This is a genomic window from Amycolatopsis endophytica (assembly GCF_013410405.1).
In the GTDB taxonomy this organism is placed as follows: Bacteria; Actinomycetota; Actinomycetes; order Mycobacteriales; family Pseudonocardiaceae; genus Amycolatopsis_E; species Amycolatopsis_E endophytica.
The window spans coordinates 226,359-451,049 of the sequence record NZ_JACCFK010000001.1; the positions used below are offsets into that span (position 1 = coordinate 226,359).

Sequence of the window (224,691 nt, forward strand, 5' to 3'; positions counted from 1 at the left end):
GGGGACCGCCCGGGTGCGGGGCGCTCGACATGGCGCCTCCTTTCGATCCGGCGTCGTCGACGGTGGGGTTGCCGACGAGGATCGCAGGCACGACTATGTCTCGTCCAATACTTGGTTTTGCTTACACAATGTGCACGAGAAGCTTAATCAGCGCTCCGGAGTCGGCAGGACCTCCTCGGCGAGATCGAGTACGGCCCGGAGCACCGGCGAGTGGTTGTCATCCATCCACGCCAGCGCGTGGTCCATGTAGGTCGGTTCCCCGCGCAGCGGCACGAACACCGCGGCGGACGGCATGATCCCGGCGACCCCGGAGGACATCAGCGCGACGCCGACACCTGCCGAGACCAGCGTCAGGATCATGAACGGGTCGGTGATCTCCTGGACCACCCGCGGCCGGAACCCGGCCTTGACGCAGGCTTGCATCGCCAGCTCCTGCAGGGCCGAGCCGGTGGCCGCCGGGGTGGTGATGAAACCCTCGCCGGCGAGGTCGGCGAGGTCGATCTCCGGCTCGCGGGCGAGCGGATGGTCGATCGGCAGCGCCGCGCCGAGCGGTTCACGGCCGATGAGCCGGGTGCGGACCGGGGACGGGTCGATCGGCAGGCCGACGAAGGCGATGTCCAGGCCGCCCTGTTCGAGCTGCTCGACACCGTCCCGCGTCATCACGCGCCCGGTCAGCGACAGCTGCACCTCGGGGTAGCGCTGCCGGACCGCGCGGGTCAGCGGCGGCAGGGTCAGGTGGTTGAGGGCGCCGGAGAACCCGATCGAGACCGTGCCGTACACCACTCCGGACGTGGCACGGGTGGCCTGGCGGCCCAGTTCCAGCTCCTCGAACACGCGGTGCGCGTGCGGCAGGAACGCGTGCCCGGCGGGGGTGAGCGCGACACTGCGGGTGCTGCGGTCGAACAGCGTGGTGCCCAGCTCTTTCTCCAGCTTGCGAATGGTCTGGGACAGCGGCGACTGGGCCAGCCGCAGGCGCGCGGCGGCGCGGCCGAAGTGCAGCTCCTCGGCGACGGCGACGAACGCTTCGAGCCACCGGATCTCCATGGGTCCTCCGAAACGAGAGGGCTTGCGCCGCGACAGGTTCCACTTATAGTCAGCTGACAGCACAGTTGACCAGCGATTTTATCGTCATTCTTACATAGTCCTGGTGCGCGGAGAACACAGTCCGCCCGGGACGTCAGGGAGGAACAACGTCGTGACCACCCGAAAACAGCAGGAGTACGACGTGGTCGTCGTCGGTTCCGGGGCGGGTGGGCTGGCCGCCGCGGTGACCGCCGCCCACCACGGTCTGCGGGTCGCCGTCCTCGAACGCGCGGCGATCTGCGGCGGCGCGACGGCGTGGTCGGGCGGCTGGATGTGGGCACCCGGCAACCCGCTGGCACACGCCGACGGCGTCCGCGAGGACACCGATGAGTTCCGCCGCTACCTGCGCGCGGCGCTCGGCGACGACTACGAACCGGAACGGGTCGACGCGTTCCTCGCCGCCGCGCCGGAGATGGTGCGGTTCTTCCACGAGCGCACCGCGCTGACGTTCGTGCCGGGCGCGAAGATCTGCGACATCTACGGCGACCTGCCCGGAGCCGGAACCGGGCACCGCTCGGTCGGACCGGAACCCGCCGACCTGCGGCGGCTCGGCGACGACGTGGCCCGGCTCCTGCGCAGGCAGCTGTATGAGACGTCGTTCCTGGGGCTGGGCGTGATGGCGGGGCCGGATCTGGCCGGGTTCCTCGCCGCGTCGCGCGGGAACGTGCGCGGTCTCCTGCACGCCTCGCGGCGAGTCACCCGGCACCTCTTCGACCTGGTCACGAAGCGGCGGGGAATGCAGCTGGTCAACGGGACCGCACTGGTCGGACGGCTGCTGCGGTCGGCGCTGGACCTCGGCGTGGACATCCGCGTGTCGGCGCCGGTCACCGAACTGATCCGCGAGGACGGGCGGGTCACCGGCGTGGAGGCGTCCACTTCGGACGGTCCGGTGCGGTTGACCGCTCGTCGTGGCGTGGTGCTCGCGGCGGGTGGCTTCCCCCGGGACGCGCGGCGACGTGCGGAGCTGTTCCCGCACGGCGAGACGCACTGGACGCTGGCGCCGGAGACCGCGGACGGGGCCGGGATTTCGCTGGCCGAGCAGGCCGGCGGGCGGCTGCGGACCGACGTGGCCTCGCCGGCGGCGTGGTGCCCGGTGTCGCTGGTGCCCTACCTGGGCGGGCGCACCGGCGTGTTCCCGCACATCATGGACCGCGCGAAGCCCGGCAGCATCGGCGTACTGCGCTCCGGGCGCCGGTTCGTGAACGAGGCGAACGGCTACTACGACTACGTTTCCGCGTTGCTGGCCGCGACGCCGCACGGGGAGACCGCGCAGTCCTGGCAGATCGCCGACGCGCGGTTCGTGCGCCGGTACCCGCTGGGTATGGCGAAGCCGTTGCCGGTCCCGCTGTTCCCGTACCTGCGCAGTGGTTACCTGAAACGGGGCCGGACACTGGCGGAGCTGGCCCGCGAGTGCGGCATCGACCCGGACGGCCTGGTCGCGACGGTCGAGGAGTTCAACGAGGGCGCCCGCCGCGGCGAGGACCCCGCGTTCGGTCGCGGCCGTTCGCCGTTCAACCGTTACGGCGGCGACCAGACGGTGACGCCGAATCCGTCGCTCGCGCCGCTGGAGAAGGGCCCGTTCTACGCGGTGCGCATCGTGCCCGGCAGCTTCGGCACGTTCGCCGGACTGGCCACCGACGCGCGCGCCCGGGTGGTCGACGCACGGGACACGCCGATCCCCGGCCTGTACGCCGCGGGCAACGACCAGGCCAGCGTCATGGGCGGTCACTACCCGGCGGGCGGCATCAACCTCGGGCCCGCCATGACCTTCGGCTGGATCGCCGCGCGCGATCTGGCCGGTATCGAAACGGAGGTGGCGGCATGAGCCCGCTGAACAGGATCGACCAGATCGGCATCGTCGTGCGCGACCTGGACGCCGCCGCGGCCGGAATGCGCCGCGTGCTCGGGGCCGAACCGCACACCCGGGTCGAAAACACCTACCGACGCACCACCTACCGCGGCACCGAGATCGACGCGACGGTGGGGGTCATGCTCTACGACGTCGGCGGGATCGAGCTGGAATTCCTCGCGCCGCGCAGTCCGGGCAACGTGTGGCAGGACTTCCTCGACGAGCGCGGCGAAGGTCTGCACCACATCCGCTTCGACGTCGACAGCCACGCCGCCGCGCGCGACGACCTGCACGCGCGCGGCGTGGAGACGTACCAGGAAGGCGAGTCCATGCGCGGCGGCGAAATCCGCTACGCCTACTACGACACGGTGCCGTTCCTCGGTTTCCTGATCGAGACCCTCAACGCGGGAGGCAAGGCATGAGCTACCCCGACGGCGTCCTCGCCCTCGTGACCGGTGGCGCCAGCGGCATCGGCGCCGCCGTCGCGACGAAACTCCGCGCCGACGGCGTCCGGGTCGTCACCGCCGATCTCGCCACGGGCGCTGACGAGAAACTCGACGTCACCGATCCGGAGGCCGTCGGGGCGCTCGTCGAAGAACTCGGCACGGTCGGCATTCTCGTGCACAGCGCGGGCATCGTCGGCCCCGCGAAGGCGCTCACCGAGACCGGGCTCGACGAGTGGCAGAACACGTTTCGCGTCAACGTGGACGGCACGTTCCTCCTCTGCCGCGCCGTCGCGCCGGGCATGGTGCGCAACGGCTGGGGCCGTATCGTCACCATGGCCAGCATCGCCGCCAAGGACGGGAATCCCACGCAGAGCGCGTATTCCGCGTCGAAGGCGGCGGTCGTCGGGCTCACCAAATCGCTCGGCAAGGAGCTGGCCACCACCGGCGTGCTCGTCAACACCGTGGCGCCCGCCGCGGTCGAGACGCCGATGAACGCCCACACCGACCCGGCCGTGCTCGCCCGGTCGCAGGCGCTCACGCCGATGGGCCGTTTCGGGAAAGCCGAGGAGATCGCCGAGCTCGTCGCGTGGCTGTGCTCCGAGCAGGTCAGCTTCTCGACCGGCGCGGTCTACGACGCCAGCGGCGGCCGGGCGAGCTACTGACGATGGAGATGCGCTGGATCGAGGCGTTCCTCGCGGTCGCCGAAGAACTCCACTTCGGACGCGCGGCCGAACGCCTGCACATGGCGCAGTCGCCGCTGTCCCAGACGATCAAGAAGCTGGAAAAGCACGTCGGGACACCGCTGTTCGACCGCACCACCCGCGCGGTCACCCTGACCTCCGCCGGGCACGGGTTCCTCCCGCACGCCCGGCGGATCGTCGCCGAGACCGACCTGGCCCTGCGCGCCACCAGCGCCGGACCGGGCGAGGTCTACGGGCGCGTGCGGCTCGGCTTCTCCGGCGCGCTCAACCACCTCACCCTCCCGCCGTTGACCCGCACCCTGCGTACCCGCCACCCGAACATCGCGCTGCAGCTCGTCGACCGGGTCACCACGGAAGACGCCGTCGGCCTGATCGAGCACGGCACGCTCGACATCGCGTTCGTCGGACTGCCCGCGCCGGGCTCGCTGCCCACCCGCGTCGTCACCGTCGAACCGCTGGGCGCCGCCCTGCCCAGCGACCACCGGCTGGCCCGGTCCACCAGGATCACCCTGGACGAACTGGCCGCCGAGGACTGGGTCCTGATGCCCGGCCAGTCCGCGCTGCGCACGGTCATCCTCACCGCCTGCCACACTGCGGGCTTCCGGCCGCGCCTCGCGCAGGAGGTCAAGGACCCCTACGTCGTGATGTCGCTGGTCGCGGCCGGTCTCGGCGTCTCGCTGGCGCCGACCTGCCTGCGGTCGATCATGCCGGCCGGCGCGGTGTGGGTACCGCTGTCCGGTTCGCCGCCCCTGCTGCGCAGCGCGCTGTTGTGGCACCCCGACCGGCTCACCGACGCCGTCCGCGCCCTGCTCGACGTCGCCGCGGAAGTGCTGCCCACGCCCGGATAAAGTGCGATCGACACACAATGTCTGCCGAACCATGTATTGGACTCGCACAGTCCCGGCGGCGCACGCTGCTTGCATGGCTACTTTCGCGGTGCACTACACCTACGGCGACGACACGGAGACGGCGCGCGACACGGTCCGCCCGGAGCACAAGGACTTCCTCGCCGGACTGCACGAGTCCGGGCGCCTGCGGGTCTCCGGCCCGGTGGACGGCGGAGCGCTCCTGATCCTCGAAGGCTCTTCGGCGGACGAGGTCGCCGCGCTGCTGGACGGGGATCCCTTCCGCCGCGAGGGACTGATCGCCGAGCGGACCGTGCGCGAGTGGACCGTCGTCTTCGGCGGTCTCAAGTGAAGGTCGCCCGCACCCTCGCCCGCGAACGCGTCGAGATCCAGGACGCTCCCGACCCGGAACCGGCGCCCGGCGAAGCGCTCGTCCGCGTCCACACCGTCACCCTGTGCGGCACCGACCTGCACATCTGGGAGGACGACTACGCGACCGAACTGCCGATCGTGCAGGGGCACGAGATCGCCGGGATCGTGGCGAGCGCGCCCGGGTTCGCGCCCGGTGACCGGGTCGCCGTCTCCCCCATGCGGTTCTGCGGCGAGTGCTACGCCTGCGGCATCGGCCGGGTCAACGCCTGCCGCGACTCCTCGTGCCTCGGCTGCTACACCGACGGCGCGCTCGCCGAGCTGATCGCCGTCCCGGTGACCGACCTGCACCGGATCCCGGACGGGATGCCGACCGGGATCGCGGCGCTCGCCGAACCCGCGAGCATCGCGATGCAAGCGGTGCTGCGTGGCCGCCCGGTGCGGGGCGAGCGGGCCCTGGTGCTCGGATGCGGTCCGATCGGCCTGCTCGCGACCCTGCACCTGACCTCGCTCGGGGTGGAGGTCATCGCGGCCGACACCGCGCCGGAGCGGGCCGCGTTCGCGCGCCGGTTCGGGGCCGTGGCGGGGGTCGATCCGGGTGAGCTGACCGTCGAGCCCTCACTGGTCATCGAGGCGACCGGGGCGCCCGCCGCCTTCACCACGGCCGTCGACGTCGTCGCCACCGCGGGCCGGGTCGTGCTCGTCGGGATCTCGGACCGGCCGGTCACGGTGTCGATGCGCACCGTGCCGGTCAAGGACATCGACCTGCTGGGCAGCCGCAACAGTCAGCGGCGCCTGGGCGAGGCCCTCGAACTGCTCGACGCTCATCCCGAGGCGGCGGAAGCCCTGGTGACCCATCGCGTGCCGTTCGCGCGGGTCGGGGACGCGTTCCCGCTGCTGCGGTCGCGGAACGAACTCGTCGGGAAGGTCGCCGTGGAGGTGTCGTGCTGACTTCGCGGCCGCGGGACCGCTACGACGTGGTGGTCGTGGGCAGCGGCGCGGCCGGGCTGACCGCGGCGGTGGCCGCCGCCGACGCCGGGCTTTCCGTGCTGGTCCTGGAAAAGGCCGCGCGGCTGGGCGGCACGTCCGCCGTCGGCGGCGGGGTGATCTGGGCGCCGGGCAACCACGTCATGGCCGCGGCCGGGTTCCCCGACTCCGCGGAATCCGCACGGGCGTACCTCGGTACCGGCCGGATGAGCGCCGGGAACATCGCGGCCTACGTCGCCGACGCCCCGGCCGCGGTCCGGTTCCTCACCGGCGCCGGAGTCCGCATGCGTGCGCTCGCCCGGCCCGACTACCACCCGGAATGGCCCGGGGCGGCCCGCGGGCGCGGGCTGGACCAGGAGCCGTTCGACCCGCGCCCGTGGCCGGGACTGGCGGAGCTGCTGCGCCCGCCGACCTACTTTCCGCTGATCACGATGGCCGAGCGGGACGCACTGGCCGGCGCACCGGCCGACCCGGACCTGCTCGCGCGACGGGCGTCCGAGGGCATTCGCACCATGGGCGGGGCACTGGTCGGGCGGCTGCTGGTCGCCGCGCTCGACCGGGGCGTCGAGGTCGCCGCGTCGACACCGGTGACCGGCCTCGAACCCGGCTGGATCGTGCAGGCGGGCCGGGAAATCCACGCCCCGGCCGTGGTACTGGCCTCGGGCGGGTTCGAGTGGAACCCGGCGTTGCGGGACGCGTTCCTGCCCTACCCGGTCACGCCGATCAGCGCGCCCGGCAACACCGGCGAGGGCCTGGTGCTCGGCCTGCGGGCGGGCGCGGCGGTCGCCGAGATGACGGCGGTGTGGGGCGTGCCGGTGCTCACCCCGCCCACCGCGCGCTACGACGGTCAGCCGTCCGGCCGCATGGGCAACGTCGAGATGACACTGCCCGGATCGATCACGGTCGACCCTGGCGGGCGCCGGTTCGTGAACGAGGCGGTCAACTACCACGACCTCAACCGCGCGTTCGGCGCGATCGGCTCCCGCGCGTTCCTCGTGTTCGACCGCGCCTACCTGGACCGCTACCCCGTCGCCGGGTTCACCACACCGCAGGACTGGATGCTCCAGGCCGATTCGCTGGATGCGCTGGCCGAAGCGATCGGTCCAGCTCTCGTGTCGACGGTCGAGGAGTTCAACGCGGGCGCGCGCCGGGGCGAGGATCCCCTGTTCGGCCGCGGCGCGAGCCCGCAGGACCGCCACCTCGGCGATCCGGCGATCACCCCCAACCCGTGTCTCGCCCCACTCGAACGGGCGCCGTTCTTCGCGGTGCCGATCCACGCGGGCGTACTCGGCACGGCAGGCGGCCTCGCGACCAACGGCGACGGCCGGGTCATCGACCACGACGGCGCGCCGATCCCCGGCCTGTACGCGGCGGGCAACTGCGCGGCGACCTTGTTCCGCGACTCCTACCCCGGCGGCGGGGCGACTCTGGGGTCGGCGATCGTGCGGGCCTACCGCGTGGGCCGTCATCTGGGAGCGCTGGCCCGCCGCGCGGACGGCCGGGTAGCGTCGGGCGGGTGAGTGAGCGCAGCTGGGGCTTCCGGACGCGCGCCCTGCACGCCGGCGGGACACCCGATCCGGTCACCGGGGCACGTGCCGTGCCGATCTACCAGACCACGAGTTTCGTCTTCGAGGACGCCGCCGACGCGGCCAACCTGTTCGCGTTGCAGAAGTACGGCAACGTCTACAGCCGGATCGGCAATCCGACGGTGGCGGCGTTCGAGGAGCGCATCGCCAGCCTGGAGGGCGGCATCGGCGGTGTCGCCACCAGCAGCGGCCAGGCGGCGGAGTTCCTCACGTTCTCGGCGCTGGCCGAGTCGGGCGACCACATCGTGTCGGCCAGCGGGCTCTACGGCGGTACGGTCACGCAGCTGTCCGGGACGCTCAACCGCTTCGGCGTCGAGACGACGTTCGTGCCGGGCGACAACCTCGACGATTACGCCGCCGCGATCACCGAGCGCACCCGGCTGATCTTCACCGAGGTCATCGGCAACCCGAGTGGCGGTATCGCCGACCTCGCCGGACTCGCCGATCTCGCGCACAGTCACGGGATCCCGCTCGTGGTCGACGCGACGCTCGCGACGCCGTACCTGTGCCGTCCGATCGAGCACGGCGCGGACATCGTGCTGCATTCGGCGACGAAGTTCCTCGGCGGCCACGGCACGACGCTGGGCGGAATCGTCGTCGAGTCGGGGAAGTTCGACTGGGGCAACGGGAAGTTCCCGCGCATGACCGAGGTCGTGCCCAGCTACGGCGGTCTCAAGTACTGGGAGAACTTCGGCGAGTACGCCTTCTGCACGCGCCTGCGGGCCGAGCAGCTGCGCGACATCGGCGCCGTGTTGTCGCCGCATTCGGCGTTCCTGCTGCTCCAGGGCGTGGAGACGTTGCCGCAGCGGATGGACGCGCACCTCGCCAACGCCCAGACCGTCGCGGAGTTCCTGGACGCCGACGACCGCGTGGCGTGGGTCGGCTACGCCGGACTGCCCGCGCACCGGCACCACGGCCTGGCGAAGAAGTACCTGCCACTCGGGCCGGGCGCGGTGTTCTCGTTCGGTGTCAAGGGCGGCCGCGCGGCCGGGGAGAAGTTCGTCGAATCGGTCGAGTTGTTGTCGCACCTCGCCAACGTCGGCGACGCCCGCACGCTGGTCATCCACCCCGCTTCCACGACCCACCAGCAGCTTTCGGACGAGCAGTTGAAGGCGGGCGGCGTCGGGCCGGACCTGATCCGGCTGTCGGTCGGGCTGGAGGACGTCGAGGACATCCTGTGGGACCTCGACCAGGCGCTGACGGCGGCGGTGAAAAGCGCATGAGCCTGGAAACCACTGTGCCCGCTGGAGCCGTTAGGTCCGAATCGTCCCTTTCCTGGACACCACCGTCCGCACGGGACCGGCTCGCGCTGCTGTCGCGGACGAAGTCGGTGACGATCGTCGGCGCGTCCGACAACCCGGCGCGGCCGAGCTACTTCGTCGCGACGTACCTGTTGTCCTCCAGCGAATACCAGGTCAACCTCGTCAACCCGCGGCTGTCCACGCTGCTGGGCCATCCGGTGTACCCGTCGCTGGCGGACGTGCCCGGCGAACTGGACCTGGTCAGCGTGTTCCGCAAGCACGCCGACCTGCCCGATGTCGCCGAAGAAGTGGTCAAGGCGGGCGCGCGGACGCTGTGGCTGCAGCTGGGCCTGTGGCACGAACCGGTCGCGGAACGGGCGAGCCGGGCCGGGCTGGACGTGGTGATGAACCGGTGCGTGAAGATCGAGCACGCGCGCTTCGCCGGCGGACTGCACCTGGCCGGGTTCAACACTGGCGTGATCTCCTCACGGCGGCGCCTGAGGCCCTGATTTCGCCTCGGGAAGGCGATTCGGCGCAACTCACCCTCCACCGGAGACGGCTCGTCGTGTCAGACTCGGTGGTGTGGCGGGAAGTTCCCGGGTGGAGGTGAGTGGTGGTGGTCATGGCAGACGGAGTGCGCGTGACATTCGTCGGCGGTCCGACGGTGCTGCTCGAAGTCGCGGGCAAGCGGTTCCTGACCGATCCGACGTTCAGCCCGGCAGGCGTGCACGAAACGACGCCAGGGCGCCCGTTGACGAAGACCGAGGGCCCCGGCCTGTCCGCGGACGAGATCGGCCCGGTCGACGCGGTGCTGCTGTCGCACGACCAGCACGCCGACAACCTGGACCCGGACGGGCAACGTTACGTCGGGGAAGCCCTGCTGACGCTGACCACACCGAGCGGCGCGCAGCGTCTGGGCGGCACGGCGCAGGGGCTGCCGCCGTGGCACCAGCTGCACATCGGGCCGGTCGCGGTCACGGCCGTGCCCGCCCAGCACGGTCCGAAGGGCGGTGAGGAGCTGGTGGGCGAGGTCATCGGTTTCGTACTGACCGGCAAGGACCTGCCCACCGTGTACATCAGCGGCGACAACGCCTCGCTCGACGTGGTGCGCGACATCTCCCGGCGGTTGCGCAAGCTGGACCTCGCGGTGCTCTTCGCCGGCGCCGCCCGCACCTCGCTCTTCGACGGCGCCCCACTGACCCTGACCAGCGAGGACGCCGCCGAAGCCGCCACCATCCTGCGGGCGCGCGCGATCGTGCCCGTGCACACCCGCGGCTGGGGCCATTTCAGCGAGGGACCGGACGAGGTGCGCAAAGCCTTCGCGGGCGCGGGCCTGAGCGACCGCCTGCACATGCTGGACCCCGGCGAATCCACGACGATCACCTGATGCGCGAGTCCCACGCTCCCGAGCGAGTCACGGCGTGATCGCGGTGGACGGGGTCAGGTGCTGTCGGTGAAGCGGCGGTGCAGTGTGGTGCGGCCGTCGTCCGTGAGGGCGCCCCACAGGCGCAGCCTGGCCATGCCGCCGTCGGGGTAGATGTCCAGGCGCAGGTCGGTCAGCTCGCGGGGTTCCGGGACCAGGAAGCGGTGGCGGGTGTCCGGTTGCAGGCGGGTGCGGGGCAGCACCTCGAACCACTCGCCGTCGCCCCGGCGGCCCGTCAGACAGGCCCAGCCCGGGGCGTTGCCCTTGAAGTGGGTGGTGTCCAGCTCGGCCAGGCGCGGGATTCCGGCGCCAGCCAGGCGCACCGTCACCCAGTCGTTGCCGTCGTCGCGGCGGCGGGCGGTTTCCCAGCCCTCGCCCATCACCGCGGCGAAACCCGGGGAGATCAGATTGCTCGGCGACGAGTAGAACATGTTCGAGCAGTCGGTGATCCGGGCGCCGTTCTCCAGTGCGGCCAGGTCGAGCGAGGCCGGATCCAGCCAGCGCGGATCGGCCACCGGGGTGCCGTGCACCCGGAAACGCGCGACCCCGCCGTCCGGGTGAATCGTCAGGCGCACATGCGTCCACCGCCGCTGGGAAGCGACCTCGAAGAAGTTCTCGGAGTCACCGTTGAGCGGCGATTTGGGCACCAGCTGGGTCCACTCCAGCGCGGCCAGCTCCTCCGGCGAGGGATAGCCGTCGACGGACAGCCCCTCCACCGACGCGAACGGTGGGTAGTTGCCCGTGAAGAAGGCCGTGTCGACCACGACCCCGGACACCACGCCCGGCAGGCCGAGGCGCACGACGGCCTGGTCACAGCCTTCCGAACGGCGTCGCCGCGTCTCCCAGCCGTCGTAGATCTGCCCCTTGTGCCCGAAGCTCCACGGCTGGAACTGCGCCGGCCCCGGCTTGATCAGGTTCTCCCGCTCGGCGAAGAGCTCGTCGTTGGCCCACACCACGCTCCCGCCGACGCGCCGCAGCGCCAGATCCGGCTCGTGGGTCCACTGCGGACGGTTCTCGCTCAACACTGACCTCGATTCAGCAACTCACCCCGCGGATCGGTTCCGCTGACTTTCCTGCCCCGCAACCACGTCTGCCGCACCACACCGGTCAACGGACTGCCGTGGTAGGCGCTCACGGCGTTGCGGTGACGCAGGTTCGCGACGTCCACGACGAACTCCTCCCCCGGCGCGAACACGCAGAAATCGGCGTCGCGCCCCACCGCGATACGGCCCTTGCGCGTCATCCCCGCCAACTCGGCCGGGCGCCGCGCCATCCAGCGCACCACGTCCTCCAGTGCGTACCCGCGCCGGGCCGCGCCTGTCCACACCGCGGGCAACCCGACCTGCAGACCGGCGATCCCGCCCCACGCCTCGCCGAAATCACCGCTGTCCAGGCGTTTCAGCTCGGGCGTGCACGGCGAGTGGTCGCTGACCACGCAGTCGATCACGCCATCGGCCAGCCCCTGCCACAACAGCTCCCGGTTGGCGGACTCGCGGATCGGCGGACAGCACTTGAACTGCGTCGCGCCGTCACGGATTTCCTCCGCGGTGAAACTCAGGTAGTGCGGGCACGTCTCGACCGTCAGCGCCACCCCCTCGGCCCGCGCCCGCGAGATCAGCGGCAGCGCATCCGACGAGGACAGGTGCAGGATGTGCGCACGCGCCCCCGTGCGCCGGGCCAGCTCGATGACCCGCGCGATCGCCCGGTTCTCCGCCTCGCGGGGTCGCGAAGCCAGGAAGCCCGCGTAGCGCGAGCCGTGCGGCCGGGGGGCGCCCTCGACCGTCGAGGCGTCCTCGGCGTGCACGATCATCAGCGCACCCAGCCCGGCGAGAATCCGCAGGTCGGCCTCCAGTTCGGCGTCGTCGAGCGGCGGGAACTCGTCGACGCCGGAGTGCAGCAGGAAGCACTTGAACCCGAACACCCCGGCCTCGTGCAGCGCGGGCAAAGCCTCGCCGTTGCCGGGGATCGCGCCGCCCCAGAACCCGACGTCGACGTGCACCCGGCCCCGCGCGGCCTTACGTTTCACCTCCAGCGCGTCCGGGTCGACGGTCGGCGGCAGGCTGTTGAGCGGCATGTCGACGAGCGTCGTCACCCCGCCCGCGGCCGCCGCACGCGTCGCGGTCCCGAAACCCTCCCATTCGCTGCGGCCGGGATCGTTGACGTGCACGTGCGTGTCGACGAGACCGGGCATCAGGACGACGTCCTCACCCAGCTCGATCACCCGATCCGCGGACAGCGACAACCCTGCTTCGACCGCGACGATCCGCCCCGCGTCGACACCCACCGAGTACGCACCGGTGCCCGCCTCCGTGATCGCGCGCCGCGCGCGGAAGGCCATCTCCACCCGGCGCCTCCTTTCGCCTGCTTCGTGTTCCCGGTTACCGTGCGGACGTGGAGCTGGAAGCCGAGTTCACCACCGAACCGTTCCGCGGCGAGGGCGAACCGCCGAGGCACGCCGTCGAAGCCCGCAAAGCCGCCGAACACGCGGGCCTGTCCGTGGACTTCGGCCCACTCGGCACCACCACCCGTGGCGACGCCGACGCCCTGCTCGACGCGCTTCCGGCGATCGCCAGGGCCGCACTGGCCGCCGGGGCCACCCGCCTGACCCTGCAGCTGTCCACGCCGGCCGCCTCCCGGGAACCGGCCGCGCAGCCGCCGACCACGCTGGGGCGGCTCATCACCGACGTCGAGCGTGAACTCGGCGCCCGCCTCGCCGACCTGGACCGGCCCGGCAAGCAGCACGCCGTGCGCCTGCTGGAGGAACGCGGCGCTTTCGCCATGCGAAAAGCCGCGCCCACCGTGGCCGAGGCGCTCGGCGTAACCCGCTTCACGGTCTACAACTATCTCAACCGCGAGCCCTGATCTCAACAAAATGTTGACGGTGCTCGAACACGAACGTAACGTCCACCCACCAGTGTCGATCGGAGTGGAACCCGTGACTGTCACCCTCGCCGACTTCAACACCACCGACGTCCGGGAGCTCCTTGTCGCCTGCCTGGATGTGCCGCGCTGGGTGGACACGGTGCTGGCCGGGCGGCCCTACCCCGATCTCGCGGCGCTGACCGCCGCCGCGCGCCTCACCCTCACCGAGGACGAGATCCGCCGCGCCATCGAAGCCCATCCCCGGATCGGCGACAGATCGGCTGCCGGCTGGTCCCGCGCCGAACAGTCCGGTGTGGACGACGACGGGGCCGCGAAGTTCCGCGCCGCGAACGTCGAGTACGAAGAGCGCTTCGGGCACGTGTTCCTGGTGTGCGCGAGCGGCCGGAGCGGCGAGGAGCTGCTGGCGAACCTGCGCGAGCGGATGACCAACGACCCGGCCACGGAACTGGCCGTCGCCGGGCGGGAACTGGTGAAGATCGCCGTGCTGCGGCTGGGCAAGGCGGTGACGGCGTGAGCCTGGTGACCACTCACGTTCTGGACACCGCCGCGGGCAAACCGGCCGCGGGCATCGCGGTGCGGCTGGAGTCCGGCGGCGTGGAGATCGCGCGGGGCCACACCGACGACGACGGCCGCATCCGTGATCTCGGCCCCGACGCGCTGGAGCCCGGCGTCTACCGGCTGGTGTTCGACACCGGCGCCTACCTCGGCCCGGACGCGTTCTTCCCGGAGGTCACGGTGTCCTTCCGCGTCGTCGACGGCGCCCGGCACCACCACGTGCCGGTGCTGCTGAGCCCGTTCTCCTACTCGACCTACCGAGGGAGCTGACCATGGCGATCACGCTGGGCCCCAACCAGTACGGCAAGGCCGAGGTCCGTCTGGTCACGGTGACCCGCACCGGCGAAACGCACCACCTCAAGGACCTCACGGTGTCGACCGCGCTGCGCGGCGATCTCGCCGCCACGCACCTGACCGGCGACAACTCCGACGTGGTCGCCACCGACACGCAGAAGAACACCGTCTACGCCTTCGCCAAGCAAAGCCCGGTCGGCGAGATCGAGGACTTCGCGCTGCGCCTGGGACGCCACTTCGTCAGCTCGTTCCGGCAGATCACCGGCGCCCGCGTCACGATCGACGAACACGGCTGGGACCGCATCCCGGTCGACGGCCACCCGCACGACCACGCCTTCTCCCGCGGCGGCGAGGAAAAACGCACGACGGTGGTGACCATCGACGGCGACCGCAGCTGGGTCGTGTCCGGCCTGCGTGACCTGGTGGTGCTCAAGTCCGCGGGCTCGGAGTTCCACGGCTTCCCACGCGACGAGTACACGACACTGGCCGAAACCGACGACCGCATCCTGGCCACCGCGGTCACCGCGCGGTGGCGGTACCAGGGCGCGGACATCGACTGGCGCACGAGTTTCGCCGAGATCCGGCGGATCCTGCTGGAGACTTTCGCGACCAAACACAGCCTGTCGCTGCAGCAGACGCTGTACGCGATGGGCGCGGCGGTCCTCGAAGAACGCACCGAAGTGGCCGAGATCCGGCTGTCGATGCCGAACAAGCACCACTTCGTGGTCGACCTCAGCCCGTTCGGGCTCACCAACGACAATGAGGTCTTCCACGCCGCCGACCGTCCCTACGGCCTCATCGAAGGCACCGTCCTCCGCGAGGAAGCCGAGGACTGCGGCTCCGCATGGCAGTAACCCCCACGCAGTTGGGAGAACCGCGTGACCACGACCGCCGCCCCAGCGTCCGAAGTTCATCCCGTCGACCGCAGACCCCCAGCACTCCAACTGATCGTCGGCGGCGTGCAGCATGTCGCCGCGATGTACGCGGGCGTCGTCGCGCCGCCGTTGATCATCGGGGCGGCGGTCGGGCTCACCGGCGGTCAGCTGAGCCTGCTGATCAGCGCCAGCCTGTTCACCGCGGGCCTGGCGACGCTGCTGCAAACCCTCGGCGTGTGGCGGTTCGGGGCGCGGCTGCCACTGGTCAACGGCGTCACGTTCGCCAATGTCGCCCCGGTGATGGCAATCGTGTCGCAGCACGGGTCCCAGAACGCGCTCGGCGTCGTCTACGGCGCGACCCTCATCGGTGCCGCCCTGATCGTCCTCGCCGCACCGTTCTTCTCGCGCCTCACCCGGTTCTTCCCGCCGCTGGTGACCGGCACGGTGATCACCCTCATCGGGATTTCGCTGCTGCCGGTGGCGATCCAGTGGATCTCGAACCAGCAGGACTCCGCGGACGGGCACGGCATCCTGCTCGCCGCGCTCACGCTGCTGGCGGTGCTCGCGTTCAACCGGTTCCTGCCCGGTTTCTGGAGCCGGATCGCGCTACTGCTCGGGCTGGTCGCCGGCACGCTCGTCGCGTGGCCGCTGGGCGAGGTCGACACGTCGACCTTCCGTGAGGCGCCCGCGTTCGGCGTCGCGAGCCCGTTCCACTTCGGCACCCCGGCCTTCGACATCGCCGCCATCATCTCCATCGCGATCGTGATGCTCGTGATCATGGCCGAGAGCACGGCGGACATGCTGGCGCTCGGCGAGGTCGTCGGGCGCCCGACCACCCAACGCACGCTCGCCGACGGTCTGCGCGCGGACGGTGTCGCCACCGCGGTGTCCACGGTCTTCGGCGGGTTCGCCTGCACCGCGTTCGCGCAGAACGTCGGGCTGGTCGCGCTGACCCGCATGTTCAGCCGGTACGTGGTAGCCGCGTGCGGAGCGGTCCTGGTGCTGCTCGGCCTGTTCCCGGTCGCCGGTGGCGTGGTCGCGCTGGTGCCGCAACCGGTGCTCGGCGGGGCCGGGCTGGTGCTGTTCGGCAGCGTCGCGGTCAGCGGCATCCGGACCCTGTCCACAGCCGCGTTCGACCGGCCGGCGAACGTGACGATCGTGGCGGCCGCGCTCGGCGTGGGCATCATCCCGATCGCCGCGCCGGAGTTCTACGCGCACTTCCCGTCGGCCGTGCAGACGGTGCTCGACTCCGGCATCAGCGCCGGCTGCGTGGTGGCCGTGGTGCTCAACCTGGTTTTCGGCTCGCGGCGGGAACGAACTCCCGCAACAGGGTCGTGAGCAGCTCCGGCTGGTCCTCGGGCACCAGCGTGTAGCTGTCGTCGACCTCGACGAGCCTGCCGTCCGGGAACAGGTCCGCCAGCCGCCGCCCGTGCTCGCGGGGCATGAGCTTGTCCTGCTTCGCCCACACCACGAGCACCGGCCCGGTGAACGCGCGGAGCTTGCCGGTCCACTCCAGCAGCGTCTGCTTCGGGGGCGTCGCGAGGCCGTACTTCAACGTGTCGCGCAGGATTTCCGGGTTCTCGCGGGCCGGGCCGAACCAGCCGTCCATCACCTCGGGCGGCACCGGTGTCCGGCTCATCCACCCCCACGAACCGGGCGCGCGCTGCACGAACCGGAACTTCAGCAGGTGCAGCATCACCCTGAACGCGCCGGGAATCCGGCCGACCCGGACGAGCATGCGCCCGGACAGCCCCGGCGGGAAGTTGTCGAACGCCTCGCACGCCACGAGGACCAGGCGCGCGACCCGATCGGCCGACCCCTCGGAGATCAGGAATTGCGCGCCGCCCCAGTCGTTGAGCACCAGGGTCACCTCGTGCAGGTCGAGCCTCTCCAGGAACTCGGCCAGCAACCGGACCTGCCCGCGCAGCGACAGGTCCGCGTCCGGTTTCATCGGTTTCTTGTGTGCGCCGAGCGGCCAGTTCGGCAGGACGCAGCGGTAGCCGCCGAGGCCGGGAACGACCTTGCGCCACACCGTGTTGTCGATGGTCAGGCCGTGCAGGAACACGATCACCGGTCCGTCGCCGCCGGTGTCGGTGTACTCGATCGGGCCCGCGGACAGTTCGATCTCGGGCATGGTCACGCCCCCAATTTGATAGATCGCTCTAGCGGCAGAGTAGCTAGGATCGGGTCCGTGGGCAACACCAAGGAACGCATCCTGGCGGCCAGCGCGGAGCTGTTCCGGCGCAACGGCTACACCGGCACCGGGCTCAAGCAGATCGTCAGCGAGGCGAGCGCGCCGTTCGGCTCGCTCTACCACTTCTTCCCCGGCGGCAAGGAACAGCTGGCCGAGGAGGTCATCCGCACCTCGGGCATGGAGTACGCGAAGCTGTTCGACCTGCTGATCGCGCCGGCGCCGGACCTGGTGACCGGTCTGGAACAGGCGTTCGCCGCGGCGGCGGTGACACTGCGGGAGACGGACTACGCGGACGCCTGCCCGATCGCGACCGTGGCGCTGGAGGTGGCCAGCACCAACGACACCCTGCGCCGCGCGACGGCCGACGTCTTCGGGGCGTGGATCTCGACCGGGACCGCGGCCTTCACCCGGTTCGGCCTGACGGAGGACGCGTCCCGCCGGTTGACGATCGCGGTGATCACGAGCCTGGAGGGGGCTTTCGTGCTGAGCCGGTCGCTGCGGGACGTCGAACCACTGGCCGTCGCGGGCGAGGCCGCCGTCGCGATGGCCCGCGAACTGGCAGCCGCTTCCGGTTCCGGACGGTGACTGGTAGGAAGCAGGCATGCGCAACCCGTTCCGCCGGCGCCGCACCTCACCGGACAGCGGCTTCGAGCTGTGCGGACACGACGCGAGCGTGCACTGCCTGACAACCGTGCCGACCGCCGACGGGGTGCTGCTGGCCAGCGGCGACGCCGAGGGCGCGGTGCTGCTGTGGGACCCCGGGACCGGCGAACAGCTCGCCGGTCCCGTCACGGCCGACAGCAGCGGGGTCCGTGGCCTCGCCGCGGTCGAGCTCGGCGACGGCGACTGGGCGCTGGCGTGTTGTGGTGCGGACGGCGTCACGCTCTGGGATCCGCGCCGGATGGGCGAGGCGGGGTACCGACCACGGTCGCTCACGGGGAACCGGACGTCGGCGCTCGCGGTCGTTCCCGCGGAGCCGCGGCTGATCGTGATCGCGGACGCCGACGCGGTGCGGGTGGTCGACCCGGCGACCGGTCGGCAGGTGTTCGCGTCGGACCATCCTCCGCAGCCGCGCGGCCCCGACGCCGATCAGGTCCACGAGCTGGCCGGAGTTCGCTTCGGCGACACGGCCGGGTTCATCGCCATGCGGTACTTCGCCACCACCGAGCTGTGGGAACAGCAGGGGCCGTCATGGCGGCAGCGGTCCGCCCCGTTCGGCGAACTCGAACGCAACGTGCTGACGACCTTCGGCTCCCAGCTCGCCGTGACGGCGCGGCGCGGGATCGAGGTGTGGGACCTGCGGACCGGCGGGCGCACCGCCCGGGGTGAGCTGAACGCGCCGTTCAAGAAGCTCGCGCCGGTGTCGCTGGGTTCGCGCCAGGTCGTCGCCGCGGCCTTCCGGGAGCACCACGACTGCGGCGTGCAACTGTGGGATCCGCTGCGGCCGGACGCGCTCACCGCTCCGGTCAACCGGCACGGGCCCGCGTTCGGCGATCCGGAGATGGGCGGCGCGACGATCAACGCGCTCGTGGGCATCGCCCTCCCGGACGGAACGGCACGGGTCGCGAGCGCGGCCAACGACGGCTGCGTGCTGATCTCACCGCCCCTCGGCGAGGACGACCTGGTCAGCGGACAGCACGCCGGAGCCGCTCCACCGAGGGGTGACGGCGGGAACTTCGCCAGGGTGCGGACATCCGGTGGCGAGATCATCGGTCTGTGGTTCGGCGACGAGGCACACGCGCGGGACCGGATGCTGCTCGAAACCGTGCTGTTCAACGAGGACCTCCTCGATTCCCTGCACACGGAACCGCGGCTGGTGCCCAACACCTACGACGACAAGGGCGGGGTGTTCGTCATGTTCGGCCGGCACCGCGCACCCGGCGAGCTCAGCTGACGATGTGCTCCGGCCGCACCGGCACGCGCGGCAGTTCCTTCCCCGTCGCCGCGCGGATCGCGGCCACGATCGCCGGTGTGGAGGAAATCGTCGGGGGCTCGCCGACGCCGCGCAGGCCGTAGGGGGCGTGGGGGTCGGCCAGTTCCAGCACGTCGACGTCCATCGGGGGCATGTCGAGCACCGTCGGGATCAGGTAGTCGGTGAACGACGGGTTCCGGATCTTCCCCTCGTGCGTCTGGATCTCCTCCATTACCGCCAGGCCGAGCCCCTGCGCCGATCCGCCGTGGATCTGGCCCAGCACGGCCTGCGGGTTCAGCGCCCGCCCCACGTCCTGGGCGCAGTCCAGCGCGACCACCTTCACCAGGCCCAGCTCGGTGTCCACGTCCACGACCGCCCGGTGCGCCGCGAAACCGTACTGCACGTGGGCGTTCCCGGCGCCGGTCTCCGGATCGAGCACGTCGGTCGGCCGGTGCCGCCACTCGACCGTCTCGTCGAGCACGTCGTCGCCGAGCACGTCCACCAGGTCGGCGAGCACACCGTCGCGGCGGGACACCAGCTTGCCGCCGGTCAGTTCCAGATCGGGCGAACCCACCCGCTCGACCAGCGCCGCCCGCACCGCCAGGCATGCCGCGCGCACCGCTCCCCCGGTCACGTACGTCTGGCGGGACGCCGAGGTCGAACCCGCGTTGCCGATCGAGGTGTCCATCGGCAGGATCGCGACCTGCTCCACACCCAGCTCGGTCCGCACGATCTGCTGCAGCACCGTCACCAGGCCCTGCCCGACCTCGCACGCCGCGGTCCGGACCGTCGCCGCCGCCTCGTCCCCGGCCACCCGCAGCTGCACGCGCGCGGTCGAGTAGTCGTCGAAGCCCTCGGAGAAGCAGATGTTCTTGATCCCGACGGCGTAACCGACCCCGCGCACCACGCCCTCGCCGTGGGTCGTGTTCGAAACGCCGCCCGGCAGCGTCCGCAGATCGCGTTCGCCGGACGGCTGCGGCGGCAGCGGTTTCGCGGCCAGCCTGTGGAGCAGCTCCGCGACCGGTGCGGCCGAGTCGACGATCTGCCCGGTCGGCATGCGCGATCCCTCGCTCATCGCGTTGCGGACCCGCACCTCCACCGGGTCCAGACCGCACGCCGCGGCGAGCTTGTCCAGTTGGGACTCATAGGCGAACGCGGCCTGCACCGCGCCGAACCCGCGCATCGCGCCGCAGGGCGGGTTGTTCGTGTACGCGCCCCAGCAGTCGACCTCGACGTTGTCGACGTCGTACGGGCCCACACCCAGCGTCGCGGCGTTCGCGACGACCGCGCCCGTCGACGACGCGTACGCACCGCCGTCGAGGTAGAGCTTCGCCTTGACGTAGACGAGTTTCCCGTCGCGGTCGGCGCCGTGCTCGTAGTACATCTTCGCCGGGTGCCGGTGCACGTGACCGTAGAACGATTCCTCGCGGTTGTAGACCATCTTCACCGGTTTGCCGGTGCGCAGCGCGAGCAGGCACGCGTGCACCTGGATGGACAGGTCCTCACGCCCGCCGAACGCGCCGCCGACCCCGCCGAGCGTGAGCCGCACCCTGTCCTCGGGGAGCCCTAGCGCGGCCACGATCTGCCGCTGGTCGACGTGCAGCCACTGCGTCGCGACGTACAGGTCGACGCCACCGTCCCCGGCCGGAACAGCGAGCCCGGACTCGGGACCGAGGAAGGCCTGATCCTGCATCCCCACTTCGTAGACGCCCGAGACCACCACCTCGGCGCCGCGCGAGTGGTCACCTCGTCGCACCGGCACATGCCGGACGACGTTGCCGTTCGGGTGGACCAACGGCCCGTCCCCGCGCACGGCTGCTTCGGCGTCGGTGACGGGTTCCAGCACCTCGTAGTCGACGCGGATGCGTTTCATCGCCCGGCGCGCGGTCTCCGGGTGATCGGCCGCCACGAGCGCGACCGGTTCGCCCTGGTATCGCACCACGTCGACGGCCAGGACGGGCTGGTCCGGGTGCTCCAGCCCGTACCGGTTCACCCCCGGCACGTCCTCGTGGGTCAGCACGGCCTCGACGCCGGGCACCCGCAGCGCCTCGGTCAGGTCGATGCCGGTGATGCGCGCGTGCGGATGCGGGCTGCGCAGCGTCACGCCCCACACCATGTCCTCGTGCCACAGGTCGGAGGAGTACGCGAACTCGCCGCGTACCTTCACGATCCCGTCCGGGCGGCGCGGGCTGGCGCCGATCCCGCCCGCCGTGGTGGTGCGCTCGACCGACGTCGTCATCGCAACCTCCTGCTCGCCGCGGCCAGATCACGCGCGATCGCCGGCTCGTCGTCGGTGCGCAACTCCCCGTCGGCGACGACCGTGCGGCCACCGGAGAGGAGCAGCCTCAGCGACGGCGTCGCGCCGAGCACGAGCGCGGCCACCGGATCCTCGATACCGGCGTACCGCAGGCCGTTCAGGTCCCACACCGCGAGGTCGGCGAGCTTGCCGCGCTCGATCGAACCCAGTTCACCGTCCCGTCCGAGGCACCGCGCGCCGCCCATCGTGCCCATCCACAACGCTTCCCGGACGGTCAGCGCGGTCGGACCGCCGCGCTGCCGCGCCTGCAGCAACGCCTGGTGCAGCTCCTCGCCGAGCCCGGCGGACTCGTTGGACGCCGCGCCGTCGACGCCCAGTCCGACCGGCGCGCCCGCGTCGAGCAGGTCCCGGACCGGGGCGATCCCGGTGCCCAGCCGCCCGTTCGACGTCGGGCAGTGCGCGGAGCCGGTGCGGGTCGCGCCCATCCGCCGGATCGCGGCCTTCTCCAGGTGCACGGTGTGGGCGAACCACACGTCCTCGCCGAGCCAGCCCAGCTGATCCGCATACTCGGCGGGGGTGCACCCGTTCTCGGCGAGGCACTGCTTCTCCTCGTCCAGCGTCTCGGCGAGGTGGGTGTGCAGCCGGACCCCCTTGCGCCGGGCCAGTTCCGCGGCCTGGCGCATCAGCTCCTCGCTCACCGTGAAGGGTGAGCACGGTCCGGCGGCGATCCGGATGCGCGCGCCGGGCGAGGCGTCGTGGTGGGCGTCGATGGCCGCTTCGGTGCCCAGCAACGCGTCCTCGGTGGTTTCCACCAGGTTGTCCGGGGGCAGGCCGCCGTCGGACTCGCCGCGGTCCATCGAGCCGCGGACGAGATGCGCTCGGATTCCGATCCGGCCTGCCGCCTCGACCAGCGCCGCGATCTGGTCGCCCGCGTCGCGTGGGAAGACGTAGTGGTGGTCGGCGACCGTCGTGCAGCCGGTCATCGCCAGGTGCGCCATGCCCGCGGTGGCGGCGGCGTGCGTGATGTCCGCGTCGAGCCGCCCCCAGACCGGGTACAGGTGGACCAGCCACTCGAACAGCGTGGCGTCGGGCGCGAGGCCGCGAGTGGCCCACTGGTAGAGGTGGTGATGGGTGTTGACCAGCCCCGGCGTGACCAGGCAACCGCTCAGGTCGACGCGCTCGCCCGGCACGATCGCCGGGCCGTTGCCGACCGCGGTGATGGTGTCGCCGTCGATCACGACGTGCCCGTTGCGGTACTCGGTGCCCTCGGCGTCGACGGTCGCGACCGCGGCGTTCTCCAGGATCAGCGTCATCGTGCCACCGCCCGCACCGCGTCGAGGATCTTCTCGTACCCGGTGCAGCGGCACAGGTTCCCGGCCAGCGCCTCGCGGATCTCCTCGTCGCTGGGTTCCGGCACCCGGGCGAGCAGATCGTGCGCGGCGACCACCAGACCGGGCGTGCAGAAGCCGCATTGCACCGCACCTGCGTCCACAAAGGACTGCTGCACCGGATCGAGCCGGTCTCCCCGCGCCAGCCCCTCCACCGTGCGAACCTCCCGGCCCTCCACCTGACCGGCCGCGACCAGGCAGGCGCACACCGGCGTGCCGTCGAGGTAGACCGTGCAGGACCCGCATTCGCCCTGCTCACAGGCGTTCTTCGATCCGGGCAGACCGAGCCGTTCCCGCAGCAGGTAGAGCAGGCTCTCGCCCTCCCACACGTCGTCGGCCTCGCGGGCCTCGCCGTTGACCGTCACGTTCACGCGCATGTCCGCTCACTTCCGAGGTAGTCCTGCCAGGCCCAGCCGAGCGTGCGGCGGGCGAGCACCGCCAGCGCGTGCTCGCGGTACTCCGCGGTGCCGCGCACGTCGTCGATCGGCGCCGCCGCGGAAGCGACGAGTTCGCCGAAACGCCGTTTCACCGAGTCCCGCAACGGCACCGGCGCGTCCCACGGCAGCTCGCCTGCCAGGAACTCTTCGGCGTCGGTCGCATGCCGTGGGGTGGGCGCCGCGGAGCCGATCGCCGCACCGGCCCGCCGGTTCTCCGGATCGAGCACGACGGCGAACGAGCAGACCGCGATGACCATCGCGTTGCGCGTGCCGACCTTCGCGAACTGCTGCGGCGCGGTGGCGACCGGCAGGTGCACCGCGACGATCAGCTCATCCGGTTCCAGGCTGTGCTTCTTGACGCCGACGTAGAACTCGCCCGCGTCGATCATCCGCGTGCCACGCACCGAGGCGGCCTCGACGCGCGCGCCGGTGGCCAACAGCACCGGATGCGTGTCCCCGGCGGGCGAAGCCGCGCCCAGGTTCCCGCCGACCGTCCCGCGGTTGCGGATCTGCGGCGACCCGACGGTCCGTGACGCCATCGCGAGCGCGGGCAGCCTGTCACCCAGCTCGGTGATCAGCCGGGTGTAGGGAACACCCGCGCCGAGCCGGATCGACGGCCCGTCGGTGGTCCACTCGCGCAGCTCCGAAATGCGCGTCAGATCGAGCAGCGCGCCCGGACGGCGGTGATCGAAGTTCAGCTCGACCATGACATCCGTGCCACCGGCCAAGGGCACGGCGTCCGGACGCCCGGCCTTCGCGGCGAGCGCCTCGGCGAGGGTCGCCGGTCGCAGGAATTCCATCCCAGCAGTAGACGCCCGGCGCACCGGGATCGGCAACGGCGGCTCAGTACGAACCGGCAGCCCCCTGGCGCGCTCCGGTTGTGCTTTCCTACAACAGCGATGACGACCGTGAAAACTCTGCTGGAGATCCCGGAACTGCGGATGCGGCTGCGCACCGGTGCCGGGGCGCTCGGCCGCGAGGTCTCCCGGATCTACGTGACCGAACTGCCCGACCCGAGCCGCTACGTCTCGGCGGGCGAGGTCGTGCTGAGCGGACTGCTGTGGTGGCGCGGACCGGGCGACGCCGGACCGTTCGTCGCCGCGCTGGCGCGGGCAGGGGTCGCCGCGCTCGCCGCGTCCGGTGCGGACACCGGCGGTATCCCGCAGGACGTGGTGCACGCGTGCGCGCAGCACCGCATCCCGCTGCTGGAGGTGCCGCCCGACCTGTCGTTCGCGGTGATCACCGAGCGCGTGGTGCTGGAGCTGGCCGCGGCGCGCGGACGGGAGCCGGGTGGTGCCCGCAAGCGCTTGCTGTCGGCCGCCACCGAGGACGTCTCGCTGCCCGCGCTGCTGCGGCAGGGCGCGATCGAACTGGGTGCGCCGTGCTGGGTGCTGTCCGGAACGGGACGGCTGGTCGCCGGGACAGCGGAACCACCGGGCGGCGATCTGGTGGCGAACTTCGTGCCGGGACAGGAAGTTTCCGTGCACGACGGGTGCGCGGTGCTGCCGGTGGGCGGAAGCTTCGCGGTGCCGTGGCTGCTGGCCGTCGGGCATCCCGAACCGGGCGCGCTGGCGGGCGAACTCGCCGAACTGGTGCGTCTCGCCCGCGCACGACTGGACCAGGTGCGGCGGATGTCGGGCCGTTCCGCGGAACCGTTGCTGCACGCGGTGGCCGAAGGCGGCCCGGTCGCGGAGGCGTTCGCCGCGTCCGGTCTGCCCGAGGACGCCGAGATCCACGTGCTGCTGGCCCGCGCGCCCGACGACGGGGCGGCGCTGGCGGCCGACGTGCTGGCCGAACTGGTCGCCGAAGCACGTCCGGTGGTCGGTGCCGTCGGGGAGGACGCGTACGCGCTGGTGGTGGAGCCGGGGAACTGGATGGGCGCGGCGGCCGATGCACTGGCACAGGCGGACCGGCTGATCTCACTGTCACGGTTCCACCTGGGTTCGGGCGGACCGGCGTCGGTGGACGGTCTGCGTGGCGCGGCACAGGAGGCCCGGCACGCGGTGGAGCTGGCCGGGCGGCGCGGCGGGCGGATCGAACTGGTGGCGGGCGAGGACATCGCCGTGCACCAGCTCCTCGCCGCCGGCGCCCCCGACGAGCTGCGGCGGACGGTGCGCGCGCGAGTGCTGGGGCCGCTGCTCGCCTACGACGCCGCGCAGGGCACGGACCTCGTGCACACCGTGCGGGTGTACCTCGAGTGCTCCAGCTCGCCGACGGTCGCGGCGCGGGCACTGCACGTCCACGTCAACACGTTGCGGTACCGGATCGCGCGGGCTTCGGAGCTGCTGGGCGTGGACCTGAACGACTTCGTCACGCAGGTCGACGTGTACCTCGCCCTGCTGGTTACCGTCTAACTGGGTTAGATGGTAACGTCTCCGGCATGGAGGAGTTCGAGACGTCGAGCGGAACCGTGCGCTGGTCGCGGACCGGCTCGGGTTCGCCCGTGGTCCTGCTGCACGGCACGCCGTTTTCGTCGTTCGTGTGGCGCGACATCGCGGCCGCGCTGGCCGGGCGGCACGAGGTGTTCGTGTGGGACATGCCGGGGTACGGGCGATCCGAGATGCGCAACGGGCAGGACGTGTCACTGGGGGCGCAGGGCGCGGTCTTCGCTGCGCTGCTGGAGCACTGGGGCTTGGAGTCGCCGTCGGTGGTCGCGCACGACTTCGGCGGCGCGGTCGCGTTGCGGGCACACCTGCTGCACGGCGCCCGGTACCGGCGGCTCGCCCTCGTGGACGCCGTCGCGGTCGCCCCGTGGGGTTCGCCGTTCTTCCGCCTCGTGCGCGAGAACGCGGCGGTGTTCGAGCAGTTGCCGCCCCACCTGCACGCGGCGCTGGTACGCGAGTACGTCGGCACCGCTTCGGGATGCGGTCTGCGCGCGGACGTGCTGGACGCGCTGGTGGCGCCGTGGCTCGGCGAGACCGGCCAGGCGGCGTTCTACCGGCAGATCGCCCAGGCCGACGAGCGCTACACCGACGAGATCGAGCCGCTGCTGGGTTCGATGGACCTGCCGGTGCGGGTGTGCTGGGGCGAGGCGGACTCGTGGCTGCCGGTCGAGCGCGGCGAGGCACTGGCGACCCGCATCCCGGGCGCCTCCCTGCAGCGGTTCCCCGGCGCCGGGCACCTGCTGCAGGAAGACGCTCCCGCGAAGCTCACCGCTGTCCTGGCGGACTTCCTCGCCTGACCGGGGCCGGGCGGTCGGCGAGCTTGAGCCACACGACACCGCCGATGATCACGGCCAGCCAGAAGGCCTTGGCCGGGGTGAGGGTCTCGGCGAAGAAGAGCGGGCCGAGCAGTGCGGCTCCGACGGCGCCGATCCCGGCCCACACCGCATAGGCGATACCGACGTCGATGGTGCGCAGGGCGAGGCTCAGGGCGAACAGTGTCAGGAGAAAGAAGACGCCCGCGACGAGCGACCAGGAGAGCACCGTGAAGCCCTGGCTGCCTCCCACGGAAAGGGCGTAGCCGACCTCGAAGACTCCGGCGAGGAGGAGCACGAGCCAGGCCCGGGCGGTGGTGTTCGCGGCGGCCATCACGCCGCTCCGGTGAGCTGGAGACCGGCGACCCCGGCGATGACGGCGACGATGCCGAGGAGCTTGCGCCAGTCGAGCCGCTGGCCGAAGAGGACGGCGCCGAGGACGACGATCCCGACGCCGGCCACGGAGGTCCAGATCGCGTAACCGACGCCGACGTCGAAGGTCAGCAGCGCCAGGCTGAGGAGGTAGGTGGCGATTCCGCCGCTGACGAGCGTGGCGGCGGTCCAGCCGGGCCGGGTGAAGCCCTGGGCCTTGCCCGCGGAGACGGCGACGGTGATCTCGAAGACCACGGCGATGCCGAGGTAGAGCCAGTGCATGACGGGTTCCTCAGGTCGGGGCACCCCTGGTGGGCGCGACCCCTTGATGGTGAAACTTCACACCGGTGTCAACTGCAAGAATGGACCCGGCGGAGGAGGTCTCATGCGCATCGGTGAACTCGCGGACGCCGGCGGCGTCAGCACGCGGTCCCTGCGGTACTACGAGGAGCAGGGGCTCATCCGCTCCAGGCGCACGCCCGGCGGGTGGCGTGACTTCGACGGTTCCATGGTCGAACGGGTCGTCCTGATCCAGCACCTGTTCGCCGCGGGACTGAGCAGCACCACCATCAACGAGCTGCTCCCCTGCCTGGAGGCACCGCCCGAGGAGCGCACCGGCGCCCTCGAGCAGTTGCTCGCCCAGGAGGTCGAACGCCTGGAGACCAAGCGACGCGACATCGACCGCGAACTCGACACGCTGCGGGCTCTGCGCACCGAAACGGCGTTGCCCGGCACTCAGCCGCGGAAGCGGGTGTAGGACTCCAACTGCGTGCGGGTCAGGCCGGTGAGCTCGTCCCCGGCGACGGCGCCGCAGTCCAGGCCGCGCAACAGGAAACCCGCCAACGCCCGCGCGGTCGCGGGCTCGTCGAGCACTCCGCTGTCCACCCGCGCCGCGTAGTCCCGGAGCCGGCCGGCGGCCGCCGCCAGTCCGTCGCGGAAGAAGCCGTACGTCGCGGCGAAGCGGGTGGGCAACTGGTGCGGGTGCAGGTCCCAGCCCTGGTAGAAGCCGCGCTCCAGGGACCGCCGGACGAGGCGCAGATGCTCGCGCCACGCCGGGACCAGCGCCTGAGCCACCGGAAGCCTGTTCGTCGAGCCGTCGGAGAGCCGCACGCCCGTTCCCGCCGCGCTGACCTGCATGAACGACTTCGCGAAATCGGCCGCCGGGTGCTCCATGCTCTGGTACCCCGCGGCGATGCCGAGACCGGCGCTGTAGTCGTAGGTGCCGTAGTGCAGCCCGCTGCAGCGCCCTTCGGCGGCCTGCACGATCCGGGCCACCGCGATCCGGCCGTCACCGTCCACGATGGACTGCGAGGTTTCGATCTGCACCTCGAACCGCAGCGTTCGGGCGGGCAGCGAGTACGCCGTCTCCAGGTGCCCCAGCACCTCGGCGGCCGCGCCGACCTGCTCCACCGCCGTCACCTTCGGCAGCGTGACGACGAACCCGGCGGGCAGCTTCCCGTGCTCCAGCAGGCCGGACAGGAACAGGTCCAGGGTCCGGATGCCGCGCCGCCGGGTCGCGCGCTCGAAGCTCTTGAACCGGATACCGGAGAACGGCGTCGCCGGGTTTTCGGCCAGCACTCGCCCGCAAGCCAACGCCGCGTCGTCCTCCGCGGAGTCGCCGGGGCTCCCGTAGCCGTCCTCGAAGTCGATGCGCAGGTCCTCGACCGGCTCGGTGACCAGCTTGCGCCGCACCCGTTCCGCGACCGCCGGATCGAGCCCCAGCGCCGCGCCGTCCGAGTCGAACACCGCCCGCGCCTGCTCGCCCCAGCGCGCGACCAGGCCGGGAACATACCGGTGCGCCGGCACGTAGACCGTGTGCACCGGCTGCCGACCGGCGGGCTCACCGGGGTAGCGGGACTCGACGCGCGCGTCCACTTCGGACAGCCGGGCGTCGATGCCCGCGTAGACGTCCCCGGTGAGCCTGCCGTCCACGGCTACTTGATCCGCTCGTACGCGGGCAGCGTGAGGAAGTCGACGAACTCGTCGGCGAGCGCGACCTCCTCGAACACCTCGACGGCCGGGTTCAGCAGGTCGGCGGGAACCTCGCCGTCGAGCTCCTTGCGCACCTCGTCCAGCACCGACCGGACCAGCTCACGCGTGACCTTCTGGCCGTTGTCGAGCTGTGTGCCGTTCTGCACCCACTGCCAGATCTGCGATCGCGAGATCTCCGCGGTCGCGGCGTCCTCCATCAAGTTGTGGATGCCCGCCGCGCCGTTGCCGCCCAGCCAGGACGCGATGTAGCGCACGCCGACGTCGACCGCGGCACGCAGGCCGGCCTCGGTGGCGCCACCCTCGGTGGCCGCGACGTCGAGCAGCTGGTCGGCGGTCACCGACACGTCCTCACGCAGCCGGTCGAGCTGGTTCGGCTTGTCGCCGAGGACCTTGTCGAACTCCTCCTTGCACAGCCCGACCATGCCCGGGTGCGCGACCCACGAACCGTCGAACCCGTCGTTCGCCTCGCGCGCCTTGTCGGCGTGGACCTTCTTCGAGGCGTTCTCGTTGACCTCGGGGTCCTTGCTCGGGATGAACGCGGCCATGCCGCCGATCGCGAACGCGCCGCGCTTGTGGCAGGTGCGCACCAGCAGTTCGGTGTAGGCGCGCATGAACGGCGCGGTCATGGTGACGCTGTTGCGGTCGGGCAGCACGAACTTCTCGCCCGCGTCGCGGAAGTACTTGATGACGCTGAACAGGTAGTCCCAGCGCCCCGCGTTGAGACCCGAGGCGTGCTCGCGCAGCTCGTAGAGGATCTCCTCCATCTCGAACGCGGCCGGGATGGTCTCGATCAGGACGGTGGCGCGCACGGTGCCGTGCTCGATGCCCAGCTCCTTCTCAGCGTGGCTGAACACGTCGTTCCACAGCCGCGCTTCGAGGTGGCTCTCCATCTTCGGCAGGTAGAAGTAGGGCCCCTTGTCGCCCGCAAGCAGCGCGCGGACGTTGTGGAAGAAGTACAGCCCGAAGTCGACCAGCGCGCCGACGCCCTTGCGGCCGTCGAAGGTCAGGTTGTGCTCGTCGAGGTGCCAGCCGCGGGGCCGCACGACGATGGTGGCGTGCTCGATGCCCTCCTTGAGGGCGTAGTGCTTGCCGTTCGAGTCCAGCTCGATGGTGCCGCGGATCGCGTCGTGCAGATTGACCTGGCCGCCGACGACGTTGCCCCAGTGCGGGGTGTTGGCGTCCTCGAAGTCGGCCAGCCACACCTTGGCGCCCGAGTTGAGGGCGTTGATCGTCATCTTGCGCTCGGTCGGGCCGGTGATCTCGACGCGGCGGTCACGCAGGGCGGGCGGCGCCTCGGCGACCTGCCAGTCGCCCTCGCGGATCTCCCTGGTCTCGGGGAGGAAGTCCAGTCGGCCGGTGCGCTTGGCCTCCTCACGCCGCTTCGCGCGTGCTGCGAGCAGCTCGTCACGGCGGGCCGCGAAGTTCTGGTGCAGCCCGGCGAGGAAGTCCAGCGCCTCCGGGGTCAGGATCTCGTCGCCTCGCTCGACGGAGCCGCCGAGCACCTGGACGTCAGCCATGCGGAACACTCCCAGTAAGAACTTGCGGTTCGGTTTTTTACATCTCGGACTATAGTTTCTGCATAGCGGAAGCTCAATGTGAGGAGACGCGGTGGCCGAGGAGAAGGTGGGACGCGACGGCGGGGTCCAGTCACTGCGGCGTGCCTTCGAGCTGCTCGAACGGCTGGCCGACACCGGGGGCGAGGCGAGCCTGTCGGAGCTGGCGGCCACGTCGGGGCTGCCGATGCCCACGATCCACCGGCTGATCCGCACGCTCGTGCAGCTCGGTTACGTCCGGCAGAACACCAACCGGAGGTATGCCCTGGGCGCGCGTCTCATCCGGTTGGGCGAGAACGCGAGCATGCAGTTCGGCACCTGGGCACGCCCACTGCTGGCCGAACTGGTCGAGGCGACCGGTGAGACGGCGAACCTGGCGGTCCTGGAGCGGGACGAGGTGGTCTACGTGTCGCAGGTGCCGTCGAAGCACTCGATGCGGATGTTCACCGAGGTCGGCCGCCGGGTGCTGCCGCACGGGACGGGTGTCGGGAAGGCGATCCTGTCGCAGCTGCCCGCCGAGGACGTGCGCGCGCTGCTGGAGCGGACGGGCATGCCCGCGTTCACCACCCACACCTTCACCGACGCCGACGCGCTACTCGCACACCTGGCGCAGGTCGCGGCCGAGGGCTACGCGGTCGACGAGAGCGAACAGGAACTGGGAGTCCGCTGCATCGCCGTCCCGCTGACCGGCACACCGGCCCCCGCGGCGGTCTCGGTGTCCGGCCCCGAGGGTCGTCTGACGAAGGACGCGGTCTCCCGGATCGCCCCACTGGTCCAGGCCACCGCAGCGACGCTGTCGACACACCTGGCGGAAAGCGCCTGACTCAGCCGAACCAGCCGCTGGACGGCAAGGGCTCGTTGTCGACCTGGACGTGGTAGTTCGCGGTGCCGCCTTGGACGTCGGTGACCGTCGCCGTGACACCGACGCGCATGCCCTGGTCGGTCAGCACGCACCGCGTGCTCTTGCCCGCCTTCGCGTCCAGTGGATCCGGGCAGTCGACCCCGTCCGGCCGGTGACCGATCTCCGTCAACAAGGCGTCTGAAATGCCCTGCTCGACGGTCTCCTGGCTCAGTGAGCCGACCGTCCCGACCTGCACCGAGCACCCGGTGAGCAGGAACGTGGCGACACACGCGACGAGCGCGGTGCGGATCATCGTGGTTCTCCTAGGCCCAGGCGGCGGTCGGGATGCGGTCGAGGATGTCGCAGCGCAGGTCGAGCGCCGGGATCAGCTCGGCGGGGTCGCGGTGGTCGCGGATGGTGTCGAAGGCGTCGGCATGGTCCGCGAACAGCGTGAAACCGCGGGACTTGCGCTGGTCGGTCAGCAGGAAGTCGGCCAGGGGCGGGCTGAGCGCGAAGGCCAGGAACCGCTCGTCGGGGCCGTTGACGTCGAACCGGTCGTCGAAGGCGACATTGCCGGTGCGGAAGTCGCCCTGCCCGATGGCCGCGTTGATCCGGCTGACCAGGCCCACGGTCGGCCGGACGTAGACCGGCGGGCGTGACACGGGCGTACGGACCCAGACGCAGAGCTGCGTGAACTGGTGACGGCGGTAGTGGACACGCAACGTCGCCGCGACGAACGGCCTGCCGCGGTGCGTGCCCGCGACCACGTGCCGCGCGCTGTCCGCCCGCGGCGGCCGGACGAAGGGCACCTCCAGCGCGTCCGGCACCTGGTGAACGTAGCCGGACTGCCACTCGGGCTGGTTCGGCCGCCAGAACTGGCTCTGCTGCGGACTCCAGAACTCCTCGTGCTGACGGTTGTACAGCTCGGCGAACGAATCGTCCTGCTCGGTGTAGGTCCACCCGCGACGGGGCAGCTCCTCCCGCAGCCTCCCGAGCGCCACCTCGGCGACCGCGGCTTCACGGCGCCGGAGCCACAGGGACAGCCAGATGATCGGTGCGAACAGGAGCACCGCTCCGCCGACCGCGATCGCGACGATCGCGAGCGGGCTCACCGGCCACCGTCCGCGAAGAGGTCCGTCTCCTCGAAGGGCTCGTCGTCCCGGGCCGCCGGACGACGCGTCACCGGAGCGCGAGGCGGCACCGGAATCGGAACCGGGGCCGGGGCCGGGGCCGGCGGAACGGGAGGCTGCTCGTCGAACAGCCGGTCGGCGGGCCCGGCCGGCTCCTCCTCATGCCGGGGGACCGGGACCGGCGCCGGACCCGGATGAGCGGGCCGCTCGTCACCGAACGTCTTCTCGTCCGCGTCGAGCACACGGTCGAGGTGCTCGGTGTCGCCGAGCCCGCGCCGCACGACCTCCGCCTGTTGCCTGGCCGCGGCCGCCCTGGCGACACCGAGGGTGTGCATGACCATGGCAGCCAACGCCGCGGGCGTCACCTCGCGGATCCGGTCGCTGAACAGCAAGGTCTTGACCTCGCCGCCCGCTCCGGCGACGACCGTGACCGCCCCGTCGGGCGACACCGCCTTCGCGCTGACATCCTTCAGCTCGCCGCTCATCCGTTGATAGACCTCGGCGCGGCGCCGGCTGTCGGCAGCGGCCGTGTCGATCGCCTCGATGCGGCGCAACAACTGCTGGGCGAACTCGCTCATCGGGCCTCCTCCGGCCGGATCGTGGACAGGAACTTCTGGAAGTCCCCGACCACCTCGTCGAACTGCTCCGCCAGCGCGCTGAGCACGAGCTGGAGTACCGCGTACCGGCTCGCGTTCCGGGTGTCCCTGATCCCGAGGAACACCTGGAGCTGCACCACCTGCCGCGGTTCGCCGTCCAGCAGCAACGACAGGCGCACGGCCTGGGTCAGGCCCGGACCGGTCGCCGAGCCCGCCTCCTTGCGACGGCCGAGCTGCGCGTCGGGCGCTCCCCTGCGCAGCCGCTCGAACGCGGCGTCGGCCAGCTGGGTCAGCTCGACGTCGCTGGGGTGCAGGCTGCCGCTGATCGTGATGTTGGGGGTGAACCCCTTGCGCGCGGGCGGCCGCAGCGCGACGAACGCGGCCTCGTCCGCGTTGACCTCGTGCGGTGGCACCGACTGCCAGCCCTCGGGGAGCGAGAACTGGATCGGCACGGGAAGGGCGGCTACCACGAATTCTCCTTCAGAACAGGAAGTCCACGACCGCGTCCGCCGCGTCCGCCACACTGTTGCCGACGTCGGCAGCGATGTCGGCGACGTCGTCGGCCACGTCGGTCACAGTGTCCACGACCTCCTGTGGATCGATCGCGACGTCGAAGCCGATCTCGCCGCCGATCCCGACACTGAGGCCGAGCGAGGCATCGAGGTGGAACTTCCCGTCGTCGCCCATACCGAACTGGCCACTCGCGTCGGCACCGAGGCCCGCCCGGAGTTCGCCGTGCACACCCGCGCTCAGCCCCGCGACCTCGGGGGACGCGTCGCCGCCGAGGCGGCCGCCGGCGAAGGCACCCACGCTGCCCTGCATCCCGGTGAGCCCGATGCTGCCCTGGGCGTTCGCGCTCGCGCCTACCTCGGCCTCGCCACGACCCGACAGGCCCGCGTGGTCACCGAGCTTGACCTCACCCTCCGCGCTCCCCTTCGCCAGGTACGCCTCCGCGCTCGCGGCTCCGGTCATGCCGAGCGCGTTGACGCTCGACGAAGCCGAGACACCGGCCCCGAGCACCGAGCCTTCGAGCTTCCCGGAACCGGACAGCACACCGGACTCGAACGAGCCGTCCAGGCTGCCCCCGAACAGTTCGGTGCTCGCCGAGGCACTGACCGTCTGTTCCGACAGATCGAACCCGAGCGCTTCGAGGGTGTCGCCGATCCGGTCGCCGAGCATGCCCTCGGACTGGCTGCCCCACGTGAACTCCTTGGGCTTACGGGGGTCACGACTCTTGTCGCTGAGGGTCTTTGGTGAATCCGCCTTCGCCGTCGGGCTCCATGTCGAACGCAGCCGCCACCAGCCCCCCGATCTCGGCGACGTGGGAGCGCGCGTAGTCGAGCACCGACTGGGCTTCCCGCGCGAGTGAGGCGCCCGGATCCTGGAACGGCGCCAGAATCCGACCCGCGGCCTGTGCCAGCGCGGACTGCTCGTCGTACTGCGCTGCCGCGGTCCGCGAGGCCGCCTGTGCCTCGGTGTACATCTCGATGGCGCGCTGCGCCTCGGACTGCGCCCAGGTCAGCGCGTCGCCGAAGTCGGCGAGCGACTGGCCGCCGCGGCCGAGGAGGTTCGCCGTCTCCAGCCACCGGGGCGGCTCCGCACCGAACGCCGCCCGGAATGCCTCGGCCGCCGCGCCGCTCCACTGCGCCGGCGTGAGGGCACCGAGGCCGTCGCCGGTGACGCCGATCTGGTCGATGCCGGAGACCAGCTCGCGGAGGTCGTTCGCGATCGACTCCGGCTCGCCGGGAATGAGGTCCTTGGGGTTGGTCGACTGTCCGAGTCCGGCGGCCATCAGTAGGTCCGCTCGTCGTCGGGGTCGAGACGGTCGGCGATGCTCTCGGGGAACAGTTCGCGGGACCGCTCCGGGCTCATGAACCCGGCGGATTCGACCGGAGCGCCGCCGGTCGCCTGGACTCCCGCGAAGCCTCCGTCATGCCTGGCCGTACCGGCGCGGCCACCGGCGAAACCGCCGCCGACCGTGCCGCCGATCGGGTCACCCGCTTCGCCGATCAGTTCGCCGATGCTACCGAGCGACCGGCCCGCCTCGCCGTCGGACTCCTGGTAGACGCCCGCGGCCACCCGCAGGTTCTCGCCGTGTTCCTCCGCCTTGGCCCGCAGCTTCTTCAGCCGCGCCTCCATCTCGCCCAGGAACTCGGTCCAGCCCGCCTGGACACCCGCGTGCCCGTAGTCGCCGCTCGGCCCGTGGAACGCCACACCCGCGACACCCGACACCACGTCACCGATCGCGCTCGCGGTCCGGCGCAGCTCATCGGGGACGGCTCCGAAGCCCGTCATCCCTCAACCCCCAGTCATGAAGAAGGCGCGCCACCTCCCCAGGCGCGCGCCTCCACAGACTGGCGACTTCGAGCGATCTTGTACAGCGTTTAGGTTTGCCTCACCCGCCGGGGTGAAAAGATCAACCGAGCAGGGCGTCCACGAACGCGGAGGGCTCGAACGGCGCCAGGTCGTCAGGCCCCTCGCCCAGTCCGACGAGCTTCACCGGCACCCCGAGTTCCCGCTGCACCTGGAACACGATGCCACCCTTGGCGGTGCCGTCGAGCTTGGTCAGCACGATGCCCGTGACGTCCACGACCTCGCGGAACACCCGGGCCTGCATCAGGCCGTTCTGCCCGGTCGTCGCGTCGAGCACGAGCAGCACCTCATCCACCTTGGCCTGCTTCTCGACGACCCGCTTGACCTTGCCGAGCTCGTCCATCAGGCCCGTCTTGGTGTGCAGGCGGCCCGCCGTGTCGATCAGGACCGCGTCCACACCCGCGTCCACGCCGCGCTTGACCGAGTCGAACGCGACCGACGCCGGATCGGCGCCCTCCCTGCCGCGCACGACCTCCGCCCCGACGCGCTCCGACCACGTCTGGAGCTGGTCGGCCGCCGCGGCACGGAAGGTGTCCGCCGCGCCGAGCAGGACCTCGCTGCCCTGGGCGACCAGCACCCGCGCGAGCTTGCCCGTCGTGGTGGTCTTGCCGGTGCCGTTGACGCCGGCGACCAGCACGACCGCGGGCTGTTTCGTCCCGTCCACGGTGTGCGCCAACGCCCGCACCGAGCGGTCCCAGTCCGGGTGCAGCGCGTCGGTCAGCACGGTCTTGAGCACCGTGCGCGCCTCCGCCGACGTGCGTACCGCGCGCGCGGTCAGCTCGGACCGCAACGTCTCGACGATCTCCGTGGTCGTCGACGCGCCCAGGTCCGCCATCAGCAGCGTGTCCTCGACGTCCTGCCACGAATCCTCGTCCAGGTCACCCGCGCCGAGCAGACCCAGCAGGCTCTGCCCGAACATCGACCGGGACTTCGACAGCCGTCCGCGCAGCCGCTCGATCCGCCCCGAGACCGGTTCCGGCTCCTCGACGGCGACCGGCTCGCGCGCGGCCGGGACCTGCGGCGCCTCGGTGACCGGCGGCGAAGCGGGCGTCTCGGTGGGCGGCGGCACCGACGGGACTTCGGTCTCCGGCGCGGGCGCCTGCGCCTCCGGCAGGCCCACGTCGACGATGCCGCGGCGCGGCGCGTCCCGCGGCACGGAGGCGTCGTCGCCGACGCCGGGCTGACCGTCCACCTCGGTGCGCTCACCGGCGGGGTGCTCGGGCGGTTCGGCCGTCTCGGTCTTCCGACCACCAGGCGCCAGGGCGATGCCGCCGCCCGCCTGGTAGCCGCCACCTCTCGGCGGCTTGCTCTCGCGCTCCTGCTCCGCCTCGGTCAGGCTGATCCGCCGCTTGCGGGCGAAGACCAGACCGCTGATGAGGAGGATCGCCAGCAGGACGACGACCACCAGGATGATCCAGAACCAGAGGTTTTCCGCCACGTCGTCATCCTCGCATCCCCCAGGTCACCGGGCAGGACACCCCTGTCCGGGACCCGGCGAAGACAAGAAATCACCGATTTTCTTGCGTTCCGGTGAGAAAAGGACTAGACCAGTCGCTCATGCGCGTCGTCGGGCTCATCTCCGGTACGTCGGTCGACGGGATCGACGTGGCGGTGGCGGACCTGAGCGTGTCCGGGGACGAGATCGTCCTCGTCCCGCTCGGGCACTCCTCGGTTCCCTACCCCGATGACCTGCGGCGGGACCTGCTCGCCGTCCTGCCGCCATCGGCGACGACGGTGGCGCGGGTGACGCGCCTGGACACCCGCGTGGGACAGACCTTCGCCGAAGCCGCGGCCACCCTGAGCGCCGGAGCGGACCTGGTCGCCTCGCTCGGCCAGACCGTCTTCCACTGGGTCTCCGACGGCCGGGCCCGTGGATCGCTGCAACTCGGGCAGCCGGCGTGGATCGCGGAGCGCACCGGGCTGCCGGTCGTCGCCGACCTGCGGGTGCGTGACATCGCCACGGGCGGGCACGGCGCTCCGCTGGCGAGCACACTGGACGCGCTGTGGTTACGTGATCTCGCGCCGGCCGTCGCGCTGAACATCGGCGGCATCGCGAACGTCACCGTGGTGCGGGCGGACGGCGTTCAGGCCTTCGATACCGGACCGGGGAACGCTTTGCTGGATCTCGCGGCACACGAAGTGACCAACGGCGCGCAGGACAGCGATCTCGACGGCGCGATCGCCGCCCGCGGTCACGTCCACACCGAACTACTGGACCGCCTGCTCGCCGAGCCCTACTACGCCGCGCCACCACCGAAATCGACCGGCAAGGAACTGTTCCACGCCGACTACCTGCACGCCGCGACCGCTGGTCTCGACCTCACCGCTGAAGACCTCCTCGCCACCCTCACCGAACTGACCGCCGTCACCATCGCCCGCGCCTGCGCGGACGCGACCACCGTGATCACCTCCGGCGGCGGCGCCGACAACCCGGCCCTGATGCGCGCACTCGCGGCGCACCTGCCCGGCACGCGACTGGCGGTCAGCGACGAGTTCGGCCTTCCGCGCGAGGCCAAGGAGTCCTACCTCACCGCGCTGCTCGGCTTTCTGACCTGGCACGGCATCCCGGCCAACCTGCCGTCGGCCACCGGCGCGCGCGGCCCGCGCCTGCTCGGCAGTATCACTCCCGGCGAGAACCCGTTGGGGTTGCCGGCGCCGCATCCGGTGGCCGTCACCCGTCTGCGGGTAGCGGCTCACCCGGACCAACCGATAGGAGTGCCTGATGCACCCAGTTGACCTGGCGATCATCGTGGTCTACCTGGCCGCGATGCCCGCGATCGGCGTGCTCGTCGGGCGGCGCCAGCGCTCGGCGGCGGACTACTTCATCGGTGAGCGGAGCCTGCCGTGGTGGGCGGTGTGCTTCTCGATCGTCGCCACCGAGACCTCGACGCTGACCGTGATCAGCACGCCGGGCCTGATCTGGGCGGCATCGGGCAGCTACAACGGCCTGACCTACCTGCAGCTGCCCTTCGGCTACATCATCGGGCGCACGCTGGTGTCGTTCGTGCTGCTGCCGCGTTACTTCAAGGGCCAGCAGACCACCGCGTACGCGTTCCTCGGCGAGCGGTTCGGCTCCACGATGCAGGGTGTGTCGTCGGTGGCGTTCATCGTGACCCGGCTGCTGGCCGAGGGCGTGCGGCTGTTCGCCGGCGCTATCCCGATCCAGCTGATCCTCCAGCACTTCGGGCTGAACACGTCCTACTGGCAGATCGTGGTGGTGCTGACCGCGCTGACCGTGATCTACGCGCTGGTCGGCGGCATCAAGGCGGTCGTGTGGGTGGACGTGATCCAGCTGACGGTCTACATCGGCGGCGCGATCATCGCGATGATCGTCCTGGCGACGAAGCTGCCGTCGGGCTGGACCTCACGTGCCGCGGACGCCGGGATCTTCCGGCTGTTCGACTTCAACCTGGACCCGCTGCACCTGCTGACCAGCCAGTACGCGTTCGTCACGGCTGTGGTCGGCGGCGCGATCTTCACGATGGCCTCGCACGGCACCGACCAGCTGATCGTGCAGCGGTTCCTGGCCTGCCGCAGCATCCGCGACGGGCGCAAGGCCCTGATCGGCAGCGGCATCGCGGTGACCGTCCAGTTCGCGTTGTTCCTGTTCGTCGGCGCGATGCTGTGGGCGCACAACGGTTTCCGGACGCTGGGCGAGCTGGGTGTGAAGGGCGACGACGTCTTCACCAACTTCATCACCAGCGAACTCCCGGTCGGGGTGGCCGGGTTGCTGATCGCCGCGATCCTCGCCTCCACCATGGGCGCGCTGGCCTCGGCGCTCAACGCGTTGTCCAACTCGACGGTCGCCGACCTCTACCAGCGGTTCACCAAACGCCGGCCGGAGGACTCGAAGCTGCTCCGGCACGGCCGGATCTGGACGCTGGTGTGGGCGGTGGTGTTCGCGGTGTTCGGATCGCTGTTCAGCAACCGGGACAACCCGGTGATCGAGCAGGGGCTGTCCATCACCGGCTATACCTACGGCGCGATGCTGGGCGCGTTCTTCCTCGGCATGTGGGTCAAGCGGGCACGGCAGCTGGACGCGATCATCGCGTTCGTCGTGACGGTCGCGGTGATGGCGGTGGTGGTGCTCGCGGTGAAGATCCCGCCCGCCCCCGGTGCGAAGCCGGTCGTGCTGGCGTTCCCGTGGTATACGCTGCTCGGCGTACTGATCACGCTCGTCGTGGGCGGCGCGCTGTCCCTGCGGCACCGCACGAAAGCCACGGCCCCGAAGGAACCGGAGCCGGTTTAGATGGACGCCAACGTCCTGCTGAGCACCGCCGAAACCTGCGCGGAGTTCCTGTCCGGGCACCTGGAGCGCGACTGGTCAGCGCCCGTGCCGGAGCTGGACCTGACCGTCGCCGGGGTGGTCGCGCACATCAGCGACTGCCTGCACTGGTACGCCTACGACCTGACCGCCGGGCCGGTCGAGCTGGCGACCATGGAATCGCACGTGCGGCCCGGTTCGGCACCGGCGGAGCTGCTGGTCACGCTCGGCACCACGGCGAAGGTACTGGCCGCGGTGGTGGCGACGAGCGCTCCGGAAGCACGCGGCTTCCACCCGTGGGGCGCCGCCGACCCGGCCGGTTTCGCCGCCATGGCGTGCGACGAACTGCTGGTGCACACCTCCGACGCGGCCCGCGGACTCGGCGTCCCGTTCGAGCCACCCGCCCGCCTGGCCGCCGCCGCGCTCTACCGGCTGTTCCCGTGGACGCCGATGGACACCGAGCCGTGGCCCACCCTGCTGTGGGCCAACGGACGAGCGCCGTTGCCGGGCCACCCCAGGCTGACGAAGTGGCGCTGGCACTGCGCCCCACTGTCCGAATGGGACGGTTCAGCACCGATCAGCTAGCCCCCCACCCCGTGTTGGCCCTTCCCGCTGGCGTGTTGGCCGCTGCCTGGCGTGTTTGCCCTTCCGGGCATCGTGTTTGCCGTTCCGGGCATCGTGTTTGCCGTTCCGGCTGGCGTGTTTGCCCTTCCGGGACTCGGCGCCGCCCGCAACGGACGCTGAGCCCGCCGCACCACCCGCCGCCCGGCATGTAGGCCGAGTCGCGACTGGCTCGGGCCTCCGGCGTCCGGCAACGTAAGCCGAACCGCGACGTGCCCGGACCTTCCCGCCCCTCATCCTCAGCCTGCTTTGGTCGCTGAGCAGCGGGGTCAAGGTACTCTTTCCCGCCTTGACGCCGCTGCTCAGCGACTGACACCCTCCGCAAGGAGGGGCAGGGGAGGTCGAACCCAAGCCGACCGACTACCGGTAGCCCACGTGCCCAGCGGCTCGCCTGCCAAAGGCGGGGTTCAAAACGTCCTCGCCGGACCGGCAGACTCCGGGATGACGGAAGAGCAGTCCGGGCTCACCGTGGCGAGGTGGTCGCTGTGTGATCATCCAGCTCCGGGCGCCCGGACACACCGCTCAATCCTGCGCCGGTGGTGGCGGCGTCGACTGTGAGTAGACCGTGTAGCGCGACGCGGACCACGCGGGTGCCCCCGCCACCGGTTCCAGTCGCACCTGCACCGCGCTCTGGCCCGCGGTCGCCGAGGCGGGGATGTCGAAGCTGTCCTCCAGCCACCGCGAATGCGTGTTGCCCAGCGGCTGGTACCACTCGCCGACGGGCCGGTCGTTGACGAACACTCGCGCGTGCTGGAATGCCTGGGCCTGGTCGGACACACGGTGCAACCGCAGTCCCCCGTTGGCCTGGTCGACGCGGGCGGTGAACGTCACCGGCTGGGTGGTGGACGTCGTCGTGCCGGTGACCGGTGTCGTGTCCCGCTTGCCTTCGAAGGTCGACGTCAGCTGCTCCCGGGTGTCGCCCGGCGCGGTGTAGCCGTGCTGGGACCGGCTCGTGTCATCGCCGACGTCGACCACGTCGCTCTGACTCAGCGACGGTGTGTCCTGTCCGTACCAGTAGGCGGTCGAGCTGTAGTCGGCAGGCATCGAGTTGCGGTCGCCGTGCTCGATGTCGAACTCGATGCCGTTGCCGAACGGCACCCCGTCGCCGATCATCAGCCGGTAGGCGTTGAGACAGACGTACTGGCAGCCGTCGGTGGCGTCCTCGCGGCTGACGAGCCCGGCCTGCGGCATCGCGTACGGCACGCCCTCGACGCCGCTGTCGCGCCCGTCCTGGAAGTACCAGCCGGACTCGTAGAAGTCCTCCGATCCGGTGCCGTGGATCGCCGGGCTGGCCGAGCCGTCGGCGTACATCCGCTCGTCGCCTTCGAGGTAGTTCAGCTGGTTCTGGCCCGGTGGGATGCCGCCGCGCATGCTGGTCGTGACCCCGTAGAACACACCCCGGCCGCGTGAGGTCAGGAAGTTCCAGTCCTGGCCGGGCACCGTGCCGCCGCGGTGCTGCGTCGCGTGGAAGTAGCCGAGCGAGCCGTCCTGGAGTCCGGCCGCCACCGACGAGTCCCCGGCGGTCGTCACCTCCAGGCTGCCGCCCGCGACCGGCACACCCGAGTTGTTGACCAGCTCGACCACGGCGCTGCCCCCGTACGGCATCGGCCACCAGCTGGTGAACGCGCCGTTCTCGGTGGTGTCGATGGCGTGCAGCAGGGTCCGGGAGGCGTACTTGCCCAGCCCGGAGCCGAAGAACTCGCCGACCGGCGCGTCGACCGTCGTCTGGCCGTCGAAGGTCAGCCGCAACCGCAGGCCCTCCAGCACGGACTCGGACGCCTCGGCACGGCCGGGGTCGGCGGCGTAGCGGAAGTACCGCAGGCCCGACCACCGCTGACCGTCCACTTTGTACCCATGGACGGCCTCGTCGCTCACGTGGTTGTGGCCGACGTCGAGCACGTCGGTGCGCACCCACTGCCCGCGGACCAAGCTGTGCACCTCGTAGCGGAACTCGTTGACGTCCTCGGCCGACGACACGAACCGGGTCGCGACCTGCAGCTGGGACCTGTTCCTGGTCAGGTCCGCCGGCACCTCGATGGTCTGGTCCAGCCAGCCACCGTCGGCCCGGGCGGGCCCGCTGTAGAACTGGCCGGCGGGCTGACCGCCGACGAGGAGGTCCGCCCGTTGTTCCCCGATTCCCGCGTCGACGCGACGCGTGATGCGCACACCCTCGTTGTCCGGGGCGACGGTCGCGTTGAACGAGCTGCCGCCCGCGCCGTACGCCCGTCCGTCGTCGGAGAGACCCGGCGCGGCGATGACCTGCGGAAGCCGGAGGCCGAGCTGCGTGATCCGCCGGGAGCCGGACGCGAGCGGAACCGACACCGCAGCCCCCGGAGCGACGTCGACCGGCGCCGACTGGGCCCGCGCGCTCGTCACGGCCGGTTTCGGATCCCGCACGCCGTAGCCGCGCAGCCGCTGGATGACGTCGGTGGCCCTGTCGCCGGGGTTGAAGGTCCGGACACCGTTGGCGTCGGCGAACTGGCGGTAGGTGACGTGGTAGAAGTGCGGGTTGTTCTGGGTGGTGATCCGCATGGAGCGCGTGTACGGCATCGGCACCTTGATCACCGAGCCACCCATGGTGTCGGCCGAGTTCCCGACGAGGGGCCAGACGAACGGCGCACCCTGGGAGCCGTTGACGATGTCCTGCAACGATCCCTGCAACACGACGCGACCGTCCAGCTCGATCGTGATCCGGCCGATGGACGCGACGGACGTCGACTCGTAGGTGAACCAGATCGACGAGATCTCTCCCGCGCCACGGGCGTCGGCGAGCAGACAGTCACCGTTGGGTTCTTCCCTGAGACACGAGTACGTTCCGACGAAACCGTCGTCGTTGTGTCCGGTGCGGTCGAAGCTGGAGAACTGTTTCACCTGCTCACCGGGCCGCAGGCGCGCCAGCCCGTCGATCGAGCGGTAGGTGTCCCAGCCGACGGGCCCTTTATCACCGGACGCCGGTGCCGGCGCGGCCCCAGCCGGCACCCCGACGACCAACGCGAGGACGAGCCCCACCACGACGAGCACCGAGCGGTTTTTGGGCGCGCTCAAGGAAGTTACGGGCACAGTGGGGACCCCCAGCCTGGACGGACCGCCCTCGCGCTCGCACGCGAGAAATCGATTACTCAACTTAGCGCCAGGTGACGCGATGTGTCTTGCGCCACATGGGTGGTTACGGATCAGACACTGAGGGTTATTACCGGGAAGGAGTGTCTGAAACGGACACTTTCGAGGGAAACGGGCCGAAACGGAGCACCAGCGGCGGTTTTCGGCGAGCCGCGCGGCGCGTGCCCCATGCCCGGAGCTGGGTGGTCATCCCGGAGTCTGCCGGTCTTGATCTTTGAACCCCGCCTTTGGCAGGCGAGCCGCTGGGCACGTGGGCTACCGGTAGTCGGTCGGCTTGAGTTCGACCTCCCCCGCCCCTCCTTGCGGACGGTGTCAGTCGCAGAGGATGAGGGGCGGGGGAGCTCCGGGCACGTCGCGGTTCGGCCTACATTGCCGGACGCCGGAGGTCCGGGCCGTTCCTGGCTCGGCTTACGTTGCCGGACGCCGGAGGCCCGAGCCAGTCGCGACTCGGCCTACATGCCGGGCGGCGGGTGGTGCGGCGGGCTCAGCGTCCGTTCCCGGGCGCCGAGTCCCGGAACGGCAAACACGCCAGCCGGAACGGCAAACACGGCGCCCGGAAGAGCAAACACGGCAGCGGGAGCGGCAAACACGCGCGTGTTTGCCGCTGCGGGCGGTGTGTTGGCTGCTCAGGCGTCTTGGCGCAGGCGTTGGCTGATCACCTTCGTGATGCCGTCTCCCTGCATGCTCACCCCGTACAGGGCGTCCGCGATCTCCATCGTCGGCTTCTGGTGGGTGATGATGATCAGCTGGCTGGACTCGCGCAGCTGCTCCAGCAAACCAATGAGTCGCCGCATGTTGGTGTCGTCCAACGCGGCCTCGACCTCGTCCATCACGTAGAACGGTGAGGGCCTCGCGCGGAAGATCGCGACCAGCATCGCGACCGCCACCAGGGACTTTTCGCCACCGGACAACAGTGACAGGCGCTTGACCTTCTTGCCGGGCGGGCGCGCCTCGACGTCGACGCCCGTCGCCAGCATGTCGTCCGGCTCCGTCAGGATCATCCGGCCCTCGCCGCCGGGGAAGAGCACCGAGAACACCGTCTCGAACTCGCGGGCGACGTCGGTGTAGGCGGAGGTGAAGACCTCGAGGATCTTGTCGTCCACCTCCTTGATCACCGTCAGCAGGTCCTTGCGCGTGGCCTTCAAGTCTTCCAGCTGGGTGGACAGGAACTTGTACCGTTCCTCCAGCGCGGCGAACTCCTCCAGGGCCAGCGGGTTGACCTTGCCCAGCGTCGACAGGTCACGTTCGGCCCGCTTGGCCCGCCGCTCCTGCGTCGAGCGGTCGTACGGGATCGACGGCGGTGCGCTGACCTGCTCGCCGTTGGCCTTCGCCTCTTCGTACTCGGCCACCTCGGCCGGGCTCGGCGGCACCGGGACGTCCGGACCGTACTCGGCGACCAGGTCTTCCAGGCCGATGCCGAAGTCCTCGGCGATCTTGGTTTCCAGCTGCTCCAACCGTAGCCGCTGCTCGGCACGCAGCACCTCGTCCCGGTGCACCGCGTCGGTCAGCTTCTCCAGCTCGTGCGTCAGCTCGCGGACCCGGTTGCGCACCTGCGACAGCGCGCCCTCCCGCTGCTGCCGCACGGCCTGGGCCTCGTCGCGCTCGGCGGCCGCCCGCTGCACGGACAGTTCGATGCGTTCCAGCGCCAGCTCACCGGCATCCACGACGGCGGCGGCGATCCCGGCGCCACGGGCGCGGGCGGCACGGGCTTTCTCGGCGCGCTCACGTGCGGCGCGTTCGGCGTGGGCGGCCCGGCGCAGCGACTCGGCCCGGCCGGCGATGCTGCGGGCACGCTCCTCGGAGGTCCGCAGCGCCAGCCGCGACTCGACCTCCTCCTGACGCACCGACGAAAGCTTCTCGGCAGCCTCGTCGCGGGCGCTGGTGTCCGGGTCCTCGTCCACCGGCTGCTCGGCGACCGCGGCCAGCCGCTCCTCCAGCTCGGCGAGAGTGGTCAGCGCCTGCTCGCGGCTGGCCTCGACCTTCGCGCGCTGGTCCCGGAACCGCGTCACCTCCGCCTCGGCCGACCGCGCGGCCTGCTGCAACCGGTTGAGCCGCTCCGACGACCGCGCCTTGCGGACCTTGGCCTCCGAGAGTCCTTCCTTGGCCTGCGCGACCTCCTCGCGACGAGCCTGCTGCTCGGCGCGGGCGCCCTCCAGTTCGGCGGTCGTCTGCTCCAGCCGCCGCTCGGCCGCGATCAGCCGGTCCTGCGCCTCGTCGACCGCGGCCTGCACCTCGATGACGCTTTCGCTGCGGCCCGAGCCGCCGACCGCCCAGTGCGAACCGAACACATCGCCCTCGGCGGTGACCGCGCTGACCTCCGGATGCGCCGCGACCAGCCGCTGCGCCGTCTCCAGGCTGTCCACGACCGCCATCCGGTCCAACGCCCGCGCCACCGCCGGACGCAGGGGCCCGGGCGCGGTCACGACGTCGCGCGCCCAGCGGGCGCCGTCGGGCAGCGCGGGCCACGACGCGGTGTCCACTGTGTACGAAGCGCCGCCGAGCAGCACCCCGGCGCGTCCGGAATCGTTGTCCTTCAAGAATTTCAGCGCCGCGATCGCCTGATCGCCACCCTCGACCGCGACGGCGTCGGCGACCGGGCCCAGCGCGGCGGCCAGCGCGACCTCATGCCCTGGCTCCACGGACAGCAGTGCCGCGACCGAACCGAGCAGGCCCGGTACCTGATCGCTCGCGCCGAGCAGCGCACCGGCGCCGTCCTTGCGCCGCAGGCCCATCGACAGCGCGTCCGCCCGCGCCTTCTCGGACGCGATCTCGCGGTCGGCCTGCCGCTCGGCCTTGACCAGCTCCTCGACCCTGGCCTTCGCGGCCTGGTTGGCCTGCACCGCGCGGTCGTGCCGGTCCTGCAGATCGGCGTCGTCGGACTCCTCGACCCCGCCCTCGGCGCGGGCCTCCTCCAGCTCCTCGACGGCGATCTCGGCACGCGCCGCGGCCTCGTCGATGGAGGCGGTCAGACGGTCGATCTCGTCGGAGGTCGCACTGTTCTTGCTGCGCAGTGCCTCGACCTGACCGGTCAGCTTCGCGAGGCCCTCCCGCCGGTCGGCGATCGCGCGCACCGCCGCCATATGGGCCTTCTCCGCGGCCTGGACCTCGTGCTCCAGCTCCTCGCGGCGCAGCACGGCCTCGGCGAGCGTTTCGCGGGCGATCATCACCGCCTCGTTCAGCTCCGCCTCGCGCTCGGCGACCTGCTCGGCCTCCTCCAGCAGCTCCTCGGGATCACGGCCGCCGGTCGAGGTCTCGATGTCGGCGGACAGGTGCCGCTGCCGCTCCACGGCCAGCCGCACGGTGCCGCGCAGGCGCTCGCCCAGCGCGGACAGCTTGAACCAGGTGTCCTGTGCGGCGTTGAGGCGCGGCGCGTCCTCCGCGACCATCGCTTCGAGCTGGGCTTCCTCGGCACCGGCCAGTTCCAGCGCCTGCTCGACCTCGGCGCGGCGGGCGCGGGCGGCGTTCTCGTCCGCTTCCTCACGCGCGATCGCCTCGCGCTGGGTGACCAGATCGTCGGCCAGCAGACGCAGGCGCGCGTCCCGCAGTTCGGCCTGCACCGACTGCGCCTTGCGGGCGATCTCGGCCTGCTTGCCCAGCGGCTTGAGCTGGCGGCGCAGCTCGGCGGTGAGGTCGTTGAGGCGGTCCAGGTTCGCCTGCATCGCGGTGAGCTTGCGCAGCGCCTTTTCCTTGCGCTTGCGGTGCTTGAGCACACCCGCGGCCTCTTCGATGAAGGCGCGGCGCTCCTCCGGCTTGGACTCGAGGATCTGCGAGAGCTGGCCCTGGCCGACGATGACGTGCATCTCGCGGCCGATGCCCGAGTCCGACAGCAGTTCCTGGATGTCCAGCAGACGGCACGAGTTGCCGTTGATCTCGTACTCGCTGGCGCCGTCGCGGAACATGCGGCGCGTGATCGAGACCTCGCTGTACTCGATGGGCAGGGCGCCGTCCGCGTTGTCGATGGTCAGGGTCACCTCGGCGCGGCCCAGCGGCGCGCGGCCCGAGGTGCCGGCGAAGATGACGTCCTCCATCTTGCCGCCGCGCAGGTCCTTCGCGCCCTGTGTGCCCATCACCCAGCGCAGCGCGTCGAGAACGTTCGACTTCCCGGAGCCGTTCGGGCCGACCACGCAGGTGATGCCCGGTTCGAACCTCAGGGTGGTAGCCGAGGCGAAGGACTTGAAGCCCTTCAGCGTCAAGCTCTTGAGATGCACGTGGCGGGACCCTTCAACGCCTGGGTGATCCGACGAGTCTATCGGTGGCCGCCGAACCTCCCGGTCTTGCCCGTGGGCGTGTTGTCCCCGCGTGCCTCAACGACCCCAACCACCACAGCCGTCACTCCTCGACGAACCCCTCCAGGCCACCCTGAGGCGCCGACCAGTGCTCGACGACCTGATCCACACGTCCGGGTGATGATGTTGAGCGGAGCAGGTCCAGTAGCTGCTGACAGTGGCTTTCACTACCCTCCGCCAACACCCGAACACGGCCGTCGTCGAGGTTGCGCGCACTGCCGACCAAACCGAGTTCGAGCGCGCGGCACCGCGTCCACCAGCGAAAACCCACACCCTGCACCGTGCCGCTGACCCACGCCGTGAGGCGGGCCGTGTCCTGTTCACCCGTCACGTCCTCCATGGTGCCCGACTCCGTTCGGTAGCGGAGGGTGAGCGGTCGGGCGCTCCTGGACAGCTTGACATTCACTCTTGGTGCTAACCTGCCCGCCAGACGCCACCATTCGGGCTCACTCGCCCGGGTGTACTCCAGCCGGTTCCCCGCCAGTCAAGGAGCGACCAATGGCCCAGATGGGGTCACGATCGAGTCGTCGGACCGAGATCTCACCGCCGCGCGACTCCGCCACGCGCAGCCAGCGCAGCGGCTACGTGCTGCTCGCGGTCAGCGGCGTCGTGCTCGCGACCGCGTTCGGCGGCCTGGCCACCTTCATCGCGCCCGGCGACTCGCCGAAGGCCGCGGTGCCGAACGGCCAGTCGACGTCGGGCGCGCAGCTGATCCCCGGCGACGCAGCCCCCGGCCAGGCCCCGGTGACGGTCGACGGCGTCGCGCTGCCCGCCGGTTCGCGCACCGCCGTGGTGACGACCAACCCGGACGGGACGCAGGTCGTGACGCTGCTGCCGCCCGAGGGTTCCGACGAGGCGCCGATCGTGCTGCCGCCGGGCACACCGCTGCCGCCCGGCACGGTCATCCCGCCCGGCACGACACTCCCGCCGGGGACCACGACCTCTCCCCCGCGCAGCGACCCGCCGTCCCCGACGAGGACCGCGTCGCCCACACCGTCCGACCCGACCACGCCGACGACTCCGCCGACCAGCAGCAGCAGCACCTCGTCGTCGAGCACGTCCAGCAAGCCGACTTCGACCTCCACGTCGAGCGAGACCAACAGCTCGTCGTCGTCATCACGCAGCGACAGTTCGAGCCCGTCGCCCTCCTCCTGACCGACGCGTCCCGGAACAGCCAACACGCCGCCCGGAAGAGCAAACACGCCAGCGTGGGTCACGCTTCGAAGCGGTAGCCCATTCCTGGTTCCGTGATCAGGTGGCGGGGGCGGGACGGTGAGCGTTCCAGTTTGCGCCGCAGTTGCGCCAGGTACACCCGCAGGTAGTGGGACTCGTTCTCGTACTGGGGGCCCCACACCTCGCGCAGCAGCTGTTTCTGCGCCACCAGCCGGCCGCGGTTGCGCACCAGCAGTTCCAGCACACCCCATTCGGTCTTGGTCAGGTGCACTTCGACGCCGTCGCGGTGCACCTTCTTCGCCAGCAGGTCCAGCGTGAACGACTCGGTCTCGATCACCGCCTCGCCTTCGCCGGAAGGCGGGACCGCCGAGCGCCGCAGCGCCGCGCGCAGCCGGGCCAGCAGTTCGTCCATCCCGAACGGCTTCGTGACGTAATCGTCGGCGCCCAGGTCCAGGGCCTTGACCTTGTCGGGTGACTCGCCGCGCGCGGACAGCACGATGATCGGCACCGTGGTCCACCCGCGCAGCCCGGCGATCACGTCCGTGCCGTCGATGTCGGGCAGGCCCAGGTCCAGCACCACGACGTCCGGCTTCGTCTCGGCCACGGCACGCAGCGCCGCGGCACCGTCGTGCGCGGTCACGACCTTGTAGCCGCGCGCGGACAGGTTGATCCGCAGCGCGCGCACGATCTGCGGCTCGTCGTCCACCACCAGCACGGTGCCCTGCTCGCTCACGGCGCGACCTCCTTCAGCGTCACCGGCACGACGTCCGGAGCCTGGCACCCCTTCAAAGCCACGACCACCGTCAGCCCACCACCCGGTGTGTCCTCGGCGCGGATCGTGCCGCCCATCGCCTCGGTGAATCCTTTCGCGACGGACAACCCCAGACCGACACCGGGCGTCGCGTCCCGGTCGCCCGCCCGTCGCCCACCACCACCCTCAACGGAGGCCCAAGGGGCCGCTGTGTCGACCAGGCGTTGGAACGGCGCGAAAGCCGCCTCCGCCGCTCCCTTCCGCAACCCCTGCCCGTGGTCGACGATCCGCAGCTCGACCCACTCCGCATACGCGCTGCCCCGCACCGCGACCGGTGCGGCCCCGTGCCGCAACGCGTTGTCCAGCACGTTCGCGATCACCCGCTCCAGCAACCCTGGATCGGCCATCACCGCGGGCAGCTGCTCGTCCACCTCGACCGCCACCGACGCCGAACCGTCCACATTCGACAACGCGTGTGCCACCACCTCGTCGTAGCCGACCGCACGCAGGTGCGTGCGCACCGCGCCCGTCGCGAGCCGCGACGAGTCGAGCAGGTTGTTCACCAGCCGCGCCAGCCGGTCGGTGGACTCCTCGGCCGCCTCCAGCAGCTCCTCGGTGTCTTCCGGCGACAGCTCGATGTCGTGTGCCCGCAGGCTGCCGATCGACGCCTTGATCGAGGTCAGCGGCGTACGCAGATCGTGGCCCAGCGCGGACAGCAACGCGGTGCGCAGCTCGGTCGCCTCCGCCTTGCGCTCGGCTTCGGCCTGCGCCGCGGCCATCCGCTGCTGCCGCAACGCGAGCAGCGCCTGCCCGGCCGCCGCCTCCAGCGCCCGCCGGTCCGCCGCGGGCAGCGCACGACCACGCAAGGTGAGGTGCACATCGGCGGTCACCGGGATGTCCACGTCGGCCTCGTCCGGTTTGCCGCACGGGTTCGCCCCGGCGTGCTCGACCACCCGCCACTTGCCGCTGCTCTTCTCCAGCAGCACCACGCATTCCATGCCGAAGTTCTCGCGCACTTTCTCCAGCAGTCGCGGCAACGGCTCGGTGTTCGTGAGGACCGTCCGGGCGTAGGAGGCCAGCAGGGAAGCCTCGGTCTGGGCGCGCGCCGCCTGCGTGGCCCGGCGCGCGGCCCGGTCCACCACCAGCGCGACCAGGACCCCGACCAGCACCATCGCGATCAACGTGATCACGTTGGTCTGCGCGTGCACGGTCAGCGTGTAGAGCGGTTCGGTGAAGAAGAAGTTCAGCAGACCCGCCGACAGCGCGGCCGCGACCACCGCGGGGCCCAGCCCGCCGACGAGCGCGACCAGCACGGTGGCGAGGAAGTAGTCGACCACGTCGGTGGAGAAGTCCAGCTCGCCCCGCAGCAGCACGCCGGTCAGCGTCGCCAGCGCGGGCGCCACGAACGCCAGCACCCACCCGATCAGCAGCCGTGACGGCGCCAGCGGACTGCGCCGCCCCAGCCACGATCGCAGCCGCCCGCCCGCCTCGTCGTGGGTCACCATGTGCACGTCGATCTGTCCGGACCGCTGCACCACGGTCGCGCCGATGCCCTCGTCGAACAGCCGCGCGATCCGCGACCGACGGGACGTGCCGAGCACGAGCTGGGTCGCGTTGACGCCGCGGGCGAAGTCCAGCAGCGCGGTCGGGACGTCGTCGCCGACGACCGTGTGGAACGTGCCACCGAGCTGGTCGGCGAGCTTGCGGTACCGGCCGACCTCGACGTGGCCGAGCGGCGACAGCCCGTCGCCGCGCAGGACGTGCAGCACCAGTAGCTCCGCCCCGGCCCGCGCGGCGATGCGGCTCGCGCGCCGCACGAGCGTCTCGCTTTCCGGACCGCCGGTGATCGACACGACCACCCGCTCCCGCGCCTCCCAGGTGTCGGTGATCCGCTGCTCCGCGCGGTAACGCTGCAGCGCGACATCGACCTGGTCGGCCAGCCACAGCAGCGCCAGCTCGCGCAGCGCGGTGAGGTTGCCGGTGCGGAAGTAGTTGCCGAGCGCGGCGTCGATCCGCTCGGCCGGGTAGACGTTGCCGTGTGCGAGCCGCCGCCGCAGCGCCTGCGGGGTGATGTCGACCAGCTCCACCTGCTCCGCGCGGCGCACGACGTCGTCGGGCACGGTCTCCTGCTGCGCCACCCCGGTGATGCGCTCGACCACGTCCCCCAGGCTCTCCAGATGCTGCACGTTCACCGTGGAGAGCACGTCGATACCGGCGTCGAGCAGCTCCTCGATGTCCTGCCAGCGCTTCTCGTTGCGGGAACCGGGGACGTTGGTGTGCGCCAGCTCGTCCACAATGGCCACTTCGGGCGCACGGGCGAGCACCGCGTCCACGTCCAGCTCCTCGAACTCCCGCCCCCGGTACGTCATCGTCCGCCGAGGCACGGTGTCCAGGCCGTCGAGCAGCTCCGCGGTCTTCGCCCGGCCGTGGGTCTCGACGAGCCCGGCGACCACGTCCGTGCCGCGGCCGAGGCGGCGGCGCGCCTCGCCCAGCATGGCGTAGGTCTTGCCCACGCCGGGCGCCGCGCCGAGGTAGATGCGCAGCTCTCCCCGGCGCGGCGGTTCCTTCTCGACGTCCACGTGTTCAGTGTGCTCCTGCCTGCTGGACCGCGAGGTTGAGCCGCAGCACGTTCACCCCCGGGATGCCGATGCCGTGCCCGGTGGTGTTCGCCCCGACCAGCTGCCGGACCCGTTCTTCGGCCAGACCGGTGTTGCGTGCCACCCGCGCCACCTGCAGATCGGCGTAGGCGACGCTGATCGTCGGGTCCAGGCTCGACGCCGAGGCGGTCACCGCGTCGGCGGGTACCGCGTCCGGCGCAACGCCCTCGCGCTGCGCGATGGCGGCCTTGCGCTCACCGATCTCGGCGAGAAGGTCCTCGCTGAACCCGCCCTGGTTCGATCCGCCCGACACCGACGGGTCATCCGTCGCGGAGGGCCGGGTGTGGAAGTACGGATCGTGCGCGGGATCGGCCGCGACCGGGTCGATACCGATCAGCGACGAGCCCACGACCTGGCCGTTCACCGTCACCAGTGACCCTTCGGCGTTGTCGTGCAGTCCCGGGATCCGCGAAACCGCCCACACGCCGAGCGGGTAGACCACTCCCAGCAGCACGGTGAACACCAGCAGCACCCGCAGTCCGGCGCCGGTCTGCTTGAGCAATGTCTTGATCATGAGCACTACCCGATTCCTGGGATGAAGCGGACCACGAGGTCCACGAGCCAGATGCCGAGGAACGGCGTCGCGATGCCGCCGACCCCGTAGATCAGCAGGTTGCGCCGCAGCAGCGCCGACGCGCTGGCGGGTTTGTACCGCACGCCGCGCAGCGCGAGCGGGATCAGCACCACGATGACCAGCGCGTTGAAGATGACCGCGGACAGGATCGCCGACCGCGGCGTGGCCAGGTGCAGGACGTTCAGCGCGGCCAGCTGCGGGAAGATCGCCACGAACATGGCGGGCAGGATCGCGAAGTACTTCGCCAGGTCGTTGGCGATGCTGAACGTGGTCAGCGCGCCGCGGGTGATCAGCAGCTGCTTGCCGATCTCGACGATCTCGATCAGCTTCGTCGGGTCCGAGTCGAGGTCGACCATGTTGCCGGCCTCCTTGGCGGCCGACGTTCCGGTGTTCATCGCGACCCCGACGTCGGAGGCGGCCAGTGCCGGGGCGTCGTTGGTGCCGTCCCCGGTCATCGCGACCAGGTGGCCGCCCTCCTGCTCGCGGTGGATGAGCGCCATTTTGTCCTCGGGCTTGGCTTCGGCGAGGTAGTCGTCGACACCCGCGTCCTCGGCGATGGCCCGCGCGGTGCGGGGGTTGTCGCCGGTGATCATCACCGTCTTGATGCCCATCCGGCGCAGCTCGGCGAAGCGTTCCCGCATGCCCGGTTTGACGACGTCGGACAGCCGGATCACGCCACGGACGAACGCGCGTCCACCGGTCAGCTCGGCGACCACCAGCGGAGTGCCTCCGTGTTCGCTGATCTCGTCGACGATCCGCTCGGTCTCGTCCGGGAAGTCGCCGCCGTGCTCACGCACCCAGTCGCGGACCGCGCCCGCCGCGCCCTTGCGCACCTGCCGCGCGCCGAGGTCGAGGCCGCTCATCCGGGTCTGCGCGGTGAACGGCACGAACTCGCCACCGTCGGGCACCGGGGTGCCTTCGGTCAGTTCGAGGACACTGCGGCCCTCCGGCGTGCCGTCGGCGAGGCTGGACAACCGGGCGGCTTCGGCCAGCTGTTCCGGTGTCGTCGAGCCGACCGGGACCAGCTCGGTCGCCCGCCGGTTGCCGAAGGTGATGGTGCCGGTCTTGTCCAGCAGCAGCGTCGACACGTCCCCGGCGGCCTCGACCGCGCGGCCGGAGGTGGCGAGCACGTTGCGCTGCACCAGCCGGTCCATCCCGGCGATGCCGATCGCGCTCAGCAACGCCCCGATCGTCGTCGGGATCAGGCACACCAGCAGCGCGGTCAGCACGATCACCGACTGCTCGCTGCCGGAGTAGGCGGCCATCGGCTGCAGCGCCACGACGGCCAGCAGGAAGATGATCGTCAACGTGGACAGCAGGATCGTCAGGGCGATCTCGTTCGGCGTCTTCTGCCGCGAGGCGCCTTCGACCAGCGCGATCATCCGGTCCACGAAGGACTCGCCCGGTTTCGTGGTGATCCGCACGACGATCCGGTCGGACAGCACGGTGGTGCCGCCGGTGACCGCGCAGCGGTCGCCGCCGGACTCGCGGATCACCGGCGCGGACTCGCCGGTGATGGCCGATTCGTCGACCGTCGCGATGCCCTCGACCACGTCGCCGTCACCCGGGATGATCTCGCCCGCCTCGACCACCACGAGGTCGCCGACCCGCAGTTCGACGCCCGGCACGCGCTCCTCGGCACCGTCGGCGATCCGGCGCGCGACGGTCTCCTTCTTGGTGCGCCGCAACGACTCCGCCTGCGCCTTGCCCCGGCCCTCGGCGACCGCCTCGGCGAGGTTGGCGAACACGACGGTGAACCACAGCCACACCGCGATGAGGATCGTGAAGACGCTCGGCTCGACGACCGCGAACGCGGTGGTCAGCGCCGAGCCTGCCCACACCACGAACATCACCGGATTGCGGACCTGGTGACGCGGGTCGAGCTTGCGCAGCGCGTCCGGCAGTGAGGTCAGCAGCTGACGGGCGTTGAACACGCCCGCCCCGACCCGCTGGCCGGGTGCCTCCTCGGCCGCGACGGGCTTGTCCTGGGTGACGGTCATGCCATGGCCTCCGCGATGGGACCGAGCGCGAGCGCCGGGACGAACGTCAGCGCCGCGACGAGAACGATGGTTCCGGCGAGCATCGAGCCGAAGAGCGGCCCGGTCGTCGGGAGGGTGCCCGCGGTCTCCGGCACCTTCTTCTGCGCGGCCAGTGAACCGGCCAGGCACAGGACCGCGATGATCGGCACGAACCGGCCGATCAGCATCGCCACCGACAGCGACGAGGAGAACCACCCGTCGGTCACGGTGATTCCGGCGAACGCGCTGCCGTTGTTGTTGCCGGTCGAGGTGTAGGCGTAGAGCACTTCGGACAGTCCGTGCGGACCGCTGTTGCCCAGCGCGTCGGGCGTGCCCGGCATCAGCAGCGCCGCGCCGGCGCCGAGCAGGACGACCGTCGGCATCGCCAGCATCGCGATCGCGGCGGCGGTGACCTCACGGCGGCCCAGCTTCTTGCCCAGGTACTCCGGCGTGCGCCCGACCATGAGTCCGGCCAGGAACATCGCGATGATGGCCATCACCAGGATGCCGTAGAGGCCGGTGCCCACCCCGCCGGGCGAGACCTCGCCGAACAGCATGTGCAGCAACGGCATCCCGCCGCCGAGGCCGCTGTAGCTGTCGTGCATCGAGTTGACCGCACCCGTCGACGTACCGGTGGTGCTGGTGGCGAACAACGACGAAGCACCGATGCCGAACCGCTGCTCCTTGCCCTCCAGGTTCGCCCCGGCCAGCAGCGCCGCGGGACCGTTCGGGTGCGATTCGGCCCACCAGGTGACGGTGAGCACGAACGTCCACAGCAGACCCATCACCGACAACAGGACGAATCCCTGCCTGCGGTTGCCGACGAGCTTGCCGAACGTCCGGGTCAGCGACACCGGGATCACCAGGATGAGGAAGATCTCGATCAGATCGGTCCACGGGTTCGGGTTCTCGAACGGGTGCGCGGAGTTGGCGTTGAAGATGCCGCCGCCGTTCGTGCCCAGCTCTTTGATGACCTCCTGGCTCGCCGTCGGCGCCAGGGAAAGCGTGCTCTGGTTGCCGTCGAGGCCGGTCACGGTGACGCCCGAGCGCAGGCTCTGCGTCACGCCGAGCGCGATCAGCACGATCGCGAACACGAAGGCCATCGGCAGCAGGATCCGCACGGTGCCGCGGGTCAGGTCGACCCAGAAGTTGCCGAGCCGGTCGGTCTTCGATCGCGTGAACCCGCGGATCAACGCGATCGCCACCGACAGCCCGACGGCGGCGGACAGGAAGTTCTGCACCGTCAGTCCCGCCATCTGGACCAGGTGGCCCATGGTGGTTTCCGGCACGTAGGACTGCCAGTTCGTGTTGGTGACGAAGCTGACCGCGGTGTTGAACGCGATGCCCGGGTCGACGGCGCCACGACCGAGGCCCAGCGGCAGCACCGGCTGCAGGCGCTGCAACAGGTACAGGAAAACGACGGACACCAGCGAGAACCCGAGCACGCTCAGCGCGTAGGTGGGCCAGCGCTGCTCGGAGGACGGGTCCACCCGGAAGGCGCGGTACAGGCCGCGCTCGACCTTGAGGTGCTTCCCACTGGTGAACACATGCGCCATGTAGTCGCCCAGTGGCTTGTGCACGAGCGCCAGCGCGGCGACGAGGATACCGACCGTGATCAGGCCGGACGTGAGGTCGGACATGTGTCGCTCAGAACCTCTCCGGCTTGATGAGGGCGAAGAACAGGTAGACGATCAGGCCCAGCGCGAGAACCGCGCCGACGATGTCGGCCACCAGACCGGTGCCGTTCACAGCCGCTCCAGTCCGCGCAACGTCAGCGCCAGCACGGCGAACACCGCGATCAGCAGCACGGCGTACAGCAGATCCGCCACTTCACACCTTCCAGCACCGGGTCACCCGATCGGTGACCGCTCCGGTGACAGCGTGCGCTCGGATGTCCCCTCCGAAGGGCCGCCTGACGGCCCCTTGACGCCGCTTCGAGGACCGTTTACGCGTTCTTGACGGGCGTGTGCGGCCGGCCACAGTGCGTGAAGACATCCGGTCAGAGCGGTCAGATCGGGCAGACAGTTACCGGCGAGTTGTGTTACCACGGTGTTACACATAGTTGTACTTGCTAAGCATTGGGAGGGTAGTACGCATGTGCGGTATCACCGGCTGGGTCTCCTACGAGACCGACCTCACCCAGCGCCGCGAGGTGCTCGACGCGATGACGGGCACCATGGCCTGCCGCGGCCCGGACGACGAAGGCACGTGGGTCGCCCCGCACGTGGCCCTGGGTCACCGGCGGCTCGCCATCATCGACCTTCCCGGCGGACGCCAGCCGATGTCGGTGTCCACGCCGTCCGGCGACGTCGCGATGGTCTACAGCGGTGAGGCGTACAACTTCTCCGAACTGCGCGAGGAACTGGAAGGCAAGGGCCACGCGTTCCGCACCGACAGCGACACCGAAGTCGTGCTGCACGGCTACCTCGAATGGGGCGAAGCCGTCGCCGACCACCTCAACGGCATGTACGCCTTCGCGATCTGGGACGCCCGTGACGACAAGCTCGTCATGATCCGCGACCGGATGGGCATCAAGCCGTTCTACTACTACCCCACGCGCGACGGGGTGCTGTTCGGTTCCGAGCCCAAGGCGATCCTCGCCAACCCCGCGGCCAAGCGCATCGTCGACGCCGACGGCCTGCGCGAACTGTTCTCCTTCACCAAGAAGCCCGGCTGGTCGCTGTGGCACGGAATGTCCGAAGTGGAGCCCGGCACGATCGTCCGGGTCGACCGCGACGGTGTGCACACCCGCACCTACTGGACCCTCGAAGCCCGCGAGCACACCGACGACCAGGAAACGACGGTCGCGCGCGTGCGGGAGCTGATGACCGACATCGTGCACCGCCAGCTGGTGGCCGACGTGCCGCGCTGTGTGCTGCTTTCGGGGGGTCTGGACTCCAGTGCCATCACCGGTCTGGCGGCCGCGCGGCTGCGCGAGGAGGGCGAGCAGCTGCGCACCTTCTCGGTCGACTTCGCCGGGCAGGAGGAGAACTTCAAGCCCGACGAAATGCGCGACACGCCGGACTCGCCGTTCATCCGGGACGTGGCGAAGCTGGTCGACTCGGCGCACCAGGACGTCGTGCTGGACCCGCAGGCTCTGAGCGACCCGGCGGTGCGCCGCGCGGTGCTGGAGGCGCGGGACATCCCGGCGGGCATGGGCGATATGGACACCTCGCTCTACCTCCTGTTCAAGGCCATCCGGGCGGAATCGACGGTGGCGCTGTCCGGCGAGTCGGCCGACGAGGTGTTCGGCGGGTACCGCTGGTTCCACGACGACACCGCCCGCAACGCCGACACGTTCCCGTGGCTGGCCTTCCGCACCGGCGTCCAGGACGGCGGCAACCTGCTGCGCGGCGACGTCTCACGGAGGCTCGACCTGAACGGCTACATCGCGGACGAGTACCGCACGGCGCTGGGCAGGGTGCAGCACATCGACGGGGTTTCCGCGGAGGAGCGCCGGATGCGTGAGGTGTGCCACCTGCACCTGACGCGGATGGTGCGGGCGCTGCTGGACCGCAAGGACCGCGCGTCGATGGCCGTCGGCCTCGAAGTGCGGGTGCCGTTCTGCGACCACCGGCTCGTCGAGTACGTGTACAACACGCCGTGGTCGCTGAAGACGTTCGACAGCAGGGAGAAGAGCCTGCTGCGGCACGCGACCAAGCACGTGCTGCCGCAGTCCGTTGTGGACAGGGTGAAGAGCCCGTACCCGTCCACGCAGGACCCCGGCTACGCGGCGGCGTTGCAGCAGCAGGCGAAGGACGTGCTCGCGACGACGGACAGCCCGGTGTTCGAGCTGGCCGACCGCGGCTGGGTCACCGACGCCGTGAGCCAGGACCCGGCCACGATGACGTCCGTGACGCGCCGCGGCCTGGACCGGCTGCTCGACCTGCACCACTGGTTCGACATCTACCGGCCGGAGCTGCGAGTCGACTAGCGGTTCGAGCTGCAAGCAACCTGCACCGCCGCGGGTTCTCAGGCGTCCTCTCGCGAGGACAACGCCGACGTGGTGAACCGGCGTTCATGAGGAGGCGATCCCACAGCGAGAGGGCGTCTGAGGTTCCGCTACCTGCACCGCCACGCAAGCCGGAGTCTGATAATTCGCTGTGAGGTTCAGACATAGGGCACAAGTGGGTATGCGGGAGCGTTGAACAGGTCAGGAGAGGTGAGACAGATGACCCAAGCATTCACGCAGACCGCGTTCACCAACGCCCGTACCGCGCCGCAGCTGCCGACCCTGCCCACCGGCTGGCCGATCGGGTCCTACGAGTCCTACGAGCAGGCCCAGCACGCGGTCGACCACCTCGCCGACAACGACTTCCCCGTGGCGGACGTCACGATCGTCGGTGTCGAGCCGATGCTGGTCGAGCGCGTCGCGGGCAAGCTCAGCTGGGGCAAGGTGCTCTCCAGCGCCGCGATGTCGGGTGCCTGGTTCGGTATCTTCGTCGGCCTGCTGCTGACGATGTTCACGCCGGGCGCCGGCCTGCTGCCGATCCTGTTCGGGCTGGTCGCGGGTGTCGCGTTCAGCATGGTGTTCGCCGCGATCAGCTACGGAGCCACCCGCGGCCGCCGCGACTTCGTGTCGCAGACGCAGCTGGTCGCGCGCCGCTACGACGTGCTGAGCCAGCCCCGCAACGCCGAGAAGGGCCGCGAGCTGCTGACGAACCTGGCCGCACGGACGCACGTGTTCAACTGATCCCACCCCAGACGAAAGCCCCGGGCCACACCCCCTTGGCCCGGGGCTTTCCCATATCAGCCGCGAGCTCGACCGAGCGCGCCCGCACAGAGCCGCTCGCGCGCCCAGTTGTCGACGTCCCGGCCCGAGGGGGAACTCGCACTGGCCGGAACTGGACAGGCGAACAGGCCCTGCAGACACCAGTCGCCGTCCTTGACCATCTGGCCCACGATGAAGCTCGGCGTCGAATCGGCCACGAACAGGGCGACGGCGTAGTCATCGGAGCCGTGCTGCACCTCGTACACGCTGATGGGGCCGATGTCGAACGCCGAGACGTATCCCTGATCGGGCAGGTTGACCTTCTCCCCCGCCGGCGGAAACCCGCACTGAAGCGCTTCGTAGGCTGCCCGGTCGCCGCCGGTCAGAGCCGAGGCGACGTCGTCCGCGAAATCGCCCGGACCGTCGTCGAGCAGGTAAACGAGCAGCACCGCGATCACCGCGACCAGGACGACACCCGCTCCGCCCAGCCACCACTTGGTGCGGGCCGGTCGGGCCTTGATCTCGTTCTCGCTCATGTTCACCGCACCCCGGATCGTCCGGGTCGAGGCGAGCACGTGCGCACCCAGCGGCAGGTGGATCAGGCAGGAAGCGGCCACCGGCACGGCACGGGATTACCGCTGTGTCGCGGCGATGGGGAGAGTCACGGCGAGCTGCGGGACCTGCAGCCGCGACCACGGGCTGAACACGAACGGCGTACGGCGCATGCTCTCCACGAGGTCGTCCCAGCGTGCCCACTGCCACTCGCACACCTCGTCGGGCTCGGGGCGCGGGTCGGCGTCCGCCTCGGCGGTCCAGACCGGGCAGAACTCGTTCTCCACGATCCCGCCGGCGTCGGTGGCCGTGTAGCGGAAGTCGGGCAGCACCTTCCGCAGGCCGGTCACGGTCATGCCGAGTTCCTGTTCCGCGCGCCGCCCGATGGCGTCCGCCATGTCCTCGCCCGGGCCGGGGTGGCCGCAGAACGAGTTGGTCCATACGCCGGGCCACGTTTTCTTGCTCACCGCGCGGCGCGTCAACAGCACGCGGCCGCGCGAATCGAAGACGTAGCAGGAGAACGCCAGGTGCAGTGGGGTGTGCGCGTCGTGCACCGTGCGCTTCGGGGCCGTTCCGACCGGGTCGAGGCGCTCGTCGAGCAGCACCACGAGTTCTTCCTGGGGCACCTGTCCCGCCTTCCGTCAGTTCGTGCGGCGCGGCCGGGGCTGGCAGCGCGGGCAGAAGTAGGACGACCGGTTCATGAACGGCTCCCGCCGGATGGCGGTGCCACAGCGCCTGCAGGGGCGGTCGCCCTGGCCGTAGACGTTGAGGGAGCGCTCGAAGTAGCCGGACTGGCCGTTGATGTTGACGTACAGGGCGTCGAACGACGTGCCACCTGCCTGCAGCGCCTCGTTCATCACTTCGGTGGCCGCTTCGAGCACCGCGGCGCCCTGGGCGCGCGTGAGTTTCCCGGTGGGCCGGGCCCCGTGCAGGCGGGCGCGCCACAGTGCCTCGTCGGCGTAGATGTTGCCGACGCCGGAGACGAGGGTCTGGTCGAGCAGCGCGCGCTTGATCTCGGTGCGGCGGGAGCGCAGTGCCGTGACGGCCTGGGCGGGGTCGAACGCCGGATCCATCGGATCGCGGGCGATGTGCGCGATGGACGACGGCAACAGGGCGCCGTCGGAGTCGACCAGATCGGCCAGCGCGAGCCCGCCGAACGTGCGCTGGTCGACGAACCGCAGCTCCGGCCCGCCGTCGTCGAAGCGGACACGCACGCGGAGGTGTTTCTCGTCCGGGGTGCCCTCCGGCTGGACGAGCATCTGGCCGCTCATGCCCAGGTGCGCGAGGATGGCCTCCTTGCCGGAGAGCTCCAGCCACAGGTACTTGCCGCGACGGCGCGCGGCTTCGATGCGGGCGCCGGCCAGCCGCCCGGTGAAATCGTCCGGACCCAGCTCGTGACGCCGGATCGCGCGCGGGTGCAGCACCTCGACACGCGCGATCCCCCGCCCCGCGACGTGCGCCTGCAGCCCGCGGCGGACCACTTCGACTTCGGGAAGCTCCGGCACCACACCACCCTATCCACCGGGACCGACAGTTCTTGAGGTCCGTCCGGGTCACCTTCCGAACCCGGAGAGTGACGCCCCCGCCCGCCACTCGACGCGGACTGCCAACACAACGCCCGCAACAGCAAACACGGCGCCCGGAAGGGCAAACACGCCGCGGCGGGCGGCATGTTTGCCGCTCCCGGCGGCGGGGGAAAAGGCGAAGCCGGGCCGCCGCGCACGACGTGCGGGGGGCCCGGCTTTCGGCGAAAAACTACTCCGAGCCCTCGGGCTTGAGCTCCTCGGAGAGCGAGCGCCACGCGGTCTCGGCCGCCTTCTGCTCGGCTTCCTTCTTGGTCGTCCCGGTGCCGTTGCCCAGGTCGCGCCCGGCCACGAGGACCGTCGCGCTGAACTCCTTGCGGTGGTCGGGCCCGGTGTCCTCCACCTTGTACTCCGGAACACCCAGCCCGGCCGACGCGGTCAGCTCCTGCAGGCTCGTCTTCCAGTCCAGCCCGGCCCCGCGCAGCGGCGCCTCGGCCAGCAGCGCGTCGAACAGGCGGTGCACGAGCGCACGGGCCGCGTCGATGCCGTGCGCCAGGTAGGCCGCTCCGATGACGGCTTCCAGGCCGTCGGCGAGGATGCTCGCCTTGTCGCGTCCTCCGGTGAGCTCCTCGCCCTTGCCCAGCAGCAGGTGCGCGCCCAGCCCGCCCTCGCCGAGCCCGCGCGCCACGCCCGCGAGTGCATGCATGTTGACCACACTGGCCCGCAGCTTCGCGAGCTGCCCCTCCGGCAGGTCGGGATGCGCGTTGTACAGGTGGTCGGTGACGACGAGACCGAGCACGGCGTCGCCGAGGAACTCCAACCGCTCGTTAGGCGGCAGCCCACCGTTCTCGTACGCGTACGAGCGGTGGGTGAGCGCCAGCGTGAGCAGCTCGGCGTCGAAGTCGACGCCGAGCGCTTCCAGCAACGGTTTCGGGTCGGCGGCCGGCCCTCCCGATCTCGACCTGCCCCCCATCCTGGTCAATGACCTCAGGCGGGCTCGACGACCTGACGACCGTCGTACTGGCCGCAGGTCGGGCAGGCCACGTGCTGCGGCTTCGGCTGACGGCAGGCGCGGTTCGAGCAGGGCACCAGCTGCACGGGCGTCGCCTTCCACTGCGCACGACGGTGGCGCGTGTTGGAGCGCGACATCTTCCGCTTCGGGACGGCCACGACTGAATCTCCTCTATCCACGGGTCGCTCACGCGGACGCGAGCGTGCTTACTTGCTGCTTACGGGCTGGTGCCCGTCAGGCTTGCCGGCCAGGCCCACCCGCGGACGAGTCGCCGAAACGCTCGACCAGCGCGGCCCACCGAGGGTCTATCGTCTCATGCCCGTGCCCGGGCTCGAGATCGGCCCACTTCCCACCGCATTCGGGGCACAGGCCCGGGCAGTCCTCGCGGCACAGCGGGACCTGCGGCAGTGCCAGCACGACGGCGTCGCGGACCAGCGGTTCGAGATCGATCCGGTCGTCGACCAGGCGCATGACCTCGTCTTCTTCGGTGGTCTCGTCGGTGGTCGAGTCCGGGTAGGCGAACAGCTCGGTCAGGTCGACCTCGACTTCGTCGGAGATCGGGTCGAGGCAGCGCGAGCAGGTGCCGGTGGTCCGCACCGCGGCGGTCCCGGTGACCAGAACGCCCTCGACGACCGACTCGAGCAGGAGGTCCAGCTCGACCTCGGCGCCCCGGGGCACGACGATCACGTCGGGCACGCCCAGCTCGACGCTGGTGGGCACGGTGCGCTGGATGGTGCGACTCAGGCCGGCGCGGCGGCCCAGCTCACGGGTGTCGACGACCCACGGGTTGCGGGCGTCGGGAGTGTCATTCTGCTGAGACATCGGTCCGTTGTGTCGAGGGCGGAAAGCAACCTCACCACTCTACGCCCCCACCTGATCAGGGCTGGAAGTCGTACAGCGGCGTCTGGCGCTGGGAGCCGAGGCCGGGTGCGCGCAGGTGGTTGCGGCCGGAGTCGACCGTGCGCAGGGTGGTGGACAGCAGTTCGGAGAACTCGGCGAGCTTGCCGTCGACGTAGGCGTCGCAGTCGGTGCGCTGACGGTCGGCCTCGGCGTGGGCCTCGTCGACGATGCGGGCGGATTCGGCGTGCGCGGCCTGCACCACCTCGGTCTGCGACACCAGCCGCGACTGCTCGTGGCGGCCGTCCTCGACGGCGCGCTCGTAGGCGTCGCGCCCGGCCTGCATCATGCGCTCGGCCTCGGCGCGGGCCCGCTCGGTGAGGTTGTGGTACTCGGCCTGTCCCGCGGCGATCATCCGCTCGGCCTCGGCACGCGCGTCGGCCATGATCTGCTCGGCGTGCGCCTGCGCGTCGACGACCATGCGCTCGGCCTCGGTGGCCGCCTCGGAGGTGACGCGCTCGGCCTCGGCACTCGCGTTGCCGACCGTGGTCTCGGCCTGGGAGCGGGCCTTCTCGATGAGGTCGTCGCGCTTGTCGAGGACGTCCTGGGCGTCGTCGACCTCGCGGGGCAGCGCGTCGCGCACGTCGTCGAGCAGTTCGAGCATGTCCCCGCGCGGCACGACGCAACTGGAGGTCATCGGCACCCCGCGTGCCTCTTCCACGATCGTGACGAGTTCGTCCAGCGCCTCGAACACCCGGTACACAGCGACTCCCTAGGGCCTTTCCCCAATCCGGCTTGGGCACAAGTCTGCCCGCTGCCGGCGGGAAAGGCCGGGACCGCTGAGTCACCGGGCGTGTCAGGAACCCCGCTCAGGAATTCACGTCGACCAGGTCGAAGCTCTCGTAGTGGTCGCTGGTGTAGAAGTACTCGCCGTCGGAGCCGGTGACGATGCGGCGCGCGCCGCGGTCGTCGCTGCCGGGGGTCTCCACGGTGTACTCGTGGTAGTAGCCGCTGGAGCAGTCCGGCAGCAGCCCTTCCCGGTTGCCGAACACCGTCCCGTCCTGCTCGTGCGGGTACGGGCCACCCTGCTGGATCAGCTCGTAGGTGTCGGTGGCCTCGGCGGGCAGGGAGGACAGCGCGACCTCGGTGAAACCGGAGGTGTCACCGCACTCGGCCTGCGCGACGGCAACCGAGGGGGTGGTCGTGGCCTGTGCGGGCGCGACCAGGCCGAGCCCCGCGAACAACGTGAGAACGAACGCGAGCAGCCCACCGGCCGCCCGGAACTTCGTGATGTTGGTCATTTTCGGACCGTAACCCGAGTGTGTGACCACGAGGAGGCCGCGAGGTGAACCGGCCCGAAGTCCCGACGAAAGTCGTCGCCCGATCAGGCGCGTTCGGCGAGCTTCGCCGTCAGCCGTTCGAACACGATGCCCGGCACCAGGTTCTTCACGTCACCGCCGTAGGTGGCGACCTCCTTGACCAGCGAGCTGGACACGAAACCATAGGCCGGGTTGTTCGACATCAGCAGCGTCTCGACGCCGGAGAGCTCACGGTTCATCTGCGCCATCTGCAGTTCGTAGTCGAAGTCGCTGACCGAGCGCAGGCCCTTGGTGATGGCCGCGACGTCGTTGCGCCTGCAGTACTCGACGAGCAGGCCGTGCCACGAGTCGACGCGCACGTTGGGCAGGTGCCCGGTGATCTCCCGCAGCATCTCCATCCGCTCGTCGATGGAGAACATGCCCTGCTTGGACTTGTTGATCATGACCGCGACCACGACCTCGTCGAACAGCTTGGCCGACCGTTCGATGATGTCGAGGTGGCCATTGGTCACCGGATCGTAGGAACCTGGACACACCGCACGCCGCATGGCGCGGACGCTACCAAGCTCTACCCCCCGTGGCGCGGCGAAGTGACGTACTCCGCCCAGTACAACGCCGTGTCGCCGTAGCGCGAGGCGCGCAGCGGTTCGAAACCCGGCGGCCAGTCCGGTTCGCCGTCCCGAAGGGCGCGCTCGACGATCACCAGCCCGTCCTCGGCCAGCCAGCCGCCCGCGGCCAGCGCGATGAGCACGCCGCGAATCTTCCCGGCCCCCACCGCGTACGGCGGATCGGCCAGCACCAGGTGGAACGGCTCGTCCGCGGGCTGGGCAAGGACCGTCTCGACGGGACCGGAGCGCACCGCACCACCAAGACCCAGCGCGCTCACGTTCGCCCTGAGCACCTGCGCGGCCCGGCGGTCGGACTCGACGAACACCGCATCGGCCGCTCCCCGCGACAACGCTTCGAGTCCCAGCGCGCCGGATCCGGCGTAGAGGTCCAGGACACGCGCCTCGCGCAGTTCACCCGCGGCTTCCAGCGCGTTGAACAACGCCTCCCGCACGCGTTCGGACGTCGGCCGCGTGCCCTGCGAAGGCACCTTCAGCCGCCTGCCGCTCGCCGCCCCGGCCACGATCCTGGTCACCCGTCCATCATCGCGCTGTGTTCTGCGCGGGGTTTTGGCCAGGACCCGGTGAACGGCGCGCGCGGCACGCGTAGAGTCAATCTTCCTGTTGCCGGCGAGTGAGCTGTAGGAGCGCTGCGTGTCGGAACCTCGGGTCAGACGGGCCGAGATCGCCATCGAACAACATCACGTGGACCGCGTCTACACCCGGTTGGCCGAACTCCGGGCGCAGGCCGAGGCCATGCGCGCCAAGGGTTACGAGATCGGTCACGGCGCCCAGCGCGAGGCTGTTTTCGAGCAGGCTTCGATGCTGTTCGAGCGCGACATGATGGTGCACCACGCGACCCAGACCCTGCAGACGCTCGACGCCGAGTACGAGGGCCTGGTCTTCGGACGGCTGGACCACACCAGCCGGGAGAAGATCTACGTCGGCCGCCTCGGCATCCGCGACGCCGAGTTCGACAACCTCGTCACCGACTGGCGCGCCCCCGCGGCCGCCGCGTTCTACCAGGCCACGGCCGAGGACCCGATGGACGTGGTCCGCCGCCGCGTCATCCGCTGCTCCGGGCAGACCGTGCTCGACGTGGACGACGACGTGCTGATCCCGGACGCCGTCGACGACGACATGCAGGTGGTCGGCGAGGGCGCGCTGATGGCCGCGCTCGGCCGCTCGCGCGGCGAGAAGATGCGCGACATCGTCGCCACCATCCAGAAGGAACAGGACGAGGTCATCCGCGCGCCGTGGCGTGGTGTCACGGAGATCACCGGTGGCCCCGGGACGGGCAAGACCGCCGTCGCGCTGCACCGCGCGGCCTACCTGCTGTACCGGCACCGCCGCCAGCTCGGCGGGGCCGGCGTGCTGGTGGTCGGCCCGTCGGGCGTCTTCACGAACTACATCTCCCGCGTGCTCCCCTCGATGGGTGAGACGAACGTCGAGCTGCGCGCGCTGGGTTCGGTCCTCGACGGGCTCGACACCGAACGGCAGGACCCGGCGCCGCTGGCCGCGGTCAAGGGCTCGCTGCGGATGCGCAAGGTGCTGCTCAAGGCGCTGCGCGACACTCCGCCGGACGTGCCCGACGAGATGCGGATCCTCTACAAGGGCGACCTGCTCAAGCTGACCCGCAAGGAGCTGGAGAAGGTGCGCCGCCGGGTGCACGGCCACGGCGGTCCGGCGAACCGGTCGCGGGTCCGCGCGGCGGAAGCTCTGCTGGAGGCGCTGGCCGACCGCGCCGAGGAGAACGCGCGCACCGACGGCCGCACGGTCGAACGCGCCGACGTGATTCACGACCTGGGTGAGCGCATCGACTTCCACCGCTTCCTGGTGGTGTGGTGGCCGGTGCTGTACCCGGGCGAAATCCTGCGGTGGCTGGCCGATCCGAAGCGGCTCACCAAGGCGGCGCGGGGCGTGCTGACGCCCGCCGAGGTCGACCTGTTGTCGGCGTCGTTCGCGGAGTCCGCGGACGACGAGCGCGAGTGGACGGTCGCCGACGTCGCGCTGCTGGACGAGCTGCGTGTGCTGGTCGGCCCGCCACCCAAGCGGCGCCGCCGCACGCAGCAGATCGAGCTGGACGCCGCGCCGCCGGAGCGCGGGTCGTCGGGCAAGCCGCACCGTCCGGAGCACTACGACGAGTACTCGCACATCGTCGTCGACGAGTCGCAGGACCTCTCCCCCATGCAGTGGCGGATGGTCGGGCGGCGCGGCAAGTACGCCAGCTGGACGGTCGTCGGTGACCCGGTGCAGAGCTCGTGGCCCGATCCGGAGGAGGCGGCGCAGGCGCGCACGCAGGTCTTCGGCGCCCGCACCCCGGTGCGGAAGTACACGCTGCGCACCAACTACCGGAACTCGGCGGAGATCTTCGCGCTGGCCGCGCGGGTGGTCGCCGGGCACGCGGCCGAGGACGAGCTGCCGCGCGCGGTCCGGACCACCGGTCTCGAACCGGAGGTGCGGACGGCCGAGCGCGGCAGCGTGGAGAACGCGGTGCAGGCGGCGGCGAAGGAACTGCTGGACGCGGTCGAGGGCACCGTCGGTGTGATCTGCGCCATGGATCGGGTCGGCGAGGTCCGCACCTGGGTCCAGGGGCAGGCCGACGAGCGGCTCAAGGTCGTCGGCAGCCTCGACGCCAAGGGCCTGGAGTACGACGCCGTCGTACTGGTCGAACCGACCGAGCTGATCACCGAGTCGACCACCGGCCGCCGCGTGCTCTACGTGGCGCTGACCCGCGCGACGCAGCAGCTGACGGTCGTGGCCTCCGACGACGAGTGGCTGCCGTCCGCGAAATAAATCACCACAATCGTGGCGCTTTCGTTAGTGCCGGCCATTTCCCGGGCAATTACCATGCACGGCGAGACCGATCGTCTCTTCGTGTGTCACGGGACTGTGGATGGAGCACCTCATGGCAGGTTGGGTGCGTGCTGCGCGCCGTACGATGGCCTCGATCGGCCTCGTCGCGGCGCTGCTCACGACCGCCGCGTGTACGGGCGGCGGCGGCGAAGCCGGGCTGGGCGACGATGGAACCGCTGGTCAGGGCGTTATTGGTGAGGCACCGGTGGCGGGTGAGGCGGATCTGGCCGCCAGCCCGACCGCGCAGGCCATCCGGGCGCGGGGCACCCTGATCGTCGGTGGTGACGAGAACCTGCCACTGCTGTCGCAGCGGAATCCGATCACGGGAAGTACTGACGGATTCGACGCCACACTCGGAAAAATGCTGGCGAAATACATCATCGGCAGGCCGAACGTCAACATCGTGACCACCACACCGGAAACGCGGGAAGCGATGTTGAAAACGGGCACGGTGGACACCGTGATCCGCATCTACACGATCACCGCGGAGCGGGCGCAACGGGTCGCGTTCGCGGGCCCGTACCTCCTGTCGGGCCAGGCCATCGCGACCCTCAAGGGCACCACCGGTATCGACGACCCCGGTGACCTCAACGGCAAGAACGTGCTCGCCGTAGCGGGCACGACGAGCGTGACGGCGCTGCAGCAGCGCGCGCCGGGCGCGAAGATCACCACCTACGGCACGGCGGAGGAGTGCGTCCAGGCACTGGAGCAGGGCAAGGGCGACGCGTACGTGCACGACCTGACGGTGCTCGCCGGCGAGGCCCAGCTGGACGAGAAGCTGCAGATCAGCGGGCAGCCGTTCACCAGCGAGCCCTACGGCATCGGCTTGAAGCTCGACGACGGCTCGTTCAAGCAGTTCATCAACGACTGGCTGCGCAAGATCCAGGCGGACGGGCTGTGGCAGCGCGCGTGGCAGCAGACGCTGGGAACGGTCGTCACCGGCGAGGCGCCGCCACCCCCGCAGATCGGCTCGGTCCCCGGCTCCTAGCGCTCACCGCGAGTTCCACCTTTCCGCGCGCGAGTTCCACGTTCGTGTGGGAAGGGTTCCGGTGCGGGTGGCGTTGGACGTTGCCGTGAGTTCCCTGTCCCAGGTCGCGTTGTCCGTGCTGGACCTCTCGCCCATCCCGAGTGGCGCGGACGCCCGCACCGCGCTCCGCGGCTCGATCGAGCTGGCCCGGCGGACCGAACGGCTGGGCTACCGCCGGTTCTGGGTGGCCGAGCACCACAACATGCCGGGCGTGGCGAGCTCGGCCACGACGGTCCTGATGAGCCACGTCGCGGCGGCCACCGAGACCATCCGGGTCGGGTCCGGTGGCATCATGCTGCCCAACCACGCGCCACTCGTGGTGGCCGAGCAGTTCGGCATGCTGGAGGCGTTCCACCCGGGCCGCATCGATCTGGGCATCGGCCGCGCGCCGGGCACCGACCAGCGGACGGCGGCCGCGCTGCGGGGTCCGGCACAAGCCCTGGGCGCCGACGACTTTCCGCGACAGCTGACCGAGCTGATGAGCTACTTCGACGGCACGGGGCCGGTGCGGGCGGTGCCCGCCTACCGGCCGCCGGTGTGGCTGCTCGGGTCCAGCGGGTTCAGCGCGCGGCTGGCCGGTTCGCTCGGGCTGCCGTTCGCCTTCGCCCACCATTTCAGCGCGCGCAACACCGTGCCAGCGGTGCGGCTCTACCGCGAGTCGTTCCGGCCGTCGGAGGCGCTGTCCGAGCCGTACGTGATGCTCGGCGCCGCGGTGGTCTGCGCCGAGACCGACGAGCGGGCGCGGTGGCTGGCGGGCCCGAGCGGCCTGCAGTTCCTCAGCCTGCGCCGCGGCGACCCGGCCCCGCTGCCCTCTCCCGAGGAGGCCGCGGAGTACCCGTACTCCGACCTCGACCGGCTCCTCGTCGACGAGCGGCTGGGCACCACGGTGCACGGTTCACCGTCGACCGTGCGCAAGGGCCTGGAAACCCTGGTCGACGACACCGGCGCCGACGAGCTGATGATCACGACCATGGTGCACGGCGAGGCCGACCGACTCCGCTCCTACGAGCTGCTGGCCGACCTCGCCCACCGCTGAGGTCAGGAGAGCCAGGCCGAGCGCACCGGCGGGAGGCCGCTGCCGCCGCGGGCCGTCGGCTTCACGGCCAGGATCTGGTTGACCCCGATCGCCCCGGATTCGAAGCTCAGCGCGGACGCGGCCATGTACAACCGCCATACGCGGGCCCGTCCCGGGCTGCTCAGCCGGATCGCCTCGTCCCAGTTCGCTTCGAGGTTCGCCACCCACGCGCGCAGCGTGCGCCCGTAGTGCTCGCGCAACGCCTCGACGTCGCGCACCTCGAAACCGACCTCCTCGATCGCGGCGGCCATCGCGCTCACGGGTTCCAGCTCCCCGTCCGGGAAGACGTACCTGTCGATGAACGACGTCTTCTGGTCGCGCACCGGCGCCGTCGGGTGCCGGGAGATGGCGTGGTTGAGCAGCCGACCCTCCGGTCGCAGGAGGTCGAACAGCGCCTTCGCGTACACCGGCAGCATCGACGCGCCCACGTGCTCGGCCATCCCGATGCTGGAGATCGCGTCGAAGGGTCCGTCCGACACCTCGCGATAGTCCTGCACCCTGATCTCCACCAGGTCGGACAGCCCCTCTTCGGCGACCCGTTTGCGCGCGAAGTCGGCCTGCGCCTGCGACAGCGTGATGCCGACCGCGTGCGCCCCGTACTCCTTGGCGGCGTGGATGACGAACGCGCCCCAGCCGCACCCGACGTCGAGCACGCGCATGCCCTCGCGCAGCCCGAGCTTGCGCGCCACGAGGTCGACCTTCGCGGTCTGCGCCTCCTCCAGCGTCGTCTCCGGCTTGGCCCACACGGCACACGAATAAGTCATCGACGGGCCGAGTACCAGTGCGTAGAAATCGTTGCCGACGTCGTAGTGGTGCGAAATCGCGGCGGCGTCGCGCTTGCGCGAGTGCATGCGCCCGCCGAGCCGGATCTCCTCGGGCGGCGGTTTCGGCGGGAAGCCGACGAGGCCGAGTTTGACCGCACCGGCCGCCAGTTTCCGCCGGGTCACCCAGTCGAGGTTCACGCCGAAGCCGCTGGAGTGCGCGAGCTCGCCGAGACGTTCCAGGCCCTGGACGAACGGGCCGTCGAGGTCGAGTTCCCCGGCGACGTGCGCGCGGGCCACGCCCAGCTCGTTGGGCGCCCACAGCAGCCGACGCAGCGCGCGACGGTTCTCCAGGTGCAGCACGGGCGCGTCCGGCGGGCCGGTTTCGCTGCCGTCCCAGCATCGGATCCGGATCGGGACTTGTTGGCCCAGCGCCGTGCTCAGAAGTTCTCCGACGGCGCCGGCGACTCCGCCTGCGCTACCCACGAACTTCATTCAAGCACGCGATCCGCGAAAACGCTTGTATTAGCGAACTAATTCACCATTGTGTGCGGCACCGGCCGGAAACCGGCCCATTCATCCCGTTTGCCGGAAATAGACGAAGAGGGGGCAGGCGGAGTGCTCCGCCTGCCCCCTCTTCCGGGCGTGTCACTCCAGCACGATCAGCAGATCGCCGCCTTCGACCTGCTGCACCGAGTTGATCGCCAGCCGCGAGACCTTCCCGGGCCCGGACGCGGTGATCGCGGCCTCCATCTTCATCGCCTCGATGGTCGCGACCGTGGCACCCGCGGCCACCTCGTCGCCCTCCGAGACCGCCAGCGTGACCACACCGGCGAACGGCGCGGCGACCTGCTTCGGGTCGGACTTGTCGGCCTTCTCCGCGGCGGGCAGGTCCGAGGCCACCGACCGGTCACGCACCTGGATCGGGCGCAGCTGGCCGTTCAGGGTCGACATGACCGTGCGCAGACCACGCTCGTCCGCCTCGCCGACGGCCTCCAGCTCGAACAGCAGCCGGACACCGGGTTCGAGGTCCACCGCGTACTCCTCGCCGGGGCGCAGACCGTAGAAGAAGTCCTTGCTGGGCAGGACACTCGTGTCTCCGTAGGCACGGCGGTGTTCCTCGAACTCCTTCGTGGGCCCGGGGAACAGCAGCCGGTTCAGGGTCGCGCGCCGGTCGTTCGCCAGGCCCTCACGGTCGTCGGCGGACAGTTCCACGACCGGCTTCGGCTCGGCGCGGCCTTCGAGTGCCTTGCTGCGGAACGGTTCCGGCCAGCCGCCGGGCGGGTCGCCCAGCTCGCCGCGCAGGAAGCCGATCACCGAGTCCGGGATGTCGTAGCGGTTGGGCTCGGCCTCGAACTTCTCCGGCTCGACCCCGGCGCCGACCAGGTGCAGCGCGAGGTCACCGACCACCTTCGACGACGGCGTCACCTTCACCAGGTGGCCCAGGATCTTGTCCGCCGCCGCGTACATCGCCTCGATCTCCTCGAAGCGGTCACCGAGGCCGAGTGCCTTGGCCTGGGTGCGCAGGTTGGACAGCTGACCACCGGGGATCTCGTGGTCGTACACGCGGCCGGTCGGCGACGCCAGGCCCGCCTCGAACGGCGCGTAGATCTTGCGCACGATCTCCCAGTACGGCTCCAGGTCCCCGACCGCGCGCAGGCTCAGGCCCGAAGGCCGCGCCGAGTGATCGGTCGCCGCGACGATCGCCGACAGCGAGGGCTGCGAGGTCGTCCCGGCCATCGAAGCGACCGCGCCGTCCACGGCGTCCGCACCCGCGTTGATCGCCGCGAGGTAGGTGCCCAGCTGGCCACCCGCGGTGTCGTGGGTGTGGATGTGCACCGGCAGGTCGAACTCCTTGCGCAGCGCGGAAACCAGCTTCTCCGCGGCGGGCGCGCGCAGCAGGCCGGCCATGTCCTTGATCGCCAGGACGTGCGCCCCCGCGCCCACGATCTGCTCGGCCAGCTTGAGGTAGTAGTCCAGCGTGTACAGCTTCTCACCCGGGTCGGTGAGGTCCGACGTGTAGCACAATGCCACCTCGGCGACAGCGCTTCCGGTCTCGCGCACGGCCTCGATCGCCGGGCGCATCTGCTCGACGTCGTTGAGGGCGTCGAAGATGCGGAAGATGTCGATGCCGGTCTTGGCGGCCTCCTCGACGAAGGCACTGGTCACCTCGGTCGGGTACGGCGTGTAGCCGACCGTGTTCCGCCCGCGCAGCAGCATCTGCAGGCAGATGTTCGGCACCGCCTCACGCAACTTCGCCAGCCGCTCCCACGGGTCCTCGGCCAGGAACCGCAGCGCCACGTCGTAGGTCGCGCCGCCCCAGCATTCCAGCGACAGCATCTGCGGCAGCGTGTGCGCCACCACCGGCGCGACGGCCAGCAGATCCTTCGTTCGCACGCGGGTGGCCAGCAGCGACTGGTGCGCGTCGCGGAAAGTGGTGTCGGTGACGCCCAGGGTCGGCGACTCACGCAGCCAGCGCGCGAAACCCTCGGGGCCCAGCTCGGTCAGCTTCTGCTTCGACCCCGCCCGCGGCTCACCCGAAGGCAGCGACGGCAGCTTGGTGGCCGGGTCGATCAGCCGAGGGCGCTCGCCGTGCGGCTTGTTGACCGTGACGTCGGCGAGGTAGGTCAGCAGGCGGGTGCCGCGGTCGGCGGAGTGCCGCGCGGTCAGCAGGTGCGGCCGCTCCTCGATGAAGCTCGTGGTGACGCGCCCGGCGGCGAAGTCCGGGTCGTCGAGCACGGCCTGCAGGAACGGGATGTTCGTGGACACGCCACGGATCCGGAACTCGGCCAGTGCCCGGCGGGCGCGGCCGACCGCGGTCTTGAAGTCGCGGCCGCGGCAGGAGAGCTTGACGAGCATCGAGTCGAAGTGCGCGCTGATCTCCGTGCCGGCGAACGCGGTACCGCCGTCGAGCCGGATGCCGGAGCCACCGGGCGAGCGGTAGGCCGAGATCATGCCGGTGTCCGGGCGGAACCCGTTGGCCGGGTCCTCGGTGGTGATGCGGCACTGCATCGCCGCGCCGCGCAGGTAGACGCGGTCCTGCGACAGGCCGAGGTCGTCGAGCGTCGCGCCGGAGGCGATGCGCAGCTGCGACTGCACCAGGTCGACGTCGGTGACCTCCTCGGTCACCGTGTGCTCGACCTGGATGCGCGGGTTCATCTCGATGAAGACGTGGTTGCCGTCCTTGTCGAGCAGGAACTCGACGGTGCCGGCGTTGCGGTAGCCGATCTTGCGGGCGAAGGCGACGGCGTCGTTGCAGATGCGTTCCCGCAGCTCGGGGTCGAGGTTGGGCGCCGGGGCCAGCTCGATGACCTTCTGGTGCCGCCGCTGCACCGAGCAGTCGCGCTCGAAGAGGTGGATCACGTTGCCCGCACCGTCGGCGAGGATCTGGACCTCGATGTGCCGCGGATCGACGACGGCTTTTTCGAGGAAGACGGTCGGGTCACCGAACGCCGACTCGGCCTCACGCATCGCGGCCTCGATCGACTCGCGCAGGTGCGCCGGGTCCTCCACGCGGCGCATACCCCGGCCGCCACCACCGGCGACGGCCTTGACGAACACCGGGAACCCGACCTCGTCGGCCGCGCTGGTGAGGGTGTCGATGTCGGTCGAGGGCTGGGAGGAACCGAGAACCGGCACCCCGGCCGCACGGGCGGCCGCCACGGCGCGTGCCTTGTTCCCGGTCAGCTCCAGGATCTCCGCGCTCGGGCCGACGAACGTGATCCCGGCTTCCTCGCACGCGCGCGCGAGATCCGGGTTCTCGGACAGGAATCCGTAACCGGGGTAGACCGCGTCCGCTCCGGCCTTCCGTGCGGCGCCGACGATCTCCTCCACGTCGAGGTAGGCGCGTACCGGGTGCCCCGGTTCGCCGATCTCGTAGGCTTCGTCGGCTTTCAGCCGGTGCAGCGAGTTGCGGTCCTCGTGGGGGAACACCGCCACCGTGCCCGCGCCCAGCTCGTAGCCCGCGCGGAACGCCCGGATGGCGATCTCCCCGCGGTTGGCGACCAGCACCTTGCGAAACATGCCCGGTCCTTCCCGGTAAACGGATCGGTAGTGCTGTGACGTTACCTTGCCGATCCCGCTCACCGGGAGTTCAGTCCCGGGTGATGGACATCATCCGGGACGTGCGCATGCCGCACGAAAGTACGGGGTATTCCGGCCTCGTTTGACGAAAAAGTCAGCGCCACGCTCGGGCTCCGCCCCGAGCGGGGCGATCTCGTCGGCCGTGACTTCGGCGCCTTCTGCCGCCGCCACGACATCCTCTGCCTCAGCCCTCCGCGGCCGGCTCTTCGAACAGCGTGTAGAGCAGGCGATTCGGCGTGCCCTGCGGAACTCCCGTCAGCACGTCCGGCGTCGAATTGTTGATCAGGGCGTTCACGACCTGCTCGGGCGTCTCGTCGGGGTGCTGGGCCCGGTAGAGGGCCGCGGCGCCCGCCGCGAGTGCCGCGGACATCGACGTGCCGGAGAACGGGGTGGCGGTGGTGCCGCCGGGCGCGGTCGACGGGACGTCCACGCCGGGTGCCAGGAGATCCACGCCGAGGCCGAAGTTCGACTTCGCCGCGAAGGCGTCCGCCTTGTCGACCGCGCCGACCGTCAGGACCTCCGGGATCCGCGCGGGCGAGGAGAACGACGCGTCCACTCCCGACCACCCGGCGGCGGCCAACACCGGCATCACCGACACCAGCTTGCGCACCGCGTTGTCCAGTCCGTCGGACGCCGGACCGCCGAAGCCGATCACCGCGACCGCGGGCTGCTTCGCGTTCTGAGCGACCCAGTCGATGCCCGAGATGATGTTGTTGAGGCGCCCGTTGCCCGCGTCGTCGAGCACCTTGACCGGCACGATCCGCGCGGTCTTCGCGACGCCGAACTCCTTGCCAGCGACGAGCCCCGCCATCCGGGTGCCGTCGCCGTTGCCGTCCGCCGGGTTGTCGGTACCGCCGACGAAATCGCGCCCAGGGTCGACGCGCCCGGCGAGGTCCGGCAACGCCGCGTCGACACCGGTGTCGATCACGTACACCGTGACGCCCTCGCCGGTGCTGTCGTAGTGGTACGTCTGGTCAACGGCCTTGTCGCGCTGGTCGATCCGGTCCAGGGCCCAGCTCGGCGGGTTCTGCTGCTGTTCGCCCGGCGCGGCCGAAACCGGCGCCGTGGCGGCGAGAACGAGGAGCGCCGAACCGATGACCGCGCGTAATCCAGTCTTGAGCACGCCTCAGCGTTGCCCGGCCACGGAGCGCGCACAACTCGGGCCGTCGCCCGATCGTGCGTCAGGACTTTTCGAGGTACTCCGCGCGGTCGGCATCCACCAGGTCGGAGATCAGGTGCGCCAGGCCCGGATGCCGCTCCAGCGCCGGGTCACCGCCCACGACCTCCTGCGCGCGCTTCCGCGCCCGCGCGATCACGTCCTCGTCCCGCAGCAGCGACAACAGTTTCAGCCCGGACCGCTTGCCCGACTGCGCCGCGCCCAGGATGTCGCCCTCGCGCCGCAGCTCCAGGTCCAGCCGGGACAGTTCGAAACCGTCCGTTGTGGACTCCACCGCCGCCAGCCGGTCCCTGGTCGCGGTGCCGTCCAGCGTCTCGGTGACCAGCAGGCACAGCCCCGGCACACTCCCCCGGCCCACCCGGCCACGCAGCTGGTGCAGCTGGCTGACCCCGAACCGGTCGGCGTCCATGATGACCATCATCGTCGCGTTCGGAACGTTGACGCCGACCTCGATCACGGTGGTCGCGACCAGCACGTCCAGCTTGCCCGCGGCGAACGCGCGCATCACGGCGTCCTTGTCGTCGGCCGCCATCCGGCCGTGCAGGATCCCGATCCGCAGCTCCGACAGCGGTCCGTTCTCCAGATCGGCCGCGACGTCGAGCACCGCCAGCGGTGGGCGCTTGTCGCTGTCCTTGGTGGACGCGGGCTCGTCCCCGATCCGCGGGCACACCACGTAGGCCTGGTGTCCTTTCCGGACCTCCTCGGTCACCCGCTGCCAAGCGCGGTCCAGCCAGGACGGCTTTTCCGCGACCGGCACCACACTGGTCTTGATCGGCGAGCGGCCGACCGGCATATGCCGCAACGCGGAAATTTCCAGGTCGCCGTACACCGTCATCGCGACCGTGCGCGGGATCGGCGTCGCGGTCATCACCAGCACGTGCGGGCTGCCGCCGTTGGCTCCTCGGGAGCGCAGCGCGTCCCGCTGTTCGACGCCGAAGCGGTGTTGCTCGTCGACCACCACGAGCCCGAGGTCGGCGAACGACACCGTGTCCTGGATCAGCGCGTGCGTGCCGACGACGATCCCGGCCGCGCCGCTCGCGGTGTCCAGCAACGCCTGCTTGCGCTCCTTCGCCGACATCGACCCGGTCAGCAGCGTCACCTTCGTCGCGTTCTCCGCGGCGCCCAGCTCCCCCGCCTGGCCCAGGTCACCGAGCATTTCCCGCAGCGACCGGGCGTGCTGCGCGGCGAGCACCTCGGTCGGCGCGAGCATCGCGGCCTGACGGCCGGAGTCGACCACCTGCAGCATCGCGCGCAGCGCCACGACCGTCTTGCCGCTGCCGACCTCGCCCTGCAGCAAGCGGTTCATCGGGTGCTCGGTCTCCAGGTCGCGCGCGACGTCCTCGCCCACCTCGCGCTGTCCCTCGGTCAGCTCGAACGGCAGCCGCTGGTCGAAGGCGTCCAGCAGGCCGTCCTTGATGCGTGCGCACGCGGGCGCGGGCTTGGACACGGCGGTGAACCGGCGCTGCGCGAAGATCAGCTGCACCGCCATCGCCTCGTCCCACTTGAGCCGGTCCTGGGCGGATTCGAGGGCGTCGTGGTCCTTCGGGCGGTGGATGTTGTGCAGCGCGTCGAAGAGGTCCATCAGCCCGTAGTCGCCGAGGAAACCGCGCGGCATCGGGTCCTCTTCGCGCTCCAGCGTGTCGAGCACCTGGCGCACGCAGCGCGCGATGGACCAGGACGGCATCCCGGCGGCCGCCGGGTAGACCGGGATGATCGCGCCCACGAAGTCGTCCATCGCGCTGTCGTCGTCGCCGTCGAGCATCTGGTACTCGGGGTTGGCCAGCTGCAACTGGTTGCGAAACGCCGTCACCTTGCCCGCGAACAGGCCGGTCTTGCCCAGCCGCAGCTGGCGTTCGTGCTGGTGCGGGCGCCCGAAGAAGGCACACGAGAGCCGGCGCTGGCCGTCGGTGATGGTCAGCTCCAGGATGTGGCCGGGCTTGTTGCGCATGCGGCGCAGATTGACCCGCTCGACGCGCGCCATGACGGTCGCGTGCTCGCCGATCTCCAGCCCGGCGATGTTGGTCAGCTCGCCGCGCTCGGCGTAGCGGCGCGGGTAGTGCCGCAGCAAATCGGCCACGGTGTGGATGTCCAGCGATTCGGCGAGCGCCTTCGCGGTCTTGGCGCCCAGCAGCGGGGGCAGCTTGTCACGCAGTCCGGTCACGCGTTCACTCCACACCGATCAGCAGCACGGCGTCGGCCTGGCCGCCGGGGTAATCCACGAACTCCACCTCCGGTCGCTCGGAGCGCAGCCGCTCCCGCAGCTCCACCGTCAGGCCCTCCGGCGCCTCGGTGCCGGTCAGCACGGTGACCAGCTCGCCGCCGAGCGCCAGCATCCGGTTCAGCACGCCCATCGCGGCCTCGGCGGGCGCGGCGCCGGGCGGTTCGACCAGCACGACCTCGCCGTCGACGAAGCCGATCAGGTCACCGGCGTGGGCCCGCCCCACCCAGGTTATCGACTCCTCCGCGGCGACCACGAGCTCGCCACGCCGCGTCGCCGCGGCGGCCTCGGCCATGGCCACGACGTCGTCGTTCGCGCGCCGCCCGAGGTCGTGCACCGCCAGCGCGGCCAGCACCTGGACCGGGGACGCGCACGGGATCACCACCACGTCCCGGTCGCCGATCATCGGATGGCCCGCGGTGTCGTCGGCGGCCCTGGTCAGCTCGGCGCCACCGGCCAGCACCGTGATGTGCCCGACGGCCTGCTCGGTGATCAAACCGAGCATCTCCTCGACGCTCGGCGCGGCGTGGTCGGGCACCGCGAGCACCGCGGCGCCCTCCTCCCGCAACAGGGCGGCCAGCTCCTCGCCGTGCACGACGGCGACGACCGCGCGGTCCGGGCCGGACGGCGGTTCGATCGGTGTCGGCGTGACCAGCGGTTCGACCCGGATGTCGCGGGGCGTGCCCGCACGCAGCCCGGCCTCGATGGCCGCGCCGATGTCCGCGCAGTGCACGTGGACCGCCTGTCCCCCGGCGCCGTCCCCGGCGACCGTCACGCTGTCGCCCAGGCCGGACAGCGCGCGCCGCAGCACCGGGACCTCGGCCTCGGCAACGCCTTCCAGCAGGTACATGACCTCCCAGGCGTACGGGGCCTTCTCCTCGGGTTCCGGTTCGAGGTTCGCCTCGCACGAGTGCGAGACCTGCGTCTCGGTGCCCATGACGACGCCGGCCAGCGCGTCGAAGACGGCGACGAGCCCGCGCGCGCCCGCGTCGACGACCCCCGCCGAGGCGAGGACGGGCAGCTGGTGCGGGGTCTGTTCCAGCGCTTCGGACGCGGCCTTCGCGGCGAGAGCGACAACCTCGGACAGCTCGCCGGGCTGCGTGGCGACCGCGGCGGACACGGCTTGGAGAACACTGAGCATGGTGCCCTGGACCGGGCGCGCGACGGCGTCCGTGGCCGCGCGGTGTGCGCTGGCGAGGGCTTTCGACAGCGCCGGACCGTCGAGTTCGGGCGCGTGGGCGGCCGACTCGGCGAGCCCCCGCAGGACCTGCGAGAGGATCACACCGGAGTTACCACGCGCCGCGACCACGGCGCCGCGGGCGAGCACGGACAGCGCCTCCGCGGCCGTGCTCCCGGGCTCGGCGGCCAGGCGGGCCTGCGCGCCGGACATGGTGTGCAGCAGATTGGACCCGGTGTCGGAATCGGCGACCGGGTAGACGTTGATGCCGTTGATCGCCGGGCACAGCACCTCCAGGCTGTGCACGCAGGCCGCCGCCCACGCTGTGATGGCATGCTCGTCCAGAGCCCGCACCGCCGACCTCCTCCCCTGGTCAGGCCAGGGTAGCGACCCGGTGACCGGAGGGCGAAGGACCGTCGTTTACTATGGTCGAGATGCCCAGTCCTCTGGGTTTGTAGTCTTCCCTGATCGTCAAAGGAGTTCGACGTGGCTGCCGTGTGCGACGTCTGTGGCAAGGGACCGGGCTTCGGCAAGTCCGTCTCGCACTCCCACCGGCGTACCAACCGCCGCTGGAACCCGAACATCCAGACCGTTCACGCCAAGATCGGCGTGTCCCAGCGCAAGCGGCTGAACGTCTGCACCTCGTGCCTCAAGGCCGGTAAGGTCGTTCGCGGCTGAGGCGCGAAGCTCAGGACGGCGAGTGCTCACGGAGAGCGCTCGCCGTTTTTTCGCGCCTCAGTGTTCTTCGGGGGTAAAACCCCCGAAGCCCCGCCGGGGGCAAGCCCCCTGGCCCCCCGCGGTGGCGCTAAAGTACGCCGCCGTGGCTGCGAAACCCTTGCACGAAGTCGTCGAAGCGGGCTGGGCCAAGGCCCTCGATCCGGTCGCCGACCGCATCTCCGCGATGGGCGAGTTCCTGCGCACCGAGATCGCCGCGGGGCGCCGGTACCTGCCCGCCGGTGACCACGTGCTGCGGGCGTTCCAGCAGCCCTTCGACGACGTCAAGGTGCTCATCGTCGGCCAGGACCCGTATCCGACGCCCGGCCACCCGATCGGCCTGTGCTTCGCGGTCGCGCCGGACGTCCGGCCACTGCCGAAGAGCCTGATCAACATCTATCAGGAATACTGCTCCGACCTGGGCTTCCCGACGCCGTCCAACGGTGACCTCACGCCGTGGACCGAGCAGGGCGTGCTGCTGCTCAACAGGTCGCTGACGGTGCGGCCTGGCTCGCCCAACTCACACAAGGGCAAGGGCTGGGAAGAGGTCACCGAACAGGCGATCAAGGCACTGGCCGCCCGGGGCAAGCCGATGGTCGCGATCCTGTGGGGCAGCAACGCGCGCAGCCTGAAACCGTTGCTCGGCGGGGTGCCGTGCATCGAGTCGGTGCACCCGAGCCCACTATCCGCACGCAACGGCTTCTTCGGCTCGAAACCCTTCAGCCGGGCGAACGAACTCCTGCACAAGCAGGGCGCCGAGCCGGTGAACTGGCAACTGCCCTGAGCCGTCGCGGCTTCAGCGGCGCGCCCGGAGCTGGGCTTTCCCCGATGCGTGCCAGCCTGCCGGTCGGTGGGATCAGTCGATGCGCCGCAGTGCGCCCCGGAACCACTGGGCGCGTTCCACGTATCCGTCGACCACGGCGCGGATCTTGTCGGGACCGAAGGACTTGTTCTCCCGCACCTTCGCCGGCACCCCGAGCGCGATGTGCCCGGACGGCACGTGCGCGGCGTACGACAGCACCGCCCCGGCACCGACCATCGCGTCGTCCTCGATCACGGTTCCGTTGAGCACCACCGAACCGGACGCGATCAGGCAACCGGTGCCGATGCGGGCGCCCTCCACGTGTACCGCGTGGCCGATCGCCGAACCGGGGCCGAGGATCGTCGGGTCCTGCGCGGTGCAGTGCAGCACGCACCCGTCCTGCACGTTGGAACGCTCGCCGATCTCGATGTAGCCGTGGTCGCCACGCAACACCGTCTGCGGCCACACCGACGCGTCCGGCCCGATCCGCACGTCGCCGATCACCGTGGCGTCCGGGTGCACGAACGCCGTGGGGTGGATCGACGGGGTCAGCTCACCCAGCGCGTAGATCGCCACTCATGTCCTCCAGTACCTTGCCCATGCACACCGAGAGCGGATCGTCCCGGTAGACCCCGAACTTCGGGATGTCGGCGTAGCCGGCGGACCGGTACAAGGCGAGCGCCTCCGGCTGCTTGAGGCCGCTCTCCAGCACCAGCCGCGTGCGGCCGGCGGCGAACGCGGTGCGCTCCAGCTCCGCCAGCACCGCCCGCGCGAAACCCTTGCCCCGAGCGGCATCCACGACGTACATCCGCTTCAGCTCGGCTTCGTCGTCACCGCGGACGCGCCACCCGCCGCAGGCGACCGGCACGTCGTCGAGGTAACCGACCAGGAACAGCCCCAGCGGCGGCGCGAACTCGGACGGCTCGACCGGCGTGATGTCCATTTCGCCGTACCGCACGACGTACTCCTGCTGCACGCCGTCGATCAGCTTGACCGCGTCCGGGTCGTCGTAGGCCACCACGCGAAGGTCCATGACCCGTCACCGTAACGGGGTCAGCGCCAGTGCTCCCAGCCGTTTTCACCGTGGTACTGCTCACCGTCGACGGTCACGCCCGACTCCGGCATCGTCACCGCGCCGATCCGCCGCCACCCCTCGGGCAGATCGGTGAACGACGGGAACGTCGCGACCAGCGCGTGGTCCTCACCGCCGGTCAGGACCCAGGTCAGCGGGTCCGCGCCGAGCGCCGTGCCCACATCGACCAGCTTCCGGTCGACCTCGAGGTGGTCGGTCAGCACGTCGATGCCGACGCCGGAGGACTCGGCGATGTGCCCGAGGTCGGCGAGCAGGCCGTCGGAGACGTCGATCATCGCGGTCGCACCGGCACGTGCCGCCGCCGGCCCCGCCGTGTAGTCCGGTTCCGGCGCGCGCTGGGCGTTGACGACCGAGACCGGCGAACGGAACCCGCGTCCGAGCGTCGCGAGCCCGGCCGCGGCCCAGCCCAGCCGCCCGGACACCGCGACGATGTCGCCCGGTCTGGCCCCCGACCGCGTCACCGGCGCGCGGCCCTGCAGGTCGCCCAGCGCCGTGATGGTCACCACCAGCTGATCGGCCCGCACCATGTCGCCGCCGACGACCCCGGCACCGGCGCGGCTCGCCTCCGCCCACATGCCGTCGGTCAGGTCGGTGACGAGCTTCGCCGGGGTGTCGGACGGGCAGGCGAGACCCACCAGCACGGCCGTCGGCACCGCGCCCATCGCGGCCACGTCGGCGAAGTTCTCCGCCACGGCCTTGCGCCCCACCTGGTCCGGAGTGGACCAGTCGAGCCGGAAGTGCACGCCCTGCACGAGAACGTCGGTGGTGGCGACCACCCGACGATCCGGCGCGGCGACGACCGCCGCGTCGTCCCCCGGACCGAGAAGGGTGGCCACCGGCTGGCTCCGGTTCTCGGTCACCGCACGGATCAGGCCGAACTCACCGAGCCCGGCGACCGTGCCGGAGTCCGGTACCCCGTTGGTTGACATGCATCACCTCGGTCGCTCGCCGTCCGTGCGGTAGGTTCTGACCGCTCACACGCAGATTAACCGGCCTGGTGCGCCCCTCCGGGCAGGACGCACCGGGCACCCGCCTGCGCACGAAGCACCGCATCGAGCCCGGACTCTCGACGTGACGATTACGGGTTACTTGTCTTCCGGCTTCTTGCGCATAGTGACGCAGGCCATAACGGACCCTTGTTAAATGTCGATCGCGCAGGTCTCGGCGGGAGGGGGTCGCCACAGCATGGCAGACTGGACGGACATGGGGTTGACCGGCGTGACCGGCGATCGGGATCAGCTCAAAGCGATGGGGGATCAAGCTCAGCACTTGCTGGATGACGCGAAGTCCGGCGGCTGGGCCGTAGACGAAGAGACCGGTACCCATCTCCGCAACGCGATCACGCAAGCCGAGGAACGGCTCTCGCGGATTTCGCTTAACGTTGAGCGGTTGCGCAACAAGCCGCCATTCGGCAACGACACTTACGCCCAACAGGCCGCCGCACATTTTCAGACCGCAATGGACTCCGATCAGAATTCCCTCATTCCTGTTTATCAAACCGTACCGAAGAACCTCAAGACCATCCGCGAGGCACTCGACGTGGCGATAAGCAAATACGACGCATCAAACGAGGAAGCCACGCAATATCTCGGTAAATTCAAGGATCCGGAGTAGTGTCCAAAAAGCTGGCGGCGATCACTCTCGCATGCTTGACGATCTCCGCGGCCGCGTGTACTTCCACGGTGTCTGGTGCCCCGACCCCGGCGACCAGCGGGGTCCCCACTTCGACGAGCACCAGTGATCCGTTCGCCGGAATGGTCGCGTGCCAGGTGTTGGACGAACTCAACTCCGCACAAGGATTCAAACCCGGCGACAACATCAGCCACCGAAACGAATGCACCGCAACGAAATCCGGTCTCGGCAGTAATGGGCTCGCACTTGACCCGGCGCAGGGATTGGCCGCCTTCAAGGAGGTCAATCCGGCCTCCGTCGACACAGACGTGAACGGCCGCAGGGCTTTGCAGGAACAGAACCCTCTCGGCTGCACGATCGCGTTCGAGGTGGGCGAACACGCCCGTGTTCTCGCCCAGATGGCCATGTCGATGCCGGAACGCAACGCGGAGGCGTGCCCGCTGGCGCACGACCTGGCGGAGCGGGTGGAGGCACTGTTACCCGAGCGTTGAGACCCTCTGCATCGCGCGCACCGAGCCGCGCGACAGGGCCACCGATCGCTGTGACCCCCGGTACCACGTCAGGTACGCGCGTACGCCTTTGAGGTACGTTCCTACCTTGAGTTCCGCACCGAATACGAAGGGGCGCGCCGTGGTCCACGCATACATCCTCATCCAGACCGAAGTCGGCAAGGCTGCCGCGGTCGCCGCGGAGATCTCCGGCATCCCCGGTGTCACCAGCTCGGAGGATGTGACGGGCCCTTACGACGTGATCGTGCGCGCGGAGGCCGACAACGTCGACACGCTCGGGCAGCTCGTGGTCGCGAAGGTGCAGGGCGTCGAGGGCATCACCCGCACGCTCACCTGCCCCGTGGTCCACCTGTAGACGATGCCGGACACCGACACGGGCGCGCCGCCCCGCACCCTGCTCGTGGTCGCGGCGGTGCTGGTCGTCGCGCTGGCGGTGGCCGTCGCCGTGATCGGGCTGACCGGGCGGGATTCCGGCGACGAAAAGGGGCCGCTGGCGCTCGTGCCCGTCGACGCGCCGGAGGCCACCTCACCCGCGTGCGCGAAGCTGATCCCGGCGATGCCCGCGGAGCTGAACTCGAAGGGCACCCCGCTGCCCCGGCGCGAGATCGCCGAACCCGCCCCCGAGGCCACGATCGCCTGGGGCTCCCCTGACTCGATCGTGCTGCGCTGCGGCCTGGGCAAACCACCCGAACTGACGCAGACCAGCCCGCTGCGCGTGGTCAGCGGTGTGCAGTGGCTGCCGGTCGAGGGGCCCGGAGCGTCCACCTGGTACGTCGTGGACCGGCCGGTGTACGTGGCGCTGACCGTGCCGGACACCTCCGGAACGGGCCCGCTGCAGCAGATCTCGGACACCATCGCGGCGACCCTCGATCCGGTGCCGCTGCGCTTCTAACGCAGGCCGGTGCCCCGTGCGAGCGCGGTGTCGATCAGCGTCGCCAGCAGGGTGCGGTAGTCGACGCCGGTGACCTGCCACATCTTCGGATACGCCGACGTCGAGGTGAAGCCCGGCATCGTGTTGACCTCGTTGACCGTCAGCTCGCCGCCGGCGCCCACGAAGAAGTCGACGCGGGCCAGGCCCTGGCAGTCCAGCGCCTGGAACGCCTTCACCGCCTGCGCGCGCAGCTTCTCGGTCACCACGTCGTCCAGCTTGGCGGGGATGTCCAGTTCCGCGTCCTCGCCGATGTACTTCGTCTCGAAGTCGTACCAGGCGGATTCGTCGTCGGAGAGGACGCGCACCTCGGCGGGCAGCGACGCCTCGACCCGGCCGTCCGGGAACTCCAGCACACCGCACTCGACCTCACGCCCGGGCACGGCCGCCTCGATGAGCACCTTCGGATCGGTTTCGCGCGCCAGTGCGATCGCCGCGTCGAGCTCGGCCCAGTCGCTCACCTTGCTGATCCCGATCGACGAGCCTGCCCGCGACGGCTTCACGAACACCGGCAGTCCCAGCCGCTCGCGGTCCGCCGCGTCCAGAGTGGACTGGCCGCGGCGCAGCTCCACGTAGCGGCCGACCGGGAGTCCTTCCGCTGCGAGAAGTTTCTTCGCGTACCCCTTGTCCATCGCGGCGGCGCTGGCGAGCACGCCCGGCCCCACGTACGGGATACCGGCCATCTCCAGCAACCCCTGCAGCGTGCCGTCCTCACCGAAAGCGCCGTGCAGCACGGGGAACACGACGTCGACACCGTCGAGCGCCTCCGCGCCCGGCTCGGTCACCACCAGTTCGCGACGCGTCGGGTCACCGGCGAGCACGAGCGACTGACCACCGTCGACGGAAGGCAGCCGACGGTCCTGGATGGTGAGGGACTTCGGGTCGGAGGTGCCCAGCACCCAGCCGCCTTCGCGGGTGATGCCGATCGGCACCACCTCGAACCGGTCGCGGTCCAGATGCGCCAGCACACTGCCTGCCGACAGGCACGAGATCGTGTGCTCGGTGCTCCGGCCGCCGAACACCACGGCCACCCGCGTCTTCCTCATGGCCGGTCACCCTACCGGGCTCTTGCCCCCGTCCGATCAGCGCAGTAAGCCCACCAGCGTGTCCAGCGCACCGGCCAGCGCCTCACGGGAACAGCCCGCGTACCCGATCGCCGCGCCGAAGGCCGTCGGGGTTCCGGCGAAGTGGCGGGCGAGGCCGTCGAGCCGGATGCCGCGGGCGCGCCCGGCCGCGAGACGCTCACGCTCGGCCGCGGCGGACGGGAACGGCACGACCAGGTGCGCGCCCGCGTCGTCGCCCAGCACGGGAACGCCGCCCTGCCGCAGCGCGGACACCAGCACCACCCGCCGCTCGGACAGCTCCCGACGCAGTTTCCGCAGGTGACGGCCCAGGTCGCCGTGGCGGGCCAGCTCGATCAGAACCCGCTGTCCGGCGGGTGAGGGCCTGGTTCCGGTGCGGTCGCGGTAGGCCAGCACCATCGACGTGACCGCCGCGGGCGCGACCATCCACCCGGCGCCGAGCGTCGGGGTGAGGATCTTGCTCGTGGTGCCCAGGTGCAGCACGACATCGGGCGCGAGCGCGGCCAGCAGCGGCAGCGGGGCGACGTCGAACCGCAGCTCACCGTCGTAGTCGTCCTCGATGACCAGCATGTTCTCGGCCCGCGCCCGCTCGACCAGCTCGACCCGGCGTGCCGCGTTCAGCCGCGATCCCATCGGGTACTGGTGCGCGGGCGAGCAGTACACGCCGCGGACACCGGCCGGGATCGCGTCCGTACGCAGGCCTTCGTTGTCGACCGGGATGCCGACCACCTCGAGCCCGGCGCTCAGGAATGCCTGCACCGCACGCTGGTAACCGGGTTCCTCCACGGCGATCGTGTCGCCGGCCTGGAAGATCGCACCGGCCAGTTCGAGCACCGCGCTGGTGGTGCCGCCGGTGGCCAGGACGGAGTCGGTGCCGACCGCCAGCCCGCGGTGACGCAGCAGGTGCTCGGCGATCGCGGCCCGGTACTCCGGCAGGCCCGCGCGGTGGGCACGCGTCAGCGGCGCGGTGTCGGCGGCCGCGCGCCAGGCCCGGCGCCACGCGGCCCGGTCGATGCCGCCCGCCCACGGCGTGCCCGGGGTGAGGTCGAGCAGCTCGTCCGGCTCGGCGATCTCGCCGGGGACGATCCGGTGGACGGGGCGGTCGCTGGGTGGTGAAGTGGTGACGTAGGTGCCGGATCCGTGGCGGCCGGTGATCCAGCCTTCGGCGTGCAGCTGTTCGTAGGCCGCGGAGGTCACCGTGCGGCTGACGCCGAGCCGGGCGGCCAGCGCACGGGTGGAGGGCAGCCGGTCCCCGCCACGCAGGTGGCCGGCGGCGGCCGCGTCGCGCAGGGCGTCGGCGAGCTGCACCGCCAGCGGGGTCGGCGCCTCGCGGTCAAGGGTGACGGGCAGCGCGGTGGCGGACTGCGGCACGGCAAGTGGCCTTTCGTCATTGCCCAGAAAGTGGCTCTTCTAGAAGTCCACTATACGTCGCATCCTGGGATTCATGAGCACACTCTCGCCGACCCCGCGCAGCACCCTGACCCGGAAGAAGGACCGGGCCGCGACCGATCGCGAGCGCCTGTACGAGGTGCTCGACGGCGGCCTGATCTGCCACCTCGGGCTCGTGCTGCACGGCTCCCCGGTGGTGCTGCCGACCGGCTACGGGCGCGAGGGCGACACACTGTACTTCCACGGATCGACCGGCGCGGGCAACCTCCGCGAGGCGGCGCGGGGCATCGACGTGTGCGTGACGGTCACCCTGCTCGACGGGCTCGTCTACGCGCGCTCGCTGAACAACCACTCGATGAACTACCGCAGCGCCGTCGTGCACGGAACCGCCCGGCTGGTGACCGGCGAGGAAAAGATGCACGGCCTGCGGGCGGTGACCGAGCACCTGACGCCGGGCTCGTGGGACCACGCCCGCGCGGTGAACGCGAAAGAACTGGCGTCGGTTTCGGTGCTGGCACTGGACCTTTCCGAGGCGTCGGTGAAGATCCGCTCCGGGGAGCCGATCGAGGAGCCGGAGGACCTGGACAGCCACGACATCTGGGCCGGTGTGGTGCCGGTCCGGACCACGCTCGGGGAGCCGGTGCCCGCCCCGTACCTGCCCGCGGATGCGCCGGTTCCGGCTCACGTGCTCGACCGGAAACTGTCGTAGGGAGCCACTAGCGTCGGTGGGGTGCTGACCACGCTGGCCGTCGAGAACTACCGCTCGCTGCGGGATCTCGTGCTGCCGTTGTCCCGGCTGACGGTCGTCACCGGCGTCAACGGCACCGGGAAGTCCAACCTGTATCGCGCATTGAGGCTGCTCGCCGACGCCGGGCGCAACGGCGCGGTCGCGGCGCTCGCTCGTGAGGGCGGGCTGCCCTCGACGTTGTGGGCCGGGCCGGAGGCGGTGGGCAAACGCGCGACCGTGCAGGGAACGGTGCGGACGAAGCCGGTCGGGCTGCGGCTCGGATTCGGTGGCGACGAGTTCGGGTACGCGCTGGACTTCGGTCTGCCGGTGCCGAACAAGGATCCGGACCGCCCCACGCTGTTCAACCTGGATCCGGAGTTCAAGCGGGAGAGCCTGTGGTGCGGGCCGGTTCTGCGGCAGACGGCGGTGCTCGCCGATCGCGCGGGGCCGTCGGTCCGGGTGCGGGACGAGTCGGGCGCCTGGGCGGCGGCGTCGCGTATCGGGCTGACCGACAGCATGCTCAGCGAACTGGGCGATCCGCGGGCCTGCCCGGAGCTGATGATCGTGCGGGAACGGTTGCGGTCGTGGCGGTTCTACGACCAGTTCCGCACCGACGCCGGGGCGCCGGCGCGGCAGGACCGCATCGGCACCCGCACCACGGTGCTCGGCCATGACGGCGCCGATCTGGCCGCGGCGCTGCGGACGATCCAGGAGTTCGGCGACGACGAGGCACTGGCCGAAGCGGTGTCGGACGCCTTCCCTCGGTCGCGCGTCGAAGTGGTGGGTGCGGACGGCCTGCTGCGGTTGCGGTTCCACCAGCACGGTCTGCTGCGCCCGCTCGGGGCCGCCGAACTGTCGGACGGCACGTTGCGATACCTGTTGTGGGTGGCGGCGCTGCTGAGCCCGCGGCCGCCGGAGTTGCTGGTGCTCAACGAACCTGAGACCAGCCTGCACCCCGACCTGTTGCCCGCGCTGGCCGCGTTGATCGTCAAGGCGTCGCGGCGCGCGCAGGTCGTCGTGGTGTCCCACGCGCGGCCGCTGGTCGTCGCGTTGTCCGAGGACGCCACGACGCTGGAACTGGAGAAGAGCTTCGGCGCGACGGCGGTGTCCGGGCAGGGCAGGCTCGACCGGCCGTCGTGGCACTGGCCGAAACGCTGATGTCCGGGAGATCAGTCCCGGATCGGGCCGCTGACGGGGTCGAGGTGGTAGGACCGCATGACCCTGCCGCCGCTGCGGTAGACATGGACGCTGATCGCCGGGTCCGGGCCGTCGTTGCGCACCTCGTGCACGTAGCCGGGGCCGAACACCCGCGACTGCCCCGCGGACAGCGCATGCACCTCGGTCACCCCGCGCCGCGCGACGGTTTCGCTCAGGCGACCGCTCACCACCGTGAAGGCGCCCGTCGAACGCCCGTGGTCGTGCAGGTCGGCCCGCTGGCCGGGAAGCCAGCCCATCAGCCAGATTTCCTCGTCGTCACGCGCCTCGACGAGGGTGGAGAACCGCTCGTCGGGGTCGTAGCGCAGCAGGTGGCGCCAGCGTTCCCGGTCGGCGGCGACTTCGAGTGCGACGCGCACCGGATGGCGCAGCACGGGCTTTTCGGTCAGGGCGAGGGTGTTGTCCGGAACGGCGAACATGAAAAGTGTCCTCGTGAAAGAAAGGGATGGTCGTCGGGCTGGATCAGCGACAACAACAAGGACACAGCGCAGCGCCACGGCGGATGTTCCGCCGGACCGGAAGGCCGCGCGTCGTCATGGCGCCCACCCAACCAGCGGGCCACGCGAGGGTCAACTCGGTTCCACCCACTAGGACAACCCGGCGCCGTCCAGCGGCGCGCCAGCGCCCTACACCCCAAGCTGGGTGGTCATCCCGGAGTCTGCCGGTCTTGATCTTTGAACCCCGCCTTTGGCAGGCGAGCCGCTGGGCACGTGGGCTACCGGTAGTCGGTCGGCTTGGGTTCGACCTCCCCCGCCCCTCCTTGCGGACGGTGTCAGTCGCAGAGCAGCGGCGTCAAGGCGGGAAAGAGTACCTTGACCCCGCTGATCAGCGACCAAAGCAGGCTGAGGATGAGGGGCGGGGAAGGTCCGGGCACGTCGCGGTTCGGCCTACATTGCCGGACGCCGGAGGTCCGGGCACGTCGCGGTTCGGCCTACATTGCCGGACGCCGGAGGTCCGGGCCGTTCTTGGCTCGGCTTACGTTGCCGGACGCCGGGTGGTGCGGCTGGGTCGCAGCGCGGCCTACATGCCGGGCGGCGGAGGCCCGAGCCAGTCGCGACTCGGCCTACATACCGGGCGGCGGGTGGTGCGGCGGGCTCAGCGTCCGTTCCCGGGCGCCGAGTCCCGGAAGGGCAAACACGCCAGCCGGAACGGCAAACACGCTGCCCGGAACGGCAAACACGGCGACGGGAGCGGCAAACACGCGCGTGTTGGCTGCTCCGGGCGGCGTGTGGGCTGCTCGGGCGCGGGCTTGCGCTAGGACCATTCGTGTTTCTGGCGTCGGCCGAGCAGTTCCGCGCCGGCCTGGCGGGGGTCCGCGCCCTCGTGGCAGACCCGGTGCATCGCGTCGGTGATCGGCATGTCGACTCCGTGCTTGCGCGCCAGTTCGCGGATCGACGTGCACGACATCACGCCCTCGGCGACCTGGCCGCCCGCCGCGGCCTGCGCCTGCTCCAGCGTCTCGCCCCGGCCGAGCCGCTCGCCGAAGGTGCGGTTGCGCGACAACGGGGACGAGCACGTCGCCACCAGGTCGCCGACCCCGGCCAGCCCGGCGAAGGTCAGCGGGTCGGCTCCCAGCTTCGTGCCCAGACGCGCCATCTCGGCCAGTCCTCGGGTGATCAGCGTCGCCGTGGTGTTGGCGCCCAAGCCCATGCCGACGGCCATCCCGCAGCTCAGCGCGATGACGTTCTTCGCGGCGCCGCCGACCTCGCAGCCCACCACGTCGGTGTTGGTGTAGGGCCGGAAGTAGGAGTTGAAGCTGGCCTGCTGGATCGCCACCGCGCGGTCGTGGTCGGTGCACGCCAGCACCGCTCCGGCCGGCTGCCCCTGCGCGATCTCGCGTGCCAGGTTCGGCCCGGACACCACCACGATCTCGTTCCCGGACACCCCGCTGATCTCGGCGATCACCTCGCTCATCCGCTTGAGCGTGCCGAGTTCGACCCCCTTGGCGAGGCTGACCAGGACCGCACCGGAGGGCAGCAGCTCCCGCCACCCGGACAGGTTCGCGCGCAGGCTCTGGCTCGGCACGGCCAGCACCACGGCCTCCGCACCGGACAACGCGTCGCCCGGATCGTGCGTCGCGGTGAGCCGGTCCGGCAGATCGATCCCCGGCAGATACCCGCTGTTCGTGTGCCGGTCCCGGATTTCCCCGGCGACCTCTTCACGCCGGGCCCACATCGTCACGTCCCGGCCCGCGTCGGCGAGCACCTTGGCGAACGCCGTGCCCCACGAACCCGCGCCGAGCACGGTGATGCGCTGCACCATCGTCAGTCCGCCGCCTCGGGTTTGCGCGCGGGCGGCTGCTCGCCGCGAACGTCGGCCAGCAGTCCGGTGACCCGCTCCATCAGCAGTTCCGTGACCTCCCGCAGCACCGCGCCGGTCTGCGGCTTGTCCCGGTAGGCGGACAGGTCGACCGGCTCGCCCACCGCGTGCGTCACGGTCTTGCGCGGGAACAGACGCAGCTTCTTGTGGTAGAAGTCCAGGATCTGATGGGTGCCCCAGCGCGCGACCGGGATCACCGGCACGTCGTTGTCCAGCGCGAGCCGCGCCACCCCGGTGTGCGACTTCTTCGGCCAGCCCTGCGGGTCCTTCGTGATGGTGCCCTCGGGGTAGATGACGACGAGCTTGCCCTCGGTGAGCGCCTGGTGCGCGGCGCGGAGACTGTCCCCCGCCTGCGCCGAACCGCGGTAGACGGGGATGCTGCCCGCGCCGATGAGGATCTTGCCGAACACCGGGGTCCTGGCGAGGCTCTCCTTGGCCAGGAACCGCGGGACACGCTTCTGCCGGTGGACGAACACGGCGTCCACGGCGGGGTCCATGTGCGAGACGTGGTTCATCACGAGGATCGCCGGCCCCTCCCGCGGGATGCGCTCACCATGCGTGTAGACCCGTTTCCCGATCCAGCTCACCGGGTAGAACAGCACCGCGGCGGCTCCGACCCAGAACCCGCCCTTCTCGCGACCGGCCAAGACTCCTCCTGCTGTGGTGTGTGCTGCTGGGAGCTGATCCTAGGTGCACGATTGGGGAAAGATGGTGGAGTGTCCTCACCCGTCGAAATCTCCGGCCTGATCATGCCGATGAAACAGCCCCGCGCGGGCAAGTCCCGTCTGCGTGGCGCGGTCGACGAGCGCGAACACCCCGCGCTCGTGCTGGCACTGGCCCGGGACACCCTGGCCGCCGCGACCGCCGCGGGCGTGCGCCGCGTGGTGGTGGTCGCCGCCGATCCGGCTGCCGTGTCCGGTTTGCGCCGTCCCGGTGTGGAAATCGTCGCTGAGCGGGGGCCCGCCGGGCTGAACTCCGCGCTGCGGCACGGTGAGGAACTGCTGCGCGAGCACGATCCGGGGGCGGTGGTGGGGGCGATCCAGGCCGATCTGCCCGCTTTGCGCCCCGAGGAACTGGCCGCGGCGCTCGCCGAAGCCGCCGGCCGTCGCCTGTTCGCCGCCGACGCCGAGGGCACCGGCACCACCCTGCTGCTGTCGGCGGCGGGCGAACCACTCGCCCCGCGGTTCGGTCCCGGCTCGGCGCTCGCGCACGCGGCGTCCGGCGCCGTGCCGCTGCGGCTGGCGGCCCCCAGCCTGAGGCGGGACGTGGACACCCCGGCCGACCTGGAGGAGGCCCGCGAGCTCGGGGTGGGTGAGCACACGCGGGCGTTGCTCTGCGCACAGGAGGTGGCGTGAACATCACCCGACCGCTGGGCGAACTGCTCCGAGTCATCGTCCGGAGCACCGGTGAACTGCTCAATCTCTCACTCGGGGTATCGGCAGGCCGCCCCGAAGTAAGGAACAATGCCAGAGTGAGCAGCGACGAGATCCTTCCCCCGGCAACGACCCCCTCGGCGTCCGGCGAGCCCGCCGCGCCCACGAGATTCCGCGCGATCCCGTCCGCGCCCCCGGCGGTGACGCCGCCGTCGGAAGCGCCGCCCGTGACCCTGCCCGACGACCGCTACTTCAACCGCGAGCTGTCGTGGCAGGACTTCAACGCCCGCGTGCTGGCACTGGCCGAGGACGCCTCCCAGCCGCTGCTGGAGCGGGCCAAGTTCCTGGCCATCTTCGCGTCCAATTTGGACGAGTTCTACATGGTCCGGGTGGCCGGGCTGAAACGCCGCGACGAGACGGGCCTGCCCGTGCGCAGCGCCGACGGGCTGACCCCGCGCGAGCAGCTGGCCTACATCGCCAAGCGCAACCAGGACCTGGTCGAGCGCCACACCGCCGCGTTCGAGGAGCATGTGCGCCCGGAACTGGCGAAGCAGGACATCTCGATCGTCTGCTGGGCCGACCTGGATCCGGCCGAGCAGGCGCGCCTGTCGGACTACTTCACCGAACAGATCTTCCCGGTGCTCACCCCGCTCGCGGTCGACCCGGCGCACCCCTTCCCCTACATCTCGGGGCTGTCGCTGAACCTCGCGGTCACCGTCCGCGATCCGGACCTGGGCACCGAACGGTTCGCCCGCGTGAAGGTGCCGAACAACGTGCCGCGCCTGATCCGCGTGGAGCAGCAGCGGGAAACGCGAGTGGCGACGTTCCTTCCCCTGGAGGAGCTGATCGCGGCGCACCTCGGTGAGTTGTTCACCGGCATGGAGGTCACCGAGCACCACGTCTTCCGCGTGACCCGCAACGCCGACGTGGACGTGGACGAGGACCGCGACGAGGACCTGCTGCAGGCGCTGGAGCGGGAGCTGGCGCAGCGCCGGTTCGGTCCGCCGGTGCGCCTGGAGGTCGCCAACGACATGAGCGAGCACGTGCTCGATCTGCTGCTGCGCGAGCTGGAGGTCGACCCGCACGACGTCGTCGAGGTGCCCGGCCTGCTGGACCTGACGTGCCTGACCCAGCTCTCCAGCCTGGACCGCAAGGAACTGAAGGACCGCCCTTTCGTCCCGGCCACGCACCCGGCGTTCGGTGAGCACGAGACGCCGAAGAGCGTTTTCGCCACGCTGCGCGAAGGTGACGTGCTCGTGCACCACCCGTACGACTCGTTCTCCACGAGCGTGCAGCGGTTCATCGAGCAGGCCGCCGGGGACGACAAGGTGCTGGCGATCAAGCAGACCCTCTACCGGACGTCCGGTGACTCCCCGATCGTCAACGCGCTCATCGACGCGGCCGAGGCCGGCAAGCAGGTCGTGGCGCTCGTGGAGATCAAGGCGCGGTTCGACGAGGAGGCCAACATCACCTGGGCCCGTACGCTGGAGCGTGCCGGCGTGCACGTGGTGTACGGGCTGGTGGGGTTGAAGACGCACTGCAAGGTGGCGATGGTGGTGCGCCAGGAGGGGGCGACGATCCGGCGCTACTGCCACCTCGGCACCGGCAACTACAACCCGAAGACGGCGCGTCTCTACGAGGACGTCGGCCTGCTGACGGCCGATCCGGACATCGGCGCCGACGTCACCGACCTGTTCAACGTGCTGACCGGGTACTCGCGGCAGGACACCTACCGCAACATCCTCACCTCGCCCGCCGGGATCCGTCGCGGCATCCTGCGGCTGATCGACGAGGAAATCGAGCACAGGCACGCAGGCGAGGAGGCGCACATTCGCCTCAAGTGCAACTCGCTGGTCGACGAGCAAATCATCGACGCGCTCTACCGGGCATCGCGCGAGGGCGTTCCGGTCGAGATCGTGGTCCGGGGTATTTGCGCGCTCAAACCCGGCGTGCCCGGACTGTCGGAGAACATTTCCGTGCGCTCCATTCTCGGCCGGTTCCTGGAGCATTCCCGCATCTTCCATTTCCTCGCGGGGCGCACCTACTGGATCGGCAGCGCGGACATGATGCACCGCAACCTCGACCGCCGGATCGAGGCGATGGTGCAGGTCAAGGACCCGAAGCTGACGGCGCAGCTGGACGAGATCCTCGATTCGGCGCTGGATCCGGCCACCCGCTGCTGGGTGCTGACCGACAGCGGCGAGTGGCAGCCCTCGCCCGCGGACACCACACAGGTCCGCGACCACCAGACCGAGTTGTTGAAGAAGCACGGGGCCAACGGGTGAGTTCTGTTCGTGTCCGCGCCGCGGGTGCGGTGCTGTGGCGCACCGGCCGGGACGGCGTCGAGGTGGCGATCGCCCACCGGCCGCGTTACGACGACTGGTCGCTGCCCAAGGGAAAGCTGGACGACGGCGAGACCGTCCCGGCCGCGGCCGTGCGGGAGATCGAGGAGGAGACCGGCTTCCGGGCGGTGCTGGGGCGGCACCTGATGACGGTGCGGTACAGGGTGCCCGCCGGGCCGAAGATCGTCGACTACTTCAGCGCCGCGGCTGCTTCGGGTTCGTTCTCGCCCAACGAAGAGGTCGACGAGCTGCGCTGGCTGTCCCCGGTGGAGGCGGCGGGGTTGCTGTCCTACGACAGTGACCGCTCGGTGCTGGACGCGTTCACCGCGCTGCCCGCGGGCCTGTCGACCCTGCTGCTGGTGCGGCACGCGAAGGCGGGCAAGCGGGACGAGTGGCTGGGCGACGACGATCTGCGCCCGTTGTCCGCGGCAGGCGCCCGGCAGGCGGCCGCGTTGCGGGCCCTGCTGCCACTGTTCGGTCCGGACAGGGTGGTGTCGGCGCCGCGGTTGCGGTGCGAGCAGACGGTGCACGGCCTCGCAGACGACCTCGGCGTCATGGTGGAGCACGAGAACCTGGTGGCGGAGGAGTTCTACTGGGACGACCCGGTCGCGGGCCTGGCGCGCCTGCTGGGTTTCGTGGCGGGCGGGGCCACCCCGGTGGTCTGCAGCCAAGGCGGCGTCATCCCCGACGTGGTGTGGAGCCTGGCCGTGCGGGACGACGTCCGGTTACCCGTCGAGGACGACGAACGGGTGCCGAGCAAGAAGGGCTCGCTGTGGGTGCTGTCGTTCCAGGCATCCCCCGGCAACGGCGGTCCACGCCTGGTGGCGGCTGACTATCTGCCCACAGCACTGCCCACACCGGTGAGCAGCAGCGCATAACAATACGTCCGGCTGCGACAGTCACCGTGAACCGCCGCCCGGCAACGCAAGCCGACCCAAGACCTACCCGGACCTCCCCCGCCCCGATCCCCAGCCCGCTTCGGTCGCTGATCAGCGGGGTCAAGGCACGCTTTCCCGCCTTGACGCCGCTGCTCAGCGACCGAAACCATCCACACGGAGGGGCGGGGGAGGGCGAACCCGAGCCGACCGACTACTGCGCGGCGACGCGCCCAGCCGCCAGCGCCCAAGGCGCAGGTTCGGATCACGAGCGTCCTCGCCGGGATGACCACCAATACCCGAAACGCGGCAGGGCCCCCGCGAAAGAACTCGCGGGGGCCCTGCCGAGAAGGCAAGCTGGCTACTGCTGCTTACTTCTTCTTCCGGGTCGTGGTGGCCTTCTTGGCCGCGGTGGTGGTCTTCGCCGCCGCCTTGGGGGCCGTCTTCGTCGCGGTCGCCTTCTTGGCCGTGGTGGACTTCGCCGCCGTGCTCTTCGAAGCCGTCTTCGACGCGGTGGCCTTCGGCGCGGCCTTGGTGGCGGCCGCGGCGCGAGTGCGGGTCGTGGTGCTGCGGGTCGCGGTGGGACGCGTGGTGGTCGCCTTCGCGGTGGTCCGCGAGGAGGCGGCACGCGTGGTGGTGCCGGTGCTGCGGGTCGAGGCAGCGCTACGGGTCGAAGCCGTCGTGCGCTTCGCCGCCGTGGCCTTCGGCAGCTTCTTGGCACCGCTGATGACGTCCTTGAAGGTCGTGCCGGCGCGGAAGGCCGGAACGTTGGTCTTCTTCACCTTGACCGTCTCACCGGTGCGCGGGTTGCGAGCGGTGCGGGCCGCGCGGGCGCGCTTCTCGAACACACCGAAACCGGTGATGTTGACCTTCTCGCCCTTCTGCACGGTGCGAATGATGATGTCGACGAGGTTGTCGACAGCCTGGGAAGCAACCTTCTTGTCGCCCAGACGCTCGGAGAGCGCCTCGATCAGCTGGGCCTTGTTGGCCATTCCAGTCCTCCATGAAGAACTACGTGTCACACGGCCACATCGGCCGACTTCACGCACACGGTATTACCAACTCGCCCAAAATTCCAAACGGCGCGCGGAATTTTTCCGCAGGCGGGGCGTGGTTTCCGCCTCCCGAGCGACCCTCCCGGGCCGTTCCGCGCGCCGTCCGGCGTGGTGTGCCCGGCTTTACGCCGGGTGGGAATCCCTTGCTGAGCAGGGAATTCGTGTTATTCGGCGGCCACTGGCGTGGTCACCGGCTTCCAGCTGGGACGCTCGTCCTCGAACCGGTCGATCTCTCCGGCGTGTCGGAGGGTGAGAGCGATGTCATCGAGCCCCTCCAGCAACCGCCAGCGGGTGTAGTCGTCGATCGAGAAGGTCGTCTGGAAGTCCTTGGCCCGCACGGTCTTCTCCGCGAGGTCGACCGTGACCTCGGCGCCGGGGTCGTTTTCGAGGATCTTCCACAGCTGCTCGACGTCGGCCTGCTCGCACTGGGCCGCCACGAGACCCTGCTTCCCCGAGTTGCCCCGGAAGATGTCGGCGAAGCGCGAGGAGATGACGACCCGGAAGCCGTAGTTCATCAATGCCCAGACAGCGTGTTCGCGCGAGGATCCCGTGCCGAAGTCCGGCCCGGCGACCAGCACGCTACCCGCCTTGAAGGGTTCCTGGTTGAGGATGAAGCTCTCGTCCGCGCGCCAAGCCGCGAACAGCCCGTCCTCGAAACCGGTGCGGCTGACCCGCTTGAGGTAGACGGCCGGGATGATCTGGTCAGTGTCCACGTTGGACCTGCGCAGGGGCACTCCGATGCCGGTGTGCGTCTTGAACGGCTCCATGGTGGTGGGCTCCTTCAGTTCAGGTCGTCGGGGCTGGACAGCGTGCCGCGAACGGCCGTGGCGGCGGCGACGAGCGGCGAGACGAGGTGGGTGCGGCCGCCCTTGCCCTGCCTGCCCTCGAAGTTCCGGTTGGACGTCGACGCGCTCCGCTCGCCCGGCGCCAGCTGGTCCGGGTTCATGCCGAGGCACATCGAGCAGCCCGCCTGGCGCCACTCGGCCCCGGCGTCGAGGAACACCTTGTCCAGCCCCTCGGCCTCGGCGGCCTGGCGCACGCGCATCGAGCCGGGCACGACGAGCATCCGGACCCCGTCGGCCACCTTGCGGCCCTGCAGCACGTCCGCCGCGGCCCGCAGGTCCTCGATCCGGCCGTTGGTGCACGAACCGAGGAAGACGGTGTCGACCTTCACCTGCCGTAGCGGAGTGCCCGGCTGCAGGTCCATATAGGACAGGGCCTTCTCGGCGGCGAACCGCTCGTTCTCGTCCGCGATCCGCGCCGGGTCCGGCACCGACTCGCCCAGCGGCAGGCCCTGGCCGGGGTTCGTGCCCCAGGTCACGAACGGGGTCAGGGTGTCGGCGTCGAGGTGGACCTCGGCGTCGAACTCCGCGCCCTCGTCGGTGCGCAGCGCCTTCCAGTTCTCGACGGCGGCGTCCCAGTCGGCACCTTGCGGTGCGTGCGGACGGCCCTTGAGGTAGGCGAAGGTGGTCTCGTCCGGTGCGATCATCCCGGCGCGGGCGCCCGCTTCGATCGACATGTTGCAGATCGTCATGCGGGCTTCCATCGACAGCGCCTCGATCGCGCTGCCCCGGTACTCCAGGACGTAGCCCTGGCCGCCGCCGGTGCCGATCTTCGCGATGACGGCGAGGATCACGTCCTTGGCGGTGACGCCGGGCCGGAGACGGCCATCGACGTTGATCGCCATGGTCTTGAACGGTTTCAGCGGCAGCGTCTGGGTGGCCAGCACGTGCTCCACCTCGGAGGTGCCGATTCCGAAGGCCATCGCGCCGAACGCGCCGTGCGTCGAGGTGTGGCTGTCGCCGCAGACGACCGTCATCCCGGGCTGGGTCAGGCCCAGCTGCGGGCCGATGACGTGCACGATCCCCTGCTCGGCGTCGCCCATCGGGTGCAGGCGGACGCCGAACTCCTTGCAGTTCTTCCGAAGCGTGTCGACCTGGGTTCGGGACACCGGATCGGCGATCGGGAGTTCGATGTCGACGGTCGGGACGTTGTGGTCTTCGGTGGCGATCGTCAGGTCGGGGCGCCGCACCGGGCGTCCCGCCAGCCGGAGGCCGTCGAAGGCCTGCGGGCTGGTGACTTCGTGCACCAGGTGCAGGTCGATGTAGAGCAGATCGGGTTCCGCTCCTTCACCGCGGCGCACCGTGTGCGCCTCCCACACCTTCTCGGCCAGGGTCCGTGGCCGCGTGGTGGTCATCAGTACTCCTCCCACGAGGTTGATTGGGAGCAAAGGAACTCGAGCGGGAACGGCCGGGCCCGAGTCCGATTTTCCCAGATTCTGGACTTCCCACATCTCGGGAAGCTAGTATCGCGTCGTGGGACAGTCTAGCTCTTCCGACCAGCAGAGCGGTATCGGTGTTCTGGACAAGGCCGTCGCCGTGTTGCAGGCCGTGGCCGAAGATCCGTGCGGGCTCGCGGAACTGTGCACGCGTACCGGACTGCCGCGCGCGACCGCGCACCGCCTCGCCGTGGGACTGGAGGTGCACCGCCTCCTGCGCCGCGGGCCGGACGGCCGGTGGCGCCCGGGTTCCGCGCTCGCCGAACTCGCGGGCGGCACGGCGGATCCACTGCTCGACGCGGCCGGTTCGGTTCTGCCGAAGCTGCGGGACATCACCGGGGAGAGCGTGCAGTTGTACCGGCGCGACGGCGTGCAGCGCGTGTGCGTGGCGAGCGCCGAACCGATGAGCGGGCTTCGCGACACAGTGCCGATCGGCACCCGGTTGTCGATGACGGCGGGTTCCGGCGCGAAGGTTCTCGCGGCGTGGTCGGATCCACACACGCAGCGCGCCATCCTGGCCGACGCCGTGTTCGGGGAACGCACCCTGCTGGAGGTGCGCCGCCGCGGGTGGGCGCAGAGCGTGGCCGAGCGCGAGCCGGGCGTGGCGAGCGTTTCCGCGCCGGTACGGGATCCCGGCGGCAACGTCATCGCGGCCGTCTCGGTTTCCGGCCCGGTGGAACGGATCGGGCGCAAGCCGGGCGCGCGCTGGGCGGCCGATCTCCTCGCCGCGGCCGAGGCCCTGCAGGAACGGCTCTAGCCGGCCAGCTCCGGCCAACCGCGCCGCAAATGCGTGAAAGCCGCGTCCAGCGCGGCCGCCGGGTCCGGTTCGACGCCCGCGAGATCGGGAATTTCCAGGATGTAGCGGGCGAGCAGCCGCAGCGAGAGGTCTGCCTCCCGACTGGTTTCCTCGGCGATGACCGCCACGAGCGCGTCTTCGCAATCCGTCCACAACGCCCTGGCATACCGGCGCAGCGCGGGCGTCGCGACCACGAGTGCCGCGATCCGCCGCGCCTGTGGGGCGGGGTTCGACTCGAAGGGACCTCGCGTCCGGAGGAAGTCGCGCAGCGCGTCGAGTACGCCGCCCCGCCGTTCTCGCACAGCCGCCACGAGTGCCTGTTCGCGTTCCCGTGAATCGCCGAGCACCAGCGCCTCCTTCCCGCCGGGGAAGTGGGCGAACAAAGTCGAAACCGCCGTGTCCGCGGCGTCCGCGATCTCCGCCACGGTCACGCCGTCGAATCCGCGCGCCAGGAACAACTCCCGCGCGGCGGCCGCCAACGCCTGGCGGGTGGCGGCCTTCTTGCGCTCACGACGTCCTGCCATGCCGCCACCATAGCCGAATCGAGTACGAAGTCGGAATGACTTCGGCTATCGCGGACTGGCCGCCGCAGGCGTGGCCGTCATCCTCGGCGGCCGTGATTCCGCGAAGGCCCGCGGCGCGATCGACGCCATCCGTACACCCGGTGCGCGGGTGCGCTACCTGCGACTGGATCTGGCCGACCTGCCGGGCATCGGGGCTTCGGTGGACGCGCTGGACGCGGACCACCTCGACGCCGTCGTCTGCAACGCCGGTGTGATGTTCGACGATCCGCAACGACGGAAAACACGCGAGGGTCACGAGCTGATGTTCGCGACCAACCACCTGGGGCACTTCGCATTGGCCGGGCACCTCGCGCCGCTGCTGCGGGGCGGCCGGGTGATCACCACGGGCAGTTTCGTCGAAGTCGGCCCGACCGGACCTCGACGACCTCGGGTTCCGCACCGGCTACCGGCCGAAGGACGCCTACGTGCGCTCGAAACCGGCGCAGATCCTGTTCGGTTTCGAACTCGACCGCCGCCCGAAGGCCGCGGGCAGCACGACCATCAGCGTGGTGAACCACCCGGGCGGCGCCCTGGATTCGCTCACCCCTTCCCGGCCGCCGGCACACGTCCGGACCGCCGGGCAACGACGTCGCGGCCTGCCCGCCGGGATTCTCGTGCAGGGCAAGCACACCGGAGCCCGGCCCGCCGTCCGGGCCACGCTCGGTCCAGCCCGCGGCGGGGAGTTGTGGGCGCCGCGGGTGTTCGGACTGCGTGGCGCACCGCGCCTGGAACCGGTCCGAGGCGTACTCACGCACTGGCGAGCGCGTTGTGGGCGGCCAGTGCGGGACTGACCGGAATCGATTCGTTCGCCCACTAGAACACCTGTTCGATCTCGGGTAAAGTCGGGTGCATGACCGCGGAACTACAGGGTTCGCTGTTCGGTCAGGCCGAGGAATGCTCGCTCGGTTCCCTGACCGGCGTACGGCGCACGGAACTGGGCGACGGCGCGTGGATCGATCTGCGTCCGGCGTGGCTGACGGGTGCGGACGTCCTGTTCGAACGCCTGGCCGCGAACGTGCCGTGGCACGCGGAACGGCGCCGGATGTACGACCGGGTCGTCGACGTGCCGCGGCTGTTGTCCTTCTACGGCGAGACGGACGCGTTGCCGGATCCGGTGCTGGACGAGGCGCGGGACGCGTTGAGCCGGTACTACGCGGAGCAACTGGGCGAGCCGTTCCGCACGGCCGGCCTGTGCTTCTACCGCGACGGACGGGACAGCGTCGCCTGGCACGGTGACACGATCGGACGAGGAGCCACCCACGACACGATGGTGGCCATCGTGTCCGTCGGCGCGCCGCGAAGCCTGCTGCTGCGCCCACGCGGCGGCGGGGCGGCCGTGCGGCAGGCACTCGGCCCCGGGGATCTGATCGTCATGGGCGGTTCGTGCCAGCGGACGTGGGAACACGCGGTGCCGAAGACCAGCAAGCCGGTCGGGCCGCGGATCAGCATCCAGTTCCGCCCACGCGGTGTCCGCTGACGCGCGAAGGCCGGGCGGGAAAGGCAGAGCCGGGGAAAGACCGCAGCGTCTCCCCCAGCGTGGTCCGCATCCACGAGCGGACTCGGAAAGCGCCGGCAGGGGCACCGGCCACCGCGGGTGCCCTCATCGACGTCGTCACCCCCGTGCAGGGGTCAGGAACGCGCCCAACGGTCGCCGAGCGTGGCCCATTCGCTCGTCCACCTCGCGGCGCGCCTGCGGTCGAGCACGAACCGCGTCATCCAGTACGCGGCAACCAGCACCAGCGCCGCGACCAGCCACGCGAAGATGCCCGCCAGAACACCGGTGGTCGCCGCGTCGGTGGAGCTGATCGGCGCCGGCGTGGGATCGCCTGCCTCGTTCAGCCACACCGGCACCTTCGTGCCGGCCGTCGCACCGGGATCCGCCGACACGACGCCCGTTTTCGGCTCCCCGCCGTTGTAGGTCCACTCCGCGCGCACCCCGGCCGAGCCGCTCGTCGAGAACGCGCCCTCCGTCGCCGGCACCGGCGTCGGAGCGTCGTCGATCAGCGTCGCGGTCACCTGGTGACGCGTCGCCTGCTGTTGTTCGGACACCGCCAGCTGGCCACCGTACGTCTGGGATCCGGTGAACAACGCCAGCGGAATCGCGACGAGAAGGCCCAGCACCACCACGAACAGCAGCGCGGCCTCGACCCGGTCGGACGTTCTGGCCAACGGGTTGCGACCGATGTGCAGGCGTCGCCAGAAACGCCCGATTGGTCCGGTCACGGTCCCATCCCCCTTTCCTCTGCTACCTCGGCAAGCACAATCGCAATACCCACTGTGCCGCGCCCGTACCCGAATTGGCACTGAAACGAGACCAAGACCGCTGTGAGGAGCCCCTCACAGCGGAGCAAGATCGGGATGTATCCATGCTGGCACTGGTGAACGGTTCACGACATCGACCGAAAGGGCTTTCCGTGACCGTCGGGAGACACGCTCCGTGACCGCCTCGACCTGGCGATGGGCCGCCGAGAGCCCGTCCCGGCACCGAGCGGCTGTTATCGTCCGTTGATGTGCGCCGTTGTGGGATAATTGAGCAATACCACTGTGGTGTTACACATTTGCCAGACAATTCTTGTCATATTCTTTGCGCCGCACGGTAGCCGTTCCCTAGACCAAAAGGGTGACGACGAAAGTATTGCGCGAATCTTGCAATCACCCCGCGTCGCCGTCGAGCCAAGGAGGGTCAGCTCACGACACAACGCCGTGCGCCCCGCCGAGAGGGTGCTCCCAGCCCCCGCTCGGTCTGCGCCGACTTCGAGAACGATGTACAACACGTCGCCGACCTGCGGGTGTCCCCGAGCCAGCCGCCCGCCAGTCCACGGTGGACAAGCCGGGCCGACAACGAAAAAGACCGCCAGCCTGAGCGGCTGACGGTCTTTCGCTGTACCCCCGATGGGATTCGAACCCACGCTACCGGCGTGAGAGGCCGGCGTCCTAGGCCGCTAGACGACGGGGGCCAGGTCTTTCCGTGTTGCGAGAGGAACCTTACCAGAGCTGGTTTTTCCTCTTGCAGCTGGGGTACCAGGACTCGAACCTAGACTAACAGAGCCAGAATCTGTCGTGCTGCCAATTACACCATACCCCAACGGTTCGCCGTTCCGATTCGCGACTCGGCGCGGCTCCGCTGGGAAGAAATATAGCCTAGGCCCGTCACCGGGGCGTAACCGGGGGGTCCACCTCAGCGCTGCGCGGGCACCCCGATCCGGGCAAACTCGCTGACCAGCAGCTGCGGGAGCTCGTCGAGGCCGCCGATGACGTGCACGCCCTCGGGCACCTCCGCGTCGCCGCCGTCGCGGTCGAGCCAGACGCCCTCCAGGCCGGCGTCGCGGGCCCCGACGGCGTCGGTGTGCAGCTTGTCGCCGACGTGGGCGGCCTCACAAGGATCGCAGTCCAGCACCGCGCACACGGAGTGGAACATCACCGCATCGGGTTTGGCGGCGCCGACCTCACCGGCGATGGCGATGTGGTCGAAGAACCGCGACAGCCCCAGATCGGCCAGCTTGGTCCGCTGGTGGGCACCCGAGGCGTTGGTCACAGCGGCGATGCGAACATCCGCCGCGCGCAACCACTCCAGGCACGGCAGCACGTCGTGGAACAGACGCCACGAGCCACGCAGCACCTCCTTGCGGCGGCACTCGAACCGGGCCACGTCCTCCGGATCCATCACCACGCCCATCTCCGCGAGGAAGCACTGGGTGCGGCGCTGGTGCATGACGGCGTAATCGATCTCGCCCGCGACCACGCGGGCGACGTGCCAGTCGGTGATGCGCTCCCACAGCGGCCACATGTCGGCGCGGCCGATGAGCAGTGAGAGGGCACGCTTGCTCGCGTAACTGAAATCGATCAGGGTGTCGTCGATGTCCAGGCACACCAGCCGCAGGCTGGACGGTCTCCAGGGGTCGGCCGGGTCATCCCCCAGACTCGACTCGGGGAGGACACGGACGCGGGTAGGAGTGCAGGGACGCGCAAAATCCACCCAGCGAGGCTAGGCGAGAACTACGCTGAGCGGTTCGGCCGACAAGGTGAATCAGCGCGTTGTTTCGTGCCCCGTTTCGCTCTACTCAGGGTTGCCGGGCAGAGCGTTACGCAGACGTCCGAGTGAAACCTCACGCCCCAGGAGTTCCATCGACTCGTACAACGGCGGCGACACGGTGCGACCGGTGATCGCGACACGCACCGGGGCGAAGGCCTTGCGTGGCTTGAGTCCCAGGCCCTCGACCAGCGCGTCCTTGAGGGCCTGCTCGATGGCCGCGGTCTCCCACGACGGCAGCGCCTCCAGCGCCTCGATCGATGCCCGCAGCACGGGTTCGGCCTCCGGCTTGAGGTTCTTCGCCGCCGCGTCCTCCTCGGGCGCGAACTCCTCCTCGGTCACGAACAGGAAGCGCACCAGTGGCGCGGCGTCACCCAGCACGGTCACGCGCTCCTGCACCAGCGGCGCGATGGCGCGCAGCCGGGTCATCTGGTCGTCCGACGGCTCGGCGGGCAGCACCCCGGCCGTCTGGAGGTAGGGCACCGCGCGCTGGACGAAGTCCTCCGCGTCGAGCGCGCGGACGTGCACGGCGTTGATCGCTTCGGCCTTCTTCACGTCGAAACGCGCCGGGTTGGCGCTCACCTTCGAGATCTCGAACGCCCGCACCAGTTCGTCGACCGTGAAGGTGTCGCGGTCGTCGGCGATCGACCAGCCCAGCAGGGCCAGGTAGTTGAGCAGCCCCTCGCGGATGAAACCCCGGTCGCGGTAGTTGAACAGGTTCGACTGGGGGTCGCGTTTGGACAGTTTGCGGTTGCCCTCGCCGGTCACGTACGGCAGGTGGCCGAACTCGGGCGTGAACTCCGCGACGCCGATGCGCTGCAGCGCCCGGTACAGCGCGATCTGCCGCGGTGTCGACGGGAGCAGGTCCTCGCCGCGCAGGACGTGCGTGATGCGCATCAGCGCGTCGTCGACCGGGTTCGTCAGCGTGTACAGCGGGTCACCGTTGGCGCGCACCAGGACCGGGTCCGGGATCGAGCCGGCCGGGAAGCTGATCTCGCCGCGGACCAGGTCGTTCCACGCGAGGTCCTCGTCCGGCATGCGCAGCCGCAACACCGGAGCACGGCCCTCGGCGCGGTAGGACTCGCGCTGCTCCGCGGTGAGGTCGCGGTCGAAGTTGTCGTAGCCGAGCTGGGGGTCCTGTCCCCGGGCCTTGCGGCGCTCGGTGACCTCTTCGTTCGTCGAGAACGCCTCGTACAGCTCGCCCGCGTCGAGCAGGCGGCGCGCGACGTCGGCGTAGATGTCGCGGCGTTCGCTCTGCCGGTACGGGCCGTACTCGCCACCGGCGTCGGGACCCTCGTCCCAGTCGAGACCGAGCCAGCGCAGCGCCTCCAGCAACTGCTGGTACGACTCCTCGCTGTCGCGGGCGGCGTCGGTGTCCTCGATGCGGAACACCAGGCTGCCACCGTGGTGCCGGGCGAAGGCCCAGTTGAACAGCGCCGTGCGGATGAGCCCCACGTGCGGGGTTCCGGTGGGCGACGGGCAGAAGCGGGCGCGGACTGTCTCAGTCATAACCCGTTCAGCCTATCCCGCTTGACCAGGCGTTCGGAGAGCGCCATGCTGGAATTATTCAACGCATAATGAATTAAGGGATGAGGGCGATGACCGAACGCACGACCTGCCTCGTCGCCGGCGGCGGACCGGCGGGGATGATCCTCGGATTGCTGCTCGCGCGGGCCGGGGTCGAGGTGACGGTGCTGGAAAAGCACGCCGATTTCCTGCGTGACTTCCGGGGCGACACCGTGCACCCGTCAACCCTGCGGTTGCTGGACGAGCTGGGCCTTGGCGAGAAGTTCCGGAAGCTGCCGCAGAGCAGGATGGACACGGTGTCGCTGCCGGGGCCGCCCGTGTTGACGATCGCCGACTTCCGGAAGCTGAAGATCGCGCATCCCTACGTCGCGATGGTGCCGCAGTGGGACCTGCTCGACATGCTGGCCGACGCGGGACAGGCGGAACCGCACTTCCACCTGCGGATGAACACCGAGGTCACCGGGCTGATCCAGGAGTCCGGCCGGGTTACCGGCGTGCGGTACCGGACGGCGGAGGGCGGAACCGGCGAGATCCACGCGGAGCTGACCATCGGGTGCGACGGGCGTTGGTCGTCGGTGCGGCGGGCAGCCGGGCTGGAGCCGCGGGAGTTCCCGGTGCCGATCGACGCGTGGTGGTTCCGGCTGCCGCGCGAGGGGAACGAAAACGCCACACTGGTGCCGGAAATGCGGGACGGGCACTTCGCGGTCGTCATTCCGCGCGAGGATTACTTCCAGATTGCCTACCTGGCGGGAAAGGGCCTCGACGCGCGTCTGCGAGCCGAAGGTGTGGAAGCGTTCCGCGACCGGTTGCGCACCGTGCTTCCCCAACTGGCGGGCAGAGTGACCGCGATCGAGTCGATGGACGAGGTGAAGCACCTCGACGTACGGCTCAACCTGCTGCGACGCTGGCACCATGACGGCGTGCTGTGCATCGGCGACGCGGCACACGCGATGTCCCCCATCGCGGGCGTCGGGATCAACCTGGCGGTGCAGGATGCCGTCGCCGCGGCACGCCTGCTGGCCACTCCCCTGCGACGCGGACGAGTCACCTCACGCGACCTCGCACGCATCCACCGTCGCCGCCTGGCGCCGACGCTGCTGGTGCAGGGCATCCAGCGCATGATGCACCGGGTCGTGATCCGCCCGGTGATCGAAGGCCGCCGCAACGGCCCCCCGAAACCCTTGGTACGACTGATGAACACCATCCCCGCCGCATGCCGGGTACCCGCCTACCTGATCGGCGTCGGCCTGCTCCCCGAGCACGCCCCACCCTGGGCCCGCCGCTGACCCCTCGCTCCCCTCCACGCAGCAACACGCCGCCGCGAGCGGCAAACACGGCGCCCGCAACAGCCAACACGGCGCCCGGAACGGCCAACACGACGGCTCGGCGTGTTGGCCGCTCCCGGCAGCGTGTTGGCCGCTCGCGTCAGTCGACTACCGGCCGCCAGCGCGACCAGCGGACACGGGATGACCACCCGGCTCGTTTGAGGGCGCGCCGCCCAGCGTCGGTCAGGCGTTCTGCACCGGGTTCGTCAGGGTGCCGATGCCCTCGACGGTGATCGAGACCGACTGGCCGTCCGTGATCTGTCCCACGCCCGCCGGGGTGCCGGTCAGGATGACGTCGCCGGGCAGCAGGGTCATCACGCCGGACACGAACTCGACCAGGTCGGGGATCTTGTGGATCAGCAGCGAGGTGCGGGAGTCCTGCTTCAATTCCCCGTCGACCTCCGTGCGGATCGCCAGGTCGTCGGCGTCCACCGACGTTTCGATCCACGGGCCGAGTGGGCAGAAGGTGTCGAAACCCTTCGCGCGGCCCCACTGGCCATCCGATTTTTGCAGATCACGGGCGCTCACGTCGTTGGCGATCGTGTAACCCAGGATCGCGGCGCCGGCCTGGGCGGCCTTCACGTTGCGCACCGGCTGGCCGATCACCACGGCCAGCTCGCCCTCGAAGTCCACCCGCTCGGACGCGGCGGGCAGGCGGATCGCGGCGTTCGGACCGATCACGCTGGTCGAGGGCTTGAGGAACATCATCGGCGACTCCGGCACCTCGTTGCCGAACTCGGCCGCGTGCTCGGCGTAGTTCCGGCCGATCGCGATGACCTTCGACGGCAGGATCGGCGCGAGCAACCGGACGTCGGCCAGCGCGAAACGCTTGCCCGTGTAGTTCGGCTGGCCGAACGGGTGATCGGCGATTTCCAGGAGCTCTTCGCCGTCGACCGAAGCGAACGCGACCCCACCGGCATGAGCAACTCGAGCTAGACGCACCCACCCAGCCTAGTCATCCGCGCCCACCCCAGCACGCGGGGTCATGGGCAGACGCACCACTGTGGCAGCTACTTCGACGCCCAGAGGACGCCGCCGAGGTCGTGGCGGCCGGCTTGCAGCGCGGCGAAGCCGGGGTCGCGGAAACCGGCGACGCGCAGCAGGTGCAGCCACTCCCAGCGGCTGCGCAGTCCGCCACGATCCCACCAGCCGTCGCGGGCCGCGAACAGCACGTCGAGCGCCCACGGGCTGCCCTCGACGGTCGTCGGGCTCGCGGCCTCCGCCAGCACCAGGCGTCCACCGTCGGTGAGCATGCCCCGCAATCGCCGCAGCGCCATCTCCTTGTCCGCCGCGCAGTGCACCGCGTTGGTCGCGACGACGGTGTCGAACATCTCCGGTCCCGGCCCGGAGTCGAGGTCGTCCGGTCCGGCGTCGAGCACCCGGCCCCGCGCCCGCCCGTCCGCCGCGACGACTTCGGCCGCGTACTCGGCGTACACCGACATCGGCCACTCGCACATCAACCGGTACCGCTGCTCGAACGGCTCACCCTCGGCCAGCGCCGGCCACGTCGCGACGAGGGCATCCAGTGCGTCGTGCGCCGCCGTCCGGGTTCCGGAAACCGGTTGGCGCGGCGGGGAATGCGCGGCGGTCAGCGCCAGCGCCTCGCGGTGGACGGTGCGCGCCCGCGCGGTCGCCGGGCGCACCGGGGAAGTCAGGATCGACTGCGCAGCACGGCAGGCGTAGTCGAGCAGCTCCTCGTAGCGCAGCGCGCTCTCCCGCCGCACGGTCAGCCCGCGCGCCATCACCTGCCGCAGCGGCTGCCCGTTCTCCGCGGCGCGGTAGCCACGCGTGGAGAACACCGCCGGGCGGATCCGTGCGGTCCGGTGCATCTCCCGCAGCCCCTCGACGGCGCCGACCAGCGCGATCTCGTGTCCCAGCGCGGGTTCCGGCACGGCTACCGCGGCGAAGTCCCCGGACAGCCCTGCCTTCCGCCACTCCCCCTCGATGTCGGCGGGGTGCAGCCGCTGCCCGCCGCGCTCGATGAGTTCGGCGGACCGGCCGTGCAGCACGAGGAAGCCGTCGCGCAGCTCGCCACGATCGCCGGTGCGCAACCACCCGTCGGGAGTCCGCACCCGCGCGCTCTGCTCGGGCTCGCCCCAGTACCCGCGCATCAGTTCCGGTGCGCGGAGCCACACTTCGCCGTCCTCCACGCGCAGTTCGGTACCCGGCAACGGAACGCCGACGGGCGGCGCGTGCCGCACGTACTGCTCCTGGAAAGCACCGGCGTCCAGCAACGGCATCGTGGTGCTGGCGTTGACCGCTTCGGTGAGCCCGTACGCCTGCCGCAGCCGCGGGCCGTAACGCGCCGCGAACTCCTTCGCCAGCTCACGTGTGAGCGGGGCGCCCGAGGTGATCACGTACTCCAGGCAGTCCGGCCACGGGACACCGGCGCGCACGACCTCCCGAAGCTGGGACGGCACGAGCGACGCGGTCTGTACGCTCTTCGCCTCGACCGCGGCGAAGAACGTCACGGGGTCGAACCGCTCGGCCAGCACCAGTGGCGCGTCGGTGAGCCGGGTGCCGACCAGTGACATCACGAGCGCGGTCACCTGGTGCAGTGGCAGCGCGGTCGCGTGCGGACGGACCGGTGAGAACCCGTGCAGCGCCGCGGTCCGCGCCGCGTTGCCGGACACCTCGTCGCGGCCGAGCATCACGAGCCTGCCGGAGCCGGGGGTGCGCACCACGAACGCGAGACCGGTCGCGTCCGGGTGGCCGGGTTCGCCGTCGAGCGAGGTCACCCGCGCCGCACGCGGTGGGCCGTCGACGACCGCCGATGCCCGGACCGCGGTGGCCACCTGGACCAACTCGGCGTCGGAGGCGCGCGCACGCAGGGGAACCGCCACCAGCCTGCGGTCCGCGCAGGCCAGCAGCAGCTCGGCGAAGGCATCGCCGGAGGGACAGCGCAACACCACCCGGGCGTTGTCCGGGAGATCGTCGAGCGTCGGCCGCCATGGCTCCACGGCCTCCACGATGTCGGCTCGGCGGGACCCGGTGCAGGGGGCGAGTCCCGCCCTCAGACCCGCAGGCTCTTGTGCACCAGCGCGTCGCAGAGGGCGAGCCAGCTGGCCTCGACGATGTTGCCGTGCACGCCGACCGTCGTCCACTCGCTGTCACCGTCGCCGGAGTTCACCAGTACCCGGGTGACCGCGTCGGTGCCCGGATGGCCGGGCAGGATGCGCACCTTGTAGTCGGCCAGCTCGACACTGTCCAACCAGGACAGCGACGGCGAGAGCGCCTTGCGCAGCGCCGCGTCCAGCGCGTGCACGGGGCCGTTGCCCTCGGCGGTGGCGATCACCCGCTCGCCGCCGACGTGCACCTTGACCGTCGCCTCGGAGATCACCTCCCCGTCGCTGCGGTGGTCGAGCACGACGCGGTAGGACTCCAGGGTGAACGGCGGCGCGACCGGGCCGTCGACCTCCCGGCGCAGCAACAGCTCCAGCGACGCGTCGGCGGCCTCGAACGACCAGCCCTCCGCCTCCAGCCGCTTGATCTTGCCGACCGCGTTGGTCAGCGCCTCGGGCCGGCCGGCAAGGTCCACTCCGAGCTCACGTCCCTTGAGTTCGAGGCTCGCCCTGCCGGCCATCTCGGTGACCAGCACCCGCATGTCGTTGCCGACGGAAGAGGGATCGATGTGGTTGTACAGCAACGGATCCACCTTGATCGCGCTCGCGTGCAGCCCCGCTTTGTGGGCGAAGGCCGACGCCCCGACATAGGCCTGGTGGGTGTCGGGGGCGATGTTCGCGATTTCGGCAAGAGCATGGGAGACGCGGGTCAGCTCGGCTTCGGCTCCGGTCGGGAGCACGGACATGCCGAGCTTGGTCACCAGGTTTCCCGTCACGGCGAACAGGTCGGCGTTGCCCGCCCGTTCCCCGTAACCGTTCGCGGTGCACTGCACGTGTGTCGCGCCGGCCTGGACCGCCGCGATGCTGTTGGCCACGGCGCAGGAAGTGTCGTCCTGGCAGTGGATGCCGAGCCGGAACCCGGTCCGCTCGGAGACCTCCCGCACGGTTTCGGCGAGCCCGAGCGGCAACCGGCCGCCGTTGGTGTCGCACAACACCACGACGTCGGCACCGGCGGTCGCGGCGGCGTCGAGAACGCGCAGGGAGGTGTCCGGGTCGAAGGCGTAGCCGTCGAAGAAGTGCTCGGCGTCGAGGAAGACGCGACGCCCCTCGCCGACCAGGAAAGCAACGGTGTCACGCACCATCGCGCAAGCCTCGTCGACGTCCACGCGCAGCGCCCGTTCGATATGGCGCCGGTCGGACTTGGCCACCAGCGTGACCACCGGCGCCTGCGCGTCCAGCAGCGCCCGGACCTGCTTGTCCTCGGCCGCTTGCACGCCCGCCTTGCGCGTCGACCCGAACGCGACGAGCGCGGCGTGCTTGAGGATCAGCTCACCGGACGCGGCGCGGGCGAAGAACTCGGTGTCCTTCGGCAGCGCGCCCGGCCACCCGCCCTCGATGAACCCGACGCCCAGCTCGTCGAGCAGGCGCGCGACCGCCAGCTTGTCCCCCACCGAATAGGAGATGCCCTCGCGCTGGGCCCCGTCCCGCAACGTCGTGTCGTACAGGTGGAAGTCGTCGCCGAGCGGCAGTCCGGCGGGCTCCGTGCGGGTCACGGTCGTCTCCTCGTGGTGGGATGCGGCTTCTCGGGCAACAAAAAAAACCTCCCGCGAAATGCGAGAGGTCTGCGCGCCGGGTGTCCGATGCGGACACTACCCGACGCGCCTGCCGATAATGATCACGGCGGAAGAAGCCATGTCCGCATCATGCCACACGGTCACGCGAAGAGGCAAAAAAGCGGTGAAGGCCACCCCCGGACCGGGGATGGCCTTCACCACGGAAAACTCAGCCGACGGGCCGCGTGTTCGAGGAAACCAGCGCCGCCAGCCGGTCGCCGATTGCCGTCGTGGTGCCCGGGTTCGCCTGGTCACGGGTGGCCAGGTCGAAGGCGACGGACGCCTCGATCCGGCGGGCCGCCTCGCGCTGGCCCAGGTGGTCCAGCAGCAGCGACACCGACAGCACGGCGGCGGTCGGGTCGGCGATGCCCTGTCCGGCGATGTCCGGCGCGCTGCCGTGCACCGGCTCGAACATGCTCGGGTTGCGGCGCGTGATGTCCAGGTTGCCGCTGGCCGCGAGCCCGATGCCGCCGGTGACCGCGGCCACCAGGTCGGTGATGATGTCGCCGAACAGGTTGTCGGTGACGATCACGTCGAAGCGCGCCGGGTCGGTGACCAGGTGGATGGTCGCGGCGTCGACGTGCGAGTAGGCGACCGTGACGTCCGGGTGCTCCAGCGACACCTCTTCCACGATCCGCGACCACAACGAACCGGCGTGCAGCAGCACGTTGGTCTTGTGCACCAGCGTGAGGTGCTTGCGCGGCCGCTCCTCGGCCCGCTTGAACGCGTCGGACACCACGCGGCGGATGCCGAACGCGGTGTTGACGCTCACCTCGGTGGCGATCTCGTGCTCGGTGTCCTTGCGCAGCAGACCGCCGTTGCCCGCGTACGGGCCTTCGGTGCCCTCCCGCACGACCACCATGTCGATGTCGGCGTTCGTGTCGGCCAGGGGGCCGCGCACCCCCGGGTACAGCTTGCCGGGGCGCAGGTTGACGTGGTGGTCCAGCTCGAACCGCAGGCGCAGCAGCAGACCGCGTTCGAGGATGCCGCTGGGCACGGTCGGGTCGCCGACCGCGCCCAGCAGGATCGCGTCGTGCTGCCGGAGCTCACCCAGTACCGATTCGGGCAGCAGCTCACCGGTGGCGTGCCAGCGGGCCGCGCCGAGGTCGTAGTTCGTGTACTCCACCGTCGGGGCGACCTCGCCGAGTACCTTCAGGGCCTCGGTGATCACTTCGGGTCCGATCCCATCACCTGGGATCACCGCGAGCCGCATCAGACACCTCCGTCGATCAGGGCCACGGGGCTCGTTCGCGCCCGTTTGCCCACATACTCCAGCGACGGCAGGTTACCGGCTGTCGCCAAGGGACCGAAGCGGCACCACCCTTATGACGGAATCTCCCGCGAAGTGAGACACCCGGATGGCGGATTGAGCCCGGTTGTCAGCCCAGCCGACCCCCGTTCACGCGGATCACGCTCACCCGGTCGCCGCCTGCGTTGTGGTGCTCCAGCGCGAGCAGTCCGAGCACGGTGTCGGCCTGCGCGGAACCCGCGTTGCGGGTCACCTCCAGCGACGTACCGGGCTTCGCCGAGTACATCAGCGCGGCACCGTTGGCCCCGGAAACCGAGTAGCCCGGCGCGAGCGGGTCGAACGACATCGGCGTGCTGATCGAGTCCACCAGCCCGTCCTCGCTGCTCGGCGCCGTGTAGTACCCGGCGACGCCGACCGTGTAGCTGATCCGGTGCGAGGCCGCGGCCGGATCGATGCCCAGCGCGGAGATGCTGACCGGCAGCAACGCGACGTCGGTGTCGAACACGTTGGTGTCCACGTCGCCGAGCTGCCCGTTGAGCGCCTGCACGTCCACCGTCGGGAAGCCCTCGGTGTTCAGGTCGACGGTGTTGACCAGCCAGGCGTCCGTGCCCGACGGCTTGGTCACGTAGGACTCGAAGTCCGCGGCGCCGTCGCCGGTGGTGTCGATGTCCACGAAGGGGATCGTGTTGCTGCCCAGGTTCGCCCAGTTGCCCCACGTCGAGATCCCGAACGCGAGCAGCGCCTGGTCGGCGTGCCCCTCCTGCCTGGCCTGCGCGATGTTGGACGCCGCGCCGACGTACCGCAGGTCACCGCCCTTGGCGGTGTCGTTGATCGTGCAGCCGTCGGTCAGCTTGCCGCGGCATTCCGGCAGCTCCGGCGACTGGCCCTGCAGCTCCAGGACGCTGATCAGCGATTCGTAACGCTGGCTGGCGGTGCCCTGGTCGACGCCACGGCCGCTCAGCGTGAACCGCGCGGTGTCGGAGCGGAAGTCGAGCGAGCGCGGGGTGTCGATGTTCGAGACCGGCTTCGGCGCCGAATACACCGGCACCCGCAGGGCGGGGCTGAGACCGGCGAGCGGGGTCAGCACGACCCGGCCGGAGGCGTCGGCGACGAACTGCCGGGCCAGCCCGGCCTGCTCGGTCGCGACCGTCGGGTCGATGACCTTGCGCAACGCCGTCGGATCGGTGATCCGCAGCGTGACGCGGACGGCCGTGCTGCCGTGCGGCGCCACCGTCACCGACCGCTCCGACAGCTGGTACTGCACGCCGGGCAGGTTGGTGATGCCCCCGTAGGCGACGTTGTAGCGGACCCAGTTGTCACCCTTGTTGACCACCTGGATGGTTTTGGTGAGGGTGGTCGGCCGGTCGACCTCGACGGTGCCGAAGGTGACGCTCACGGCGCCACGATCGTCCCGCGAGTAGGCCAGCACCTGGTCGTCCAGCGCGGCCCGGGCGTCCAGGCGGCCCGCGCCGACCCGCTGCGGGGCGTAGGTCTTGCCGTCGGCGGTCACGTCGTGCCCGGCGGTGTTCATCACCAGCGCCTTGATCTCCTCGACGCTCCAGCCGGGGTGTGCCTGGCGCAGCAGCGCGGTGACGCCGGCGGTCAGCGGCGTGGCCATCGACGTGCCGGACAGGGAGATGCGACCGTTGCCGCTGCCGCGCAGCGCCGAAGTGATGGTGTCACCGGGGGCGGCCACGTCCGGCTTGACCGACGGGCCGCGCACCCCGCGCGAGGTGAACGAGCTGGGGGTGTCGGTGATCGCCGGGTCGCTGGTCGGCAGACTCGCGCGGCCCTCGCCGTAGAGGCGGACCGTGAGCCCGCCCGTGTCCAGGGCCGGGCGGATCTGGTTCGTCGCCGAGGCGGTGAACTGGAACATCGGGATCGCCGAGTTGCCCGCGATCGCGGCACCGAAGTGCTCCACGCCCGAGGACAGCAGGACACCCGTGGCGCCGGCGGCCTGCGCGTTGTTGGCACGCACCGCCGAACCGCATTCGCGGGTGGCGTCGTCGTCGTCCCACTCCAGCCACGCGAACTTACCCGCGACCGCGGCCGTGTCGGCCTCGGAATAGGGTGCGCAGCCGTCGTCGTTGGCCGCCGACAGCTTCGCCACCGGCGCGGTCAGGTCGAGGGTGTCGTAGCCGGTGTAGTCCTGGCTGTACTGACCGCCCTTGATGCCAGCCACATCGGCCGGAGCGGTCACGTCCGCCGCGTCGCGCAGGACCGAAGCGTCCCGGGTGGACGCCACGGTCAGCGCCTCCGGCGTGTTGCCCGGCGAGCCGCCGACGTCGTAGAGGTCGCCGCCGTTGCCCTCGGCGATGACGGACAGGACGTCGTTGGCGGCGAGCTTGCGCACGAACAGCGAGTCCGGGTCGTCCGGCGCGCCGAAGTCGCTGCCCAGCGACAGGTTGACGATGTCGAGGTGGTCGTCGAAGTCACCGTCGCCGTTGGGATCCAGCGCCCAGTCCAGCGCCTGCGAGGTGACGTCCGTCGAACCCGCGCAGCCGAACACCTTGATCGCGTACAGCGACGCCTTGGGCGCCATGCCCGGGCCGATCTGCATCGTGTTCAGGGTGTCGGCGGTCAGCTTGGAGTAGTCGCCGGTGAAGGTGGAGCCGTCGGCGTTGACGCCGTAGCCACCCACCGTTCCGGCGACGTGGGTGCCGTGCTCGCCGCACGCGATCGGGTTCGGGTCCGGTTTGGGGGTGTCCGCGCCGTCGGTGCCCGCGTCGTAGTCGTCGCCGACGAGGTCGGTGCCGCCGACCACCTTGGCGTTGGGGAACAGCGGCGTCTCCGCGGCCCGGTCGACCGACTCGTAGGCCTCCTTCGTGCCCGGTCCCCCGAAGTCGGCGTGCGTGTAGTCGATGCCGTCGTCGATCACGCCGACCTTGACGCCGTCGCCGAGCCGTCCGGTCTGCTGCCACGCGGTGAGGGTGTCGGTCAGCTGCGCCGCGCTGGAGTTGGTGCGCGTTTTGGGCACCACCGTGCGGATCGACGCGACATCGGCCCGCGCGGCCAGTTCACGGATCTTCGCGGCGTCGGCGGTGACGACCACGCCGGACACCGCGTTCGCGGTCGAGTACAGGACCTCGGTGCCCGCGTCGAGCGACCGCAGCTGACCCAGCACGGAGTTCACCACACCGGCCACACCGGCGCGGGCGTCGTTGGCCGCCTGCTTCGCGCGGTCCTTGCCCGCTCCGCGCTGCGCGTTGAACGCGTCCACCGCGGGCTGCTGGGTGAGCTCGACGAAGGCGGTGGTCCGGCCCGAAGCCGAGGCCAGCCGCGGCGACAGCTTGCCCTGCAAGCCGTCCGCCGAGACCTTGGCCACCGGCACGCCGGGAGCGAGCGGCTCGTCCTGAGCCGCCGCGCTTCCCGACGCGAAACCGGTCGCGGCCAAGGCCGCGGTGAACACGGCCGCGAGCGACCGCCGGGTCCCGATTCTCATGGTGTTCGCATCCTCACTCGGATCATGACGAGGCTGCGAACTTAGCCGGTGCCCGTGCGATGCGCCTAGAGCGGATCGGAGTAATCCGACTTTGGAAGGGGTTTCGTGTTATCCGAACGTGACGGCGCGAATGGTGCGGGCACCCACGGTCGCCGCGATCGGCTCCAGCAGGTGGGAGTCCACCTCGCGGTCGACGCGCAGCAGCATGACCGCGTCCGAGCGGTCCGTGGTCTGGCTGATCTGCGCCGCCTCGATGTTCACCGATGCCTCCCCCAGCAGGGTGCCCACGCGGCCCATGATGCCCGGGCGGTCCGGGTACTCCAGGAGCAGCAGGTGGCCCTCGGCGCGCAGGTCGAAGTGGCGGCCGTTGACCTCGACCAGCTTCTGCACCTGGTTGTTGCCGGTGACCGAACCCGACACCGACAGCACGCTGCCGTCCTCCTGCACCGCGCGCACGGTGACCAGGCTGCGCCAGTTCGGGCTCTCCGGCTCGGTGACGATCTCGGTGCGCACGCCGAACTCCTCGGCCAGCCGCGGCGCGTTGACGAACGTGACCTGATCCTCGACCACACCGGAGAACACCCCCCGCAACGCGGCCAGCGACAGCACGCTGACGTCCTCCGAGGACAGTTCGCCGCGCACCTCGACCTTGACGGCCGAGGGCGCCTTCTGGCTCAGCGCGGCCAGGACGGTGCCCAGCTTCTGGGTCAGCGGCAGGTACGGGCGGACCTCCTCGCCCACCACGCCACCACTGGCCACGTTGACCGCGTCCGGCACGAAGTCGCCGCGCAACGCCAGCAGCACCGAACGCGCGACATCGGTGCCCGCGCGGTCCTGCGCCTCGGCGGTCGAGGCCCCCAGGTGCGGGGTGACGACCACGTTGGGCAGACCGAACAGCGGGCTCTCGGTGGTCGGCTCGGTGACGAACACGTCGATGCCGGCGCCGCCGACGTGACCGTTGCGGATCGACTCGGCCAGTGCTTCCTCGTTGATCAGGCCACCGCGCGCGGCGTTGACGATGATCACGCCCGGCTTGGTCTTCTTGAGCGCCTCGGCGTCGATCAGCCCCTTGGTCTCGGGAGTCTTCGGCAGGTGGATCGAGATCATGTCGGCGCGGGCGAGCAGCTCGTCGAGGCTGAGCATCTCGACGCCCAGCTGCGCGGCGCGGGCGGCGGGCACGTAGGGGTCGTAGGCGACGATCTTGGTGTCGAAGGCGGCGAGGCGCTGTGCGAACAGCTGCCCGATCTTGCCGAAGCCGACGACGCCGACGGTCTTGCCGTTGAGCTCGACACCGGTGTACTGGCTGCGCTTCCAGGCGCCGCCCTGCAGGCTCTGGTTGGCGGCAGGCACGCGGCGGGCGACGGCGAGCAGCAGCGCGACGGCGTGCTCGGCGGCCGAGACGATGTTGGAGGTCGGTGCGTTCACCACGAGCACACCGCGCTCGGTCGCGGCCGGGACCTCGACGTTGTCCAGGCCGACCCCGGCGCGGGCGACGACCTTGAGTCGGGTGGTGGCGGCCAGCACCTCGGCGTCCACCTTGGTGGCGGAGCGGACCAGCAGCGCGTCGGCGCTCTTCACCGCCTCCAGCAGCGCGGGGCGGTCGGTGCCGTCCACGTGCCGGACCTCGACCTCGTCACCGAACACGGAGATCGTGGAGGGGGCGAGCTTTTCGGCGATGAGGACGACCGGCTTGCTGGGGTTGGTCACGTTAAGGCTCCCGTGGACGCAGCTGTGCTCGAACGACGCCCGCGAGTCTAGTCGCGCTGCTCACCGGGGCTGTTAACGGGAGCGCAACCCGGCGAGACGACGTAAACGGAGTACAAACTCCGTATAGTTGGCTGCATGACCCGATCCCCCGCCGAAGTCGTCGGCTCCCTCATCGCCGGTATCACCGCGGGCCGTTGGACGGAACTGGCCGCCCTCTACGCGACGGACACCGTCGTCGAGCACCCCTTGCTCAAGACGCGCCTCACCGGGCGGCAAGCCCTCGAAGAGCACTTCGCGAGAGCCTCGGGCCGGAAACTCGAAGCATTCGACGTCGTGCTGCACGAGACGACCGACCCGGAGGTCGTCATCGCCGAGTACGGCTACCGGTTCCCCGGCTGCACGACGGCGAACGTGCAGGTCGTGCGGGTGCGTGACGGCCTGATCACGCACTCGCGCGACTACCACGACCACCTGCTGATGGCGGTCGCCCGTTCCGCGCCGGTCGAGGCGACGCCACCCGGGCCGGTGCCGGGCGGACCCCTGCCCGAGGTTCCGGACGGCTCACCCCAGTCGGTCCTGCTCCGGCTCCTGACCCTTCCGCTGGAATCCCGCGCGGACCTCTACGCCGAGGACGCGTACGTCACGCACCCCTTCCATCCCGGCGCGCCCGCGCTGCGCGGCCGGGACGAACTGCGCGAGCACTTCGCGGGCGGCCCCTCCGCGGTCCCGGCACCGCGGAACGTGGTGTTCCACCAGGGCATCGACCCGGAGATGATCGTCACCGAGTTCACCTACACCGGGGACGCGCTGGTGGCGCACAACATCTTCGTCAGCAGGGTCTCCGGTGGGCGCATCACCGAGTCCCGCGACTACGCCGACCACGTCGCGTTCGCGGCGGCGGCCGGGCGGCTGCCGGAACTCGTCGCCGCCGCCCGGTCCGCGCTCGGTCAGGCGCCCACGTAGTCCGCCAGGTGCTCGCCGGTCAGTGTGGAGCGTTTGGCGGCCAGCTGTGCGGGCGTGCCCTCGAAAACGATCTGTCCCCCGTCGTGACCGGCGCCGGGGCCGAGGTCGATGATCCAGTCCGCGTGCGCCATCACCGCCTGGTGGTGCTCGATCACGATCACCGACTTGCCGGAGTCGACGAGGCGGTCGAGCAGGCCGAGCAGCTGTTGCACGTCGGCGAGGTGCAGGCCGGTGGTCGGCTCGTCGAGGATGTAGACCCCGCCGCTGTTCGACATGTGCGTGGCCAGCTTGATGCGCTGCCGCTCACCGCCGGACAGCGTGGTGAGCGGCTGGCCGAGGGTCAGGTAGCCGAGCCCGACGTCGGACAGGTGGGTGAGGATCTTGGCCGCCGCGGGGGTCTTCGCCTCGCCGCCGGAGAAGAACTCGCCCGCCTCCGCGACCGACATGCCGAGCACCTCGCTGATGTTCCGGCCGCCGAACTCGTAGTCCAGCACCGCGGCCTGGAACCGCTTGCCCTCGCACACCTCGCACGACGCCGCGACCCCGGCCATCATGCCCAGGTCGGTGTAGATCACGCCGGCACCGTTGCAGTTGGGGCAGGCGCCCTCGGAGTTGGCGCTGAACAACGCCGGCTTCACGCCGTTGGCCTTGGCGAACGCCTTGCGGATCGGCTCCAGCAGTCCGGTGTAGGTGGCCGGGTTGCTGCGGCGGGAGCCGCGGATGCCGGTCTGGTCGACCGTGACGACGCCGTCCCGCCCGGCCACCGAACCGTGGATCAGCGAGCTCTTGCCCGAACCCGCCACCCCGGTGACGACGACGAGCACGCCCAACGGGATGTCGACGTCGACGTCGCGCAGGTTGTGGGTGGCCGCGCCGCGGATCTCCAGCTTGCCCGAGGGCTCGCGCACCGACTCCTTGAGCGAGGCGCGGTCGTCCAGGTGCCGCCCGGTGATCGTGTCGCTGGCCCGCAGCCCTTCGACGGTGCCCTCGAACATCACCTGACCACCACCGGAACCGGCGCGCGGGCCCAGGTCGACGACGTGGTCGGCGATCGCGATCGCCTCCGGCTTGTGCTCCACGACCAGCACCGTGTTGCCCTTGTCGCGCAGCTGCAGCAGCAGGCCGTTCATGCGCTGGATGTCGTGCGGGTGCAGGCCGATCGTCGGCTCGTCGAAGACGTAGGTGACGTCGGTCAGCGACGAGCCGAGGTGCCGGATCATCTTCGTCCGCTGTGCCTCGCCACCGGACAGGGTGCCCGAGCGGCGGTCGAGGCTGAGGTAGCCCAGGCCGATCCCGACGAACGAGTCGAGCGTGTGCCGCAGGGCCGTGAGCAGCGGCGCGACCGACGGCTCCCGCAGGCCGGACACCCATTCCGCGAGATCACTGATCTGCATGGCGCACGCGTCGGCGATGCTGATGCCTTCGATCTTCGACGACCGGGCTTCGGCGGACAGCCGGGTGCCGTCGCAGTCGGGGCAGGTCTGGAAGGTCACCACCCGCTCCACGAACGCGCGGATGTGCGGCTGCATCGCGTCGACGTCCTTGGACAGGAACGACTTCTGGATCTGCGGCACCAGACCGAGGTAGGTCAGGTTGACGCCCTCGACCTTGATCTTGGTCGCTTCCTTGTACAGCAGGTCGCCCAGCTGCTTCTTGGTGAACTTCTTGATCGGCTTGTCCGGATCGAAGAAGCCGCAGCCGCGGAAGATGCGGCCGTACCAGCCCTCCATGCTGTAGCCCGGGATCGTGACGGCGCCCTCGTTGAGCGACTTGTTCTCGTCGTAGATCTGGGTGAGGTCGATGTCGTTGACCTGGCCGCGGCCCTCGCAGCGGGGGCACATGCCGCCGATGATGTTGAAACTGCGCCGCTCCTTGACCTTCTGCCCGGCCTTCTCGATGGTGACCGCGCCCGCGCCGCTGATGGAGGCGACATTGAACGAGAACGCCTGGGGCGAGCCGATGTGCGGTGTGCCGAGCCTGCTGAACAGGATGCGCAGCATCGCGTTGGCGTCGGTGGCGGTGCCGACGGTGGAGCGGGGGTCGGCGCCCATCCGCTCCTGGTCGACGATGATCGCCGTGGTCAGACCGTCCAGCACGTCGACCTCGGGCCGGGCCAGCGTCGGCATGAACCCCTGCACGAAGGCGCTGTAGGTCTCGTTGATGAGCCGCTGCGACTCGGCCGCGATGGTGCCGAACACCAGTGAGCTCTTGCCCGAGCCGGACACCCCGGTGAAGACGGTCAGCCTGCGCTTGGGCAGCTCGACGCTGACGTCCTTGAGGTTGTTCACGCGGGCACCGTGCACGCGGATCAGGTCGTGGCTGTCGGCCACGTGCTGCCGCGCGGGCGTCTTCGTGTCCGTCCTCTTGGCCGGGCTCATCGCGTCTCCATCTGTTCGGGCGGTCCGTGAAACCCACGCTAACCACCGGCGGGTGGCAGCGCTTCTCGATTTCTGATCGCTTCGACCAGCCGAGATGTAACACGACACCCTCCGCGAGGAGGGGCGGGGAGGTCGTGAGGTGACCGACTACTGGGCGGCGGCGCGCCCAGCGGTCACCTCACCGTGCGGAGCGCGGCTTCAGGGATCAAAAGGGTCCTCGCCGGACGGGCTGGCTCCGGAATGACCAGGGGTTTTCGAGTCCGGCCCAGCTCGGGTGTTCTGGCGCGCCGCTTCCTACAGGCCCGCGAGGTCGTGGAACTCGCCGTCGCGGGCGCCTGCCACGAAAGCGTCCCATTCGGACGGTGTGAAGACCAGGATGGTGCCGTCCGGGTCGTCCGCCCTGCGCAGTGCGGTGTAGACGAGTTTGTCCACGTGCTCGATGTGCGCGAACTCCAGCTCACCGCCGGTCGGCTGCCACCGCGCCCCGCCGAGATCGAGTTCCCCGCGAACCCCAGCCTTCTCGTCCACGCGATCACGGTAACTCCGGACGCGAAAAGGGACCTCCCCGGGGCGCGTCCCCCGGGAAGGTCCCTCCGCGTCGAATGAGACTAGGCGGTCTCGGTGATCGGGCGGTCGACCCACGACATGAGGCCGCGGAGCTTCTTGCCGGTCTCCTCGATCGGGTGCTGGGCGCCCGCTTCCTGCAGCTTGCGGAAGTTCGAGCGGCCCTCCTCGTCCTCGCCGACCCACTCGCGGGCGAAGGTGCCGTCCTGGATCTCGCCCAGGATCTTGCGCATCTCCTCCTTCACCGCGGGCGTGACGACACGCGGGCCGCGGGTGAGGTCGCCGTACTCGGCGGTGTCGGAGATCGAGTAGCGCATCCGGTCGATGCCGCCCTCGTACATGAGGTCGACGATCAGCTTGAGCTCGTGCAGCACCTCGAAGTAGGCGATCTCCGGCGCGTAACCGGCTTCGGTCAGCACCTCGAAACCGGTCTGCACCAGCGCGGAGGTACCACCGCAGAGAACGGCCTGCTCACCGAACAGGTCGGTCTCGGTCTCCTCCTTGAAGGTGGTCTTGATGACACCGGCACGCGCGCCACCGATGGCGGCGGCGTAGGCCAGCGCGAGCGCCTGGGCGTTGCCCGACGGGTCCTGCTCGACCGCGATCAGGCAGGGCACACCCTTGCCGTCGACGAACTGGCGGCGCACCAGGTGGCCGGGGCCCTTGGGGGCGACCATCGCGACGTCCACATTGGCCGGCGCCTTGATCAGCTCGTAGCGGATGTTGAAGCCGTGACCGAAGAAGATCGCGTCGCCGTCCTTCAGGTTCGGCTCGATGTCCTCGGTGTAGATGTGGCGCTGCTTGGTGTCCGGCGCGAGGATCATGATCAGGTCGGCCTCGGCGGACGCCTCCGCCGGGGTGAGCACCCGCAGGCCCTCCTCCTCGGCCTTCGCGCGCGACTTCGACCCCTCCGGAAGACCGATGCGCACATCGACCCCGGAGTCGCGCAGGCTCAGCGCGTGCGCGTGGCCCTGGCTGCCGTAGCCGATCACCGCGACCTTGCGACCCTGGATGATGCTGAGATCGGCGTCGTCGTCGTAGAAGATTTCGACAGACATGAGGGGATTGAATTCCTTTCGGTTCTCAAAAAAACTTCTAGCGGGGCGCGGAGGCGGTGATGGATCGGGGACCCCGGCCGACCGCGACCATGCCGGACTGCACGATCTCACGCACGCCATACGGTTCGAGCATGCGCAGAAGGGCACTGAGCTTGTCACCGGTGCCGGTGGCCTCGATCGTGAGCGCCTCGGGCGACACGTCGACCACCTTCGCACGGAACAGCTGGACGGTCTCGAGGACCTGGCTGCGCACGGTGGCGTCCGCCCGCACCTTGACCAGCAGCAGTTCGCGCTGCACGGCGACGGCGGGTTCGAGTTCCACGATCTTGATGACGTTGACCAGCTTGTTGAGCTGTTTGGTCACCTGTTCGAGCGGTAGCTCTTCGACGGCGACCACGATGGTCATGCGGGACACCTCGGGGTTTTCCGTGGGCCCGACGGCGAGGGACTCGATGTTGAAACCGCGGCGGGAGAACAGCCCGGCGACTCTGGCGAGCACCCCGGGGACATTCTCCACCAACACGGAGAGCGTATGCGTGGTCACTGGCTAACCTCGTCGTCCTCGAACAGCGGGCGGATGCCGCGCGCGGCCATGATCTCGTCGTTGCCGGTGCCCGCGGCCACCATGGGCCAGACCTGGGCGTCCTTGCCGACCACGAAGTCGATCACCACCGGGCGGTCGTTGATCTCCATGGCGCGGCGGATGACCTCGTCGACCTCGTCCTTGGTCTCACACCTCAAGCCGGCGCAGCCCAGCGCCTCGGCCAGCAGGGTGAAGTCCGGGATCCGGTGCTTGTGGGTGCCGAGGTCGGTGTTGGAGTACCGCTCGGCGTAGAACAGGTTCTGCCACTGGCGGACCATGCCGAGGTTGCCGTTGTTGATGACGGCGACCTTGATCGGGGCGCCCTCGATGGCGCAGGTCGCGAGCTCCTGGTTGGTCATCTGGAAGCAGCCGTCGCCGTCGATGGCCCACACCTGCTTGTCCGGCACGCCGAACTTGGCGCCCATCGCGGCGGGCACGGCGTAGCCCATCGTGCCGAGGCCACCGGAGTTGAGCCAGGTGCGGGGGTTCTCGTACTTGATGAACTGCGCGGCCCACATCTGGTGCTGGCCGACACCCGCGGCGTAGACGGCGTCCGGGCCGACGAGCTGGCCGATGCGCTCGATCACGTACTGCGGCGAGAGGGTGCCGTCGGCGGGCCACTCGTAGCCTGCCGGGAACGTGTCGCGCCACGAGCGGACCTGCGTCCACCACGGGGCCAGGTCGGGCTCACCGGTGCGCTCGGACTCGGACTTCACCGCGTCGATCAGCTCGGTGATGATCTCCGCGCAGTCCCCCACGATCGGCACGTCGGCCTTGCGGTTCTTGGAGATCTCCGCCGGGTCGATGTCGGCGTGCACGACCTTGGCCTCCGGCGCGAACGACGACAGCTGACCGGTCACGCGGTCGTCGAACCGGGCGCCCAGCGCGATCAGCAGGTCGGCGCGCTGCATCGCCGCGACCGCGGCGACCGAACCGTGCATCCCGGGCATGCCCAGGTGCTGCGGGTGCGAGTCCGGGAAGGCACCGCGGGCCATCAGGGTGGTGACCACGGGGATGCCGGTCAGCTCGGCCAGTTCCAGCAGCTGCGCGTGGGCCTGGGACTTGATCACGCCGCCGCCGACGTAGAGCACCGGGCGGCGGGCCTGCGCGATGAGCTTCGCGGCTTCGCGGACCTGCTTGCCGTGCGGGCGCAGCGTGGGCCGGTAGCCGGGCAGGTGCATCTCCGGCGGCCAGGAGAAGGAGGTCTGCTCCTGTAGAACGTCCTTGGGGATGTCGACGAGCACCGGGCCGGGACGGCCGGTGCAGGCCAGGTGGAACGCCTCGGCGATCGTGCGCGGGATGTCGGCCGGATCGGTGACCAGGAAGTTGTGCTTGGTGACCGGCATGGTGATGCCGCAGATGTCGGCTTCCTGGAACGCGTCCGTGCCGATCAGCGCCCTGGTCTGCTGGCCGGTGATCGCGACGACCGGGACGGAGTCCATGTTCGCGTCGGCCAGCGGCGTGACCAGGTTGGTCGCGCCGGGGCCGGAGGTCGCCATGCAGACCCCGACCTTGCCGGTCGCCTGCGCGTACCCGGTCGCGGCGTGCCCGGCGCCCTGCTCGTGGCGGACGAGCACGTGGCGCACCTTCGTCGAGTCCAGAAGCGGGTCGTACGCGGGCAGGATGGTGCCACCCGGGATGCCGAAGACCACCTCGACGCCCATCGATTCGAGCGACCGCACCAGCGACTGCGCACCGGTCACGCGCACCGGGGTGCCGGCGGGCGGGGTGGGCTTGGGACGGCTCCCGAGCTGGGCGGGCGACGCGGCGGCCGGAGTTGCTCCGGGTTTCGTTTCCGATCGCGACGTGGCGCTTGTCATCAGTTCTGCCTCGTGGGTCTCGTCGGGCTTCTCGTGGGGTGGACTGGGTTCGGGCTGCACGGGCAACAAAAAACCCCCGCCGACCAATCAAGGTCGCACGAGGGTCGCGCGTCGACGCAGGTGGGTTCGATGGATCCCTACGCGTCGACGCGCGGGGGAAGTACGAGGCCAATCTGCGGGTTCACGGCGCTGACGTTAACGGGTCGTGACGAAGGGTGTCAACTCTGCGGGATGGTGATCCCGGATACTGGGCACACCCGGCCGAGTCGTCCCATCCGGCGGAAGGCACCATGGAGGCGTGGCCGAATCCCCGCAGGAGGGCCGGAAGGCGATCTTCCGGGTCCCGCTGATCACCCTGCTCGCCGTCGTGTTCCTGGCGGTGTGCATGATCCCCGCAGCCTTCGCCGACGTGCCCGGCCTGTGGGTCATGTACGTCATCCCGATCGGGTTGTTCGTGTACGTGGTGCGCACCCGCACGGTCGCCTCGACGCGGGGCCTGAGCGTGCGCACGGTGTTCGGTCACCGCGAGATGCCCTGGTCTTCGCTCAAGGGTCTGTCGATCAGCGGCAAGGCCAAGGTGCGGGCCGTGCTGGAGGACGGCAGCGAGGTTCCGCTGCCGTCCGTCCGCACCCGTCACCTGCCGGTGATCTCCCTGGTCAGCGACGGCCGCATGAAGGACCCGAGCGGCCTGACCGACGACCTGGACGCCGAGACCGAGCCCGCCGCCGAGGAGAAGGCCGAGAACGGCAAGGGCTGAGTCAGCGCGCCCAGTCCTCGATCCGCGCCCCGGCCCGGAACCGCAACGCCGGATCCGTGTAGCGCGCCTCCGGTACCGCGTAGAGCGCGTCCATCGCCAACCGCTGTCCCGCGTACGCCGGCGCGTAGGCGGCCAGTTCCTCCTCGCTCGCCACCAGCCCGGCGGCGTCGAGCAGTCCGCGCGTCATCGTCAGGTCGTCCATGTCCGTCTCCTTTCAGGCCGCGGTCACGTCGGCCGTCCGCGGCACGCGCAGGTGCCAGTCGGTGCTCTGCTGGAACGCGTCGCCCGCCCGCAGGATCGCGGCCTCGCCGAACGCGGGCCCGGCGAGCTGCAGTGACAACGGCATCCCGTCGGCGGTGAAGCCCATCGGCACGGCGAGCACGGGGTTGCCGACGCTGTCCCAGTACGGCGTGAAGATCAGCGAGAACAGCTCGCTCACGTCGACGCCGCCGGTGGGTGTGGTCAGGCTGGCGAAGGCCGGGGCGCCGACCGCCGCGGTGGGCGCGGCGATCACGTCCACGGTCTCGAACAACCGTGCCACCGCGTCCTGCGCGACCCGCCGCACCCGCTGGGCCTGCACGTAGTCGGCGCCGGACACCATCGCGCCGGTCACCACCATCGCGCGCGTCGCGGCGTAGTAGTCGCCCCAGCGGCCGGCGAGGTCATTGCGGTGGTAGGCCAGAGCCTCGCAGCCCATGGTCACCATGTCCGCGGTGATCATCTCCGCCCGGTACGGCAGCGTGACCTCGGTGACCGTCGCGCCCTGCTCGGCGAGCACCGCGACCGCCGCGTCGAACGTGCTTTCCAGCGCCGGGTCCGCGTGGTCCGGGAAGTGCCCTTCGCGGACCACGCCGATCCGCAGCCCGGTCAGATCGCCGTCGAACCCCGGCGCGGTGAACGGCGCGTCCACGCAGTCGGGGTCGCTGGCGTCCAGTCCGGCCAGCACCTCCAGCACCGCGGCGCAGTCCTTGGCGGAGCGGGCCAGTGGCCCGATGTGGTCGAGGCTGTACCCGAGCGGCACGCATCCGGACTTCGGGACCCGGCCGAACGTCGGCATCAGGCCGCTGACCCCGCAGAACGCCGCCGGGATGCGGATGCTGCCCGCGGTGTCGGTGCCGAGACCGGCGAGGAACATCCCGGCCGCGACGCCGCTGCCGGTGCCGGAACTGGAGCCGCCGGGCCAGGTGTCGGGGTTCCACGGGTTGCGCGGGACCGGGAACGGCTTGGTGTCGTCGGGCATACCGCACGCGAACTCCATCGTGGACGTCTTGCCCGTGATCACCGCGCCCGCGGCCTTGAGGCGGGCGACCACCGGGGCGTCCCTGCCCGCCCCCCAGGCCGGATCGAGGACCAGGCTCTGCGCGGTCGTCGGGCCCTCGGCCATCGCGATGATGTCCTTGACGCCGAACGGGATCCCGTGCAGTGGGCCGCGGTCCTCGCCGCGGGCCAGTTCGGCGTCGGCCTCCGCGGCGCGTTCGAGGGCGTAGGCGTCGAGGCGGTGCAGGTAGGTGCCGACCTCGCCGTCGAGCCGGTCGGCGGCGGCGATCGCGGCTTCGGTCAGTGCGACGGACGTGGTGGTGCCGTCGCGCAGGGCGGCGGCCGCGTCGGTGAGGGTGTGGGTCATGCTTCGCTCCCGGGGAGTCGGAGGCCGCGCGAGACGAACCGGAACCGGTCCGCGCGGGTGTGGATGAAGGCCAGGTCGAACAACCGGCCCGCGGGGTCGGCGATGGTCTGCTCGGTGACCAGGACGGGCGCGCCGACCGGGATCCGGAGGATGTCGCCGATCAGCGGGTCGGCGGGCTCGGCGCCGATGACGAACTCGGACTGTCCGAACTCGACACCGGCGTCGGCCATGAGCGCGTACCAGTCGGTCACGAACGGGCAGTCCCGCAGCCGCCCGGCCTCGGGGAAGAGCGCGTAGTTGGTGGCGAGCCAGATCGGCTCCTCTTCGTAGAGCGCGACGTACTCCAGGCGCAGGCACGGGGTTCCGGCCGGCACGCCGAGCCGGTCGGCGACCGCGGCGGGCGCCGGGATCTCGGAGCGGTCCAGCATCCACGGCCGCGTGCGGCGGTTGAGCAGGCTGCGCTCGTCCGGGCTGGTCGCGCCGTGCGCCGCGATGAGCCGTTCGTCGACCGGCCGGACGACGGCGTGCGTGCCGATGCCCTGGGTCCGCTCGATGAGCCCCTCGGCCCGCAACAGGGACAGCGCCTCGCGAACCGTGCCGCGGGACGCGCCGTGGGCGGCCATCAGCTCGGCCTCGGCGGGCAGGTGCCCGTCGGGGTACCGGCCGCCCTGCACCGCCGCGCGGATCATGTCCCGCAGCCGCCGGACGTCGTGAACCCGCGCCGCACCACGTGAAGCGGACCTCATTCCGGGGGACGCTAAGGAGCGTCGTTTGCCGATGGGTCTCCACGGCATCACCGCCGTGTTACCGCTGCTCATGCGACCTCCAGTTCCTTCGCGGGGGCGAACTTCGGCATGCCGAGCGGCACGGAACCCCTCGGTGGGCGCCACGCGCTGGGTTTGCAGACGTCGTGGCAGGCGCCTTCGGTGGAGCAGCACAGGGAGCAGATCGTGCCGCCGTGGAAGGGGCACGTCGCCATGTCTTCGACGTCGTAGCTGCCCTCGCACACCGAGCACGGCAGCTCCGTGGCGCCTGCGGGCAGCACCGACTCGCGGGCGATGTACCAGCGTCCGCGTGTCGCGGCTGCGACGACCGGGGGCAGCACCAGCGCCAGGCCGAGCGCGATGAACGGCGACAGCGCGGCCGCCCCGGCCCCGAACGCGCCGTAGTAGGCGGCCATCGACACGGCACCGGCCACGATCATCGACCCGAACCCGACCGGGTTGACGTTGTAGAGGTGCGCGCGGTGGAACACCAGTTGCGGTGGCGCCAGCTTGAGCCAGCGCTTGTTGATCACCAGGTCGGCCACCATCGCCGCGATCCACGCGACACCGACGTTGGAGTACCAGGCGAGCACCTCGACGATGTGGCTGAAGATGTCGATCTCCATCAGCACCAGCGACAGCCCGACCTGCAGGAACACCCATGCCGCGCGACCGGGGTGGCGGTGCAGCAGCCGGGAGAAGAAGTTCGACCAGGACAGCGACCCCGAGTAGGTGTTCATGATGTTGATCTTGATCTGGGACAGCAGCACCAGGACGCCCGCGAGGATCAGCGCCACCGTGTGGTTGCCGGTCAACCGTTCGTAGACCGTGGTGAACAGGTCGACCGGGACGCCCACGTGCTCGGCCCCGACCTTCGTCGAGGCGTACCCGACCAGCAGCGTCGAGGCGAAGAAGATCCCGACGGCGAACAACGCGAAACCGGGCCCGCCCATGATCACCGCCAGCCGCCAGCGCCCCCGCTTCCCCGGCGACGGATCGGGCATCAGCCGCAGGTAGTCGCCCTGCTCACCGACCTGCGTGGCCAGCGACAACTGCGCCGCGGCGATCGTGAACACCGCGAGCACGGTCATCCCGGCCAGCCCGGCGGGCGAGACGGTCGACGGGTGCACCATGTTGTGCCCCGCGTCCGGAGCCGTCGCGGCGGTGCCGAGCGCGAGCCCGATCAACGCGATCCAGATCGGCCAGGTCCACGCCTGGAACCTGGCGCTGAACGTCATCCCGTACAGGGTCAGCGGGATCATCACCGCCGACACCACGACGTAGGAGAGGTGGATGTCCAGTCCGGACAGCGCGGTCACCGCCTGCGCCATGATCGCGCCCTCGTAGGCGAGGAAGATCAGCGTGTACGTGGCGTAGACCAGCGAGGTCAGCGTGGATCCCAGGTACCCGAAGCCGGAGCCGCGGGTGAGCAGGTCGATGTCGACGTGCCTGCGGGCGATCGCGAAGGCGATCACCAGGGTCAGCGGCAGCGTCACCGCGGCCGCGACCAGGAAACCGGTCAGCGCGTTCGCGAAACCGAACGCGTCCACGAAGGCGGCGTCGAGCGCGTAGCCCGCCATCGCGGAGATGCCGACCAGGCAGGACAGGAAGACCATCCACGGCGACCACTTCCGGAACGCGGCCGGGGTGTAGCGCAGCGAGTAGTCTTCCATTTCCGGGTTGTCAGCGAGGCCCATGTGCGATCCCTTCGCTCGTGTCGGGCGAAAGCTAGGAATCGCGTATTGCGTCGGCGTATCCGGTTCCATTGCGCCCGGTTACGCCGGATCCCATTCCGTGGACACCGGCCCTGACCTGCGGTTTCCTATTCGGGACGGAGGGCTGCGCCGATTGTCGTGTGTGATGGGCCGCCGGATGACCGCGCGGAGATCGAGCGGGCGTAATCTGGCTGGCATGCCTGCTCTGCGTTCCCGCACAACCACCCATGGCCGCAACGCCGCGGGTGCCCGGTCCCTCTGGCGGGCCACCGGGCTGACCGACGGTGACTTCGGCAAGCCGATCGTCGCGATCGCCAACTCCTACACCCAGTTCGTGCCGGGGCACGTACACCTCAAGGACCTCGGCGACATCGTGGCCGAGGGGATCCGCGAGGCCGGTGGCGTGGCGCGTGAGTTCCACACGATCGCGGTGGACGACGGCATCGCGATGGGGCACAGCGGCATGCTCTACTCGCTGCCCTCGCGCGAGATCATCGCCGACTCGGTCGAGTACATGGTGAACGCGCACCAGGCCGACGCGCTCGTGTGCATCTCCAACTGCGACAAGATCACGCCGGGCATGCTCAACGCCGCGATGCGGCTCAACATCCCGGTCGTGTTCGTCTCCGGCGGCCCGATGGAGGCCGGCAAGGCGGTCGTCGTGGACGGGGTCGCGCACGCCCCGACCGACCTGATCACCAGCATCTCCGCCTCCGCCAACCCGGCGGTGGACGAGGACGGTCTGTCCATCGTGGAGCGCTCCGCGTGCCCGACCTGCGGGTCGTGCTCGGGGATGTTCACCGCGAACTCCATGAACTGCCTGACCGAGGCGCTGGGCCTGTCGCTGCCGGGCAACGGCTCGACACTGGCCACGCACGCCGCGCGCCGCAAGCTGTTCGAAGACGCCGGCCGCACCGTCATGGAGCTGTGCAAGCGCTGGTACGGCGAGGACGACGACAGCGTGCTGCCCCGCTCGATCGCCAACCGCCAGGCGTTCGAGAACGCGATGGCGCTGGACATGGCGATGGGCGGCTCCACCAACACGGTGCTGCACATCCTCGCCGCCGCGCAGGAGGGCGAGGTCGACTTCACGATCGACGACATCGACGCCATCGGCCGTCGCGTGCCGTGCCTGTCGAAGGTCGCGCCGAACTCCGACTACCACATGGAGGACGTGCACCGCGCGGGCGGAATCCCGGCGATCCTCGGTGAGCTGAACCGGGCGGGCCTGCTCAACACCGGCGTCACCTCGGTGCACTCGCCGACGCTGGAGCAGTGGCTGTCCACCTGGGACATCCGCGGCGGTTCGCCGTCGGACGAGGCGGTCGAGCTGTTCCACGCCGCGCCCGGCGGGGTCCGCACCACGGAGGCGTTCTCGACGTCGAACCGCTGGAGCTCGCTGGACACCGACGCCGCCGGTGGCTGCATCCACGACATCGAGCACGCCTACACCAAGGACGGCGGACTCGCGATCCTGCGCGGCAACCTGGCCGAGAACGGAGCCGTCATCAAGTCGGCGGGCATCGACGAGGAGCTCTGGCGGTTCCAGGGTCCGGCGCACGTGCTGGAGAGCCAGGAGGAGGCCGTGTCGGCCATCCTGGCCAAGAAGATCCAGCCCGGCGAGGTGCTCGTGATCCGCTACGAGGGTCCGGCGGGCGGGCCGGGCATGCAGGAGATGCTGCACCCGACGGCGTTCCTGAAGGGTTCGGGCCTGGGCAAGAAGTGCGCCCTGATCACCGACGGCCGCTTCTCCGGCGGCTCGTCGGGCATCTCGGTCGGTCACATTTCCCCCGAGGCCGCGTCCGGCGGCACGATCGGTCTGGTGCAGACGGGTGACCAGATCCTGATCGACGTGCACGAGCGCAAGCTCGAACTGCTGGTGGACGCCGACGTGCTGGCCGAGCGCCGCGCGAAGATGGACGCCTCCGAGCGCCCGTGGCAGCCCGCCGAGCGGCAGCGCCCGATCACGGCCGCACTGCGTGCCTACGCCCGGATGGCCACTTCGGCCGACACCGGTGCGGTGCGCGACCCGAACAAGTAGGAAACCCCCAGGCGAAGGGCCTCAGCCGATCCGGCTGAGGCCCTTTTGTCGTACCCGGGTGTCACAATGATCCGGATCGGCTTGGGGGAAGGGGTGCGGGTGCTCCGCGACGACGAACTCACCGGCCTCGAACGGGACCTCGTCCAGTTCGTGGACGACCGCGACCAGGTGATGATCGGCGGCAAGACCGGCGATCCCGCGGCGGACGACCCGTCGACGGGCGGCACGTGGGGTGCGGAACGGCAGGTCCGCGCGGAACTGCTCGCGGAGCTGCTCACCGGCACGCGCCCGGTGAAGCGGGCCTGGTCGATCCTGCTCAGCGGCGTCCGGATCACCGGGACGCTCGACCTCGCCGCCGCCACCATCACCCGCCAGCTGCACCTCGTCGAATGCCACGTCGACGAGCCGATCATGCTCAGTGACGCGCGGGCGCAGAGCGTGACGCTGGCGCTGTGCCACCTCAACGGTCTCGTCGCGCAGCGGGCCCGGTTCGACGGTTCGCTCAACCTCCGCCAGGTCCGCACCGACGGCGCCACGATCGACCTCCTCGGCGCGCGCATCGACGGGCAGCTGCTCCTCAGCGGAGCACGCCTGCGCAATCCGCGGGGCACGGTGCTGCGCGCGAACGGGGTCACGGCGACGCAGGGCATCTTCTGCAACACCGATGTCCTGGACGGCGACGAACCGCGCCAGTTCACCGCCGAAGGTGTCGTGGACGTGTCCACCGTGACCTGCGGGTGGGACCTCGACTTCTCCGGTTCCCGGCTGAGCGCACCCCGCGACTACGCGCTGATGGCGGAGAACGCGTCGCTCAAGGGGAACCTGCGGCTGAACAACGCCGAGTTCGACGGCGGGATCAGCCTGCTCGACACCAAGATCGACGGTTCGCTGCTCATCCCGGGTACGCGGATCACGTACTTCGGCTGGTGGGCCCTGTACGCGCCGCGGCTCGTGGTGGGGCAGGACGTCACCAGCCGCGGCGGCACTCTCGTGGTCAAGGGCGGCACGGATCTGACCGACGCCCGCGTCGACGGGACCATGGACCTCAACGGCGCGCGCCTGAACCGGCGTGACGGGCTGGCGCTGACCGCGCGGAACCTGCTCGTGGGCCGGTCCCTGTTCTGCGCCAACGGTTTCCACTCCACCGGCACCGTCGACCTGACCGGCACCAGGGTGGGCGGCTCGGTCGACGTCGGTGGCGCGCGGTTCACCAACCCGGGAGGGACCGCGCTCAACGCGAACCGGCTGACGGTGCCGGGTGAGCTGCACTGCGACAAGTCGTGGTTCCGCGGTCAGGTGCTGATGCGCAACACGCAGACGGCCACAGTGGACTTCAGCGGTGCGCGCCTGCTCAACCCCGGCGGCAGCGCGTTGTCGGCCGACACCCTGCGGGTCGAGCGCTGCCTGTTCGGCAAGGACAGGTTCACGGTGCGCGGCGAGGTGGTGCTGACCGGGTCCACCATCCAGGAGATCCAGCTCAGCGGCGCGCGGTTGAGCAATCCGGAGGGGACCGCGCTGATGGCGCGCGGGATGCGGGTCGACCACGATTTCAAGGCCGACGACGTCATCCTGCGTGGTGCGGTCAAGCTCCGGGACTCGCAGCTGGGTGTGCTCGACCTGACCGGCGCGGAGCTGGCCGGGTCGCCGGCGGCGCTGAGCCTCGACCGGGCGCGGATCGGCAGACTGACGTTGCGGCCGAAGCGCGCGCCGGACGGGTGGGTCGACCTGACCGGCGCGGGCGTCGATGTCCTCGACGACGAGCCACGCAGCTGGCCGCGGCGCCAGGTGCTGGACGGGTTCACCTACCGCGGGCTCGGCAACAACCGCGTCCCCGTCGCCGAGCGGCTGGGCTGGCTGGAGCGCGGCGACCCCGGTTTCACGCCGGGCACGTACGACCAGCTCGCCACGTGCTACCGCGAATCGGGACGGCTGGAGGACGCGCGCCGCGTCGCGTACGCCAAACAGCGGCGGCGACGGCGTGAGCTGCACTGGCCGGGCAAGGTGTGGAACGCGCTGTTGCAGGTCACGGTCGGCTACGGCTACCGGCCGTGGCTGGCTGGCGTGTGGCTCGGCGCGCTGCTCGCCGTCGGCGCGGTCGTGTTCGGGCTCGCCTACCCCGGCGGTTTCGTGGCGAAGGGCGCGGACGTGCCGCGGTTCAACGCCTTCGCCTACGCCCTGGACGTGGTGCTGCCGGTCGACCTCGGTCAGCAGACCGGCTGGTTCCCCCAGGGCGTGGCGGTGACGACGAGCTGGGTCCTGCTCGTCGGCGGCTGGATCCTCGCCGCGGCGCTCATCGCCGGCGTGACGAACGCCTTGAAGCGCGACTAGCGATCATTGGGCGGTTCACCCGACCGCGGCGGAGTTGACGGCATTGCACAGCGGCCGATGTCGATCGAAGGAAGTCAGTGGAGTCACTATTTGCTATCCACCGTAGGTGCCCACACAACACCGTGCACTTCTCCGACGGCAATCGCAGCGATCCAGTCGAAGATCGTCGGCAACTGGCGCGGATCGCTGTGCTGCTCGGACGAATCTAGCGCGCCAGCACGATCACCAGCACGGACGCGGCCGCGGCGACCAGCAGGAAGAACAGCCCGAACGGCACCGGCCGTCGCCGCCACGGGGTGTTCACGTCGAGGGCGATCCGGCCCGATCCGGTGAACAGCAGGGCGAACGCGACGGCCGCCAGCAGCAGTTCGAACTCGAACCCGCGCGGCTCGAAGAACCCGCCGCTCCACTGGACGTAGACGATGTTCGCGGTGACGCCGAGCAGTGCCGCCGCCCCGATCTGGGTGAACAGGCCCAGCACGATGAGCACGGCGCCGATCAGTTCGCTCAGACCGGTGATCCACGCGAGGAGCGTCGGCTGGGCCGTGTAGCCCATGCTCTCCAGCATGCGCGCCGTACCGTCCAGGCCGGGCCCGCCGAACAGGCCGAACACCTTCTGCAGCCCGTGCGCGCCCATGATCGCGCCGAGCGCGAGCCGCAGCACGAGCAGGCCGAGGTCCAGGCCCCCGTGCCAGCGGTTGGCGTCCGGCTTCGGCCGGTCCTCGACGTCGGAAAGCATGCTGGTCGACGAACCGGTGGTGTCGGTGTCCGTCGGCTGGTAGTACCCGGATTCCGTGAACAGGTTCTGGGTCTTCGACTCGTCCTGAGGGCTGGTCACCCGCGCAGGCTAGGCCATTCGTGGCGCCAGCGCGACCGCTTGGCGAAATCAGCGCTCCGACTTACTCCGCTCGATGCATCGCCGCATCGCCCCCAACGTGGCATTGGGGAACGGCGGCACCTGGCGGTCTAGTATTCCCCGTGCACCAGGTTGTTCGGCAGTTCCCCGCCGGCGTAGCGGGCGATCTCCTCGGCGACCACCGCGTACGAGCGGCGTTTGCTGCCCGACACGGTTCCGGCGACGTGCGGGGTCAGCACCAGGTTCGGCGCCGTCCACAGTGGATGCTCCTGCGGCAGTGGCTCCGGGTCGGTGACGTCCAGCGCGGCGCGCAGACGGCCACTTTCCAGCTCGGTCACCAGCGCGTCGGTGTCGACCACGGGTCCGCGCGCGGCGTTGACGAGGATCGCGCCGTCGGGCATCGCGGCGAGGAACTTCGCGTCCGCCATTCCCCGGGTGCGTGAGGTCAGTGGCACCATCAGCGCGACGACGTCGTGCGCGCCGAGCAGCTCCGGCAGCTCGTCGACGGAGTGCACGCCCTCCCGCGCGTTCACCCCGACCATCGTCACGCGCGCGTCGAAGGCGAGCAGCCTCCGCTTGAGCTGCTGCCCGAGGTCACCGGCGCCGACGACGAGCACCCGCCTGTCCTGCAGCGTGCCGGTGGCGTGCAGGTTCCAGCGCCGTGCGGCCTGGTCGGCGGCGAAGCCCGGTAGTTCCCGGTAGATCGACAGCAGGACCGCCATCACCCATTCGGCGGTGCTGCCGCCGTGCGCGCCCCGGCAGGTGGACAGCAGCACCCCGTCCGGCACCGTGCCCACCCAGTTCTCCGCTCCCGCGGACAGCAGCTGGATGAGCTTGAGGTTGGGCAGCGCGCCGAGCACCCTGTCGCGCTCCTCGGGCCGGTGCGCGCCGGGGACCAGGACCTCCGCCTCGGCGGCCTCCGGCGGCAACGGCTCGCGCCAGCGGTAGCGGACGGGGCGCACCCCGGCCAGCTCACCCAGCGCGAGCAGGCCGTCTTCGTCGGGGACCAGAACGGTGACGGGCATGATCACCACGGTACTTACCCGTCGTTCACCCGGCGCCACCTAGGCTGGGAGACGTGCGTGTCGGGAAGGGGAAGGCGCCGTGGCTGCTCGCGGCGTGCGGGCTGCTGCTGACCGGCTGCGCGCAGTTCGACGACAGGGCCGCGAACGAGACGTTCGAACCGGCGCCCGAGCTGACCGCCCCGGCGGGCCCGCAGCCCGAACTGCCCGAGGTCGACGGCGACTCCGGTGAGTCGCGGCCCAGTTCACCGCAGACGTCGGTCCCACCGCCGCAGGGCTGCACCGACTACGACCAGTCCGTGATCGCGACGTGCCTGGACACCGTCTCCGCGCTCGCCGCCCTGCCGAACACCGGTGCCGCGCCGAGCGCCCTGGCCGGCGAGCGCAAAACCGGCCGGGTCCTGCAGGTCGCGTCCGGATCGGCGCCAGCGGAGTTCATCACGCTGGACGTGCAGGCGACGGGTGACGGTGGCCTGACCGGGCTCGCGCTGTCCCCCACCTATACCGAGGACCAGCTGGTGTTCGCCTATGTCACGACGGCGACGGACAACCGCGTCGTCCGCTTCACCCGGGGCCAGCAGCCGAAGGCGGTGCTGACCGGCATCCCGAAGGGCGCGACGGGCAACCGGGGCGCCATCATGACCGACGGCGCGGGCGCCCTGCTGGTGGCGACGGGCGACGCGGGCAACCCGTCAGCAGCGGCGGACCCGGCGTCGCTGGCCGGGAAGGTACTGCGGATCGACACGGCCGGCGCGGCAGCCCAGGGCAACCCGACGCCCGGTTCGAGGGTCTACGCGAGCGGCGTGCACTCCCCCGGGGGTCTCTGCAAGGCGACGGACGGTTCGCGAACGTGGATCACCGACCGCGGCGCCACGGTGGATTCGCTGTACGCCATCACGCCGGGCGCGTCCTTGGCGGTGCCCACCTGGACGTGGCCGGACAAACCGGCGCTGACGGGCTGCGCGGACAACGGAACGGCGGTCGTGATCGCGACGTCGGTGGGCGCCAACCTGCAGGAGTTGCCGATCACCCTGGACGGCTCCGTGGGCGGCAAGCCGAAGGCGCTCATGGACGGCAAGAACGGCACCGCCTACGGCCGCTACGGAAGCCTCGACCAGATCGACGCCCAGTTCGCCCTCGTGGGAACCGTCAACAAGGACGGCGGCCAGCCCGTGTCCAGTGACGACCGCGTCGTGCTGATCTCCCTGCAAGCCACCCCCAACGGCGGCTCCGGCAAGGATTAGTCCCGCGCCCGCACACGACCGCAGAACTCGCGCGCGGGAGCGTGGGACTCGCGGGCGCGCTCGGCGAGTCCCACACTCAGCACCCCAAACCCCACAAACCGCCACCCGTTAACGCAACGCACCCCGCCCCTGAACCACACCTCTCCCGCAACGCCGGGGCGCGCCAGCGCCCACGGCCCAGGGCGTAGCGAAGCGAAGCCCGGCGCCCCCAGCCGCGCGCAGCGCAAAACCCGCGTAGCGGCCCCCCAACGCAGCACTCGCCCCCATGAACGTGGAACTCGCGCGCGGGAGCGTGGGATTCGCGCCGCGAGTCACCGTCGCCGCAAGGTGCGCACGTCCAGCACCGCAGCCACCAGCGAAGCAACGCCCGCCAAAATCCCCAGATACCGCCCGATCCCGGCGTACAACCCGACCCCACCATCGGCAAGCAGCCCGCGAGTCTCCTCATCGAACTGCCACCCGATGGCGAACCACCCCAGGACCATCAACACCACCGAAACCGCGGCGAAGATCAGCCACAGATGCGGCAGCCCGGCGATCCGGACCTTGCGAAACTGCCCGAACGCCGCCACCACAAGACCGGCAAGCAGCAGCAACAACGGCCCGCACCAGGCCAGGAACCCGGTGGTCCAGGCATCCCGGGCCACATCCGAGGCAGGCAGTTCCCGCAACGCCTCCTCGACGATCTGGTCCTGCGCGGACAAAACAGTCCACGGCAGGAACAGGGCGAGCGTGGCCACCACGCCCGCCCCGAACGCCGTCCACTCGCGCCAGCTGACCCGCGCGAGGGAGTACCCGGCGGGTGAGGAAGCCCGGGCCGCAGGCATCCTCAGGCGCCCACCCGCTCGATGATCAGCTCACGCACGCGCTTGGCGTCGGCCTGGCCCTTGGTCGCCTTCATGACCGCGCCGACGATCGCGCCCGCGGCCTGGACCTTGCCGCCGCGGATCTTGTCCGCGATGTCCGGTTGCGCGGCCAGCGCCTCGTCGACCGCCGCGAGCAGCGCCGAATCGTCCGAGACGACCTTCAGGCCGCGCTTCTCCACGACCTCGTCCGGCTCGCCCTCGCCGGCCAGCACGCCCTTGACGACCTCGCGGGCCAGCTTGTTGGTCAGCTCACCGGCCTCGACCAGGGCGGCGACCCGTGCCACCTGCGCCGGGGTGATCGGCAGTGCCGTCAGCTCGACCTCGCGCGTGTTGGCCTCCTGCGCCAGGAAGTTGACCCACCAGCTGCGGGCCTCATTCGGTTTGGCGCCCTCGGCGACCGTCGCCTCGACCAGCTGGACCGCACCGGCGTTGAACAGGTCACGCAGCTCCTCGGCCGACAGCGACCACTCGTCCTGGATCCGCTTGCGGCGCGCCGCCGGCATCTCCGGGAGCGTTCCGCGCAGCTCCTCGACCCACTCGCGCGACGGCGCGATCGGGACCAGGTCGGGTTCCGGGAAGTACCGGTAGTCCTCGGCGGTCTCCTTGGTGCGGCCGGACGACGTGGTGCCGTCGGCCTCCTGGAAGTGCCGCGTCTCCTGGGTGATCGTGCCGCCGGCGACGAGCACCGCGGCCTGCCGCGTCATCTCGTACCGCACGGCGCGCTCGACGCTGCGGAAGGAGTTGACGTTCTTGGTCTCGGTGCGGGTGCCGAACTCGGTGGCGTCCTTCGCCATCAGCGACACGTTCGCGTCGCAGCGCAGCGAGCCCTGGTCCATCCGCACATCCGACACGTCCAGCGCCCGCAGCAGATCACGCAGCGCTGTCACGTAGGCCCGCGCCACCTCCGGCGCCCGCGACCCCATGCCCACGATCGGCTTGGTGACGATCTCGATCAGCGGCACCCCGGCGCGGTTGTAGTCGAGCAGCGAGTGCTCCGCGCCGTGAATCCGGCCGGTGGCGCCGCCGACGTGCAGCGACTTGCCGGTGTCCTCCTCCATGTGCGCGCGCTCGATGTCCACGCGCACGATCTCGCCGTCGTCGAGGGTCACGTCCAGGTAGCCGTTGAACGCGATCGGCTCGTCGTACTGCGAGGTCTGGAAGTTCTTCGGCATGTCCGGGTAGAAGTAGTTCTTCCGGGCGAACCGGCACCACTGCGCGATCTCGCAGTTGAGCGCCAGGCCGATGCGGATCGCTCCCTCGACTCCCTTGCCGTTGAGCACCGGCAGCGCGCCCGGCATGCCGAGGCAGGTCGGGCAGACCTTCGTGTTCGGCTCGCCGCCGAACTCGTTGGCACATCCGCAGAACATCTTCGTGTTCGTGTTCAGCTCGACGTGGACCTCGAGCCCGAGCACCGGGTCGAACCGCTCGACGACCTCGGCATAGTCCATCACTTCGGCAACGGCGGTCACGCCGAAACTCCCTTCAGCTCCGGAACCCGGTCGAGGACCGGGCCGCGCGCGACCTCGTAGGCGGCACCGACCCGGTAGAGCCGGTCGTCGGCCAGCGCCGGGGCCATGATCTGCAGTCCGACCGGCAGGCCGTCCTCGTCGGACAGTCCACTCGGGACGCTCATCGCGGCGTTGCCCGCCAGGTTCGACGGGATCGTGCACAGGTCCGCGAGGTACATGGCCATCGGGTCGTCGACCCGCTCACCGATCTTGAACGCGGTGGTCGGGGTGGTCGGCGAGACCAGCACGTCGACCTTCTCGAATGCCGCTTCGAAATCGCGCGTGATCAGCGTCCGCACCTTCTGCGCCGAGCCGTAGTAGGCGTCGTAGTAGCCCGAGGACAGCGCGTACGTGCCGAGCATGATGCGGCGCTTGACCTCGGGGCCGAAGCCCGCCTCGCGGGTGAGCGACATGACCTCTTCGGCGCTGTGCGACCCGTCGTCGGACACCCGCAGGCCGTAGCGCATCGCGTCGAACCGGGCGAGGTTCGACGACGCCTCGCTGGGCGCGATCAGGTAGTACGCGGGCAGCGCGTAGACGAAGTTCGGGCAGGACACCTCGACGACCTCGGCACCCAGCGCACGCAACTGGCCGACCGCCGCCTCGAACGAGCGCTGCACACCGGCCTGGTAGCCGTCGCCGCTGAACTCACGGACGACACCGACCTTGATGCCCTTGAGGTCGCCGTTGAGGCCCTCGCGGGCGGCGGCGAGCACCGGCGGCACGGGCGCGTCGATGGAGGTCGAATCGAGCGGGTCGTACCCGGCGATGACCTCGTGCAGCAGCGCCGCGTCCAGAACCGTGCGGGCACACGGCCCGGCCTGGTCGAGCGAGGAGGAGAACGCCACCAGCCCGTACCGGGACACGCCGCCGTAGGTCGGCTTCACGCCGACGGTGCCGGTGACCGCGCCCGGCTGACGGATCGAGCCACCGGTGTCGGTGCCGATCGCCAGCGGCGCCTCGAAAGCGGCCAGCGACGCCGACGACCCGCCGCCGGAACCACCCGGGATCCGGGTGTGGTCCCACGGGTTGCGGGTCGGGCCGAACGCCGAGTTCTCGGTGGAGGAACCCATCGCGAACTCGTCCATGTTGGTTTTGCCCAGGATCGGCACGCCCGCCTCGCGCAGCTTGCGCGTGACCGTCGCGTCGTAGGGGGGGACCCAGTTCTCCAGCGTCTTCGAACCGCAGGTGGTGACCAGGTCCCTGGTCGCCATCACGTCCTTGAGCGCGAGCGGCACCCCGGCGATCGGCGAGGCGGGCGCCTGGCCCGCGGCCAGCGCGGAGTCGACCTGGCGGGCCGCCGCGAGTGCATCCTCGCCGTTGAGGGTGAGGAAGGCGTGGACCTCACGGTCGACCTCGCCGATGCGGTCCAGGTGGGCCCGCGTGACCTCCTCCGAGGACACCTCGCGGGCGTGGATCTTGTCCGCCAGCTCGGCCGCGGACAGGCGTGTTAGGTCGGTCACTGTTCCTCCCCCAGGATCCGCGGCACCCGGAAGCGGCCTTCTTCGGCGGCGGGCGCACCGGCCAGGGCCTGCTGCTGGGTCAGCCCGGGCCGGACCACGTCCTCGCGGAAGACGTTCGTGAGCGGCACGGCGTGCGAGGTCGGCGGCACGTCGGCGTCGGCGACCTGACTGACCTTGGCGACCGCGTCCAGGATCTGGTCGAGCTGACCTGCGAAAACGTTCAGCTCCTCGTCGGTGACGGCGAGCCTGGCGAGCTTGGCCAGGTGCGCGACCTCGTCGCGGGAAATGTTGGGCACGCGGGTGACTCCCGGGGTGTGCGGATCGGTGTTTCGGTAAGTCACAAGTCTATGGCGATGGGCCTTGCGGGCTCGACCGGGTTATGCACGGGTTGTGCGCGGAACGGTCTCAGTAGGCAGACGATGGCTCCCCGTGACGGCCTTCGTCTGTCACAATCAGCGGCCGGTTGCGCTCCCCGGCAAGGCGGGAGCGCCGGACCCGAGAGGGGTTCACGTTGTCCTTCCTGATCCGGGTGCAGCTCCCGGACTCGCCAGGAACCCTCGGAGCGGTCGCGACGGCTCTCGGCATGATCGGGGCGGACATCCTCTCGGTGGACGTGGTGGAGCGCGGCGGCGGCGTCGCGATCGACGACATGGTGGTGGAGCTGCCCTCGGGGCGGCTGCCGGACGCCGTGATCACCGCGGCGGAAAGCGTGGAAGGCGTCGAGGTCGACGCGGTGCGCCCGTACGCCGGCGTCCTGGACACCCACCGCGAACTGGAACTGGTCGAGGAGATCGCCGCGCAACCGGCCTCCGGGCTGTCGGTGCTGGTCGAGGGCGTGCCGCGGATCATCCGCGCGGGCTGGGCGATCGTGGTGTCGGTCAGCGAACCGGGCGTCGACCGGCTCGCCTCCTCCAGCGCCGCACCGGAGGCGCCGATCACCGATCTGCCGTGGCTGCCGCTGGAGCGCGCCACGATCCTGGACGCCGAGGACTCGTGGGTCCCGGAGACCTGGCAGGAGCTGGGCACCGAGCTGGCCGCGACGCCGCTGGGCAAGCCGGACCGGGCGCTGCTCGTCGGCCGTCCCGGCGGTCCGATGTTCCGGGCCGCCGAGGTCGCGCGCCTCGCGCACCTGGCCGGGATCGTCGCCGTCGTCCTCGACGGCTGACCTGCGGCGAACGGCGTAGTCCGTCATGGGCACGCCGATGGCGCTCAACCTGGTGCGCGGAGGCGGACGTGGTGATCCTGATGCTCGCCGACGGTGCGGCTGTCGATGCTGTCCTGGACCGGGGTGGCCCCGGGTTTTCGGCGGCGGTGACCGGGCGTGTCGTCGTGCACATGGGCACGACTTCGCCCGAGTACTCCCGGTTGCTGGCCGCGGATGTCGTGGCCGCCGGTGGGCGGTACGTCGAGGCGCCGGTGTCCGGCTCGCGCAAACCCGCTTCGTCGACCGGCGTGGATCTGGGGCGGCTCGTGGAGGTTCTGGATGCCGGGCCGATGGCGAGTGAGGTGTCACGGGTGAAGGTGTCGAAGCTCGTTTCGCGGGATTTCGCCGTGCAGGCCGGGATCGCGGACGTGTCGAAGAACAACCGGCTGATCGCGGAAGCGGCTCGGGCGGGCGGGGTGGCCTCGCCGTTGCTGATGTCTGTCACCGGTTGTACGGGGAGGCCGTGGAGATGGGCGCGGGTGTAGAGGACATGGCGGGCTCCTCCCGGACCCGGTCTTTCGGTGTTTTGGGCTGGGGATCGGGTGCGGGGGGAAGTGAGGCCGGTAGGGGTGCGTTGCCGGGTGCCAGTGGTGGCACAGCGGACAAAAGGGCGGGCGCGTGGCTGTGGTCAGAGCTGGAGGCGGAAGGCGCGGAGCCACAGATCCGGCACGGGTTGCCAGTCCCGCGCTGGGGCACGGGTGAAGCCGAGGCGGGTGTAGAGGCGGTGGGCCGCCTTCATCGCGTCCAGACTGGACAATACGACCGCCTGGGCGCCGGCCTCCGTGGCCCGGTCGAGGACGGCGCGCGTCAGGAGTTCGCCGACGCCCCGGCCTCTGGCGGTGGGGGTGGTGGCCAGCATGCGGAACTCCAGCTCGCCCTCGACCGAAATCTCCGCGTACCGCGTGCCGGGGCGGACGATGGTCACCGAGCCCAGGACCGCGGCGCCGTCGGTGGCGACGAGGAGTTCGGCGTGTTCGGCGCGGTGGGCGGCGTCGGTCAGCTCGTGGACATAAGTGTCGTCGGGAGTGATCAGGCCGTCCGCCACGTAGGCGGCAGCGGTCATGGCGCCGATCGCCTCGAACTCTTCGGGGCGTGCCGGTCTGACGGACACCTCACTCACCGGAGGGCTCCTCCGGCGGCAGGGCGACCTCGGCGGCGGCCTCCGGACCGCTGTCCAGCAGGACCTGGAAACCGGCCTCGTCCAGGACCGGGACCTTCAACTGCACCGCCTTGTCGTACTTGGAACCCGGGGCGTCGCCCACCACGACGAAGGCGGTCTTCTTCGACACCGACCCGGACGCCTTGCCGCCGCGCGACATGATCGCCTCCTTGGCCTCGTCACGCGAGTACGTGGTCAGCGAACCGGTGACGACGATGGACAGGCCCTCCAGGGTGCGCGGCACCGACTCGTCGCGCTCCTCCTCCATCCGGACCCCCGCCCGGCGCCACTTCTCCACCACCTCGCGGTGCCAGTCGACCGCGAACCACTCGCGTACGGCGTCGCCGATCGTCGGGCCGACACCGTCCACTTCGGCCATGACCTCCTCGTCGGCGTGCTCGATCCGCTCCAGCGAGCCGAACTCGCGGGCCAGCGCACGCGCCGCGGTCGGGCCGACGTGCCGGATCGACAGGCCGACCAGCACCCGCCACAGTGGACGGTCCTTCGCGCTGTCCAGGTTGGCCAGCAGCTTGCGCCCGTTGGCCGACAGCTCCCCCGCCTTCGTGCGGAACAGCTCGACCTGCCCCAGCTTCTCCTCGTCCAGGTCGAACACATCGCCCTCGTCGACGACCACGCCGGAATCCAGCAGCGCCGTGGCCGCCTCGTAGCCCAGCATCTCGATGTCGAACGCGCCGCGCCCGGCCAGGTGGAACAACCGCTCCCGCAACTGCGCGGGACACGACCGCGAGTTCGGGCAGCGGATGTCGACGTCGCCCTCCTTCTGGTGGGCCAGTTTCGTGCCGCACTCCGGGCAGAACGTGGGCATGATGAACTCGCGCTCGTCGCCGGTGCGCACGTCGACGACCGGCCCGAGCACCTCCGGGATCACGTCACCGGCCTTGCGGATCATCACGCGATCACCGATCAGCACGCCCTTGCGCTTGACCTCCTGCGCGTTGTGCAGCGTCGCCATCGCCACCGTCGATCCGGCCACCTTGACCGGCTCCATCACCGCGAACGGCGTGACCCGCCCGGTGCGCCCGACATTGACCTGGATGTCGAGCAGCCGGGTGGTCGCCTCCTCCGGCGCGTACTTGTAGGCGATCGCCCACCGCGGCGCGCGGGACGTGGTGCCCAGCCGCCGCTGCAGCGACACCTGGTCGACCTTCACCACGATGCCGTCGATCTCGTGCTCGGCGTCGTGCCTGTGCTCGCCCCAGTACCGGATGTGGTCGAGCAGCTCGGCGGCCTTGCCGACGACCTTCGTATGGCTGGACACCGGCAGCCCCCACGCCGCCAGCGCCTCGTACGCCTCGGACTGCCGCGCCGGTTCGAACCCCTCGCGCTTGCCCAGACCGTGGCAGATCAGCCGGAGCTTGCGGCTGCGCGTGACCTTGGGGTCCTTCTGCCGCAACGAACCGGCGGCCGTGTTGCGCGGGTTGGCGAACGGGGGCTTGCCCGCCTCGACCAGCCGGGCGTTGAGCTCCGCGAAGTCCTCCACCCGGAAGAACACCTCGCCCCGCACCTCGACGACGTCGGGCACCGGGTACTCCTCGGTGCCCGTCAACGTCTCCGGCACCTGGTCGAGGGTGCGGACGTTGAGCGTGACGTCCTCACCAGTGCGGCCGTCGCCCCGCGTCAGCGCCCGCGTGAGGCGTCCCTTTTCGTAGAGCAGGTTGATGGCGAGCCCGTCGATCTTGAGCTCGCACAGGTACCGCGTGGACCCGCCGACCTCCTTCTCCACCCGGTCGACCCACGTCTGCAGCTCCGCCTCGTCGAAGACGTTGTCGAGGCTGAGCATGCGCTCCAGATGGTCGACCGCGACGAAGTCGGTGGAGAAGGTGCCGCCGACGTTCTGGGTGGGCGAGTCCGGGGTGGCCAGCCCCGGGTACTCCGACTCCAGCCGCTCCAGTTCCCCGAGCAGCTCGTCGAACTCGCCGTCGGTGATGACCGGCGAGTCGAGCACGTAGTAGCGGAACTGGTGGCCGCGCACCTCTTCGGCGAGCGCGCCGTGGCGCTCGCGGACCTCGGCGGGCACCTCGGTGACGTCCTGTGCGGCGGGAGTCTCACTCACAGTCCGTCAGCTTAGTCAGCACCACCGACACTTTCCGGACGTCGGCCGTCCAGACCGCGGACCAGGTCACGGAGTTCCAGCAGCGTGATCGCGCCCGCCGGTTCGGTCTCCGCCGTCTCCACCCTGCGTAACCGTTCCGCCGCAAGGCGTTCCCCGAGCGTGGCGTCCAGCGGCAGGAAGGTCATCGCGGCCCGCGACGCGTCGTCGAGTTCACTCAGCAGCGGGTGGTGGACCGCGACGTCGACCACCCCTTCGGCCGAATCGACCTGCGCCGCGACGCGGACGTCGGCCAGCGCGATCGACCGCGTCCCCAGGTTCACCGTCACCCCGGCCGGATCGGGCACCGGCGGCACCGAATCGTGGTACTCCCAGATCGCGTCCTCGGGCGGTGCGGCGGCCCGCCACGCGTCGGTGAACGGCCGCAGCGCGGGGTCCTCCTGCCCGCTGATCACGAGCGCGTAAACGGCCCGCTGCCCTCGTTCGAGTGAGACCTGCAGGTTCGGGTGCAGCTCGGCGACGGCGTCGGCCAGACCGACCTCGACCCGCTGCGGCTCGGCGTCACCGAGCGCGGCGCTGATCTCCGGCAGCATCTCCGACCAGCGGCGCCAGAACCGCACGGCGGCCGCTTCCGGATCGTCCGGCACCGTCTGCTCGGGCCACGCGGTGCGCGGGTCCGGCAGCTCCTCGTCCGTGCGCCGTCGCTTGAACCATCGCATCAGGCGTTCCTACCAACCTTCCGGCGGCTCCACGAACGCTTTGCCCAGATCCGTGGTGAGCTTGAGGGCGCGGCGTACCCAGTCCGCGGTCGCACCGGCGAACCCGCACGTCGGCGTCGGCACCGCCCGGGCGGCCAGCGTCGAGCGGTTGAAGCCGAGCCGGTCGGCCAGGTCCAGCGCGGGCCGGGCCAGCTCACGCAGCGACGGACGGCGCGCGGGTTCGAGCGCAGGCACCAGCCCGAGGAAGAGCACGGTCCCGCTGTCCCACGCCTCGCCCAGCTCGTCCAGCAGGGACGACGGCGCGCCGGCAAGCAGCGTGGCGTCGATCGCGAGCGCGCCCGCACCGGCCTGGCGCAGGAGACCGACCGGTGGCCGCGCGGCGCAGCAGTGCACGACGACGGGCTGCCCGGTCAGCGCACCGGCCCGCTCGACCACCCGGTTCAGCAGCTCCCGCGCCTCCGGCTCGGGCACCGCGGGCACCGTGCCGTAACCCGATGGTGTGCTCAGCGCACCGGCCAGCACGTCCGGCAGCGCCGGCTCGTCGAACTGAACGACGACCTCGGCGCCGGTGCGCGCCTTGAGCTCGGCGACGTGCGCCGCCAGCCCTTCCAGCGCCGATTCGGCGAATTCCCGCACCGCTCCGCGGTCGGTGAGCACACGGTGGCCCCGCGGCAGTTCGATGCCCGCGGCGAGCGTCCACGGCCCGGCGATCTGCGTCTTGATCACCGGCGCGCCGGCGGCCCCGGTGACCGCGTCGAGATCCCAGCGCAGCAGGTCCACCGCGCGCCGGTGGTCACGGCCCGGCCGCGCGGCGACGCGGTACCCGCTCGGCACGACCTCGATCGCCAGGTCGACGAGCATCGCGGCGGTGCGCCCGATCAGGTCCGCCCCGACGCCACGCGCGGGCAGCTCCGGCAGGTGCGGGAAATCGGGCAGTTCACCGAGGACGACGGCGGCCGCCTCGGCGGGGTCGGTGCCGGGCATCGACCCGATCGCGGTGGCGGCACCGGAAGGCCAGACGAGTTCGCTCACGCCCCGATTCTCCAAGGTGCGCGCTCCGCCCGCGTCCCGGCCCCGCCGCGCGACCGGGAATGGCACCGGACGGATTGACGAAAAGGCACCGGTATTGGCGAACCGGGTTAACCCGGACATTTCCGTGCAATTCACCGGTCGTCTCCCGTTCTTGATTTCCGCTGGCTAACCTTGGCGTGCATGACGAGCAGTTCGCGGCAGGCGGGCGGTGGCACCCTGTTCACCGAACCCTTCCTGGTGGTCAGCCGTCGTGCGCGGCTGTCCGGGATGGCGAACGAGTTCGCGGTGCTCGACCAGCACGGGAAGCCGCTGGGCGCCGTCGTGGAAGCCGACCGCAGCGCGCTTCGCAAAACCCTGCGGACGCTGACGAATTCCGACCGGTTCCGGCCGCACTGTTTCGAGGTGCGCGACTCCGGCGGAAGTGTCGTGCTGAAAGTGCGGGCGCACGACTCGCGATTCCTGGTGACCCGGGCGGACGGCACGCCGATCGGCGCGATCGCCGCCGACGGGCGTACCCGGTTCACCTTTTCCGCGCGGGGCCGGACGGTCGGAACGCTGCAGGACCGGGGCGGCGGGGGCTACGGCCTGACCGGCGCGAGCGGGACCGAGGTCGCGCGGGCGACGAAGACACTCCACGGCGCGCTGCGCGAGACGTTCACCGGCGGCGACCACTACGTCGTCGAAGTGTTCGCGCAGCTCACCGATCCGCTCGCGAGCCTGGTGATCGCCGCCGCGCTGACGCTGGGCACCGCGCTCCGCCCCACCTGGTGACGGGGGTCTCAACCGCGTCAGGTAGACATTCCACCCGGGAAGTTCCAAAGTGAAATATCCAGGGTGTGAAAGGACGATGAGGTCTCGTGGAAGCACTTCCCGAAGGCAGCGCCGAGTGGACCGAGCCCGGCCTGTACAGCGTCGCGCCGGGCGTGCACCGGATCCCGTTGCCGTTGCCCAACGACGGCTTGAAGGCGGTCAACGTCTACGCCCTGACCGAAGGCGACGAGCTGGTCCTCATCGACTCCGGCTGGGCGCTGGCCGAGGCGCGCGAGCAGCTGGCCGATGCGCTCAAGGGCCTCGGTGCCGAACTCGGCGACGTCAGCCAGTTCCTGGTCACCCACGTCCACCGCGACCACTACACGCAGGCGGTCGCACTGCGGCGCGAGTTCGGCGGGCGGATCGCGCTGGGCTCGCTGGAGGAACAGTCGCTGCGCATGTCGGCGGACCCGGGCAGCGCTCCGATGGCCGGGCAGATCCGGTTGCTGCGGATGTGCGGCGCGGATCCGGTGGCCGACGAGCTGGTGCGGGTGTTCGGGATCCACGGCGGCAACAGCGAGGCGGCGATCTGGGAACTTCCCGACGAGTGGCTGACGCCGGGACGCCGCAGTGTCCTGCCCGGCCGTGCGCTCGACGTGGTGCACACGCCGGGGCACACCGCCGGTCACGTGGTGTTCGACGACGGCGCCGCCGGCCTGATGTTCACCGGCGACCACGTGCTGCCGCACATCACGCCGTCGATCGGGTTCCAGCCCGCGGTGGCCGAGATGCCGCTGCGGGACTTCCTCGACTCGCTGCGCCTGGTGCGCGGCATGCCGGACCGCCGGATGCTGCCCGCCCACGGCCCGGTGACCGACAGCGTGCACGCCCGCGTCGACGCGCTGCTGGACCACCACGCCGGTCGGCTCGACGTCATCGCGGCGACCATTGCGGACGGTGCGGCCACGGCGTACGAGTCGGCACTGCGGATGGGCTGGACGCGGCGGCAGCGCAAGCTCGGCGAGATGGACGTGTTCAACCAGATGCTCGCCGTTCTGGAAACCGCCGCACACCTCGACCTGCTGGTGCACCAGGGCAAACTGGCACTGCTCGTCGAGAACGGGGCCCGCCGCTACTCGGTCGCCTGACGCTCGTCCAGGTGGGAAGGGGACCGGGGGACGCCGCCCATGGGCACGACCGTCCTGCCCACTCCGCGCGCGCGACCTCGACGTCATCCGCCGCGAACCACGGCGCCGTCGGGCCGAGTCGCGTAGGGTGGAGGCAGCGGGCCAGATCCGACCGCCGTTGAGACCGGTTGCGAGGAGCACCGGAGCGGCCACTTGCTGCGATGATCACGCGCACTTCCCCGCTGACCACGACCTTTCCGGCCGGCTGCCCAGTACATTCCCGGCGCCGCCGGTCCCTTTCCAGGAGTTTTGTGATGCCCCACACCCCTTGCCCGCCGCGTGCGGGCACCGTTCTGTTCAGCCACCTCCCCGATTCGCCACCGGCCACCACGGCCACCCCGACCCCGGCGACCCGCGACGTCCACTTCTCCGCACCCGCCGACACACCGTCGAAGGGTGCGCGCCGGTGACCGCGGCGGGTGTCCGGACCCAGCCGGGAAGTGACTACGCCGCCCTGTCCAGGGAAATCCGCGCCGCCGGGCTGCTGCGCCGCCGGTACGGGTACTACGCCGTCCGGATCACCGCCAACCTCGCCGCGTTCGCCGGCGCCTGGGTGGCGTTCGCGTTCCTCGGCGACACCTGGTGGCAGCTGTTCGTCGCCGCGCTGCTCGCCGTGGTGTCGGCGCAGCTGGCGTTCCTCGGCCACGACGCCGGGCACAAGCAGATCTTCCGGACCCGACGTCCCAACGACACCATCGGCACCGTGCACGGCGGCCTGATCGGCATGAGCTACCAGTCGTGGATCTCCGGGCACAACAAGCACCACGCCAACCCCAACCACGAGGAACACGATCCCGACCTCGACATCCCGGCGCTCGCGTTCACCCGCGGCCAGGCGAGCCTGAAAAGGGGATTCCTGCGCTGGATGGCGAAACACCAGGCCGCGTTGTTCTTCCCGCTGCTCATGCTCGAGGGACTGAACCTCCACGTGTCCGGCATCCGGGCGGTCTGGCGGGGCGAGACCAAGGCCCGTCGCCTGGAGGGCGCGCTGCTGGCCGCCCACACGCTCGGCTACCTCGCGGCCGTGTTCCTCGTGCTGTCGCCCGGCATCGCCGTCGTGTTCGTCGTGGTGCACCAGGCGCTGTGGGGGGTGTACATGGGATGCTCGTTCGCGCCGAACCACAAGGGCATGCCCACGCTGACCGGCGAATCGCCCGACTTCCTGCGCAAGCAGGTGCTGACCTCACGCAACATCCGGGGCGGCTGGTTCACCGACTTCCTCCTCGGCGGGCTGAACTACCAGATCGAGCACCACCTGTTCCCCAACATGCCCCGCCCGCACCTGCGGCACGCGCAGCCCATCGTCCAGCGGTTCTGCGCCGCGCACGGCATCTCCTACAGCCAGACCGGCCTGTTCCGGTCCTATCGCGAGGTGCTCCGGCACCTGCACGAGATGGGCGCGCCGTTGCGGGCGGCCGCGGCCTGACTAGGAGAACCGGTCGCGCAGCTCGCGTTTGAGGATCTTGCCCGACGCGTTCCGGGGCAGGTCGTCCACGAAGCGGATCGCCTTCGGGACCTTGAACGCGGACAGCCGTTCCCGCGCGTGGGCGATCAGCGCGTCCGGTTCGACGTCCTCCTTGGACACCACCACGGCGGTGATCGCCTCGATCCACTTCTCGTCCGGGACGCCGATGACGGCCGCCTCGGCGACCGCGGGGTGCGTGTAGAGCGCGTCTTCGACCTCGCGGGAGGCGACCAGGACGCCGCCGGTGTTGATGACGTCCTTGATGCGGTCCACGACGTAGATGTAGCCCTCCTCGTCGATCCGCACGAGGTCGCCGGAGTGGAACCATCCTCCCTCGAACGCCTCGGCGCTGTCCTGCGGCTTGTCCCAGTACCCCTCGCACAGCTGCGGGCTCCGGTACACGCATTCGCCGGACTCGCCGGGCGCCACGTCATTGCCCTCGGCGTCGACCACGCGCAGCTCCACGAACAGCACCGGCCGCCCCGCCGAGTCCGGACGTGTGGCGTGATCCTCGGGGCGCAGGATGGCCGCCAGCGGACCGATCTCCGACTGCCCGAAGCAGTTGTAGAAACCCAGCTCCGGCATGGCTTCGCGGAGCCGGTCGAGCACCGGGCCGGGCATGATCGACGCGCCGTAGTACGCCTTGCGCAGCGCGCTCAGGTCGCGCCTGCCGAAGTCGGGGTGGTTGGCCAGCGCGACCCACAGCGTGGGCGCGGCGAAGAAGGCGCCGTGCCGGTCCTCGGCCAGACGGCGCAGGACGTCCGCCGGATCCGGTGTTTCGAGGAGCGTGTTCGTCGCGCCGACGGCGAGCCACGGCATGAGGAACACGTGCATCTGCGCCGAGTGGTACAGCGGCATCACGTGCAGCGGATCGTCGTCCGCGGTGAGGTCGAGGCCGGTGATGCACGACAGGTACTCGTGCACCAGCGCCCGGTGCGTCATCATCGCGCCCTTGGGGCGGGACGTGGTGCCGGAGGTGTAGAGCAGCTGGGCGAGGTCGCCGTCCTCGACCACGACGTCCAGTGCGGGCACCTCCCCGGACAGCGACACCAGCGAGCCCTCGGCGTCCCGCAGCGGCACCACGCGTTCCAGCCGCGGAAGGTTGCCCGCCAGCGCGGGATCGGCGAGCGCGACGCGGCTGCCGGACTGTTCGACCAGATAGGCCAGCTCGCCGCCGGTGAGGTTGTAGTTGACCGGCACGTGCACGAGCCCGGCGCGGGCACACGCGAGGAAGCCGATGAGGTAGGCGTCGGAGTTCTTGCCGTAGGCCGCGACCCGGTCACCCTTGGCGAGCCCGAGACCGAGCAGGTGCGCGGCGGCGCGGGTGACGGCGGCGTCGAGTTCGGCGTAGGTCCAGGTGCGGTCGGCGAAACGCAGAGCCACCCGGGAGTGCCACCGTGCGGCGCTGCGCCGGAGGATGTCCGCGACGGTGCTGGATCGGAGCGTGGTCAAGGGAACTCCTCCTGGGGCGCCGGTGCCATACTCGGTGTTCGTGAGTGAGATCCACATTAGACGAGCCCGGCGCGAAGAGGTCGGGACGATCGTCGAGATGCTCGCCGACGACCACCTCGGCGCCCAGCGGGAGACCCTCGACGACGCGACGCCCTACCTGCGCGCGTTCGACGTCATCGACGCCGACCCCCACCAGCTGCTGGTCGTGGCCGAGCGGGACGGCGACGTGGTGGGCACGCTGCAGCTGACGTTCATCCCCGGCCTGTCCCGCCGGGGCGCGACGCGGGCACTGGTCGAAGCGGTCCGCGTGCGGTCCGACCAGCGTGGCGGCGGCCTGGGCGTGACGCTGATGAAGTGGGCCGTCGACGAGGCCCGGCGCCGGGGGTGCGCACTGGTGCAGCTCACCTCCGACGGCTCCCGCACCCGCGCGCACACCTTCTACGAGCGGCTCGGTTTCGAGCCGACCCACGTGGGCTTCAAGCTCACCCTGTAGTTCCCCCGATGCCACGGGGTCGTTGCGCCTCTCCGAAGTAAACGGTACGGTTGAGTTTACTTAGCCGGACCTCCCGAAGAGAGATGCCATGATCGTCATCACCACCCCGACCGGAAACATCGGACACCAGGTCCTCGGCCACGTACTCGCCGCGGGCAGACCGGTTCGCGTGATCGCGCGGAACCCGTCCGGACTGCCCGGCGACGTTCGCGACCGCGCCGAGGTCATCCCCGGATCGCACGGCGACCCGGAAGTCCTCGCCCGCGCCTTGGACGGCGCCGAAGCCGTGTTCTGGCTCGCGCCGGGCGACCGCCGTGCCACGAGCATCGACGACGTCTACCGCGGCTTCACCCGTCCCGCCCTCGAAGCTCTGAGCGGCGTGCAGCGCGTCGTCGACGTCAGCGCGCTGGGCCGCGGCACCCCGTATGCCGGTCAGGCGGGCCACGTCACGGCCTCACTGGCCATGGACGACCTCATCGCGGACACCGGAGTCGCCTTCCGCGCGCTGGCCGCGGCGTCGTTCATGGACAACGTCCTCCGGCAGGCCCGGTCGATCGCGGAACAGGGCACGTTCTTCGACGTCCTCTCCCCCGACCGGGCGCTGCCGTGGGTGGCCACCCGCGACATCGCGGCGGTCGCGGCACGCCTGCTGCTCGACGGCACCTGGACCGGCCGCGGCGAGGTCCCGCTGCTCGGCCCGGAACACCTGTCCTACGCCGGGATCGCCGACATCGTGTCGGAGGTGCTGGACAAGCCCGTGCGGTACGAGCAGATCCCGGCCGAGACGCTGTACGACGCGATGACCGGCTCCGGCGCATCCGAAGCGCAGGGACGGGCGATGGTCGAGATGGCCACCGCGAAGGAGAAGGGTCTCGACGACGGGGTCGCCCGTACCCCGCGCCACGCGACCGACACACCCACCACGTTCCGCCAGTGGTGCGAGGACGTCCTGGCGCCGGCGGTCCGGCAGGCCTGATGCCGGGAACCCGGCCCACCGCCGGGTTCCCCGCACGATCAGGTCGCGGCTTCGACCGGGCTGCGAAACTGCGCCGAGTACAGCCGGTGGTACGCGCCCTCCGCGGCGATCAGCTCGTCGTGCGTGCCCTGCTCCACGATCCGCCCCGATTCCATCACCAGGATGAGATCGGCGTCGCGGATCGTGGACAGGCGGTGCGCGATCACGAAACTCGTCCGGTCGGTCCGCAGCGCAGCCATCGCCTGCTGCAGCAGCGCTTCGGTGCGGGTGTCCACCGAGCTGGTCGCCTCGTCGAGGATCAGCAGCGACGGGTCGGCGAGGAACGCCCGCGCGATCGTCACCAGCTGCTTCTCCCCCGCGCTGAGGTTGGTGCCCTCGTCGTCGATCACCGTTTCGTAGCCGTCGGGCAGGCTGCGCACGAACCGGTCGACGAACGTGGCCCGCGCGGCGGCCTCGACCTGTTCGGCCGACGCGCCCGGGTTGCCGTAGGCGATGTTCTCCCGGATCGTGCCGTTGAACAGCCACGTGTCCTGCAGCACCATGCCGGTCTGGCCACGCAGCTCGTCGCGCGTCAGGTCGGTGATGTCCACGCCGTCGAGCGTGATGCGCCCCGCGTTCAGTTCGTAGAACCGCATGATCAGGTTCACCAGCGTGGTCTTGCCCGCACCGGTCGGGCCCACGATCGCCACGGTGTGCCCCGGTTCGGCCACCAGCGACAGGTCCTCGATCAGCGGTTTGGACGGATCGTAGGAGAACTCGACGTGCTCGAACTCGACCCGGCCGCGGCGCTGCTCGGGCAGCTTCGGCGACGTGGTGTCCGGCTTCTGCTCCGCGGCGTCGAGCAGTTCGAACACCCGCTCGGCCGACGCGACACCGGACTGCAGCAGGTTCGCCAGGGACGCGGCCTGCGTCAGCGGCTGCGTGAACTGCCGCGAATACTGCAGGAACGCCTGCACGTCGCCCAGCGTCATGGTCCCCGTCGCCACCCGCAGGCCACCGACGACGGCGAGCACGACGTAGCTGAGGTTCGACAGGAACATCATCGCGGGCATGATGATCCCGGAGATGAACTGCGCGCCCATTCCGGCCTTGTAGAGGTTTTCGTTGCGGCGCCCGAACTCCTCCTCGACCTCGCGGCGCCGCCCGAACACCTTCACCAGCTCGTGCCCGGAAAACGCCTCCTCGATGTGCGCGTTGAGCGATCCGGTGTGCTTCCACTGCGCCACGAACAGCTTCTGCGAACGCTTCCCGATCACACTGGTCAGCACGATCGACACCGGCACCACGAGCAGCGCGATGACCGCCAGCAGCGGCGACACCACGAACATCATCACCAGCACGCCGATCAGCGTGAGCAGCGCCGTGAGCAGCTGGCTCAGCGCCTGCTGCAGCGTCAGGGAGATGTTGTCGATGTCGTTGGTGACGCGCGACAGCAGCTCACCGCGCGGCTGCCCGTCGAAGTACCGCAACGGCAACCGGTGCAGCTTCGCCTCGACGTCCTCGCGGAGCCGGAACACCACGCGCTGCGTCGCGCCGTTGAGGAGGTACCCCTGCAGCCACGCGAACAGCGACGCGGCCACGTACAGCGCGAGCACCCACATGAGTACCGTGCCGAGCGCATCGAAGTCGATGCCCGAACCGGGCACGATGTTCATCCGCAGGAGCATGTCGGCGAGGTTGTCGTTCCCCCCGGCCCGCGCCGCCGCGACGGCCTGCTCCGTGGTGACACCCGCGGGCAGGCGGCTGGAGATGAAACCACCGAAGATGATGTCCGTCGCGTGACCGAGGATCTTGGGGCCCACCACGGAGAACGCGACGCTGACGACACCGAGCGCGACGACGGACACGAGCGTGACGCGCTCGGGCCGCAGCCGGCCCAGCAGACGGCGCGCACCGTCGGCGAAACTCTTCGGCTTCTGCCCCGGCGCGCCGGGCGCTCCCGGCATCCCACCCGGCCTGGTCACGCGGCCTCCTCAGCCGTCATCTGCGACTCCACGATTTCGAGGTAGGTGGGACAATCGCGCAGCAGCTCGCGGTGCGTGCCGAGCCCGACGATCTCCCCGTTCTCCAGCACGACGATCTGGTCGGCGTGCACGATGGTCGAAACCCGTTGCGCGACAACGATCATCGCGGCCTCGGCGGTGTGCGGCGCCAGCGCGGCGCGCAGGCGCGCGTCGGTCGCCAGGTCCAGCGCCGAGAACGAGTCGTCGAACAGGTAGACCTCCGGTTTGCGCACGAGCGCACGGGCGATCGCGATCCGCTGACGCTGTCCGCCGGAGACGTTCGTGCCGCCCTGCGCGATCGGCGCCGCCAGGCCACCGGGCATCTCCGCCACGAACTCACGCGCCTGCGCGATCTCCAGCGCCTCCCACAGCTCGTCGTCTCCCGCGTCCGGGTTGCCGTAGCGCAGGTTGCTCGCGACCGTGCCGGTGAACAGGTACGGCCGCTGCGGCACCAGCCCGATGCGGTTCCACAGCACGTCCGGGTCCAGATCGCGGACGTCGACCCCGTCGACCAGAACCTGCCCCGCCGTCGCGTCCATGAGCCGCGGGATCAGCGACAGCAGGGTGGTCTTGCCCGCGCCGGTGCTGCCGATGATCGCGGTGGTCTTGCCCGCCTCGGCCCGGAACGTGATGTCGCGCAGCACCGGGTCCGCCGCGCCGGGGAACCGGAACTCCACGCCGCGCAGCTCCACGGCGCCGTGTTCACGCAGCTGACGAACCGGCTGCCGCGGCGGCACCACCGACGAATCGGTGTCCAGCACCTCCGCGATCCGCTCGGCACACACCGACGCGCGCGGAATCATCGTCGCGATGAACGTCGCCATGGTGACCGACATCAGGATCTGCACCAAATAGCTCAGGAACGCCGTCAGCGCCCCGATCTGCATCTCCCCCGTCTCCACGCGGTGCGCGCCGAACCACAGCACGGCGACGCTGGACGCGTTGAGCACGAGCATCACCGACGGGAAGATCAGCGCCTGGAGCCTGCCGACCCGCAGCGCGGTGCCCGTCAGCTCACCGTTGGCGGCGGCGAACCGCCGCACCTCGTCGCGCTCACGCACGAACGCCCGCACCACGCGGATACCCGACAGCTGTTCGCGCAGCACCCGGTTGACGCGGTCGATCAGTACCTGCATGCGCCGGAACTGCGGCACCATCCGCGACACGATCAGCCCGATCACCGCCAGCAGCACCGGCACCGCGACCAGCAGCAGCCAGGACAACCCCACGTCCTGCCGCAGCGCGAGCACGATGCCGCCGACGCACATGATCGGCGCGACGATCAGCATCGTGCTGCCCAGCACCACGATCATCTGCACCTGCTGCACGTCGTTGGTGGTGCGGGTGATCAGCGACGGCGCCCCGAACTGCGCCACCTCGCGCGCGGAAAAACCCCCGACGCGGTGGAAGATCGCACCGCGGACGTCGCGCCCGAACCCGGCCGCGCTGCGCGCGCCGAAGTACACCGCGGCGATCGAGCAGGCGATCTGCAGCAGCGTGACGGCCAGCATCCAGCCGCCGGTCGAGAAGATGTAACCGGTGTCGCCGGTGGCCACACCGTGGTCGATGATGTCGGCGTTGAGGCTCGGCAGGTAGAGCGAGGCGATGGTGCCCACGAGCTGCAGCACCAGGACAGCCGCGAGCGCTCGCCAGTACGGACGCAGGAATGTCCGTAAGATCCGGTTGAGCACGATTCCCCCTAGGAAACGATCGGTATTTACTGTGTAGACTAACCGAGTAAGAAACGCAACGTATTTTAGGAGGGAGTCACGAGGTGTCCAGGCGCCACGGCGAGGAGCTGGAGTCAGCCATCCTGCAGGCGGCCTGGGACGAGCTGGTCGAGGTCGGCTACGCCAAGCTGACCATGGAATCGGTGGCCGTGCGGGCGGGCACCAGCAAGCCGGTCATCTACCGCCGCTGGCCCGGCCGCGCCGAGCTCGTCCTCGCCGCGTGGCGCAGGCGGGTGCCCAGGGAGGGCGACCTGCCCGACACCGGCAACCTCCGCGCCGACCTGCTCACCCTGCTGGAGCGGACTCTCCACCGCTTCGACGACACCCCGCGGGACGTCCTCGCCGGCCTGATGACGGAAACCTTCCGCGATCCCGAGGTGTTCGCCCTGTTGCTCAAGCAGATCGCCGCCGCGACACACCGTCCGAGCATCGAGACGATCGTCGGCCGCGCCGTGGAGCGCGGCGAAATCCGCCCGGTGGAACTCACCGCGCGCGCCGCCCGGCTCCCCCTCGACCTCATTCGCGTGGAAGCCGCGTTCTACCACCGGGAAATCACTGAGAAAACGATTACCGAAATCGTCGACGACGTATTCCTGCCCCTCTTGCGCGGACTGGCACGATAAGGGTTCACTGACAGGAATGCCCCGCTCCGGCAGCGGGTACCACTCCCGTTGACGGGAAAGCACACCGAAGTAACTTGGAGGCGGTGTCGGCTGATGAGCACCGCTGATCAGATCGTCGTCGAGCAACACGACCTGGCCGGCTGCACCGTCGTCGATCTTGACGGCAGACTCGACGCACGGACCTACGGCATACTGCGCGACAGCCTGATCAAACTGGCGATCGAACAACCGAGAGCACTGCTCGTCCGGGCCGACCGGCTGGAGGTGACCAGCACCTCCGCCCTGACCGTGTTCTCCGCGGTCTGGATGCGCATCAACCAGTGGCCCGCCGTGCCGATGGTGCTGGTCACCGGGGACGAGCAGCAGCGTCGCCTGATCGACTTCAGCGGTGTGCGGCGGTACGTGCCGACCTACTCGTCACTGGTGGACGCGCTGGACGCGATCGAAGAGCCACCGCAGCGCCGCCGCCACACGGCCGACTTTCCGCCGATCCCGGCCAGCTCCCACGCCGCCCGTGCGTTCGTGCGGGAAACCTGCCGCGACTGGAACGTGGTGGCCCGGCTGGAGGACGCGCTGGGAGTCGCTTCCGAGCTCATCGAGAACGCCGTCACCCACGCCGGAACCGAGCTGGAGCTGCGTGTGGAGCTGCGCTTGGGCTACCTCACGATCGCCGTGCGGGACCAGAACTCGAAGCAGGCCGTGTTGCGGCAGAGCGCGCAGGGCCGGTTGTCGGGCTACGGCCTGCAGGTGGTCGCCGCGCTGTCCCTGGCCTGGGGGTGTTCACCCACCCTCGGCGGCGGCAAGGTGGTCTGGGCCGTCCTCAGCCTGGTTCCGCACCGGCTCGCCACGTTCACGGTATGAGGTCGACGACACCGTCCTGGGCTTCCATCACGAGGATCGCGCCCGTCGAATCGCCACGGCGGTTGCGCAGGGCACCGCAGGCGACGCGCAGCACGACCGCCCGGCCCCGCCGGTTCACCGCGTCCATGGTGATGCGTTCGAAGTAGGCGGGATCGGCCAGCGCCGGCCGCACCATCGGGCGCAGATCGGCCACCGGCAGGCCGATGTCGAGGTTGAGCAGGTGTTCGCCCTCGACCTCGTTCCGGCGCAGCCCCCACAGGTCCTCGGCGCCCGCGTTCCACGCCACCACCCGCATCTGCTGGTCCACGACCACCACCCCGGCCTGCAGCGAGGTGAGGATCGACTCCAGGAACTCGTTGAGGTCGTCGAGTTCGGTCGTGCGGTCACGCAGGGTGTTGTTGATGGTCTGCAGCTCGTCGTTGGTCGACTGGAGTTCCTCGTTGGTGGTCTCCAGCTCCTCGTTGGTCGACTGGAGCTCCTCGTTGGTCGTCTCCAGCTCCTCGATGGTCGACTGGAGCTCCTCGTTGGTGGTCTCCAGCTCCTCGGTGGTGGATTGCAGCTCCTCGTAAGCGTTTTCCCGTGCCCGGTTCGCGTTCGCCAGCTCGGCCACCAGCCGGTGCGTCGTGGTCACGTCGTGGAAGACCACGGACACGCCGACCAGATCTCCGGACTGCACGATCAGCGGGCTGAAGTGCAGCTCGAGCGCCAGCAGGTCCCCCGGCCCGCGCTGCCACTCGACCCCCTTCGCGCGCACCGCCCGCCGATCGCCGCGCACCTGGTCGATGTAGCTGCGCAACTCGACCGGCCGGTAGGAGATCTCCAGGTCCCGCAACAGCCGTCCGACATCGCGTTCGCTCAGGTTGAACATCTGCCCGGCCTGCTCGTTGATCAGCGCGACCGCGTCGTCGGAGGTGACCACGATCTGCGCGACCGGATTGGCCGCGAAGGTCAGCGACCGCAGCTCGTCGAGCCGGTCGAGCACCGTTTGCCGGTCGGCGGGCAGGCTGTGGTTGAACGGCGAGTTCACGGCCACCGGATTCGCGCCGAGCTTCCGGAAGATCCGGAAGCGCAGGTTGACCGGATCGAAGATGCGGCTGTGTGACAGCAGCATCTCGGCCTTGCCCATGAACAGCACGCCGCGCGGCACGAGCGCGAAGTGCAGTTTGCGCAGAATACTGGTCTGGGCGTCCGCGTTGAAGTACATCAGCGTGTTGCGGCAGACCAGCAGGTCGATGCGCGAGATGGGCGCGTCCTGCACCAGGTCGTTGCGCCCGAAGATCACCGAGCGGCGCAGCTCCTTGTGGAAGGAGTACCGCCCGGCCTGGTGCTCGAAGTACCGGGACACGTAGTCCGCGGGCAGCCCCTCGATGTCCCGTGACGAGTAGACGGCCTGCCGGGCCTGGGCGAGCGCCTCCTCGTCGACATCCGTGGCGTAGATCTTCACCCGATGCCGGAACTGCTCGATCCCCATCGCTTCGGCCAGCGCGATGGCGAGGCTGTACGCCTCCTCTCCCGAGGCGCACCCGGCGCTCCAGACCCGCACCGGGTCGTCCGGCCCGCGCTCGGCCAGCACCATGGGGATGATCTCGGACTGCAGAAAGTCCCACGCGTCCGCGTCACGGAAGAAGTTCGTGACGTTGATCAGGATCGTGTTGAACAACGCGCCGAACTCGTCGCCGTTGACCTGCAGGAAGTCGAGGTAGTCGACGAAACTGGCGCAGCCGACGGTGTGCATCCGCCGGTTGACGCGCCGCATGAGGCTGCTGCGCTTGTACCCGGTGAAGTCGAAGCCGCGCGTCTCCTTGAGGTACTCGAGAATGGCCTCGAAGCCCTCGTCCGTCGCCGACTCGATCTGCTCGTCCACGTGCGGACCCTACGTCAGTGTTCAAGCGGTTTCATCGGAGGCGTCGTCGGCCTCGTCCACGATCGGAAGTTCCTCGAACAGGAAGGTCCGCAGCACCCCGGCGGCGTGGTCCGCTTCCGCGCGATGCCGTTCGTAGCGGGCGGAAACGAGGTGGAAGCCGCGGTGGTCGGCGTCCTGGCTCATCCGGATCGCGAGGTCCCGCTTCTCCTCCAGCGCACGCAGCGCCGCCCAGAGCGCCTGCTCGATTCCGAGGGACTGCTGGTAAAACAAGGCTTTCGCGGTCCACGCGTGCCCGACCCGGCACCGGTACCGCGTGCCCGCCTCGTCGAGCGAGTGCAGCACGCCGTGGCAGTCCGGGCACGCCAGGCCCGAGGGCTGGGACACGTCGAACACCTCCCGCGACACCACGTTGGCGTTACCCTCGGACCGGGCGATACGTGCCTCGACCTCGTCGACGGCCGGTCCCGGATCGTTGCTCTCGCCGTCGACGACCTCCCGTACCCGTTCGGCGAGGACGCCGCCGATCTTCCCGCTCGGCAGGACGTGGTCGACCGCGACCCGCGCGAGCGCGTTGTCCGGCATCGCCCGGTAGATGGCTTCGTGGGGATCCTGCGCCACGGCAACGCCTCCACGAGCCTTGATCGCGGCCAGACCCGCGGTGCCGTCGTCGAGCGCGCCCGAGAGCACCACGCCGATGACACGCGGTCCGCGGTCGACGGCGGCGGACCGGAACAGGGCATCCACCGCGGGCCGGTACCCGTTCTCGGTCGGGCCGCGGGACAACACGATCCGCCCGTCGTGCACCAGCAGGTGGTGGTCCGGCACCGCGGTGTAGAGGTGCGCTCGCCGCAGCGGTTCGCCGTCACGGGCGCTCAGTGCGTGCAGCGGCCCGGCACGGTCGAGAATCGCGGGCAGCGCACTGGCCCCACCCGGCGGGAGGTGGAGCACGACCAGGACCGCGGCGGGCAGGTCCGCGGGAAGCCCCGCGGCGAACTCACGCAGCGCCTCGACGCCACCGGCGGAGGCTCCCACGACAATGAGATCCCGCGGTTGTCCGGCCACTCCTCGACGGTAGCCCCTTTTCGGCCTGTCAGCAGATCATGAACCGACGGCGTCGACGACGGAATCGAACCGGGGCACCTGCGCGGTGAGCCCGGTGACGTCGAAGATCCGGAGCAGCCTGCCGCTGCGCGGAACCACCAGCCGCAGGTCACACCCCCGCGCCTGGGCCTCCAGCATCACCTGGACACCAGCCGCGCTGAGGAACGCGACACGGGTCAGGTCGAGCACGACCGGGCCGGACCGTTCCGCGAGCGCGTCCGCCAGCCCGGGCGCGCTGCACAGGTCGATCTCGCCTGCCGCCGACACCACCGCCACACCACGCCGACGCTCGACGGCGAGATCCAGCACGCGCTCCGTGAGCGGGGTGCACGGCTCGTCGGACACCAGGCTCGCCTCCTCGGCGCTTTGTCGAATACTGGCGGGAACCGTAGCCCGAGTGTAGCGCCGCCCACGGCGCCGGCGCTGGCGGCGAAACCACCGGATCGTGCGTTACTCGCCGGTCGCCACGATCTTCGCGCTGCCCAGCACGAGGTCACCGGCCGCGTCCGGCCGGTACAGCACGGCGACCTGGCCCGGCGCGACGCCGGTGAGCGGCTCGCGCACCTGGATCCGCACTTCGTCGCCCTCGACCTCGGCGACCGCGGCGCCGAGCCCGCCGTGCGCCCGCACCTGGACCACGCATTCGGTCGGGCCATCGAGCGGCCCCGACGGCCACACGGGGCGGCCGGCGCGGATCTCCCGCACGGTCAGCGCGTCCGCGGAGCCGACCTTCACGGTGCCGGACACCGGTTCCAGCGCCAGCACGTACCGCGGCTTGCCGTCCAGCACCGACCGGTCGATGCCGAGCCCCTTGCGCTGGCCGATGGTGAAACCGTGCACGCCGGTGTGGCGGCCGAGCACGGCACCGGTCTCGGCGTCGACGAGGTCGCCCGGTCGCTGGCCGAGGCGCTTCTCCAGGAACTTCTGGGTGTCGCCGTCGGGGATGAAGCAGATGTCGTGGCTGTCCGGCTTGCGCGCCACGGCGAGACCGCGGCTCTCGGCCTCCGCGCGGATGTCCGGCTTGCGGGTGTCGCCGACCGGGAACATCGAGTGCCGCAGCTGCTCCGGCGTCAGCGAGGCCAGCACGTAGGACTGGTCCTTGTCCGCGTCGACGGCGCGGCGCAGCTCCGGCACACCGTCCACAACGGACAGGCGGGCGTAGTGGCCGGTCGCGACGGCGTCGAACCCCAGCGCCATCGCCTTGTCCAGCAGCGCCTCGAACTTGATCTTCTCGTTGCAGGTGACGCACGGGTTGGGCGTGCGTCCGGCGGCGTACTCGCCGACGAAGGTCTCGATGACCTCCTCGCTGAACCGCTCCGCGAAGTCCCAGACGTAGAACGGGATCCCGAGGATGTCCGCGGCGCGGCGCGCGTCGTGCGAGTCCTCGATCGTGCAGCACCCGCGCGAACCGGTGCGCAGCGTGCCGGGCTTGGCCGACAACGCCAGGTGTACGCCGACCACGTCGTGGCCGGCCTCGACCGCACGGGCCGCCGCCACGGCCGAGTCCACTCCCCCGCTCATCGCGGCCAGTACCCGCATCACATCTCCTGCTTGTTCTTGCGCAACCCGGACAGGCCCGCCTGCCGCGCCCGCGCGACCACGCCGCCGATCTCCCGCGCCACCGCGTCCACATCGTCCGGCGTCGACGTGTGACCGAGCGAGAACCGCAGCGAACCGCGGGCCGACGCCGCGTCGGCGCCCATCGCGAGCAGCACGTGGCTGGGCTCCGCGACGCCGGCGGTGCAGGCCGAACCGGTCGAGCACTCGATGCCCTTGGTGTCCAGCAACATCAGCAGGCTGTCGCCCGCGCAGCCGGGAAAGGTCAGGTGCGCGATGCCGGGCAGCCGTCCCTCGCCCGAAGGCACGCCGTTGAGCACGACGTCGGGCACCTCACGCCGCACGGCTTCGATGAGCGCGTCGCGCAGTCCGCTTACCCGTTCGGCGTAGCGGGGTTGCTCGCGCACCGCCTCTTCGACGGCCGTCGCGAACGCCCGGATGGCGGGCACGTCGAGCGTGCCGGAGCGGACGTCGCGTTCCTGGCCACCGCCGTGCAGCAGCGGCACGCATTCGGTGTCCCTGGACAGCACGAGCGCGCCGACGCCGTAGGGGCCGCCGAGCTTGTGCCCGGTCAGGGTGAGTGCGCTGACGCCACTGCCGGCGAAGTTCACCGGCACGGCGCCGACGGCCTGCACGGCGTCGGTGTGCAGCGGGAGACCGTGCTCCGCGCAGATCTCGGCCAGCTCGGCCATCGGGTTGATGGTGCCGACCTCGTTGTTCGCCCACATGACGGTGACCAGCGCCACGTCGTCGGGGTCGCTCTCGACGGCCTTGCGCAGGGTTTCGGGCAGCACCCGGCCATGCTCGTCGACGTCGAGCCAGGTGACCTCGGCCCGCGCGTGATCGGCCAGCCACTGCACGGCGTCCAGCACCGCGTGGTGTTCGGCGGTGCCGGCCAGCACGCGGCGGCGCTTCGGGTCGGCGCCGTGGCGCGCCCAGAAGATGCCCTTGACCGCGAGGTTGTCACTTTCCGTGCCACCCGCCGTGAAGATCACCTCGGAGGGGCGGGCACCCAGCGCCTCGCCGATGATCTCGCGCGCCTCCTCGACGGCCCGGCGTGCCCGCCTGCCGGAGGAATGCAGTGACGAGGCGTTGCCCACGGTGGACAGCGCCTCACTCATCGCCGCAATGGCTGACGGCGACATCGGGGTGGTCGCCGCGTGGTCGAGATAGGTCATCGCATTACCAGGGTAGACCGTGCGTCCTCACCCGCGCGTGGGCCACCGGCGGGTGATGACGACGCCGAGCAGCGCAAGAGCGGCCAGGGTGAGGCCGAGCACACCGAGCGCGGGCGCGGGCCGCCCGGCGGAGGCGACCAGGCCGAGCAGGACCCCGCCGAAGCCGACGGTCAGCGCCGAGGCGACCCAGTCGCCCAGCTGCATCGCCGAGGTGTTGAAGCCGCGCTCGTGCTCGGGCGAGAAACGCAGCAACAGCAGCGAGATCGACGGGTAGGCGATGCCCATGCCCGCGCCGCCGACCAGGCACGCGGCGAACGCGATCCAGCCCGGGAACCACGGCTGGGCGACGAGCGCGAACAGGAGCACGCTGACGGCGACCATGCCGAAACCCGCGCGCAGGAGCGTTTCGCGGGACCAGTCCGGGTGGCGGCCCTGGACGGCGGAGGCCGCGGACCAGGTCAGCGCGGTCGCGGTGAGCGGGAGACCGGCGAGCGCCGGGCTGTAGCCGTGGACGGTGGTCATGGCCAGCGGCAGGTAAGCCTCCATCCCGGCGAAGGCGCCGCCGAGCAGGGCCCGTGAAGCGACGACGGTGGGCAGGCCGGGCCGTGCCGTGACGGTGCCCGGCGGGACGAGACGGCGGACCGCGAGGGCCAGCGCGGCCAGCCCGGCGCCTCCGTAGGCGAGTGCGGCGGGGCTGGGGTGCTGGGCGGCCCAGGTCAGCGCGGCGACGCCGAACGCGGCCGCGAGCGCGACGACGATCCCCGCGCGGCGCTGCTGTTCGCCGGGTACGTGCGTGAGCCGGCGGGCGACCTGGACGAGCATGGCCAGGCCGACGACGGTGAGCGGGGCGAGGCCGAGGAACACCCAGCGCCAGCCGAGGTGCTCGGTGACCAGGCCCGCGACGGTCGGCCCGACGACCGCGGGCAGCACCCAGGCCGCGGCGTTCGCGGCGTACATCACGGGCCGTTCGCGGTCGGTGTAGACGAGCGCGATGAGCAGCGACACGGCGACGAGCACCAGGCCCGTGCCGAGCCCCTGCAGGACCCGTCCGGCGAGCAGGAGGGCCATGCTCCGCGCGGTGCCCGCGACGAGCAGACCGGCGAGGAACAGCGGCGCCGGCCCGGCGATCAACGGCAGCGCCGGACCCCGCCGGTCGCAGATCCGGCCGGACAGCACGGTGGCGACGACACTCGCGACGAGGAACGACGTGAACGGCCAGGAGTAGAGGCGCTGCCCGCCAAGGTCGGCGACCATGGTGGGCATCGCGGTGGCCACACCCATGTTCTCGAACGCGATGAGCGTGACGACGAGCAGGCTGGCCACGGTGGTCATCCGGTGCTCGGCCGTCCACAACACCCCGCGCGGCCGGCTTTCGACGATCATCGGTCCAGGCTCACACCTCCAGCGCGGTGGAGGTCAAGCGGCTACACCTGCTCGAAGTGCTCCACCCGGACGGGCACCCGCCGCCGCTGCTGCACCGGCACGCGCACGTTCCCCAGCGCGGCCTGCACCGCGGCCTCCGCCATTCCGGCCAGCTCACGCCGGTCCGCGGCACGGCCGGGCGCGATTTCCCCGCACACCGTCACTTCCAGCACCAGCCCACGCAGCGCCGCGACGCGGTTGAGCGAGTCGATCAGTGATTCGGGACCGATGAAGGCAGGCTGCGTGGTCTCGCGGCCGTCCGCCATCCGGTACCGCAACGCCAGCGGCCGCACCGGCACCCCGGCGTCGATCGCCGCTTGGAACGTCGCCGGGCGGAACCGGCCGGAGGCCAGACCGCACCAGGTCGTGCCCTCGGGCGTGACGCTGACCAGCGAACCGTCGCGCATCGCGGCGGACAGTTCGGCCATCGTGGACGGAAGTGTGGAAAGCCGTTCCCTGTCGAGGAAAATGCTGCCGCCGCGGGCCACGAGCGCACCGAGCACCGGCCAGCCCGCGATCTCCTTCTTGGCGAGCGCGCGCATCGGCCGCACGGCGTTGACCGCCACGATGTCCAGCCACGAGATGTGGTTGTTCACCACCAGCGCCCCGCGCCCGCCACCGTCGAGACGTTCACCGCGCACCACCAGCCGTACCCCGAACGCCCGCAGCACCCCGCGGAACACCGTGCGCGCCACGGGTTCCCGGAATCGTCGGACGACCAACGCCGGCAGCGCCCCGAACGCCAGCAGCACCACCGAAACCGCCGCGGTGAAGCGCAGCGCGCGGCGCACCGGCCCGACGGTCGCCGCGCCCGGCGTCAGACAGCCGTCGCCGCACGGTGAGGCGGGCATCCAGGGGTGGCTCATGCCTGGTTCCCGAGGAAGAACTTGAGATAGCGTGCGTCCATCGCCTGCATGTCGAGCAGGGTGAAGAAGTCGGCGACCGCGAAGTCCGGGTCGTGCGCGGCCGGACCGCACACCTTCGCGCCGAGCCGCGTGTACCCCTTGATCAGCGGGGGCAGCACCGCACGGGCGGGCCGCGCGACGCCGGTGTCCTGCCACGGGTTCAGCGGTGTCACCCGGTTCGACTCGCTCGCGTAGTGCTTGACGCGGAGGATGTCCCACACACCGGCCGCGTACGTGCCACCGTCGTTGAGCGGGACCGATGCGCATCCCCCGAGGTAGCGGTGGCCGGACAGCAGCATGTACCGCCCGATGCCCGCCCACACCAGGCTCACCACGGCGCCTGTCCGGTGGTCGGGGTGTACGCACGACCGTCCGGTCTCCACGAGCGACCCGCGCAGCCCGGCGAGGTTCGTCAGGTCGAACTCGGTCTCCGAGTACAGCCCACCGGCCTTCGCGGCCCGATCGGGCGGCAGCATCCGGTAGGTGCCGACGATCTCCCCCGTGTTGTCGTCGCGAACCACGAGATGATCGCAGAACTCGTCGAACCGGTCGACGTCCAGACCGGGCGCCGAATGCAGCTTCGCACCCATCTCCCCGGCGAAGACCTGGTAACGAAGCCGCTGTGCCGCAACGACTTCATCGTTGTCGTAGGCGACGAGCAATGAATACCGGGCAGCGCCCTCGGGCAGCTGGCCGTCCTGGCAATCGGTGCTGACGAGCAACTGGGACCGCGTCATGTCTGTAGGTGTACCGGCGGCCAGGGAACCGCCAGGAGGTTCATCGCGTGACCACCTCGTGCACGTTGGATGAACCGCGGGTTCTCAGGGTTCTCTCAGGAAGCGGGGCCACCCGGCGATGCGACCGGCACCGGCAGCCACCTCACCCACACCTCCCCCACCCCCGATACAGAGCCGCCCTGACGATCAAGGCTCGGGGGAAAGCCCAGGTCTGGGTTGTATTCGCGCGCAGCGCTCGGCTTTCAAAGATCAAGGGACAGTCCTCGGTCATCCCGTCTCGATCTGCTGCAGCTCGCCGGCGCTCGCCGCAAGGACGAAAGAACGGGGGCCACCGCCTGTCCTGGCGATGGCCCCCGTCTTACCTGCATCAGCTCTTGCGCTTGGCGACCTCTTCGGTCAGCTGCGGGGCGACATTGAACAGGTCGCCCACCACGCCGAAGTCGGCGATCTCGAAGATCGGCGCCTCGGGGTCCTTGTTGACCGCGACGATCGTCTTCGAGGTCTGCATACCGGCGCGGTGCTGGATCGCACCGGAGATCCCGAGCGCGACGTACAGCTGGGGCGAAACCGTCTTGCCGGTCTGGCCCACCTGGAACTGCGCCGGGTAGTAACCGGAGTCGACAGCGGCACGGGAGGCACCGACCGCCGCACCAAGCGAGTCGGCCAGCTTCTCCACCACGTCGAACTTGTCGGCCGAACCGACACCACGACCACCGGACACGACGATGGTGGCCTCGGTCAGCTCCGGACGGTCGCCGCCCGTGACCGGCTCCACGCCGGTGATCTTCGCGGATTTGGCGGCGTCCACCGCGGGCAGCTCGACAGCCTCTTCGGCCGCCGCGCCCTCGGCCTGCGCGGCCTCCACCGCGCCCGGGCGCACCGAGATGATCGGCAGGCCCTGCGCCTTCGCCTTCACCGAGTAGGCGCCACCGAAGATCGACTGCTCCACGGTGCCGTCCGAGTTCACACCGACGGCGTCGTAGACCAGGCCACCGCCGACCCGGATCGCGAGACGGCCGGAGACCTCCTTGCCCTCGGCGGACGCGGTGACGATCACCGCCGCCGGGGACGCCTGCTCGACCAGCTTCGCCAGCGCGTCGACCTTCGGGGTCACCAGGTAGTTGCCCGCGTCCTCGGACTCGGCCACATATACCTTCGCCGCACCGTAGGAGCCCAGCTGCTCCTTGAACTTGCCCGCGGTGCCCGGTGCGCCGACGACGACGGCCGACGGCTCGCCCAGCTCACGGGCCGCGGTCAGCGCTTCGAACGTGGTCTTCTTCAGCTCGCCGGCCAAGTGATCGACGAGAACCAGAACTTCAGCCATTGCTCTGTCTCCTGTCTCAGATGATCTTCTGGCCGACCAGGTACGTGGCGATCTTGCTGCCGCCGTCACCCTCGTCCTCGACCCGCTCGCCCGCGGTGCGCGGGGGCTTCGGGGCCGCTTCGACCACAGTGGACAGTGCGCTGCCGAGGCCGACCGCGCCCGCGTCGACGCCGAGGTCGGCGACCGTGAGCGTCTCGACCGGCTTCTTCTTCGCGGCCATGATGCCCTTGAAGGACGGGTAACGCGGCTCGTTGATCTTCTCGGTGACGCTCACCAGCGCGGGCAGGTTCGCCTCGAGGTGCGTCAGGCCGTCGTCGGTCTCCCGGTCGGCCTTGACCGTCGAGCCCTCGACCGTCAGCGACCGCACCTGGGTCAGCTGCGGCAGGCCCAGCAGCTCGGCCAGCATCGCGGGAACCGCACCGGCACGGCCGTCCGATGCCTCGTTGCCCGCGATGACCAGGTCGACACCCTCGACCTTGCCGACAGCGGCGGCGAGCACCTTCGCGGTGGCCACGGCGTCGGAACCGTGCAGGGCCTCGTCCGAGACGTGGATGGCCTTGTCCGCGCCCATCGACAGGGCCTTGCGGATGGCGTCGGTCGCGCGGTCCGGGCCCACCGAGATCACGGTGACCTCGCCCTCGCCGGCTTCCTTGATCTTCAGCGCTTCTTCGACGGCCTTCTCGTTGATCTCGTCGAGAACGGCGTCGGCGGACTCGCGGTCAAGCGTGTGGTCGCCGTCGGAGAGCTTGCGCTCCGAATAGGTGTCTGGCACCTGCTTGACCAGGACAACAATGTTCGTCATTGGTCCCCTTCGACCTCCCTGAACCAGCTCTACTGGTCGGTAGCGTAGGGAGATTTCGCTGCCGTGGCGCGCCGAGGTGACGGCCTTCACCCGGAATCCCGATTTACCGGGACGATCGTTCAGCTTGTTCTCCCTCTCGCTCAGACTACTCCGAGCGGGGGCTTGACCCGATGTGGTTACACCCGATCGGGCATCCGGTCTAACCTCACATCCCGTGTCCAACCACGTCGCCGTAGTCACCGACTCGACCGCGTCCCTGCCCGAGCAGCTCCGCAGACAGTGGGGCATCGCCTCCATCCAGCTCCAGCTGCAGGTCGGGGACCACATCGACGAGGAGAGCCGGTTCGACAGAAGCCACCTGGTCGAGGCTCTGAGCGCCGGCGAACGGGTGACGACGAACCCGCCGGACCCTGGCGCGTTCTTCTGGACCTACCAGGACGCGGTGAGCGCCGGGGCGAGCGCGATCGTCAGCCTGCACATCTCGCAGCGCATGTCCGCGACCCTGCAGGCGGCCCACGAAGCGGCCCAGCAGGTGCAAATCCCGGTGTACACGGTGGACAGCGGGACGACCGGGATGAGCCTCGGCTTCGCGGCGCTCTCCGCCGCCCGCGCGGCCGCCGCGGGCGCTCCGGCGGAGCGGGTGATCGATGCCGCGCAGCGCCGCTTCGCGACCAGTAGCGAGCTGATCTACGTGGACACCCTGGAGTACCTGCGCCGTGGCGGCCGGATCGGCGGCGCGACCGCACTGCTGGGCACCGCGCTCTCGATCAAGCCCCTGCTCACCGTTCGTGGCGGCGAGGTGTCGCCGCTGTCCCGGGCGGCGGGCAGCCGTCGCGCGATGGCCAAGCTGGTCGATCTGGCGGCCGACCGGGCCGGTCACCTCCCGACCGACCTCGCGATCTCCTGCTTCCGGCCTACCAACCGCGAGCTGATGCTGGTGCAGCAGCTGCGTGAGCGGGTGCCCAACGTCCGCGAGCTGAGCATCGTCGAAGCCAGCACGGTGATAGGAGCGCACGTCGGGCCGGGTGCGCTGAGCATCACGGTCTCCCCTGGGTAGCGGTGGAACCAGCGGGGTAACCCGTCCGTTGACAGGGTGACGAAACCGGCATACCGCCCCGGAGGACGGACATGGCTTCGCTGTTCAACAAGATCGCCCGGTTCGCGAACTCGCCGCAGGGCAAGCGCGCGATCCGGCAGGCCCAGCAGTTCGCCAACGACCCGCGCCGCCGCGCCCAGGCCAAGTCGGCCGTGGCCAAGCTCAAGGCACGCGTGAACGGGCAGGGCCGCCGGCACCACTGACCTTCGCCGGCAGCACCACCAGCACGAGAGCCAGCAGGACCAGCGCGCTCAACCCGACCACGTTGAGCGCCTGGTCCAGCGGCTGGAACACGTGCAGGTGCGTGAAGTGGTAGAACGCGTGCGGCACCGAGAACACCAGCCACGCCAGCCCGGTCAGCCGCGTGACCGTCGTCGTCCGCACGATCATCGCGCCGACCGTCAGCGCCCCGAGCGCCAGGAACATGGCACCCACGTCGCGCACCAGGTGCTGGTTGTAGGGCCCGTCGACCGAGACGTACCCCGGCCGCACGCCCGGGAAGTCGCTGTAGAAGCTCTCCGGCAGGAACGTCGCCCAGCAGCCCACGACCAGGCCGGTGAGGGCGAACAGCGTCAGGCTCACGAGTCTCATACGACTTGGACAAGACAGCGGCCCGGAACGTGACACCGCGAGTTTGTCCGTTCGTTTCCACCAGAACCGTAACGGAGTAGCGCGCTCACCCGATAGGGTCACGCCTCAGCTCGCACTGTTGCCACTGAGGGGAGCCGTCACCGGTGCACACGGCCACCACCATCCGGGATGACCAGCACGTCCAGGCCGACGTCCGCCGCTTCGCGGCCGCCCCCTTCGACGGCAGACCGGTCGAGACCGCCACCGACGCCGACCTCGACGTGCGCCTGTTCCGCACCACCTACCTGCCTTCGTTCGTGGCGGCGGAGTCACTGGAAGAAAAAAACCACCCGGTGGAAGCCGACCTCGCCTGGCTGCGGCTGACCACACCGGGCGGCGTGCCGACGGCGCTCGGCCTGCTCTCGGTCGGCCGCGACCCCAGCGCGCACGTCCCAGGCGCGTACGTCCAGTTCATCCGCTATCAGGGACGCGACCTCGACGCCCCGGTCATCGACCAGCAGGAGCTGCGCGGCAACCTCGTCGCGACGGCAACGAGGCTGAGCGCGCTGCTCAGCGGTCACCTGCGGACGCGGCTGACCGACGGCGAGGGCTTCCGCGAGGAGCAGCTGCCGGACTACCCGCTGGAGGCGCTGCGGGAGACGTGCATGAACGCGGTCATGCACCGCAACTACGAGACCTCGCACGCGCCGATCCGGATCACCTGGTTCGACGACCGCATCGAGGTGACCAACCCGGGCGGCCCGTACGGCCAGGTGCGGGCGGACAACTTCGACCGCGTCCACGACTACCGCAACCCGAACCTGGCCCGCGCGATGAAGGCGCTCGGCTACGTGAACCGGTTCGGCCGCGGCATCTTCCGCATCCGCTCGGCCATGGCACGGGCGGGCAATCCGGTGCCGGAGTTCCACGTCGACTCCTCGTCGTGGACGGTCGTGCTGCGGAAGTGGCCCTGACTCACCCAGTAGTGTCGCCGGGGTGAGCACGTCGCGCGCCGAAGCACTGCACCTGACCGGGGAACGCACGGTTCCGGGCATCGCCGAGGAAAACTACTGGTTTCGCCGTCATGAGGCGGCCTACCACGCGCTGCTGCCGTGGTGCGCGGACGCGGTGGTGCTGGAGGCCGGATGCGGCGAGGGCTACGGCGCCGGGCTGATCGCCTCGACGGCTCGCGCGGTGCTGGCGCTGGACTACGACCAGCCGACCACCGAGCACGTCGCGCGGCGCTACCGCGAGGTGTGGACGGCGCGGGGGAACCTGGTCCAGTTGCCGGTGCGCGACGGGGCCATCGATGTGGTCGCGAACTTCCAGGTCATCGAGCACCTGTGGGATCAGGGCGCGTTCCTGTCCGAATGCCTGCGCGTGCTGCGGCCGGGCGGGCGGCTGCTGGTCACCACGCCGAACCGGCTGACGTTCACCCCGGACAGCGACACCCCGCTGAACCCGTTCCACACCAGGGAACTCGCGGCGGCGGAGCTGGATTCGCTGTTGCGGGAGGCGGGTTTCGCGGTCGAAGTGCTGCACGGTCTGCACCACGGGCCGGGTGTGCGCGCGCTGGACGAGCGGTACGGCGGGTCGGTCATCGACGCGCAGCTGGAAGTCGTGATGGGACACCTGCCGGGGCAGGCGCCGTGGCCGCCCGCGCTGCTCGCCGACATCGCCGCGATCGGCGCTTCGGACTTCGAGATCCACGGCGACCGCCTCGACGAGAGCCTGGACCTGGTCGCGGTGGCGGTGCGGCCGTGACCCGCGAGGGGACGTTCTGCCTGGTGCTGCACAGCCATCTGCCGTGGCTGCCGCACCACGGCTCGTGGCCGGTCGGCGAGGAATGGCTCTACCAGGCGTGGGCGCATTCGTACCTGCCGGTGGTCGACCTGGTGCGCAGGTTCGCGGCCGAAGGCAAGCGGGACGTGCTGACGCTCGGCGTGACGCCGGTGCTCGCGGCGCAGCTCGACGATCCCTACGCGCTGCGGGCGTTCCACGAATGGCTCGGGCACTGGCAGTTGCGGACCGTGCAGGCCGGGACGTTGTGGCGTTCGGACCCGTTGCTGCGCGAGCTGGGCGCGCACGAGTACCGCGCGGCGACGCGAGCTTTGGAGGACTTCGAAACCCAATGGCGGCACGGGTTTTCGCCGCTGCTTCGGTCGCTTGTGGACTCCGGGGTTCTGGAGCTGCTGGGCGGCCCGTACGCGCATCCGTTCCAGCCGCTGCTGGACGAGCGCATCCGGTCGTTCTTCCTGCGGGGCGGGCTGGCGGACACGGCGCTGCGGACCGGGCACCGCCCGGAGGGCATCTGGGCGCCCGAATGCGGCTACGCGCCGGGCATGGAGGCCGGTTACGCGGCGGCCGGGGTGCGGCGGTTCCTGGTGGACGGGCCGTCGTTGCACGGCGACACGGCCTTCGCGCGCCCGGTGGGCGCCTCCGACGTGCTGAGTTTCGGGCGGGACCTGGAGGTCACGTACCGGGTCTGGTCGCCGCGCGCGGGCTATCCGGGGCACGCGCATTACCGCGATTTCCACACCTGGGCGCACGAGGTCGGGCTGAAACCGTCGCGGGTGACGGGCAAGCAGGTCGAGCCGTCGGACAAGGCGCCGTACGAACCGGCGCTGGCCGCGGACACGGTCCGCACGCACGTGAAGGACTTCGTCGAGACGGTCGTGTCGCGGCTGCGGTCGCTGCGGGAGCAGCACGGCCGTGAGGCGATGGTGGTCGCCGCCTACGACACCGAACTGTTCGGCCACTGGTGGCACGAGGGCCCGGCGTGGCTCGAAGGTGTGCTGCGGGCGTTGCCGGAGGCCGGGGTGCGGGTGACGACGCTGCGCGGCGCGGTCGACGCCGGGCTCGTCGGGCCCGCGGTCGAGCTGCCCGCGTCGTCCTGGGGGTCCGGTAAGGACTGGCGCGTGTGGGACGGCGAGCAGGTGGCCGACATGGTCGCCGACAACGCGGCCCTGCAGGAGCGGCTGCTGGCGCTGCCGCGCTCCGGGGCGCGGGACAAGGTCGCCGACTGGGCCGTCGGCGAGGCGATGATGTCACTGTCCAGCGACTGGGCGTTCATGGTCACGAAGAACTCCGCGGCCGACTACGCCCGCCGCCGCGCCGCTGTGCACACCTCGCGCTTCGACGAGCTGGCCGGATGGGTCGGCCGGGGACCGCTGCCCGCTCCGGTGGAACGCTGGGCCCGCCAGGACAACCCCTTCGGCCGACTGGACGCACGAGACTTGTGACCGAGGTCACCCCTGCCGCGGCGGGCGTTCGGGCGGTTCTGTTCGTAGTTGACCAGTGAGTAACCTCCTGTCATGCGTGTGCTGATGCTGTCCTGGGAGTACCCGCCGGTCGTGGTCGGCGGGCTGGCCCGCCACGTGCACGCGCTGGCCCGCCACCTGGTCCGGGACGGGCATGAGGTCGTGGTCCTGTCGCGGCACCCGGCCGGGACCGACGCGCACACGCACCCGACGACGGACCTCGTGGTCGAAGGGGTGCGGATCGTCCGCGTCGCCGAGGACCCGATGCACGTGACGTTCGAACGGGACCTCGTGGCGTGGACGTTGGCCATGGGTCACGCCATGGTGCGCGCGAGCCTGGAGCTGGCGCGCACGTGGCGGCCGGACGTCGTGCACGCCCACGACTGGCTGGTGGCGCACCCGGCGATCAGCCTGGCGGGCTCACTGCGGCGGCCACTGGTCGGAACGATCCACGCAACCGAGGCCGGACGGCATTCGGGCTGGTTGTCGCAGCCGCTCAACCAGCAGGTGCATTCGGTGGAGTGGTGGCTGGCCAACCGGTCGGACGCGCTGATCACCTGTTCGCAGGCGATGCGTGCCGAGGTCGCGAAGCTGTTCGAGGTGCCGGCGGACGACATCACCGTCATCCACAACGGCATCGAGGAGCGGGGCTGGCAGGTTCCGGCGGAGGAGGTCGCGCGGGCGCGGCAGGCGTATGCGCCGGCAGGTGAGCCGCTGTTGTTGTTCTTCGGGCGCCTGGAGTGGGAGAAGGGCGTGCAGGACCTGGTGTCCGCGCTACCGAAGATCCGGCGCTCACACCGCGGGACGCGGTTGGTGGTCGCCGGGCGCGGACGACATCTGGACGAGCTGGTCAAGCAGGTGCGGCGGATGCGGATGCAGCATGCGGTGGAGTTCGCCGGGCACCTGCGGGACCGGGAACTGAGGGCGGTGCTCGCGGCGGCGGACGCGGTGGTGCTGCCGAGCCGGTACGAGCCGTTCGGGATCGTCGCCCTGGAAGCGGCTGCCGCGAAGGCCCCGCTGGTGGCGTCGACCGCGGGCGGTCTGGGTGAGGTCGTGGTCGACGGCGTCACCGGCTTGTCTTTCGCTCCCGGCGACGTGGCGGCCTTGACGTCAGCGGTGACTTCGGTCCTGCGCGACCGGACCGCCGCCGAATCCCGCGCGCGCACCGCACAGGCCCGCCTCGCCGACGACTTCGACTGGGCCCGCATCGCGGCGACCACCGCCGAGGTCTACCGCCGCGTCCGGGTCCGCGACCACGGCGAACTCGGCCGGCCCAAGATCCCGACGGGCAACGTCCTCAACCCCGAACCTCCCCCGGCGGTGCCGAAGACGTTGACCGGCAAGGCCACCGCGGGCGCCAGAAAGTCCGGCGCCGCCGGACCGTCGGGCAGGGAACAGCCCAGCGCGGCGAAACCCGCCGCCGCGCGGAAGAACAAGCCCGCAACCTGACCGGCGCACGCGCTGATCGCATGGGCCAGCCAGTTCGCGGCACGGGGATCGGCTCGCACCGCCGCACTCCCCCTGCCCCAGCCCGGCAACCGACGCGAGTTCACGAAGTACGGGCTGAGTTCCACGGACGGCGCCCGGTTCGCCGCGGCCAGGTCGCCCTCGGCGAGGGCCTGGCAGACCGCCGGACCCAACGCGACGAGACGCACGCTCGCAGGTTCCGTCCGGTCGTGCCGACCGAACAGCGATCAGAACACCGGCAGCGGGGCGTCGCGCTCGGACTCCGGGCGCGGGCCGAAGATGCGGCGCTCGGACTCGCTGATCGGGACGTCGTTGATGCTCGCCTCGCGACGGCGCATCAACCCGTTGTCGGTGAACTCCCACAGCTCGTTGCCGTAGCTGCGCCACCACTGGCCGTCGGCGTCGTGGCACTCGTACTGGAAGCGCACGGCGATCCGGTTGCGACGGAAGCCCCACAGTTCCTTGCGTAGCGCGTAATCCAGCTCGCGCTCCCACTTCCGGCGCAGGAACTCGACGATCGCGTCGCGGCCCACCACGTGGCGGTCCCGGTTGCGCCAGACCGAATCGAGGGTGTAGGCCAGCGCGACCTTCTCCGGATCGCGGGTGTTCCACGCGTCCTCCGCGGCTTGCACCTTCTGGGCGGCGGTGACCTCGTCGAACGGCGGGAACGGGGGACGATCGGACATGGGACTCCTTCGACGGCAAGCGGAGAACGTACGTTCTCCATCGATGCGCTACGGTAGAGAACGCACGTTCTCCACGCAAGGGCAGGTGGGATGGACCTGGACGAGGCACGTGTCAGGGTGCTCGACGCGGCGGGAGAACTGTTCGCCGCGCGCGGCATCCAGGCGGTGGGGATGGACGCGATCCGGGCCGGGTCGGGCGTGTCGCTCAAGCGGCTGTACCAGTGCTTCCCGGCGAAGGGCGATCTCGTCGAGGCGTGGCTGCGCCGCCGGGACGCGTGGTGGCGGCAGTCGCTGGCGGACTACGTCGGGACGCGGTCCGATCCGGTGCTCGCGGTGTTCGACTGGCTGCGGCGGTGGTTCGGCGAGGAGGACTTCCGGGGGTGCGCGTTCCTGAACGCCTGGGGAGAACTGGGTGAGTCGGTACCCGGTGTTGCTCGTGTGGTGCGGGAGCACAAGGACTTGGTGCGGGCCTACCTGCGTTCGGTGGCCGGTTCGGACGATCTCGGCGACCAGATCTTCACCCTCGTCGAGGGCGCGACGGTAATCGCCGGCGTCACCGGCGATCCGGAGGCCGCCGGCCGGGCGCAAGCCGCGGCGAGGACCCTGCTCCGGACGAGTTCCTCAGGTGGTTGACGGCCGGCGCCGGCGGATCACGTCCGCACCCACAGCCGTCGCGATGCCGACGACCGCGAGAGCGGCGGCGATCCAGGCCGCGGTGGTGTAGCCCGCACTGGCGGGCACGAACTGTCCGGCCGTGGTGTGCGCGGCGAGTATCAGCCCGCCCACCGCGCTGCCGATGGAGAACCCGACCGCGCGGACGACCTGGTTGACGCTCATCGCCGCGGCGGTTTCACGCGCCGGGGTCATGGCGAGGATCGCCTGCGGCATCGTGGCGGAAGCCCCGCCGACACCGAAACCGAGCACCCCCATCGCGACAATGGGCCAGGCCACCCCCCACGTGCGAGTGCCGGCGAACAGCACGCACCCGGCGGTGATCACGACGCCGCAGACGGCCAGCAGCACGAAGGGTCCCGTGCGCAGCTGGAGCCGCGGAACCACCCGTCCGGCCGCGAATCCCAGCAGCGAGAACGGCACCAGGACGAGCCCGGCCTCGACGGCGGTGAGGCCGTAGCCGTAACCGGCTTGTCGCGGGGTCTGTACGTAGCGGGTGATCAGGGTGAACAGCAGGTACATCGCGATGCCGGAGACAGCCATGATCAGGTTGGCGGCAGCCACCGCCGGGTGGCGCAGGGCCGCGAGGTCGACCAGCGGCCGCGAAACCCGCCGCTCCACGACCACCCAGCCGGCCAACAGCACGACGCCCGCTGCCAGGACCAGCCCCGCCACTGTCGGTTCGCTGAGCCACAAGGCGGTCTGACTGGTCACCAGAAGAACGGCCACCAGCCCGAGCGAAAGCAGGGAGGTGCCAAGCCAGTCCACGCTCCCACCGCGTGGCGCAGCCGCACCCTCCGCCGGGACATCGGCGCGCTCCCCCGGCGCGTCGGGGCCGCTTCGCGACGCAGCGGCAGGATCCTGCGATGCGTCAGCACCCCCATGCGACACGTCGAGACGATCCCGCGACACGTCGCCGTCTCGGGCCGCATCGGTATGGTCGCACCGCCCGTCGATGCGCGCGGGCGACGCGCCAGGGCCGCCCCGCAGCGCTGCGGCGCCATCCTGCGGCACGTCGACCGCACCCCGCGACTCGTCGGCGTGATCCCGCACCACGTCCGCACGACCACGCGACACAGCAGCGTCGTCCTGGGCCGCGTCAGCCCCACTCCATTGCGCGTCGGCGCGATCAGGCGGTACGTCACGGCGTTCGCGCGGCGGGGCGGGGCGGTCGCGGGGCAACGCCACGATCGCCGTGGCCAGGGCGGCTGCCGTGATGACCACGCCGAGCAGGTAGGCGGCACGCACTCCGCCCACCTGGGCCAGCAAACCCGCTGCCGGGTAGCCCAGACCGACGCCCGCGGTCGAGGCGACGGACAGCAGCGCGATCGTGCTCGGGGCACGCTCCCCGAGGTGCTGGCGTGCGGTGGCCATCATCAGGGGCGTGAGGCCCAGGCCGATCCCTTGCGCGGCGCGGCCGGCCAGGAGCACGGCGAACGGGACCGGCGCCACGGTGGCGACGCTGCCCGCCGTGACGATGGCGAGGGTGGCCACCACCACGGGCCGCCGTCGGACCGAACCCAGCCTGCCCAGCAGCGGAGTGGTGACCGCGCCGGACAGCAGCGCGATCGTCAGGCTCCACTGGGCCGCCGCCAGCGACACCCGGTACTCCTGGGCCACCGCGGTGATCAGCGGCGCGCCGAGACTGCCCAGGACGGCCACAACCAGTGCGATGAACAGCAGTGGCGCCACCAGCGTGCCACGACCGCCGTCGGTCACGCGGCCGTTCGCGGCGGTCGTCATCGGTTGTTGTCGTCCGTCAGGTGGTCGAACAGTCCGGCCTGGATGCGGGTGCGGATGCCACGGGCCCACTCGGCATCCACGTCGTCGACCTCCAGCGCCGCGGCGGTGTTGAGCAACATGCCGTAGGCCAGGAAGGTCTTGACCGCCACCGGGTGCAGGCCGGTGTGCCCGGCCGTCGCCGACCACATGCGGGCCATCTGCTCGCGCACCACCTCGCGCACCTCGGGATCCCCACAGGCGGCAAAGGCCTGCAACTGCACCAGGAGCGCGGTCCGGTCGGCCAGCGCCCGGTCGTAGAACTGACCCATCGCCGCGAGCGCGTCCCGGCCTGCGCGCTCCTCCGCGGCTCGGTCCATGCCGCCGATCAGCCGACCGAACGCCCGCTCGACGACCTGCAGGAACAACGCCTTCTTCGATCCGAACAACCGGTAGATGTAGGGCTGCGTGATCCCCGCCCGACGAGCGAGCGTGTCGGTCGACGTGCCGTGCAGACCGGCGCGGGCGAACTCCTCGGCTGCCAGTTCGAGCAACTGCTCACGCCGCTGCTGCCCCGACATCCGTGCAGGTGCGTCTGTTGCCATGCCTGCAAAGTTATCAGTTACTGATTACTAACTCATCACCGCCTGTCTTGAATAGTCCGAGGTCGCAGGAGTGGGTCGCCGCCGGGATCGGCGTTCTCAAACCGGAGGGCTGGCACACGCGCCAAGGGGGCCGGGAACGGTGCGGAGCGGGGAGGGAACGCTCAGGGCAGCACGTCCTGTGGTGTCAGCTGGGCTTGGAGCTCGTCGTGGTAGGCACCGACTCGGGCGTAGACTCCGGGTTTTCCTGGTTCGGCACAGCCTTCGCCCCAGGAGACCACTCCGATGATGCGTCCGGCAGCGACCAAGGGGCCTCCGGAGTCACCCTGGCAGGTGTCCACGCCACCCTGTGGGAAGCCCGCGCAGACCATCGCGTCGGGGGTGTACTGCGAGTACGCGTGCGAGCAGTAGGCATCGCTCGACACCGGGACCGTCGCTTTCAGCAGCACGTCGGACGAATCGCCCATCGGAGCCGTGTTGCCCCAGCCGAGGATCGTCGCCTCGGTGCCCGCCCGGTAACCGACATCGTCCTTCGTCGCGAGTTCCAGCGGCTGCCCGGTAACGGGCTGGGTCAGCGTCAGTACCGCGACGTCGTAGCCCTCCGTGGCGTCCTTGAACCCGGGATGCACCCACACGTGGGACACAGTGGACACTGTGCCGTCACGACTGCTCAGGGCCGTCCGTCCACTCACGACCCGCAGGGCAGGCGGACTCTCCCCCTGCGCGCAGTGCGCGGCGGTCAGCACTTTGTCGGGCGCCACCAGCGTTCCGCCACAGAACTGCAGACCCGTGGCGTCGGTGAGCGCCACGGTGAACGGGTACTCCGCGATGTCGGCGGGCGCACCACCGATGATCCCCGGCTCCGCGTGGGCGGCGGGCGCGCAGACACACGCGGCGATCAGACTCGCGGCTACCGCGATCGAACGGGTGAAACGACGCACTGCAGGGATCATGACCAGCTCCTTCGGCATCCCCGGGACAACTTTGCTGCTCTCCAGGATTGCGCAGCCGAAGGGTCTTACACATCTACCTCAAGGAAGAAATTTCGCGGGACAGGTCGGGCCCGGTAGGTGGAGCATACCTACCGGGCCCGAGTGTCCGCGCTGTCCGGCCACAGCCAGCGCGAGCCGGTTTTCCCCGTCAGGAGAGGGAAAACCGGAGTCCGATCTAGACCAGATCAGTCAGGTGGCGCGCGTACGCGCCGGTCGTCAGGAAGTTCGGCAGCTTCTCGCCGAGCGCGGTCTCGACGAAGATCTCCCGCGCATCGTCCAGTTTGGCCTGATCACCCAGCTCGGCCCGGACGGACGACAGCTCCTCGTCCAGCCACGAACGGACCAGCGACGCCGTCACGGCGGTACCGTCGTCGAGCTTCGTGCCGTTGCGGATCCACTGCCACACCTGCGCCCGCGCGATCTCCGCGGTCGCCGCGTCCTCCATCAGGTCGAAGATCGCCGCGGCGCCGGTCCCCCGGAGCCATGAGTCCACATAGCGCAGAGCGACGTTGATGTTGGCCCGCAGACCCTTTTCGGTGATGTCGCCGCCCGCGCTGGCCACGTTCAGCAGATCCGAAGCGGTCACCGCGACATCCTCACGAAGACGGCCGATCTGGTTCGGCCACCCGCCCAGCGTTTCGTCGAAGACCTCGCGGCAGACCGGGACCAGACCCGGGTGCGCGACCCAGGAACCGTCGAAACCGTCACTCGCCTCGCGTTCCTTGTCCTGGCGGACCTTGTCGAACGCCACGGCGTTCGCCGACGGGTCCTTGCTCGGGATGAACGCCGCCATGCCACCGATGGCGTGCGCGCCGCGCTTGTGGCAGGTCTGGACCAGCAGTTCGGTGTAGGCACGCATGAACGGCGCGGTCATCGTCACCTCGGCGCGGTCCGGCAGGACGAAGTCCGCGCCCGCGTCGCCGAAGTTCTTGATGATCGAGAAGATGTAGTCCCACCGGCCAGCGTTCAGGCCGGAGGCGTGCTCACGCAGCTCGTACAGGATTTCGTCCATTTCGAACGCCGCGGTGATCGTCTCGATCAGCACGGTCGCGCGGATCGTGCCCTGCGGGATGCCCAGCTCACGCTGCGCGAGGCGGAACACGTCGTTCCACAGCCGCGCCTCCAGGTGGTTCTCCAGCTTGGGCAGGTAGAAGTACGGTCCGCTGCCGCGCGCGAGCAGCTGGCGCGCGTTGTGGAACAGGTACAGCCCGAAGTCCACGAGGCTCGCCGAAACCGGCCGCCCGTCGATGCGCAGGTGCTTCTCCACCAGGTGCCAGCCACGCGGCCGGACGACGATCGTGGCGGGGCTTTCGCCAATCGTGTACCGCTTGCCCGATTCCGTGGTGAAGTCGATGTCGCGCCGGATGGCGTCGAAGAGGTTCAGCTGCCCGCCGACGACGTTGGGCCAGGTCGGCGAAGTGGCGTCCTCGAAGTCGGCCAGCCACACCTTCGCGCCGGAGTTCAGCGCGTTCACGGTCATCTTGCGGTCGGTCGGGCCGGTGATCTCCACGCGGCGGTCCTCGAGGCCGGGCGCCGCGGGCGCCACCTGCCAGGAGTCGTCGTTGCGGATCCATCGGGTCTCCGGGCGGAAGTCGAGGGGTTCCTCGCCGCTGGCCAGCTTCTCGCGCCGCAGCCGCCGCTCGTCCAGCAGCTCGCGCCGCCGTCCGGCGAACTCGTTGTCCAGCCGCGCGATGAAGGCGAGCGCCGCCGGGGTGAGGATCTCGTCGTACCGCTCGCCGGCCGGGCCGGCGACCTCGATCTGCGAAGTGAACGTGTGCGTCATGGCAAGCCTTCCTGGAGGGGCCGCGGTGGCGGCCGGGGCGAGCGCGCCCCGGCCGCTCGCGGCTCTTTCTAGAACTGGGCTTCTTCGGTCGACCCGGTGAGCGCGGTGGTCGAGCTCTCCGGGTTCAGCGCCGTGCTGACCAGGTCGAACCAGCCGGTGCCGACCTCGCGCTGGTGCTTCGTGGCGGTGTAGCCCCGCTCCTCCGAAGCGAACTCGCGCTCCTGCAGGTCGACGTAGGCGGTCATGCCCTCGCGGGCGTAACCGTGCGCCAGGTCGAACATCGAGTAGTTCAGCGCGTGGAAGCCGGCCAGCGTGATGAACTGGAACTTGTAGCCCATGTGGCCCAGCTCGCGCTGGAACTTCGCGATGGTCGCGTCGTCCAGGTGCTTGCGCCAGTTGAACGACGGCGAGCAGTTGTAGGCCAGCATCTGGTCCGGGTACTTCGCCTTGATGGCCTCGGCGTACTGGCGCGCCACCTCCAGGTCCGGGGTGGAGGTCTCCATCCACAGCAGGTCGGCGTACTCGGCGTAGGCCAGACCGCGGTCGATGCACGGCTCGATGCCGTTGGTGACCTTGTAGAAGCCCTCCGAAGTGCGCTCACCGGTGATGTAGCGCTGGTCGCGCTCATCGGCGTCGCTGGTGATCAGCGTCGCGGCCTGCGCGTCGGTGCGGGCGACGACCAGCGACGGCACGTCGAGCACGTCCGCGGCGAGGCGGGCGGCGTTCAGCGTGCGCTCGTGCTGCTTGGTCGGGATCAGCACCTTGCCGCCGAGGTGGCCGCACTTCTTCTCGGACGCGAGCTGGTCCTCCCAGTGCACGCCGGCGGCACCGGCGGCGATCATGCCCTTCATCAGCTCGAACGCGTTGAGCGGACCGCCGAAGCCCGCCTCGGCGTCGGCGACGATCGGCGCGAACCAGTCGATGTCGCGGTTGCCCTCGGCCCAGTTGATCTGGTCGGCTCGGCCCAGCGCGTTGTTGATGCGGCGGACGACGGCCGGGACCGAGTTGGCCGGGTAGAGGCTCTGGTCCGGGTAGGTCTGCCCGGCGAGGTTGGCGTCGGCCGCGACCTGCCAGCCGGACAGGTAGATGGCCTTGAGGCCCGCACGCACCTGCTGGACGGCCTGGTTGCCGGTCAGTGCGCCCAGCGCGTGGACGTAGTCCTCGGTGTGCAGCAGGTCCCACAGCTTCTCGGCACCCCGGCGGGCCAGGGTGTGCTCCTCGACGACGCTGCCGCGAAGCTTGATCACGTCCGCCGCGCTGTAGGACCGCTTGACACCCTTCCACCGGGGGTCGTTCTCCCACCGCTGGGCGAGCTCAGCGGCTTCCTTCTGCAAGTGGTTGGGCTGCTCTGCCATGGGTCTTTCTCCACCTTTGCGAACGTTGCGATGACTCGCTTGCTGGTGTCGACCATGACATGGGCTGCGCAAACGTGGCCAGCGCTCCAATTTGCCAATTTCTGTAAATTTTCACGTAGCATGTTGTGAAGGTTGCGAAACGCGGTTTCGCAGTCGCTGCAAAGTACGGGGACTGAATCGGTCACGTGATCGGTCCGGACTGAAAATGCTGTCCGAGGAGGGCCAGTCGTGGAAAAGACTTTCGCCGGCGCGAAGCTGCGCCACCTCCGCGAAAGCCGCTCGATGAGCCAGGCGGACCTGGCCAGGTTGCTGGAAATCAGCCCCAGCTACCTCAACCAGATCGAACACAACTCGCGTCCGCTGACCGTTCCGGTGCTACTGCGCATCACCGAGGCGTTCGGCGTCGACACCGAGTTCTTCGCCAACAACGACACCAGCCGCCTGGTCGCCGACGTGCGCGAAGCCCTGCTCGACGAGTCGATCGGCATCGACGCGACCACCAGCGAGCTCAACGATCTGGCCACGAACCTGCCCACGATCGCGCAGGCCCTGGTCCGGCTGCACCGCAGCTACCGGGCCGCGGTGGAGAGCACGGCCGCGCTGGTGACCGAGAACGGCATGGGCCCGCACGGCAGCGCCGCCGCTCCCCTGCCGCACGAAGAGGTCCGGGACTTCTTCTACGAACGGGAGAACTACGTCGCCGAACTCGACGAGCGCGCCGAACGGATGGCCGACGACATCGGACTGCGCCGCGGCGGCGTTCACAAGACTTTGCAGGAGCGCCTCGCCGACCACTACGGCGTGCAGGTGATCAGCGAGGGGCTCGACGAGGCGGCCGGTCAGCAGCACCGCTACCAGCCCGACGGCAAGGTGCTGCGGCTCGCGCCGAGCCTGCGCGTGGGCCAGCGGGCGTTCCGGATGGCTTCGCAGATCGCGCTGATCGAGTACGACGACCTGATCACCGAACTGGCCGACTCGTGGGCGTTCTCCGGTCCGGCGGCCCGGTCACTGGCGCGGGTCGGGCTCGCCAACTACTTCGCCGGGGCGCTGATCCTGCCCTACGGCCAGTTCCTGTCCACGGCGGAGAGCTTTCGCTACGACATCGAGCGGCTCTGCGACCACTTCGGCGTCGGGTTCGAGACGGTCTGCCACCGGTTGTCCACCCTGCAGCGCCCCAAGCAGCGCGGCGTGCCGTTCTCGTTCGTGCGGGTCGACCGGGCGGGCAACATGTCGAAACGCCAGTCGGCGGCGGGGTTCCACTTCTCCCGCGTGGGCGGGTCGTGCCCGCTGTGGAACGTCTACGAGGCGTTCAGCTCGCCGGGCAAGATCCTCACCCAGATCGCCACGCTGCCGGACGGCAAGAGCTACTTCTGGATCGCGCGGACGGTGTCACGCAACATCGGCGGGTTCGGCAGCCCGGGCAAGATGTTCAGCGTCGGGCTGGGCTGCGAACTCCGCCACGCGGGACGCCTCGTCTACTCCACGGGCCTCGACCTGGACGCGAAGGCCGCCGCGACGCCCATCGGCATGGGCTGCAAGGTGTGTGAGCGGCCGGCGTGCCCGCAGCGTGCGTTCCCGACGATCGGCAAGCAGCTCACGGTCGACGAGAACACCAGCACGTTCGTCCCGTACCCCGCCGTGCCCAAGGGATAGCTGGGTGGCGCCGTCCCGGAACGACCAACACAGCGCCCGGAACAGCAAACACGGTGACGGGAACGGCAAACACGGCGGCGGCCTCGGCGTGTTGGCCGCTCCGGCGCGCGTGTTGGCCGCTCGGGGCGGCGTGTTGGCCGCTCGGGGGCGGGGTCAGTGCTGGTCGAGGGTTTTCCGCAGTGCCTTGTTCGCCTTGCGGGCCATGTCGGCGATGGCTTCGCGGCGTTCGGCGTCGGCTTCGTAGTCGGCGCGGCGGTCGCGCACCACGCGGGCCGGGGAGCCGACCGCGATGCCGTAGTCGGGGATGTCCCCGCGCACCACCGCGTGCGCGCCGAGCACACAGCCGCGGCCCACGCGGGTGCCCCGCAGGACCGAAACCTTCGTGCCGATCCAGGTGTCCGGCCCGATGCGGACCGGGGTCTTCACGATGCCCTGGTCCTTGATCGGCAGGGTGATGTCTGCGGTGACGTGGTCGAAGTCACAGATGTAGACCCAGTCGGCCACCAGGGTCGCCGAGCCGAGTTCGATGTCGAGGTAGCAGTTGACGACGTTCTGCCGCCCGAAGACCGCCTTGTCCCCGATGCGCAGCGAACCCTCGTGGCAGCGGATCGCGTTGCCGTCGCCGATGTGCACCCAGCGACCGATCTCCAGGCGCCCGTAACCGGGCCGGCAGTGGATCTCCACGTCCTTGCCGAGGAACACCATGCCGCGCAGGATGATGTGCGGGTTCGCGAGCCGGAACTTCAGCAGGCGGTAGTACCGGACCAGGTACCAGGGGGTGTAGGCGCGGTTGCGCAGCACCCAGCGCAGCGAGTCGGCGGTCAGGAACTTCGCCTGACGAGGGTCGCGCCGGGCGCGGCGCCAGGCCTGCACCCGGGACAGCACCGGCGATCCCCACATCGATGTCATAGGTTGACAGTATGCCGACTCCGATGATCATCGATACGGACCCGGGCGTGGACGACGCCTTCGCGATCTCGCTGGCAGCGTTGAGCGAGGAGGTCGACCTGCTGGGGGTCACGACGGTCTTCGGCAACGTCCCGCTCGAGGCGACAACGCTCAACGCCAGGCGCCTGCTCGCGCTGTGCGGCCGCGACGACGTGCCCGTAGCGGCGGGCGCGGCGCGACCGCTGGTTCACGCGCCACTGCGGCGCGCCAGTCACGTCCACGGGGCGGACGGGCTGTCCGGGCGTTCCGCGGCGTTGCCGGAGCCGGGCCGGGCGCTGGAGCCGGGTGGTGCGGTGAGCCTGCTGGTGTCGTTGCTGGAGGCGGCCGGGGAGCCGGTGACGATCGCGCCGATCGGGCCGCTCACGAACATCGCGCTGCTGCTGGCCGCCCACCCCGAGGTGCGGGAGAAGATCGCGCGCATCGTGATCATGGGCGGCGGGCTGGCCGGCGGGAACAGCACGGGCGCGGCGGAATTCAACATCTGGAGCGACCCCGAAGCGGCGCGGCGCGTCCTGGTCGAGGAGCCCGTGCCGTGCGTACTGGTGCCGATGGACCTGACGTACCGGTGCGCGGTGGACACCGCGTGGCTGGCCAAGCTGGCCGCGTCCGGGCCGATCGGTGCCGCACTGGAGGCGCTGACCCCGGACTATTCGTCGCACTACCGCAAAGCCCTGGGCTGGGACGGCATCGTGCTGCACGACGCGGTGGCGGTCGCCGAGGCGATCCGGCCGGGGATCCTCAAGACCGAGACCTACCCGGTCGAGGTGGAGTGCTCACTGGGCCCGGCCCGCGGCGCGACGCTCGTCGACCGGCGACGGCAGGGGCTGCGCGCCGAGGCCGAAGGCGACATCGCGCAGGGCCACATCGAGGTCGCCGTGGACACCGACCTGGACGGGCTCCGGTCCTTCGTCCTGGACCGCCTCGCGCGCTGACCGGCCGGAGCGGGGACTCGCGGTCAGGGGTGGGCCGGGTGCGGGAGCCGCAGCGCGGACAGGCGCCGGTTGCGGGAACCGGCGCTCTCCGCTCCCTTGGCCGCGCCGGTGCAGCGCGGGTACTTCGCCTTCGGGTCCGGGTCGAGGATCTTTTCGCAGGTGACGGAGTGCTCGACGCCGTTCGAGAAGAACCGCACGGCCGTTCCCGGGCGGACCAGCACGTGGGACAGGCGGACGTCGTGCTCGTCGCGGTCCTCGCCCAGACCGGAGAACGGGTCGGCGTACCGGACACCGTCGGCCTCGAAGTGGTGCTCGCCGTCCGCGTCGAGCGCTTCGGCGAGCACGCCGAGCGTCACGCTCGCCGGGATCACCAGCCGCCACCACCGCGGGGGTTTGCGCCCGGCGACGGTGACCTTCAGCTGGTACACGTGCAGCCGGACCGACGCGGCGAAGGCCCGCAGCTCGCGCCGCAACGCGGTCGCCTCGGGCTCGAGCGCGTCGAGGCCGCCCCGGTCACGCACGTAGTGGTATGCCTCCTCGACGCCGCTGCGCTCACGCGCGGACAACGCGTACTCGGTGACCAGGCGCCGTCGCTCCGCTTCGGACAGCCCCGGGCCTTCGTCCCACATCTCCAGCATCGCCGCGGCGTGCGGCCGCACGTTGCGGTGGCTCAGCGCGCTATGCCACGCGGGCAGGACCTCGGCGCCGAAGCCCGCGACGACCTCGATCGCCGCGACGCGTTCCACCGGTGACGTGAACTCCGCCGCGTGCAGCAACTGCGCGGCGCCGTCGACCGGACGCCTGTCCTCGAACCAGCGCTGCGCCTGGCGCCAAGCCTCGTCGGCCGGCAGCGGCGCCAGCCTGCCGAGCAGTTGCGTGGCGCGCAGGTCCGGCGTGACCGGACGAGGTTCGCGAGCGGCCCATTCGTCGAGCGCCCACTGTCCCAACGGCGTGACTTCGCGGTGGCCGTCGAGTGCGCCGAACTCGGTCAGCACGTCCACGGCAGCGCCGAGCGGGAACGGTTCCACGCCGCCGAAGCTCACCGGGACGGCGCCCGCGTCCTCGTCGCCCTTCAACAGCCGGTGCACGGAAAACCCGAGGTCGTCCAGCAGCGGGCCGTTGACCAGCGCGGTCAGCACCGCGCGGCACAGCGCGTGCGCGCCGCGGCGGCGCGGGTCGGCCGACTCGGCGCGCAGGACCGCGTCGAGACCCTTGAGCCACAACTGCGCCGGATCGTCGTCGGCCGGGCGCGCGACCGCTTCCGCGACGCCGACTTCGATCAGTCCGGCACCCTCGGCGGCGACCCACGGCCGGTGGATCGGCACGACGTCGGCGGCCGAGCGGACCTTCTCCCCCACCTCGACGCCGAGCACCCCGGCGACCGACGGGACATCGGCCGGCCGCAGAACTCCTTGGGCGGTAACGGGTCTCCCGCTGCCGACCCACGTCGCCAGCGCCCTCGTCCTGGACAGCGCGGGACACTGACTCGCCAGGGTGGAGATGCCGGTACTCACCCGCAGGACTCTAGCGAGGGCGCACCGGCCGGTCCCGACCGTCCACAGTAGCCACCGAGCACTGTCGACAAGTCGATCAACCCGCTGATCTAGTCCAGATCCACGCGAACGGTCAGCGGCGCGGTACCCAGGCGGCGCACCATCATGCTGTTGAACGCGGGCAGCTTGTTCAGCCGCTCGTACGGGTCGTCCTCGGGCAACAGGTGCGCCGTGCCCGTGCGCCACGTCGAGCCGAGCCTGACGCGGACCGCCGGGTTCGCCTCGATGTTGCGGATGTAGGCGGCACGCGGGCCGTCACCGGAGACGAACCAGAACGCGCCGTCGATCACCTTGCCACCGACCGGGACCTGCCGTGGCAACCCGCTGCGCCTGCCGGTCGTCTCCAGCACCACCTGGCCGGGCATCATCCGCATCACCGGGTTGATCGCGCGGTGGAACGCGTCCGCCCGGCGCTTCTTCTGTTCCGGTGTCACCATGTCGTCCCCCTTTGCCGAAACCATAAGTCTCGTCAAGCATTGCCGAGACCGATGGTTCCGTCAAGAGCTAGAGTCGGGCCATGCCACGACGCGCGCACACCGGACGCCGCCGGAACGAAGCCGCACGCGAAGCGATCCTCGCGGCCGCGGCGGATCTCCTGGCGCGCGACGACACGGCGATCAGCGTCGGCGCCATCGCCGCCGCGGCCGGTGTCGGCAAGCAGACCATCTACCGCTGGTGGCCGTCGAAGGGCGCGGTCCTACTGGAGGCAGCCATCGAGCGCGCGCAGGAACTGACTCCGCGACCGGACACCGGCAGCTTCGCGGGCGATCTCGAAACCTTCCTCGTCGCCACCTTCGAGACGGTGTCCGCGCCCCCGGTACGCGCGCTCCTCCGCACGTCGATGGCCGAGGCGCTGCGGGACCCGGCGGCCGCCGATGCGCTCCGGGCCTTCACGCTCAGCCGCCGCGAAATGCTACTGGAGATCCTCGACCGGGCCGGTGAACGCGGCGAGGCCGACGAGGGCACCGACCGGCACCTGTTCGCCGATCAGGCCTTCGGCGTGCTCTGGTACCGCGTCCTGCTCGGACACGATCCGCTCACCCCCGCCGCGGCCCGCGCACTGGCCGCGAACCTGGTGCGTTCGTGCGGTTCCTCCTGATCGCAGCGGTTGTGAGCGTTGCTAATAGCTCTTAGTCAGAGCTACTTTGCGGAAGTGCGAGAACTGGCCGAGAACCTGATGACCACCACCGCGGCGCTGCGGCGGGTGACCCGGCGGCGCGTGCGGGAGACACTGCCGCACCCGCCCCTGCGCGTCGCCCAGATCGAGCTGCTCCGCGAGGTCGAGAAACAGCCCGGTACCGGAGTCGCCGCGGCGGCCCGTTCACTGCACCTGGCCGGGAACTCCGTCAGCACGCTCGTCAACCAGCTCGTGGACGCGGGCCTGCTCGAACGACGGGTCGACCCGGACGACCGCCGCGCCGCGCGACTCGACCTGACCGGCACGGCACGCGAACGGCTGGCGAACTGGCGCCGCACACGCACCGAGTTCGTCGCGACCGCCGTCGCCACCCTGCCCGCCGAGGACCGCGAAGCGATCGAGGCCGCGTTGCCCGCTCTCGGCAGGCTGATCGACGCACTCCAGGAGGAGAGATGACCGCACCCGCGGTGCGCTGCACCGGGCTCCGCCACGCCTTCGGTGACACGGTCGCCGTCGACGGTGTCGACCTGGAGATCCCGGCGGGCCAGGTCTTCGGCCTGCTCGGGCCCAACGGCGCAGGCAAGACCACGACCATCCGGATGATCACCACGTTGCTGCCGTCGAAGGCAGGCGCGATCGAAGTCTTCGGGCTCGACGTCGCACGCCGCAAGATGCCCGTGCGGCGGCTGATCGGCTATGTACCACAACAGCTTTCCGCCGACGGGACGCTGAGCGGGCGGGAGAACGTCGCATTGTTCGCCCGGCTCTTCGACGTCCCTCGCCGCGACCGCGCCGAACAGGTCGACAGGGCCCTCGGCGCGGTCGGCCTGCTCGACGACGCCGGCAGGCAGGCCTCGACCTACTCCGGCGGCATGATCCGCCGCCTCGAACTCGCGCAGGCGCTCGTCAGCGCCCCGCGCCTGCTGATCCTCGACGAGCCCACCATCGGACTCGACCCGGTCGCCCGTACCGGCGTGTGGGAACGCATCGAGCAGGTCCGCGTCGAGACCGGCATGACCGTCCTGGTCACCACGCACTACATGGACGAGGCCGAGCAGTACTGCGAACAGGTCGCGCTCATGCACCGCGGCCGCATCCGCGCACAGGGCAGCCCCGCGCGGCTGCGGGCGGAACTGGGGCCGGAGTCCACTCTGGACGACGTGTTCCGCGCGGTCACCGGTGACGCCTTCGACGACTCCGACAAGGGAGGGATGCGCAATGTCCGCGCCGCTCGCCGCCTGGGCTGACCCGGCCCCGGTCCGCCGCCTGCTGTCCAGGGTCGGCACGATGTGCCTGGTGGAGCTGCAGAAGCTCCGCCGCGACCGTTCCGAGCTGATCACCCGGGCGATCCAGCCCGCGCTCTGGCTGCTGATCTTCGGCGAAACCTTCACGCGGCTGCGCGCGATCCCCACCGGCGACACTCCCTACCTGGACTTCCTCGCCCCGGGGATCCTCGCGCAGTCGGCGTTGTTCATCGCGATCTTCTACGGCATCCAGATCATCTGGGAACGCGATGCCGGCGTGCTGGGCAAGCTGCTCGTCACCCCCACCCCGCGCGCCGCGCTGGTCACCGGCAAGGCGTTCGCAGCGGGGGTGCGCGCGTTCGTGCAGGCGGTGATCGTGATGGTCCTGGCCGCGATCCTCGGCGTGGACCTGACGGCGAATCCCCTGAAACTGCTCGGCGCCGCTCTCGCGGTCGTGCTCGGCTCGGCGTTCTTCTGCTGCCTGTCGATCGTGATCGCCGGGCTGGTGCTGTCCCGCGAACGGCTGATGGGGATCGGGCAGGCGATCACGATGCCGTTGTTCTTCGGCTCGAACGCGCTCTACCCGGTGGACCTGATGCCGGGTTGGCTGCGCGAGCTCAGTCACGTCAACCCGCTCAGTGACGAAGTGGACGCGCTACGGGGACTGCTGATCGGCACCCCGTCACACCTCCGGCTGGACTTCGGCGTGCTCGCCGTGGCCGCCGCGATCGCCATCTCCGTCGCTTCCGCCCTGCTCGGACGGCTGGTCCGGTAAGTTTGCCCGATTCGCCCGCCGGGTAGCCCGCCAGGCACATCACGCAACCGTGGTGTCCCGTCGGACAAAGGGGACAGGCGACATGTCTCGTACGGAACACGCCCGCGTCCGGGTGGCCGGCTTCCAGCCGGTCCAGGTGCTCGCCGGGCTCGTCGGACTGGTCTACCTCGCACTCGGCATCGTCGGGTTCGTGCGGACCGGGTTCGGCGACTTCACCGGCAACCAGGACCACATGGTGCTGGGCTTCCTGGTCAACCCGCTGCACAACCTGATCCACATCGTCGTCGGTGTGGTCGGCCTGCTGTTCGCGGCGTCGTCGGCGTCCGCGCGCACGTTCGGCTGGATCCTGTTCATCGGGTTCGGCCTGGTCGGGATCTGGGGGCTGATGATCACCGGGGTGATCTCCTCGAACCCGGTGTCCGGTCTGGGCAACCCGCTCAACCTCAACGCCGCCGACAACTGGCTGCACCTGGTGACCGCCGTGCTCGGCCTGGTGATGGCGATCATGCCGGCGCGCAAGAAGGCACACGTCGAAACGGACGAACCCGCCGACACAGCGGTGCAGCAGCCGGTGACGACCGGCGACACCGTGGTGGGCAACGCGGACGTCCCGACCCGCCCGGTCCCGCAGCAGACGGCCGCGGCCCCGGCGGGTCACCACCGCCCGTCGCGCTGGAAGATCCACCGGCCCGGGCGCGCCGCCCACTGATCGTCGGGCAGACTGCCCCGCGTGAGCGGAACGGTGCTGGTGCTCGGCGGGCGCAGTGAGATCGGCCTCGCCGTCGCGCGGAAACTCGTGGGCGGGGCAGGGAAGTTCGTGCTGGCGGCCCGGCGCAGCGACGACCTCGGCGAGGAGGAGGCGTCACTGCGGCGGGCCGGCGCCACGGAGGTGGCACGGGTCGAGTTCGACGCCGACGACGTGGCCCGGCATCGCGAGGTGCTGGACGCGGTGGTCGCCGAGCACGGTCCACTGGAGACGGTCGTGGTGGCGTTCGGCCTGCTGGGCGACCAGGCCCGCGCGGAACGGGAAGCGGCGCACGCGGTGGCCGTGATCCACACGGACTACGTCGCGCACGTGAGCATCCTGACCGAGCTGGCCAACCTGCTGCGCGAGCAGGGCCATGGACGGCTCGTCGTGTTCTCCTCGGTCGCCGGGGTCCGGGTCCGGCGCGCGAACTACGTGTACGGCTCGGCGAAGGCCGGGCTGGACGGTTTCGCGAGCGGCCTGGCCGATGCACTGCACGGCAGCGGGGTGCGGTTGGTGCTGGTGCGGCCGGGATTCGTGATCGGCAGGATGACGGAGGGCATGTCCCCCGCCCCGTTCTCCAGCACACCGGAACAGGTCGCCGCCGCGACGGTGCGTGCGCTCGAGCGAGGGCGCGGCGAGGTGTGGGTGCCGCCGGTGCTGCGCCCGGTGTTCTTCCTGATGCGCCTGCTGCCCCGCCCGGTGTGGCGGCGCATGCCGCGTTAGCGGCCGAGGAGGCCGCCGACCAGGTCGCCCACGACGCCGAGCAGGCCGCCGTTGTTGTCCTGGCGCGGCTTCGACGTGCTGGTACCTGAGGAGGAGCCGGGGGTTTCCTCGTCGGAGGGCGACGTGGTCGTGCTCTCCGGCGGGGTGGTCGTCGTCGTGGGCTGGGTGCTGCTCGACTCCGTGGTCGTGGCGGCGGGCCCCGGAGCCGCGGTCGTCGGCGCGACCGTCGAACCGGTGCCGGTGGTCGACCGGCTGGTGCGCGACTCGCTGCCGGAACTGCTCTCCGCGGACTGCGAGTCCGGCGCCTGCGCCTGGGACGACGCGCTGCCGGACGGCGGCAGGCTCGAGCTGCTCGACTCCGTCGGGGTACTGGTGGCCAGCAACTGCTGCTGCGGCCCGGAGATCGTGCTCGTCGGCGCGTAGCCGGTGCTGGTGTCCGGGCCGCCACCGGCCCCGCCCGGCGCGGCGGCGTCGTGCAGCTGACCGGTGCCGAGCGTCGAGGCGGCGACACCGCACAACGCGGCCACACCCGCGGCGATCGCGCCGAGGCGACCGACCTTGCGCTTGTCCCACCTGCTGCCGGGCTCGCTCTCCCGGCGCAGGATGCTCGCCGCCGGAATGCGCACGGTCGGCGCCTCGGCCATCTCGGGCGTGATGCCGGAGTCGTCGAACCCGGGCTCCGGCGCGGAAGTCTTCGGCAGCTTGACGGCGGTGAACTCCTGCGTGACGCCTTCCCGGTGCAGCAACTCCGCGACACTGATGCGCCGCGTCGTTTCACTCGCCCGGGTGGCCTTGTCGTCGCTCGTCACGCTGAAACCTCTCCACATCGCTTACTGCCCGCGACATGATTACTGTTGTTATCAGTTCGTATCCTTATCTCGTGACTGACGTCACACCCGTTGGGCCAGATGTCGTACGGGCAGTGACCGGCCGGTAGCGCAGGCGAGGAGATACTGTGGCCGTCATCGCACATGCGGAGGTGACGACGTGGCGGGCCGCAACCCTCTCTCGTGGGTGAGCAGCGTGGCGGACTGGTTCGAGCAACGCGGCGTCTACGTGCCCGGCGAGGACAATCACAGCGTCGACCCGTGGCGCGACTTCGGCTGGCTGATCGTCGCCTGGCTACTGGGGTGCGGCACCTTCATCCTCTTCCTCGCGCTGGCCGTGTGACCCCGGCTGGGGTGAGGGCGGTCACGACTGGTGCCGTTCCGATCACGGATCGGCCACATCCCGACACCAGGTCCGCCTCAACCCCCCGCGCTGACTCGCAAGCGGTCGCCGGTAGGGACAGAGTGGAGCCGGCCCCGGTCGAAATACCTACCCCGAACGGCCCAGCCGGGTGGCAGCCGAAGAAGAGGAAGTGGCCCCTGTGCGCACCCCGAGGCACGCGATGGCCGCTCTCGCCCTGGTGGCGGTCACCGCTTGCGGTGCACCGGCGCCGGTCGACGGCGGGTCGACGAGCACCGGCGGTGATGTCACGCTCCAGCAAGCGGTTCCCGCGCTGCGCACGGTGGACTTCGGCGGCCGGTTCCGGTTCGACGACGGGATCGCGGTGTCGGTGTCGGCGCCGAAACCGTTCCGCCCCAGCACCAGCGCCTATCCGCGCAGCGACCGGGCGGTGGCGTTCGAGATCTTGATCCGCAACGACAGCGAGCAGCCGTTCCGGCTGTCCGGGCTGAGCGTGTCCGCCACGGTCGGCGAGGTCGCATCCAAGCAGGTGGTCGACTCGACGCAGGGCTACAGCGGGATCGTCGAGGCCGGGAAGGACGTGCAGCCCGGCCGGGACGTGCGGGTGAACCTGGCCTTCACCGCGCCGCCGCAGCCCGCCGAGATGAAACTGACGCTGCGGCCGACCGCGACCAGCCCGGTGATCGCCGTGTACTGCGGGGCCGCCTGAGCGCCCGGATACGCTCGGAGCATGACTGACCCGAAGCGGCTTTCCCCCGGCGACAAGGCTCCCGACTTCACCCTTCCGGACAGCACGGGCAAGCAGGTCTCGCTGTCGGACTTCCGGGGCAGACAGGTCGTCGTCTACTTCTACCCCGCGGCGGGCACGCCGGGCTGCACCAAACAGGCCTGCGACTTCCGGGACAACCTCGGCGAACTGGACGGCGCCGGCTACCAGGTCATCGGTGTCTCGCCGGACAAGCCGGAGAAGCTGGCCAAGTTCGCCGAGGCGGAGCAGCTGAACTTCCCGCTGCTGTCCGACCCGGACAAGACGGTGCTCACGGAGTGGGGCGCGTTCGGCGAGAAGAAGAACTACGGGCGCGTTGTCCAGGGAGTCATCCGGTCCACCTTCGTGATCGACGCTCAGGGCACGATCGTCGAGGCGCGGTACAACGTGCGGGCGACCGGCCACGTGGCGAAGCTGCTCAAGGACCTGAAAATCTCCGCCTGAGTGCGCGTCTGAAGTAGTTCAGATGACCTGGCGGTATGACCGTCGAGCGGTTTCCCTACTCCGACTTCCTGCTCGGGCCGGGCAAGGTCCTGCCCGCGTTGGAGGGCTCGGACGTCGTCCTCGAGCGCCGCGACGACGAGAACCTTGTGCTGACCAGGATCGAACGCTTCGAGGCGGCCCAGTCCGGGATGAGCGTGGCTGCCCACGCGCTTCAGGCCCTGCTGAAGCGCGACAGACCTCTGGCCGAGGAACTGCTCACCGAACAACTGTCCTGGCTGCACTGGCTGCCGCCGGACGAGCGCGGCGACTGCGTGCGCGATCTGCTCGCACACCTGCTGGCCGGCGCGGACACGAACAGTCTGCTGCCGTTCGCGAGAGCGCTGAGCGCATGGCAGTCGACGGCTGAGGCTTGGAGCGATCCCGAGCTGGCCGAACGTGTGCGGTCGGACTTCCCGGGCGACGGACCCGCGCTGGAGCGGCCCGCTCGATGACCAAGCGTCGTCCGTGCGCCCCGCGGACGTGGGACTCGCGGCCCTGAACGTGGGATTCGCCGGGGCGTCCGCGAGTCCCACGTTCCCGCGCGCGAGTTCCACGTTCCCGCAAGCGAGTTCTGCACTCGCGGTCACATCATCTTGCGGTAGGCGTCCACCAGCTGCTTCTCGGCGTCGTCGAGGTAGTCGGCCAGCAGGTGTTCCGCCGCCGTGCCGTCGCCGGCGCGCAACGTCTCCAGGATCTCCCGGTTCCGTTCCAGGTACGGCTCGTGGAAGGGCTGCGGGTCGGCCATCACGTGGAATACCAGGCGCAGCTCGGCGAGCAGTCCGCGGACCAGCTCGTCGACGCGGGGGCTGCCCGCGAGCGTGATCAGGGCCTGGTGGAAGTGGATGTTGGCGGTGCCGAGCTCGCGCCAGGCCTGACGCTTCCGCGCGTCCTCGCCGTCCGCCACCGCGGCCTCCACCGCCTGCAGCTTGTCGCCGGGCGGGGTCGTGATCTCCCGCAGCACGGCGCATTGCACGAGCTTGCGCACCTTGTACAGGTCCGTGACGTCCTCGACCGACAGGCGGCGCACGAAGACGCCTCTGTTGAGTTCGTGCACCAGCAGTTTCTCGTGCGTGAGCAGCCGGAACGCCTCGCGCAGCGTGTTGCGTGAGACGCCGAGCGCGCCACCGATCGTCTCCTCGGACAGGCGGCTGCCCGGCTCGAAGAAGCCTTCCGTGATGCGCGTGCGCAGGATGTCGGCCAGCCGCTCGGCGGTGCTGGTGCGCCCCAGGAGCAGGCGGTCCGCTTCGAGGCCGGTGCTGAGGATCGAGCCCATGGACTCGGCGTCGGTGCTCATCGGGCCTCCGGTAGGTGAGGGGTCGGACCGCGTTACGGAAAGTTAACCAGCGAATCGAAGGACGGTCCAACCTGGGACTTGTTCTACGAAAAGTCTATCCAAGCGCTTCGGACCGCCGTCGATGTTCCGGGAAAGTATTGACGGATCGTTCAACAATCCCTAACTTCATGACCTACCTCACTACCCTTCGATGCGGATGGACAACGTGATGACCGACTCCACCCCCACCACGGACAAGCGGTCCCTGCGCCGCGCGTTCGTCGCGAGCTTGTCAGGCACCACCCTCGAGTACTACGACTTCGCGGCCTACTCGGTCGCGGCCGCGACCCTGTTCGGCAAGCTGTTCTTCCCCTCGGGCGACGCACTCGCCGGCACCATGGCCGCGTTCTCGACCTACGCGGTCGGCTACCTGGCCCGTCCGCTCGGCGGGTTCATCTTCGGCCGCCTCGGCGACAAGCTCGGCCGCAAGCAGGTACTGGTTTTCACCCTGCTGCTCACCGGTATCGCGACCTTCCTGATCGGTGTCCTGCCGACCCACGCCGCGGTCGGCGGATGGGCCGCCGTGCTGCTCGTGCTGCTGCGCTTCGCGCAGGGGGTCGGTGTCGGCGGCGAGTGGGGCGGCGCGGTGCTGCTCTCCAGTGAGTTCGGTGACCCGAAGAAGCGTGGATTCTGGGCCTCCGCAGCGCAGATCGGCCCGCCCGCGGGCAACCTGCTGGCCAACGGTGTCATCGCACTGCTGACCCTGATGCTGTCGACCGCCGCGTTCGAGTCCTGGGGCTGGCGCGTGGCGTTCCTGCTGTCCGGCGTCCTGGTGCTGTTCGGCCTGTGGCTGCGGATGAAGCTCGAGGAGACCCCGGTCTTCAAGAAGATCGCGGAGAAGGGCGAGGCGCCGAAGGCCCCGCTGAAGGAGGTCTTCACCCAGGAGCCGCGTGCCCTGATCGCCGGCATCCTCGTCCGCATCTGCCCGGACGTGCTGTACTCGCTGTTCACCGTCTTCGTCCTCACCTACATGACCACCGAGCTGGGCATGAGCCGCAGCCAGGGCCTGACCGCGGTGATGATCGGCTCGGCGTTCCAGCTGTTCCTGATGCCCGCCGCCGGTGCGCTGTCCGACCGGTTCAACCGGCGCACGATGTACATGGTGGGCACCATCGCCGCCGCGATCTGGCCGTTCCTGTTCTTCCCGCTGGCCGGCACCAAGTCCTACCTGGCCATCGCGGTCGGCATGGTGGTCGCGCTCGCGATCCACGCTCTGCTCTACGGCCCGCAGGCCGCGCTGATCACCGAGCAGTTCTCCGAGCGCCTGCGCTACACCGGCAGCTCGCTGGCCTACACGCTGGCCAGCGTGGTCGGTGGCGCCGTCGCCCCGCTCATCTTCACGGCCCTGATCGCCAGCTACGACTCCTGGGTCGCGGTCGCGCTGTACGTCGTGGTCACCGCGGTGGCGACCGGTATCGGCGTGGTCCTCAGCCGCAAGGCGCCGGAGGAGACGGTCGTGGTCCAGGCCGAGACGGCGGAACTCGCACGATGAGCGCCCCCGCGACCACCGCCACCATCGACCTGAACTGCGACGTGGGCGAAGGGTTCGGCGCCTGGCGGATAGCCGATGACGAAGCCCTGCTGGACGTCGTGACCGGCGCCAACGTGGCCTGCGGCTTCCACGCCGGTGACCCCTCGACCATGCGGCACGTCTGCGAGGCGGCGGTGAAGCGCGGGGTCACCATCGGAGCCCACGTCGGGTACCGGGACCTGGCCGGGTTCGGCCGCCGGTTCCTCGACGTGGACCCCGTCGAACTGATCGACGAAATCCTCTACCAGCTGGGCGCGCTCGACGCGCTGGCCGGCGCGGCGGGCGGCGAGGTCGCCTACGTCAAACCGCACGGCGCGCTCTACAACGCCATCGCCACGCACGAGAAGCAGGCGGGCGCGGTGGCCGAGGCGGTGTGGCAGTACGACCCGACGTTGCCCGTGCTCGGGCAGCCCGGGTCCCGGTGGCTGGCGCGAGCAGGAGAAGCCGGGCTGACCACCATCGCCGAAGCCTTCGCCGACCGCGGCTACTCGCCCGACGGGCGGCTCCTGCCCCGGCGTGAGCCGGGCGCGGTGCTGCACGACCCGGACGAGGTCGCGCGCCGGTGCGTCCGGCTGGTGCGGGACGGGGAGGTGGTGGCCGTGGACGGCACGGTCATCCCGCTGCAGGCGGGATCGTTGTGTGTGCACAGCGACACCCCGGGCGCGGTTGCGCTGGCCACCGCGGCCCGCACCGCGCTGGTGTCGGCCGGGGTCGAGGTGCGGAGCTTCGCATGAAGATCCGGCGTTGCGGGGACCAGGCGCTGCTCGTCGACGTCGGCGAAGACGGCGACGGCATCGGCAAGGTCCTCGGCCTCTACTCCGCACTGGCCGACGACCGTCCCGAAGGCGTGACCGAACTGGTGCCGGCCGCGCGCACCCTGCTGGTGCGTTTCGACCGGACCGTGATCGGGGCCGGTGAGCTGGCCGAGCTGCTGGCCGGTACCGCACCGGTGCCCGCCAAGGCGATGCGCGGTGAGCTGGTCGAGATCCCGGTGTACTACGACGGGGCCGACCTGGCCGAGGTCGGCAAGCACACCGGCCTCGGCGCGGACGGTGTCGTCGAGATGCACACCGCGTCGGAGTACACGGTGGCCTTCGGCGGGTTCGCCCCCGGTTTCGGCTACCTGACCGGCCTGAACCCCAAGCTCCACCTGCCACGGCGGGCCACGCCACGAACGCACGTGCCGGCGGGCGCTGTCGCCATCGCGGGCGAGTTCACCGGCATCTACCCGCGGTCGTCGCCGGGCGGCTGGCAACTGGTCGGGCGGACCGAGGTCCCGCTGTGGGATCCCGCCCGGCGCCCGCCCGCCCTGCTCCGGCCGGGCACCCGCATCCGCTTCCGGGAGGTTCGATGATCGAGGTGGTGCGGCCGGGCCCGCTGACCACGGTGCAAGACCTGGGGCGTCCGGGACTGGCCGCCCTGGGGGTCGGCCGGTCCGGGGCGGCGGACCGCCGGTCCGCGGCGCTGGCGAACCGGCTCGTCGGCAACCTCGACGGCGCGGCGGTGCTGGAGACCACCTTCGGTGGGCTCGTGCTGCGGTTCCGGCAGGTGGCGCGGGTCGTCGTGACCGGCGCGCCGTGCCCGGTCCGGCGTGGGGCCCGTGGTGAGGCAATGAACGCGCCGTTCACGGTCTGGCCCGGTGACGAGCTGACGTTGGGCATGCCCTCGTCCGGCCTGCGCACCTACGTCGCGGTGCGTGGCGGGATCGGCGTGGACAAGGTGCTCGAATCGCGCTCGACCGATCTGCTGGCGGGTCTGGGACCGGCCGCGCTGAGCGAGGGCGACGAGCTGCCCATCGGCAGGGACGAGTGCGGGCCGCTGCCCTCGGTGGAGGTCGCGCCGGTGCCCGATCCGGCCGGGTTCGCGCTGACCGTGCGGGTCATGCCCGGCCCGCGCGATGACTGGTTCACGCCCGAAGCGCTGCGCACCTTCGCGACGGCGACCTACGAGGTCACCTCGGAGAGCAACCGGGTCGGCGTGCGGTTGAGCGGCCCGGAGCTGTCACGGGCGCGCACGGGTGAGCTGCTCAGCGAGGGGATGGTGCCCGGTGCGATCCAGGTGCCGCCCTCGGGGCTGCCGCTGGTCTTCCTGGCCGACCACCCGGTGACCGGCGGGTACCCGGTGATCGGCGTGGTGCTGACCGACGACCTGCCGGTGATGGCCCAGGCCCGCCCGGGCCAGTCGGTGTCGTTCCGCCTGGTCCCGGCCGAGCTCCCGGTCCCGACGGCGGCCTGAAACTCCCGGAGGGCCACCTGCCCTGGGTGGCCTTCCGGGGCTCCACGTCAGACGAGGTCGCGCAGCGCGGGGAGCAAGGCGCGCAGCGCGCGGCCGCGGTGTGAGGCCGCGTCCTTCTCCGCCGGTTCCATCTCCGCCGACGTGCGGGTCTCCCCCTCCGGCACGAAGATCGGGTCGTAGCCGAAACCGTGGGTGCCACGGGCCTTCCGGATCAGCCGCCCACGCCACTCGCCGCGCACGGTCGTCTCCTCGCCGCCCGGCAGGACCAGCGCCGCCGCGCACACGAAGCCCGCTCCGCGCCGCTCGTCCGGCGTGTCGGTGAGCTGGGCGAGCACGAGGTCGAGGTTCGCCTGGTCGTCGCCGTGCCGTCCCGACCAGCGGGCCGACAGCACGCCCGGCATCCCGTTCAGCGCGTCCACCGCGATGCCGGAGTCGTCGGCGACCGCGGGCAGTCCGGTCGCCGCGACCGCGTCCCGGGCCTTCGCGACCGCGTTCTCCTCGAAGGTCGCGCCCGTCTCCGGCGCCTCCGGGAACTCGGGCACGTCGGCCAGCCCGATCACCTCGAGCCCTTCGATGCCCTCGGCGGCGAGGATCCGCCGCAGCTCGTCGAGCTTCTTCGGGTTGCGCGTGGCGAGCAGGACGCGGCTCACTTCGATCCCTTCTTCTTGCCCGCCACCGGCTCCGGCAGCTCGTACGGGTAGTCCTCGGCCAGCGCGGCCGTCTGCAGCCGCGTCAGCTCCGCGCACCCCTCCTGAGCGAGGTCCAGCATCTTGTCCAAAGTGGAGCGCGTAAAGGTGGCACCCTCGCCGGTGCCCTGCACCTCGATGAGCGTGCCCGCGTCGGTGGCGACGACGTTCATGTCGACCTCGGCGCGCGAATCCTCCTCGTAGGGCAGGTCCAGGCGCACGCGCCCGTCCACCACCCCGACGCTGATCGCCGACACCATCGCCGACAGCGGTTGTGGATCGGCCAGGCGGCCTGCCGCGGCGAGCCAGGTGACCGCGTCGGCCAGCGCGACGTAGCCGCCGGTGATCGCGGCCGTGCGGGTGCCGCCGTCGGCCTGGATGACGTCGCAGTCCAACTGGATCGTGTTCTCGCCCAGCGCGGACAGGTCGATGCAGGCCCGCAGCGCGCGGCCGATGAGCCTGCTGATCTCGTGGGTCCGCCCGCCGACGCGGCCCTTGACGGACTCGCGATCGCTGCGGTCGTGCGTGGCCGAGGGCAGCATCGCGTACTCGGCCGTCACCCAGCCCAGTCCCGATCCGGCCCGCCACCGCGGCACACCTTCGCTGACGCTCGCCGCGCAGAGCACCTTCGTGTTGCCGAACTCGATGAGCACCGAGCCGGCCGGCCACTGCTGGAATCCCCGCGTGATCTTCACGTCGCGGAGCTGGTCGTCGTTCCTGCCGTCTTTTCGCACCACGCGGCCAGCGTAGAACCCCGCTACCGTGCTTGTTCATGCGCGCCGCCTTCGCGACCTTGCTCGCCTGCCTGCTGTGCCTGACCGCCGCACCCGCCACCGCGAGCACGACCACGTGTCCGACCACCCTGACCTGCACCGTCGAGGACATCGACGGGATGACGATCGCGCAACGGCTGACGTTCGTGCGCACCCTTTCGACCGGTCCGGCGGCGGAAGTGGTCCCGGGTTACGCGCCGCGCTGGCGCAACATCGAGGGCGTCCTGCGGTTCTTCGCCGACCGCGATCTGGGTGCGTCCGGCACCTGGGTGTCCTATGTGGATGCGGGCATTCTGGAGGGCATCGAACGGGGCATCGCGCTGGCCCGCGGAGACAGTACGGACACGTTCGGCAACCCCGGTGCGTCCCGGTGGGCGAGCTACCTCACCCGCCTGCGTGACGGGGAGCTGTCCGCCCGGTCGGCGCACGACCGCGCGTGGAGCGAAGCCGAGCAGGCTTCGACCGAGTACGGGGTGCGGCTGGCCGAGCAGGTGCACGGCGTCCCGGCCACAGCCGTCGAGGAGCGCTTCTACCAGTTCTCCGAGTTCTACCGCTGGACGCTGCGCAGCCGACCGATGCTGCTCGACCTGCTGACCCCGCCGGTCGGCCCCGGTGAGGGGCGGCAGCTCACCTTCCTCGACTGGTTCACCGACGTCACCAACGACGTCCCCGCCCGCCGCGGGTCGCACCTGGCCTACGACCTCGCGGAGTTCGACGTACCGGGCGGTGCGCTGAACTTCGTGGCCCTGTTCCACGCCTACGCGGCCGCGCTGGCGGAGGACTATCTCCCCACGCCGTCGGAGCGGTGGTGGTACTGACGCTGCGCGATCGCGTTCCCTCGCCCCAGGCGATCGGCGCCGCGCCGCACGAGGCGAGCCCCGGCTGGCTGTCGCGGCCGTCGCCGAATCGGGCCGCTCCGCCATCTCGATCAGCCTGCCCGCGGGCTCGGCGATCTCGGCCGTCCACGCCTTCCGGCAGTTGCGGACGGGTGGCGCGGACCGGACGGCAGCCGCGGTGGTCCTCGTCGCGGGTGCGGTCCTGCTGGTCACGCAGACCCCGGGCGGAATCAGCGTCATCGAGGTCAGCCTGCTCACCGGGCTGGTGTCGGCGGGGGCCGCGGAACCGGCCGCCACCGCCGCCGTGCTGGGCTACCGGTTGCTGTCCTGCTGGCTCGTCACCCCGGTCGGGCTGGTCTGCTGGGCCGCGCTGCGGCGGTCAGATGTCGTGGACCGCGCCCCGCTCGGCGAGGGTCGCGCCGGGGAAGGCCGCCCGCGCCTCGGCGAGGACGGCGTCACGGTCGCTCCACGGTGCGACGTGGGTGACGAGCAGCCGTTGCACTCCCGCGTCCCGCGCCAGCTCGCCCGCCTGCTTCCCGGAGAGGTGCACGCCCGGCGGCCGTTCCGGCGCGTCCGTCCAGGACGCCTCGGCCAGCAGCACGTCGGCGCCGCGGACCAGGTCGGCGAGGGCGTCGCAGGGGCCGGTGTCGCCGGTGTAGGCGAGCGTCCGGCCGGCGTGGCGCACCCGTAGCCCGAATGCCTCGGTCGGGTGGTCGACGGGGACCGCGGTGACCTCGAACGGGCCGATCTTCACCGGTTCGGCCGACAGCGCGTGGAACTCGTAGACGTCGGACAGGTCGGTCTCGGCCAGTTCGGTTTCGTTCGGTGCATAGGCCATCGCCAGCCGGACCGGCGCGTTGTCCGGCGCGTGCACCGGGAGCCGCCGCGCGGTCGTGTCGTGGGGCGGCGCCGGGTGGTAGCGGCGCAGGACCGTCAGCGCGCTGACGTCCGCGCAGTGGTCCGGGTGCAGGTGCGACAGCACCAGCGCACCGAGGTCGAACGGGTCACGCCGCTGCTGCAACTCGGCGAACACGCCGTTGCCGAACTCCAGCCCCAGCTGGAAACCGTCCGCTTCGAGCAGGTACCCGGACGCGGGCTCGCCCGGGCCGGGAACACTGCCCGAGCAACCGAGAATCGTCAGTCGCACGAGATCACACCCTGCCAGCTCACGCGCTGATCGGCGAGAGCACGCCGGGTGCGAATCCCATGAACCGCTGCGCGAGGCGCACGAACGGCTCCGGCGAACCGGTCGCGACGAACTCGTGCTGGGGCGGTGTGTCCCGTTCGGCCAGCATGTCCTGTTCGGTGAGCACACGGACCACGTCCTTCGCGGTCTCCTCGGCGCTGGAGACGAGCGTGACGTCCGGGCCCATCACGATCTGCAGGACGCCGGTCAGCAGCGGGTAGTGCGTGCAGCCCAGCACCAGGGTGTCGACCTCGGCGCGCAGCAGCGGTTCGAGGTACCCCTGCGCGAGCCCGAGCACCTGCCGTCCGGAGGTCACTCCGCGCTCGACGAAGTCGACGAACCGGGGGCAGGCGACGCTGGTGACCGATACGTCGCGGGCCGCCGCGAAGGCGTCTTCGTAGGCGCGCGAACGGATGGTCCCGGCCGTCCCGATCACTCCGATCCGACCCGTGTGGGTGGCCGCGACGGCCCGCCGCACGGCCGGGAGCACGACCTCGACCACCGGCACGTCGTAGCGCTCGCGGGCGTCGCGCAGACACGCCGCGGAGGCCGTGTTGCAGGCGATGACCAGCGCTTTCACACCGCCCGCGACGAGATCGTCGAGCGCGGCGAGCGCCAGTTCCCGCGCCCTGGCGATGGGCAGCGGGCCGTACGGGTTGTGCGCGGTGTCGCCGACGTAACGCAGCTGCTCGGACGGCAGCTGGTCCAGGATCGCGCGGGCGACCGTGAGGCCCCCGACTCCGGAATCGAATACACCGATCGGGGCCTCACGACTGCTCACGGTTCCGAGGGTACCGCCCGCTTCCGGTTCGCCCGCGCCGCGAACCAGGCGGCGAGGATCCCGCCGAGCGCCCCGAACAGGTGCGCCTGCCACGAAATCCCGGGCTGGCCGGGCAGCACGCCCCACAGCATCCCGCCCCACCCGATGATCAGCACCGCCGCGATCACGATCTGGGCGAACGCCCGGTTGAACAGGCCGCGCACCAGCAGGTACGCCAGCCAGCCGAAGGCCAGCCCGGACGCGCCGATGGTGATCGTGCCCGCTCCCCCGGTCAGCCACACGCCCAGCCCGCTGACCAGCCAGATCGTGGCCGTCACCAGCGCCCACCTGGCGACGCCGCCCGCCATCGCGAGGAAGGCGAACACCAGGACCGGCAGGGTGTTCGCCAGCAGGTGCGACCAGCTGCCGTGCAGCAGCGGCGCCCACGCGACGCCGTCCAGCCCGTCGAGCGAGCGCGGCAGGATGCCCTGCGCGTCGAGGCGGTTGTTCAGCGCGACGTCCACGGCCTCCACGAGGTACAGCAGAGCGGTGAAGGCCAGCACGACGAGCGCGGCGGTCTTCGGCTTCGGCGGGAGGACGCGCTTCGCCTGGTCGGCGGGCGGTGCGGGCAGCGTGCTCATGACTCCACGGTAGGAGCGGCCGCGCGGGACGGGATCGGGAGAAAACCCTGAATTGACCTCGGTCTTACGTCGGGGAAACCGCGCCCCGGTTCGCTGGGGACATGACGAGCATCTACGAGCAAATCGGCGGACAGGACGCGCTCATCGCCGTCGTCGACGACTTCTACGAGCGGGTACTCGACGACGCCGAGCTGGCCCCCTTCTTCACCGGCACCAACCTGCCCCGGTTGAAGGGCATGCAAGTCGAGTTCTTCGCCGCCGCTCTCGGCGGGCCGGACGAGTACCGGGGCCGCTCCATGAAGGACGTGCACCGCGGCCGCGGCATCGCCCAGCATCACTTCGACCTGGTCGCCAAGCACCTCACCGAAGCGCTGCTGGCCGCGGGCGTGCCCGAGGACACCACGAGCACGATCATCGGTGCCGTCGCTCCGCTGTCCGCCGACATCGTCTCCCCCGCCTGACGCGCGGAAGCCCCTTTCCCGGCCGTGGGAAAGGGGCTTCCGTGTGCGTGTGGTCAGGCCCAGAGCTGCCCGTCGAGGCGTTCGGCGGCCTCGTCGACGCTGCCGCTGTACGCACCGGTCGACAGGTACTTCCAGCCGGCGTCCGCGACGATGAACGCGATGTCCGCCTTCTCGCCCTTGGCGGCGACCTTCTCGGCCGTGCCGAGCGCGGCGTGCAGCACCGCGCCGGTGGAGATCCCGGCGAAGATGCCCTCGTGCTCCAGCAGCTCACGCGTGCGGCGCAGCGCGTCATAGGCGCCCACCGAGTACCGGCCGTTGAGCACCTCGGGGTCGTACAGCTCCGGCACGAACCCCTCGTCGAGGTTGCGCAGCCCGTACACGAGCTCGCCGTAGCGGGGCTCGGCGGCGATGATCTGCACGTCCGGCTTCTGCTCGTGCAGGTACCGGCCGACGCCGACCAGCGTGCCCGTCGTGCCGAGGCCACCGACGAAGTGGGTGATCGTCGGCAGGTCCTTGAGCAGCTCGGGACCGGTGCCGCGGTAGTGCGCGTCCGGGTTGGCCGGGTTGCCGTACTGGTAGAGCATCACCCAGTCCGGGTTCTTCTCGGCCAGTTCCTTCGCGCGCCGGACGGCCTCGTTCGAGCCGCCCGCGGCGGGCGAGAACACGATCCGCGCGCCGTAGGCCTGCAGCAGCTGCTTGCGCTCGGACGAGGTGTTTTCCGGCATCACGCAGATCAGGCCGTAGCCCTTGAGCTTGGCGGCCATGGCCAGCGAGATCCCGGTGTTGCCCGAGGTCGGCTCCAGGATCGTGGAGCCTCGGCGCAGCCTGCCCTCGCGCTCGGCGGCCTCGATCATCGCCAGCGCGGGCCGGTCCTTGATGGAGCCGGTCGGGTTGCGGTCCTCCAGCTTGGCCCACAGGCGCACGTCGTGCGTCGGGGACAGCCGCGGCAACCCCACCAGCGGCGTGCCGCCGAGCGCGTCGAGCAGCGATTCGTAACGGGCCATGGCCTAGCGGGCGCCGCCGGCCACCGCGGGCAGGATGGTGACGGTGTCGCCGTCCTTGACCTCGGCGTCCAGACCGCCGGCGAAGCGCACGTCCTCGTCGTTGACGTAGACGTTCACGAAGCGGTGGAGCTTGTCCTCCTTGACCAGGCGGGCCTTGAGACCACCGTGGCGGGACTCGATGTCGTCGATCACCTCGGACACGGTCTTGCCGGACGCCTCGACCGACTTCTGACCATCCGTGTGCGTACGCAGGATGGTGGGGATGGACACGGTCACGGCCATGGGTAACTACCTCCGCTTGGGTTTCTTCCAGGTCTGACGTCTGCCCGCCTGGCGTTATTCCGTGATCTCCACGGGCTCTTCGGTGACGACCCCGTCCACGATCCGGTACGACCGGAACTCGTGCGTCTCGGCGTCGCGGGTGGAGACCAGCACGTAGTGCGCGTCGGGCTCGGAGGCGTAGGACACGTCGGTGCGCGACGGGTAGGCCTCGGTCGCGGTGTGCGAGTGGTAGATGACGACCGGGACCTCGTCCTTGGCGTCCATCTCGCGGTAGAGCTTGAGCAGGTCACCGGAGTCGAACTCGTAGAACGTCGGCGAGCGCGCCGCGTTCAGCATGGGGATGAACCGTTCGGGGCGGTCGGAGCCCTCGGGACCGGCGATCACGCCGCACGCCTCGTCCGGGTGGTCCCGGCGGGCGTGGGCGACGATCTCGTCGACGAGTTCACGGCGGATCCGAAGCACGACCGACATCTTACGTGCCGGACACCGGGGGTTCACAGAGTGAGACTGCGCACGCCAGGCGCGCCCGGGTGCGCGAGGCCACCCGCGTTACGCGAACGCCTCCGGCCACACGTCCCGGTAGGACGGCACCCCCGCGACGCCCTGCGCGCTCAGCAACCCGTGCACGCAGGCGCGCGCGAAGACCCGCGCCGCCGCGGCACACAGCTCGTCCAGAGCCGCCGCGCGGGTCGTGACCGCGAACGGGCCCGCGGCGGACGGCAGTTCCCGCGCGCCGGTGGCCAGGGAGAACACCGTGTCACCGTCGAACATCGAGTGCGCGGGCCGCACCGCGCGCGCCAGCCCGTCCTGCGCCGCGACCGCCAGCCGGCGGCACTCGGCCTTGGACAGGTCCGCGTCCACCGCCACGACGCCGATCGTGGTGTTCAGGTCCACCGGCTGTCCCGGCACCGATCCCGCCCGGTCCGGCCAGCGGACCCCGAATTCGCCGCCCACCTCGTGGTCCGCCGCGAACGCGCGCCCCGACTCGAAGTCCACCGCCTCGCCGCGCGCGTTGACCACGGCCAGCGCGCCGACCACGAAATCGCCCACCCGCTCGCTGGCCGAACCCACGCCGCCCTTGAGCGAACCGACCATCGCACCGGCTCCGGCACCGACGGAACCCTGGTCGAACGAAACGTCCGCCGCCTCGCAGGCCGCGTACCCGAACGACGAATCCGGCCGGTTGCCCCAGTCGCCGCGCGGCAGGTCGAAGATCACCGCGCCCGGCACGATCGGCACCACCTCGTGCGGTTCGGCCCCGACCTGGAACCCGCGGTCCTGCCCGGCCAGCCAGCGCATCACCCCGTCGGCGGCCGCGAGACCGTACGCGCTGCCACCGGACAGGCACACCGCGTCGACGTGCCGGACCAGGTTCTCCGGTTCGAGCAGGTTCGTCTCCCGCGTCCCCGGCGCCCCGCCGCGCTGGTCGACCGCGCCGGTGGTGCCCGGCGGCGCCAGCACCACCGTCGTCCCGGTCGCCCAGCCCTCGCCGATCCGGTCGTGGTGCCCGACGAGCACCCCGGGCACCTCGGTGATCATGCGGTCAACGCCTGGACCAGGCTCTCCTGCACCCAGGTCAGCCAGTGGTAGACGCCGAGATGCGGCGAGCGCGGATCGTCCTCGGGCAGTTCGTCGGGCATGTCCTCGTTGACGTCCAGCGCGGTGCCCAGTGCCAGCCGCACGTCGTTGAGGGCGGACAGCCACGCGTCGGCCTGTTCGTAGGTCAGCTTCACGTCGCCGCCGTCGCGCGGCAGGGTCTCCATGACCACCGTCGCCACGCCGACCTTCGCGTCCACCAGCTCCGGCTCGTGCAGCGACCGCAGCGCGCTCGCCGAGTCCAGCACCTCCTGGGTCGGCTGGTCCGGGTCGATCTTGTGGTAGTCGGGCAGCAGCCGGGACAGCACCGGATCGTCCGGCGACTGCGACGGGCCCGTGCGGATGCCGGTCAGCTCGGACAGCGGATCCTGCGGCGCCTCCTCGGCGCGGGCCCGCAGCATGTCTTCGAGCTGGCTCACCAGACCGCGCAGCACCGCGGCCTCCTGCTGCTCGAACCCGGCGTGCATGCGGCCGCCCTTGCGCTGCCAGCCCCTCACGACGTGTGCTCCATCGTCGCCCACAGGCCCGCCGCGTGCAGTCTCGTCACGTCGCCCTCGACCTTTTCCTTCGAACCCGAGGACACGATCGCGCGCCCCTTGTGGTGCACGTCGAGCATCAGCTTGGTGGCGTGGTCGCGGCTGTATCCGAACAGCTTCTGGAACACGTACGTCACGTACGACATCAGGTTCACCGGGTCGTTCCAGACGATCGTCTGCCACGGCTTGTCCTCGGCACCGGCTTCGGCACCGACTGGTTCAACCTGCGTCTGTTCGGATGCGACAGGCGTGGTCATGCGACCCATGGTGTCACGGAACCGGCACACCGTGATGTGGTGGTGGGTCTGTTCGGGTGATTCGGCCGAACGCGCAACTACCTCATAGTCTGAACCCATGGGTTTCCCCGACGCGCACGGCAGCACCGCCCTGCTGACCGACCACTACGAACTCACCATGCTGGGCAGCGCGCTCGCCGACGGCACCGGCGACCGGCAGTGCGTGTTCGAGGTGTTCGCCCGCAGGCTGCCTGCCGGGCGCCGCTACGGCGTGGTCGCGGGCACCGCGCGGGTGCTGGACGCCATCACCGACTTCCGGTTCACCGACGCCGAGATCGACCAGCTCGCCGCCACCGCGGTCGTCGACGACGACACCCTGTCGTGGCTCGCGAACTACCGGTTCAGCGGTGACGCCGACGGTTACCCCGAGGGCGAGCTGTACTTCCCCGGCTCACCGATCCTCACCGTGCGGGGGTCCTTCGCCGAGGGTGTCCTGCTGGAGACCGTCGCGCTGTCGATCCTCAACCACGACAGCGCGATCGCTTCCGCCGCCGCGCGCATGTCCTCGGCCGCGCACGGCAGGCCGATCATCGAGATGGGCGGCCGCCGCACGCACGAGATGGCCGCCGTCGCCGCCGCGCGCGCCGCCTACATCGGGGGGTTCGCCACCACCTCGAACCTGGAGGCCGGCCGCCGCTACGGCATCCCGACCCGTGGCACGGTCGCGCACGCGTTCATGCTGCTGCACGACAGCGAGGAGGACGCCTTCCGCGCGCAGGTCGAGAAGATGGGCACCGACACCACCCTCCTGGTCGACACCTACGACATCACCCGCGGCATCGAGACCGCGGTGCGCGTCGCGGGCACCGAGCTGGGCGCGATCCGCATCGACTCCGGTGACGTGGGCGTGCTGGCCCGCAAGGCCCGCGAACAGCTGGACTCGCTCGGCGCGCGGGACACCCGGATCGTGGTGTCCGGCGACCTCGACGAACACGCGATCGCGGCACTGCGCGCCGAACCGGTCGACGCCTACGGGGTGGGCACCTCGGTGGTCACCGGATCGGGCGCACCGACCGCGGGCATGGTCTACAAGCTGGTCGAAGTCGATGGCCGCCCGGTCGCCAAGCGCAGCGAGAACAAGGCTTCGCGCGGTGGCGCGAAGTCCGCGCTGCGCCGCCACAAGCCCACCGGGACGGCGACCGAGGAGGTCGTGTACGCCGCCGGGCAGCGGCCCGAGGCAGGCGAACACGATCGTGAGCTGCCGATCCCGCTGGTGCGCGGCGGGAAACCGGTCGACGACCTGCCGACGCTCGACGACAGCCGTCAGCGGCTGCGGGACGGCCTGGTCAGCCTGCCGTGGGAGGGCCTCAAGCTCTCCGGCGGTGAACCCGCGATCCCCACCGTGTTCCCCCAGGAGGCCTGATGAGCCGGGCACTGATCGTCGTCGACGTCCAGAACGACTTCTGCGAAGGCGGTTCGCTGGCCGTCGCGGGCGGCGCCGAGGTGGCCGCGAAGATCACCGGGCACCTCGCGCGTGGCGGGTACTCGGCGGTGGCCGCGACCCGCGACTACCACATCGACCCCGGCGCGCACTTCAGCGAGAACCCGGACTACGTGCGCTCGTGGCCGCGGCACTGCGAAGCCGGCACACCGGGCGCGTCGTTCCACCCCGCGCTGGACGTCGGCCCGGTCACCGCGGTCTTCTCGAAGGGCCAGTACAGCGACGGCTACTCCGGCTTCGAAGGCCACACCGACGCCGGCGAGAAGCTGGTGGACTGGCTGCGCGAGCGGCGGATCACCGACGTCGACGTGGTCGGCATCGCGACCGACCACTGCGTGCGGGCCAGCTCGCTGGACGCGCGCGAGGCCGGGTTCTCGGTGCGCGTCCTGCTCGACCTGACCGCCGGTGTCGCACGGGAGACCGTGGACAAGGCGCTCGACGAGCTGCGCGCGGCGGACGTGGACCTCGTCGGCACCCCGCGGGTCGGCTGATGCGCACGGTGCTGCGGAAGCACAACAACCGCTTCCGGGAACGGCTGGCCACCAGCCGGGTGATGGCGATCCTCCACGCGGAGGAACCGTCCTGGTTCGCCGACGCGGCGCAGGTCGTCCACGAGGCGGGCATCCGCGTCATCGAAACGGATCTGTCGACGCCGGGCGCGCTGGACGCGATCGGGATCCTGCAGGCCGAGCTGGGTGAGGAGGCGTTGATCGGCGCGGGTGGGGTGCGCACCGTGGCCGGCGTGGACCGGTGCGCGGCGGCCGGGGTGGACTTCATCGCGACCACGACGTTCTGGCCGGACGTGCTGTGGCGGGCGCAGGAGTACGCGTTGCCGGTCGTGTGCGGGGCGCTCACCCCGACCGAGATCGACACGGCCTGGCGGTACGGGCCCGCCGCGGTGAAGGTGTTCCCGGTGGGCACCTCCGGCGGCGCGCGGTACCTGGAGGAGGTCTCCGCGACCCTGCCGGAGGTGCCGCTGGCGCCCGCAGGCGGCGTCGAGCTGTCCGATGTGGACGACTACCTCGGCGCGGGCGCCGTCGCCGTCGGGGTCGGCTCGGCCCTGTTCGGCGACGCGCTCGAAGGCGGACGGCTCGACGAGCTGGCGAAACGCGCGTCCCGTCTCACCGCGATCGCCGACCGGTACGCCTAACGGCCGTACGGCGAGCAGCTCGCCGACCCGACCAGTATGTCGCCGGAGGCCGGTCCACCCTGCGGGAACAGCTTGATGTGCAGGGCGTTGGTCGTCAGGCTGCCGTCCGCGGGCGTCGGGACCACCAGTTCGTTCAGGACCACCTCCGCCATCGGCGGCGCGTCCGGCGTGGCGCCGGGAATGGTGACCACGTGGTTCGGCGGGATGCTCTGCGGCACCGTGATCCCCGTGACCGTGCCCAGTTCCATGGAGCCGTTGCTGCCGTTGGCCGTGGTGTTGCAGCCCGCGCCGAACGTCCTCGCCTTGATCACCGGCCCGCCGAACTGCTCCAGCACGCTGGTCTCGAACCGCTGACCGGTCACCTTGACGCTCGCGGTGCCGTCGGCGTTGCGGGTGCAGGTGGTCTCGCCGAGGCCGTACTTGGTCTTCGTGCCGACGGTGATGGGGTCGGTGCGGTTGGACGGGGTGGTGTCGACGGCACACGGCGCGATCGGGTCGGAGTGCGCTGTCATGCCCTCGACCGTGATGTCCGCCGCGCCCACGGAACCGGCGCCGGTCGCGCCCTGCTGCGCCTGCGCGCTCGCCTGAACCGCCACCAGACCACCCAACAGCGTTGCCACCGTCACGATCTTCCTGGCCCGCCTCATGAGCCGCTCCTTTCGTCCAGCCGGGGAATCCCTCCTCGAAATCGGCAGGCGGCGCGGCGAGCCTGACCCACCCGGGCGGATGCCACCCGGACGAGTGGATCTCGGACCTGCCGATCGCGGGGCGGCGGCCCGGTCCTGTCGGTGAGCCCCGGTACCGTGTCCTGGTGGCCGTCCGAACTGCGTTCCCCGGTGTCAACGAGCTCCTCACGACTGCTGTCGAGGCGCTCGGCGGTGCGGAGCGCCCTGGCCAGGTCGAGATGGCGGAGGCGGTCGGCCGCGCGGTCCGCACGGGTGAACACCTGGCCGTCCAGGCGGGCACCGGCACCGGGAAGTCGCTGGCCTACCTCGTGCCCGCGATCCGGCACGCGGTCGAGAAGGACACCACGGTGGTCGTGTCGACGGCGACCATCGCGCTGCAGCGCCAGCTCGTCGACCGTGACCTTCCGCGGCTGGCGAAGGCGCTCAAGAAGCCGCTGGGCCGCACGCCGACGTTCGCGATCCTCAAGGGCCGCCGCAACTACCTGTGCCTGCACCGGCTCGATTCCGGCGCGCCGGAGGAGCCCGAGGATCCGGGCCTGTTCGACCCGTTCGCGGTGTCCCGCATGGGCAAGGAGGTCACCCGGCTGCGCGAGTGGTCCTCCGACACCGAGACCGGCGATCGCGACGAGTTGGTGCCCGGCGTGTCCGAGCAGGCCTGGCGGCAGGTGTCGGTCACGGCGAAGGAATGTCTCGGAGTGTCCCGGTGCCCGATCGGCCAGGACTGCTTCGCGGAGAAGGCGCGGGGCGAGGCGGGCAAGGCGGACGTGGTGGTCACCAACCACGCGCTGCTGGCCATCGACGCGCTGCAGGGCTACCAGGTGCTGCCCGACCACGACCTGGTGATCATCGACGAGGCCCATGAGCTGGTCGACCGCGTCACCTCCGTGGCGACGGGCGAGCTGACGTCCTCGGCGGTCGCGGTGGCGGTACGGCGCTGCGGGAAGCTGATCGACGCCGACACGGCCGACCGGCTGCAGGAGGCGAGCGAAGGTCTAGCGATGATCCTGGAGGACATGCCGTCCGGGCGGATGGACACGCTGCCGAAGGCGCTGGGCGGAGCGGTCACGGCGGTGCGGGACGGCGCGCACGCGTGCCTGTCGGCGCTGGGGTCCGACCGCAAGGAGGACGTGGACGAGGCCACCGCCCGCAAGCTCGCGCGCTCGCAGCTGGAGGAGGTGCACGACACCGCGGTGCGGCTGCTCGACGCGTTCGGGGAGGACACCGCGCACCAGCGGGACGTGGTGTGGCTGTCCAACGACAAGTTCTCGTTCAGCAGCCGCCCGCCGATGCTGCACGTCGCGCCGTTGTCGGTGGCGGGCCTGCTGCGGGAGCGGGTGTTCGCGCAGAAGACGACGGTGCTGACGTCCGCGACGCTGGCGCTGGGCGGCGCGTTCGACACGCTGGCCAGGCAGTGGGGGTTGCCGCCGTCGCAGGCGAAGGTGATGCGCGCGGAGGGCGCGGCCACGGAAAAGGCCGCGCCTGCCGACGACGACGAGCTGAAGTGGTCGGGTCTCGACGTCGGGTCGCCGTTCGACCATCGCCGCAACGGCATCCTGTACATGGCCAAGCACCTGCCGCCGCCCGGCCGGGACGGTCTCGCCGACAGGACGCTGGACGAGATCGCGGAACTGATCCGCGCCGCCGGTGGGCGCACGCTGGGCCTGTTCTCGTCGATGCGCGCGGCGAAGCAGGCGACCGAGGAGCTGCGGGATCGCGTGAAGTTCCCGATCCTGTGCCAGGGCGAGGACGCGACCTCGCTGCTGGTGAACAAGTTCGCGGAAGACCCGCGAACCTGCCTGTTCGGGACGTTGTCGCTGTGGCAGGGCGTGGACGTGCCAGGGCCGTCGCTGCAGCTGGTGATCGTCGACCGGATCCCGTTCCCGCGGCCCGACGACCCGGTGTCGTCGGCACGGCAGCGCGCCGTGGAAGCACGCGGGGGCAACGGTTTCCTGACGGTGGCGGCGACACACGCGGCGCTGCTGCTGGCGCAGGGCACCGGCCGCCTGCACCGGTCCGTGGGTGACCGCGGCGTGGTGGCGGTGCTCGACTCGCGTCTGGCGACGGCCCGCTACGGCGGTTTCCTGCGCTCCTCGCTCCCGCCGTTCTGGCCGACCTTCGACCCCGAGGTCGCCAAGGCCGCGCTGCAGCGCCTGGACGCCGCGGCGGGCTGATCAACCGAACACGGCGGCGTGGCGCCGCACGAAATCGGCCACGCCCAGGGGTGCCCGGCCGGTCAGGTCCGCCACCGTCGAGGTGACCTTGCCGGCCCCGCCATCACGGTAGGCACGCGCCACCTCGATGAGGATGTCGACCTGGAACTGCGGCATCCCGCGGCCGAGCATCGCCGCGCGGATCTGGTCATCGGGGAGACCCACGTAACGCACCGGCTTGCCCAGGACGTCCGAGAACACCGACGCGGCCTCGTCGTAGGTCAGCGCCTCCGGACCGGTGAGGTCATGGACGCGGCCGTCGTGCCCCTCGGTGGTCAGCACATGCGCGGCCACCCGAGCGACGTCCTCGGCGTCGATGAAGCTGATCGGCGCGGTGATCAGCGGGAAGCTGAACTCGCCCGTCGCGTGGATCGAGTGCTGGCGCAGGAAGTTCTGCAGGTAGAAGTTGGGGCGCAGCACGGTCCACGGCAGACCGGACGCGGTCAGCGCCTCTTCGACCGGATGGTGCAGCCGCGCGATCGGGGTCAGCCGCTCGTCCGCGCGCCAGACCGACAGCTTGACCACCCGCACGTCCGCCTTCTGGGCGGCCCGCACCAGGTTCAGTTCCTGCGCCGTCTGGTCCGGCCCCGTCGCGCCGACCAGGAAGACCGCGCCGACCCCGTGCAACGCGGGGCCGAGGGTTTCCGGTACGCCGAGATCCAGCGTGACAGCGTCGTTCTCCCGCGCCGTCCGGCGTGGATCACGGTAGGCGGCGCGGACCGGAGTCCCGACGGCACGCAGATGGGCGAGCAGCGCGGTACCGACGTTCCCGCTCGCACCGGTCACCAGAATCGTCATCGAACCCCCAGTTCGTCGATCCTCAGCCGGCGAAGCCCTCCGTCACCGGGATGCCCTTCTTGAGGGTCCGCGACACGGTGCACAGCCGCTCGATGGCCCTGTCCACCGCCGTCACGAGCTTCGCCCGTTCTTCATCATCCAGGCCGGACAGGTCGACGTCGAACAGGAGGTGCACGGCGTCCAGTTCCCACGCTCCCTCGCGCCGGTCGGCGTCCACCGTGACGCGCAGGGGTGCGTCGGTCCGGCGGGTGATCAGCTCCTCGGCCGTCACCGCCGCGCACCCCGCCGCCGCGATCTGCAGCAGCTCGGCCGGGGAGAACGCGTCCGGCGCGCCCTTGCGGCCGATCCGCACCGACGCGCCGCGCTCGTTGCGGCCGACGAACTCGTGCTCTGCCTCGCGGCGGACGTCCAGGCCCACAGGCGCTCCTTGGATCGGGGTCAGCGCCACTGGGCGAGGACCGTGACGGTGCCGGGATCGACCTCGGTGAACCCGGCATCGCGCACGGCGACGACCCGCCGCGTACGCCAGGCCCCGGCCGGATCGTCACCCGGGTGCAACTGCTTCCACTGGGCCACGGTCGCGGTCCGCACCGCGCACGCGTACCCACGCTCGGCCCAGGCGGCCAGCTCATCGTCGCTCAGCAGCGACGCGAGAATCATCGTGCCGTGCCCCACCTGCGCCGACGCCTTGCCGACGGTCATGCTCACCTCGGGGTTGAGCAGCAACAGCGGCAGATCGTCCGGCGCGGGACCGGGCTCGTCGGGCGGCAGGTCGCTGCCCGAGATCTGCAGACGGCTGATCTCCTTCGGCACGTCCACGACACGGCCTGGCACGAGCGCCCGCGCTTGGGCGCCGCCGACCGTCACCGTGACGCCGGGAAAGTCCTGCGCCGCAACCCAGTGCGCACCCCGGGCCCGGCGCGAGACCTTGCGAATGTGGCCGGACACCCAGTCGCGCACCGGTTCGTGCCACTCCCCGCCCGGGCGGGCACGCTCGTCCAGGCACACCGCGAGCGCGGCGATCGCCGCCGCTTCGAGCAGCGGCGTGCGGGAGGGCGGTTCGGCCTTGTCCAGGCGCAGGATCACCGGCATCGCCCGGACCTCCTCGGGCGACGCCTCCGGCAGCGCGGTCTCCTCCGCGGGCAGCCCGAGCCACGTGGCGTACCGGGCGGCCAGCGGCGCCAGCACGCTCATGGCCGGGCGAGCGAGAGGCCGTCGGCCGCGTCGGCGGCCTCGACCTCCGCGCGGCTGACGCCGAGGACGAACAGCACCGCGTCGAGGTACGGATGCGACAGCGCGGTGTCGGCGACCTCGCGCAACGCGGGCTTCGCGTTGAAGGCGACACCCATCCCTGCCGCCTTGAGCATGTCGATGTCGTTGGCCCCGTCGCCGACGGCCACGCACTGGGCGAGCGGGATGCCGTAGTGGTCGGCGAAACGACGCAGCGCCGTCGCCTTCCCCTCGCGGTCGATGATCTCGCCGACGACCCGGCCGGTCAGCTTGCCGCTGACGACCTCCAGTTCGTTGGCCGCGACGAAGTCGAGACCGAGGTCGTCCGCGATCGGCCGGATGATCCGGGTGAACCCGCCGGACACGACACCGCAGCGGAACCCGAGCCGCTTGAGTGTGCGGACCGTGGTGCGCGCGCCGGGGGTCAGCTGGATCGACGCGGCCACGTCGTCGAGCGTCGACTCGGAGAGCCCGGCCAGCAGGCCGACTCGCCGTTCGAGCGATTCGGTGAAGTTCAGCTCGCCACGCATGGCGGCCTCGGTGATCTCGCGGACCTTCGGCTCGACGCCGACGTGCGCGGCCAGCATCTCGATGACCTCGCCCTGGATGAGGGTCGAGTCCACGTCGAACACGATGAGCCGCTTGGCCCGGCGGGCGAGCCCGCCACGCTCGATCGCGATGTCCACGCCACCCGCGGAGGCGACGTCCGCGACCGCGGCCCGCAGCTCCGTGTCGGCGTGCTCGGTGTCCTCGGCGACCGAGAGGTGCACTTCGAGCCCGGTGACCGGATAGTCGGCGATGCGGCGGATCGCGTCGATGTTGGCGCCGAGCGCGGCCAGCCTGCCGGCGAACTCGGTGAACGCCCGCGCGGTCAGCGGCCGCCCGAGGATCACGGCGACGTGTGTCGAACCCTGCCGGGCGGGTGCGAACGGGTCCTCCCCGATCGCGTCCCCGACCCGGACGTCGACGTGCATGGCCACGCTGGCCATCGCCTGCTCGACGGACTCCTGCAGGCCCTCCGGATCGTCCGCCACCGCGACCAGCACACCGAGGGTGAGCCTGCCGCGGATGACGACCTGTTCGACGTCGAGCATCTCGACCCCGTGCCGCGTGAGAGCGGCGAAGAGGACCGACGTGACGCCGGGTTTGTCCGGCCCGGTGGTCGTGATCAGGACCGGCGTCATGGCGTTGTTCCTACCCGGACGCCGCGGATCACTGCTCGCTCGCGTTGTCCTTGTCGTGGTCGCCCGGGATGACCGCGTCGGTGAGGGCCTGCGACGGGGCCTTGACCCCGGCGTGGACCTTCGGCTTGCCGAAGAAGCCGATCTCACCCTCGTGGTGCATCCGCTCGACCATGTGCGGGTAGTGCAGCTCGAACGCGGGCCGCTCGGACCGGATCCGGGGCAGCTCGGTGAAGTTGTGCCGCGGCGGCGGGCACGAGGTGGCCCACTCCAGCGAGTTGCCGTAGCCCCACGGGTCGTCCACCGTGACGAGCTCGCCGTAGCGGTAGCTCTTGAACACGTTGTAGATGAACGGCAGGGTCGACGCGCCCAGGATGTAGGCCCCGATGGTCGAGATCGTGTTCAGTGTGGTGAAGCCGTCGCTGGCCAGGTAGTCGGCGTAGCGGCGCGGCATGCCCTCGGCACCCAGCCAGTGCTGGACCAGGAACGTGCCGTGGAAGCCGAGGAACGTGGTCCAGAAGTGGAGCTTGCCCAGCTTCTCGTCGAGCATCCGTCCGGTGATCTTCGGGAACCAGAAGTAGATGCCCGCGAAGGTGGCGAACACGATCGTGCCGTAGAGCACGTAGTGGAAGTGCGCCACCACGAAGTAGCTGTCCGACACGTGGAAGTCGATGGCCGGTGCGGCCAGCAGGATGCCGGTCAGACCACCGAAGAGGAAGGTGACGAGGAAGCCGACCGAGAAGATCATCGGCGTCTCGAAGCTCAGCTGGCCCTTCCACATGGTGCCGATCCAGTTGAAGAACTTCACCCCGGTCGGGACCGCGATCAGGAAGGTCATGAAGGAGAAGAACGGCAGCAGCACGGCGCCGGTGGCGTACATGTGGTGCGCCCACACCGCGACCGACAGCGCCGCGATGGCCAGCGTCGCGAAGACCAGGCCCTTGTAGCCGAACACCGGTTTGCGCGAGAACACCGGGATGATCTCGGAGACGATGCCGAAGAACGGCAGCGCGACGATATACACCTCGGGGTGCCCGAAGAACCAGAACAGGTGCTGCCAGAGGATCACGCCACCGGTGGCCGGATCGAACACGTGCGCCCCGATGTGCCGGTCGGCCATCAATCCCATCAGCGCCGCGGTGAGGATCGGGAAGGCGAGCAGCACCAGGATGCTGGTGATCAGGATGTTCCAGGTGAAGATCGGCATCCGGAACATGGTCATGCCGGGCGCGCGCAGGCAGACGATGGTGGTGACCATGTTGACCGCACCCAGGATGGTGCCCAGACCGGAGACGGCGAGACCGGCGATCCACATGTCCGCGCCGATGCCCGGCGAGTGGATGGCGTCGGAGAGCGGGGTGTAGGCGAACCAGCCGAAGTCGGCGGCGCCACCCGGCGTGAGGAAGCCCGCCACGACGATGAGGCCGCCGAAGAGGTACAGCCAGTAGGAGAAGGCGTTGAGCCGCGGGAACGCCACGTCCGGCGAACCGATCTGCAGCGGCATGACGAAGTTCGCGAAACCGAACAGGATCGGCGTCGCGTACAGCAGCAGCATGATCGTGCCGTGCATGGTGAACAGCTGGTTGTACTGCTCCTGCGACAGGAACTGCTGTCCAGGGCGCGCCAGCTCGGTGCGGATCAGCATCGCCATCGCGCCGCCCACCATGAAGAAGGCGAACGACGTGACCAGGTACATGATGCCGATCTGCTTGTGGTCCGTCGTGCGGAACAACCGCAGCAGCAACGAACCCTTGGCCTCCTGTCGCGCCGGGTAGGGACGCGTGACAATCGGCTGCGGGGCTACGGCTGTCACTCCTGCCTCCAAGTTCTGCTTCGCTCTCGTCACCGGCCGCGGCGACGCGACCAGTCCGGATCGTATCCCTCGCCCCCGACACAGGTGCGCACCGGCTGGGAAGATCACGCCATGGGAGACCGCTGCGTCACCGCCGCCGTGGCCGCCGCGGTCGAGGTCGGGAACCGGTTCCACCTGCCGACGGAGTTCCCGGAAGTGCTGGCTACGCACTCGAACGTGCTGGTGAGGCTGGGTGCGGTGGTCGCGAGGGTCCCGGCGACGACGCTGGTCGCGCGGCCCGGGGTCCTCCCGTCGCTGGCGCGCGAAGTGGCACTGTCGTCGTTCCTCGGACGGAAGGACGCACCGGTCATTCCGCCCTTCGAAAGCCCAGGTCCGCACCTTGCCGCCGGCCTCCCGGTGACACTGTGGCGTTTCACACGTCACGACCCGGACCACCTCTTCTCCCCCGCCGAGGTGGCCTGGTCGCTGGCCGAGCTGCACGCCGCGCTGCGGGAGTTCCCCGGTGAACTGGACGCGCCCGGCCCGCTCGCCGAGGCCCGGTCCTGGATCGAGCGGCTGGATCTGCCCGCCGAGCTGCTCGACGAGGTCGCGGAAGTGGAGGCGGACCTGCCTGTCGTGCGGGTGCGGGCCCTGCACGGCGACGCGCACGCCGGCAACCTGCTGGCGACCGGGAGCGGGCCGCGGTGGCTCGACTTCGAGGACACCTGGGCCGGACCGGTCGCGTGGGACCTGGCATGCCTGGCCGGGTCGGCCCGGCTCGACGGCCGGGCCGCGGTCGCCGCCTATCCGGATGCGCCTTCGCCGGACGAGCTGGCGCCGTGGATGCGGCTGCGCGGGCTGTTCGGGGTCTGCTGGCGGTTCGTGATCGCGCACCGGTTTCCCGAGCGGCTGCCGGAAGCATGGGCTGAGCTGCGGGGATTCAAAACTGTCGGGGGTTGGCGTCAGCGTTCGCGGCATGGATGGACAGCGGAATCCGGCCGCATTGCGCGGCGAGCGCAGGCCGTGCGCGCCCCGGCGAGGTGCCCTCGTTCCGGAAGCGGATCCGGGCACGGCTCGCCGAGCCACCCGGCCCTCCGCGATCAGCCGTCACCGGTATCCACCGTGAAGCCACCCGGGCTCAGGCGAACGGCCACCACCCGAGGATCGACTCGGTGACCATGGCTGGCGCCTCCAGTGGTGTGAGGTGCCCGGCCTGCGGGACCACCACCAGCTCGCCGCGCGGCAGTGATTCCGCCATCGCGCGGGCGGCGTCCGGTGGGGTCAGGGCGTCCTCCTCCCCCACGACCACCAGCGCGGGCACGTCGGCACCGGCCAGGAGCGATGTCGAGTCGGGGCGGGCGGCCATCGCCCGCGCCGCCCACGCCACCCCGGCGCCCTGCTGGCTGTCGATCAGGTCGCGCACCGTCTCGACCACGTCGGGGCGGGTCTCGCGGGTCTCGGCGCTGAGCAGGTTCGGCAGCATCGACTCGGCGAGCCAGCCGGACACGCCCTCCGTCTCGGCGCGCCGGGCCAGCTCGTGGCGGGTCCGGGCGGCCTCCGGGGTGTCCGCGGTGGACTTGGTGTCGATGAGGACCAGCCCGGCGACGCGTTCCGGCGCGGCCCGCAGCGCGGCCATCGTCAGGTACCCGCCCATCGAGCAGCCGCCGAGCACGACCTGGTCGAGTTCGAGCCGGTCGAGCAGCGCGATCAGGTCACGGGCCGCGTGGTCCAGGCTGGGTTCGTGCGCGGATTCCGGCAGCGCCGTGCGGCCGAGCCCGCGCTGGTCGGGCGTGATCAGGCGGTGCCGCGTGGTGATGCCGTCGCGCAGCGGCTGCCACATGCGGGCGTCCACCGGGAAGGCGTGCAGGAGAACCAGGGGAAGATCAGCCATACCGCAGATTGTGCTGGACCGGGCGCGCTAACGTCGCGGGGTGAGCGTCGAGTGGCGGGAGATCCGCACGGACCGCCTGCTGCTGCGGGCGCTGGACCCGGACGACCGGGACGACGTGGTCGAGATCCAGACGGACCCGCGGACCAACGTGCACCACCCGGGTCCGCCGGGTGTCGACGAGACCGAGGTCAAGCTCACCGCCTGGCTCGAGC

Annotated in this window: 218 protein-coding genes, 2 tRNA genes and 2 pseudogenes (2 of these 222 running past the window's edge); 91 read left to right on the forward strand and 131 right to left on the reverse strand. The window is 70.6% G+C overall.

All coding sequences use genetic code 11. The features are described from left to right. On the reverse strand, positions 1-31 hold the 5' portion of the coding sequence (locus HNR02_RS01095) for an MFS transporter (protein WP_179771363.1). The gene continues 1,316 nt to the left of window position 1, outside the view; only the first 31 of its 1,347 coding nucleotides appear in the window; the start codon lies at positions 29-31; the stop codon falls past the left edge of the window. A gap of 116 nt (positions 32-147) precedes the next feature. Further along, entirely contained in the window at positions 148-1,044 is an 897-nt protein-coding gene (locus HNR02_RS01100; protein ID WP_179771364.1) for a LysR family transcriptional regulator, read from the reverse strand. 151 nt (positions 1,045-1,195) lie between these two features. Between HNR02_RS01100 and HNR02_RS01105 the strand changes: the two genes are divergently transcribed. From HNR02_RS01105 to HNR02_RS01150, 10 genes are all read left to right on the forward strand, one after another. Continuing rightward, the gene (locus HNR02_RS01105; protein WP_179771365.1) at positions 1,196-2,908 is read left to right on the forward strand and encodes an FAD-dependent oxidoreductase; all 1,713 of its coding nucleotides are present in this window, start codon (positions 1,196-1,198) and stop codon (positions 2,906-2,908) included. Further along, the gene (locus tag HNR02_RS01110) at positions 2,905-3,354 is read left to right on the forward strand and encodes a VOC family protein (RefSeq protein ID WP_179771366.1); all 450 of its coding nucleotides are present in this window, start codon (positions 2,905-2,907) and stop codon (positions 3,352-3,354) included. The genes HNR02_RS01105 and HNR02_RS01110 overlap by 4 nt, the downstream gene beginning before the upstream one ends. Beyond that, positions 3,351-4,040 (forward strand): SDR family NAD(P)-dependent oxidoreductase, encoded by a 690-nt coding sequence (locus tag HNR02_RS01115; RefSeq protein WP_179771367.1) that lies wholly within the window; start codon positions 3,351-3,353, stop codon positions 4,038-4,040. The genes HNR02_RS01110 and HNR02_RS01115 overlap by 4 nt, the downstream gene beginning before the upstream one ends. A gap of 2 nt (positions 4,041-4,042) precedes the next feature. After that, entirely contained in the window at positions 4,043-4,927 is an 885-nt protein-coding gene (locus tag HNR02_RS01120) for a LysR family transcriptional regulator (RefSeq protein ID WP_179771368.1), read from the forward strand. A gap of 73 nt (positions 4,928-5,000) precedes the next feature. After that, the gene (locus HNR02_RS01125; RefSeq protein WP_179771369.1) at positions 5,001-5,276 is read left to right on the forward strand and encodes a YciI family protein; all 276 of its coding nucleotides are present in this window, start codon (positions 5,001-5,003) and stop codon (positions 5,274-5,276) included. Then, a complete protein-coding gene (locus HNR02_RS36385) occupies positions 5,273-6,244 on the forward strand; it encodes an alcohol dehydrogenase catalytic domain-containing protein (protein WP_218902570.1) in 972 nt (323 codons plus the stop codon). Before HNR02_RS01125 ends, HNR02_RS36385 begins: the two co-directional genes overlap by 4 nt. After that, complete coding sequence (locus HNR02_RS01135; RefSeq protein ID WP_312860865.1) at positions 6,238-7,800, forward strand: FAD-dependent oxidoreductase; 1,563 nt, start codon at positions 6,238-6,240, stop codon at positions 7,798-7,800. Before HNR02_RS36385 ends, HNR02_RS01135 begins: the two co-directional genes overlap by 7 nt. Further along, positions 7,797-9,089: an O-acetylhomoserine aminocarboxypropyltransferase/cysteine synthase family protein gene (locus tag HNR02_RS01140; protein ID WP_179771371.1), complete on the forward strand. Its 1,293-nt coding sequence runs from the start codon at positions 7,797-7,799 to the stop codon at positions 9,087-9,089. The genes HNR02_RS01135 and HNR02_RS01140 overlap by 4 nt, the downstream gene beginning before the upstream one ends. Further along, positions 9,086-9,616, forward strand: coding sequence for a CoA-binding protein (locus HNR02_RS01145; protein ID WP_179771372.1), 531 nt, complete (start codon positions 9,086-9,088; stop codon positions 9,614-9,616). Before HNR02_RS01140 ends, HNR02_RS01145 begins: the two co-directional genes overlap by 4 nt. A gap of 104 nt (positions 9,617-9,720) precedes the next feature. Then, the gene (locus tag HNR02_RS01150; protein WP_312860866.1) at positions 9,721-10,494 is read left to right on the forward strand and encodes an MBL fold metallo-hydrolase; all 774 of its coding nucleotides are present in this window, start codon (positions 9,721-9,723) and stop codon (positions 10,492-10,494) included. Between the two features lie 53 nt (positions 10,495-10,547). Here HNR02_RS01150 and alc read toward each other — a convergent pair whose 3' ends face one another. Both alc and allB read right to left on the reverse strand, forming a co-directional pair. After that, positions 10,548-11,552, reverse strand: a complete 1,005-nt coding sequence (gene alc / locus HNR02_RS01155) for an allantoicase (protein WP_218902572.1) — start codon at positions 11,550-11,552, stop codon at positions 10,548-10,550. Next, positions 11,549-12,868: an allantoinase AllB gene (gene allB / locus HNR02_RS01160; RefSeq protein ID WP_218903183.1), complete on the reverse strand. Its 1,320-nt coding sequence runs from the start codon at positions 12,866-12,868 to the stop codon at positions 11,549-11,551. Before allB ends, alc begins: the two co-directional genes overlap by 4 nt. Positions 12,869-12,921: 53 nt before the next feature. On the opposite strand from allB, the gene HNR02_RS01165 reads away from it, so the two are divergent. The 5 genes from HNR02_RS01165 to HNR02_RS01185 all read left to right on the forward strand — a co-directional run bounded on the left by HNR02_RS01165 (position 12,922) and on the right by HNR02_RS01185 (position 16,475). Continuing rightward, positions 12,922-13,392 carry a helix-turn-helix domain-containing protein gene (locus HNR02_RS01165; RefSeq protein WP_179771376.1) on the forward strand — a complete coding sequence of 157 codons (471 nt, stop codon included), beginning with the start codon at positions 12,922-12,924 and terminating at the stop codon, positions 13,390-13,392. A gap of 73 nt (positions 13,393-13,465) precedes the next feature. Then, the gene (locus HNR02_RS01170) at positions 13,466-13,927 is read left to right on the forward strand and encodes a 2-oxo-4-hydroxy-4-carboxy-5-ureidoimidazoline decarboxylase (protein ID WP_312860867.1); all 462 of its coding nucleotides are present in this window, start codon (positions 13,466-13,468) and stop codon (positions 13,925-13,927) included. Next, on the forward strand, positions 13,924-14,238 hold the full coding sequence (uraH, locus tag HNR02_RS01175; protein ID WP_179771378.1) for a hydroxyisourate hydrolase: 315 nt from the start codon (positions 13,924-13,926) through the stop codon (positions 14,236-14,238). The genes HNR02_RS01170 and uraH overlap by 4 nt, the downstream gene beginning before the upstream one ends. Before the next feature lie 2 nt (positions 14,239-14,240). Next, positions 14,241-15,116 (forward strand): factor-independent urate hydroxylase, encoded by an 876-nt coding sequence (gene pucL, locus HNR02_RS01180; RefSeq protein WP_179771379.1) that lies wholly within the window; start codon positions 14,241-14,243, stop codon positions 15,114-15,116. A gap of 24 nt (positions 15,117-15,140) precedes the next feature. After that, the gene (locus tag HNR02_RS01185; RefSeq protein WP_179771380.1) at positions 15,141-16,475 is read left to right on the forward strand and encodes a nucleobase:cation symporter-2 family protein; all 1,335 of its coding nucleotides are present in this window, start codon (positions 15,141-15,143) and stop codon (positions 16,473-16,475) included. On the opposite strand, the gene HNR02_RS01190 is transcribed toward HNR02_RS01185, so the two are convergent. Further along, complete coding sequence (locus HNR02_RS01190; RefSeq protein ID WP_179775643.1) at positions 16,423-17,271, reverse strand: alpha/beta fold hydrolase; 849 nt, start codon at positions 17,269-17,271, stop codon at positions 16,423-16,425. The two genes, HNR02_RS01185 and HNR02_RS01190, sit on opposite strands and share 53 nt — an antisense overlap. Before the next feature lie 57 nt (positions 17,272-17,328). Here HNR02_RS01190 and HNR02_RS01195 point away from each other — a divergent pair, with 57 nt between their 5' ends. Beyond that, entirely contained in the window at positions 17,329-17,916 is a 588-nt protein-coding gene (locus HNR02_RS01195) for a TetR/AcrR family transcriptional regulator (RefSeq protein ID WP_179771381.1), read from the forward strand. A gap of 16 nt (positions 17,917-17,932) precedes the next feature. After that, complete coding sequence (locus tag HNR02_RS01200) at positions 17,933-19,225, forward strand: WD40 repeat domain-containing protein (RefSeq protein ID WP_179771382.1); 1,293 nt, start codon at positions 17,933-17,935, stop codon at positions 19,223-19,225. Here the strand turns inward: HNR02_RS01200 and pucD are convergent. Genes pucD through HNR02_RS01220 form a run of 4 tightly spaced genes read right to left on the reverse strand, consistent with a single transcriptional unit; the run spans position 19,218 to position 24,125 of the window. Next, on the reverse strand, positions 19,218-21,482 hold the full coding sequence (gene pucD, locus HNR02_RS01205) for a xanthine dehydrogenase subunit D (RefSeq protein ID WP_179771383.1): 2,265 nt from the start codon (positions 21,480-21,482) through the stop codon (positions 19,218-19,220). The two genes, HNR02_RS01200 and pucD, sit on opposite strands and share 8 nt — an antisense overlap. Next, positions 21,479-22,813 (reverse strand): 8-oxoguanine deaminase, encoded by a 1,335-nt coding sequence (locus tag HNR02_RS01210; RefSeq protein WP_179771384.1) that lies wholly within the window; start codon positions 22,811-22,813, stop codon positions 21,479-21,481. Before HNR02_RS01210 ends, pucD begins: the two co-directional genes overlap by 4 nt. After that, a complete protein-coding gene (locus HNR02_RS01215; RefSeq protein ID WP_179771385.1) occupies positions 22,810-23,265 on the reverse strand; it encodes a (2Fe-2S)-binding protein in 456 nt (151 codons plus the stop codon). Before HNR02_RS01215 ends, HNR02_RS01210 begins: the two co-directional genes overlap by 4 nt. Then, positions 23,256-24,125: an FAD binding domain-containing protein gene (locus tag HNR02_RS01220; RefSeq protein ID WP_179771386.1), complete on the reverse strand. Its 870-nt coding sequence runs from the start codon at positions 24,123-24,125 to the stop codon at positions 23,256-23,258. Before HNR02_RS01220 ends, HNR02_RS01215 begins: the two co-directional genes overlap by 10 nt. Before the next feature lie 99 nt (positions 24,126-24,224). Between HNR02_RS01220 and HNR02_RS01225 the strand changes: the two genes are divergently transcribed. Continuing rightward, complete coding sequence (locus tag HNR02_RS01225; protein ID WP_179771387.1) at positions 24,225-25,679, forward strand: helix-turn-helix domain-containing protein; 1,455 nt, start codon at positions 24,225-24,227, stop codon at positions 25,677-25,679. Between the two features lie 26 nt (positions 25,680-25,705). After that, positions 25,706-26,506, forward strand: coding sequence for an alpha/beta fold hydrolase (locus HNR02_RS01230; RefSeq protein WP_179771388.1), 801 nt, complete (start codon positions 25,706-25,708; stop codon positions 26,504-26,506). Here the strand turns inward: HNR02_RS01230 and HNR02_RS01235 are convergent. Both HNR02_RS01235 and HNR02_RS01240 read right to left on the reverse strand, forming a co-directional pair. Next, complete coding sequence (locus HNR02_RS01235) at positions 26,475-26,855, reverse strand: DMT family transporter (protein WP_179771389.1); 381 nt, start codon at positions 26,853-26,855, stop codon at positions 26,475-26,477. The genes HNR02_RS01230 and HNR02_RS01235 overlap by 32 nt on opposite strands. Continuing rightward, complete coding sequence (locus tag HNR02_RS01240) at positions 26,855-27,175, reverse strand: DMT family transporter (RefSeq protein ID WP_179771390.1); 321 nt, start codon at positions 27,173-27,175, stop codon at positions 26,855-26,857. The genes HNR02_RS01235 and HNR02_RS01240 overlap by 1 nt, the downstream gene beginning before the upstream one ends. 103 nt (positions 27,176-27,278) lie before the next feature. Here HNR02_RS01240 and HNR02_RS01245 point away from each other — a divergent pair, with 103 nt between their 5' ends. Further along, the gene (locus HNR02_RS01245) at positions 27,279-27,650 is read left to right on the forward strand and encodes a MerR family transcriptional regulator (protein ID WP_179771391.1); all 372 of its coding nucleotides are present in this window, start codon (positions 27,279-27,281) and stop codon (positions 27,648-27,650) included. Here HNR02_RS01245 and HNR02_RS01250 read toward each other — a convergent pair. Further along, positions 27,629-28,825, reverse strand: a complete 1,197-nt coding sequence (locus tag HNR02_RS01250) for a DUF6986 family protein (protein WP_179771392.1) — start codon at positions 28,823-28,825, stop codon at positions 27,629-27,631. The genes HNR02_RS01245 and HNR02_RS01250 overlap by 22 nt on opposite strands. Positions 28,826-28,827: 2 nt before the next feature. Beyond that, the gene (aceB, locus tag HNR02_RS01255) at positions 28,828-30,402 is read right to left on the reverse strand and encodes a malate synthase A (protein ID WP_179771393.1); all 1,575 of its coding nucleotides are present in this window, start codon (positions 30,400-30,402) and stop codon (positions 28,828-28,830) included. A gap of 91 nt (positions 30,403-30,493) precedes the next feature. On the opposite strand from aceB (HNR02_RS01255), the gene HNR02_RS01260 reads away from it, so the two are divergent. Further along, positions 30,494-31,261: an IclR family transcriptional regulator gene (locus HNR02_RS01260; RefSeq protein WP_179771394.1), complete on the forward strand. Its 768-nt coding sequence runs from the start codon at positions 30,494-30,496 to the stop codon at positions 31,259-31,261. Position 31,262: 1 nt separating this feature from the next. On the opposite strand, the gene HNR02_RS01265 is transcribed toward HNR02_RS01260, so the two are convergent. From HNR02_RS01265 to ftsY, 8 genes are all read right to left on the reverse strand, one after another. Beyond that, positions 31,263-31,592 (reverse strand): DUF4333 domain-containing protein, encoded by a 330-nt coding sequence (locus tag HNR02_RS01265; protein WP_179771395.1) that lies wholly within the window; start codon positions 31,590-31,592, stop codon positions 31,263-31,265. A 10-nt stretch (positions 31,593-31,602) separates the two neighbouring features. Next, complete coding sequence (locus HNR02_RS01270) at positions 31,603-32,391, reverse strand: hypothetical protein (RefSeq protein WP_179771396.1); 789 nt, start codon at positions 32,389-32,391, stop codon at positions 31,603-31,605. Beyond that, positions 32,388-32,987, reverse strand: a complete 600-nt coding sequence (locus HNR02_RS01275; RefSeq protein WP_179771397.1) for a YbaB/EbfC family nucleoid-associated protein — start codon at positions 32,985-32,987, stop codon at positions 32,388-32,390. Before HNR02_RS01275 ends, HNR02_RS01270 begins: the two co-directional genes overlap by 4 nt. Next, on the reverse strand, positions 32,984-33,475 hold the full coding sequence (locus HNR02_RS01280) for a hypothetical protein (RefSeq protein WP_179771398.1): 492 nt from the start codon (positions 33,473-33,475) through the stop codon (positions 32,984-32,986). Before HNR02_RS01280 ends, HNR02_RS01275 begins: the two co-directional genes overlap by 4 nt. A 10-nt stretch (positions 33,476-33,485) precedes the next feature. Further along, on the reverse strand, positions 33,486-34,184 hold the full coding sequence (locus HNR02_RS01285; protein ID WP_179771399.1) for a hypothetical protein: 699 nt from the start codon (positions 34,182-34,184) through the stop codon (positions 33,486-33,488). A 46-nt stretch (positions 34,185-34,230) separates the two neighbouring features. Further along, positions 34,231-34,797: a putative T7SS-secreted protein gene (locus HNR02_RS01290; RefSeq protein WP_179771400.1), complete on the reverse strand. Its 567-nt coding sequence runs from the start codon at positions 34,795-34,797 to the stop codon at positions 34,231-34,233. Beyond that, complete coding sequence (locus HNR02_RS01295) at positions 34,797-35,300, reverse strand: WXG100 family type VII secretion target (RefSeq protein WP_179771401.1); 504 nt, start codon at positions 35,298-35,300, stop codon at positions 34,797-34,799. Before HNR02_RS01295 ends, HNR02_RS01290 begins: the two co-directional genes overlap by 1 nt. A 121-nt stretch (positions 35,301-35,421) precedes the next feature. Beyond that, entirely contained in the window at positions 35,422-36,816 is a 1,395-nt protein-coding gene (gene ftsY, locus HNR02_RS01300; protein WP_179771402.1) for a signal recognition particle-docking protein FtsY, read from the reverse strand. 119 nt (positions 36,817-36,935) lie between these two features. Here ftsY and HNR02_RS01305 point away from each other — a divergent pair, with 119 nt between their 5' ends. The 3 genes from HNR02_RS01305 to HNR02_RS01315 are packed head-to-tail and all read left to right on the forward strand — an operon-like array spanning position 36,936 to position 40,227. Next, complete coding sequence (locus tag HNR02_RS01305) at positions 36,936-38,114, forward strand: anhydro-N-acetylmuramic acid kinase (RefSeq protein WP_179771403.1); 1,179 nt, start codon at positions 36,936-36,938, stop codon at positions 38,112-38,114. Further along, positions 38,101-39,627: a sodium:solute symporter gene (locus tag HNR02_RS01310; protein ID WP_179771404.1), complete on the forward strand. Its 1,527-nt coding sequence runs from the start codon at positions 38,101-38,103 to the stop codon at positions 39,625-39,627. The genes HNR02_RS01305 and HNR02_RS01310 overlap by 14 nt, the downstream gene beginning before the upstream one ends. After that, the gene (locus HNR02_RS01315) at positions 39,628-40,227 is read left to right on the forward strand and encodes a maleylpyruvate isomerase N-terminal domain-containing protein (protein ID WP_179771405.1); all 600 of its coding nucleotides are present in this window, start codon (positions 39,628-39,630) and stop codon (positions 40,225-40,227) included. 558 nt (positions 40,228-40,785) lie between these two features. Here the strand turns inward: HNR02_RS01315 and HNR02_RS01320 are convergent. The 10 genes from HNR02_RS01320 to kdpF all read right to left on the reverse strand — a co-directional run bounded on the left by HNR02_RS01320 (position 40,786) and on the right by kdpF (position 56,591). After that, a complete protein-coding gene (locus HNR02_RS01320) occupies positions 40,786-43,308 on the reverse strand; it encodes a glycoside hydrolase family 172 protein (RefSeq protein WP_218902573.1) in 2,523 nt (840 codons plus the stop codon). A gap of 701 nt (positions 43,309-44,009) precedes the next feature. Next, complete coding sequence (gene smc, locus HNR02_RS01325) at positions 44,010-47,591, reverse strand: chromosome segregation protein SMC (protein WP_179771406.1); 3,582 nt, start codon at positions 47,589-47,591, stop codon at positions 44,010-44,012. 121 nt (positions 47,592-47,712) lie between these two features. Next, positions 47,713-48,009 carry an acylphosphatase gene (locus tag HNR02_RS01330; RefSeq protein WP_179771407.1) on the reverse strand — a complete coding sequence of 99 codons (297 nt, stop codon included), beginning with the start codon at positions 48,007-48,009 and terminating at the stop codon, positions 47,713-47,715. A 241-nt stretch (positions 48,010-48,250) separates the two neighbouring features. Beyond that, the gene (locus HNR02_RS01335; protein WP_179771408.1) at positions 48,251-48,850 is read right to left on the reverse strand and encodes a hypothetical protein; all 600 of its coding nucleotides are present in this window, start codon (positions 48,848-48,850) and stop codon (positions 48,251-48,253) included. Positions 48,851-48,882: 32 nt separating this feature from the next. Next, positions 48,883-49,575, reverse strand: coding sequence for a response regulator (locus tag HNR02_RS01340; protein WP_179771409.1), 693 nt, complete (start codon positions 49,573-49,575; stop codon positions 48,883-48,885). Further along, a complete protein-coding gene (locus HNR02_RS01345) occupies positions 49,572-52,172 on the reverse strand; it encodes a sensor histidine kinase (protein WP_179771410.1) in 2,601 nt (866 codons plus the stop codon). Before HNR02_RS01345 ends, HNR02_RS01340 begins: the two co-directional genes overlap by 4 nt. A 4-nt stretch (positions 52,173-52,176) precedes the next feature. Next, positions 52,177-52,764 carry a potassium-transporting ATPase subunit C gene (locus HNR02_RS01350; protein ID WP_179771411.1) on the reverse strand — a complete coding sequence of 196 codons (588 nt, stop codon included), beginning with the start codon at positions 52,762-52,764 and terminating at the stop codon, positions 52,177-52,179. Positions 52,765-52,769: 5 nt separating this feature from the next. After that, on the reverse strand, positions 52,770-54,824 hold the full coding sequence (kdpB, locus tag HNR02_RS01355; protein WP_179771412.1) for a potassium-transporting ATPase subunit KdpB: 2,055 nt from the start codon (positions 54,822-54,824) through the stop codon (positions 52,770-52,772). Then, a complete protein-coding gene (gene kdpA, locus HNR02_RS01360; RefSeq protein WP_179771413.1) occupies positions 54,821-56,482 on the reverse strand; it encodes a potassium-transporting ATPase subunit KdpA in 1,662 nt (553 codons plus the stop codon). The genes kdpB and kdpA overlap by 4 nt, the downstream gene beginning before the upstream one ends. A 7-nt stretch (positions 56,483-56,489) precedes the next feature. After that, the gene (gene kdpF, locus HNR02_RS01365) at positions 56,490-56,591 is read right to left on the reverse strand and encodes a K(+)-transporting ATPase subunit F (protein ID WP_179771414.1); all 102 of its coding nucleotides are present in this window, start codon (positions 56,589-56,591) and stop codon (positions 56,490-56,492) included. 346 nt (positions 56,592-56,937) lie between these two features. On the opposite strand from kdpF, the gene asnB reads away from it, so the two are divergent. Continuing rightward, positions 56,938-58,776 carry an asparagine synthase (glutamine-hydrolyzing) gene (gene asnB / locus HNR02_RS01370; RefSeq protein ID WP_179771415.1) on the forward strand — a complete coding sequence of 613 codons (1,839 nt, stop codon included), beginning with the start codon at positions 56,938-56,940 and terminating at the stop codon, positions 58,774-58,776. Positions 58,777-59,013: 237 nt separating this feature from the next. After that, the gene (locus tag HNR02_RS01375) at positions 59,014-59,535 is read left to right on the forward strand and encodes a YflT domain-containing protein (protein WP_179771416.1); all 522 of its coding nucleotides are present in this window, start codon (positions 59,014-59,016) and stop codon (positions 59,533-59,535) included. Between the two features lie 56 nt (positions 59,536-59,591). Here the strand turns inward: HNR02_RS01375 and HNR02_RS01380 are convergent, their stop codons facing one another. The 10 genes from HNR02_RS01380 to rsmD form a co-directional block, all read right to left on the reverse strand. After that, positions 59,592-60,176: a hypothetical protein gene (locus tag HNR02_RS01380; protein ID WP_179771417.1), complete on the reverse strand. Its 585-nt coding sequence runs from the start codon at positions 60,174-60,176 to the stop codon at positions 59,592-59,594. A 9-nt stretch (positions 60,177-60,185) separates the two neighbouring features. Then, entirely contained in the window at positions 60,186-60,731 is a 546-nt protein-coding gene (gene idi, locus HNR02_RS01385; protein WP_179771418.1) for an isopentenyl-diphosphate Delta-isomerase, read from the reverse strand. 15 nt (positions 60,732-60,746) lie between these two features. Beyond that, on the reverse strand, positions 60,747-61,610 hold the full coding sequence (gene mutM / locus HNR02_RS01390) for a bifunctional DNA-formamidopyrimidine glycosylase/DNA-(apurinic or apyrimidinic site) lyase (RefSeq protein WP_179771419.1): 864 nt from the start codon (positions 61,608-61,610) through the stop codon (positions 60,747-60,749). Positions 61,611-61,860: 250 nt separating this feature from the next. Next, positions 61,861-62,601 (reverse strand): ribonuclease III, encoded by a 741-nt coding sequence (gene rnc, locus HNR02_RS01395; protein WP_179771420.1) that lies wholly within the window; start codon positions 62,599-62,601, stop codon positions 61,861-61,863. Between the two features lie 14 nt (positions 62,602-62,615). Further along, entirely contained in the window at positions 62,616-62,798 is a 183-nt protein-coding gene (rpmF, locus tag HNR02_RS01400) for a 50S ribosomal protein L32 (RefSeq protein ID WP_167098616.1), read from the reverse strand. A gap of 76 nt (positions 62,799-62,874) precedes the next feature. Continuing rightward, positions 62,875-63,462, reverse strand: coding sequence for a YceD family protein (locus HNR02_RS01405; protein ID WP_179771421.1), 588 nt, complete (start codon positions 63,460-63,462; stop codon positions 62,875-62,877). Positions 63,463-63,517: 55 nt separating this feature from the next. Continuing rightward, positions 63,518-64,240: a DivIVA domain-containing protein gene (locus HNR02_RS01410; RefSeq protein ID WP_179771422.1), complete on the reverse strand. Its 723-nt coding sequence runs from the start codon at positions 64,238-64,240 to the stop codon at positions 63,518-63,520. 106 nt (positions 64,241-64,346) lie between these two features. After that, positions 64,347-64,778 (reverse strand): guanyl-specific ribonuclease, encoded by a 432-nt coding sequence (locus HNR02_RS01415; RefSeq protein ID WP_179771423.1) that lies wholly within the window; start codon positions 64,776-64,778, stop codon positions 64,347-64,349. An 83-nt stretch (positions 64,779-64,861) separates the two neighbouring features. Then, the gene (gene coaD / locus HNR02_RS01420) at positions 64,862-65,344 is read right to left on the reverse strand and encodes a pantetheine-phosphate adenylyltransferase (protein WP_179771424.1); all 483 of its coding nucleotides are present in this window, start codon (positions 65,342-65,344) and stop codon (positions 64,862-64,864) included. A gap of 20 nt (positions 65,345-65,364) precedes the next feature. Beyond that, entirely contained in the window at positions 65,365-65,937 is a 573-nt protein-coding gene (rsmD, locus tag HNR02_RS01425; RefSeq protein WP_179771425.1) for a 16S rRNA (guanine(966)-N(2))-methyltransferase RsmD, read from the reverse strand. A gap of 118 nt (positions 65,938-66,055) precedes the next feature. Between rsmD and HNR02_RS01430 the strand changes: the two genes are divergently transcribed. From HNR02_RS01430 to HNR02_RS01440, 3 genes are all read left to right on the forward strand, one after another. Continuing rightward, the gene (locus tag HNR02_RS01430) at positions 66,056-68,197 is read left to right on the forward strand and encodes a HelD family protein (RefSeq protein ID WP_179771426.1); all 2,142 of its coding nucleotides are present in this window, start codon (positions 66,056-66,058) and stop codon (positions 68,195-68,197) included. 112 nt (positions 68,198-68,309) lie between these two features. Next, positions 68,310-69,245: a glutamate ABC transporter substrate-binding protein gene (locus HNR02_RS01435; RefSeq protein WP_179771427.1), complete on the forward strand. Its 936-nt coding sequence runs from the start codon at positions 68,310-68,312 to the stop codon at positions 69,243-69,245. Between the two features lie 85 nt (positions 69,246-69,330). Further along, entirely contained in the window at positions 69,331-70,320 is a 990-nt protein-coding gene (locus tag HNR02_RS01440) for an LLM class flavin-dependent oxidoreductase (RefSeq protein WP_179771428.1), read from the forward strand. A gap of 2 nt (positions 70,321-70,322) precedes the next feature. On the opposite strand, the gene HNR02_RS01445 is transcribed toward HNR02_RS01440, so the two are convergent. The 5 genes from HNR02_RS01445 to HNR02_RS01465 all read right to left on the reverse strand — a co-directional run bounded on the left by HNR02_RS01445 (position 70,323) and on the right by HNR02_RS01465 (position 80,129). After that, positions 70,323-71,615, reverse strand: a complete 1,293-nt coding sequence (locus tag HNR02_RS01445) for a class I SAM-dependent methyltransferase (protein WP_179771429.1) — start codon at positions 71,613-71,615, stop codon at positions 70,323-70,325. A gap of 153 nt (positions 71,616-71,768) precedes the next feature. Continuing rightward, positions 71,769-75,143, reverse strand: a complete 3,375-nt coding sequence (locus tag HNR02_RS01450) for a pyruvate carboxylase (protein WP_179771430.1) — start codon at positions 75,141-75,143, stop codon at positions 71,769-71,771. A gap of 244 nt (positions 75,144-75,387) precedes the next feature. Then, the gene (locus HNR02_RS01455; RefSeq protein WP_179771431.1) at positions 75,388-76,326 is read right to left on the reverse strand and encodes a S8 family peptidase; all 939 of its coding nucleotides are present in this window, start codon (positions 76,324-76,326) and stop codon (positions 75,388-75,390) included. A 58-nt stretch (positions 76,327-76,384) separates the two neighbouring features. Further along, positions 76,385-78,541 carry an ATP-dependent DNA helicase RecG gene (gene recG / locus HNR02_RS01460; protein WP_179771432.1) on the reverse strand — a complete coding sequence of 719 codons (2,157 nt, stop codon included), beginning with the start codon at positions 78,539-78,541 and terminating at the stop codon, positions 76,385-76,387. 4 nt (positions 78,542-78,545) lie between these two features. After that, entirely contained in the window at positions 78,546-80,129 is a 1,584-nt protein-coding gene (locus HNR02_RS01465; RefSeq protein ID WP_179771433.1) for a fatty acid kinase ATP-binding subunit FakA, read from the reverse strand. 132 nt (positions 80,130-80,261) lie between these two features. Between HNR02_RS01465 and rpmB the strand changes: the two genes are divergently transcribed. Both rpmB and HNR02_RS01475 read left to right on the forward strand, forming a co-directional pair. Next, a complete protein-coding gene (rpmB, locus tag HNR02_RS01470) occupies positions 80,262-80,453 on the forward strand; it encodes a 50S ribosomal protein L28 (RefSeq protein ID WP_017987500.1) in 192 nt (63 codons plus the stop codon). A gap of 142 nt (positions 80,454-80,595) precedes the next feature. Next, a complete protein-coding gene (locus HNR02_RS01475; RefSeq protein WP_179771434.1) occupies positions 80,596-81,273 on the forward strand; it encodes a uracil-DNA glycosylase in 678 nt (225 codons plus the stop codon). Between the two features lie 72 nt (positions 81,274-81,345). Here the strand turns inward: HNR02_RS01475 and HNR02_RS01480 are convergent, their stop codons facing one another. From HNR02_RS01480 to HNR02_RS01490, 3 genes are read right to left on the reverse strand one after another with little or no spacing between them, the layout of a single operon-like run. Further along, entirely contained in the window at positions 81,346-81,867 is a 522-nt protein-coding gene (locus HNR02_RS01480) for a gamma carbonic anhydrase family protein (RefSeq protein ID WP_179771435.1), read from the reverse strand. Continuing rightward, positions 81,845-82,324, reverse strand: coding sequence for a GNAT family N-acetyltransferase (locus HNR02_RS01485; RefSeq protein ID WP_179771436.1), 480 nt, complete (start codon positions 82,322-82,324; stop codon positions 81,845-81,847). The genes HNR02_RS01480 and HNR02_RS01485 overlap by 23 nt, the downstream gene beginning before the upstream one ends. Before the next feature lie 20 nt (positions 82,325-82,344). Continuing rightward, positions 82,345-83,313 carry a thiamine-phosphate kinase gene (locus HNR02_RS01490; protein WP_179771437.1) on the reverse strand — a complete coding sequence of 323 codons (969 nt, stop codon included), beginning with the start codon at positions 83,311-83,313 and terminating at the stop codon, positions 82,345-82,347. A gap of 214 nt (positions 83,314-83,527) precedes the next feature. On the opposite strand from HNR02_RS01490, the gene HNR02_RS01495 reads away from it, so the two are divergent. From HNR02_RS01495 to HNR02_RS01510, 4 genes are all read left to right on the forward strand, one after another. Continuing rightward, complete coding sequence (locus HNR02_RS01495) at positions 83,528-83,998, forward strand: hypothetical protein (RefSeq protein ID WP_246338474.1); 471 nt, start codon at positions 83,528-83,530, stop codon at positions 83,996-83,998. After that, positions 83,998-84,507, forward strand: a complete 510-nt coding sequence (locus HNR02_RS35215) for a DUF3558 domain-containing protein (protein WP_312860868.1) — start codon at positions 83,998-84,000, stop codon at positions 84,505-84,507. The genes HNR02_RS01495 and HNR02_RS35215 overlap by 1 nt, the downstream gene beginning before the upstream one ends. 139 nt (positions 84,508-84,646) lie before the next feature. Beyond that, positions 84,647-84,880 (forward strand): Lrp/AsnC family transcriptional regulator, encoded by a 234-nt coding sequence (locus HNR02_RS01505; protein ID WP_179771438.1) that lies wholly within the window; start codon positions 84,647-84,649, stop codon positions 84,878-84,880. Between the two features lie 3 nt (positions 84,881-84,883). Continuing rightward, positions 84,884-85,417 carry a DUF3515 domain-containing protein gene (locus HNR02_RS01510; protein WP_179771439.1) on the forward strand — a complete coding sequence of 178 codons (534 nt, stop codon included), beginning with the start codon at positions 84,884-84,886 and terminating at the stop codon, positions 85,415-85,417. Here HNR02_RS01510 and HNR02_RS01515 read toward each other — a convergent pair. Together HNR02_RS01515 and pdxR are read right to left on the reverse strand one after the other, a co-directional pair. Beyond that, positions 85,414-86,499 carry a D-alanine--D-alanine ligase family protein gene (locus tag HNR02_RS01515; RefSeq protein ID WP_179771440.1) on the reverse strand — a complete coding sequence of 362 codons (1,086 nt, stop codon included), beginning with the start codon at positions 86,497-86,499 and terminating at the stop codon, positions 85,414-85,416. The two genes, HNR02_RS01510 and HNR02_RS01515, sit on opposite strands and share 4 nt — an antisense overlap. A gap of 36 nt (positions 86,500-86,535) precedes the next feature. Then, positions 86,536-87,906 (reverse strand): MocR-like pyridoxine biosynthesis transcription factor PdxR, encoded by a 1,371-nt coding sequence (pdxR, locus tag HNR02_RS01520; protein WP_179771441.1) that lies wholly within the window; start codon positions 87,904-87,906, stop codon positions 86,536-86,538. A gap of 73 nt (positions 87,907-87,979) precedes the next feature. Between pdxR and HNR02_RS01525 the strand changes: the two genes are divergently transcribed. After that, positions 87,980-88,633 (forward strand): pyridoxamine 5'-phosphate oxidase family protein, encoded by a 654-nt coding sequence (locus tag HNR02_RS01525; protein ID WP_179771442.1) that lies wholly within the window; start codon positions 87,980-87,982, stop codon positions 88,631-88,633. A gap of 21 nt (positions 88,634-88,654) precedes the next feature. After that, positions 88,655-89,809, forward strand: a complete 1,155-nt coding sequence (locus tag HNR02_RS01530) for an AAA family ATPase (RefSeq protein WP_179771443.1) — start codon at positions 88,655-88,657, stop codon at positions 89,807-89,809. An 11-nt stretch (positions 89,810-89,820) separates the two neighbouring features. On the opposite strand, the gene HNR02_RS01535 is transcribed toward HNR02_RS01530, so the two are convergent. From HNR02_RS01535 to HNR02_RS01545, 3 genes are all read right to left on the reverse strand, one after another. Further along, on the reverse strand, positions 89,821-90,285 hold the full coding sequence (locus HNR02_RS01535; RefSeq protein WP_179771444.1) for a cysteine dioxygenase: 465 nt from the start codon (positions 90,283-90,285) through the stop codon (positions 89,821-89,823). Between the two features lie 835 nt (positions 90,286-91,120). Further along, entirely contained in the window at positions 91,121-92,128 is a 1,008-nt protein-coding gene (locus tag HNR02_RS01540; RefSeq protein ID WP_179771445.1) for an NAD(P)H-dependent glycerol-3-phosphate dehydrogenase, read from the reverse strand. A gap of 2 nt (positions 92,129-92,130) precedes the next feature. Then, positions 92,131-92,832, reverse strand: a complete 702-nt coding sequence (locus HNR02_RS01545) for a lysophospholipid acyltransferase family protein (RefSeq protein ID WP_179771446.1) — start codon at positions 92,830-92,832, stop codon at positions 92,131-92,133. 102 nt (positions 92,833-92,934) lie between these two features. Here HNR02_RS01545 and cofC point away from each other — a divergent pair, with 102 nt between their 5' ends. From cofC to HNR02_RS01560, 3 genes are all read left to right on the forward strand, one after another. Then, positions 92,935-93,540 carry a 2-phospho-L-lactate guanylyltransferase gene (cofC, locus tag HNR02_RS01550; protein ID WP_179775647.1) on the forward strand — a complete coding sequence of 202 codons (606 nt, stop codon included), beginning with the start codon at positions 92,935-92,937 and terminating at the stop codon, positions 93,538-93,540. A gap of 116 nt (positions 93,541-93,656) precedes the next feature. Then, the gene (locus tag HNR02_RS01555) at positions 93,657-95,843 is read left to right on the forward strand and encodes an RNA degradosome polyphosphate kinase (protein ID WP_179771447.1); all 2,187 of its coding nucleotides are present in this window, start codon (positions 93,657-93,659) and stop codon (positions 95,841-95,843) included. Continuing rightward, positions 95,840-96,778, forward strand: coding sequence for an NUDIX hydrolase (locus tag HNR02_RS01560; protein ID WP_179771448.1), 939 nt, complete (start codon positions 95,840-95,842; stop codon positions 96,776-96,778). Before HNR02_RS01555 ends, HNR02_RS01560 begins: the two co-directional genes overlap by 4 nt. Positions 96,779-97,146: 368 nt before the next feature. Here the strand turns inward: HNR02_RS01560 and HNR02_RS01565 are convergent, their stop codons facing one another. From HNR02_RS01565 to leuC, 3 genes are all read right to left on the reverse strand, one after another. Beyond that, the gene (locus HNR02_RS01565) at positions 97,147-97,767 is read right to left on the reverse strand and encodes an HU family DNA-binding protein (RefSeq protein ID WP_179771449.1); all 621 of its coding nucleotides are present in this window, start codon (positions 97,765-97,767) and stop codon (positions 97,147-97,149) included. 227 nt (positions 97,768-97,994) lie between these two features. Next, positions 97,995-98,597 (reverse strand): 3-isopropylmalate dehydratase small subunit, encoded by a 603-nt coding sequence (gene leuD / locus HNR02_RS01570; RefSeq protein WP_179771450.1) that lies wholly within the window; start codon positions 98,595-98,597, stop codon positions 97,995-97,997. A gap of 14 nt (positions 98,598-98,611) precedes the next feature. Next, complete coding sequence (gene leuC / locus HNR02_RS01575) at positions 98,612-100,027, reverse strand: 3-isopropylmalate dehydratase large subunit (RefSeq protein ID WP_179771451.1); 1,416 nt, start codon at positions 100,025-100,027, stop codon at positions 98,612-98,614. Positions 100,028-100,145: 118 nt separating this feature from the next. Between leuC and HNR02_RS01580 the strand changes: the two genes are divergently transcribed. Then, a complete protein-coding gene (locus HNR02_RS01580; protein WP_179771452.1) occupies positions 100,146-100,865 on the forward strand; it encodes an IclR family transcriptional regulator in 720 nt (239 codons plus the stop codon). On the opposite strand, the gene HNR02_RS01585 is transcribed toward HNR02_RS01580, so the two are convergent. Further along, complete coding sequence (locus HNR02_RS01585) at positions 100,862-101,428, reverse strand: TetR/AcrR family transcriptional regulator (RefSeq protein WP_179771453.1); 567 nt, start codon at positions 101,426-101,428, stop codon at positions 100,862-100,864. The genes HNR02_RS01580 and HNR02_RS01585 overlap by 4 nt on opposite strands. Positions 101,429-101,498: 70 nt before the next feature. Here HNR02_RS01585 and HNR02_RS36390 point away from each other — a divergent pair. The 3 genes and pseudogenes from HNR02_RS36390 to HNR02_RS01595 all read left to right on the forward strand — a co-directional run. Continuing rightward, positions 101,499-101,765 (forward strand): annotated as a pseudogene (locus HNR02_RS36390) (SDR family NAD(P)-dependent oxidoreductase); the annotation flags it as partial. Between the two features lie 127 nt (positions 101,766-101,892). Beyond that, entirely contained in the window at positions 101,893-102,258 is a 366-nt protein-coding gene (locus HNR02_RS36395) for an SDR family NAD(P)-dependent oxidoreductase (protein ID WP_312861160.1), read from the forward strand. A 59-nt stretch (positions 102,259-102,317) separates the two neighbouring features. Continuing rightward, positions 102,318-102,944 carry an alpha-ketoglutarate-dependent dioxygenase AlkB gene (locus HNR02_RS01595; RefSeq protein WP_179771454.1) on the forward strand — a complete coding sequence of 209 codons (627 nt, stop codon included), beginning with the start codon at positions 102,318-102,320 and terminating at the stop codon, positions 102,942-102,944. 152 nt (positions 102,945-103,096) lie between these two features. Here HNR02_RS01595 and HNR02_RS01600 read toward each other — a convergent pair whose 3' ends face one another. The 5 genes from HNR02_RS01600 to gltX all read right to left on the reverse strand — a co-directional run bounded on the left by HNR02_RS01600 (position 103,097) and on the right by gltX (position 107,006). Next, a complete protein-coding gene (locus HNR02_RS01600; RefSeq protein WP_179771455.1) occupies positions 103,097-103,690 on the reverse strand; it encodes an Rv1733c family protein in 594 nt (197 codons plus the stop codon). Between the two features lie 661 nt (positions 103,691-104,351). After that, a tRNA-Glu gene (locus HNR02_RS01605) sits at positions 104,352-104,424 on the reverse strand. 56 nt (positions 104,425-104,480) lie between these two features. Continuing rightward, positions 104,481-104,552 (reverse strand) — tRNA-Gln (locus tag HNR02_RS01610). 93 nt (positions 104,553-104,645) lie between these two features. After that, entirely contained in the window at positions 104,646-105,338 is a 693-nt protein-coding gene (locus tag HNR02_RS01615; RefSeq protein WP_179771456.1) for an HAD family hydrolase, read from the reverse strand. 186 nt (positions 105,339-105,524) lie between these two features. After that, a complete protein-coding gene (gene gltX, locus HNR02_RS01620; protein ID WP_179771457.1) occupies positions 105,525-107,006 on the reverse strand; it encodes a glutamate--tRNA ligase in 1,482 nt (493 codons plus the stop codon). A gap of 80 nt (positions 107,007-107,086) precedes the next feature. Here gltX and HNR02_RS01625 point away from each other — a divergent pair, with 80 nt between their 5' ends. Further along, positions 107,087-108,310, forward strand: a complete 1,224-nt coding sequence (locus tag HNR02_RS01625; protein WP_179771458.1) for an FAD-dependent oxidoreductase — start codon at positions 107,087-107,089, stop codon at positions 108,308-108,310. 222 nt (positions 108,311-108,532) lie between these two features. Here the strand turns inward: HNR02_RS01625 and HNR02_RS01630 are convergent, their stop codons facing one another. The 6 genes from HNR02_RS01630 to serA form a co-directional block, all read right to left on the reverse strand. Next, positions 108,533-109,291 carry a fumarylacetoacetate hydrolase family protein gene (locus HNR02_RS01630; protein ID WP_179771459.1) on the reverse strand — a complete coding sequence of 253 codons (759 nt, stop codon included), beginning with the start codon at positions 109,289-109,291 and terminating at the stop codon, positions 108,533-108,535. A 68-nt stretch (positions 109,292-109,359) separates the two neighbouring features. Then, positions 109,360-111,309 (reverse strand): AMP-binding protein, encoded by a 1,950-nt coding sequence (locus tag HNR02_RS01635; RefSeq protein ID WP_179771460.1) that lies wholly within the window; start codon positions 111,307-111,309, stop codon positions 109,360-109,362. 53 nt (positions 111,310-111,362) lie between these two features. After that, entirely contained in the window at positions 111,363-112,964 is a 1,602-nt protein-coding gene (gene cimA, locus HNR02_RS01640) for a citramalate synthase (RefSeq protein WP_179771461.1), read from the reverse strand. A 229-nt stretch (positions 112,965-113,193) separates the two neighbouring features. Beyond that, a complete protein-coding gene (locus HNR02_RS01645; protein ID WP_179771462.1) occupies positions 113,194-114,237 on the reverse strand; it encodes a 3-isopropylmalate dehydrogenase in 1,044 nt (347 codons plus the stop codon). A gap of 166 nt (positions 114,238-114,403) precedes the next feature. Further along, the gene (locus HNR02_RS01650; protein WP_179771463.1) at positions 114,404-117,715 is read right to left on the reverse strand and encodes a S8 family peptidase; all 3,312 of its coding nucleotides are present in this window, start codon (positions 117,713-117,715) and stop codon (positions 114,404-114,406) included. A gap of 108 nt (positions 117,716-117,823) precedes the next feature. Beyond that, a complete protein-coding gene (gene serA / locus HNR02_RS01655) occupies positions 117,824-119,422 on the reverse strand; it encodes a phosphoglycerate dehydrogenase (RefSeq protein WP_179771464.1) in 1,599 nt (532 codons plus the stop codon). A 135-nt stretch (positions 119,423-119,557) separates the two neighbouring features. Here serA and HNR02_RS01660 point away from each other — a divergent pair, with 135 nt between their 5' ends. Further along, positions 119,558-120,385 carry a nuclear transport factor 2 family protein gene (locus tag HNR02_RS01660; RefSeq protein WP_179771465.1) on the forward strand — a complete coding sequence of 276 codons (828 nt, stop codon included), beginning with the start codon at positions 119,558-119,560 and terminating at the stop codon, positions 120,383-120,385. Here the strand turns inward: HNR02_RS01660 and HNR02_RS01665 are convergent. From HNR02_RS01665 to HNR02_RS01685, 5 genes are all read right to left on the reverse strand, one after another. Next, on the reverse strand, positions 120,370-122,763 hold the full coding sequence (locus tag HNR02_RS01665; protein ID WP_179771466.1) for an ATP-binding cassette domain-containing protein: 2,394 nt from the start codon (positions 122,761-122,763) through the stop codon (positions 120,370-120,372). The two genes, HNR02_RS01660 and HNR02_RS01665, sit on opposite strands and share 16 nt — an antisense overlap. 294 nt (positions 122,764-123,057) lie before the next feature. Next, positions 123,058-123,291, reverse strand: a complete 234-nt coding sequence (locus tag HNR02_RS01670; protein ID WP_179771467.1) for a DUF397 domain-containing protein — start codon at positions 123,289-123,291, stop codon at positions 123,058-123,060. An 80-nt stretch (positions 123,292-123,371) separates the two neighbouring features. Next, entirely contained in the window at positions 123,372-124,385 is a 1,014-nt protein-coding gene (ilvC, locus tag HNR02_RS01675) for a ketol-acid reductoisomerase (RefSeq protein WP_179771468.1), read from the reverse strand. A 37-nt stretch (positions 124,386-124,422) separates the two neighbouring features. Then, positions 124,423-124,929 carry an acetolactate synthase small subunit gene (gene ilvN, locus HNR02_RS01680; RefSeq protein WP_179771469.1) on the reverse strand — a complete coding sequence of 169 codons (507 nt, stop codon included), beginning with the start codon at positions 124,927-124,929 and terminating at the stop codon, positions 124,423-124,425. Then, positions 124,926-126,788 (reverse strand): acetolactate synthase large subunit, encoded by a 1,863-nt coding sequence (locus HNR02_RS01685; RefSeq protein WP_179771470.1) that lies wholly within the window; start codon positions 126,786-126,788, stop codon positions 124,926-124,928. Before HNR02_RS01685 ends, ilvN begins: the two co-directional genes overlap by 4 nt. A 298-nt stretch (positions 126,789-127,086) precedes the next feature. On the opposite strand from HNR02_RS01685, the gene HNR02_RS01690 reads away from it, so the two are divergent. Next, positions 127,087-127,545: a PH domain-containing protein gene (locus HNR02_RS01690; protein WP_179771471.1), complete on the forward strand. Its 459-nt coding sequence runs from the start codon at positions 127,087-127,089 to the stop codon at positions 127,543-127,545. A gap of 1 nt (position 127,546) precedes the next feature. On the opposite strand, the gene HNR02_RS01695 is transcribed toward HNR02_RS01690, so the two are convergent. The 4 genes from HNR02_RS01695 to HNR02_RS01710 all read right to left on the reverse strand — a co-directional run bounded on the left by HNR02_RS01695 (position 127,547) and on the right by HNR02_RS01710 (position 131,630). Further along, positions 127,547-127,747: a hypothetical protein gene (locus HNR02_RS01695; protein WP_179771472.1), complete on the reverse strand. Its 201-nt coding sequence runs from the start codon at positions 127,745-127,747 to the stop codon at positions 127,547-127,549. Between the two features lie 12 nt (positions 127,748-127,759). Further along, positions 127,760-129,169, reverse strand: coding sequence for an amidase (locus tag HNR02_RS01700; protein WP_179771473.1), 1,410 nt, complete (start codon positions 129,167-129,169; stop codon positions 127,760-127,762). Then, positions 129,166-129,915: a GntR family transcriptional regulator gene (locus HNR02_RS01705; protein ID WP_179771474.1), complete on the reverse strand. Its 750-nt coding sequence runs from the start codon at positions 129,913-129,915 to the stop codon at positions 129,166-129,168. The genes HNR02_RS01700 and HNR02_RS01705 overlap by 4 nt, the downstream gene beginning before the upstream one ends. Positions 129,916-129,983: 68 nt before the next feature. After that, positions 129,984-131,630 (reverse strand): purine-cytosine permease family protein, encoded by a 1,647-nt coding sequence (locus HNR02_RS01710; protein ID WP_179771475.1) that lies wholly within the window; start codon positions 131,628-131,630, stop codon positions 129,984-129,986. Between the two features lie 214 nt (positions 131,631-131,844). On the opposite strand from HNR02_RS01710, the gene ilvD reads away from it, so the two are divergent. Both ilvD and HNR02_RS01720 read left to right on the forward strand, forming a co-directional pair. After that, positions 131,845-133,689 carry a dihydroxy-acid dehydratase gene (gene ilvD, locus HNR02_RS01715; RefSeq protein ID WP_179771476.1) on the forward strand — a complete coding sequence of 615 codons (1,845 nt, stop codon included), beginning with the start codon at positions 131,845-131,847 and terminating at the stop codon, positions 133,687-133,689. 66 nt (positions 133,690-133,755) lie between these two features. Further along, positions 133,756-136,017 (forward strand): translocation/assembly module TamB domain-containing protein, encoded by a 2,262-nt coding sequence (locus tag HNR02_RS01720; RefSeq protein ID WP_179771477.1) that lies wholly within the window; start codon positions 133,756-133,758, stop codon positions 136,015-136,017. 205 nt (positions 136,018-136,222) lie between these two features. Here HNR02_RS01720 and HNR02_RS01725 read toward each other — a convergent pair whose 3' ends face one another. Then, positions 136,223-136,855 (reverse strand): DoxX family protein, encoded by a 633-nt coding sequence (locus HNR02_RS01725; RefSeq protein WP_312860869.1) that lies wholly within the window; start codon positions 136,853-136,855, stop codon positions 136,223-136,225. Positions 136,856-136,983: 128 nt separating this feature from the next. Next, entirely contained in the window at positions 136,984-137,898 is a 915-nt protein-coding gene (locus HNR02_RS01730) for a 2-hydroxyacid dehydrogenase (RefSeq protein WP_179771478.1), read from the reverse strand. A gap of 53 nt (positions 137,899-137,951) precedes the next feature. On the opposite strand from HNR02_RS01730, the gene HNR02_RS01735 reads away from it, so the two are divergent. Next, on the forward strand, positions 137,952-139,139 hold the full coding sequence (locus HNR02_RS01735) for a PQQ-dependent sugar dehydrogenase (protein ID WP_179771479.1): 1,188 nt from the start codon (positions 137,952-137,954) through the stop codon (positions 139,137-139,139). A 311-nt stretch (positions 139,140-139,450) separates the two neighbouring features. On the opposite strand, the gene HNR02_RS01740 is transcribed toward HNR02_RS01735, so the two are convergent. The 4 genes from HNR02_RS01740 to gatC form a co-directional block, all read right to left on the reverse strand. Further along, positions 139,451-139,882, reverse strand: a complete 432-nt coding sequence (locus HNR02_RS01740) for a hypothetical protein (RefSeq protein WP_376772813.1) — start codon at positions 139,880-139,882, stop codon at positions 139,451-139,453. A gap of 86 nt (positions 139,883-139,968) precedes the next feature. Further along, complete coding sequence (gene gatB / locus HNR02_RS01745; protein ID WP_179771481.1) at positions 139,969-141,474, reverse strand: Asp-tRNA(Asn)/Glu-tRNA(Gln) amidotransferase subunit GatB; 1,506 nt, start codon at positions 141,472-141,474, stop codon at positions 139,969-139,971. Continuing rightward, positions 141,471-142,976, reverse strand: a complete 1,506-nt coding sequence (gene gatA, locus HNR02_RS01750) for an Asp-tRNA(Asn)/Glu-tRNA(Gln) amidotransferase subunit GatA (RefSeq protein ID WP_179771482.1) — start codon at positions 142,974-142,976, stop codon at positions 141,471-141,473. Before gatA ends, gatB begins: the two co-directional genes overlap by 4 nt. After that, positions 142,973-143,272, reverse strand: coding sequence for an Asp-tRNA(Asn)/Glu-tRNA(Gln) amidotransferase subunit GatC (gatC, locus tag HNR02_RS01755; RefSeq protein WP_179771483.1), 300 nt, complete (start codon positions 143,270-143,272; stop codon positions 142,973-142,975). The genes gatA and gatC overlap by 4 nt, the downstream gene beginning before the upstream one ends. Positions 143,273-143,487: 215 nt before the next feature. On the opposite strand from gatC, the gene HNR02_RS01760 reads away from it, so the two are divergent. Continuing rightward, the gene (locus tag HNR02_RS01760; RefSeq protein WP_179771484.1) at positions 143,488-144,141 is read left to right on the forward strand and encodes an ACT domain-containing protein; all 654 of its coding nucleotides are present in this window, start codon (positions 143,488-143,490) and stop codon (positions 144,139-144,141) included. 68 nt (positions 144,142-144,209) lie between these two features. Next, positions 144,210-144,665: an NAD(P)-binding domain-containing protein gene (locus tag HNR02_RS01765; RefSeq protein WP_312860870.1), complete on the forward strand. Its 456-nt coding sequence runs from the start codon at positions 144,210-144,212 to the stop codon at positions 144,663-144,665. A gap of 143 nt (positions 144,666-144,808) precedes the next feature. Here HNR02_RS01765 and HNR02_RS01770 read toward each other — a convergent pair whose 3' ends face one another. The 4 genes from HNR02_RS01770 to HNR02_RS01785 are packed head-to-tail and all read right to left on the reverse strand — an operon-like array spanning position 144,809 to position 149,161. Beyond that, positions 144,809-145,300 (reverse strand): GNAT family N-acetyltransferase, encoded by a 492-nt coding sequence (locus HNR02_RS01770; RefSeq protein ID WP_179771485.1) that lies wholly within the window; start codon positions 145,298-145,300, stop codon positions 144,809-144,811. Further along, the gene (gene ligA / locus HNR02_RS01775) at positions 145,293-147,413 is read right to left on the reverse strand and encodes an NAD-dependent DNA ligase LigA (RefSeq protein WP_179771486.1); all 2,121 of its coding nucleotides are present in this window, start codon (positions 147,411-147,413) and stop codon (positions 145,293-145,295) included. The genes HNR02_RS01770 and ligA overlap by 8 nt, the downstream gene beginning before the upstream one ends. A gap of 11 nt (positions 147,414-147,424) precedes the next feature. Further along, entirely contained in the window at positions 147,425-148,129 is a 705-nt protein-coding gene (locus tag HNR02_RS01780) for a hypothetical protein (protein WP_179771487.1), read from the reverse strand. Between the two features lie 9 nt (positions 148,130-148,138). Beyond that, positions 148,139-149,161, reverse strand: coding sequence for a uroporphyrinogen decarboxylase/cobalamine-independent methonine synthase family protein (locus tag HNR02_RS01785; RefSeq protein WP_179771488.1), 1,023 nt, complete (start codon positions 149,159-149,161; stop codon positions 148,139-148,141). A 180-nt stretch (positions 149,162-149,341) separates the two neighbouring features. Here HNR02_RS01785 and HNR02_RS01790 point away from each other — a divergent pair, with 180 nt between their 5' ends. The 4 genes from HNR02_RS01790 (at position 149,342) to HNR02_RS01805 (ending at position 152,524) form a co-directional block, all read left to right on the forward strand. After that, positions 149,342-149,932, forward strand: a complete 591-nt coding sequence (locus tag HNR02_RS01790; RefSeq protein WP_179771489.1) for an LURP-one-related/scramblase family protein — start codon at positions 149,342-149,344, stop codon at positions 149,930-149,932. An 86-nt stretch (positions 149,933-150,018) separates the two neighbouring features. Next, entirely contained in the window at positions 150,019-151,059 is a 1,041-nt protein-coding gene (locus tag HNR02_RS01795) for an MBL fold metallo-hydrolase (RefSeq protein ID WP_179771490.1), read from the forward strand. A gap of 293 nt (positions 151,060-151,352) precedes the next feature. Further along, positions 151,353-151,508 (forward strand): hypothetical protein, encoded by a 156-nt coding sequence (locus HNR02_RS01800; RefSeq protein ID WP_179771491.1) that lies wholly within the window; start codon positions 151,353-151,355, stop codon positions 151,506-151,508. Further along, entirely contained in the window at positions 151,505-152,524 is a 1,020-nt protein-coding gene (locus HNR02_RS01805) for a fatty acid desaturase family protein (protein WP_312860871.1), read from the forward strand. Before HNR02_RS01800 ends, HNR02_RS01805 begins: the two co-directional genes overlap by 4 nt. Here the strand turns inward: HNR02_RS01805 and HNR02_RS01810 are convergent, their stop codons facing one another. After that, the gene (locus tag HNR02_RS01810; protein ID WP_179771492.1) at positions 152,525-154,015 is read right to left on the reverse strand and encodes an acyl-CoA synthetase; all 1,491 of its coding nucleotides are present in this window, start codon (positions 154,013-154,015) and stop codon (positions 152,525-152,527) included. Positions 154,016-154,064: 49 nt separating this feature from the next. Here HNR02_RS01810 and HNR02_RS01815 point away from each other — a divergent pair, with 49 nt between their 5' ends. Further along, the gene (locus HNR02_RS01815) at positions 154,065-154,508 is read left to right on the forward strand and encodes a GNAT family N-acetyltransferase (RefSeq protein WP_312861134.1); all 444 of its coding nucleotides are present in this window, start codon (positions 154,065-154,067) and stop codon (positions 154,506-154,508) included. An 88-nt stretch (positions 154,509-154,596) separates the two neighbouring features. Next, positions 154,597-155,484, forward strand: coding sequence for an NmrA family NAD(P)-binding protein (locus HNR02_RS01820; protein ID WP_179771494.1), 888 nt, complete (start codon positions 154,597-154,599; stop codon positions 155,482-155,484). A 38-nt stretch (positions 155,485-155,522) separates the two neighbouring features. Here the strand turns inward: HNR02_RS01820 and HNR02_RS01825 are convergent, their stop codons facing one another. Both HNR02_RS01825 and HNR02_RS01830 read right to left on the reverse strand, forming a co-directional pair. Then, positions 155,523-157,430, reverse strand: a complete 1,908-nt coding sequence (locus HNR02_RS01825) for an ABC transporter ATP-binding protein (RefSeq protein ID WP_179775650.1) — start codon at positions 157,428-157,430, stop codon at positions 155,523-155,525. 14 nt (positions 157,431-157,444) lie between these two features. Then, entirely contained in the window at positions 157,445-159,178 is a 1,734-nt protein-coding gene (locus tag HNR02_RS01830; RefSeq protein ID WP_179771495.1) for an ABC transporter ATP-binding protein, read from the reverse strand. 83 nt (positions 159,179-159,261) lie between these two features. Between HNR02_RS01830 and HNR02_RS01835 the strand changes: the two genes are divergently transcribed. Then, positions 159,262-159,840, forward strand: a complete 579-nt coding sequence (locus tag HNR02_RS01835; protein WP_312860872.1) for a TetR/AcrR family transcriptional regulator — start codon at positions 159,262-159,264, stop codon at positions 159,838-159,840. Between the two features lie 93 nt (positions 159,841-159,933). Continuing rightward, complete coding sequence (locus HNR02_RS01840; RefSeq protein WP_179771496.1) at positions 159,934-160,701, forward strand: STAS domain-containing protein; 768 nt, start codon at positions 159,934-159,936, stop codon at positions 160,699-160,701. Here the strand turns inward: HNR02_RS01840 and HNR02_RS01845 are convergent. The 10 genes from HNR02_RS01845 to HNR02_RS01890 all read right to left on the reverse strand — a co-directional run bounded on the left by HNR02_RS01845 (position 160,691) and on the right by HNR02_RS01890 (position 171,591). After that, positions 160,691-162,565, reverse strand: coding sequence for a CheR family methyltransferase (locus HNR02_RS01845; protein ID WP_179771497.1), 1,875 nt, complete (start codon positions 162,563-162,565; stop codon positions 160,691-160,693). The genes HNR02_RS01840 and HNR02_RS01845 overlap by 11 nt on opposite strands. Positions 162,566-162,586: 21 nt before the next feature. Beyond that, positions 162,587-163,627, reverse strand: a complete 1,041-nt coding sequence (locus HNR02_RS01850; protein ID WP_179771498.1) for a chemotaxis protein CheB — start codon at positions 163,625-163,627, stop codon at positions 162,587-162,589. Between the two features lie 36 nt (positions 163,628-163,663). Continuing rightward, positions 163,664-164,011: an STAS domain-containing protein gene (locus HNR02_RS01855; protein ID WP_179771499.1), complete on the reverse strand. Its 348-nt coding sequence runs from the start codon at positions 164,009-164,011 to the stop codon at positions 163,664-163,666. Positions 164,012-164,116: 105 nt separating this feature from the next. Continuing rightward, the gene (gene mnmA, locus HNR02_RS01860) at positions 164,117-165,205 is read right to left on the reverse strand and encodes a tRNA 2-thiouridine(34) synthase MnmA (protein WP_179771500.1); all 1,089 of its coding nucleotides are present in this window, start codon (positions 165,203-165,205) and stop codon (positions 164,117-164,119) included. Then, complete coding sequence (locus HNR02_RS01865) at positions 165,205-166,401, reverse strand: cysteine desulfurase family protein (RefSeq protein ID WP_179771501.1); 1,197 nt, start codon at positions 166,399-166,401, stop codon at positions 165,205-165,207. Before HNR02_RS01865 ends, mnmA begins: the two co-directional genes overlap by 1 nt. A 27-nt stretch (positions 166,402-166,428) precedes the next feature. After that, positions 166,429-167,784 carry an MFS transporter gene (locus HNR02_RS01870; protein WP_179771502.1) on the reverse strand — a complete coding sequence of 452 codons (1,356 nt, stop codon included), beginning with the start codon at positions 167,782-167,784 and terminating at the stop codon, positions 166,429-166,431. Between the two features lie 41 nt (positions 167,785-167,825). After that, positions 167,826-168,689 carry a lysophospholipid acyltransferase family protein gene (locus tag HNR02_RS01875; protein ID WP_179771503.1) on the reverse strand — a complete coding sequence of 288 codons (864 nt, stop codon included), beginning with the start codon at positions 168,687-168,689 and terminating at the stop codon, positions 167,826-167,828. Continuing rightward, the gene (locus tag HNR02_RS01880) at positions 168,686-169,465 is read right to left on the reverse strand and encodes a GNAT family N-acetyltransferase (RefSeq protein WP_179771504.1); all 780 of its coding nucleotides are present in this window, start codon (positions 169,463-169,465) and stop codon (positions 168,686-168,688) included. The genes HNR02_RS01875 and HNR02_RS01880 overlap by 4 nt, the downstream gene beginning before the upstream one ends. Before the next feature lie 367 nt (positions 169,466-169,832). Further along, positions 169,833-170,789 (reverse strand): electron transfer flavoprotein subunit alpha/FixB family protein, encoded by a 957-nt coding sequence (locus HNR02_RS01885; protein ID WP_179771505.1) that lies wholly within the window; start codon positions 170,787-170,789, stop codon positions 169,833-169,835. Between the two features lie 16 nt (positions 170,790-170,805). Next, positions 170,806-171,591 (reverse strand): electron transfer flavoprotein subunit beta/FixA family protein, encoded by a 786-nt coding sequence (locus tag HNR02_RS01890; protein ID WP_179771506.1) that lies wholly within the window; start codon positions 171,589-171,591, stop codon positions 170,806-170,808. A 214-nt stretch (positions 171,592-171,805) separates the two neighbouring features. Between HNR02_RS01890 and HNR02_RS01895 the strand changes: the two genes are divergently transcribed. Both HNR02_RS01895 and HNR02_RS01900 read left to right on the forward strand, forming a co-directional pair. After that, complete coding sequence (locus HNR02_RS01895) at positions 171,806-172,648, forward strand: DegV family protein (protein WP_179771507.1); 843 nt, start codon at positions 171,806-171,808, stop codon at positions 172,646-172,648. Positions 172,649-172,719: 71 nt separating this feature from the next. Beyond that, a complete protein-coding gene (locus tag HNR02_RS01900; protein ID WP_179771508.1) occupies positions 172,720-172,890 on the forward strand; it encodes a hypothetical protein in 171 nt (56 codons plus the stop codon). On the opposite strand, the gene HNR02_RS01905 is transcribed toward HNR02_RS01900, so the two are convergent. Then, the gene (locus HNR02_RS01905; RefSeq protein WP_179771509.1) at positions 172,850-173,278 is read right to left on the reverse strand and encodes a hypothetical protein; all 429 of its coding nucleotides are present in this window, start codon (positions 173,276-173,278) and stop codon (positions 172,850-172,852) included. The genes HNR02_RS01900 and HNR02_RS01905 overlap by 41 nt on opposite strands. A 143-nt stretch (positions 173,279-173,421) precedes the next feature. On the opposite strand from HNR02_RS01905, the gene HNR02_RS36400 reads away from it, so the two are divergent. The 4 genes and pseudogenes from HNR02_RS36400 to HNR02_RS01925 form a co-directional block, all read left to right on the forward strand. Continuing rightward, positions 173,422-174,231, forward strand: a complete 810-nt coding sequence (locus HNR02_RS36400; protein ID WP_179771510.1) for an ATP-binding protein — start codon at positions 173,422-173,424, stop codon at positions 174,229-174,231. A 22-nt stretch (positions 174,232-174,253) separates the two neighbouring features. Continuing rightward, positions 174,254-175,021, forward strand: a complete 768-nt coding sequence (locus HNR02_RS01915; RefSeq protein WP_179771511.1) for a class I SAM-dependent methyltransferase — start codon at positions 174,254-174,256, stop codon at positions 175,019-175,021. Beyond that, the gene (locus HNR02_RS01920) at positions 175,018-176,499 is read left to right on the forward strand and encodes a 1,4-alpha-glucan branching protein domain-containing protein (protein ID WP_179771512.1); all 1,482 of its coding nucleotides are present in this window, start codon (positions 175,018-175,020) and stop codon (positions 176,497-176,499) included. The genes HNR02_RS01915 and HNR02_RS01920 overlap by 4 nt, the downstream gene beginning before the upstream one ends. A 72-nt stretch (positions 176,500-176,571) precedes the next feature. After that, positions 176,572-177,822 (forward strand): annotated as a pseudogene (locus HNR02_RS01925) (glycosyltransferase family 4 protein); the annotation flags it as partial. 389 nt (positions 177,823-178,211) lie between these two features. Here the strand turns inward: HNR02_RS01925 and HNR02_RS01930 are convergent. After that, the gene (locus HNR02_RS01930) at positions 178,212-178,670 is read right to left on the reverse strand and encodes a nuclear transport factor 2 family protein (protein WP_179771513.1); all 459 of its coding nucleotides are present in this window, start codon (positions 178,668-178,670) and stop codon (positions 178,212-178,214) included. Between the two features lie 90 nt (positions 178,671-178,760). On the opposite strand from HNR02_RS01930, the gene HNR02_RS01935 reads away from it, so the two are divergent. Next, the gene (locus tag HNR02_RS01935) at positions 178,761-179,303 is read left to right on the forward strand and encodes a TetR/AcrR family transcriptional regulator (RefSeq protein ID WP_179771514.1); all 543 of its coding nucleotides are present in this window, start codon (positions 178,761-178,763) and stop codon (positions 179,301-179,303) included. On the opposite strand, the gene HNR02_RS01940 is transcribed toward HNR02_RS01935, so the two are convergent. From HNR02_RS01940 to aceA, 5 genes are all read right to left on the reverse strand, one after another. Beyond that, on the reverse strand, positions 179,292-181,085 hold the full coding sequence (locus HNR02_RS01940) for an MFS transporter (protein WP_246338477.1): 1,794 nt from the start codon (positions 181,083-181,085) through the stop codon (positions 179,292-179,294). The genes HNR02_RS01935 and HNR02_RS01940 overlap by 12 nt on opposite strands. Continuing rightward, positions 181,082-181,666, reverse strand: a complete 585-nt coding sequence (locus tag HNR02_RS01950; RefSeq protein ID WP_246338478.1) for a TetR/AcrR family transcriptional regulator — start codon at positions 181,664-181,666, stop codon at positions 181,082-181,084. Before HNR02_RS01950 ends, HNR02_RS01940 begins: the two co-directional genes overlap by 4 nt. A gap of 161 nt (positions 181,667-181,827) precedes the next feature. Continuing rightward, positions 181,828-182,616, reverse strand: a complete 789-nt coding sequence (locus tag HNR02_RS01955; RefSeq protein ID WP_179771515.1) for a S1 family peptidase — start codon at positions 182,614-182,616, stop codon at positions 181,828-181,830. A gap of 214 nt (positions 182,617-182,830) precedes the next feature. Continuing rightward, the gene (aceB, locus tag HNR02_RS01960; RefSeq protein ID WP_179771516.1) at positions 182,831-184,438 is read right to left on the reverse strand and encodes a malate synthase A; all 1,608 of its coding nucleotides are present in this window, start codon (positions 184,436-184,438) and stop codon (positions 182,831-182,833) included. 68 nt (positions 184,439-184,506) lie between these two features. Beyond that, the gene (aceA, locus tag HNR02_RS01965) at positions 184,507-185,793 is read right to left on the reverse strand and encodes an isocitrate lyase (protein WP_179771517.1); all 1,287 of its coding nucleotides are present in this window, start codon (positions 185,791-185,793) and stop codon (positions 184,507-184,509) included. 228 nt (positions 185,794-186,021) lie between these two features. On the opposite strand from aceA, the gene HNR02_RS01970 reads away from it, so the two are divergent. Beyond that, positions 186,022-187,446 carry a short-chain fatty acyl-CoA regulator family protein gene (locus tag HNR02_RS01970; RefSeq protein WP_179771518.1) on the forward strand — a complete coding sequence of 475 codons (1,425 nt, stop codon included), beginning with the start codon at positions 186,022-186,024 and terminating at the stop codon, positions 187,444-187,446. A 153-nt stretch (positions 187,447-187,599) separates the two neighbouring features. On the opposite strand, the gene HNR02_RS01975 is transcribed toward HNR02_RS01970, so the two are convergent. Further along, positions 187,600-188,355, reverse strand: a complete 756-nt coding sequence (locus tag HNR02_RS01975; protein ID WP_179771519.1) for an acyltransferase — start codon at positions 188,353-188,355, stop codon at positions 187,600-187,602. An 11-nt stretch (positions 188,356-188,366) separates the two neighbouring features. On the opposite strand from HNR02_RS01975, the gene HNR02_RS01980 reads away from it, so the two are divergent. After that, a complete protein-coding gene (locus HNR02_RS01980) occupies positions 188,367-189,326 on the forward strand; it encodes a nucleoside hydrolase (RefSeq protein ID WP_179771520.1) in 960 nt (319 codons plus the stop codon). Between the two features lie 23 nt (positions 189,327-189,349). Here the strand turns inward: HNR02_RS01980 and HNR02_RS01985 are convergent, their stop codons facing one another. Next, entirely contained in the window at positions 189,350-190,840 is a 1,491-nt protein-coding gene (locus HNR02_RS01985; RefSeq protein ID WP_312860873.1) for a plasmid pRiA4b ORF-3 family protein, read from the reverse strand. A gap of 89 nt (positions 190,841-190,929) precedes the next feature. Then, on the reverse strand, positions 190,930-191,316 hold the full coding sequence (locus tag HNR02_RS01990; protein ID WP_179771521.1) for a nitroreductase/quinone reductase family protein: 387 nt from the start codon (positions 191,314-191,316) through the stop codon (positions 190,930-190,932). A gap of 80 nt (positions 191,317-191,396) precedes the next feature. On the opposite strand from HNR02_RS01990, the gene HNR02_RS01995 reads away from it, so the two are divergent. The 6 genes from HNR02_RS01995 to dprE2 all read left to right on the forward strand — a co-directional run bounded on the left by HNR02_RS01995 (position 191,397) and on the right by dprE2 (position 195,507). Next, entirely contained in the window at positions 191,397-191,978 is a 582-nt protein-coding gene (locus HNR02_RS01995; RefSeq protein WP_179771522.1) for a TetR-like C-terminal domain-containing protein, read from the forward strand. A 54-nt stretch (positions 191,979-192,032) separates the two neighbouring features. Next, positions 192,033-192,473, forward strand: a complete 441-nt coding sequence (locus HNR02_RS02000) for a MarR family winged helix-turn-helix transcriptional regulator (RefSeq protein WP_312860874.1) — start codon at positions 192,033-192,035, stop codon at positions 192,471-192,473. Then, entirely contained in the window at positions 192,470-193,264 is a 795-nt protein-coding gene (locus HNR02_RS02005) for an ABC transporter ATP-binding protein (protein WP_179771523.1), read from the forward strand. Before HNR02_RS02000 ends, HNR02_RS02005 begins: the two co-directional genes overlap by 4 nt. Then, a complete protein-coding gene (locus tag HNR02_RS02010; RefSeq protein WP_179771524.1) occupies positions 193,236-194,036 on the forward strand; it encodes an ABC transporter permease in 801 nt (266 codons plus the stop codon). Before HNR02_RS02005 ends, HNR02_RS02010 begins: the two co-directional genes overlap by 29 nt. Positions 194,037-194,118: 82 nt before the next feature. Continuing rightward, complete coding sequence (locus HNR02_RS02015; RefSeq protein WP_218902582.1) at positions 194,119-194,745, forward strand: DUF4383 domain-containing protein; 627 nt, start codon at positions 194,119-194,121, stop codon at positions 194,743-194,745. A gap of 21 nt (positions 194,746-194,766) precedes the next feature. Then, the gene (gene dprE2 / locus HNR02_RS02020) at positions 194,767-195,507 is read left to right on the forward strand and encodes a decaprenylphospho-beta-D-erythro-pentofuranosid-2-ulose 2-reductase (RefSeq protein WP_179771525.1); all 741 of its coding nucleotides are present in this window, start codon (positions 194,767-194,769) and stop codon (positions 195,505-195,507) included. On the opposite strand, the gene HNR02_RS02025 is transcribed toward dprE2, so the two are convergent. Continuing rightward, positions 195,504-196,316, reverse strand: coding sequence for a hypothetical protein (locus HNR02_RS02025; protein WP_179771526.1), 813 nt, complete (start codon positions 196,314-196,316; stop codon positions 195,504-195,506). The genes dprE2 and HNR02_RS02025 overlap by 4 nt on opposite strands. Before the next feature lie 178 nt (positions 196,317-196,494). Here HNR02_RS02025 and HNR02_RS02030 point away from each other — a divergent pair, with 178 nt between their 5' ends. The 4 genes from HNR02_RS02030 (at position 196,495) to HNR02_RS02045 (ending at position 198,396) form a co-directional block, all read left to right on the forward strand. Next, entirely contained in the window at positions 196,495-196,677 is a 183-nt protein-coding gene (locus HNR02_RS02030) for a hypothetical protein (RefSeq protein ID WP_179771527.1), read from the forward strand. A 190-nt stretch (positions 196,678-196,867) separates the two neighbouring features. Continuing rightward, a complete protein-coding gene (locus HNR02_RS02035; protein WP_312860875.1) occupies positions 196,868-197,404 on the forward strand; it encodes a hypothetical protein in 537 nt (178 codons plus the stop codon). Between the two features lie 21 nt (positions 197,405-197,425). Beyond that, positions 197,426-197,905, forward strand: coding sequence for a thioredoxin-dependent thiol peroxidase (bcp, locus tag HNR02_RS02040; RefSeq protein ID WP_179771528.1), 480 nt, complete (start codon positions 197,426-197,428; stop codon positions 197,903-197,905). Positions 197,906-197,940: 35 nt separating this feature from the next. Further along, positions 197,941-198,396 (forward strand): hypothetical protein, encoded by a 456-nt coding sequence (locus HNR02_RS02045; protein WP_179771529.1) that lies wholly within the window; start codon positions 197,941-197,943, stop codon positions 198,394-198,396. 131 nt (positions 198,397-198,527) lie between these two features. Here HNR02_RS02045 and HNR02_RS02050 read toward each other — a convergent pair whose 3' ends face one another. Then, the gene (locus HNR02_RS02050; protein ID WP_179771530.1) at positions 198,528-199,238 is read right to left on the reverse strand and encodes a GntR family transcriptional regulator; all 711 of its coding nucleotides are present in this window, start codon (positions 199,236-199,238) and stop codon (positions 198,528-198,530) included. Between the two features lie 208 nt (positions 199,239-199,446). On the opposite strand from HNR02_RS02050, the gene HNR02_RS02055 reads away from it, so the two are divergent. From HNR02_RS02055 to HNR02_RS02070, 4 genes are read left to right on the forward strand one after another with little or no spacing between them, the layout of a single operon-like run. Next, positions 199,447-200,769 carry an MFS transporter gene (locus tag HNR02_RS02055; RefSeq protein ID WP_246338479.1) on the forward strand — a complete coding sequence of 441 codons (1,323 nt, stop codon included), beginning with the start codon at positions 199,447-199,449 and terminating at the stop codon, positions 200,767-200,769. After that, positions 200,766-201,542 (forward strand): LamB/YcsF family protein, encoded by a 777-nt coding sequence (locus HNR02_RS02060; protein WP_179771532.1) that lies wholly within the window; start codon positions 200,766-200,768, stop codon positions 201,540-201,542. Before HNR02_RS02055 ends, HNR02_RS02060 begins: the two co-directional genes overlap by 4 nt. Then, the gene (gene pxpB, locus HNR02_RS02065; RefSeq protein WP_179771533.1) at positions 201,539-202,162 is read left to right on the forward strand and encodes a 5-oxoprolinase subunit PxpB; all 624 of its coding nucleotides are present in this window, start codon (positions 201,539-201,541) and stop codon (positions 202,160-202,162) included. Before HNR02_RS02060 ends, pxpB begins: the two co-directional genes overlap by 4 nt. After that, positions 202,159-203,043, forward strand: a complete 885-nt coding sequence (locus HNR02_RS02070; protein ID WP_179771534.1) for a 5-oxoprolinase subunit C family protein — start codon at positions 202,159-202,161, stop codon at positions 203,041-203,043. The genes pxpB and HNR02_RS02070 overlap by 4 nt, the downstream gene beginning before the upstream one ends. Positions 203,044-203,090: 47 nt before the next feature. Here HNR02_RS02070 and rdgB read toward each other — a convergent pair whose 3' ends face one another. Both rdgB and rph read right to left on the reverse strand, forming a co-directional pair. Beyond that, a complete protein-coding gene (gene rdgB, locus HNR02_RS02075) occupies positions 203,091-203,693 on the reverse strand; it encodes an RdgB/HAM1 family non-canonical purine NTP pyrophosphatase (RefSeq protein WP_179771535.1) in 603 nt (200 codons plus the stop codon). After that, positions 203,690-204,466, reverse strand: coding sequence for a ribonuclease PH (gene rph / locus HNR02_RS02080; RefSeq protein WP_312860876.1), 777 nt, complete (start codon positions 204,464-204,466; stop codon positions 203,690-203,692). Before rph ends, rdgB begins: the two co-directional genes overlap by 4 nt. Before the next feature lie 35 nt (positions 204,467-204,501). Between rph and HNR02_RS02085 the strand changes: the two genes are divergently transcribed. Continuing rightward, the gene (locus HNR02_RS02085) at positions 204,502-205,320 is read left to right on the forward strand and encodes a hypothetical protein (protein ID WP_179771536.1); all 819 of its coding nucleotides are present in this window, start codon (positions 204,502-204,504) and stop codon (positions 205,318-205,320) included. A gap of 397 nt (positions 205,321-205,717) precedes the next feature. Here HNR02_RS02085 and HNR02_RS02095 read toward each other — a convergent pair whose 3' ends face one another. The 3 genes from HNR02_RS02095 to HNR02_RS02105 are packed head-to-tail and all read right to left on the reverse strand — an operon-like array spanning position 205,718 to position 207,925. Then, positions 205,718-206,485, reverse strand: coding sequence for an MBL fold metallo-hydrolase (locus tag HNR02_RS02095; protein WP_179771537.1), 768 nt, complete (start codon positions 206,483-206,485; stop codon positions 205,718-205,720). Positions 206,486-206,504: 19 nt separating this feature from the next. Next, entirely contained in the window at positions 206,505-207,305 is an 801-nt protein-coding gene (gene murI / locus HNR02_RS02100) for a glutamate racemase (protein ID WP_179771538.1), read from the reverse strand. After that, positions 207,302-207,925 (reverse strand): rhomboid family intramembrane serine protease, encoded by a 624-nt coding sequence (locus tag HNR02_RS02105; protein WP_179771539.1) that lies wholly within the window; start codon positions 207,923-207,925, stop codon positions 207,302-207,304. The genes murI and HNR02_RS02105 overlap by 4 nt, the downstream gene beginning before the upstream one ends. Before the next feature lie 101 nt (positions 207,926-208,026). Here HNR02_RS02105 and HNR02_RS02110 point away from each other — a divergent pair, with 101 nt between their 5' ends. Then, positions 208,027-208,386 carry a group I truncated hemoglobin gene (locus tag HNR02_RS02110; RefSeq protein WP_179771540.1) on the forward strand — a complete coding sequence of 120 codons (360 nt, stop codon included), beginning with the start codon at positions 208,027-208,029 and terminating at the stop codon, positions 208,384-208,386. 53 nt (positions 208,387-208,439) lie between these two features. On the opposite strand, the gene HNR02_RS02115 is transcribed toward HNR02_RS02110, so the two are convergent. The 6 genes from HNR02_RS02115 to clpS form a co-directional block, all read right to left on the reverse strand. Beyond that, the gene (locus HNR02_RS02115; protein WP_179771541.1) at positions 208,440-209,390 is read right to left on the reverse strand and encodes a PLP-dependent cysteine synthase family protein; all 951 of its coding nucleotides are present in this window, start codon (positions 209,388-209,390) and stop codon (positions 208,440-208,442) included. A gap of 3 nt (positions 209,391-209,393) precedes the next feature. Then, positions 209,394-209,672, reverse strand: a complete 279-nt coding sequence (locus HNR02_RS02120) for a MoaD/ThiS family protein (RefSeq protein ID WP_179771542.1) — start codon at positions 209,670-209,672, stop codon at positions 209,394-209,396. Between the two features lie 54 nt (positions 209,673-209,726). Then, positions 209,727-210,143 (reverse strand): M67 family metallopeptidase, encoded by a 417-nt coding sequence (locus HNR02_RS02125; protein WP_179771543.1) that lies wholly within the window; start codon positions 210,141-210,143, stop codon positions 209,727-209,729. A 78-nt stretch (positions 210,144-210,221) separates the two neighbouring features. Then, on the reverse strand, positions 210,222-211,211 hold the full coding sequence (locus HNR02_RS02130; protein ID WP_179771544.1) for a P1 family peptidase: 990 nt from the start codon (positions 211,209-211,211) through the stop codon (positions 210,222-210,224). Further along, positions 211,208-211,765, reverse strand: a complete 558-nt coding sequence (locus tag HNR02_RS02135) for a DUF2017 domain-containing protein (protein ID WP_179771545.1) — start codon at positions 211,763-211,765, stop codon at positions 211,208-211,210. The genes HNR02_RS02130 and HNR02_RS02135 overlap by 4 nt, the downstream gene beginning before the upstream one ends. Further along, positions 211,762-212,061, reverse strand: a complete 300-nt coding sequence (gene clpS, locus HNR02_RS02140; protein WP_179771546.1) for an ATP-dependent Clp protease adapter ClpS — start codon at positions 212,059-212,061, stop codon at positions 211,762-211,764. Before clpS ends, HNR02_RS02135 begins: the two co-directional genes overlap by 4 nt. Positions 212,062-212,158: 97 nt before the next feature. On the opposite strand from clpS, the gene HNR02_RS02145 reads away from it, so the two are divergent. From HNR02_RS02145 to HNR02_RS02155, 3 genes are read left to right on the forward strand one after another with little or no spacing between them, the layout of a single operon-like run. Next, positions 212,159-213,463 (forward strand): nicotinate phosphoribosyltransferase, encoded by a 1,305-nt coding sequence (locus HNR02_RS02145; RefSeq protein WP_179771547.1) that lies wholly within the window; start codon positions 212,159-212,161, stop codon positions 213,461-213,463. Then, entirely contained in the window at positions 213,463-214,032 is a 570-nt protein-coding gene (locus tag HNR02_RS02150) for an isochorismatase family protein (protein ID WP_179771548.1), read from the forward strand. Before HNR02_RS02145 ends, HNR02_RS02150 begins: the two co-directional genes overlap by 1 nt. Beyond that, on the forward strand, positions 214,032-214,691 hold the full coding sequence (locus HNR02_RS02155; RefSeq protein WP_179771549.1) for a bifunctional 4-hydroxy-2-oxoglutarate aldolase/2-dehydro-3-deoxy-phosphogluconate aldolase: 660 nt from the start codon (positions 214,032-214,034) through the stop codon (positions 214,689-214,691). Before HNR02_RS02150 ends, HNR02_RS02155 begins: the two co-directional genes overlap by 1 nt. Here HNR02_RS02155 and HNR02_RS02160 read toward each other — a convergent pair. Further along, complete coding sequence (locus HNR02_RS02160) at positions 214,688-215,338, reverse strand: choice-of-anchor P domain-containing protein (RefSeq protein WP_179771550.1); 651 nt, start codon at positions 215,336-215,338, stop codon at positions 214,688-214,690. The two genes, HNR02_RS02155 and HNR02_RS02160, sit on opposite strands and share 4 nt — an antisense overlap. Positions 215,339-215,502: 164 nt before the next feature. Here HNR02_RS02160 and HNR02_RS02165 point away from each other — a divergent pair, with 164 nt between their 5' ends. Next, complete coding sequence (locus HNR02_RS02165; protein WP_179771551.1) at positions 215,503-217,548, forward strand: ATP-dependent DNA helicase; 2,046 nt, start codon at positions 215,503-215,505, stop codon at positions 217,546-217,548. On the opposite strand, the gene HNR02_RS02170 is transcribed toward HNR02_RS02165, so the two are convergent. From HNR02_RS02170 to ctaD, 5 genes are read right to left on the reverse strand one after another with little or no spacing between them, the layout of a single operon-like run. Next, the gene (locus HNR02_RS02170) at positions 217,549-218,385 is read right to left on the reverse strand and encodes an SDR family oxidoreductase (protein ID WP_179771552.1); all 837 of its coding nucleotides are present in this window, start codon (positions 218,383-218,385) and stop codon (positions 217,549-217,551) included. A 22-nt stretch (positions 218,386-218,407) separates the two neighbouring features. After that, entirely contained in the window at positions 218,408-218,803 is a 396-nt protein-coding gene (locus HNR02_RS02175; RefSeq protein ID WP_179771553.1) for an OsmC family protein, read from the reverse strand. A gap of 20 nt (positions 218,804-218,823) precedes the next feature. Further along, entirely contained in the window at positions 218,824-219,579 is a 756-nt protein-coding gene (locus tag HNR02_RS02180) for a peptidyl-tRNA hydrolase (protein WP_179771554.1), read from the reverse strand. Next, positions 219,576-220,799, reverse strand: a complete 1,224-nt coding sequence (gene serB / locus HNR02_RS02185) for a phosphoserine phosphatase SerB (protein ID WP_179771555.1) — start codon at positions 220,797-220,799, stop codon at positions 219,576-219,578. The genes HNR02_RS02180 and serB overlap by 4 nt, the downstream gene beginning before the upstream one ends. 28 nt (positions 220,800-220,827) lie before the next feature. Next, the gene (gene ctaD / locus HNR02_RS02190) at positions 220,828-222,609 is read right to left on the reverse strand and encodes an aa3-type cytochrome oxidase subunit I (RefSeq protein WP_179771556.1); all 1,782 of its coding nucleotides are present in this window, start codon (positions 222,607-222,609) and stop codon (positions 220,828-220,830) included. A 111-nt stretch (positions 222,610-222,720) separates the two neighbouring features. Between ctaD and HNR02_RS02195 the strand changes: the two genes are divergently transcribed. Continuing rightward, positions 222,721-223,764, forward strand: a complete 1,044-nt coding sequence (locus HNR02_RS02195) for a phosphotransferase (protein ID WP_312860877.1) — start codon at positions 222,721-222,723, stop codon at positions 223,762-223,764. Here HNR02_RS02195 and HNR02_RS02200 read toward each other — a convergent pair. Next, on the reverse strand, positions 223,727-224,479 hold the full coding sequence (locus HNR02_RS02200) for an alpha/beta fold hydrolase (protein ID WP_179771557.1): 753 nt from the start codon (positions 224,477-224,479) through the stop codon (positions 223,727-223,729). The two genes, HNR02_RS02195 and HNR02_RS02200, sit on opposite strands and share 38 nt — an antisense overlap. A 40-nt stretch (positions 224,480-224,519) precedes the next feature. On the opposite strand from HNR02_RS02200, the gene HNR02_RS02205 reads away from it, so the two are divergent. Continuing rightward, positions 224,520-224,691, forward strand: the beginning of a protein-coding gene (locus HNR02_RS02205; RefSeq protein WP_179771558.1) for a GNAT family N-acetyltransferase. 338 nt of this gene lie beyond the right edge of the window; only the first 172 of its 510 coding nucleotides appear in the window; its start codon is at positions 224,520-224,522; its stop codon lies beyond the right edge, outside the window.

Excerpts from the sequence above, each read along its gene's own strand:
- HNR02_RS01190 (WP_179775643.1), bottom strand. The coding sequence starts at position 17,271 with ATGCCCGAGATCGAACTGTCCGCGGGCCCGATCGAGTACACCGACACC.
- HNR02_RS01220 (WP_179771386.1), bottom strand. The coding sequence starts at position 24,125 with ATGGAATTCCTGCGACCGGCGACCCTCGCCGAGGCGCTCGCCGCGAAG.
- HNR02_RS01730 (WP_179771478.1), bottom strand. The coding sequence starts at position 137,898 with ATGCCCGTCACCGTTCTGGTCCCCGACGAAGACGGCCTGCTCGCGCTG.
- HNR02_RS02115 (WP_179771541.1), bottom strand. The coding sequence starts at position 209,390 with ATGGCCCGTTACGAATCGCTGCTCGACGCGCTCGGCGGCACGCCGCTG.
- HNR02_RS02180 (WP_179771554.1), bottom strand. The coding sequence starts at position 219,579 with ATGAGCGTGCTGGCGCCGCTGGCCGCCCGGTACGCCACGTGGCTCGGG.
- HNR02_RS01705 (WP_179771474.1), bottom strand. The coding sequence starts at position 129,915 with ATGAGGTCCGCTTCACGTGGTGCGGCGCGGGTTCACGACGTCCGGCGG.
- HNR02_RS01930 (WP_179771513.1), bottom strand. The coding sequence starts at position 178,670 with ATGTCCGATCGTCCCCCGTTCCCGCCGTTCGACGAGGTCACCGCCGCC.
- HNR02_RS01585 (WP_179771453.1), bottom strand. The coding sequence starts at position 101,428 with ATGGCAGGACGTCGTGAGCGCAAGAAGGCCGCCACCCGCCAGGCGTTG.
- kdpB (WP_179771412.1), bottom strand. The coding sequence starts at position 54,824 with ATGACCGTCACCCAGGACAAGCCCGTCGCGGCCGAGGAGGCACCCGGC.
- aceA (WP_179771517.1), bottom strand. The coding sequence starts at position 185,793 with ATGGCAGAGCAGCCCAACCACTTGCAGAAGGAAGCCGCTGAGCTCGCC.
- HNR02_RS02125 (WP_179771543.1), bottom strand. The coding sequence starts at position 210,143 with ATGTCGGTCGTGCTTCGGATCCGCCGTGAACTCGTCGACGAGATCGTC.
- HNR02_RS01935 (WP_179771514.1), top strand. The coding sequence starts at position 178,761 with ATGGACCTGGACGAGGCACGTGTCAGGGTGCTCGACGCGGCGGGAGAA.
- HNR02_RS01710 (WP_179771475.1), bottom strand. The coding sequence starts at position 131,630 with ATGGGCCTCGCTGACAACCCGGAAATGGAAGACTACTCGCTGCGCTAC.
- HNR02_RS01840 (WP_179771496.1), top strand. The coding sequence starts at position 159,934 with ATGAGCACCGCTGATCAGATCGTCGTCGAGCAACACGACCTGGCCGGC.
- HNR02_RS01980 (WP_179771520.1), top strand. The coding sequence starts at position 188,367 with ATGCCGACTCCGATGATCATCGATACGGACCCGGGCGTGGACGACGCC.
- HNR02_RS02150 (WP_179771548.1), top strand. The coding sequence starts at position 213,463 with ATGAGCCGGGCACTGATCGTCGTCGACGTCCAGAACGACTTCTGCGAA.
- HNR02_RS02170 (WP_179771552.1), bottom strand. The coding sequence starts at position 218,385 with ATGACGATTCTGGTGACCGGTGCGAGCGGGAACGTCGGTACCGCGCTG.
- HNR02_RS02110 (WP_179771540.1), top strand. The coding sequence starts at position 208,027 with ATGACGAGCATCTACGAGCAAATCGGCGGACAGGACGCGCTCATCGCC.
- HNR02_RS01510 (WP_179771439.1), top strand. The coding sequence starts at position 84,884 with ATGCCGGACACCGACACGGGCGCGCCGCCCCGCACCCTGCTCGTGGTC.
- HNR02_RS01685 (WP_179771470.1), bottom strand. The coding sequence starts at position 126,788 with ATGACAAGCGCCACGTCGCGATCGGAAACGAAACCCGGAGCAACTCCG.
- HNR02_RS01875 (WP_179771503.1), bottom strand. The coding sequence starts at position 168,689 with ATGAGCCACCCCTGGATGCCCGCCTCACCGTGCGGCGACGGCTGTCTG.
- HNR02_RS02060 (WP_179771532.1), top strand. The coding sequence starts at position 200,766 with ATGAGCGCCCCCGCGACCACCGCCACCATCGACCTGAACTGCGACGTG.
- kdpA (WP_179771413.1), bottom strand. The coding sequence starts at position 56,482 with ATGTCCGACCTCACGTCCGGCCTGATCACGGTCGGTATCCTCGTCGCC.
- HNR02_RS01100 (WP_179771364.1), bottom strand. The coding sequence starts at position 1,044 with ATGGAGATCCGGTGGCTCGAAGCGTTCGTCGCCGTCGCCGAGGAGCTG.
- HNR02_RS01115 (WP_179771367.1), top strand. The coding sequence starts at position 3,351 with ATGAGCTACCCCGACGGCGTCCTCGCCCTCGTGACCGGTGGCGCCAGC.
- HNR02_RS01900 (WP_179771508.1), top strand. The coding sequence starts at position 172,720 with ATGGCTTCGCTGTTCAACAAGATCGCCCGGTTCGCGAACTCGCCGCAG.
- HNR02_RS01315 (WP_179771405.1), top strand. The coding sequence starts at position 39,628 with ATGGACGCCAACGTCCTGCTGAGCACCGCCGAAACCTGCGCGGAGTTC.
- HNR02_RS01495 (WP_246338474.1), top strand. The coding sequence starts at position 83,528 with ATGTCGATCGCGCAGGTCTCGGCGGGAGGGGGTCGCCACAGCATGGCA.
- aceB (WP_179771393.1), bottom strand. The coding sequence starts at position 30,402 with ATGGCTGACGTCCAGGTGCTCGGCGGCTCCGTCGAGCGAGGCGACGAG.
- HNR02_RS01825 (WP_179775650.1), bottom strand. The coding sequence starts at position 157,430 with ATGCCGGGAGCGCCCGGCGCGCCGGGGCAGAAGCCGAAGAGTTTCGCC.
- rnc (WP_179771420.1), bottom strand. The coding sequence starts at position 62,601 with ATGGGGGGCAGGTCGAGATCGGGAGGGCCGGCCGCCGACCCGAAACCG.
- HNR02_RS02200 (WP_179771557.1), bottom strand. The coding sequence starts at position 224,479 with ATGGCTGATCTTCCCCTGGTTCTCCTGCACGCCTTCCCGGTGGACGCC.
- HNR02_RS01990 (WP_179771521.1), bottom strand. The coding sequence starts at position 191,316 with ATGGTGACACCGGAACAGAAGAAGCGCCGGGCGGACGCGTTCCACCGC.
- HNR02_RS01780 (WP_179771487.1), bottom strand. The coding sequence starts at position 148,129 with ATGCGATGGTTCAAGCGACGGCGCACGGACGAGGAGCTGCCGGACCCG.
- HNR02_RS01125 (WP_179771369.1), top strand. The coding sequence starts at position 5,001 with ATGGCTACTTTCGCGGTGCACTACACCTACGGCGACGACACGGAGACG.
- HNR02_RS02195 (WP_312860877.1), top strand. The coding sequence starts at position 222,721 with ATGGGAGACCGCTGCGTCACCGCCGCCGTGGCCGCCGCGGTCGAGGTC.
- coaD (WP_179771424.1), bottom strand. The coding sequence starts at position 65,344 with ATGCGGCGTGCGGTGTGTCCAGGTTCCTACGATCCGGTGACCAATGGC.
- HNR02_RS01310 (WP_179771404.1), top strand. The coding sequence starts at position 38,101 with ATGCACCCAGTTGACCTGGCGATCATCGTGGTCTACCTGGCCGCGATG.
- HNR02_RS02085 (WP_179771536.1), top strand. The coding sequence starts at position 204,502 with ATGCGCGCCGCCTTCGCGACCTTGCTCGCCTGCCTGCTGTGCCTGACC.
- HNR02_RS01415 (WP_179771423.1), bottom strand. The coding sequence starts at position 64,778 with ATGACCAACATCACGAAGTTCCGGGCGGCCGGTGGGCTGCTCGCGTTC.
- ilvC (WP_179771468.1), bottom strand. The coding sequence starts at position 124,385 with ATGTCTGTCGAAATCTTCTACGACGACGACGCCGATCTCAGCATCATC.
- HNR02_RS01230 (WP_179771388.1), top strand. The coding sequence starts at position 25,706 with ATGGAGGAGTTCGAGACGTCGAGCGGAACCGTGCGCTGGTCGCGGACC.
- HNR02_RS01110 (WP_179771366.1), top strand. The coding sequence starts at position 2,905 with ATGAGCCCGCTGAACAGGATCGACCAGATCGGCATCGTCGTGCGCGAC.
- HNR02_RS02050 (WP_179771530.1), bottom strand. The coding sequence starts at position 199,238 with ATGAGCACCGACGCCGAGTCCATGGGCTCGATCCTCAGCACCGGCCTC.
- HNR02_RS01445 (WP_179771429.1), bottom strand. The coding sequence starts at position 71,615 with ATGAAGTTCGTGGGTAGCGCAGGCGGAGTCGCCGGCGCCGTCGGAGAA.
- HNR02_RS02015 (WP_218902582.1), top strand. The coding sequence starts at position 194,119 with ATGTCTCGTACGGAACACGCCCGCGTCCGGGTGGCCGGCTTCCAGCCG.
- bcp (WP_179771528.1), top strand. The coding sequence starts at position 197,426 with ATGACTGACCCGAAGCGGCTTTCCCCCGGCGACAAGGCTCCCGACTTC.
- HNR02_RS01200 (WP_179771382.1), top strand. The coding sequence starts at position 17,933 with ATGCGCAACCCGTTCCGCCGGCGCCGCACCTCACCGGACAGCGGCTTC.
- HNR02_RS01890 (WP_179771506.1), bottom strand. The coding sequence starts at position 171,591 with ATGACGAACATTGTTGTCCTGGTCAAGCAGGTGCCAGACACCTATTCG.
- HNR02_RS01305 (WP_179771403.1), top strand. The coding sequence starts at position 36,936 with ATGCGCGTCGTCGGGCTCATCTCCGGTACGTCGGTCGACGGGATCGAC.
- clpS (WP_179771546.1), bottom strand. The coding sequence starts at position 212,061 with ATGACCACGCCTGTCGCATCCGAACAGACGCAGGTTGAACCAGTCGGT.
- HNR02_RS01905 (WP_179771509.1), bottom strand. The coding sequence starts at position 173,278 with ATGAGACTCGTGAGCCTGACGCTGTTCGCCCTCACCGGCCTGGTCGTG.
- HNR02_RS02130 (WP_179771544.1), bottom strand. The coding sequence starts at position 211,211 with ATGATCACCGAGGTGCCCGGGGTGCTCGTCGGGCACCACGACCGGATC.
- HNR02_RS01275 (WP_179771397.1), bottom strand. The coding sequence starts at position 32,987 with ATGAGCGAGTTCGCCCAGCAGTTGTTGCGCCGCATCGAGGCGATCGAC.
- HNR02_RS01790 (WP_179771489.1), top strand. The coding sequence starts at position 149,342 with ATGACGAGCAGTTCGCGGCAGGCGGGCGGTGGCACCCTGTTCACCGAA.
- asnB (WP_179771415.1), top strand. The coding sequence starts at position 56,938 with ATGTGCGGTATCACCGGCTGGGTCTCCTACGAGACCGACCTCACCCAG.
- HNR02_RS01515 (WP_179771440.1), bottom strand. The coding sequence starts at position 86,499 with ATGAGGAAGACGCGGGTGGCCGTGGTGTTCGGCGGCCGGAGCACCGAG.
- pxpB (WP_179771533.1), top strand. The coding sequence starts at position 201,539 with ATGAAGATCCGGCGTTGCGGGGACCAGGCGCTGCTCGTCGACGTCGGC.
- HNR02_RS01120 (WP_179771368.1), top strand. The coding sequence starts at position 4,043 with ATGGAGATGCGCTGGATCGAGGCGTTCCTCGCGGTCGCCGAAGAACTC.
- serB (WP_179771555.1), bottom strand. The coding sequence starts at position 220,799 with ATGACGCCGGTCCTGATCACGACCACCGGGCCGGACAAACCCGGCGTC.
- HNR02_RS02105 (WP_179771539.1), bottom strand. The coding sequence starts at position 207,925 with ATGAGCACGCTGCCCGCACCGCCCGCCGACCAGGCGAAGCGCGTCCTC.
- ilvD (WP_179771476.1), top strand. The coding sequence starts at position 131,845 with ATGCCTGCTCTGCGTTCCCGCACAACCACCCATGGCCGCAACGCCGCG.
- HNR02_RS01940 (WP_246338477.1), bottom strand. The coding sequence starts at position 181,085 with ATGACGACCGCCGCGAACGGCCGCGTGACCGACGGCGGTCGTGGCACG.
- HNR02_RS01490 (WP_179771437.1), bottom strand. The coding sequence starts at position 83,313 with ATGTCAACCAACGGGGTACCGGACTCCGGCACGGTCGCCGGGCTCGGT.
- HNR02_RS01215 (WP_179771385.1), bottom strand. The coding sequence starts at position 23,265 with ATGCGCGTGAACGTGACGGTCAACGGCGAGGCCCGCGAGGCCGACGAC.
- HNR02_RS01145 (WP_179771372.1), top strand. The coding sequence starts at position 9,086 with ATGAGCCTGGAAACCACTGTGCCCGCTGGAGCCGTTAGGTCCGAATCG.
- HNR02_RS01435 (WP_179771427.1), top strand. The coding sequence starts at position 68,310 with ATGGCAGGTTGGGTGCGTGCTGCGCGCCGTACGATGGCCTCGATCGGC.
- HNR02_RS01660 (WP_179771465.1), top strand. The coding sequence starts at position 119,558 with ATGACCCGATCCCCCGCCGAAGTCGTCGGCTCCCTCATCGCCGGTATC.
- HNR02_RS01865 (WP_179771501.1), bottom strand. The coding sequence starts at position 166,401 with ATGACCTATCTCGACCACGCGGCGACCACCCCGATGTCGCCGTCAGCC.
- HNR02_RS01975 (WP_179771519.1), bottom strand. The coding sequence starts at position 188,355 with ATGACATCGATGTGGGGATCGCCGGTGCTGTCCCGGGTGCAGGCCTGG.
- HNR02_RS01290 (WP_179771400.1), bottom strand. The coding sequence starts at position 34,797 with ATGGCCGCCGGACTCGGACAGTCGACCAACCCCAAGGACCTCATTCCC.
- HNR02_RS01820 (WP_179771494.1), top strand. The coding sequence starts at position 154,597 with ATGATCGTCATCACCACCCCGACCGGAAACATCGGACACCAGGTCCTC.
- HNR02_RS02155 (WP_179771549.1), top strand. The coding sequence starts at position 214,032 with ATGCGCACGGTGCTGCGGAAGCACAACAACCGCTTCCGGGAACGGCTG.
- HNR02_RS02160 (WP_179771550.1), bottom strand. The coding sequence starts at position 215,338 with ATGAGGCGGGCCAGGAAGATCGTGACGGTGGCAACGCTGTTGGGTGGT.
- leuD (WP_179771450.1), bottom strand. The coding sequence starts at position 98,597 with ATGGAGCCGTTCAAGACGCACACCGGCATCGGAGTGCCCCTGCGCAGG.
- HNR02_RS02145 (WP_179771547.1), top strand. The coding sequence starts at position 212,159 with ATGGGTTTCCCCGACGCGCACGGCAGCACCGCCCTGCTGACCGACCAC.
- HNR02_RS01720 (WP_179771477.1), top strand. The coding sequence starts at position 133,756 with ATGATCCGGATCGGCTTGGGGGAAGGGGTGCGGGTGCTCCGCGACGAC.
- HNR02_RS02070 (WP_179771534.1), top strand. The coding sequence starts at position 202,159 with ATGATCGAGGTGGTGCGGCCGGGCCCGCTGACCACGGTGCAAGACCTG.
- leuC (WP_179771451.1), bottom strand. The coding sequence starts at position 100,027 with ATGACCACCACGCGGCCACGGACCCTGGCCGAGAAGGTGTGGGAGGCG.
- HNR02_RS01885 (WP_179771505.1), bottom strand. The coding sequence starts at position 170,789 with ATGGCTGAAGTTCTGGTTCTCGTCGATCACTTGGCCGGCGAGCTGAAG.
- HNR02_RS01375 (WP_179771416.1), top strand. The coding sequence starts at position 59,014 with ATGACCCAAGCATTCACGCAGACCGCGTTCACCAACGCCCGTACCGCG.
- HNR02_RS01870 (WP_179771502.1), bottom strand. The coding sequence starts at position 167,784 with ATGATCGTCGAAAGCCGGCCGCGCGGGGTGTTGTGGACGGCCGAGCAC.
- HNR02_RS01700 (WP_179771473.1), bottom strand. The coding sequence starts at position 129,169 with ATGACCCACACCCTCACCGACGCGGCCGCCGCCCTGCGCGACGGCACC.
- HNR02_RS02010 (WP_179771524.1), top strand. The coding sequence starts at position 193,236 with ATGTCCGCGCCGCTCGCCGCCTGGGCTGACCCGGCCCCGGTCCGCCGC.
- HNR02_RS01665 (WP_179771466.1), bottom strand. The coding sequence starts at position 122,763 with ATGAGCCCGGCCAAGAGGACGGACACGAAGACGCCCGCGCGGCAGCAC.
- HNR02_RS01350 (WP_179771411.1), bottom strand. The coding sequence starts at position 52,764 with ATGATCAAGACATTGCTCAAGCAGACCGGCGCCGGACTGCGGGTGCTG.
- HNR02_RS01540 (WP_179771445.1), bottom strand. The coding sequence starts at position 92,128 with ATGGTGCAGCGCATCACCGTGCTCGGCGCGGGTTCGTGGGGCACGGCG.
- cofC (WP_179775647.1), top strand. The coding sequence starts at position 92,935 with ATGCCGATGAAACAGCCCCGCGCGGGCAAGTCCCGTCTGCGTGGCGCG.
- HNR02_RS01950 (WP_246338478.1), bottom strand. The coding sequence starts at position 181,666 with ATGGCAACAGACGCACCTGCACGGATGTCGGGGCAGCAGCGGCGTGAG.
- HNR02_RS02120 (WP_179771542.1), bottom strand. The coding sequence starts at position 209,672 with ATGGCCGTGACCGTGTCCATCCCCACCATCCTGCGTACGCACACGGAT.
- HNR02_RS01245 (WP_179771391.1), top strand. The coding sequence starts at position 27,279 with ATGCGCATCGGTGAACTCGCGGACGCCGGCGGCGTCAGCACGCGGTCC.
- HNR02_RS01650 (WP_179771463.1), bottom strand. The coding sequence starts at position 117,715 with ATGAGAATCGGGACCCGGCGGTCGCTCGCGGCCGTGTTCACCGCGGCC.
- HNR02_RS01485 (WP_179771436.1), bottom strand. The coding sequence starts at position 82,324 with ATGGACCTTCGCGTGGTGGCCTACGACGACCCGGACGCGGTCAAGCTG.
- HNR02_RS01535 (WP_179771444.1), bottom strand. The coding sequence starts at position 90,285 with ATGTTCGCCGTTCCGGACAACACCCTCGCCCTGACCGAAAAGCCCGTG.
- HNR02_RS01995 (WP_179771522.1), top strand. The coding sequence starts at position 191,397 with ATGCCACGACGCGCGCACACCGGACGCCGCCGGAACGAAGCCGCACGC.
- HNR02_RS01525 (WP_179771442.1), top strand. The coding sequence starts at position 87,980 with ATGAGCACACTCTCGCCGACCCCGCGCAGCACCCTGACCCGGAAGAAG.
- HNR02_RS01235 (WP_179771389.1), bottom strand. The coding sequence starts at position 26,855 with ATGGCCGCCGCGAACACCACCGCCCGGGCCTGGCTCGTGCTCCTCCTC.
- pucD (WP_179771383.1), bottom strand. The coding sequence starts at position 21,482 with ATGACGACGTCGGTCGAGCGCACCACCACGGCGGGCGGGATCGGCGCC.
- HNR02_RS01225 (WP_179771387.1), top strand. The coding sequence starts at position 24,225 with ATGACGACCGTGAAAACTCTGCTGGAGATCCCGGAACTGCGGATGCGG.
- aceB (WP_179771516.1), bottom strand. The coding sequence starts at position 184,438 with ATGACGCACACGTTCACTTCGCAGATCGAGGTCGCCGGCCCGGCCGGC.
- allB (WP_218903183.1), bottom strand. The coding sequence starts at position 12,868 with ATGGCCTTCCGCGCGCGGCGCGCGATCACGGAGGCGGGCACCGGTGCG.
- HNR02_RS01240 (WP_179771390.1), bottom strand. The coding sequence starts at position 27,175 with ATGCACTGGCTCTACCTCGGCATCGCCGTGGTCTTCGAGATCACCGTC.
- HNR02_RS01265 (WP_179771395.1), bottom strand. The coding sequence starts at position 31,592 with ATGATCCGCACCGCGCTCGTCGCGTGTGTCGCCACGTTCCTGCTCACC.
- HNR02_RS01645 (WP_179771462.1), bottom strand. The coding sequence starts at position 114,237 with ATGCGGCTCGCGGTGATCCCAGGTGATGGGATCGGACCCGAAGTGATC.
- HNR02_RS01880 (WP_179771504.1), bottom strand. The coding sequence starts at position 169,465 with ATGACGCGGTCCCAGTTGCTCGTCAGCACCGATTGCCAGGACGGCCAG.
- HNR02_RS02055 (WP_246338479.1), top strand. The coding sequence starts at position 199,447 with ATGACCGACTCCACCCCCACCACGGACAAGCGGTCCCTGCGCCGCGCG.
- HNR02_RS01695 (WP_179771472.1), bottom strand. The coding sequence starts at position 127,747 with ATGGACGACCTGACGATGACGCGCGGACTGCTCGACGCCGCCGGGCTG.
- HNR02_RS01595 (WP_179771454.1), top strand. The coding sequence starts at position 102,318 with ATGACCGCGGAACTACAGGGTTCGCTGTTCGGTCAGGCCGAGGAATGC.
- HNR02_RS01565 (WP_179771449.1), bottom strand. The coding sequence starts at position 97,767 with ATGGCCAACAAGGCCCAGCTGATCGAGGCGCTCTCCGAGCGTCTGGGC.
- mnmA (WP_179771500.1), bottom strand. The coding sequence starts at position 165,205 with ATGCGGGTACTGGCCGCGATGAGCGGGGGAGTGGACTCGGCCGTGGCG.
- HNR02_RS01295 (WP_179771401.1), bottom strand. The coding sequence starts at position 35,300 with ATGACGGGCTTCGGAGCCGTCCCCGATGAGCTGCGCCGGACCGCGAGC.
- HNR02_RS01625 (WP_179771458.1), top strand. The coding sequence starts at position 107,087 with ATGAGGGCGATGACCGAACGCACGACCTGCCTCGTCGCCGGCGGCGGA.
- HNR02_RS02005 (WP_179771523.1), top strand. The coding sequence starts at position 192,470 with ATGACCGCACCCGCGGTGCGCTGCACCGGGCTCCGCCACGCCTTCGGT.
- HNR02_RS02045 (WP_179771529.1), top strand. The coding sequence starts at position 197,941 with ATGACCGTCGAGCGGTTTCCCTACTCCGACTTCCTGCTCGGGCCGGGC.
- HNR02_RS01405 (WP_179771421.1), bottom strand. The coding sequence starts at position 63,462 with ATGTCTCAGCAGAATGACACTCCCGACGCCCGCAACCCGTGGGTCGTC.
- HNR02_RS01285 (WP_179771399.1), bottom strand. The coding sequence starts at position 34,184 with ATGCTCGGCGACCGGATCGGCGACACCCTCGAAGCGCTCGGGTTCGAT.
- HNR02_RS01210 (WP_179771384.1), bottom strand. The coding sequence starts at position 22,813 with ATGACGCTGATCCTGGAGAACGCCGCGGTCGCGACCGTCGACGCCGAG.
- gltX (WP_179771457.1), bottom strand. The coding sequence starts at position 107,006 with ATGACTGAGACAGTCCGCGCCCGCTTCTGCCCGTCGCCCACCGGAACC.
- pucL (WP_179771379.1), top strand. The coding sequence starts at position 14,241 with ATGGCGATCACGCTGGGCCCCAACCAGTACGGCAAGGCCGAGGTCCGT.
- HNR02_RS01800 (WP_179771491.1), top strand. The coding sequence starts at position 151,353 with ATGCCCCACACCCCTTGCCCGCCGCGTGCGGGCACCGTTCTGTTCAGC.
- HNR02_RS01450 (WP_179771430.1), bottom strand. The coding sequence starts at position 75,143 with ATGTTTCGCAAGGTGCTGGTCGCCAACCGCGGGGAGATCGCCATCCGG.
- HNR02_RS01330 (WP_179771407.1), bottom strand. The coding sequence starts at position 48,009 with ATGGAGGACGTGACGGGTGAACAGGACACGGCCCGCCTCACGGCGTGG.
- HNR02_RS01955 (WP_179771515.1), bottom strand. The coding sequence starts at position 182,616 with ATGATCCCTGCAGTGCGTCGTTTCACCCGTTCGATCGCGGTAGCCGCG.